At 59.1% G+C, this 230,686-nt stretch carries 198 protein-coding genes and 1 tRNA gene (1 of these 199 cut by a window edge); 83 read left to right on the plus strand and 116 right to left on the minus strand.

From position 1 onward, the window contains the following. Nucleotides 1-109: 109 nt before the first annotated feature. Complete coding sequence (locus HHJ06_RS01445) at nt 110-2,182, minus strand: thioredoxin-like domain-containing protein (protein ID WP_215427034.1); 2,073 nt, start codon at nt 2,180-2,182, stop codon at nt 110-112. Between the two features lie 436 nt (nt 2,183-2,618). On the opposite strand from HHJ06_RS01445, the gene HHJ06_RS01450 reads away from it, so the two are divergent. Together HHJ06_RS01450 and HHJ06_RS01455 are read left to right on the plus strand one after the other, a co-directional pair. Then, nucleotides 2,619-2,963, plus strand: a complete 345-nt coding sequence (locus HHJ06_RS01450; RefSeq protein WP_215427035.1) for a hypothetical protein — start codon at nt 2,619-2,621, stop codon at nt 2,961-2,963. Nucleotides 2,964-3,065: 102 nt separating this feature from the next. After that, nucleotides 3,066-3,692: a hypothetical protein gene (locus HHJ06_RS01455; protein WP_215427036.1), complete on the plus strand. Its 627-nt coding sequence runs from the start codon at nt 3,066-3,068 to the stop codon at nt 3,690-3,692. A gap of 260 nt (nt 3,693-3,952) precedes the next feature. On the opposite strand, the gene HHJ06_RS01460 is transcribed toward HHJ06_RS01455, so the two are convergent. From HHJ06_RS01460 to HHJ06_RS01495, 8 genes are all read right to left on the minus strand, one after another. Further along, nucleotides 3,953-4,029 (minus strand) — tRNA-Arg (locus tag HHJ06_RS01460). A gap of 80 nt (nt 4,030-4,109) precedes the next feature. Continuing rightward, nucleotides 4,110-4,595, minus strand: coding sequence for an rRNA maturation RNase YbeY (gene ybeY / locus HHJ06_RS01465; RefSeq protein ID WP_215427037.1), 486 nt, complete (start codon nt 4,593-4,595; stop codon nt 4,110-4,112). Beyond that, nucleotides 4,579-6,339 carry an HD family phosphohydrolase gene (locus HHJ06_RS01470; protein WP_215427038.1) on the minus strand — a complete coding sequence of 587 codons (1,761 nt, stop codon included), beginning with the start codon at nt 6,337-6,339 and terminating at the stop codon, nt 4,579-4,581. The genes ybeY and HHJ06_RS01470 overlap by 17 nt, the downstream gene beginning before the upstream one ends. Before the next feature lie 6 nt (nt 6,340-6,345). Further along, nucleotides 6,346-7,395 carry a phosphate acyltransferase PlsX gene (gene plsX / locus HHJ06_RS01475; protein WP_215427039.1) on the minus strand — a complete coding sequence of 350 codons (1,050 nt, stop codon included), beginning with the start codon at nt 7,393-7,395 and terminating at the stop codon, nt 6,346-6,348. A gap of 148 nt (nt 7,396-7,543) precedes the next feature. Continuing rightward, nucleotides 7,544-7,735 (minus strand): 50S ribosomal protein L32, encoded by a 192-nt coding sequence (gene rpmF / locus HHJ06_RS01480; protein WP_012419324.1) that lies wholly within the window; start codon nt 7,733-7,735, stop codon nt 7,544-7,546. A gap of 23 nt (nt 7,736-7,758) precedes the next feature. After that, nucleotides 7,759-8,250 carry a YceD family protein gene (locus HHJ06_RS01485; RefSeq protein WP_146016576.1) on the minus strand — a complete coding sequence of 164 codons (492 nt, stop codon included), beginning with the start codon at nt 8,248-8,250 and terminating at the stop codon, nt 7,759-7,761. A gap of 118 nt (nt 8,251-8,368) precedes the next feature. Further along, the gene (locus HHJ06_RS01490; protein WP_215427040.1) at nt 8,369-8,713 is read right to left on the minus strand and encodes a histidine triad nucleotide-binding protein; all 345 of its coding nucleotides are present in this window, start codon (nt 8,711-8,713) and stop codon (nt 8,369-8,371) included. Nucleotides 8,714-8,768: 55 nt separating this feature from the next. Next, the gene (locus tag HHJ06_RS01495) at nt 8,769-9,815 is read right to left on the minus strand and encodes an L-threonylcarbamoyladenylate synthase (RefSeq protein ID WP_215427336.1); all 1,047 of its coding nucleotides are present in this window, start codon (nt 9,813-9,815) and stop codon (nt 8,769-8,771) included. Nucleotides 9,816-10,055: 240 nt separating this feature from the next. Between HHJ06_RS01495 and HHJ06_RS01500 the strand changes: the two genes are divergently transcribed. Then, entirely contained in the window at nt 10,056-10,586 is a 531-nt protein-coding gene (locus HHJ06_RS01500; protein ID WP_215427041.1) for a shikimate kinase, read from the plus strand. A 161-nt stretch (nt 10,587-10,747) separates the two neighbouring features. On the opposite strand, the gene rpsP is transcribed toward HHJ06_RS01500, so the two are convergent. The 8 genes from rpsP to HHJ06_RS01540 form a co-directional block, all read right to left on the minus strand. After that, nucleotides 10,748-10,990 carry a 30S ribosomal protein S16 gene (rpsP, locus tag HHJ06_RS01505; RefSeq protein WP_102712343.1) on the minus strand — a complete coding sequence of 81 codons (243 nt, stop codon included), beginning with the start codon at nt 10,988-10,990 and terminating at the stop codon, nt 10,748-10,750. 166 nt (nt 10,991-11,156) lie between these two features. Then, nucleotides 11,157-11,783, minus strand: coding sequence for a LysE family translocator (locus HHJ06_RS01510; RefSeq protein WP_215427042.1), 627 nt, complete (start codon nt 11,781-11,783; stop codon nt 11,157-11,159). Between the two features lie 16 nt (nt 11,784-11,799). Next, nucleotides 11,800-12,699: a tyrosine recombinase XerC gene (locus HHJ06_RS01515; RefSeq protein WP_251841368.1), complete on the minus strand. Its 900-nt coding sequence runs from the start codon at nt 12,697-12,699 to the stop codon at nt 11,800-11,802. A 14-nt stretch (nt 12,700-12,713) separates the two neighbouring features. Next, nucleotides 12,714-13,565, minus strand: a complete 852-nt coding sequence (locus HHJ06_RS01520) for an EF-hand domain-containing protein (protein ID WP_215427043.1) — start codon at nt 13,563-13,565, stop codon at nt 12,714-12,716. Between the two features lie 110 nt (nt 13,566-13,675). Continuing rightward, nucleotides 13,676-13,942, minus strand: a complete 267-nt coding sequence (gene yajC / locus HHJ06_RS01525; RefSeq protein WP_251841369.1) for a preprotein translocase subunit YajC — start codon at nt 13,940-13,942, stop codon at nt 13,676-13,678. Nucleotides 13,943-13,998: 56 nt separating this feature from the next. Continuing rightward, nucleotides 13,999-15,132, minus strand: a complete 1,134-nt coding sequence (gene tgt / locus HHJ06_RS01530) for a tRNA guanosine(34) transglycosylase Tgt (protein ID WP_215427045.1) — start codon at nt 15,130-15,132, stop codon at nt 13,999-14,001. Nucleotides 15,133-15,137: 5 nt separating this feature from the next. Continuing rightward, nucleotides 15,138-15,734 (minus strand): tRNA (guanosine(46)-N7)-methyltransferase TrmB, encoded by a 597-nt coding sequence (gene trmB / locus HHJ06_RS01535; protein WP_215427046.1) that lies wholly within the window; start codon nt 15,732-15,734, stop codon nt 15,138-15,140. Nucleotides 15,735-15,854: 120 nt separating this feature from the next. Next, entirely contained in the window at nt 15,855-16,577 is a 723-nt protein-coding gene (locus HHJ06_RS01540; protein WP_215427047.1) for an NUDIX hydrolase, read from the minus strand. A 199-nt stretch (nt 16,578-16,776) separates the two neighbouring features. Here HHJ06_RS01540 and HHJ06_RS01545 point away from each other — a divergent pair, with 199 nt between their 5' ends. Beyond that, the gene (locus tag HHJ06_RS01545) at nt 16,777-17,295 is read left to right on the plus strand and encodes a septal ring lytic transglycosylase RlpA family protein (protein WP_215427048.1); all 519 of its coding nucleotides are present in this window, start codon (nt 16,777-16,779) and stop codon (nt 17,293-17,295) included. 1 nt (nt 17,296) lies between these two features. Here the strand turns inward: HHJ06_RS01545 and rnhC are convergent, their stop codons facing one another. Then, the gene (rnhC, locus tag HHJ06_RS01550) at nt 17,297-18,184 is read right to left on the minus strand and encodes a ribonuclease HIII (RefSeq protein WP_251841370.1); all 888 of its coding nucleotides are present in this window, start codon (nt 18,182-18,184) and stop codon (nt 17,297-17,299) included. Between the two features lie 189 nt (nt 18,185-18,373). On the opposite strand from rnhC, the gene HHJ06_RS01555 reads away from it, so the two are divergent. From HHJ06_RS01555 to HHJ06_RS01570, 4 genes are all read left to right on the plus strand, one after another. After that, nucleotides 18,374-18,706, plus strand: coding sequence for an HU family DNA-binding protein (locus tag HHJ06_RS01555; RefSeq protein WP_256150996.1), 333 nt, complete (start codon nt 18,374-18,376; stop codon nt 18,704-18,706). Nucleotides 18,707-18,816: 110 nt separating this feature from the next. Beyond that, entirely contained in the window at nt 18,817-19,449 is a 633-nt protein-coding gene (locus HHJ06_RS01560) for a hypothetical protein (protein WP_215427050.1), read from the plus strand. Nucleotides 19,450-19,528: 79 nt separating this feature from the next. Next, nucleotides 19,529-19,792, plus strand: a complete 264-nt coding sequence (locus HHJ06_RS01565) for a hypothetical protein (RefSeq protein ID WP_012419340.1) — start codon at nt 19,529-19,531, stop codon at nt 19,790-19,792. A 13-nt stretch (nt 19,793-19,805) separates the two neighbouring features. Next, a complete protein-coding gene (locus HHJ06_RS01570; protein WP_215427051.1) occupies nt 19,806-20,249 on the plus strand; it encodes a hypothetical protein in 444 nt (147 codons plus the stop codon). Nucleotides 20,250-20,303: 54 nt separating this feature from the next. Here HHJ06_RS01570 and HHJ06_RS01575 read toward each other — a convergent pair whose 3' ends face one another. Genes HHJ06_RS01575 through HHJ06_RS01595 form a run of 5 tightly spaced genes read right to left on the minus strand, consistent with a single transcriptional unit; the run spans nt 20,304 to nt 23,194 of the window. Then, nucleotides 20,304-20,525 (minus strand): hypothetical protein, encoded by a 222-nt coding sequence (locus HHJ06_RS01575; protein ID WP_215427052.1) that lies wholly within the window; start codon nt 20,523-20,525, stop codon nt 20,304-20,306. Next, nucleotides 20,522-21,286 (minus strand): energy transducer TonB, encoded by a 765-nt coding sequence (locus HHJ06_RS01580; protein ID WP_215427053.1) that lies wholly within the window; start codon nt 21,284-21,286, stop codon nt 20,522-20,524. Before HHJ06_RS01580 ends, HHJ06_RS01575 begins: the two co-directional genes overlap by 4 nt. A 17-nt stretch (nt 21,287-21,303) precedes the next feature. Next, the gene (locus HHJ06_RS01585) at nt 21,304-21,738 is read right to left on the minus strand and encodes a hypothetical protein (protein WP_215427054.1); all 435 of its coding nucleotides are present in this window, start codon (nt 21,736-21,738) and stop codon (nt 21,304-21,306) included. Between the two features lie 24 nt (nt 21,739-21,762). After that, on the minus strand, nt 21,763-22,413 hold the full coding sequence (locus HHJ06_RS01590) for a MotA/TolQ/ExbB proton channel family protein (RefSeq protein WP_102712316.1): 651 nt from the start codon (nt 22,411-22,413) through the stop codon (nt 21,763-21,765). A 55-nt stretch (nt 22,414-22,468) separates the two neighbouring features. Beyond that, nucleotides 22,469-23,194, minus strand: a complete 726-nt coding sequence (locus HHJ06_RS01595) for a UbiA family prenyltransferase (RefSeq protein ID WP_215427055.1) — start codon at nt 23,192-23,194, stop codon at nt 22,469-22,471. Between the two features lie 175 nt (nt 23,195-23,369). On the opposite strand from HHJ06_RS01595, the gene HHJ06_RS01600 reads away from it, so the two are divergent. The 4 genes from HHJ06_RS01600 to HHJ06_RS01615 all read left to right on the plus strand — a co-directional run bounded on the left by HHJ06_RS01600 (nt 23,370) and on the right by HHJ06_RS01615 (nt 31,459). Continuing rightward, entirely contained in the window at nt 23,370-24,488 is a 1,119-nt protein-coding gene (locus tag HHJ06_RS01600) for a peptidylprolyl isomerase (protein WP_215427056.1), read from the plus strand. A gap of 306 nt (nt 24,489-24,794) precedes the next feature. Then, nucleotides 24,795-27,758, plus strand: coding sequence for a beta-galactosidase GalB (gene galB / locus HHJ06_RS01605; RefSeq protein ID WP_215427057.1), 2,964 nt, complete (start codon nt 24,795-24,797; stop codon nt 27,756-27,758). Nucleotides 27,759-27,913: 155 nt separating this feature from the next. Then, nucleotides 27,914-30,586, plus strand: coding sequence for a valine--tRNA ligase (locus HHJ06_RS01610; RefSeq protein ID WP_215427058.1), 2,673 nt, complete (start codon nt 27,914-27,916; stop codon nt 30,584-30,586). An 18-nt stretch (nt 30,587-30,604) separates the two neighbouring features. Beyond that, a complete protein-coding gene (locus HHJ06_RS01615) occupies nt 30,605-31,459 on the plus strand; it encodes a hypothetical protein (RefSeq protein WP_215427059.1) in 855 nt (284 codons plus the stop codon). 397 nt (nt 31,460-31,856) lie between these two features. Here the strand turns inward: HHJ06_RS01615 and rplN are convergent, their stop codons facing one another. The 19 genes from rplN to HHJ06_RS01710 all read right to left on the minus strand — a co-directional run bounded on the left by rplN (nt 31,857) and on the right by HHJ06_RS01710 (nt 44,990). After that, complete coding sequence (gene rplN / locus HHJ06_RS01620; protein ID WP_012419350.1) at nt 31,857-32,222, minus strand: 50S ribosomal protein L14; 366 nt, start codon at nt 32,220-32,222, stop codon at nt 31,857-31,859. Between the two features lie 37 nt (nt 32,223-32,259). Beyond that, the gene (gene rpsQ / locus HHJ06_RS01625) at nt 32,260-32,532 is read right to left on the minus strand and encodes a 30S ribosomal protein S17 (RefSeq protein ID WP_102712302.1); all 273 of its coding nucleotides are present in this window, start codon (nt 32,530-32,532) and stop codon (nt 32,260-32,262) included. A 49-nt stretch (nt 32,533-32,581) separates the two neighbouring features. Then, on the minus strand, nt 32,582-32,785 hold the full coding sequence (gene rpmC / locus HHJ06_RS01630; protein ID WP_022397797.1) for a 50S ribosomal protein L29: 204 nt from the start codon (nt 32,783-32,785) through the stop codon (nt 32,582-32,584). A 14-nt stretch (nt 32,786-32,799) separates the two neighbouring features. Next, nucleotides 32,800-33,222, minus strand: coding sequence for a 50S ribosomal protein L16 (gene rplP / locus HHJ06_RS01635; protein ID WP_022397796.1), 423 nt, complete (start codon nt 33,220-33,222; stop codon nt 32,800-32,802). Nucleotides 33,223-33,273: 51 nt separating this feature from the next. Beyond that, nucleotides 33,274-33,966, minus strand: a complete 693-nt coding sequence (gene rpsC / locus HHJ06_RS01640) for a 30S ribosomal protein S3 (RefSeq protein WP_215427060.1) — start codon at nt 33,964-33,966, stop codon at nt 33,274-33,276. Between the two features lie 39 nt (nt 33,967-34,005). After that, complete coding sequence (rplV, locus tag HHJ06_RS01645) at nt 34,006-34,344, minus strand: 50S ribosomal protein L22 (RefSeq protein ID WP_102712300.1); 339 nt, start codon at nt 34,342-34,344, stop codon at nt 34,006-34,008. 39 nt (nt 34,345-34,383) lie between these two features. Next, on the minus strand, nt 34,384-35,094 hold the full coding sequence (locus HHJ06_RS01650; RefSeq protein WP_215427061.1) for a hypothetical protein: 711 nt from the start codon (nt 35,092-35,094) through the stop codon (nt 34,384-34,386). 20 nt (nt 35,095-35,114) lie between these two features. Beyond that, nucleotides 35,115-35,384 (minus strand): 30S ribosomal protein S19, encoded by a 270-nt coding sequence (gene rpsS, locus HHJ06_RS01655; protein WP_102712296.1) that lies wholly within the window; start codon nt 35,382-35,384, stop codon nt 35,115-35,117. Nucleotides 35,385-35,419: 35 nt separating this feature from the next. Next, a complete protein-coding gene (gene rplB / locus HHJ06_RS01660) occupies nt 35,420-36,256 on the minus strand; it encodes a 50S ribosomal protein L2 (RefSeq protein WP_012419358.1) in 837 nt (278 codons plus the stop codon). Nucleotides 36,257-36,283: 27 nt separating this feature from the next. Continuing rightward, the gene (rplW, locus tag HHJ06_RS01665) at nt 36,284-36,568 is read right to left on the minus strand and encodes a 50S ribosomal protein L23 (RefSeq protein ID WP_022397790.1); all 285 of its coding nucleotides are present in this window, start codon (nt 36,566-36,568) and stop codon (nt 36,284-36,286) included. Nucleotides 36,569-36,574: 6 nt separating this feature from the next. Continuing rightward, on the minus strand, nt 36,575-37,183 hold the full coding sequence (rplD, locus tag HHJ06_RS01670) for a 50S ribosomal protein L4 (protein WP_215427062.1): 609 nt from the start codon (nt 37,181-37,183) through the stop codon (nt 36,575-36,577). A gap of 40 nt (nt 37,184-37,223) precedes the next feature. Continuing rightward, complete coding sequence (gene rplC / locus HHJ06_RS01675) at nt 37,224-37,859, minus strand: 50S ribosomal protein L3 (RefSeq protein WP_067570855.1); 636 nt, start codon at nt 37,857-37,859, stop codon at nt 37,224-37,226. A 45-nt stretch (nt 37,860-37,904) separates the two neighbouring features. Then, nucleotides 37,905-38,213, minus strand: a complete 309-nt coding sequence (rpsJ, locus tag HHJ06_RS01680) for a 30S ribosomal protein S10 (protein WP_102712292.1) — start codon at nt 38,211-38,213, stop codon at nt 37,905-37,907. Nucleotides 38,214-38,252: 39 nt separating this feature from the next. Beyond that, a complete protein-coding gene (gene fusA / locus HHJ06_RS01685; protein ID WP_215427063.1) occupies nt 38,253-40,400 on the minus strand; it encodes an elongation factor G in 2,148 nt (715 codons plus the stop codon). 63 nt (nt 40,401-40,463) lie between these two features. Further along, the gene (gene rpsG, locus HHJ06_RS01690; RefSeq protein WP_012419364.1) at nt 40,464-40,937 is read right to left on the minus strand and encodes a 30S ribosomal protein S7; all 474 of its coding nucleotides are present in this window, start codon (nt 40,935-40,937) and stop codon (nt 40,464-40,466) included. Between the two features lie 27 nt (nt 40,938-40,964). Continuing rightward, nucleotides 40,965-41,348, minus strand: coding sequence for a 30S ribosomal protein S12 (gene rpsL / locus HHJ06_RS01695; protein WP_102712288.1), 384 nt, complete (start codon nt 41,346-41,348; stop codon nt 40,965-40,967). A 185-nt stretch (nt 41,349-41,533) separates the two neighbouring features. Next, nucleotides 41,534-42,598, minus strand: coding sequence for an acyltransferase family protein (locus HHJ06_RS01700; protein WP_215427064.1), 1,065 nt, complete (start codon nt 42,596-42,598; stop codon nt 41,534-41,536). 410 nt (nt 42,599-43,008) lie between these two features. Then, nucleotides 43,009-44,553 (minus strand): 2,3-bisphosphoglycerate-independent phosphoglycerate mutase, encoded by a 1,545-nt coding sequence (gene gpmI / locus HHJ06_RS01705; RefSeq protein ID WP_215427065.1) that lies wholly within the window; start codon nt 44,551-44,553, stop codon nt 43,009-43,011. Nucleotides 44,554-44,558: 5 nt separating this feature from the next. Continuing rightward, the gene (locus tag HHJ06_RS01710; RefSeq protein ID WP_215427066.1) at nt 44,559-44,990 is read right to left on the minus strand and encodes an acyl-CoA thioesterase; all 432 of its coding nucleotides are present in this window, start codon (nt 44,988-44,990) and stop codon (nt 44,559-44,561) included. 131 nt (nt 44,991-45,121) lie between these two features. On the opposite strand from HHJ06_RS01710, the gene HHJ06_RS01715 reads away from it, so the two are divergent. From HHJ06_RS01715 to HHJ06_RS01760, 10 genes are all read left to right on the plus strand, one after another. Beyond that, entirely contained in the window at nt 45,122-46,273 is a 1,152-nt protein-coding gene (locus HHJ06_RS01715) for a sensor histidine kinase (RefSeq protein WP_215427067.1), read from the plus strand. Continuing rightward, nucleotides 46,270-47,673, plus strand: coding sequence for a sigma-54-dependent transcriptional regulator (locus tag HHJ06_RS01720; RefSeq protein WP_215427068.1), 1,404 nt, complete (start codon nt 46,270-46,272; stop codon nt 47,671-47,673). The genes HHJ06_RS01715 and HHJ06_RS01720 overlap by 4 nt, the downstream gene beginning before the upstream one ends. Continuing rightward, entirely contained in the window at nt 47,670-49,553 is a 1,884-nt protein-coding gene (locus tag HHJ06_RS01725; RefSeq protein WP_215427069.1) for a hypothetical protein, read from the plus strand. Before HHJ06_RS01720 ends, HHJ06_RS01725 begins: the two co-directional genes overlap by 4 nt. A gap of 8 nt (nt 49,554-49,561) precedes the next feature. Continuing rightward, a complete protein-coding gene (gene xseB, locus HHJ06_RS01730; RefSeq protein ID WP_215427070.1) occupies nt 49,562-49,822 on the plus strand; it encodes an exodeoxyribonuclease VII small subunit in 261 nt (86 codons plus the stop codon). Beyond that, on the plus strand, nt 49,788-51,689 hold the full coding sequence (dxs, locus tag HHJ06_RS01735; protein WP_251841371.1) for a 1-deoxy-D-xylulose-5-phosphate synthase: 1,902 nt from the start codon (nt 49,788-49,790) through the stop codon (nt 51,687-51,689). The genes xseB and dxs overlap by 35 nt, the downstream gene beginning before the upstream one ends. Before the next feature lie 7 nt (nt 51,690-51,696). Continuing rightward, the gene (locus HHJ06_RS01740) at nt 51,697-52,470 is read left to right on the plus strand and encodes a tetratricopeptide repeat protein (RefSeq protein WP_215427071.1); all 774 of its coding nucleotides are present in this window, start codon (nt 51,697-51,699) and stop codon (nt 52,468-52,470) included. Beyond that, nucleotides 52,470-53,006: a DNA repair protein RecO gene (gene recO, locus HHJ06_RS01745; protein WP_215427072.1), complete on the plus strand. Its 537-nt coding sequence runs from the start codon at nt 52,470-52,472 to the stop codon at nt 53,004-53,006. Before HHJ06_RS01740 ends, recO begins: the two co-directional genes overlap by 1 nt. Nucleotides 53,007-53,113: 107 nt before the next feature. Next, entirely contained in the window at nt 53,114-54,205 is a 1,092-nt protein-coding gene (locus tag HHJ06_RS01750) for an LptF/LptG family permease (protein ID WP_215427073.1), read from the plus strand. Between the two features lie 75 nt (nt 54,206-54,280). Beyond that, nucleotides 54,281-55,675: a ribosome biogenesis GTPase Der gene (der, locus tag HHJ06_RS01755; protein WP_215427074.1), complete on the plus strand. Its 1,395-nt coding sequence runs from the start codon at nt 54,281-54,283 to the stop codon at nt 55,673-55,675. 17 nt (nt 55,676-55,692) lie between these two features. After that, nucleotides 55,693-56,670 (plus strand): ABC transporter ATP-binding protein, encoded by a 978-nt coding sequence (locus HHJ06_RS01760; RefSeq protein WP_215427075.1) that lies wholly within the window; start codon nt 55,693-55,695, stop codon nt 56,668-56,670. A 50-nt stretch (nt 56,671-56,720) separates the two neighbouring features. Here HHJ06_RS01760 and HHJ06_RS01765 read toward each other — a convergent pair whose 3' ends face one another. The 8 genes from HHJ06_RS01765 to HHJ06_RS01800 all read right to left on the minus strand — a co-directional run bounded on the left by HHJ06_RS01765 (nt 56,721) and on the right by HHJ06_RS01800 (nt 68,334). Beyond that, on the minus strand, nt 56,721-57,281 hold the full coding sequence (locus tag HHJ06_RS01765) for a four helix bundle suffix domain-containing protein (protein WP_215427076.1): 561 nt from the start codon (nt 57,279-57,281) through the stop codon (nt 56,721-56,723). A gap of 10 nt (nt 57,282-57,291) precedes the next feature. Continuing rightward, a complete protein-coding gene (locus HHJ06_RS01770; protein ID WP_215427077.1) occupies nt 57,292-57,924 on the minus strand; it encodes a CatA-like O-acetyltransferase in 633 nt (210 codons plus the stop codon). Between the two features lie 341 nt (nt 57,925-58,265). Further along, nucleotides 58,266-60,689: an exo-alpha-sialidase gene (locus HHJ06_RS01775; protein WP_215427078.1), complete on the minus strand. Its 2,424-nt coding sequence runs from the start codon at nt 60,687-60,689 to the stop codon at nt 58,266-58,268. Between the two features lie 193 nt (nt 60,690-60,882). Beyond that, complete coding sequence (locus tag HHJ06_RS01780; protein ID WP_215427079.1) at nt 60,883-63,708, minus strand: ABC transporter permease; 2,826 nt, start codon at nt 63,706-63,708, stop codon at nt 60,883-60,885. Continuing rightward, a complete protein-coding gene (locus HHJ06_RS01785) occupies nt 63,705-64,451 on the minus strand; it encodes an ABC transporter ATP-binding protein (protein WP_215427080.1) in 747 nt (248 codons plus the stop codon). The genes HHJ06_RS01780 and HHJ06_RS01785 overlap by 4 nt, the downstream gene beginning before the upstream one ends. Before the next feature lie 15 nt (nt 64,452-64,466). Continuing rightward, the gene (locus HHJ06_RS01790; RefSeq protein ID WP_215427081.1) at nt 64,467-66,686 is read right to left on the minus strand and encodes a TonB-dependent receptor; all 2,220 of its coding nucleotides are present in this window, start codon (nt 66,684-66,686) and stop codon (nt 64,467-64,469) included. A gap of 119 nt (nt 66,687-66,805) precedes the next feature. Then, on the minus strand, nt 66,806-67,693 hold the full coding sequence (locus HHJ06_RS01795; protein WP_215427082.1) for a prephenate dehydrogenase: 888 nt from the start codon (nt 67,691-67,693) through the stop codon (nt 66,806-66,808). A gap of 83 nt (nt 67,694-67,776) precedes the next feature. Further along, on the minus strand, nt 67,777-68,334 hold the full coding sequence (locus tag HHJ06_RS01800; RefSeq protein WP_215427083.1) for a hypothetical protein: 558 nt from the start codon (nt 68,332-68,334) through the stop codon (nt 67,777-67,779). 427 nt (nt 68,335-68,761) lie between these two features. On the opposite strand from HHJ06_RS01800, the gene HHJ06_RS01805 reads away from it, so the two are divergent. Beyond that, the gene (locus tag HHJ06_RS01805; RefSeq protein WP_215427084.1) at nt 68,762-71,374 is read left to right on the plus strand and encodes an MFS transporter; all 2,613 of its coding nucleotides are present in this window, start codon (nt 68,762-68,764) and stop codon (nt 71,372-71,374) included. Then, nucleotides 71,364-71,831 (plus strand): deoxycytidylate deaminase, encoded by a 468-nt coding sequence (locus tag HHJ06_RS01810; protein ID WP_215427085.1) that lies wholly within the window; start codon nt 71,364-71,366, stop codon nt 71,829-71,831. The genes HHJ06_RS01805 and HHJ06_RS01810 overlap by 11 nt, the downstream gene beginning before the upstream one ends. Nucleotides 71,832-71,843: 12 nt before the next feature. Here the strand turns inward: HHJ06_RS01810 and HHJ06_RS01815 are convergent, their stop codons facing one another. Together HHJ06_RS01815 and HHJ06_RS01820 are read right to left on the minus strand one after the other, a co-directional pair. Continuing rightward, nucleotides 71,844-72,263: a hypothetical protein gene (locus HHJ06_RS01815; RefSeq protein ID WP_215427086.1), complete on the minus strand. Its 420-nt coding sequence runs from the start codon at nt 72,261-72,263 to the stop codon at nt 71,844-71,846. A gap of 174 nt (nt 72,264-72,437) precedes the next feature. Next, complete coding sequence (locus HHJ06_RS01820; RefSeq protein ID WP_215427087.1) at nt 72,438-72,845, minus strand: OsmC family protein; 408 nt, start codon at nt 72,843-72,845, stop codon at nt 72,438-72,440. 80 nt (nt 72,846-72,925) lie between these two features. Here HHJ06_RS01820 and HHJ06_RS01825 point away from each other — a divergent pair, with 80 nt between their 5' ends. Beyond that, nucleotides 72,926-75,241: a protein-disulfide reductase DsbD family protein gene (locus HHJ06_RS01825; protein ID WP_215427088.1), complete on the plus strand. Its 2,316-nt coding sequence runs from the start codon at nt 72,926-72,928 to the stop codon at nt 75,239-75,241. 42 nt (nt 75,242-75,283) lie between these two features. Here HHJ06_RS01825 and HHJ06_RS01830 read toward each other — a convergent pair whose 3' ends face one another. The 7 genes from HHJ06_RS01830 to HHJ06_RS01860 form a co-directional block, all read right to left on the minus strand. Then, nucleotides 75,284-76,015, minus strand: coding sequence for a GDSL-type esterase/lipase family protein (locus HHJ06_RS01830; protein WP_215427089.1), 732 nt, complete (start codon nt 76,013-76,015; stop codon nt 75,284-75,286). Nucleotides 76,016-76,069: 54 nt separating this feature from the next. Next, nucleotides 76,070-76,663: a 3'-5' exonuclease gene (locus HHJ06_RS01835; RefSeq protein WP_215427090.1), complete on the minus strand. Its 594-nt coding sequence runs from the start codon at nt 76,661-76,663 to the stop codon at nt 76,070-76,072. A 1-nt stretch (nt 76,664) separates the two neighbouring features. After that, a complete protein-coding gene (gene mutS, locus HHJ06_RS01840) occupies nt 76,665-79,166 on the minus strand; it encodes a DNA mismatch repair protein MutS (RefSeq protein ID WP_286010578.1) in 2,502 nt (833 codons plus the stop codon). A 143-nt stretch (nt 79,167-79,309) separates the two neighbouring features. Then, nucleotides 79,310-79,675: a ribosome silencing factor gene (gene rsfS, locus HHJ06_RS01845; protein ID WP_251841373.1), complete on the minus strand. Its 366-nt coding sequence runs from the start codon at nt 79,673-79,675 to the stop codon at nt 79,310-79,312. Nucleotides 79,676-79,681: 6 nt separating this feature from the next. Continuing rightward, on the minus strand, nt 79,682-82,105 hold the full coding sequence (gene ftsH / locus HHJ06_RS01850) for an ATP-dependent zinc metalloprotease FtsH (RefSeq protein ID WP_251841374.1): 2,424 nt from the start codon (nt 82,103-82,105) through the stop codon (nt 79,682-79,684). A 166-nt stretch (nt 82,106-82,271) separates the two neighbouring features. After that, a complete protein-coding gene (locus tag HHJ06_RS01855) occupies nt 82,272-83,069 on the minus strand; it encodes a hypothetical protein (protein WP_215427091.1) in 798 nt (265 codons plus the stop codon). After that, nucleotides 83,059-84,135 carry an AAA family ATPase gene (locus tag HHJ06_RS01860; RefSeq protein ID WP_215427092.1) on the minus strand — a complete coding sequence of 359 codons (1,077 nt, stop codon included), beginning with the start codon at nt 84,133-84,135 and terminating at the stop codon, nt 83,059-83,061. Before HHJ06_RS01860 ends, HHJ06_RS01855 begins: the two co-directional genes overlap by 11 nt. A gap of 208 nt (nt 84,136-84,343) precedes the next feature. Between HHJ06_RS01860 and menB the strand changes: the two genes are divergently transcribed. The 4 genes from menB (at nt 84,344) to HHJ06_RS01880 (ending at nt 86,879) form a co-directional block, all read left to right on the plus strand. Next, nucleotides 84,344-85,168: a 1,4-dihydroxy-2-naphthoyl-CoA synthase gene (gene menB, locus HHJ06_RS01865; protein ID WP_215427093.1), complete on the plus strand. Its 825-nt coding sequence runs from the start codon at nt 84,344-84,346 to the stop codon at nt 85,166-85,168. Between the two features lie 13 nt (nt 85,169-85,181). Continuing rightward, nucleotides 85,182-86,012, plus strand: coding sequence for a hypothetical protein (locus tag HHJ06_RS01870; protein ID WP_215427094.1), 831 nt, complete (start codon nt 85,182-85,184; stop codon nt 86,010-86,012). 67 nt (nt 86,013-86,079) lie between these two features. Next, entirely contained in the window at nt 86,080-86,658 is a 579-nt protein-coding gene (locus tag HHJ06_RS01875) for a zeta toxin family protein (RefSeq protein WP_215427095.1), read from the plus strand. Next, nucleotides 86,655-86,879: a hypothetical protein gene (locus HHJ06_RS01880; protein WP_215427096.1), complete on the plus strand. Its 225-nt coding sequence runs from the start codon at nt 86,655-86,657 to the stop codon at nt 86,877-86,879. The genes HHJ06_RS01875 and HHJ06_RS01880 overlap by 4 nt, the downstream gene beginning before the upstream one ends. A gap of 87 nt (nt 86,880-86,966) precedes the next feature. Here HHJ06_RS01880 and HHJ06_RS01885 read toward each other — a convergent pair whose 3' ends face one another. Beyond that, complete coding sequence (locus HHJ06_RS01885; protein ID WP_215427097.1) at nt 86,967-87,920, minus strand: hypothetical protein; 954 nt, start codon at nt 87,918-87,920, stop codon at nt 86,967-86,969. A gap of 88 nt (nt 87,921-88,008) precedes the next feature. Then, nucleotides 88,009-89,298, minus strand: coding sequence for a hypothetical protein (locus HHJ06_RS01890; protein WP_215427098.1), 1,290 nt, complete (start codon nt 89,296-89,298; stop codon nt 88,009-88,011). A 151-nt stretch (nt 89,299-89,449) separates the two neighbouring features. On the opposite strand from HHJ06_RS01890, the gene HHJ06_RS01895 reads away from it, so the two are divergent. The 5 genes from HHJ06_RS01895 (at nt 89,450) to HHJ06_RS01915 (ending at nt 93,575) form a co-directional block, all read left to right on the plus strand. Further along, on the plus strand, nt 89,450-90,055 hold the full coding sequence (locus tag HHJ06_RS01895; RefSeq protein WP_102711770.1) for a hypothetical protein: 606 nt from the start codon (nt 89,450-89,452) through the stop codon (nt 90,053-90,055). Nucleotides 90,056-90,058: 3 nt separating this feature from the next. Then, nucleotides 90,059-91,183 carry a hypothetical protein gene (locus HHJ06_RS01900; protein WP_215427099.1) on the plus strand — a complete coding sequence of 375 codons (1,125 nt, stop codon included), beginning with the start codon at nt 90,059-90,061 and terminating at the stop codon, nt 91,181-91,183. After that, nucleotides 91,180-91,812: an ATP-binding cassette domain-containing protein gene (locus tag HHJ06_RS01905; RefSeq protein ID WP_215427100.1), complete on the plus strand. Its 633-nt coding sequence runs from the start codon at nt 91,180-91,182 to the stop codon at nt 91,810-91,812. Before HHJ06_RS01900 ends, HHJ06_RS01905 begins: the two co-directional genes overlap by 4 nt. Beyond that, entirely contained in the window at nt 91,775-92,917 is a 1,143-nt protein-coding gene (locus HHJ06_RS01910; protein ID WP_215427101.1) for an FtsX-like permease family protein, read from the plus strand. The genes HHJ06_RS01905 and HHJ06_RS01910 overlap by 38 nt, the downstream gene beginning before the upstream one ends. Nucleotides 92,918-93,038: 121 nt before the next feature. Then, entirely contained in the window at nt 93,039-93,575 is a 537-nt protein-coding gene (locus tag HHJ06_RS01915) for a hypothetical protein (protein ID WP_215427102.1), read from the plus strand. A 219-nt stretch (nt 93,576-93,794) separates the two neighbouring features. On the opposite strand, the gene HHJ06_RS01920 is transcribed toward HHJ06_RS01915, so the two are convergent. Both HHJ06_RS01920 and HHJ06_RS01925 read right to left on the minus strand, forming a co-directional pair. Continuing rightward, nucleotides 93,795-94,319 (minus strand): hypothetical protein, encoded by a 525-nt coding sequence (locus HHJ06_RS01920; protein ID WP_215427103.1) that lies wholly within the window; start codon nt 94,317-94,319, stop codon nt 93,795-93,797. A 125-nt stretch (nt 94,320-94,444) separates the two neighbouring features. Beyond that, nucleotides 94,445-97,981: an ATP-binding cassette domain-containing protein gene (locus HHJ06_RS01925; protein ID WP_215427104.1), complete on the minus strand. Its 3,537-nt coding sequence runs from the start codon at nt 97,979-97,981 to the stop codon at nt 94,445-94,447. Nucleotides 97,982-98,171: 190 nt separating this feature from the next. Here HHJ06_RS01925 and HHJ06_RS01930 point away from each other — a divergent pair, with 190 nt between their 5' ends. The 3 genes from HHJ06_RS01930 (at nt 98,172) to HHJ06_RS01940 (ending at nt 101,323) form a co-directional block, all read left to right on the plus strand. Further along, nucleotides 98,172-98,594 carry a DUF6941 family protein gene (locus HHJ06_RS01930; protein WP_022397736.1) on the plus strand — a complete coding sequence of 141 codons (423 nt, stop codon included), beginning with the start codon at nt 98,172-98,174 and terminating at the stop codon, nt 98,592-98,594. Nucleotides 98,595-98,897: 303 nt separating this feature from the next. Then, nucleotides 98,898-99,743 carry an SDR family NAD(P)-dependent oxidoreductase gene (locus HHJ06_RS01935; RefSeq protein ID WP_251841375.1) on the plus strand — a complete coding sequence of 282 codons (846 nt, stop codon included), beginning with the start codon at nt 98,898-98,900 and terminating at the stop codon, nt 99,741-99,743. Beyond that, a complete protein-coding gene (locus HHJ06_RS01940) occupies nt 99,740-101,323 on the plus strand; it encodes a glycoside hydrolase family 75 protein (RefSeq protein ID WP_215427105.1) in 1,584 nt (527 codons plus the stop codon). Before HHJ06_RS01935 ends, HHJ06_RS01940 begins: the two co-directional genes overlap by 4 nt. Before the next feature lies 1 nt (nt 101,324). Here HHJ06_RS01940 and HHJ06_RS01945 read toward each other — a convergent pair whose 3' ends face one another. From HHJ06_RS01945 to HHJ06_RS01955, 3 genes are all read right to left on the minus strand, one after another. Continuing rightward, entirely contained in the window at nt 101,325-102,218 is an 894-nt protein-coding gene (locus HHJ06_RS01945; RefSeq protein WP_215427106.1) for a phytoene/squalene synthase family protein, read from the minus strand. Continuing rightward, nucleotides 102,215-103,741: a sigma-54 interaction domain-containing protein gene (locus tag HHJ06_RS01950; RefSeq protein WP_215427107.1), complete on the minus strand. Its 1,527-nt coding sequence runs from the start codon at nt 103,739-103,741 to the stop codon at nt 102,215-102,217. The genes HHJ06_RS01945 and HHJ06_RS01950 overlap by 4 nt, the downstream gene beginning before the upstream one ends. Before the next feature lie 196 nt (nt 103,742-103,937). Next, nucleotides 103,938-105,728 (minus strand): chloride channel protein, encoded by a 1,791-nt coding sequence (locus HHJ06_RS01955; RefSeq protein ID WP_215427108.1) that lies wholly within the window; start codon nt 105,726-105,728, stop codon nt 103,938-103,940. Between the two features lie 186 nt (nt 105,729-105,914). Here HHJ06_RS01955 and HHJ06_RS01960 point away from each other — a divergent pair, with 186 nt between their 5' ends. Further along, nucleotides 105,915-106,514 carry a M15 family metallopeptidase gene (locus tag HHJ06_RS01960; RefSeq protein WP_215427109.1) on the plus strand — a complete coding sequence of 200 codons (600 nt, stop codon included), beginning with the start codon at nt 105,915-105,917 and terminating at the stop codon, nt 106,512-106,514. A gap of 27 nt (nt 106,515-106,541) precedes the next feature. On the opposite strand, the gene HHJ06_RS01965 is transcribed toward HHJ06_RS01960, so the two are convergent. The 3 genes from HHJ06_RS01965 to HHJ06_RS01975 form a co-directional block, all read right to left on the minus strand. Continuing rightward, entirely contained in the window at nt 106,542-107,330 is a 789-nt protein-coding gene (locus HHJ06_RS01965) for a hypothetical protein (RefSeq protein WP_146016544.1), read from the minus strand. A 434-nt stretch (nt 107,331-107,764) separates the two neighbouring features. Next, nucleotides 107,765-108,268 (minus strand): hypothetical protein, encoded by a 504-nt coding sequence (locus HHJ06_RS01970; protein WP_215427110.1) that lies wholly within the window; start codon nt 108,266-108,268, stop codon nt 107,765-107,767. A 20-nt stretch (nt 108,269-108,288) separates the two neighbouring features. After that, entirely contained in the window at nt 108,289-110,832 is a 2,544-nt protein-coding gene (locus HHJ06_RS01975; RefSeq protein WP_215427111.1) for a ligand-binding sensor domain-containing protein, read from the minus strand. Nucleotides 110,833-111,413: 581 nt separating this feature from the next. Here HHJ06_RS01975 and HHJ06_RS01980 point away from each other — a divergent pair. From HHJ06_RS01980 to HHJ06_RS01995, 4 genes are all read left to right on the plus strand, one after another. Beyond that, on the plus strand, nt 111,414-113,918 hold the full coding sequence (locus tag HHJ06_RS01980) for a beta strand repeat-containing protein (protein ID WP_215427112.1): 2,505 nt from the start codon (nt 111,414-111,416) through the stop codon (nt 113,916-113,918). Nucleotides 113,919-114,218: 300 nt separating this feature from the next. Further along, the gene (locus HHJ06_RS01985) at nt 114,219-115,043 is read left to right on the plus strand and encodes a hypothetical protein (protein WP_215427113.1); all 825 of its coding nucleotides are present in this window, start codon (nt 114,219-114,221) and stop codon (nt 115,041-115,043) included. Then, complete coding sequence (locus HHJ06_RS01990) at nt 114,941-116,584, plus strand: hypothetical protein (RefSeq protein WP_215427114.1); 1,644 nt, start codon at nt 114,941-114,943, stop codon at nt 116,582-116,584. Before HHJ06_RS01985 ends, HHJ06_RS01990 begins: the two co-directional genes overlap by 103 nt. Continuing rightward, entirely contained in the window at nt 116,577-117,641 is a 1,065-nt protein-coding gene (locus HHJ06_RS01995) for a hypothetical protein (RefSeq protein WP_215427115.1), read from the plus strand. The genes HHJ06_RS01990 and HHJ06_RS01995 overlap by 8 nt, the downstream gene beginning before the upstream one ends. 120 nt (nt 117,642-117,761) lie before the next feature. Here the strand turns inward: HHJ06_RS01995 and gltB are convergent, their stop codons facing one another. Continuing rightward, complete coding sequence (gltB, locus tag HHJ06_RS02000) at nt 117,762-122,201, minus strand: glutamate synthase large subunit (RefSeq protein WP_215427116.1); 4,440 nt, start codon at nt 122,199-122,201, stop codon at nt 117,762-117,764. A 400-nt stretch (nt 122,202-122,601) separates the two neighbouring features. On the opposite strand from gltB, the gene HHJ06_RS02005 reads away from it, so the two are divergent. The 9 genes from HHJ06_RS02005 (at nt 122,602) to HHJ06_RS02045 (ending at nt 136,252) form a co-directional block, all read left to right on the plus strand. After that, the gene (locus HHJ06_RS02005) at nt 122,602-124,734 is read left to right on the plus strand and encodes a glutamine synthetase III (protein ID WP_251841376.1); all 2,133 of its coding nucleotides are present in this window, start codon (nt 122,602-122,604) and stop codon (nt 124,732-124,734) included. 254 nt (nt 124,735-124,988) lie between these two features. Continuing rightward, nucleotides 124,989-128,192 carry a carbamoyl-phosphate synthase large subunit gene (carB, locus tag HHJ06_RS02010; protein ID WP_215427117.1) on the plus strand — a complete coding sequence of 1,068 codons (3,204 nt, stop codon included), beginning with the start codon at nt 124,989-124,991 and terminating at the stop codon, nt 128,190-128,192. Between the two features lie 27 nt (nt 128,193-128,219). Further along, a complete protein-coding gene (carA, locus tag HHJ06_RS02015) occupies nt 128,220-129,326 on the plus strand; it encodes a glutamine-hydrolyzing carbamoyl-phosphate synthase small subunit (protein ID WP_215427118.1) in 1,107 nt (368 codons plus the stop codon). Nucleotides 129,327-129,481: 155 nt separating this feature from the next. Further along, nucleotides 129,482-130,549, plus strand: a complete 1,068-nt coding sequence (gene gmd / locus HHJ06_RS02020; RefSeq protein ID WP_215427119.1) for a GDP-mannose 4,6-dehydratase — start codon at nt 129,482-129,484, stop codon at nt 130,547-130,549. A 1-nt stretch (nt 130,550) separates the two neighbouring features. Then, entirely contained in the window at nt 130,551-131,639 is a 1,089-nt protein-coding gene (locus HHJ06_RS02025; RefSeq protein ID WP_215427351.1) for a GDP-L-fucose synthase family protein, read from the plus strand. Between the two features lie 27 nt (nt 131,640-131,666). Beyond that, complete coding sequence (locus HHJ06_RS02030) at nt 131,667-132,992, plus strand: Na+/H+ antiporter NhaC family protein (RefSeq protein ID WP_215427120.1); 1,326 nt, start codon at nt 131,667-131,669, stop codon at nt 132,990-132,992. A gap of 116 nt (nt 132,993-133,108) precedes the next feature. Next, the gene (locus HHJ06_RS02035; RefSeq protein WP_215427121.1) at nt 133,109-134,356 is read left to right on the plus strand and encodes a hypothetical protein; all 1,248 of its coding nucleotides are present in this window, start codon (nt 133,109-133,111) and stop codon (nt 134,354-134,356) included. A 75-nt stretch (nt 134,357-134,431) separates the two neighbouring features. Then, complete coding sequence (locus HHJ06_RS02040; RefSeq protein WP_215427122.1) at nt 134,432-135,376, plus strand: type I phosphomannose isomerase catalytic subunit; 945 nt, start codon at nt 134,432-134,434, stop codon at nt 135,374-135,376. 144 nt (nt 135,377-135,520) lie between these two features. Then, entirely contained in the window at nt 135,521-136,252 is a 732-nt protein-coding gene (locus HHJ06_RS02045; protein WP_215427123.1) for a peptidoglycan recognition protein family protein, read from the plus strand. 452 nt (nt 136,253-136,704) lie between these two features. Here HHJ06_RS02045 and HHJ06_RS02050 read toward each other — a convergent pair whose 3' ends face one another. Further along, nucleotides 136,705-138,105, minus strand: coding sequence for a glutamate decarboxylase (locus HHJ06_RS02050; protein ID WP_215427124.1), 1,401 nt, complete (start codon nt 138,103-138,105; stop codon nt 136,705-136,707). Nucleotides 138,106-138,578: 473 nt separating this feature from the next. On the opposite strand from HHJ06_RS02050, the gene HHJ06_RS02055 reads away from it, so the two are divergent. Beyond that, nucleotides 138,579-142,232 carry an autotransporter outer membrane beta-barrel domain-containing protein gene (locus HHJ06_RS02055; protein WP_215427125.1) on the plus strand — a complete coding sequence of 1,218 codons (3,654 nt, stop codon included), beginning with the start codon at nt 138,579-138,581 and terminating at the stop codon, nt 142,230-142,232. Between the two features lie 144 nt (nt 142,233-142,376). Here the strand turns inward: HHJ06_RS02055 and HHJ06_RS02060 are convergent, their stop codons facing one another. Genes HHJ06_RS02060 through HHJ06_RS02070 form a run of 3 tightly spaced genes read right to left on the minus strand, consistent with a single transcriptional unit; the run spans nt 142,377 to nt 147,536 of the window. Continuing rightward, nucleotides 142,377-142,913 carry a GNAT family N-acetyltransferase gene (locus HHJ06_RS02060; protein WP_251841378.1) on the minus strand — a complete coding sequence of 179 codons (537 nt, stop codon included), beginning with the start codon at nt 142,911-142,913 and terminating at the stop codon, nt 142,377-142,379. Between the two features lie 19 nt (nt 142,914-142,932). Next, nucleotides 142,933-146,457 (minus strand): DNA polymerase III subunit alpha, encoded by a 3,525-nt coding sequence (gene dnaE / locus HHJ06_RS02065; protein ID WP_215427127.1) that lies wholly within the window; start codon nt 146,455-146,457, stop codon nt 142,933-142,935. A gap of 32 nt (nt 146,458-146,489) precedes the next feature. Further along, a complete protein-coding gene (locus HHJ06_RS02070) occupies nt 146,490-147,536 on the minus strand; it encodes a quinone-dependent dihydroorotate dehydrogenase (RefSeq protein ID WP_215427128.1) in 1,047 nt (348 codons plus the stop codon). Between the two features lie 87 nt (nt 147,537-147,623). On the opposite strand from HHJ06_RS02070, the gene thiE reads away from it, so the two are divergent. After that, nucleotides 147,624-148,268, plus strand: coding sequence for a thiamine phosphate synthase (gene thiE / locus HHJ06_RS02075; protein ID WP_215427129.1), 645 nt, complete (start codon nt 147,624-147,626; stop codon nt 148,266-148,268). Nucleotides 148,269-148,307: 39 nt separating this feature from the next. Here the strand turns inward: thiE and HHJ06_RS02080 are convergent, their stop codons facing one another. The 5 genes from HHJ06_RS02080 to HHJ06_RS02100 form a co-directional block, all read right to left on the minus strand. Continuing rightward, the gene (locus HHJ06_RS02080) at nt 148,308-148,982 is read right to left on the minus strand and encodes a TetR/AcrR family transcriptional regulator (RefSeq protein ID WP_215427130.1); all 675 of its coding nucleotides are present in this window, start codon (nt 148,980-148,982) and stop codon (nt 148,308-148,310) included. Nucleotides 148,983-149,010: 28 nt separating this feature from the next. After that, entirely contained in the window at nt 149,011-149,745 is a 735-nt protein-coding gene (locus HHJ06_RS02085) for a thioredoxin-like domain-containing protein (RefSeq protein ID WP_215427131.1), read from the minus strand. 25 nt (nt 149,746-149,770) lie between these two features. Continuing rightward, on the minus strand, nt 149,771-152,050 hold the full coding sequence (locus tag HHJ06_RS02090) for a tetratricopeptide repeat protein (protein ID WP_215427132.1): 2,280 nt from the start codon (nt 152,048-152,050) through the stop codon (nt 149,771-149,773). Nucleotides 152,051-152,143: 93 nt separating this feature from the next. After that, nucleotides 152,144-153,469, minus strand: a complete 1,326-nt coding sequence (locus tag HHJ06_RS02095) for a hemolysin family protein (RefSeq protein WP_215427133.1) — start codon at nt 153,467-153,469, stop codon at nt 152,144-152,146. Further along, nucleotides 153,466-154,800, minus strand: coding sequence for a hemolysin family protein (locus tag HHJ06_RS02100; RefSeq protein ID WP_215427134.1), 1,335 nt, complete (start codon nt 154,798-154,800; stop codon nt 153,466-153,468). Before HHJ06_RS02100 ends, HHJ06_RS02095 begins: the two co-directional genes overlap by 4 nt. A gap of 166 nt (nt 154,801-154,966) precedes the next feature. Between HHJ06_RS02100 and HHJ06_RS02105 the strand changes: the two genes are divergently transcribed. Then, nucleotides 154,967-156,178, plus strand: coding sequence for a M28 family peptidase (locus HHJ06_RS02105; protein ID WP_215427135.1), 1,212 nt, complete (start codon nt 154,967-154,969; stop codon nt 156,176-156,178). An 83-nt stretch (nt 156,179-156,261) separates the two neighbouring features. Here the strand turns inward: HHJ06_RS02105 and HHJ06_RS02110 are convergent, their stop codons facing one another. The 7 genes from HHJ06_RS02110 to HHJ06_RS02140 form a co-directional block, all read right to left on the minus strand. After that, nucleotides 156,262-158,406, minus strand: a complete 2,145-nt coding sequence (locus HHJ06_RS02110; protein ID WP_215427136.1) for a polyribonucleotide nucleotidyltransferase — start codon at nt 158,404-158,406, stop codon at nt 156,262-156,264. Between the two features lie 459 nt (nt 158,407-158,865). Beyond that, complete coding sequence (rpsO, locus tag HHJ06_RS02115) at nt 158,866-159,120, minus strand: 30S ribosomal protein S15 (protein ID WP_022396563.1); 255 nt, start codon at nt 159,118-159,120, stop codon at nt 158,866-158,868. A gap of 101 nt (nt 159,121-159,221) precedes the next feature. Further along, the gene (locus tag HHJ06_RS02120; protein WP_215427137.1) at nt 159,222-159,863 is read right to left on the minus strand and encodes a sugar O-acetyltransferase; all 642 of its coding nucleotides are present in this window, start codon (nt 159,861-159,863) and stop codon (nt 159,222-159,224) included. Next, the gene (locus HHJ06_RS02125; RefSeq protein WP_215427138.1) at nt 159,841-160,704 is read right to left on the minus strand and encodes a L,D-transpeptidase family protein; all 864 of its coding nucleotides are present in this window, start codon (nt 160,702-160,704) and stop codon (nt 159,841-159,843) included. Before HHJ06_RS02125 ends, HHJ06_RS02120 begins: the two co-directional genes overlap by 23 nt. Nucleotides 160,705-160,815: 111 nt before the next feature. Beyond that, complete coding sequence (locus HHJ06_RS02130) at nt 160,816-162,447, minus strand: hypothetical protein (RefSeq protein WP_215427139.1); 1,632 nt, start codon at nt 162,445-162,447, stop codon at nt 160,816-160,818. Continuing rightward, entirely contained in the window at nt 162,434-167,605 is a 5,172-nt protein-coding gene (locus tag HHJ06_RS02135) for a hypothetical protein (RefSeq protein WP_215427140.1), read from the minus strand. Before HHJ06_RS02135 ends, HHJ06_RS02130 begins: the two co-directional genes overlap by 14 nt. A gap of 14 nt (nt 167,606-167,619) precedes the next feature. After that, complete coding sequence (locus HHJ06_RS02140; RefSeq protein WP_215427141.1) at nt 167,620-168,918, minus strand: hypothetical protein; 1,299 nt, start codon at nt 168,916-168,918, stop codon at nt 167,620-167,622. Between the two features lie 114 nt (nt 168,919-169,032). Here HHJ06_RS02140 and truA point away from each other — a divergent pair, with 114 nt between their 5' ends. Continuing rightward, nucleotides 169,033-169,824: a tRNA pseudouridine(38-40) synthase TruA gene (truA, locus tag HHJ06_RS02145; protein WP_215427143.1), complete on the plus strand. Its 792-nt coding sequence runs from the start codon at nt 169,033-169,035 to the stop codon at nt 169,822-169,824. 20 nt (nt 169,825-169,844) lie between these two features. On the opposite strand, the gene nadD is transcribed toward truA, so the two are convergent. Continuing rightward, on the minus strand, nt 169,845-170,420 hold the full coding sequence (gene nadD, locus HHJ06_RS02150) for a nicotinate (nicotinamide) nucleotide adenylyltransferase (RefSeq protein WP_215427145.1): 576 nt from the start codon (nt 170,418-170,420) through the stop codon (nt 169,845-169,847). A 22-nt stretch (nt 170,421-170,442) separates the two neighbouring features. Beyond that, nucleotides 170,443-171,120: a M23 family metallopeptidase gene (locus HHJ06_RS02155; RefSeq protein WP_022396555.1), complete on the minus strand. Its 678-nt coding sequence runs from the start codon at nt 171,118-171,120 to the stop codon at nt 170,443-170,445. A gap of 192 nt (nt 171,121-171,312) precedes the next feature. Here HHJ06_RS02155 and HHJ06_RS02160 point away from each other — a divergent pair, with 192 nt between their 5' ends. Further along, complete coding sequence (locus tag HHJ06_RS02160) at nt 171,313-173,391, plus strand: alpha-L-fucosidase (RefSeq protein WP_215427147.1); 2,079 nt, start codon at nt 171,313-171,315, stop codon at nt 173,389-173,391. Nucleotides 173,392-173,578: 187 nt separating this feature from the next. Here HHJ06_RS02160 and HHJ06_RS02165 read toward each other — a convergent pair whose 3' ends face one another. The 3 genes from HHJ06_RS02165 to rph form a co-directional block, all read right to left on the minus strand. Then, the gene (locus HHJ06_RS02165) at nt 173,579-174,439 is read right to left on the minus strand and encodes a PEP-CTERM sorting domain-containing protein (protein ID WP_215427149.1); all 861 of its coding nucleotides are present in this window, start codon (nt 174,437-174,439) and stop codon (nt 173,579-173,581) included. 350 nt (nt 174,440-174,789) lie between these two features. Beyond that, a complete protein-coding gene (locus HHJ06_RS02170; protein ID WP_215427151.1) occupies nt 174,790-175,548 on the minus strand; it encodes a type II secretion system protein in 759 nt (252 codons plus the stop codon). A 198-nt stretch (nt 175,549-175,746) separates the two neighbouring features. Next, nucleotides 175,747-176,532, minus strand: coding sequence for a ribonuclease PH (gene rph, locus HHJ06_RS02175; RefSeq protein WP_215427153.1), 786 nt, complete (start codon nt 176,530-176,532; stop codon nt 175,747-175,749). A gap of 79 nt (nt 176,533-176,611) precedes the next feature. Here rph and HHJ06_RS02180 point away from each other — a divergent pair, with 79 nt between their 5' ends. Beyond that, nucleotides 176,612-177,991, plus strand: coding sequence for an alkaline phosphatase family protein (locus tag HHJ06_RS02180; protein ID WP_251841380.1), 1,380 nt, complete (start codon nt 176,612-176,614; stop codon nt 177,989-177,991). 17 nt (nt 177,992-178,008) lie between these two features. Here the strand turns inward: HHJ06_RS02180 and HHJ06_RS02185 are convergent, their stop codons facing one another. The 4 genes from HHJ06_RS02185 to cdaA all read right to left on the minus strand — a co-directional run bounded on the left by HHJ06_RS02185 (nt 178,009) and on the right by cdaA (nt 181,931). Next, complete coding sequence (locus tag HHJ06_RS02185) at nt 178,009-180,177, minus strand: family 20 glycosylhydrolase (RefSeq protein WP_215427155.1); 2,169 nt, start codon at nt 180,175-180,177, stop codon at nt 178,009-178,011. 176 nt (nt 180,178-180,353) lie between these two features. Continuing rightward, nucleotides 180,354-180,995, minus strand: a complete 642-nt coding sequence (bioD, locus tag HHJ06_RS02190; RefSeq protein ID WP_215427157.1) for a dethiobiotin synthase — start codon at nt 180,993-180,995, stop codon at nt 180,354-180,356. A gap of 14 nt (nt 180,996-181,009) precedes the next feature. After that, the gene (locus tag HHJ06_RS02195; protein ID WP_180972273.1) at nt 181,010-181,162 is read right to left on the minus strand and encodes a hypothetical protein; all 153 of its coding nucleotides are present in this window, start codon (nt 181,160-181,162) and stop codon (nt 181,010-181,012) included. Then, entirely contained in the window at nt 181,140-181,931 is a 792-nt protein-coding gene (gene cdaA, locus HHJ06_RS02200) for a diadenylate cyclase CdaA (protein WP_251841381.1), read from the minus strand. The genes HHJ06_RS02195 and cdaA overlap by 23 nt, the downstream gene beginning before the upstream one ends. 330 nt (nt 181,932-182,261) lie before the next feature. Here cdaA and HHJ06_RS02205 point away from each other — a divergent pair, with 330 nt between their 5' ends. Then, the gene (locus HHJ06_RS02205; RefSeq protein ID WP_215427159.1) at nt 182,262-182,750 is read left to right on the plus strand and encodes a hypothetical protein; all 489 of its coding nucleotides are present in this window, start codon (nt 182,262-182,264) and stop codon (nt 182,748-182,750) included. Nucleotides 182,751-182,857: 107 nt separating this feature from the next. Then, entirely contained in the window at nt 182,858-183,844 is a 987-nt protein-coding gene (locus HHJ06_RS02210) for a M28 family peptidase (protein WP_215427161.1), read from the plus strand. Nucleotides 183,845-183,880: 36 nt separating this feature from the next. On the opposite strand, the gene HHJ06_RS02215 is transcribed toward HHJ06_RS02210, so the two are convergent. Continuing rightward, entirely contained in the window at nt 183,881-184,534 is a 654-nt protein-coding gene (locus HHJ06_RS02215; protein ID WP_215427163.1) for an ABC transporter ATP-binding protein, read from the minus strand. Between the two features lie 29 nt (nt 184,535-184,563). Continuing rightward, the gene (gene panC / locus HHJ06_RS02220) at nt 184,564-185,409 is read right to left on the minus strand and encodes a pantoate--beta-alanine ligase (RefSeq protein ID WP_215427165.1); all 846 of its coding nucleotides are present in this window, start codon (nt 185,407-185,409) and stop codon (nt 184,564-184,566) included. Between the two features lie 149 nt (nt 185,410-185,558). Here panC and HHJ06_RS02225 point away from each other — a divergent pair, with 149 nt between their 5' ends. Further along, a complete protein-coding gene (locus tag HHJ06_RS02225; protein ID WP_215427167.1) occupies nt 185,559-186,155 on the plus strand; it encodes an OmpH family outer membrane protein in 597 nt (198 codons plus the stop codon). 39 nt (nt 186,156-186,194) lie between these two features. After that, entirely contained in the window at nt 186,195-187,232 is a 1,038-nt protein-coding gene (lpxD, locus tag HHJ06_RS02230; protein ID WP_215427169.1) for a UDP-3-O-(3-hydroxymyristoyl)glucosamine N-acyltransferase, read from the plus strand. 57 nt (nt 187,233-187,289) lie between these two features. Here lpxD and HHJ06_RS02235 read toward each other — a convergent pair whose 3' ends face one another. The 3 genes from HHJ06_RS02235 to HHJ06_RS02245 are packed head-to-tail and all read right to left on the minus strand — an operon-like array spanning nt 187,290 to nt 189,927. After that, nucleotides 187,290-188,081 carry an ABC transporter permease gene (locus HHJ06_RS02235; RefSeq protein ID WP_215427171.1) on the minus strand — a complete coding sequence of 264 codons (792 nt, stop codon included), beginning with the start codon at nt 188,079-188,081 and terminating at the stop codon, nt 187,290-187,292. Beyond that, nucleotides 188,078-188,866, minus strand: coding sequence for an ABC transporter ATP-binding protein (locus tag HHJ06_RS02240; protein ID WP_215427173.1), 789 nt, complete (start codon nt 188,864-188,866; stop codon nt 188,078-188,080). Before HHJ06_RS02240 ends, HHJ06_RS02235 begins: the two co-directional genes overlap by 4 nt. Further along, nucleotides 188,863-189,927 carry an ABC transporter substrate-binding protein gene (locus HHJ06_RS02245; RefSeq protein WP_215427175.1) on the minus strand — a complete coding sequence of 355 codons (1,065 nt, stop codon included), beginning with the start codon at nt 189,925-189,927 and terminating at the stop codon, nt 188,863-188,865. Before HHJ06_RS02245 ends, HHJ06_RS02240 begins: the two co-directional genes overlap by 4 nt. A gap of 223 nt (nt 189,928-190,150) precedes the next feature. On the opposite strand from HHJ06_RS02245, the gene HHJ06_RS02250 reads away from it, so the two are divergent. Further along, nucleotides 190,151-190,795 (plus strand): hypothetical protein, encoded by a 645-nt coding sequence (locus tag HHJ06_RS02250; RefSeq protein WP_215427177.1) that lies wholly within the window; start codon nt 190,151-190,153, stop codon nt 190,793-190,795. Between the two features lie 113 nt (nt 190,796-190,908). On the opposite strand, the gene HHJ06_RS02255 is transcribed toward HHJ06_RS02250, so the two are convergent. From HHJ06_RS02255 to HHJ06_RS02275, 5 genes are all read right to left on the minus strand, one after another. Next, nucleotides 190,909-193,902, minus strand: a complete 2,994-nt coding sequence (locus tag HHJ06_RS02255) for a beta-N-acetylglucosaminidase domain-containing protein (protein WP_215427179.1) — start codon at nt 193,900-193,902, stop codon at nt 190,909-190,911. A gap of 320 nt (nt 193,903-194,222) precedes the next feature. Next, complete coding sequence (locus tag HHJ06_RS02260) at nt 194,223-194,708, minus strand: hypothetical protein (RefSeq protein WP_215427181.1); 486 nt, start codon at nt 194,706-194,708, stop codon at nt 194,223-194,225. Between the two features lie 36 nt (nt 194,709-194,744). Beyond that, nucleotides 194,745-195,251 (minus strand): D-glycero-alpha-D-manno-heptose-1,7-bisphosphate 7-phosphatase, encoded by a 507-nt coding sequence (locus HHJ06_RS02265; RefSeq protein WP_215427183.1) that lies wholly within the window; start codon nt 195,249-195,251, stop codon nt 194,745-194,747. Beyond that, complete coding sequence (gene gmhA, locus HHJ06_RS02270; protein ID WP_215427185.1) at nt 195,241-195,810, minus strand: D-sedoheptulose 7-phosphate isomerase; 570 nt, start codon at nt 195,808-195,810, stop codon at nt 195,241-195,243. The genes HHJ06_RS02265 and gmhA overlap by 11 nt, the downstream gene beginning before the upstream one ends. Beyond that, nucleotides 195,807-197,297, minus strand: a complete 1,491-nt coding sequence (locus HHJ06_RS02275) for a PfkB family carbohydrate kinase (protein WP_215427187.1) — start codon at nt 197,295-197,297, stop codon at nt 195,807-195,809. The genes gmhA and HHJ06_RS02275 overlap by 4 nt, the downstream gene beginning before the upstream one ends. A 228-nt stretch (nt 197,298-197,525) precedes the next feature. Between HHJ06_RS02275 and rpsU the strand changes: the two genes are divergently transcribed. From rpsU to HHJ06_RS02290, 3 genes are all read left to right on the plus strand, one after another. After that, nucleotides 197,526-197,777: a 30S ribosomal protein S21 gene (gene rpsU / locus HHJ06_RS02280; RefSeq protein WP_215427189.1), complete on the plus strand. Its 252-nt coding sequence runs from the start codon at nt 197,526-197,528 to the stop codon at nt 197,775-197,777. An 82-nt stretch (nt 197,778-197,859) separates the two neighbouring features. Continuing rightward, nucleotides 197,860-199,140, plus strand: a complete 1,281-nt coding sequence (gene hemL, locus HHJ06_RS02285; RefSeq protein ID WP_215427191.1) for a glutamate-1-semialdehyde 2,1-aminomutase — start codon at nt 197,860-197,862, stop codon at nt 199,138-199,140. A 50-nt stretch (nt 199,141-199,190) separates the two neighbouring features. Continuing rightward, the gene (locus tag HHJ06_RS02290; protein ID WP_215427193.1) at nt 199,191-200,252 is read left to right on the plus strand and encodes an ankyrin repeat domain-containing protein; all 1,062 of its coding nucleotides are present in this window, start codon (nt 199,191-199,193) and stop codon (nt 200,250-200,252) included. Nucleotides 200,253-200,420: 168 nt separating this feature from the next. Here HHJ06_RS02290 and HHJ06_RS02295 read toward each other — a convergent pair whose 3' ends face one another. Together HHJ06_RS02295 and HHJ06_RS02300 are read right to left on the minus strand one after the other, a co-directional pair. Beyond that, the gene (locus HHJ06_RS02295; protein WP_215427195.1) at nt 200,421-202,382 is read right to left on the minus strand and encodes an MFS transporter; all 1,962 of its coding nucleotides are present in this window, start codon (nt 202,380-202,382) and stop codon (nt 200,421-200,423) included. A gap of 336 nt (nt 202,383-202,718) precedes the next feature. Next, complete coding sequence (locus HHJ06_RS02300) at nt 202,719-204,239, minus strand: HEAT repeat domain-containing protein (RefSeq protein WP_215427197.1); 1,521 nt, start codon at nt 204,237-204,239, stop codon at nt 202,719-202,721. Nucleotides 204,240-204,473: 234 nt separating this feature from the next. Between HHJ06_RS02300 and HHJ06_RS02305 the strand changes: the two genes are divergently transcribed. From HHJ06_RS02305 to HHJ06_RS02350, 10 genes are all read left to right on the plus strand, one after another. Continuing rightward, nucleotides 204,474-204,749 (plus strand): hypothetical protein, encoded by a 276-nt coding sequence (locus HHJ06_RS02305; protein WP_215427198.1) that lies wholly within the window; start codon nt 204,474-204,476, stop codon nt 204,747-204,749. A 13-nt stretch (nt 204,750-204,762) separates the two neighbouring features. Next, nucleotides 204,763-206,442, plus strand: coding sequence for a glutamine--tRNA ligase/YqeY domain fusion protein (locus tag HHJ06_RS02310; protein WP_215427200.1), 1,680 nt, complete (start codon nt 204,763-204,765; stop codon nt 206,440-206,442). A 20-nt stretch (nt 206,443-206,462) separates the two neighbouring features. After that, entirely contained in the window at nt 206,463-207,665 is a 1,203-nt protein-coding gene (locus tag HHJ06_RS02315) for a bifunctional 3,4-dihydroxy-2-butanone-4-phosphate synthase/GTP cyclohydrolase II (protein WP_215427202.1), read from the plus strand. A 22-nt stretch (nt 207,666-207,687) separates the two neighbouring features. Further along, nucleotides 207,688-208,176 carry a 6,7-dimethyl-8-ribityllumazine synthase gene (gene ribH / locus HHJ06_RS02320; protein WP_215427205.1) on the plus strand — a complete coding sequence of 163 codons (489 nt, stop codon included), beginning with the start codon at nt 207,688-207,690 and terminating at the stop codon, nt 208,174-208,176. A 32-nt stretch (nt 208,177-208,208) separates the two neighbouring features. Continuing rightward, nucleotides 208,209-209,102 (plus strand): transcription antitermination factor NusB, encoded by an 894-nt coding sequence (gene nusB, locus HHJ06_RS02325; RefSeq protein ID WP_215427207.1) that lies wholly within the window; start codon nt 208,209-208,211, stop codon nt 209,100-209,102. A 15-nt stretch (nt 209,103-209,117) separates the two neighbouring features. Further along, nucleotides 209,118-209,966: a signal recognition particle-docking protein FtsY gene (gene ftsY, locus HHJ06_RS02330; RefSeq protein ID WP_215427208.1), complete on the plus strand. Its 849-nt coding sequence runs from the start codon at nt 209,118-209,120 to the stop codon at nt 209,964-209,966. A gap of 16 nt (nt 209,967-209,982) precedes the next feature. After that, nucleotides 209,983-211,071, plus strand: a complete 1,089-nt coding sequence (rlmN, locus tag HHJ06_RS02335) for a 23S rRNA (adenine(2503)-C(2))-methyltransferase RlmN (protein WP_215427210.1) — start codon at nt 209,983-209,985, stop codon at nt 211,069-211,071. A 105-nt stretch (nt 211,072-211,176) separates the two neighbouring features. Continuing rightward, on the plus strand, nt 211,177-212,628 hold the full coding sequence (dnaB, locus tag HHJ06_RS02340; RefSeq protein ID WP_215427212.1) for a replicative DNA helicase: 1,452 nt from the start codon (nt 211,177-211,179) through the stop codon (nt 212,626-212,628). A gap of 391 nt (nt 212,629-213,019) precedes the next feature. After that, nucleotides 213,020-213,847 carry a PEP-CTERM sorting domain-containing protein gene (locus HHJ06_RS02345; RefSeq protein WP_215427214.1) on the plus strand — a complete coding sequence of 276 codons (828 nt, stop codon included), beginning with the start codon at nt 213,020-213,022 and terminating at the stop codon, nt 213,845-213,847. Nucleotides 213,848-213,967: 120 nt separating this feature from the next. Continuing rightward, nucleotides 213,968-214,615: a methyltransferase family protein gene (locus tag HHJ06_RS02350; protein ID WP_215427216.1), complete on the plus strand. Its 648-nt coding sequence runs from the start codon at nt 213,968-213,970 to the stop codon at nt 214,613-214,615. Here HHJ06_RS02350 and HHJ06_RS02355 read toward each other — a convergent pair. Beyond that, nucleotides 214,605-215,849 carry a competence/damage-inducible protein A gene (locus HHJ06_RS02355; protein WP_215427218.1) on the minus strand — a complete coding sequence of 415 codons (1,245 nt, stop codon included), beginning with the start codon at nt 215,847-215,849 and terminating at the stop codon, nt 214,605-214,607. The genes HHJ06_RS02350 and HHJ06_RS02355 overlap by 11 nt on opposite strands. Before the next feature lie 112 nt (nt 215,850-215,961). Here HHJ06_RS02355 and pyk point away from each other — a divergent pair, with 112 nt between their 5' ends. Then, nucleotides 215,962-217,383: a pyruvate kinase gene (pyk, locus tag HHJ06_RS02360; RefSeq protein WP_215427220.1), complete on the plus strand. Its 1,422-nt coding sequence runs from the start codon at nt 215,962-215,964 to the stop codon at nt 217,381-217,383. 172 nt (nt 217,384-217,555) lie between these two features. After that, nucleotides 217,556-218,062, plus strand: coding sequence for a GNAT family N-acetyltransferase (locus tag HHJ06_RS02365; protein WP_215427222.1), 507 nt, complete (start codon nt 217,556-217,558; stop codon nt 218,060-218,062). Here the strand turns inward: HHJ06_RS02365 and HHJ06_RS02370 are convergent. The 7 genes from HHJ06_RS02370 to queG form a co-directional block, all read right to left on the minus strand. Next, nucleotides 218,050-218,760, minus strand: coding sequence for a hypothetical protein (locus tag HHJ06_RS02370; protein WP_215427224.1), 711 nt, complete (start codon nt 218,758-218,760; stop codon nt 218,050-218,052). The genes HHJ06_RS02365 and HHJ06_RS02370 overlap by 13 nt on opposite strands. Nucleotides 218,761-219,149: 389 nt before the next feature. Next, the gene (locus HHJ06_RS02375; RefSeq protein WP_343206588.1) at nt 219,150-220,040 is read right to left on the minus strand and encodes a hypothetical protein; all 891 of its coding nucleotides are present in this window, start codon (nt 220,038-220,040) and stop codon (nt 219,150-219,152) included. Between the two features lie 149 nt (nt 220,041-220,189). Next, nucleotides 220,190-220,957, minus strand: a complete 768-nt coding sequence (locus HHJ06_RS02380) for an HAD family hydrolase (RefSeq protein ID WP_215427228.1) — start codon at nt 220,955-220,957, stop codon at nt 220,190-220,192. Between the two features lie 134 nt (nt 220,958-221,091). Next, nucleotides 221,092-221,703, minus strand: coding sequence for a 30S ribosomal protein S4 (gene rpsD / locus HHJ06_RS02385; protein WP_215427230.1), 612 nt, complete (start codon nt 221,701-221,703; stop codon nt 221,092-221,094). A gap of 32 nt (nt 221,704-221,735) precedes the next feature. Next, entirely contained in the window at nt 221,736-222,296 is a 561-nt protein-coding gene (gene rpsK / locus HHJ06_RS02390; protein WP_343206589.1) for a 30S ribosomal protein S11, read from the minus strand. Nucleotides 222,297-222,330: 34 nt separating this feature from the next. Beyond that, nucleotides 222,331-222,708: a 30S ribosomal protein S13 gene (rpsM, locus tag HHJ06_RS02395; protein ID WP_102711948.1), complete on the minus strand. Its 378-nt coding sequence runs from the start codon at nt 222,706-222,708 to the stop codon at nt 222,331-222,333. 118 nt (nt 222,709-222,826) lie between these two features. Next, nucleotides 222,827-223,936: a tRNA epoxyqueuosine(34) reductase QueG gene (gene queG / locus HHJ06_RS02400; protein ID WP_215427232.1), complete on the minus strand. Its 1,110-nt coding sequence runs from the start codon at nt 223,934-223,936 to the stop codon at nt 222,827-222,829. Between the two features lie 53 nt (nt 223,937-223,989). On the opposite strand from queG, the gene HHJ06_RS02405 reads away from it, so the two are divergent. The 3 genes from HHJ06_RS02405 to dprA are packed head-to-tail and all read left to right on the plus strand — an operon-like array spanning nt 223,990 to nt 227,146. Beyond that, nucleotides 223,990-224,913: a mitochondrial fission ELM1 family protein gene (locus HHJ06_RS02405; RefSeq protein ID WP_215427234.1), complete on the plus strand. Its 924-nt coding sequence runs from the start codon at nt 223,990-223,992 to the stop codon at nt 224,911-224,913. After that, entirely contained in the window at nt 224,910-226,022 is a 1,113-nt protein-coding gene (locus HHJ06_RS02410; protein WP_215427236.1) for a glycosyltransferase family 4 protein, read from the plus strand. The genes HHJ06_RS02405 and HHJ06_RS02410 overlap by 4 nt, the downstream gene beginning before the upstream one ends. After that, nucleotides 226,019-227,146, plus strand: coding sequence for a DNA-processing protein DprA (gene dprA, locus HHJ06_RS02415; RefSeq protein WP_215427238.1), 1,128 nt, complete (start codon nt 226,019-226,021; stop codon nt 227,144-227,146). The genes HHJ06_RS02410 and dprA overlap by 4 nt, the downstream gene beginning before the upstream one ends. 68 nt (nt 227,147-227,214) lie before the next feature. On the opposite strand, the gene HHJ06_RS02420 is transcribed toward dprA, so the two are convergent. Next, nucleotides 227,215-227,832 (minus strand): hypothetical protein, encoded by a 618-nt coding sequence (locus HHJ06_RS02420; RefSeq protein ID WP_215427240.1) that lies wholly within the window; start codon nt 227,830-227,832, stop codon nt 227,215-227,217. Nucleotides 227,833-228,464: 632 nt separating this feature from the next. Here HHJ06_RS02420 and HHJ06_RS02425 point away from each other — a divergent pair. The 3 genes from HHJ06_RS02425 to gcvT all read left to right on the plus strand — a co-directional run. Next, nucleotides 228,465-229,298 (plus strand): D-alanyl-D-alanine carboxypeptidase family protein, encoded by an 834-nt coding sequence (locus HHJ06_RS02425; protein WP_215427242.1) that lies wholly within the window; start codon nt 228,465-228,467, stop codon nt 229,296-229,298. 58 nt (nt 229,299-229,356) lie between these two features. After that, nucleotides 229,357-230,478 (plus strand): redox-regulated ATPase YchF, encoded by a 1,122-nt coding sequence (gene ychF, locus HHJ06_RS02430; protein WP_215427245.1) that lies wholly within the window; start codon nt 229,357-229,359, stop codon nt 230,476-230,478. A gap of 75 nt (nt 230,479-230,553) precedes the next feature. Next, nucleotides 230,554-230,686, plus strand: the 5' end (the start) of a protein-coding gene (gene gcvT / locus HHJ06_RS02435; protein WP_215427247.1) for a glycine cleavage system aminomethyltransferase GcvT. The gene runs 953 nt beyond the window's last position; only the first 133 of its 1,086 coding nucleotides appear in the window; it begins with the start codon at nt 230,554-230,556; its stop codon lies beyond the right edge, outside the window.

The following is a 230,686-nucleotide window of genomic DNA, read 5'->3' on the forward strand; positions in this document are numbered from 1 at the left end:
TTTTTTTCAACATTCTAAATATTATTGATTCTTAACGTATTACATTTTTCTCTTTTTTCACGGAAAAGGCCCCTTTCAAGACGAAAGGGGCCCAAACGTTTCAGAAGTCTTAAGCTTCCGCCTGTTTTTTCTTCATGGCCGCGTATTGATGCATGAGGGGCAATTCCCGGAGTGCATTCAGAGCGTCCTTTTTAGCCTGGGCATAGTCTTTTTTCTTCACCGCCATGTTCATCATGACTTCATAGCAGGCCGCATTATAACCGCCGTCATCCCGCGTATTGGAGTCTTTCATGATCTGGAGAGCATGCCGGGCCGCTTGGTAGTTGTATCCACGCATTTCATCCGACCCATTCAGGATTTTCAGGAGATAAGAAGCCAGAGAGTCTTCCTTTGGAAAACGCTTCAGCACCTGGTCTATGATATCCGCCACTTTTTGGTAGTCCTTTTCCTTCCAGGCTTCCCCCGCCTGAATTTCGGCCACTGTAGACGCAAACCATCCGTCGTCGGCAAATCGCTCGGCGTTTTCCTCAATCAGCTTTTTGTACTCGTCAAATTTCTTGTCCCGGCGCAGTTCAAAGGATTTTTTGATGACCGCCTGCATGGCCTGCTGCCGGGCCTTGCGCTTCGCCTCCTCTTCCGCAAATTGATTTTTGTCAAAAGAGTCCCTCCGGGCCGTTTCCGCCACCCACTCGGGCATCCTTTTAATTTCACCAGCCCACAGCAGCGTTCCGTCACGGATGACGGCAGCCGCCGGGAATGAGTCAAGCTTGAGGGATTCAAAAAGCTCCGCCACCGAATCATCCGATGGAACACCGACGGGATAGGCGGTCCACCCTTCCGGACTGTCCAGGTATTCCTTCACCTGCTTTTTGTCCGACGGGATCACATCCAGCACCACGGCCTTAACCCCCGGATGATCCAGAAGGCCGTATTTTTTCAGGACTACATCAAGCGCTCTCCCCGGAGCTCCGTCGCTCCACAGGCCGCCCTGCGCCGGAGACCATCTCCAGAAGCTGATGAATACGGTTTTGCCGGAAGGCAGCCCCGTCAGTGCGGGATGGTTGACCCAGTCCAGCTTGCTGAAAAGGGGCGTGTATTGCTCGTCTTCCTGCACCGGGCCCAGAACCTGCTTTTTCCGCAGAGGTTCCGGCTTAATTTCCGCCACAGCCTGGTTCATCAGGGATTGGAATGTTTCCGTAGTGCCGGAAAGCTTTTGCAACTTCGTCCACGCCCTGCTGATGGAGGTCAGGGAAAGTGCTTTCTCCATATCCTGAAGCGCTTCTTTCATGTTTCCCTGCCGCTCCCGGAGTTCCGCCATCATACGCCATGGCAGGGACGCTTCCTTGTTGGATTTCCTTGAGATTTCAATACAGCGGTTCAGGCACCGCTCCACCAGAGCGGCATCCATCTTGCCGGCAGGCACTGATTTTCCCTCCATCAGGGTTCCGGCTATATCAATCTGCACACGGTAATCGTCCGGGTATTCCCTGCTTACATCACTCAGTACCGACTGGGCTTCCTCAAATTTGCCCTGTTCCGCCAGCACGAGGAACGGAATCATTTTCAGTTGAATTACCTGGTCCTGCGGGAATTTTCCGGAATCCTGAACCTGCTTCAACAATGCCTGGGCTCCCAGCTTCCCGTCCTTTTCCACAAGCTCACGCACCTTTTGCGACGTCTCACGATAATGCTGCCACTCACGAGCGCCCGCATCCGGCCCTTTCGCCGCAAGCGAAGCTGCGGAAAAATCCGGTTTCAGCATGGCCTGCATGGTTTTTTCCGAAAGCTGTGAGGGATGCCCCCGCCAGATGAGCCGGCCATTTTTAACGGCAAAGGCGTGGGGAATGCCGTTTACTTTCAGAGGTTCCAGCCATTTCTCCCTGGTTTTCTTCCCATCCACATCCACCGCCATGGTATAGTTCAAGGGAGCAGGACGGTTCTTGATGAATTCCTTCAGCACCTCCGGGGTCTTCCTGTCCATGACATTGACCCCGATAATCTGCATGCGCGGATTATCTTTGAATGCCTGGTGGAGCTGTTCCATATGGGGCATTGCAGCAAGGCACGGCCCGCACCAGGTAGCCCAGAATTCGAAGATATACACCTTGTCTTTTTCCCACTCCTTTACGGGCGCTCCCTGCAGCCATACCTCCGGCAACCCTTCCAGGGAAAGCGTGGGCAAGGCCTCCGCCGGAGCGGCTGTTTTATTTTCCTTTTTTTCAGGAGAAGCAGCCAGCAAAGGCATTCCCGCAGACATCACAAAAAGAGCGGAACACCCCAAGGCAAATAAAGAGGAATTTAACATGATAATACCGTACGCCTGAATCGTGCTGAGTCAAGCCAATAGAGGAAGATAGACGGATAACACCCCGATGAACCGTGCTTCCTTCTCCGGAAACAATGGTGAAAAGGCCATGGAGAAAGAAAAATATTAAGCATTAAGTTTTTTGTATAGAATAAGAAAACATGGGTTTCTAACATTCATACTTTTTTGAGTTTCATTGGATTTAGGAAAAACGATTTACCTTTTAGGATACACAAAGACAATATTATTTTCTAAAATAGAAAATATGCCAAAAATGGCTTGCTAGATTTTTCTGAATGCGAAAAATGCGCTCATGGATGAAATTAAGTCCAGCATCAGGAAGTTTCTCGCCCTTACGAAAATGACCCGAGACGAGTTTGCCGATCTCTGCGGCGTCAGCAAGAGCCAGGTTGATAAATGGCTCTCCACCGTTCCTATTCCTCCAGCACGACAACGCCTCATCATCAGGATCATGAAAGAGGAATACGCCAAACATGCACGTCTGGCGCAGACGAAGAATCCCAACAGCATTTATGTTCCAGTTACTCCTCAGAAGTATGAAAAGTTCAGAAATGAAGCCGAACGCCACGGTTTGACCGTTCCGGAATGGGCCAGTGAAGCCCTGGATGCGCTTTCCAGCATCAAGAGCAGAAGCTGAAAAGCAGGATTCCACATCCCGGAACAGTCCCAAGGAAAGAGAATATGGCGTTCCAAGCGCCTTTCCCCTATCTTTTCTTCATTATTCAACCTGCACAAATTCATGTCTGACGACGATATACGCACCATGGTCAAGGAATGGCTGCAATGCCAGAACCGCAAGTCCTACCAGCTGGCGGAGGAGATAGGAATCCGGCCACAGACGTTTTACGCACAAATGAGCGTCCGCAAGATATCGGCCAATACTAAAAAAGCGCTTGCCCATATCATCCCGGACCTTGTTTCCGACCCGGATTTGAACGCTCCTTCCGCTACGGAAGAATGCGATCCGAAAAAGCTTAAAATCAAGGAATGGCTCCGTGCCCACGGTAAGACGCGCCACTGGCTGGCGGAACAATGCCGGGTTTCCATCCGTACCGTGCACACCTGGTTTGCCGCGCGCGGCAGCATTCCCGTCACCCAGTCCCTTTTCATCGACAAGCTGATGAGTGAAGAACAGCCCTGGAATATCCAGCTCTCCAATACCATTCCCGTGAGTTTCTCCGAGACGGAAATGTCCATTGTCCACAAGTTCCAGGAACGCCATCCGGACATTGACCTTCCCCAGTACGGCATGCATAAAATTCTGGAACTGTGCGTCAATGTCCTCGTTCAGGATGAATATGTTCGGCCTGCCCCGCTTCCCGGATTTACCAGAACGGCAGAGGCCTGCGCCCGGCAGGCCGAATAGGGGAGTATTCCAGACGCCAAGCCCCCCCTCTTCCGGATACATGCCCATTGAAGATGTACCGGCAGGATGACCGTGCATTTCCGGGAAGCTGTTGTCCTGACGCCTGCTCCGTTTCCATCCCCGCACGGCGTTCATCCGGCCATTCCCCACTGCCCGGACGCGTTCCAGCGTGTCTCCAGGAATCCTTCTCCGGATGAAATATATGCTTCACCACATGAAAGAACCCCGTTATTCCTGAAGGAATACGGGGTTCCGGAAAATGGCACGTCCAACTGGATTCGAACCAGTGACCCACTGCTTAGAAGGCAGTTGCTCTATCCAACTGAGCTATGGACGCATAATGCGGGAAGAGATTAACAAAGAATATCTCGGCTTGGCAAGCCCGTATCTTTTAAAAGAACTCTTTCAGCTGCCGTGTCAACGGTTGTCCGGGGTAGACATGCCAGCCAGGGCAACCCCGAATTCATGCACCAGCGGTTCCTGCCGGGAGAACATGCGTTCCCTTTCCTCCGGCTCCGTGTCAATGTAGCCGTGCAGGTGGAGCAGGCCGTGCACCATGTACCGGAACAGCTCCCTGTATACCGGCTCCTTGAATTCCGCCGCCTGCCGGATGGCGGTATCATAGCTGACGATGATTTCACCCATCCCGTCTCCGTGGGGGAAGGTGATAACGTCCGTCACCGTGGGATCATTCAGAAAACGGGCATGCACGTCCCGGATGGCTTCATCGTCCACCACGCTTATTTCCACCTCGTGCAGGCCGGAGAGGACGGGCACGGGGCCTTCAGGCAGCGCCAGCACGGCGGGGAGGCAGGCCTCCAGGGCGCTGTTCAGGGCTTCCGTTACGGACGGGCTGAGGCACCCCTCTTCCAGATGGTCGTAGAGTTCAAGATGCGGTCTCATTTTTCTCCGTATCCGTCCCGTCCTTTTCATCCCCTTTTCCGGACTTTTCCGCATTCCCGGCGCCGGTATCAGGCAGTTCCATGATTTCCGGAACCGCTTTGCCTTCCTGTTCCTCCTTCTCCGGCTTCCGGTCTTCTTCCTTTGCTTCCGCCGGGGGAAGCACGGGTTTGTCAATTTTTGCCTCCGGATTGTGGGAAGGATAGGCAATGCGGTTGTGATGAATGCTTTTCAGCGTCTGAATGAAGCTGTTGCGGATTTTCTTGAGGTCCCCGAAGGTGAGCCCGCAGTCGTCCAGATGGCCGTCCACCACCCGCTGCTTCAGGAGTTCATCCACCCTCTTCTGCATTTCCTCACAGGAGATTTTCCCCATGGAGCGCGTGGCGCTTTCCACAATGTCCGCCAGGCTGACGATTCCCGTTTCCTTGCTTTGGGGATTGGGCCCCTTGTAGCGGAAGTTGGATTCCACCACTTCCGGCACATCGTCCGGAGAGGCCAGCCCGCTTTCCACCCTGCCCAGGATTTCATCCCGGTATTGAAGGGCCTTCCTGTAGAAGAAGTAGGCCAGGGACGTGCCGTGGTGCTGTTCAATGACGTCCACCAGCGGCCGCGGAAGGTTGTTCGCCCTGGCCAGTTCCACCCCGTCATGGACGTGGTCAATGATGATGCGGGCGCTCATGCTGGGCGTCAGTTCATCATGGGGATTGGGGCCATCCATGATGTTTTCAATGAAGTAAAGGGGGTTCTGCATCTTGCCGATGTCATGGTAGTAGGCGGCCACCCTGCATTCAATGGGGTTGGCGCCGATGGCTTCCGCCGCCGCTTCCGCCAGCTGGGCGACCATCAGGCAGTGGTGGAAGGTTCCCGGAGCTTCCATTTGCAGCCGCTTCATGAGCGGGCGGTTCATGTCCGCCATTTCCAGCCAGGAAATGGGCGTGATGATTTTAAAGACGCCCTCAATGATGGGCAGCACGCCGCTGATCAGCACACTGGTCAGCATGCTCACGCCAAAAGCCACAGCCAGGCACACCAGCACGCCCACCAGGTTGTAGTCCCAGGCCTGGAGGTTGATGACCCCCATGATGCAGCACAGAACCATGATCAGGAGTCCCACAAAGAAGCCGGCCCGCAGCAATTGCGCCCGGTTTCTCAGATTATGGGTGAGCAGCACCGTGAGCATGCCGGACAGGGAGCTCAATATCCAGAACTGGACCTGTTTTTCCGGCACGTATTGCGCCGGCAGGATGAAGAATCCGCCAAGCATGCAGATGGCGATGGTAGCGAACATGCCCAGCAGCGGTCCCAGCAGCACGGTCACAATCAGCGGGGCCATCATGTAAGGCAGGTACAGGAGTTCGTTGCCTATGTCCGACGTAATGTTGGCCGTCACATGGCGGATAAGGCCAAAGAAGAGGAGCTGAAGCAGAATAGCCCCCCAGGTGACGACAAAGGTTTTGTTCTTTTTCCGCAGGGATCCGGCGCAGAGCCAGTACATGGGCATCAGCGCCAGCGTTACGGAGAAGAGCAGGAAGGCTTCAGATACATTGTGCCACAGGGATTTCCCCCAATGGGGGCTGTAACTGCCCATCCACTGCAGGATGATGAAGACCAGAATGCACAGGCCCGCGGATACCGCCACGTTGGAGTCCAGGCGGTCTCCCGGAGAGCGTGGCGCGGAAGAAGCCTCTTCCGCGGTTTTTCCGTCTTTTACCGCTGCTGCGGCATGTTTTTTCAGAAAATGAAACATGGTTGATTATTTAGGGTACACTTCGGAGACCTCCGGAATGGGGCCCAGCCTGTCCATCTCCTCTTCAATGAGGGGATTGACACCCTGCTGCACCATCTCCATGGAGACTCTCAGGGCATTGCGGATGGCGGCGGGAGAGGAGCTCCCGTGGGCGATGATGGTCACGCCCCGGACGCCCAGCAGGGGACTGCCCCCCACGGAGTCGGCGGAAAGGCGCGCTTTCATGGCGCGGAATGCGCCGGAAGCGCAGGCGGCTCCCATCATGCGGAGCGGATTCGCCTGAAGTTCCTCCTTCAGCCACTTGCCGAACGCCTTGGCGGTGGCCTCGCAAGTTTTCAGAAGCACGTTTCCGGTAAAACCGTCCGTCAGCGCCACGTCTATTTCATGCTCAAAGAGATCGTGGCCCTCCACATTGCCCACAAATTTGAAAGGGAGCGCGCCGCGCTCCTCCAGATGCTTCAACAGACAGAAAGTTCCCTTGGTAAAGTCCGTTCCCTTTTCATCCTCGGAGCCATTGCTCATGACCCCTACCTTGGGCATCGGCTTGCCGTAAACGGAACGGGCCAGGATACTGGCCATGACGGCGTAGCCCACCAGATGCCGGGGCTTGGCCTCCGGGTTGGCTCCGGTATCCGTCACATTGCAAACGCCGAATTCATTGGGAAGCTGGGTCACGATTCCCGCGCGTTCCACACCGTTGAGCAGCCTGAGCTTGATGGTGGCCGCCGCTACGGCCGCGCCCGTGTTGCCCGCGCTGACCACGGCGTCCGCGTCTCCGGACTTGACCAGGTCCACGGAGACGGACATGGAGGAGTTTTTCTTCTGCCTCACCGCCAGCAGGCCGGATTCATTCATTTCCACCACTTCCGCAGCGGGAACGATTTCCACACGCGGACCGGAAAGGTTCCAGCGGTCACAGGAATCACGCACCACCTCTTCCCTCCCCACCAGGTAGATTTTTTCAATGAGAGGAAAATCCTGCAGGGCCCGCTTTGCCCCGTCCAGGTTAATATCAGGCGCATTGTCGCCGCCCATCACATCCAGTGCAATCTTCATAGTATCTGTTGGAGAAGTGTGTTAACAGAAAAAACAGCCCGCTTCAAGCAAGTTCAGCCGCTTTGCGGAGCAAAAGCGGCTGGAGAGTCAATATGATAACGCCGGATTACGGCGATACTTTTCAAGGCAAATGCGGCGCCTGCGGAGCTTACGCTTCCGCCTTCACCACGATTTCCTTGCCGGAACGGGTCGTATACGTACCGCAATTGGGGCAGGCGGTATGACCGGGGGTGCTGCTGCCGCAATTCTGGCACTTGCGGAGCTTCGGAGCGCGCCATGCCTGCGCGGCAAGGCGGGTACGCTGCTTCATCTTGGACGTTCTGCGCTTAGGTGCTGCCATAATTTTAGTTGGTAAAAAGGTGATTAATGATGATCCCCCAGCTCATTGAGGGCGTCCCACACGCCACTATTCTTGCTCGGGGCAGAACTGTTTACACCCGTTACCCCCTCTTTGTCCACCCCAAAATATGGAGTTTTCGCCATACAGTCGTTTTCCATGCCCCCGTCCGCACATTTCGGGTACGCCGGAAAATCCAGAACTATTTCCTCGCGCATGGAGTCTGAAACATCCACAACACTCTGTGAATCAATTTCAAAAGAAGCGGCAAATTCATTTACCTCCACCACGTAGTCAAAGTAGCCCAGACACCGCACGCAGCGGAATTTGAACGGGGCGGAAATATTGCCCCTCACGAATAATTCGTTCTCAAACCTCTGCACGTACAGGTCAAAAGCAAGAGGCCCAATGGAATTGACCTCTTCATCGTCGATGCCGAAGATTTCGGAATCCAGCTCACCGCTGTATTTCTTCCCCGCTTCCGGCAAGTTCTCAAGCTCTACCAGCAATCTTTTCATGACCGCATCTTACAGGCACACCCCGCGCCTGACAAGCAGACAGGGCGGCACCATTCACGGAAAGGGGGGAGGGATGACACAGCCCCTTTCCCCGCGCCTCTTCCAATCCGGCCCGGGCCTAACCGGGAGGCCATTCCAGCTTGCGGCCCGCCAGCAGGTGCATGTGCAGATGGGGCACCGCTTCCCCGGCATCCGGCCCGTTGTTGATGACCAGGCGGAAGCCGTTCCCGTCCAGGCCCAGGCTCCTGGCAATGCGCCCGGCGGCCAGCATCATGTGGCCCAGCAGGGCGCCGTCTTCCTCCCCTGCCTCGGAAAGCCGGGGAATGGGCTTGCGCGGAACCAGCAGGAGATGTTCCGGCGCCTGGGGGCTGATATCCCGGAAACAGACGCACTGTTCATCCTGGTAAACAATGTCCGCGGGGATGTCCCCGGAACAGATTTTTTCAAATAGCGTGGCGGCCATAAAATCAAAGAAAGGTTCGGAATGGTTTTAGCATATTCCGGGAACAGGGGGCAAGTCATTCCCTGGCGGCGGAGGCGCGGCGCAGGCGGTCCATGATGGCGCGGCCCAGTCCCGCTTCCGGAACGGCCTCCGCCACAATGACGTCAATGCCCTCATTTTCATCCATCTGCCTCATCAGGGCAAACAGGCGCACGGCGGCCTCCGCCAGGCGTCCGCTGCCGGGGCTCATGGCCACCACCTCCGCCCAATTCCCTTCCTGGGCCAGTTCAGACGTCCCCTCATAGGAGAGCAACCCGTACCGCACCCCTTCCGCGGGCACGAATTCGTCGCCGGGCTCCAGCAGCATCATGGGCTTGCGCGGCGCATAGTGGCTGCCGAGCTGTCCCGGAGCATCCGCCGGGGCTTCTTCCGAAACAGGGCGGGCGGAAGGCTTGCGGCGCACCACCTTTACCAGGTTCCGGAACTGTTCCCGGGTCACGGGCCCTTCACGCAGCAGTTCCAGCGCAGGCTTCCCCTTCTCGTCAAGCATGGGACGCACAATGGTGCTTTCCAGCCCTTCGGAGCAGGCGCCGGCATCCAGAATCATTTCTATGCGCCCGTCCAGCTCCTTCTGCACGGCAGAGGCGGAGGTAGGGCTGATATGCCCGAAGCGGTTGGCGCTGGGCGCAGCCACGGGACGCCCCAGCGCCTTAGCCACTCCGCGCATGGCGGGATGCGCGCTCACGCGCACGGCCACCGTCGGAAGGCCGCTGGTCACAATGTCAGGGATGATATCCGCCTTCGGCAATACCATCGTCAGCGGCCCCGGCCAGAATTTGGACGCCAGCGTATGCACCAGCTCCTTCAATTCTTCCGGAATGGCGGTATATTTATCCACTTCCTTTCCATGATGCACGTGAATGATCAGCGGATCAAAAGAAGGGCGCCCCTTGGCTTCAAAAATCCTGGCCACCGCTTCCGGGTTCAAGGCATCGGCTCCCAGGCCGTATACGGTCTCCGTGGGAATTCCCACCAGAGCTCCCGCCGCCAGCGCTTCCGCCGCACGGACATAAAGTTTGCGGTTGTCTGACAGGGGGTCTACCTCGAACAATTCGGTTTGCATGGCCTTATCCTTGCCTGAAGGAAGCTCCTGCGTCAAGTAAGACATGGTTTCCCGAAGGCGGAAGCCTGCCAAATGATGCGGAAGCGCGGCATTACGGGCCCGCGCGCCGGTCCACGCTCCTCCAGAAGGCTCCATTCCTCTTTCACCCCAAACCGGAAAAGGCCATACGGCTAAAAAGTTGTTTTCTCAAGCACCCGGATTGAGTACAATCAGGCCATGAAGGAGGCCGCGCCAACATCCTTGCCAAACATCATCCTGATCGGGCTGATGGGGTGCGGCAAAACAACCATCGGGAAGGAACTTCACCGGGAGACGGGCCTCCGTTTCACGGATACGGACCAAGTGATCGAGCGGCAGACGGGGATGAGCATCCCGCAGATTTTCAAGACTCACGGAGAATCACATTTCCGTGATTTGGAAACCGGAGTCCTCCGCCAGATGCAGACCGCAACCAGGCAGAGCCGCATCATCTCCACCGGGGGCGGCATCACCATCAGGCCGGAAAACCGGAACCTGCTGAAAAAGCTGGGCTTCGTCGTCTGGCTTCATACGGACGTAAATACGCTGTACCAGCGCATTTCCCGCTGCACCAACCGCCCCCTGCTCCAGCAGCCCAACCCGAAGGCCGTACTGGCCCGCCTCATGGAAGAGCGGCGTGACTTTTACCAGCAGACGGCGCACCTGACCATTGATACGGCCAATCTCCACATTCATGAGATAGCCTTCGGCATTCTGGAATCCGCCAGAGTATTCCGTTCCCGCCAGAGATAACGCACTCCGCTTTTTCGGCGAATAAGCGCAGCTTGTCCCTGCCCCGGCCTTCCCCATCCGCGCTCTGCTCCCTAGGCTACCGCTACCCGCCGCGCAAGAAACAACAAAAGGCGGTCCCCGCCAGAGGAACGCCTTCAGGAAAAACTGGTAAGGAACCGGACTCAGGCCTTGCGGGCCTTGCGGATCATGGAATTCACCGTTTCGGAGGGCTGGGCGCCATTGGAAAGCCACTTGTCAACCTTTTCCAGGTCGATGGTGTAGTTCACGCCTTCCTTCATGGGATCATAGGAACCCACTTGTTCGATGTAACGGCCGTCACGACGAGCACGGCTGTCGACAACTACGATTTTATAGTAAGGACGGTCCTTGGAACCCTGACGGTTGAGTCTGATTGCTACTGCCATATCAATTATAAGTAAAAGGTGTTAATGGGGAACTTGCGCGCCTTGTCACTCGCATGCGTGCGCGTTCAGCTTCCCATAGCGGGTGCAGATGTATGCGATATAATGGAGTCATTGTCAACACCAGAGTTGTTTTTCCGGTAAAAAAGCCGTTCCGCCCCTCCCCCGGTCAGGAAAAACTTTCCACCGCCATGCGCCCGAAAGAGTAAAGCATGCTGAGGCCGAAGCCCGCCAGCACAAGAGACAGCACGCCATCCACCTTTCCCGCATGCCGGTCATAAAAGGAGCGGATGGGACGCCAGCGGAAAATAAGCGCCCACAGAATCCATCCCGCCGTTCCCGTCACTACGATCAACGCTCCGATCAACAGGGCATACGAGGGGTCATGATTTTTTTCCAGCAGCGGGGCGGACAGCGCCACGAAAAAGAACGTGGCCTTGGGATTCATCAGATTGGTCACCAGGGCATCCCGGTAAATGCCGGAAGCCGCGGGAACGCCTTCCCCCGCGGTGATGGCTCCTTTCCCTCCCCGCGGCCATATCTTCCACGCCAGATACAGCATCCAGCAGGAGGCGGCGCAGAACAGCACCAGCCCCAGGGAACTGTGAAAAACGGACGCCCCCACCGTGCACGCCAGCGCCGCATGGGCGATCACCCCCGTCCCTATGCCCAGAGCGGCCATGACTCCGGCGCCGAAGCCGTAGGCCAGCGTGCTCCGGGTGACAAAGGCCTGGTCCGGGCCGGGAGACGCCTGGGAGAGCAGCAGAATGCCTGCAAATATGAGTTCTTCCGTCATGGGATAAAAACGGTCCTTACGCCCTGGGATGCGCCTGCCTGTAAACCTCCGCCATCCGGGCCCGCGTCACGTGGGTGTAAATCTGCGTGGTGGACAGGGAGGCATGCCCCAGCAGTTCCTGCACGGAGCGCAGGTCAGCCCCGGCATCCAGGATATGCGTGGCGAACGTATGCCTGATCTTGTGGGGGGAAATGGTAAAGGGAATGGAGGAGAGCTTCACATACTTGTCCAGCATCATCTGCACGGCGCGCGCACTGAGCCTGGTGCCTATGCGGGAAACAAACAGGGGGGAATCCTTCGGCAGGCAGGCCATGGAAGCATAGGTTTCCAGAGCCGCCAGTGCGGGCGCGCCCACAGGCAGGATGCGTTCCTTGCGTCCCTTCCCCATCACCCGCACTCCCCGGAAGCGGTGGTCCACACTGTTCACGTCCAGCCCCACCAACTCGCTCAGGCGCATGCCGCAGGAATAAAAAAGTTCCAGAATGGCCGCGTCACGGTAGGGGAGCCAGGCGGGGGCATTGGGGGGCACGGGCACCTTGTACGGAAGCTCCAGCAATTCCAGCATCTGGTTAAGCGTCAGGAAAACGGGCAGGTTCTTCTTTTTCCTGGGGAGGGAGACGCCCGTCATCGGGCTGGCTTCCAATCCGTGGCGGCGCATCATGAACCGGTAAAAACTGCGCAGGGCGGCAAAGCGCAGGCGGATGGAGGCCGTGGCGGCCTCATCCTTCAGCTCCTGGAACAGCCAGTCCCTCATCTGGTCCGGCGTGCAGCTTTTCCACCCCGTGAACGAACCGTCCGCCCAGGTCCGGAACTGGCGCAGCGCGCGGGCATACACCTCCACCGTGTGGGGAGAAGCCTGCTTCTCCACCTCCAGATATTGCAGGAAGCCCTGTTCCGGTTCCAGAGGCTGCTCCATGATAAAGAATCAAGTTATTCCGTACTTTTATCCTTCTCCTCCCCGGTATCCACCGGAGCCTCCCTCAGCAGCACTTCACTGATATTCGCCCGGATGAACAAGTCAATATCGTCCGGTTCCTCCATGGCATACAGGGGATTGTCCTGATGGCTGTCCGCCAGGGCCTGCTCCCTCTCCACCGGGCTGAGCACTCCATCCTGGTCCAGATCGTAAAGGTCCATCATTTCCTTCATTTTAGCCCGGTACAGGGCTGCCGCATCCTTCATGACGGCCGCGTGCTCCTCCGGATCAATGCGGCCGTTTCCGTTAGCGTCATACTTCTCCAGCAGCATGTTCCTGGTCAGCAGAAACAGGCCGGGAGCCACCATGAAGCGCTTCTGCCCCGGAGTCCGGATTTCCACCAGGGGAACGACTTCCATTATGGGCGTTCCCGGCTCACTGCCGGGGGGCGGTGGCGGAGGAAGCTCGCTCCGCTTACCCGTTCCGGCATCCGGCTTGCGGGCGCCGCGGCGTTTTTCCACATGCTCCCGGAAGGCCTTATACTCCTCCGGGGAAAGCTTTCCGTCCCCGTCCTTGTCAAACTGCATCACGAATTTCTTCCTGGCCTCCCTGCGCGCAGCGCGCGCATCCTCCACCAGCCGGGCCTTGTCCTGCCCGGAAAGGATGCCGGTTCCGGTACCGTCATACCGGTCCAGAACCATCTGGCGGACCAGAAGGGTTACCTGCAGGAATTCCAGACCGGGCCTGGGCACCGCCTCAGCCTCCTGGCGGTCTCCGGAAGCCACGGACTGCCCTGCCGCAAGCGGCGGAAAACCGAACGCCAGCGCAGCGGAGCACGATATAATAAAAGTGTGGGGCAATCTCATGGTCATTCTTATTAACCCCGCCGGAAAAAGACGGTTTCAAAAATAAACATCCGCCCCTGCCGTCGGGCGACACGGGCGGATGCTGAAAACGTATGGAAAGGGTGAAGACCTTATTTCTCCACCTGAACGATGGCGTTCTTTTCCATTTCAACCACCACGCCTTCCGCAATCTTGAGGGAAACGGTGCGGTCATTCACTTTTTCCACAAAACCGTGCAGGCCCGCGTTCGTGATCACCTGGTCCCCGCGCTGCAGGGCCGCGATGCGCGCCTGCTGTTCCTTCTGGGCTTTCCGCTGCGGACGGATCAGCATCACCCAGAACAGGACGATGATAATCACAAACATGAACATGGGGCTGCTGAGGATCTGCTGGAACATATTTCCAGATTCCTGTCCGACGGCGGCATCCTGGGCCTGTGCTAACATGAAGATATTCATAAAATGTTATTTGCTTTGTATCGCGCGATGAATGAATCCTTGAAGGAGCCGAACGTGCCGGCGGCTATGGCCTCACGCGCCTGAGCCATCAGCCGCAGATAGAATTCCAGATTCTGGAAAGAAAGCAATCTTAAAGCGAGTATTTCACCGGCTTTAAACAGATGGCGCACGTAAGCGCGGGAGAATTGTGTGACATGCGGATGCCCTTCCGGGTCGATCGGTCGGGAATCCGCGGCCCAGCGCTGGTTCTTGATATGCATGGGGCCGTCCGGAGTCAGGGCCACGCCGTGGCGCGCCAGGCGCGTGGGCATCACGCAGTCGAACATGTCCACGCCGCGGGCGATCATCTCCAGAAGCTGAGGGGGCGTGCCCAGCCCCATGGCGTAACGCGGCTTGTCCTCCGGCAGCCAGGGGGCGGAATGGTCAATGGCGCGCAGCATCTCCTCCTCAGGCTCGCCCACGGAAACCCCGCCGATGGCATAACCGTCAAAATCCATGGCAGCCAGTTCCTCCGCGCACCTTTTCCTCAAATCCGCATAAACGGACCCCTGCACAATGCCGAAATGGTGCTGGCGCCCCTCCCCGGAACGGGGCTCGTGTTCCCGCACCCAATCCTTGCAGCGGCGCGCCCAACGGAGCGTGTAGCCCAGGGAGGCCTCCGCGTACTTCCTGTCGCAGGGATAGGGGGGACACTCGTCAAACAGCATGGCGATGTCACTGCCCAGGTCCGCCTGAATCTCCATGGAACGCTCCGGGCTCAGCATCATGTACGCGCCGTCCAGATGGTTCTGGAACCGCACCCCTTCCTCCGTAATCTTGCGGAGTTTGGCCAGGGACCAGACCTGGAAGCCGCCGGAATCCGTCAGAATGGGGCGGTTCCAGGAGGAAAACCGATGCAGGCCTCCCATCTCCCGTATCAGGGAGGACCCGGGACGCAGGGACAAATGGTAGGTATTCCCCAGGATGATCTTCGCTCCCAGGGATTCCAGATCCTGCGGATGCATGGTCTTGACGGAACCCTGCGTTCCCACCGGCATGAAAATAGGAGTGGGCACCTGTCCATGGGGCAAATCAAGCGTGCCCAGGCGTGCGGCTGTGGTGGAGTCTTTCTGGTGAAGTGTAAAAGGCATGGTAATCAGGCTTTCTGCAATTTAATGAAACGGGAGCGGTAAATCGGTTTCCCCATGGACTCCCATTGAAGCTGGAAATCCGTTTTGGGGTAAAAAAACTCGTCTTCATCCCAGCCTGCGCGGCTGAACAGGCCGCTGCGCTCCACATGGTCCAGCACCCACTGGAAATACTCTTCATGGTCCGTCTTGAACAGGAACTCCCCGCCGTCAGCCAGGGAACGGTGCAGCACGGGCAGAAAATCATCCTGTACCAGGCGGTTCTTATGGTGCCTTTCCTTGGGCCACGGGTCCGGGCACAGGTAATGCAGCCTGGAAATGCACCCCGGCCGCATCAGCCACTCCAGAAAATAGCGGCTCTCCACCCGGAGCACCTTTACGTTTTCCAGTTCCCGGGCTACCGCACGAGAGCAGACGCCCCGCACCCGGCCCAGCAGCCGCTCAATGCCCAGAAAACGGCGTTCCGGATAATGGGCCGCCATCTGGAGCAGGAACCCTCCGTCCCCGCAGCCCAGATCCACCTCAAACGGTCCGTCCGCGCCAAAAATATCGGAGGGCGCCAGCGCCTTGAAAAAATCGTCTGGGATAAAGGCCGGATTTGTCATGGGAATCAACGTGCGCATAAGATGCGTTACAAAACGGACTCTGTCAAATGAGAAGAGCCCCTCCCCGCAAACATGGCGGGAAGAGGCCCGGAGAGACGGAATCACCGCGCCGGGACAGCCTCAGCTCCGGTAATAAAGGCGGTTGTAAATCTTGCGGTCAAAACGGTAATAGCGCGCCGCCCGGTGGGCCACCCCCTCCTCCTTCTCATCCAGGGGGACGATGTAGGGCCGGGAGGCGATCTTCTTATGGAAATTGCGCACGTCCATCGGTTTGCCGTGAATCTCCTCATTCAGCCTCCTGAGCTGGAGCGCCGTAAACTTGGCGGGCAGCATGTCGTAAATCAGCGCGGGCTCCTTCTTCACGGAAGAGCGTATCCTCTCCAGGGCCAGATCAATAATGTCCCGGTGGTCAAACGCCAGTTCCGGAAGCCCGTCCACCGGCACCCAGCGGGTCTTGTGGCTCTCCATCAATTTGCGCAGCTTGGTGGAAATCCTCAGCATGGCCATATACGCCACCGTCACCAGACGGCCGATCTTCTGGCCGGAGACGGCCTCCACCCACTCCCGGTCCGCCGGGTTCTTGATGCGCGCCGGAGCGCCGAAGGTATGAAACTGCTCCAAATGGGGAGAAGACATGCCCGTCATGTCAAACAGGATGCGGCGTGCCGCGGCGTCCAGCTCTTCATCCTCATAAATCAAATCACCGGGCAGCTTGGAAATAGCGCCGGTATGGCCCGGTTCGACATGCGTCTTTTCAACCAGAAGGACCTTCAGCCCTTCCTCATCGAACCCGATCAACACACAATCCACTGAGAGATGCGGATAAAATGCCTGTCTGCTCATTATGTTATCTATATTATTGTAGTAAGTTCCCAGAATCGCACCAACGCTACGCAAGCGGCCCAGTCAAGTCAACCAAAATCAAAACCTGATCCTGAAAGTCCGCGGCGTGCCGCTCCGGCCCTTCGGAGAAGCCTTTTCCCCGGAAGGGAAAACGCGTCAGCGTCTTGCAATCCGCCGTATTCCCGTCCATATATAACCTATGCGCACGGGCATCATCAGCGGAGCGGCCATGCTGGCCGGGCTGTTATGGCTGGCAGCCTGCTCCTCCTCCCCCAAAAGCCGGGACTACCCCGGCTACATGACCCGTCCCTACACCATCCGGGGCCACCGCTACCACCCCATGAGCGTGGAGCAGGCCCTGTCCTATGAACAAACGGGCATTGCCTCCCACTATAACGAATGCGCCCTGTGGGGACTCGTCAGCGGGGAAACGGCCATTGGAGAAAACGTGCGCCCCTGGCACCTGCACGCGGCGCACCCCACCCTGCCCCTCCCCTGCGAGGTGCTCGTCCAATCCCTGCGCACGGGGAAAACCGTGAAAGTCCGCGTCAACGACCGCGGCCCCTTCATCAAAAACCGCCTTATTGACCTGAGTGAAAAAGCCGCGGAACGGCTGGACATGAAACACCACGGGCTGGACCGCGTCAGAATCACCGTTCTTTCCGTGGGAGACGGCAAATGGAAGCGGGAAGCGCCGCCCTACGCCACGCCGGCCTGACTCACTTCAGCACGTTCTGCGTGGTCTTGAAATGCATCTTGGCCACCTTCGGCAGCATCTCCTCCCCGTGCACGGCCACCAGCTGGCGGGCGGCCTTCACCACCTGGCCGGAGGCGCCCAGCGGCAGCTTCATGCCTGCAGCCTCGCCGGCCGCGTCCATCCAGTTCACAAAACGTTCACGCGCCAGAATGGACGCAGCAGCCACCGCCACATCACTTTCCGCCCGGACGCGCTGTTCCAGCCGGATGGACAGCTTTTTGGCCGCCAGCGCCCTTTTCAGGACAAACGGATTGGCAAACTGGTCGCTCAGCGCCATGGGGCAGTCCGGCACCTTGGCCGCCAGCCCTTCAATCACCGTAGCATGGCCCCAGGCCAGAAAACGGTTCAAATTCCTGAACTCCGGATAAAGCTGGTTGTAACGTTCCGGGCCTATGCTTACCAGATGGAACCGGATGCCCGGAACCTTGCGTATCCCTTCCGCCAGGGAACGGATTCTGGCGGAGGAGCCCACCAGCTTGCTGTCGCAGACGCCCAGCTTGCGCAGCGCGGCGCTGATGCGGCCGTCCACATAAACTCCGGCCACCACCAGCGGGCCGAAGTAATCCCCCTTGCCGCTTTCATCAATGCCGAAATGGGCTCCCGTTTTTCCTCCCTCCTCCTCCGCTTCCGCAGGGAGGGACAGAATGCCCGTTACCTGCGGCTCCAGAGTAAACTCTATAAACTCGTCCGTTCCCTTCCCCTGAAGAAGGAGCTTATTCTTCTTCTCGTAAACCGTCGCCAGCAGGGAGGGTCCTGCAAAGGAAAAGCGCGCGTAAGGCACCTCCCTTTTTTCAAACCCCTTTCCCTCCAGAATGGCCTCAAGCCTTCCGGCCTGAGCGTCAGTCAGCATGGTTGTAAATGTGGTGCGCATATCCTCCCTCCCGGCGCCGGAGCGTCCGGCGGCGAATAATGGAAGCATTCAAACCGCTCCGGTCAAGCAAAATCCTCGCATCGCGCGGTTGCGGACGCAAAAATCAAGCATGCCACGGATTATATGATTTTTTAGGAGACAAATCACGGACGCTGAACTATAAAACTCATACATTCATATCATTCTGCACTCCATATGGCTAAAACATTAACAAAACGAGACCTCGTTAACAAGATCAGCGCCGAAACCAACTTCACCCAGATTGAAGTGTTCGACATCGTACAACGTGCCGTGGACATTATCTCCAGCACACTTGCGGAAGGTGACCGTGTGGTGATTCGCAACTTCGGAACCTTCCAGGTGAAGGAAGTGAAGCCCAAAGTAGGCCGCAATCCCAAGAATCCTGACCAGGACGTGCCGATTCCCGCCCGTTCCGTCGTCAAGTTCAAGGTAGGCAAGGAACTGAAGGACCAGGTCGCCAAGCTGACCGCTTCCAAGTAACCTTCCCCCGCAGGAACCAGACAAATTACTCCGGGCGCCTCCATTCAGCAATGGAGGCGCCTTTTTGTTTGCAATTTGCGCGGCAATCGTGAAAATAGGAAACCGTGAGCATGTTCCGGATACAGCACATTCTCCTGATCGCCGCCGCCGGGCTCTGCTCCTGCGCTACCGAACGTACGGTGACGACGAGCATGCAGCCCAAACAGCGTCCGGATTCCCCCAAAACGGATGCGGAGCTGATGGACGCGCTGGAAGCAAAATTCGCCGGCGGCTTCGGCCAGCAGACGGACAAGGAGGGCAACACCACCATGGTCTCCCAGAAGCGGAGCTCCTTTGAAGGGCTCCGTTACAACGGAGATACGTCCCAGATTGAAAAAAAGGCTTTTGAAACCACTGCCTTTGAAAAAAAGAAATTTGACGGAGCCGCCACCAAATTTGAAACCAAAAAATGGGACGGCGTCAAATCCTTCACGGATGGCAAAGTGGATACCCCTGACTTCATCGCCCACGCCAAAGGGGTAAATACCCATTCCTGGCAGGATGCGTCCAAACAATACGCCACCCAGAAATCCGACTTTGAGGGCCGTTCCTGGAAAGACGCGGACAAACACCTGGGCCGCACCGTCAACAAGGACATTGAAGCCAGGCGGCAAAGCTTTGAACAGCCCTCCATCATGAGCGCACGGCAGGCCCAGGCGCGCACCATCCAGGAAACCCGGGAAATGATGGGGCGGACGGACTAGGTCCACACCGTTCCGGACGTGGTCCCATGCCACATTTCAGGTTCGACATTGTTTTCAGCCGCCATCTATAATCCAGCCCGTGAGTGCCAAAGACGTTCCTCCTTCCATCACCCTGCCTACCAGCGACTACTATACCATTGTCAAAATGAGCAATCATGCCGTCGTGGGAGTATTCCGCCAGCATGTCTTTGCCCGCCGCAGCACGCGCCGTTACGCGCCCCCCATCCCGGAGGAACACGACTCCTACTGCGTCAAAAGAACACCTGAACGTGTCATGGTGCAAATCTTTCATGACGGCAACGAAGTTTACCGTTGCATTTTTGTACCGCCTGCCGATTATTGACGGCAGGACAACCATGAACGCGCCTTTTATCAGTCCGGCCTTTTGCCTGATCACAAGCCTGATTGCAGCCTGCTCCTCCCCCTCCGGCCCTAATGCGTGGACGCCGGTCACTTCCGGCCCGCCGCGCGCACCCATCCCGCAGAACGAAGTTCTGGTCATTGATGAATATCCCATGGGGGAATACACGAATGTGGGACACTTTAACGGTCCTGAAGGGCGCATTGTCCATGTATCCATGGAAGACAAGGAACTGATTAACTACTTCACCAAGGAGGCGGCGGCCATGGGCGGCAACACCGTCGTCATTAGGGAACCGCGCATCCGCTACCGTTCCGGGGAAGGCAAGAGCAGCCGGGTGGACGTCATCCATGTGCGGGAGGAAATGGGAACGCACGGAGCGGAAGACCTGGGCATGGATTCCCTGCCCATTGATGAAGAATCCCTCCGGATTTATTAATCCGGCCGGCCCTTTCACTATTCCCCCCGCGCGGTCTTCCGCACGGGGGATTTTTTAACCTTTCCTGTTAGCCGCGCCGCAATGCGGGCACTCCGCACGCGGATTCCCGTCCCGTACATAAAACCGGAACCCGCAAATGCGGCACCTGACCTTGTGCCTGCGGTCCAGGAAAGACCGCACCCAGGCCGTCACCAGGCAGACGAACACCACGGCACAAAATGTTCCCGCTCCCATCAGGAACAGATGCAGCAAAAACTCCCGGAGGGACATGCTCACGGCTCTTCCTCCTTCCATTCAATGGACATGGTGCCGCTGCGCGGCTCCCTGGACGGGGTCCAGCGCAGGGACCGGGCAAACCGCATGGCGGACTCATCCGTCCCGGAACTCCCGGAAGACTCCATCAGCAGCACCTGGGAGGGCACGCCCCAGACATCCACCACCACAAAAAACTCGCTCCTCAACCCCGTATGGTCCTCGCTTCTGGAAAAACCGGACAGGGGCCCGGCGGTGACAATCTGCCCGTCCAGCCCCGGAGAACAAAAAGACAGGTACGGGATGCACGTGCCGGAAACATCCAGGGAAGGATTCAACATGGCGCGGATATGAAAATCCGGATGCTGCCACATGCGCCAGACCTGGTCCGCCACCGTGGGCACGGAGACGGGCGGGAGGGGCGCCAGAGGAGTATCCTCTGAACGCAGGGAGGGCAGCGTGATGCCCGTTTCCCCGATTGGCCCCGCCGTCACCGGATCCGCCCAGACAGGCCCCCTCACGGGCAGGGGCGTATTGCGCAGCACATACTGGTGCAGGCGCGGATTATCCGCGGGCAGCAGCACAACGGCACCCGGCTGCTCCCCTGTCTTGCGCGCTCCCGGAACATCCACATGGACAAACAGGGCGGCAATGAACAGGCAGACGCCGAACACAAGCATCCACAGCAAAATACGCCAGCGTAAAATGCCGGTATCCCGCCAGTCAAACGTCAACCCCAGATGAAGGTCGAAAATCTTGGCCCGGCTCTTTTTGTTCAGCTTCATGCGGAAAAAAGAAAAAATCAATCCGCCGGCTCCGCGGCAATATAGCACGTCATTCCCTTGGCAAGCACCATGTCCACCAGTTCCTGCTCCAGAGCGCGGGAAACAGCGGAATCCAGCCTCAGCGCAATACTCATGCGCCCGCTTCCGTTCCCCTCATGCTCCCGGGAAATACGGTCCAGCTCCGCGGAAACCCCGGGCAGGCCACCCTCAATCAGGCGGTTCCCGATGTAAAAAGCCGGCTGGTCCCCGGCCGTAACGGAAATAAACTCCGCATCCCCCACAATGTTCATCAGGAACCGTGAAGACGGAGCCTTCACCTCATACCCGTACGCCATTCCCACGCGGGAAGTCATGATCGTCAGCACACAAACCAGGACAACGAGATCCAACAGGACGACCACCTGCATGAAAAACGCCCCGGTAGGCAACGTTGAACGGGTCTTGATCTGCACGCGCTTCCTCCTTCCTGGGTTACCTTATACTCCGCGTCCCGTCATGCTCTCCCCCTCCTCGCGCCTCCGGCGTGCGTCGCACACCAGGCAGACGGCCTCCGTGCCGGCCCGTTCCAGGGAATGCACGATCTGGCGGGAGCGGGAAGCCAGGTAGGAATAAAAAAGATATGCCGGAATCGCAATGCTCAGCCCCAGCGCGGAACTCAGCAGGGCCTGGTAAACGGCATCCGACATGGCGAGGGTGGGAGCCTTCCCTTCCAGCAGGCCCGGCTGGGAGTAAAAGCCCACCAGCCCCTGAATGGTCCCCAGCACGCCGATCAGCGGACTGACGGTAGCCACCACCAGCAGGCCGCGGATATTCTTCTCAATCTGGAACACCTCCATCTGCACGGAATCCTCCGCCACGGCCCGCAGCTCCTCACGCGGCAGGCCGGAATGCGCCAGCACGGAGGAAACCACGCGGGGCGCAGGCCCCGGAAGAATGGAAGCCTCATGCCGGGCTTCATCCACGCTGCCGGCATTCACCAGCTTGGAAATGCCCCTTAAAAAATCCCCGGTATTAATCTGAATCCTGTGGAAATATAAAATCCGCTCCGCCACGACCGCCAGCGCATACACGGCCAGAACGCTCAAAACCCAGAACAACGGCCCTATCTTGATGATCAATTCATTCATAACCCTCTTTCTCGCGTTAAATCATGCACACTTTTCGTGAAAATTCAATCCAAACCTATGTAGCCCGGCACCCGAACTTCTGCAGCAGCCGCGTTCCGGCCCACAGCAAAACGGCCCCAATCCACAACCAGGAACCGAAGAACAACAGCCACACCGCATCAAACAGGCACATGCCGGAAAGCAACAGGCCAACCGCCGCCTGAACGCGGGGCCTGCCCGCCTCACGCCGGGCCACCAGGGAAATCACGCACGTAAACGCAAACAAGCCAAAGGCATACCAGGCCAGCGCCGGAGGCAGGGACGGCTCCCCCGCCGCATGGGCAAACACCAGCCCCGCCGCCAGAACCCACAACCCGCGGCACAGCCCCATCAGGAAAATGGACCCGCTCCACAGCTTGTGGAACATATTATACAGGGAAATCACGATCAGCAGCAGGGCCCCCAGCGCAAACTCCCCGCCCAGCACCATATTCAGCACCAGGCCGGACAACCCGGCCGCCAGGGCCAGAAGCCTCAGCACGGACACGCTCACGGCTCCGCACGGCACCGGACGGTCCGGATAACGGGATGCGTCCCACCGGGCGTCCACACGGTCATTCTCCCACATGCCGTACAAATAAAAACACAGCCCCATCAGCACCGCGCCGGCGTACAACCCGGCAGGTGGCAGCTCCGCCCCGCGGACAGCGGCCCAGGCCGCCGCCGCATTGGTAAACAGCGTGGGAATATTGGCCGGACGGGAGGAACGGACCACTCCCTGCAATAAACGGCAATTGTGCATCACCGCGCACTGTATAGGGAAAAACGGCATTTACCAAGCACATCCACAGTCAGCAGAAGCGCGGGGAAAGCCCTCCCTTCCATGAGGGACTCCAGCCATACATACCAAAAAATAGATTGTCTTTGCAGGTCCGTCCCCTATCATCCTGAGACATTAAAGCTTTCCTTACCCCTTCATGAATATCAGGACCCACTTCCAGGCGCTTCTTATCTGTACCATGGCCGTATCTGCACAGGGGCAAAGCATCGCGGACCCACACTCCTCCCTCCCCCGGGCCGTCCAGCTTCACGGGGATGACGGAAGAGAGACGGTGCTCCCGGACGAATCCAAGCGCATTTCCCCGAATGAGGCCCCGGCCTCCCGCATCCAGCCCCAGCGCATCGTCAACCGGATAGCGGCCACCGTGAACGGACGCCCCATCACAGCCAATGAAGTCAGCGTGCGGCTCATGCCCATCGGCGCCCAGCTGGCGGCCCAGTACCCCAAGCAGGGGCCCGAATTCTACAAGCAGCTTGCCCTGGCGAAGAAAAACATCATTGAAGACCTGGTGGAGCGCGAACTCCTCCGCAATGAATTCGAAGGCATGGGCGGCGTCATCCGCGATTCCCTGATCGACCAGGAAATCAACCGCACCATCCTCACCACCTTCAACGGCGACCGCTCCGCCTTCCTGAAAAACCTGAACCTGTCCGGCATGACTATCCGCGCCTTCCGGGAAATGACGAAAAAACAGCTCCAGGTCCAGATCATGCGAGCCTCCAAGTACGATCAGGAAATACCACCCACCCCGGAAGAAATACGGCAGGAATACGAGGCGACCAAGGAACAATACCGGGACCTGACCAAGGACAAGATCAAATTCAAGAAAATCTTCATCCCCATGCTGGGGGACGACTCCGCCTCCACGCCGGAAGTGCAGCTCAACCTGGCGGAACTCATCGCCAAGGAAATCAAATCCAAAAACGCCTCCTTTGAAGACATGGCCAAGCGCTACTCCAAGGACCTGTATGCGGAAAAGGGCGGCGACTGGCCCGTCACGGAGCGCTCCACGCTCTCCCCGGAATCCGCCGCCATCATCTTTGGAGCCCGGACCGGGGAAATCATCGGGCCGCTTGTAGACGCCACCGGCTTCACCATCGTGCTGGTGGAAAAAAAGGAACTGGCCCCGCCTCCCCCGCTTTCCGCCATCAAGGAGCAGATTGATATGATGGCGCGCAACAAGCGCAGCAACGAACGCTATAAAAAATGGGTGGAACGCCTCCGTAAAAAAGCCATCGTCAAGGTGTACATCTGAACCCTTCCCTTTCCTCTCCCCTCCCCCGTTGCCGGACCGGCTCTTCAACGAAGCCGGTCCGGCATCTTCTTTTCATCCCCCTCGGTCCCTTGTCCATCAACCGGACCTTCCGCGCCACTCTCACATCCAGGGGGGCCTTCCGGGCCAAGGCACTTTCCGGAAGACGGGTCCATTCATACAGGACCGGCGTCCCCGGGTCATCACGCCTGACACGTGAGGTCCGGATAAAAAAACCTGGTCAGAAACCGTGTCCTGCGGAATAAAAATCTTGCAAGATCGCGGATTTCCAGTCGTAATATCACAGATATGTTCACCAACATTACACGCACGACCCTCTGCATCACTGCGTTCAGCATCGCCAGCCTCATGGCGGCTCCCTTGGACGCAACCAAAACGGAGAGCCTGGACTGGAACTGGAAATTTGCCCGTTTCGGAAAAATGCCGGATGGCAGCACACAGCCGGAACCTGGGAAAGCCATGGGATTCGCCACTGCCACCAGTGAGGAATCCGGTAATCCGGCGGACAATGCCGTGGATGGGGACAAATCCACCCGCTGGTGTGCCGACGGCGGCAAAAGCGGGGAAAAAATTACCGTGGACATGGGCCGTCCCGTGGATGTGAAAACCATCAACATCCTTTGGGAAAAACAGAACAACCATCTTTTCAAGCTGGAAGGCTCCGGTGACGGGAAACGCTGGACGACCATTGAAGACAAAACTTCCGGACAAAACAACTCCAAGGAAGACACGGTGGAAAACAAGGGCGGCAAGCCCCGCTACTTCCGCATTACCTGCACGGGCAACAACCAGGGCAACTGGGCCAGCATCCGTGAAATCACCTTTAAAGACGGCAAGGGGGAAATCATCCGCCCGCAAGCTGCTACCGGAGCCAGCAAGGCTGACCACCCCTCAAGCCCGGGCTTCAACGACAAAAACTGGCGTTCCCTGAACCTGCCGCATGACTGGGGTGTGGAAGGCCCGTACCGCATGGACCTGCCCAATGAAACCGGCAAGCTCCCCTGGGACGGCATCGGCTGGTACCGCAAGACGCTGGAAGTTCCCGCGGACGCCAAGGGCAACCAATTCTATCTGGACTTTGACGGCGTCATGTCCCGCCCGAAAATCTATGTGAACGGGGACCTGGCCGGAGAATGGAAATACGGTTACGGCTCCTTCCGCGTGGACATCACGCCCTTCCTGAAATTCGGCCAGAAAAACACCATTGCCGTCAGGGTGGACAATCCCCCCAACTCCTCCCGCTGGTATCCGGGCGGCGGCATCCACCGCCACGTCTGGCTCACGGAATCCAACCCCGTGCACATTGAACACTGGGGCGTCTTCGTCAAAACTCCGGAAGTCACCAAATCCGCCGCCAAGGTGGAAGTGGACACTACAGTGAAAAACACCACGGACAAGCCCGTCATTCCCACCGTTACGGAAGAAATCCTGGACGGTGACAAGGTAGTGGCTGCGGCCACCACCAAGGGGGAAGCCATTCCCGCCGGGGAAAAGGGCAAGGTAACCAGCACGCTGTCCCTTAAAAACCCCACCCTGTGGACGCTCCAGGCGCCCCATCTGTACAAGATGAAGACCACCGTCAAGCTGGGTGACAAAATCATTGACCAGAAGCTCACGAACTTTGGCGTGCGCACGATTGAATGGAAACCTACGGGATTCTACCTCAACGGAGAACGCGTTCAGCTCAAGGGCGTCTGCCAGCACCATGACCTGGGGCCGCTGGGCGGAGCCGCCCATACGCGCGGCTATGAACGCCAGATTGAAATCCTGAAGGAATTCGGCGTCAACTCCATCCGTACCTCCCACAACCCCCCCGCACCGGAAGTGCTGGACCTGTGCGACAAGATGGGCATCCTGGTCATTGACGAACTCTTTGACATGTGGCACAGCGCCAAAAAGGGGCAGGACTACCACAACTACTTTGACGAATGGCATGAACGCGACCTGGTCAACTTCTGCCACCGGGACCGCAACCATCCCAGCGTCATCGCCTGGAGCACGGGCAATGAAGTGCCGGAACAGGGCAATAAAAACCTGCACCACGTCTCCCAGACCCTCACGGACCTCTTCCACCGGGAAGACCCCACCCGCAAGGTGACGGCAGGCTGCAATGACGCCAACGCCGCCCGGAACGGCTTTGGCGATACCATGGACGTTTACGGCTACAACTACAAGCCCTGGGCGTACAAGGCCTTCTCCAAGGACCGTCCGGACCAGCCCTTCTATGCCAGTGAAACCTCCTCCTGCGTCAGCACGCGCGGGGAATACTTCTTCCCCGTGGACTGGAACAAGGGCAAAGGCTTCTTCCTCTACCAGGTCAGTTCCTACGACCTGTACGCCCCCGGCTGGGCCTACCGCCCGGACGTGGAATTTGCCGCTCAGGACGACAACCCCAACAGCGCGGGCGAATACGTGTGGACGGGCTTCGACTACCTGGGCGAACCCACCCCGTACAACCTGGACGCCACCAACGCCCTGAACGTGCCGGAAGGGCCGGAACGCGAAAAACTGATGGCGGAACTCAAGAAAATGGGTAACCGCGCTCCCTCCCGCAGCTCCTACTTCGGCATCGTGGACCTGTGTGGCTTCAAGAAAGACCGCTTCTACATCTACCAGGCCCACTGGAGGCCGGACGTCAAGATGGCCCACATCCTGCCGCACTGGAACTGGCCGGAACGCAAGGGGGAAGTAACGCCCGTGCACGTCTACACCAGCGGGGATGAAGCGGAACTCTTCCTGAACGGAAAATCCCAGGGCGTCCGCAAAAAGGGCACCGGAGAAAAGGACCGCTACCGCCTCGTGTGGGAAGACGTGAAATACACGCCCGGCACCCTCAAGGTAGTCGTCAAAAAGGACGGCAAGCCCTGGGCTACGGATACGGTAACCACCACCGGAAAACCGGCGGCGCTCACCCTCAAGCCGGACCGCAGTGAAATCAAGGGAGACGGCTATGACCTCTCCTACGTCACCGTGGCCGTCCGTGACGCGCAGGGCCGCATGGTGCCCCGCAGCAAAAACCAGCTCACCTTCAAGGTAAGCGGTCCGGCGGACATCGCCGGCATCTGCAACGGAGACCCCACGGACTTCACCACCATGGCCAATCCGGAAAACAAGAACATCATGAAAATCAAGGCTTTCAACGGCCTGGCCCAGGTTGTTCTGCGCTCCCGCAAGGGTGAATCCGGAAAAGTGACGCTCCAGGTCATCTCCAACGGCCTCAAGCCGGCCCAGACGACCGTGACGGTTAAATAAACCAGATACGGGGCATCTACTACGGCCGCCGGTTCCCGCCAGGGAGCCGGCGGCTTTTTCATGCGCCCGCCTCCGGAACGGAAAAGGCCCGTTTTCCCCCATTTACCGGACAGGTAGGGATTGAAAGAAAAAAACTTTATGGTACCCTGTTGCCCATGTCTGATCTGCCCAAAGCATATGATCCCTCCCTGGTGGAAGAAAAATGGCAATCCCGCTGGATTGAAGAAGGTTGTTTCAAGGCTGACCCGGCTTCTGAAAAGCCTGCCTACTCCATCGTCATTCCCCCTCCCAACGTCACGGGGGTGCTCCACCTGGGCCATGTGCTGAACAACACCATCCAGGACATTCTGGTACGCCGCGCGCGCCAGAAGGGTTATGAAGCCCTATGGCTGCCCGGCACGGACCACGCGGGCATCGCCACCCAGGTGCGGGTGGAAAAAGACCTCAAGCAGACGACGGGCCAGAGCCGCCATGACCTGGGCCGGGAAGCCTTTCTGGAAAAAGTCTGGGAATGGAAGGAAAAGCACGGCGGCATCATCATCAACCAGCTCCACAAGCTGGGCTGTTCCTGTGACTGGGACCGTCAACGCTTCACGATGGATGAGGAATACACCAAAGCCGTCGGGCAGGTCTTCATTGACCTCTTCAGGGAAGGCCTCATCTACCGCGGCCGCCGCATGGTCAACTGGTGCCCCGTTTCCCTTACCGCGCTCTCCGATGAGGAAGTCATCATGACGGAGCAGAAAAGCAAGCTCTACACTATCCTGTACAAGCTGGAAGACGGTTCCGGTGCCCTCCATGTAGCCACGACACGCCCGGAAACCATCATGGCGGACGTAGCCGTGGCCGTGAACCCCAAGGACCCGCGGTACGCCCATCTCATCGGCAAAAACGTCATGCGCCCGCTCAACGCCGCCCCCATTCCCGTCATTGGGGATGAATACGTGGAAATAGAATTCGGCACCGGCGCCCTGAAAATCACTCCGGCCCATGACAAGGCGGACTTTGAAATAGGCCGGAAATTCAATCTGGAGATCATCGACATCCTTACCCCGGACGGCCATGTCAACTGCCCGGAAGTGCCGGAACTGCACGGCATGGACCGCTTTGATGCGCGCCGGAAATCCGTGGAAATGCTGGAAGCCGCCGGTCTCATGGTCAAGATTGAAGACTATGATAACAAGGTGGGCTTCTCCGAACGCGCCAACGTCCCCATTGAACCGCGCCTCTCCATGCAGTGGTTCCTCAAATACCCCTGCGTGAAGGAAGCGGCCGACGCCGTGGCCGGCGGAGACATCACCTTCCGCCCGGCCCGCTGGGCGAAAACCTACGCCCACTGGCTGGAAAACATCCAGGACTGGTGCATCTCCCGCCAGCTCTGGTGGGGCCACCGTATCCCGGTCTGGTACAGGAAGGACAAGGCGGAGGAACTCAGGAACGCTCCGGCCCTGGACGCCTCCGCCCTGGAACAGGGCAGCCTTTACGTAGGAACCGAGCCGCCGGCGGATCCGGAAAACTGGATCCAGGACAGCGACGTCATGGACACGTGGTTCTCCTCCTGGCTGTGGCCCTTCTCCACCATGGATGACGAAACCCGCGCCAAATTCTACCCCACCTCAGACCTCGTCACAGGACCGGACATCATCTTCTTCTGGGTGGCCCGCATGATCATGGCCGGTTACCGCTTCCAGCATGACAAGCCGTTCAGCAACGTCTTCTTCACGTCCATCATCCGCGACAAGATCGGGCGCAAAATGAGCAAATCCCTGGGCAACTCCCCGGACCCGCTGGACCTGATTGCCAACTACGGCGCGGACGGCCTCCGCTTTGGCCTCATGCGCATCGCCCCCACGGGCACGGACGTGCGCTTTGACGAAAGCCAGATCGGCGAAGGCAGGAACTTTGCCAACAAGCTCTACAACGCCACCCGCTTCCGCCTGATGCAGGGCGCGGCGGAGGAAGGAGCGGCACCGCACTACTCCCCCGTGCACATCGCCATCATCTCCAAGCTCAAACAGCTTCATGCGGATGTGGAAAAAGCGCTGGCGGACTATGAATTCAACGCCCTCATCCAGGCCCTGTACCAATTCTTCTGGAACGAATACTGCGACCGCTTCCTGGAAGCCGTCAAGGGCGACCTGAGGGACGGCGCGGACCCCGCCGCGCGGGCGACCACGCTCGCCACCATGGACACGGTGCTCAGGCACTACCTGGCCCTGCTCCATCCCGTCATGCCGCACATCACGGAAGAACTCTGGTCCTCCCTGGGCTTTGCGGACGCCCACGGCGGCCTCCCGCTCATGCGCACCCCCCTTCCCTCCGCAAACACCCTGCTGGCCGGACTGGATGAAAACCGCATCACGCTGGCGAACACCCAGGCAGCCGCCCTCTATGAAACGGCCAACAAGGCGCGCAACCTGAAGGCGGAATATGACCTCTCCAACAACAAAAACGTCAGCTTCATCCTGAAAACCGCGCATGACGTCCCGCAGGACATCCTCTCCCGCCTCTCCATCCTGGCGAATGCTAAATCCGTCACCCGGGACGCGGGCTACGCGGCGCCCAAGGGAACGCCTGCGGCCCTGACGCCGCTGGGAGAACTCTTCCTCCCCCTGGACGGGCTCATTGACGTGGAAGCGGAAAAGGAACGCCTGGGCAAGGAACTGGATAAAATTGCCAGGGAAATCGCCAAATCCTCCGCCAAGCTGGGCAATGCGGGCTTTGTGGAAAGGGCTCCGGTGGAAGTTGTGGAGCAGGAAAAAGCCCGCCTGGCGGATTGGGAAGCAAAACAGGCCCAACTGAAAGGCATGCTTGATTCCCTTTCCTAATCATCTATTCTTCCGGGAATGAATGACCTTCAACAGTACTTTGCCCGCCATGAGCAATTCATTGAATTGCTGGAAGCGGTCGGCATAGGGACTCTTGAACAATTCGCTTCCGTGGATCCCCTCACCGTTTTGCCTGAACTCCATCAGGCAAAACGGATGCTTAAGCTGAACACGGCAATTCCCCCGGCCCCTCTATTCAGGGCATGGGTGGAACAGGCGCTTTCATCCCCCACCGCACCGGAACCGGCAGACCTGCCCGGCGCCCAGGCTCCACTCCCCCTTGCCGTTCCCATTGCGGAACCAGCCACGCCGCCGGCAGCCCCACGGAACCCCGTTCCGGCCCGGGAAAAACGGCAGCGGCCGTCTGACAGCCCTGCAAAACACCTCTCCACCAAGGCGAGGCTTCAGGAAGAACAAAGCTACCAGCCCGCCAAGCCCGCCCATGCTCCTCAGGAGCCGAAAACCTACCTGCGCAAAAAAGGCGTCAGGCACATGACCCCCTTCCGGACGTGGCTGGGGGCGGCCTCCGTTCTTCTGCTCTTCGTCTCCATCCTCTTCTCCGTTGCGGTGACTACCCTGGTGCTCCTCAACGGAGAACGGGGCTGGCAAATCATCAGTCTCTGCTTTGGCCCCCTGTTCCTGGCGCTCATCCTGTACCTCTCCCTGGCCCTTCCCCGGAAATGCAGCGTATGCCGGGCGCACGTTTTCTCCTTTAAAAAGTACACCCGCAACAAGGCGGCGCATTGCCTCCCCCTCTTCGGCTATGTATTTGCCACGGCCCTGCACGTGTTCCTCTTCCGCTGGTTCCGGTGCCCGGCCTGCGGTTCCTCCCAGCAACTGGAAAAAACACGTGCTGAACAGAACAAGCGCTGAGCCTGTTCCCTGTCGCACGCTTTTCCGGGACTGCCCAGACCCCTTCCCGCGCGGAATAACTGCAAGCAGCCTCCTCCCTTCACAGCGCTGCAACAGGCGCCATGAGCGCCAGTTTAACGCCCTCCCTCCGGAGTCTTCTTTTCCGCATCCGTCCTGCCATATCCGGATTCAGAAGCACAGGCTGTCTTTCCGGATACATCTTCAAGCCCTCCAAGGCTTGCGCATTCCTTCCAGAGCAGCACGTGCGGCCTGACGGCAGCCTGCGGCGTGCTCCCGCCTGAAACTCCAGCAACAGGCCAGGCTCTTCAAATCCTTGCGCATGGGGAAAAAACGGAGCAACAAAAAACGCCGTCCTCTTTTTCAGAGGACGGCGTTCCAAAATCCTGAAGTGTCTCAATTAGAGCACTTCCGGAGCAAGGGAAACAATCTTCATGAACTTCTTTTCACGGAGTTCACGGGCGACCGGCCCGAAGATACGGGTGCCGCGCGGGTTGTTGTCCTTGTCGATGATGACGACGGCGTTGCCGTCAAAGCGCAGCACGGAGCCGTCATCACGGCGGATCGGGGCGGCGGTGCGCACCACCACGGCCTTCACCACGGTACCCTTCTTCACGGAAGCGGTCGGAATGGATTCGCGGATGTGGCAGGTAATAATGTCGCCAATGTGGGCCTGACGGGTGCGCTTGCCGATGACGCCAATCATCTTGGCGGAGCGGGCGCCGGTATTGTCGGCCACCTGGACTAGGGATTCCATCTGGATCATGGTATCAAATCTCCTTTATTTAATGGTTGATTCCTGATTAGTGGGTCAGCACTTCCACCAGCTCCCAGCACTTGAGCTTGGAAAGCGGGCGGGTTTCAACGATACGTACCTTATCGCCTACCTTGGCCGTGGAGTTTTCGTCATGGGCGTAGAACTTCTTGCTCTTCTTGACGATCTTCTTGAACTTGGGGTGCGGAACGCGGGCAACGTATTCCACAACGATGGTCTTGTCCATCTTGGTGGAGGTCACCACGCCGATGCGCGTCTTGCGAAGGCCGGGCTTCTTGGTTGTTTCGGTTTGTTCGGACATTGGATTCTAAAAGTGTTAGAATGTTCTGTTGTTACCGGAAATCCTCAGCTTACGCTTCCCCGGTTTCACCCTTAATGGTAAGGGCACGGGCAAGGTCCTTGCGGACAGTGCGGATTCTCTGGTTGTTTTCCAGCTGGCCGGTGGCCTGCTGGAGACGGAGATTGAAGAGTTCTTCACGAAGGCTGCGCACCAGAGCGGAAAGCTCCTTGGCGGACATAGCACGAAGTTCTTTGGGAGAGTTCTTGTCGGACATGGTGATGAGTAGCTTTAGTGTTGAACGCCTTGACGGTAGACAAAGCGGGTAGGCACGCCCAGCTTGTTGGAAGCCAGACGAAGGGCTTCACGGGCCTGGGATTCGGTCACGCCGCCAACTTCAAACAGAATGTTGCCGGGGCGGACAACGGCCACCCAGCCTTCCACGGCGCCCTTGCCCTTACCCATACGGGTATCCGGGGGACGGGACGTGAAGGACTTCTGCGGGAAAATGCGGATGAACACCTTACCTTTACGTTTCAGGTAACGGTTGATCGCAATACGGCAGGCTTCAATCTGGTTGTTGGTGATCCAACCGCGGTCGAGCACCTGAAGGCCGAAGTCACCAAAGGCAACATAGGTACCGCTCGTGGCATTGCCGGAACGGCTGCCGCGGTGCATCTTGCGGTGCTTCACTCTTTTGGGCATTAAAGGCATATCTTATTCCTCCTTGTGTTAAGTGTGATGAACAATGTGATGGCGGCTTGATTAGGCACGCGGACGGCGGGGACCGCGGGGGCCGGACGGGCGGGAGTTCTGCTGGTTGTTGACGACTTCATCGCGCTTGTTGACCCAGCACTTCACGCCAATGATGCCGTAAAGGGTGCGGGCTTCGGCGAAACCGTAGTCAATCGGGGTGCGGAGCGTCTGCAACGGCACTTTGCCTTCGCGGTACCATTCGGCACGGGCGATGTCGGCGCCGCCGAGACGGCCGGCGCAGCGGATGCGGATGCCGTCGGCTCCACGTTCCATGGCTACCTGCACGGCACGCTTCATGGCGCGGCGGAAGGAAACGCGGCGTTCCAGCTGAACGGCCACGTTTTCAGCAATGAGCTGGGCGTCCGTTTCAGGGGAGCGGATTTCCACAATGTCAATGTTGACCTGGGTGGAAGCGCCGCACAGGCCCTGGAGGTACTGGCGGATCTTTTCAATTTCTTCACCCTTGCGGCCGATGACAAGACCCGGACGGGCGGTGTGGACGGTAATGCGGACGCTGTTCCAGGCGCGTTCAATCACGATGCTGGAGACGGCGGCGGACATCAACTGTTCCTTGATGTACTTGCGCATCACCAAGTCTTCATGCAGCTTGGTGGCGTAATCCTGGCCCGTGGCGTACCACTTGGAGCGCCAGTCCTTGTTGACGGCGAGGCGGAACCCGATTGGATTTACTTTCTGACCCATGATATTAGTTCAGCTATATGTGTGTTAGATTGGTATGGCCTAGCCTTCTTGATCGGCCAGGATAACGGTGATATGGGATGTGCGCTTGCGGATCATGTTGGCGGATCCACGGGCGCGGGGCATCGTACGGCGCATGGTGGGGCCTTCATCGACCATGACGGATTTGACCACCAGCGTATCAACGGACAGTTCCGCATTGTTTTCGGCATTGGCCAAAGCGGACTTGAGCGTCTTATTCAGCAGGTAGGCACCCTTCTTGGGGGTGTAGGACAGGATGTCGGTCGCCTGGGAGACGGACAAGCCTTGGATTTCTTGAGCAATATCGCGCATCTTCTTGGCAGAGATGCGGGCGTATTTGTAAACAGCTTTCACTTCCATGGGTTTTTCCTCGTAGTGCAGGTTATTGATGAAGATGATTTAGTCGTTGGTTTTTACTGAGGCAGAATCTCCGACGCGCACCGGATCGGCTGGCGCCACAAGTTTCTGAACAAGCGCGCCACACACTTCCTTGCGGACGTCCGTGACCACGGCTTCTCCGATGGTTTGCGCTCCCCGGGTCACCTGTACAGGCATCCCGACTTGCATCCCCGCCGTCTTGCCGGCGTTCAGCACCACCACTCCGGATTCGGAGTCAATGCTGAGCACCTTGGCTTCCGCCAGGGTTCCCGCGCCATCTCGCACGGGCTGTTGCCTGTATCCCAGAACGGAGTCCAGCAGGCGCAGGGAGCTTTCCACCGCGGTCCTGGAGTTTGCATCCTCGGATATGGCTTGTTTCATGTAGGCGAGGATGGCTCCGGAGAGCTTGACGGACGCCTGTTCCAACCGCTGGATGCGGTCATTGAGAACTTCGATGTCTGCCACCGCCTGAATCAGGCGCTCCTCACTATTACCTAGCGCTGCGCCTCCCAAAGCTTCCAGCCGGGAACGGATGTCCACCAGCTGGGCGGCCGCCTTGTCGGCGTCGCTGCGGGCCTGGACATAAGATGCCTTAAGGGCCGCATTCTGCTTTTCGAGACGCTCGATTCTGCGCGTCAGTGCCGCCGTATCCTCTTCCGCTCCCTGCAGCATTCCGCCCAGCCCCACAAGGGTGGTGAGGGAGTACGCAAGGATGGAAGAAGAGTTCGACATGTTGATTGTTAACTTACTGATTACTTCTTACCGATACCGCCGTGCTGTTTGAAGACACGAGTCGGGGCAAATTCACCAAGCTTGTGGCCTACCATGTTTTCCGTGACGTACACGGTGGCAAAGTTCTTGCCGGCGTGCACCAGGAAGGTCAGACCGACGAAGTCAGGCGTAATCATGGATGCGCGGCTCCAGGTCTTGATCGGCTTGCGGTCACCGGATTCAAGCTGAGCGTCAACCTTGGTGAGAAGCTTCTGACTGACAAAAGGGCCTTTTTTGAGAGAACGTCCCATGTTATATGATCCTAGTTAAAGTTATTGTGTATTGGTTACTTGGCGTTGCGGCGCTGTACGATGACGGAGTCGCTGGGCTTGCGGAGACGGCGGGTCTTCTGGCCCTTGACGTGACCCCACGGGGACTTGAGGTGCTGGCGGCCACCACCGGACTTGGACTTACCTTCACCACCACCGTTCGGGTGGTCGACGGGGTTCATCGTCATACCGCGCACGGTGGGACGAACGCCCATCCAGCGGGTGCGGCCGGCCTTGCCGGACATTTCGTTCATGTGCTGGGTATTGCCTACCTGACCGATGGTGCAGTAGCAATCCTCATTGAAACGGCGGATTTCACCGGAGGGCATCTTGATCAGGGCATAGCCGGCTTCACGGTTGGAAACGATGGCCTGCTGACCGGCTGCGCGGGCAACCTTGCCGCCGGAACCCGGACGGATTTCAATGTTGTGAACGGAGGTACCCAGGGGAACGTTCTTCAGGGGCATGGCATTGCCTACCTTGGGAGCAACCTTCTGGCCGCTTTCCACCTTCATGCCCACCTGGAGACCCGTGGGGGCCAGGATGTAGGACTTTTCACCGTCCTTGTATTCAATTAGGGCGATGCGGCAGGTGCGGTTGGGATCGTATTCAATCGTAAGCACGGTGGCGGGCACGTCAAACTTGTTGCGCTTGAAGTCCACCAGGCGGTACTTGCGCTTGTGGCCACCGCCGATGTGGCGGGTGGTGATGCGGCCGTTGTTGTTGCGGCCGCCGGATTTTTTGAGGGGTCTGCAGAGACTCTTTTCCGGGGTGGAGGTGGTGATTTCGTCAAAGGACGGCCACACCTTGTAGCGGTTAGAGGGAGTAACTGGCTTGAATGACTTGAGGGACATGATAGCTTTCCTTCCTAATAGGGGGCGTTAAACGAGGTCAAGGGTTTCACCGTTGGCAAGCTTGATGTAAGCTTTTTTCCAATGGGCGGTGCGACCTGCATCAGCGCGGCGCTGACGCTTGAGCTTGCCGTCATAGTTGGCGGTGCGCACGGAAGCGACCTTCTTGCCGAAAGCAACTTCGACAGCCTTTTTGATTTCGATTTTGTTGGCGTCACGGTCAACTTCAAGGACCAGCTCACCAGTGGTTTCCTGGAGCATGGTGGCCTTTTCGCTGATGCGCACCTTCTTGATGACTTGGTAAATGTCTTTCATGGCTTCTTAAGCAGTACGGCTGGCGAGGGTTTCTAAAGCGTTGTCAACGAGGATCACTGCACCAGCGTTCATGAGCTGTTCAATGTTCACTTCTGCGGCGGTCATCAGGAGGACTTCCTGAACGTTGCGGCCGGCAAGATAGGTGGATTCGTCAAAGGAGGCAGCCACGATGAGCACCTTCTTGGCGTCCGTCAGTTCCTTGACGGCCTTGATGAAGGACTTGGTCTTGCCGTCGGCCACGGAGAATTCGGAAACGGTGCTGACCTTGGAACCGGCGATCAGGTCACCCAGAACGCGGCGCAGGGCCAGGCGGCGGGTGCTCTTGTTCACCTTCTTGGTGTAGTCGCAGGGGCGGGGACCGAAGACCACGCCGCCGCCCACAAAGATGGGGGCGCGCTTGTCGCCGTGGCGGGCGTTACCGGTGCCCTTCTGGCGGAAGATCTTCTTGTTGTTGCCGCTGACTTCAGCGCGGGTCTTGGAGTTGGCGGAACCCGTACGGCGGTTTGCCTGGTAAGCCACGATGAGGTCATGCACGGCCTGGGAGCCCTTGTCACTGCCAGCGAGCTGGATGTTGGCGGCAGCGGCGGCTTCTAATGTAAAGGTATTTGCGGACATAGATAGGTTTTCCTATAATCAATGTGAGGTTAACTAAAGCCTACTTCTTCTTGGCGGGGCGGATCACGAGGTAGGAACCGCGTGCACCGGGAACAGCGCCGGAGATAAGAATGACGTTGTCTTCCGGACGAACGGCCACAACCTTCAGGTTCTGTACTGTGCGCCTGGCATTGCCCATCTGTCCGGGCATTTTCTGGTTCTTCCAGACGCGGCCGGGGGTGGAGCAGCCACCCACACCACCGGTACGGCGGTGCATCATGGAACCGTGCGCGGCGGGAGAGCCGTGGAAGTTGTGGCGGCGCATCGCGCCCTGGAAGCCCTTGCCCTTGGAAGTGCCGATCACGTCAACCCACTGGCCGGCGGAAAAGAGGTCCACGCCGGGATCTTCTGCGCCTTCGGCAGGCAGTTCGGAAGCTTCCACGCGGAATTCCTTGAGGAGCTTGGTGGGCTGGATGCCCAGTTTTTTGAAGTGGCCGGCCTGAGGCTTGGCCACGCGGCTTTCCTTCTGCGCATCAAAGGCAACCTGGATAGCGTTGTAGCCATCCTTGTCTTCCGTTTTGATCTGGGCGAAGGTGTTGCCCTTGACGTCGATGACGGTCACGGGCACCATAGCGCCGGATTCCTGGTCAAACAGGCGGGTCATGCCGACCTTTTTTCCGATAAGTCCTAGAGCCATTGTAGTGTGTCTTTCTGTTTTTTAATTACTTATCCGGGTACCAAACTAGATGCGGATCGTGATGTCCACACCGGCCGGGAGATTGAGCTTCTTGAGCTCATCAATCGTGCGGGCGGTCGGATCGACGATGTCGAGCAGGCGCTTGTGGGTGCGGATTTCAAATTGTTCAGCCGACTTTTTGTTGACGTGAACGGAACGGTTCACGGAGAATTTCTCAATGCGGGTCGGTAACGGGATCGGGCCGTGAACTTTGGCTCCGGTGCGCTTGGCGGTTTCAACGATCTCCAGGGAGGAGCGGTCGATGGCGCGAGAGTCAAATGCGCGGAGTCGAATGCGGATTTTTGGACTTTGCATGGACGTGCGGTCTATTGGTTATACTTCAAAGGTTTGTTTTTATTTAGCCCTGTCGCTGACGATCTGGTCAACGAGGTTCTGAGGCACCTGTTCAAAGTGGGAGGGCTCCATGGAGTAGGAGGCGCGGCCACTGGAGAGGGTACGGATAGCGGTGGAGTAACCGAACATTTCGGACAAGGGAACCATGGCCTTCAGGATACAGGCGTTAGCCTTGTTTTCCATGTTGCTGATCTGGCCGCGGCGGCGGTTCAGGTCACCCATGATGTCGCCCTGGTAGTCGGTCGGGGTAGAGGCTTCCACGGACATGATGGGTTCCAGCATGATGGGCTTGGCCTTCTTGAAGGCGTCCTTCATGGCGAAGATGGCGGCCATCTTGAACGCGTTTTCGTTGGAGTCCACTTCGTGATAGGAACCGTCCACCACTTCAACGTGTACGTCTACTACCGGATAACCGGCGATGACGCCCGTGGTCATGGCTTCATTGAGACCGGCGAAAACGGCGTTCATGTATTCCTTCGGAATGGCGCCACCCACGATCTTGTTCTCAATGGTGAGGCCCTTGCCGCGTTCGTTCGGCTTCACGTCGATCACCACATGGCCATACTGGCCGCGGCCGCCGGACTGCTTGACCAGCTTGCCGTCGCCGTGGGCGGGGGCGGTGATGGTTTCGCGGTAGGCGATCTGGGGCTTGCCGATGTCGGCTTCCACCTTGAATTCGCGCATCAGGCGGTCAATGATGATTTCCAGGTGAAGTTCACCCATGCCGGAGATCAGGGTCTGGCCGGTTTCTTCATCCGTCTTCACGCGGAAGGTCGGGTCTTCTTCAGACAGACGGCCCAGAGCGTTGGACATTTTTTCCTGGTCAGCCTTGGTCTTGGGTTCCACGGCCATGGAAATAACGGTTTCCGGGAAAGTGGGGGGTTCCAGGCAGATGTCGTTGTCCGGGCTGGTGATGGTGTCGCCCGTGGTCACGTTGCGGAGGCCTACGATGGCGGCGATGTCACCGGAGTACACGGCGTCAACGTCCGTGTGCTGGTTAGCCTGGATCTGAATGATGCGGCCCACGCGTTCCGACTTGCGGGTGCGGGGATTGTATACCGTGTCACCTTTCTTGAGCACACCGGAGTAAACGCGGATGAACACCAGCTTGCCGACGAACTTGTCAGCCCAGAGCTTGAATGCCAGCACCATGGGCTTGGCATCGTCCGTAGCGGTGATCTCAAAGGTTTCTTCCGAGTCCAGCGTGCTTTCAGCGTGGGCGGGAACGGTTTCCACCGGAGAGGGGAGGTAATCCACCACGGCATCAAGCAGGAACTGGACGCCCTTGTTTTTGAAAGCGGAACCGCCTGCAACGGGGATGAACTTGTTGGCGATGGTGGCGCGGCGGATAGCCTGCTTGAGTTCCTTGGCGGTGAAGGGTTCTTCCATGAGAACCTTTTCAGCCAGTTCATCGTCCACGTCAGCCACGCGGCTCACCAGGTCATGGTAGGCCAGTTCGGCTTCGTCCTTGAGTTCGGCGGGGATTTCTTCAATCGTGTAGGTGGAGCCCAGACGGTCGTTGTCGGCATAGATGACAGCCTTCTGGTTCACCACGTCAATCTGGCCGCGGAGCTGGTCTTCGGAGCCGATGGGGATCAGGATGGCGGCGGCGTTTGCACCCAGCTTGTTGTGGATGTCGTCCAGAACGTTGTTGAAGTTGGCGCCGGTGCGGTCCATCTTGTTCACAAAGCACATGCGGGGAACGCTGTACTTGGTGGCCTGGCGCCACACGGTTTCCGTCTGGGGCTGTACGCCGGCCACACCGCAGAATACCACGATGGCGCCGTCAAGCACACGGAGGGAACGTTCCACTTCAGCGGTGAAGTCAACGTGCCCGGGGGTGTCAATAATGTTCAGCTGGAAGTTTTCGCCTTCGAACACTTTGCTGATACCTTCATTCTGAAGCTGCTTCCAGTTGGTGGTAACGGCGGCAGAGGTGATGGTGATACCGCGTTCGCGTTCCTGCTCCATCCAGTCCGTGGTGGCGGAACCTTCGTGGGTTTCACCGATCTTGTGAATCATGCCGGTGTAGAAAAGAATACGCTCGGACAAAGTGGTTTTGCCGGCGTCAATGTGAGCGGAGATACCGATGTTGCGGTAGCGCTCAAGGGGAGCCTTGCGATTGGGATTGTTTACGTGATCGGACATAGTGTCTGGAAAGTATCTGTAATGATCGAAAGTGAATGGTTCGGCTGACGCTCGCGGAAGGGATTACCAGCGGAAGTGGGCAAAGGCGCGGTTGGCCTGGGCCATCTTGTGAACGTCGTCGCGCTTGCGAACGGAGGAACCCTGGTTGTTGGCGGCTTCCTTGATTTCGTTGGCAAGAGCCTTGTGCATCGGCACACCCTTGCGGTTGCGGGCGTAGTTCACGATCCAGCGCATGGCCAGGGATTCGGAACGGGCCGGGTCCACTTCAAGAGGCACCTGGTAGGTGGCGCCACCAACGCGGCGGCTCTTCACTTCCACACGGGGCTTGGCGTTCTCAATGGCGCGGGTGATCACTTCCAGGGGATCAATGCTGTCCGTGCCTTCATTAGCCATATCGATGGCGGCATAGACGATGCGTTCCGCAAGGGAGCGCTTGCCATCCAGCATAACCTTGCTGATCAGTTTGCCAACAAGAGCGCTGTCGTAACGGGGGTCACGACGTTCAATTTTTCTATAGACGCGTTTACGGCGGGCCATAATATATTAATAGGTAAGATGTTAAGTTTACTTGGCAGAAGCCTTCGGACGCTTGGCGCCGTACTTGGAGCGACCCTGGCGGCGCTTGTCAACACCGAGGCAGTCAAGAGCGCCGCGGACGATATGGTAGCGAACACCCGGCAAGTCCTTCACACGGCCGCCGCGCACAAGCACGATGGAGTGTTCCTGGAGGTTGTGACCTTCACCGCCAATGTAGGCGATCACTTCTTCACCATTGGTAAGACGGACTTTAGCCACTTTACGAAGAGCCGAGTTCGGCTTCTTGGGCGTACGGGTCATTACCTGGAGACAAACACCGCGGCGTTGCGGGCAGCTATGAAGAGCGCGTGACTTGGACTTCTCTTCCGGAGTAATACGTCCCTTGCGGACGAGCTGATTAATGGTCGGCATGTTTTCCTGCTTTGGTTGTGGTTCGTCGGTTTGATCCGATATTCAAGGCGAACATCCCTTTCAATAAGCAGGAAGCGCGCCTTTTTTCCGGAGGCAAACCCGATAGAAAACGTATTTCTTGCACCTTTCGGCGCGTTTGGGGACGGCCAATATAACGTGATTTTACACCATGACAAGTCTTTTATTCATCTTTTCCTAAATATTTCTTCCGTGTCATTTTCCCCTGCTCTTTCCAAAGCTTCAGGACGGCCTTCCGATTCTTTTTTCAGCTTCCTTCCCACCCAGCGGACTTCCACGTACTGGTAGGTGAAGTAAGCCAGGACAAATGAAATGCACAAGGCAATTACCCAGAGCAAAACAGGAAACTCTTCCTCCCGGAAGCCCACTTTCCAGAATTTCCCCATCATGCGGAGCATTACGTCCATGCCCAATTTCACCGGAATATGGAGGAGGAAAAGGGCATACGTCATTCCGGCGCCGATCCCCACCCATTTCAGCACGGGCCTGGACAGGGAAGGCAGGCGCACGCTCCACAGGGAGGCAATGCACAAGGCAAAAATTCCGGAAGACACCACATATCCCGGAAAGGAATAATTCAGGGCTCCGATTACCCTCCACCTAATCATGGACGATGCCAGCAGCCATGCCGCACCCGCTCCAATCCAGAACCACCGCCATGAAATCTTCCACCGTTCCATGTTCCAGGACGCGCACCACATCCCCAGCAGGAACTGCCACAGGCGGAACGTTACCTGGTAATACAGGCCGCCTGACTCACTCACGGCAAAAGGCCGCATTCCGCTCCGCACCAAGGCAAAAAGAACGCTTGCCGCCAATAGCCACATAAACAGCTTTTTCCCGTAGCAGCGGCGCAGCCACGGGAAGAGCGCCAGAAAAGCCAAAATGCAGCCGATGAACCAGACGGAAGCATTCTCCATCATCTGCGCCAGCGCAAGCGTGGGCGCAATCACCAGCATCCTGACTCCAGGCCATGCGGGAACCGGCCGGCCTTCAAAAAAGAGAACAGCATTGCCAATGGCCCATGCCACAATCATCACAGGCAGCAAACGCCATGCCTTTTTCCGGTAATAGCTCCCTATTCCCCCTTCCCCCACTCCGGAGGAATGAATAGCTAAAAAACCGCTCAGGACAAAAAAGCCGTCTACGGCCACACTGCCTCCGCAATCCTTGCACCCTCTGTAATGAAAGATGACCACCGTCAGGCACAGCAAGATCCTCAGCAGGTCCAATCCATAATTCCTGACAGGCAACATATCCGGAAGCTAACGGATAAGCAATCCGGGGTCAAGTTCCGATCCTGAGGGGAAAAGGCTTGTACAAATATGCCCGTTCACTTCCAAAGAAAGAGAAAATCTTACTAAAGCGCGACAGGCTTCTATAGAGCTCCTGAACGAATATATGCCGCCAGCCGCCCCTTTTTATATTTCCGCCCTGGCTCTCAATTTCTTTTCAGCTGCCGCAGTAACCGCCGCATTCCTTGCGGCTTGCCTGGCAGGGGAAAGATTTTTCCTTTTTCCATCCATCTCCGGTAAAACGGATTGCTTATCCGCACTTCTTTTCGAGCGCAGGCGGCCACAAAAAATCCGTTTCCGGCCATGCATGCCGGAAACGGATTCCATTAAATAAACTACGTGCGCCGTTATTTCTTCGGCGTCACCAGGGGATGTCCGGACATTTCCGCAGGCTGTTTCAGCCCCATCAGATTCAGCAGGGTGGGGGCCACGTCCGCAAGAATGCCGTTGGAAAGATTCACCTCATCCTTGTCCGCACCCACGTAAATCAGGTCCACCAGATTAGTGGTGTGGGCCGTGTTCGGGGAGCCATCCTCATTGCGCATGTGTTCGGCATTGCCATGGTCGGCGGTAATGAGCAGCTTGCCGTCCAGTTCCAGAACCTTCTTCACGCACTTTTCCAGGGCGCTGTCCACCGCTTCGCAGGCGGCTATGCCGGCTTCCACGTAACCGGTATGTCCCACCATGTCCCCGTTGGCAAAGTTCATGATTACCACGTCGTACTTGTCTACGGCATCCACAAACTTGTCAGCCACTTCCTCAGCGCTCATCTGGGGCTTCAGGTCGTAGGTAGCCACTTCACGGGGGGAGGGGACCAGGATGCGGTCTTCACCGGGAAACTGGGTTTCCACGCCTCCGTTGAAGAAGAAGGTAACGTGGGCGTACTTTTCCGTTTCCGCGATGCGGAGCTGGGTTTTTCCGGCTTCCGCCACAATCTGACCGAAGATGTTGTCCAGCTGTTCCTGTTCAAAGACAATGGGAGAAGGATACTTGGCGTCATATTCCGTCAGCGTCACGTAGTGCACTTTGGGCGTCACTTCACGGTCAAAGCCGTCAAACTCCGGGTACAGGAACGCGTCGCTCATCTGGCGGGCGCGGTCCGCACGGAAATTGAAGAAGAACACCACGTCGTTGTCGCGCACGCGCTGTTCGTTACCATACGCAAAAATGCCGGGCTTCAGGAACTCGTCCGTCTCTCCCTTGGCATAGCACTGTTCCACATACTCGGCGGGGGAACAGGTGCACTGTTCTCCGCGCCCCAGCACGATGGCATCCCACGCCAGCTTGTTGCGGTCCCAGCGCTTGTCGCGGTCCATCGCGTAAAAACGGCCGATGACCGTGATGATATTTGCGCCGTAAGGCTTGATAGCTTCTTCCAGTTCACGCATGAATCCGGCTCCGCTGGTGGGGGAGCAGTCACGGCCGTCCGTGATGGCATGGATGCAGATGTCGCGCACGCCAGCTTCATATGCGTATTTGACAATGCCAACCAGGTGGTTGATATGGCTGTGCACGCCGCCGTCGCTCACCAGGCCCAGCAGATGCAGTCGGGAGGAAGCAGCCTGGGAAAAGGCAGTCTTCAGCACGGCATTTTCACCCATGGAGCCGTCCTTGATGGCGTTATCCACCCGGCAGAGGTCCTGGAAAACCACGCGGCCCGCGCCCAGATTCAGGTGCCCCACCTCAGAATTCCCCATCTGGCCGTCCGGCAGGCCCACATCTTCCCCGGAAGCGCCCAGCAGGCTGTGGGGATAGTTGGCAAGCAGGTAATCAGTAAAGGGTGTATCAGCCAGAACAGTGGCGTCACCGTACTCTTTCGCGACATCAGGCCCCAACGGATTGCGGCCCCAGCCGTCGCGAATCACAAGAACGACAGGCTTTTTAGAAGACATGCGCCTTATTTACAGGCATCCCCCCCTTTTGAAAAGCCTGAAATCAGGCATTCCTTCTCCGAGCCCGAAATAGCCTGCGGTTTGCCTCCCTTCCCCACGCGCACAACCACGTACCTTCCCTTCATGACCGGATGCTCGGAATGGAACACGGCAAACTTCCATTCCAGGGAACTGGTTCCCACCGTTCCCAGGGTCAATTCAATACTCAGCCAGTCCCCCAGCCCTGCGGAGCTGGAGTAATCCACATCCACATGCACGCGGGGCCAGCCGCAATCCGGGGAAAGAACCTCCAGCCCCTGTGAACGCAGGTACTCATGTTCCACTTCCTCCACCAGGCACAGCAGCCGGGTGAAGTGGGCCACGCCGGAGGCGTCCGTATCATGAAAGGCCACCTGGCGCGTTCTGACAAAGGGGATGCGGGCAAGTTCTTCAGGCATGCCTTCATCCTGCCCCCTTCACCGGAACCATGTCCAGCCGCAAATGCGTGACAATATGTCACATCAGCTTGATTTGTGACATTCCTCTCTTTATATATAGGGCAAGCCCGGACGGAAACGGAACCGCCGCCATGAAGAAAGACACCATTGACAAGCTGATCGGCCGCATTGACCACATCAAGGAGGAGGACCTCCAGCGCTTCTTTGTAAAGCTGGCGGAACAGCAGGGCTTTTTCCAGCAAGTGTTTGAGGCCATCCAGGAAGGCCTGATCCTGCTGGACAGCCGGGGAAAGATACTCTTTGTCAACCAGGCGGCCCTCAAGCTCCTTGACAAGGAGCCCGGCCAGGTCACGCCGGAAGACTTCTGCATCTTCCTGGGCAGGGACTGCACGTGGGACACCATCCAGCAGAGCCGGACCGCCGTTTCCCGCGACGTGGAGATCTTCTACCCGGAACACAAATTCCTGAACATTTTCATCTCCCCCATCGGCAGCAGGGACCAGGGCCACCTGATTTTAATACGGGATGAAACGCCCCGGCAGAAGAAGAACGCGGAGAATATTGAGGCGGAACGCCTGAACGCCCTGACGCTGCTGGCGGCAGGTGTGGCCCATGAAATAGGCAACCCCCTCAACTCCATAGGCCTTCATCTCCAGCTCCTGGCCCGGAAGGCAAAGAAACTCCCCCCGGAATACCGGACGGAGATGGAAGAACTGCTGAAAACGGCGGAGAGTGAGACCTCCCGGCTGGACGTGATCCTGAAACAGTTCCTCCAGGCCATCCGCCCCACCAAGCCCATCCGGGAGCCCCACAACATTGACGCCATCATCATGGATGTCCTGAAACTGCTGGAACCGGAAATCCACCAGCGCGGCATCCAGATCAATACGGACCTCCAGCCCAGTTTACCCCTGCTCAGCCTGGACCCCGTCCAGGTCAGGCAGGTTTTTTACAACCTGATCAAGAATGCCTACCAGTCCATCCCGCCGGAGGGAGGCACCATCCTGGTTAAAAGCGGTTATACGGATGACAGCGTCTTCGTCACCGTGGCGGACACCGGCTGTGGCATTTCCCCGGAAATCATGGGCAGCATTTATGAGCCCTTCCTGACTACCAAGTCCACCGGCTCTGGCCTGGGCCTGCTCATCGTGCGCCGCATCGTGAAGGAACACGGCGGCTCCATCACTCTGGCCAGCCAGCCGGGCCAGGGAACCACCATTACAGTCTTTCTGCCGCGCGTGGAACGCACCATCAGGCTCCTTCCCTCTTCCGTCCCGTCATGAAGATGCCTGTTCTGCTGATCGTAGATGATGAGAAACCCACGCGGGACGCCCTGCGCATGGGTTTTCAGGATGACTATGAAGTGTACACCGCTGCCAATCTTTCCCAGGCCGTCACCCTCCTGAAGGAGGAATCCCCGGACCTGGTCCTGACGGACCTGCGCCTGGGCGGTGAAAGCGGCATGGACGTATTGAAAGCCGGAGCCTCCCTGCCCCAGCCACCCAAAAGCATCATGATGACCGCCTACGGGTCCGTGGACGCCGCCGTGGCGGCCATGAAGCAGGGCGCGTACGACTTCGTCACCAAGCCCCTGAACCTGGACGCCGTGGAACTGGTGCTCAAGCGGGCGCTCCATACACGGAATCTGGAAACGGCCAACCAGGAGCTCACCACCCGCATCCAGGCAGATTCCGGCCTCCAAAAACTGCTGGGCAGGTCCACCGCCATGGAGCATGTCTTTTCCATCATCCGGCAGGTGGCGCCCAGCAGAACAACTGTCCTGATTGAAGGGGAAAGCGGCACAGGGAAGGAACTGGTGGCCCAGGCCATCCACTCCCTTTCCGGCAGGCCGGAAAACAAATTCGTGGCCGTCAACTGCGCGGCCCTCTCCCCCCAGTTACTGGAAAGCGAACTGTTCGGCCATGAAAAAGGCTCTTTCACCGGAGCGGGACAGCGCCGCATCGGCCGCTTTGAACAGGCGGACGGAGGCACCATCTTCCTGGATGAAATAGGGGAGATAGACGCCGGAACGCAGGTCCGCCTGCTGAGGGTTCTGTCTGAACGGACCATTGAACGCGTAGGCTCCAACACCCCCATCCCCGTCAATGTCCGCATCATCGCCGCCACCAACAAGTCACTGGAAAAACTCGTTCAGGAAGGCAAATTCCGGGAAGACCTCTACTTCCGCCTCAATGTAGTCCACATCCAGATGCCTCCCCTCCGGGACAGGCAGGAGGACGTGCTCCTGCTCGCCACCGCCTTCCTGAAGGAATTCGCCAGGGAAAACAACCGGGAATTCAAACCCCTTTCCCATGACGCCGTGGAGGCCGTGCGGAACTACCCCTGGCCCGGAAACGTGCGGGAGCTCCGCACTGCCATGGAGCACGGCGTGGTCATGAGCAACTCCGGAAAAATAGAACTCACGCACCTTCCCCGCCAGCTGCACGCGCCGCAACGGACGGACATGCCTGAAAGGACGGCGCGGGAACCCGTACCGGACAATGAAGCCAGCACACAGAATGGGCTTGTCCCGGCAGGGGTTTTGAATTTATCCTTGCTTGAACGGAATGCCATCCGGCAAGCGCTGGCCCAATCGAACGGCAACAGAACGGCGGCAGCCCAGCTGCTGGGCATCAGCCGCCGCACCCTTCAACGCAAATTACAAGATACCCAACTTTCATGAACGCGCCTACCACGGCATCCCGCACTCCGTTTATCATCATTCTCATCCTGCTGCTGGCAATCACGGGAGTGCAGTATTTCTTCAACTTCAACGGCCTCACCTCCAGCGCCGCCATGGACCAGGCCCAGATTGCCCGGAACGTAGCCAGGGGGCAGGGAATGTCCACCAACTGGCTGAGGCCCATCCAGATGGTATCCGGCAGCACCCGCTCCGGCCTCAACCCCTTTCTTTCAGACGCCCAGATCAATGAACAGGCAGCCATCCTGGCCGGACAGGGGGAATCCCTGATCAATACGGAAAAATTCAACCCCTACGCCCTCCGGGACACACGCAGCGCCCCCCTGAACATCCTGGTGGAAGCCGCGGTATTCAAGGTGGCGGGCGTCCACAAATTTGACCTGTGGAAAATGACGGGCAGCTCTATGATTTACCTGCCGGACCGCATCGTGGCCGGCATCTCCTGCATGTTCTTCATTCTGTCCGTTCTGAGCTGTTACTTCATCCTGCATAAAATGTTTGACGTCACCATCGCCAGCTTCACCTGCCTGACGATGATTCTCAGCAATCTCTTCCTGCAATACGCCACCAGCGGCCTTCCGCAGATGATGATGCTCTTCTTCTTTTCCTGGGGCGTCTATTTCCTGTACTGCGCCCTGCAAAACCAGGAGGAAAACCGCAAATTCCTGCTGCCGGTCATTTACAGCTCCATCTGTTTTGCATGCGTCTGCCTGGCCGGCTGGATCGGCCTCTGGCCCATGGCCGGGTTCCTGATCTTTGTGGGCATCCGCTTCAGGCCGCACGGCCTGTATTGCATCCCGGGCTTCGTGATCCTGTTCCTCCTGCTGGCCTATCCCCTTTACATCAACCGCTCCCTGACCGGTAGCCTCTTTGGGACGGCTTACTACACCATCTTCACGGGGCTGACAGGCAATGAAGAAATCGCGATGAACTCCCTGCTCTCCGGGGACATCCCCGTTGCCGCACAGAAAGCCGTCACCGCCATCATCAACAACATCATGCAGCAGGGCGACCTTCTTTATGAGAACCTGGGGAACCTCCCCCTCGCCATGGTATTCCTGCTGGCTCTTCTTCACAAATTCAGAAGGCCGGAAGTCAACCAGGCCAAATGGGCCGTCTTCGCCCTGTGGGTTCCGTCCATCATCGGCATGGCCCTTTACACTACCAGTAAATCCGGCCTCTCCCTGGGACAGATTCAAATCCTCTTTGCCCCCTTCTTCACGGCTTACGGCACAGCCTTTGTCCTCAACCTGATCGCCAGGCACGCCAACAAGGAGGCGGCCCCCGTCATCCGCGGCTGCGTCCTGCTGGTTGCCCTGCTCCTCACCTCGCTGCCGCTTCTGCTCAGCCTTCCCCAAATAGTGCGGCTGGGCATCCTGACGAGCAGCCGCGGCATTCCGGCATGGCCGCCCTATTACCCTCCCGGGCTCAACGTAGACCTCCGCACCCAGACCTCTGAAAAGGAATTCATCCTGACGGACCAGCCCGCAGCCGTCGGCTGGTATGCAGACAGGAAAGCCATCGGGTTCCCCAAAATGGTGGACCAGTTCATGGTCCTGGAACGCATCCTGAAATTCCACGGCAGCAAGGTGGGGAGCATCCTGGTGACCCCGGCCTCCACGCTGGACAAGGATATCCGCACCGTGGCCTCCACCTATGGTGAATTCACCCCCCTTGTTCTGGAGGGCACGACGCTGGTCCAGACGAAGGACAGAAACCCCGTATACCTCTTCGATCACAGCCGCGCGCTCTCCCCCCTGGCAAAGCGCTTCGGCACCCCGGACTCCCGCCAATTCCTCCAGGGCGCGGACATGATCCTTTACAAAGACCTTCAGGAAGAAAGCCCCACCCCTCAGCAATAACCACCCATATGGCCAAACAACGGAAAAACGCTCCCGGATTTGAAGAATCCGTAGCACGCCTGGAAGAAATCATCCGCCTGACGGAAGCCCCCGTCACCGAGCTGGAAGACATGATAGCCCTGGTGGAAGAAGGCAACAAGCTCATCCGCCACTGCCGCGGCATTCTTCATGATGCGGAACTGCGCATCCAAACCCTCAGCAACCCGGAAACCGTCCAGGACGGAACGGATACTGATGAACCAGACAGCAATGAATTCTCCCTCACCTGAACTCCCGGAACTGTTGAAAGGCATCCGCAGCCATGCGGACCTGATGCAAATTCCCGAGGCGGACCTCCCCCGCCTTGCGGAAGAAATCCGGAACACCCTCATCCACTCCCTTTCCGTCACGGGGGGCCACCTGGGCCCCAACCTGGGCGTGGTGGAGCTGACCATTGCCCTCCACCGCGTTTTTGAAACGCCGCGGGACAAAATCATTTTTGACGTCTCCCATCAGGCCTACGTCCATAAAATGCTCACGGGCCGTGCCCCGATGATCCACACTATCCGCCAGCATGAGGGACTCTCCGGCTTTGCCAAAATGTCGGAATCCCCCCATGACGCCTACGGAGCAGGCCATGCGGGCACCGCGCTTTCCGCCGCCCTGGGCATGTGCGCGGCCAGGGACCTGAAGGGAGAGGATTACCATGTAGTCACCGTAGCCGGGGATGCGGCGTTCACCTGCGGCACCACCCTGGAGGCGCTGAACAACATCAGCCAGACGACCAAGCGCTACATCACCATTCTGAATGACAATGAATGGGCCATTGATAAAAACGTGGGCGCGCTGGCAAAATACTTCAACTCCCTTCAAACCTCGGAAACCTTCTCCTGGCTGCGGGACAAGACGGCCTCCTTCATTGAAAAGCTGGGCGGCACGCAGGCCAGGGACTTCGCCCTCAAGCTGGAAGGCACTACCAAAAACCTCATCTTCCCGTCCCTGCTCTTCAACAAATTCGGCCTGCGCTACTTCGGCCCCCTGGACGGGCACGACATCCCCACCCTGATCCGCACCCTCTCCTACATCAAGGACCTCAATGAACCCGTCATCCTGCACGTGGTCACCCAGAAGGGAAAGGGCTACCAGCCCGCGCTGGACAACCCCACCAAATTCCACGGCCTGGGCTCCTACTGCGTGCGGGACGGTGAAACGCAGGGCACACCCACCCCCACCTTCTCCCACATCTTCGGTTCCACGCTGGTGGACATGGCGCGGGAGGATGACTCCATCACGGCCATCACGGCCGCCATGGCCAGCGGCACCAAGCTGGACCTGTTCAAGGAGGCCTTCCCCAAACGCTACTTTGACGTGGGCATTGCGGAAGAACACGGAGCCCTCTTCGCCTGCGGGCTGGCGGCGGAAGGCATGAAGCCCTACATCGCCATTTACTCCACCTTCATGCAGCGCTGCATTGACATGATCCAGCATGACGCCGCCCTGCAAAAGCTGCCCGTGCGCTTCTGCATGGACCGCGCCGGCCTCTCCCCGGACGACGGCCCCACGCACCACGGCCTGTTTGACATCGCTATGATCCGCAGCATTCCGAACATCGTCTTCATGCAGCCCAAGGATGAAGCGGAATTCGTCCACATGCTCCGGACCATGAACCACTACCAGAACGGCCCCACCGTCATCCGCTATCCCCGGGGCTGCGGCTCCGGAGTCCCCCTCCCCGCCACGGCGGAAATCCTCCCCATCGGCAAGGCGGAAGTGCTCCAGACCGGGAAGGACGTCACCCTTATCTCCCTGGGCACCATGATCGGCATCGCCCGGGAAACGGCCAAACTGCTGGAAGCGCAGGGCTACTCCGCCACCCTCATCAATGCCCGCTTCATCAAGCCCCTGGATGACGAATGCATCCGCCGGTACGCAACAGGCAGCCGGGTGGTCTGCACCTTTGAAGACCACGCCGTCAGCGGCGGCTTCAACTCCGCCGTGCTGGAATCCCTGGAAGCCGGGGGCGTCGTCACGCCCGTGGAAGCCATCGCGTGGCCGGACCAGTTCATTGAACACGGCTCGGAACCCATCCTCAGAAAAAAATATGGACTCACGGCGGAAGCCGCGTTACAAAAAATCATTCCCCACCTGAACTCCTGATCCATCCATGAGAGCGCATACCTTCCTACTGGCGGCCCTGGTGCTCGCCCTTCTCCCCGCCTCCGCGCAGCAACCCGCCCCGGCAACCCCGGCCCCCGCGTGGGTACAGGAATTCAACAGTCTGCCGGAAGCATCCAGAAAAAGCTACATTGACCAATTCCGCCGGGCGGAACAGCTCTTTGCCCAGAAAAGGACCATGGAATGCCTCTTCTCCCTGACGGAACTGGAAAAAATCTACGCCGGGAACCCGGGCTTATACAACCTCCGCGGCGCATGCTACATTGAAATCCGCAACGTTGAAAAGGCCCTGGAAAACTTTGAAAAGGCCTTGAAACTGGACCCTTCCAACCTCACCATCCAGTTCAATCTGGCGGAAGCCCGCTACGTCAGCCATGACTATGCCGGGGCAATGAAAGCGTTCACGGAACTTCTGCCCTCCTTCAAGGACAACCCCGGCATGACTTCGCTGCTGCAATTCAAGCGCTACATTTGCGCCCGCAAGCTGGATGACCAGGCTCTCGCCAGAGAACTGGAATCCCTGTACGGCCCGATGGACGATACCCCGTACTACTACTGCACCCAGGCCATCATCAAATTCCTGGGCGGGGACAAGGACGCGGCCCAGGAACAGCTCCTTTCCGCCATACGCATTCACGGAGGCACCAGCGCCATGCAGGCCTTTACGGACGCCATGACGGAAGCGGGCATCCTGCCCTCCCCTTACGGCCAGACCGTCCCGACCGCACAGCCGGAAAAAACAGGGCTGGAAAAAAACCATTGATGAATGCGGAAGCGACGGTTCTGAAGCTCTATCCCCTGGGGGAAAACGGCCTGATCGTCGTCTGGTGCACGGAAGAAGGCATCATCCGGACGGCGGCCAAAAGCGCCAGAAAGCCGAACAGCCCCTTCGCCGGACGCGTGGACCTCTTTTACCAGTGCCGCATGCAGTGGACGCAGGCCAAAACCGGGGATCTGCACTCCCTGGCCTCCGTGGACCTGGTATCCCCCCGGCTCCCCCTCCGGGAGAGCTACCCCCGGCTGGCCGCCGCCGGCTACTTTGCGCGCCTGTTCCTTCAAATGCTGGAACCGGACACGCCCATTCCGGAATTTTACGACCTCCTGCAACGGGCCTATGCCTATCTGGAAAACACGGACCCCGCTCCCCGCGCCATCCTGCACTTTGAACAGGAGCTCGCCCGGCTCCACGGCATCGCCCATCCCGGCATTCCGGCCCACGTCATCCTGAAATCCCACTTTGGCAAACTCCCCCCCCAGCGGGAAAAACTGCTCGCCAGCCTGTATCAAAAAGAAAGCTGACCAAAATGCCGGGCCCTCCCGCACCAACAAGCAGATGCGGATTGTTCCGTGCACATGGTTGACTTGTCCCCGGCCTTCGGGCAAAATAACCGGCACGGTTTTACTGCATGAAGATCCTTGACAGATACATTGCCCGCCAGCTGCTGGGTGTTACGGCCCTGGGGGTGATGTCCCTGAGCGCCCTCCTGCTTCTGGGCAACCTGTTCAAGGAGCTGCGCCCCCTCCTGGTGGAAAGCGGCGCTCCCTTCAGCATCGTCATGGAATTCATTTTCCAGGTGATTCCCTTCTCGCTGATGTTCTCCATCCCGTGGGGATTCCTGACGGCGGTGCTACTGGTGTACGGGCGCCTGGCCTCGGACAATGAACTTACCTCCATGCGCATGTCCGGCATGAGCCTGTGGCGTTTGAGCGCCCCCGCCATCGTCATCGGCATCGCCCTTTCCGGCCTCTGCTACTGGATCAACATCGACATAGCGCCGCGCGCCAAGCAGGCCATTTCCGAGCTGCTCATCAAGGCCGCCTCCATCAACCCCAAGGGGCTCCTCCGGGAAGGCCAGGCCATCACCAAATTCGACAATCTGGAAATCTACATTGACAAGCGCGTGGATGACGTCATCCACGGCATGCACATTTACCAGAAGGCGGACGACAAATCCTCCGCCGTAGCCATGCACGCGGAGCGCGTCACTACGGACTTCTCCCCGGAAAACAAAACCCTCTACCTGCACCTCATCAATCCCCTCATCACCACGCAGGAAAAGGACTCCATCTCCCAGAGCGTGACCATGGATGAAATGCCCCTGAGCATCGACCTGGACAAATCCCGTTCCCGCCGCATCAAGGCCAACCGCTTCACCAACCGGGAAATACGGGAAGCCCTGAATACGCCCGGATACCTGGATGAAAAACAGGCCAGGGAATTCGCCACGGAGCTGCCCCGGCGCGCCTCCTTCTCCCTGGCGTGTTTCGTCTTTGCCCTCATCGGCGTGCCCCTCGCCATCAACACGCGCCGGAAAGACACCTCCACGGGCTTCGCCCTGGGCATCCTGATCGCCTCCCTCTACTTTGTGGCCCTGATCTTCGCGGACCTGTCCCGCAAAAGCGGCACCATGCTGCCCTATATCCTGCTGTGGCTGCCCAACGTCATTACGGCTGCCGTAGCCATCTACCTTCACAATAGGGCCAGGCACAAGGGATAAGCCCTCGGCGCAAGCTCCCTTCGTTGGCGCGGAATTGTCTTTCACACGCCGGGCCGTTCGGGTAACATGGCGCCCATGCAGCACGTCCCCACCATCGCCATCGTAGGCAGGCCCAATGTCGGGAAATCCGCCATCTTCAACAGAATGGCTGGCAGGCGCATCGCCATCGTGCATGATGAACCCGGCGTCACCCGGGACCGCATCTCCGCCCCCTGTAAAATCACGGACCGCGCCTGCAAACTCATGGATACGGGCGGCATCGGCGCGCGCCTGGGCGACGGCTTTGCGGACCAGGTGGCCGCGGAGGCGGACATCGCCATGAAAACGGCGGACCTCATCCTTTTTGTCCTGGACTGCCGGGACCACCTCACCCCCATTGACCAGAACATCGCGGACCACCTCCGCAAATCGGACGTTCCGGTCATCCTTCTTCTCAACAAGGCGGACCATGAAAAACAGGACCTGAACCTGGGTGAATTCTCCGGCCTGGGCTTCAATGACCACATCTTCCTCTCCGCCGCGCACGGCAGGGGCTTTTCTGAACTGGCCTCCCGGCTGGACGACTTCCTTGAAAAAGCAGGCGCCCCCCTCAAGGAGGAAATGGAGGAAGAACCGGAAGACGGGGAGGAAACCGCGCCGCCCATCAAGGTGGCCGTGGTGGGGCGCCCCAACGCCGGCAAATCCTCCCTGGTAAACGCCATCCTCCAGGACAGGCGCACCATCGTCTCCGAGGTAGCGGGCACCACCCGTGACGCCATTGACGTTCCCTACCTGCACGACGGCCAGCCGTACGTGCTGATTGACACCGCCGGCATGCGCCCGCGCTCCCGCCGGGACACCTCCGTGGAGGTCTTCTCCGCCATGCGCAGTGAAAAAGCCATCCGCCGGGCGGACATCTGCCTGCTGGTCATTGACATTGCGGCGGGCATCACGCAGCAGGACCGCCGCATCGCCGGCATCATTGCGGAGGAAGGGAAGCCCTGCATCATCATCGTGAATAAATTTGACCTCTTCCACCCGAACGCCCCGCGGAAGGACCGCATGGCGGAAGTGGAGGAGCAGGTGCGCCGGGAGCTTTTCTTCATCAACTACGCGCCCTTCATCGCCACCTCCGCCAAAAAAGCGGAGGGCGTGGAAATCATCTTCAAGGTCATCACGCGTATCCGCCGGGAATCCCGCAACCTGCCCACCACCGGCCAGCTCAACCGCCTGGTCCAGCTTGCCCAGCAGATGAACCCTCCCGGCACCGCCAGCGGATCCACCCGGAGGCTGAAAATCTACTACGTCACCACGGCGGTGGACCCCAAGTACAACACCATTCCCGTCCCGCGCTACGTCCTCTTCGTCAATGACAAGAACCTGCTCACGGACAGCTACTCCCAGTACCTGCGCAATAAAATCCGGGAAGCGTACCCCGCCCCCGGCATCCCGGTCATCTTCTCCGCCCGCTCACGCGTGCGCAATGACTGACCAGTTCACTTCTCCCCATGCTCTCCGTCAGGAACCTCAGCGCCTCCTTCCACACCAGGGCGGGAATCGTCCGGGCGGTGAGAAACATATCCTTTGACGTAGCTCCCGGAGAAACGCTCGGCATCGTGGGAGAATCCGGGTCCGGAAAATCCGTCACCTGCTACTCCATGATGGGGCTCATCCCCATGCCCCCGGGACGCATTGAAAGCGGCTCCGCCCTGCTGGACGGCACAGACCTGCTCCACTGTCCGGAAAAGGAGCTCCGCTCCATCCGCGGCAAGCGCATCTCCATGATCTTCCAGGACCCCATGACTTCCCTGAATCCATACCTGACCATTGGAGACCAGGTGGCGGAACCCCTCATCATCCATGAAGGGGCGGGAAGGAAAGAAGCGCGCGCCCGCGCGCTGGAACAGCTTAACCTGGTGGGAATCCCGGACGCGGAACAGCGCATGGACGCCTACCCGCATCAATTCTCCGGCGGCATGCGCCAGCGCGTCATGATCGCCATGGCCCTCATCACCAGGCCGGAAATCCTCATTGCGGATGAACCCACCACCGCCCTGGACGTCACCGTGCAAAAGCAGGTGCTGGACCTCATCCGGAAACTCCAGCGGGACATGGGCACCTCCGTCATCCTCATCACGCATGACCTGGGCGTAGTGCGCCGGTACGCGGACCGCATCAACGTCATGTACGCGGGCCGCATCGTGGAAAGCGCTCCAGCAGAGGAACTGTTGGAACATCCCCGCCATGCCTACACCAGGGCGCTGATGAAATCCATCCCCGGACTCCACGCCAGGGGAGCCCCCCTGTACACGATCCCGGGCCTGCCCCCCAACATGATGCAGGAACCCTGCGGCTGCAGCTTCCGCCCCAGGAACACCCTGGGCAATCCGGAACTCTGCCTCACGGACCGGGAACCGGAACTGGTGGAGATATCCCCGGGGCACTGGGTGCAGAACTGCCCGGGATGCCTGGCCGGAAACCATTAACCCCCCGGGAGAACAACAGGGGCAATGGGGATCATAGGGGAGTTTAGGGATTATAGGGAATTCCCCCTATCACCCCTATTCCTTCTCATCCGGCTCATCCTTTCCCTCATCCCCCCTTCTCTAAGAAACTTCTCCTCCAAAAACCTGAGTTGCCGCATTAATAAATACTTGGCCTGGAAAATCAGACAAATGGCCATATTGCCCACCACCTCCGGCGGCCTTGTCCGGGCCAGTTCCAAAAAATAATCCCTCTCCAGCCGCTTGTCTGCACCCTTCCTTCTGACAAAAAGGGACTCTCGTGAATCCTTGCCCCACACGGGAAAGCCTCTCACTCTCAAAAAATCTTCATAATCAGCCAGTAATTCATCCAGACTGGCCCTGGCTACATTCATCAACTTAATTTCCGTTTCCATAGAAACCAGCCCCGCCTCCTTTCCCTCCGCAATATTCTGCTTTCCGGAACGGGCAGCCTGAACCATCTGATCAACCGTCCTGTCGCGAGAAGACAAGTACGCCTTACAAAAATAATAAGTCAGATCATAAATCTGTTCCGCCTTTCTGAAGGAAAGCAGAGAACGGTAATTGCCTGAGGGACGCAACAGGGAAGCCATGCGTCCCATTTTAAAACCCGCAACAAAAACAATCAATATTTTTATAAAAATTACCAATATGCACCCCATCCACCAGCACATGATTCGCCTGGACGGCTACGGGCATCATCAGCCTGCCGGAAGCATCCGGCTCCATCTTTCCCCAATGAACCAGCGGAAGGTACTGCCCGCGGAACACCCTGTAGGCGCTCGCTACCTGCGTGAACGGAATCCACGGCAGGCAGCTGAACACCGCAATGTCCGTACGGTGGCAGGGATTGGCGCGGGCAGGCTCCGCCTTGGCCTTCTGGATCAGCGGAAGAGCATGATCCAGAAAAGAGTGCACCCCGTCACGGTACTCCACCAGAATCTGCGTAAATTCCCCGTCCTCCGCCAACACGGGAACCAGGGCATCCACGGAATCATACTCCCACACGTCTCCGTTCTCCACCCTCTGCCGCAACTGTGGCACCTTATTCAACGCCTTTAACAGCACAAACAGGCACAGGGCGAAAAAGGAAATACCCTCCTGCTTTGCATAACGGTACAGGGCATCCACCCGGACGGGGGACGTAATGGAAAACATGGGGCAGTCAAACGTCTGGAAGTACTCGTAATGCGACCTGCGCGGCCACGTGGATAATTCAATTTTCTTCTTCATCATCGTTTGGAGACAGGTCTTTTCCGCACCTGTTGATTTGCTTCCACTACCATCAGCAAGGAGTTTGGCATGACAGCGGGCTCCAGCATCGGCAAGCATAAAAATCATGCCGGGCCATTCGCTATCATAAACCACCGCTTCTATCTGCACAAGCCGGATGCAATCCTTCGCCGGATCCTCCCAAATCAGGGTATTTCAATTCCACTCCTTCCCGGAGGAAAGCCTCCCTGCTCCACAAAAACATCCGTAGCCATCCGGAAGAAAAAAATGGCCGGCGCCGAAGACGCCAGCCATTCAGAATTAAACAGGCACGGAAAATGTAACGGAAGAAACGGATGCCTGCGTCACTTTTTCTCCGGAGCCGCCGTCAGCGCCACAGAGCTTTCAGACTGCACCACCCTTACGGAAACGGACTTGAGTCCGGGAGAAGCCACGGAAATCGTTGCTTCCCTCGTCCCCTCTCCCGTGAAGGGAGCGGCGGAATAAACCACCTCCCCGTCCCCGTCTCCGGAGCTGGCGGAAAGAGTCAGCCAGTCCGCGGAGGAAGCAGCCGTCCACGCCGCGTCACATGTGACGGGCAGCCGGGCGCCTACGGCTCCGGATGCAGGAACGGAAATATTAGTCGTATCCACGGAAAGGACGCTCAGCACCTCGGAAACCGGAATGCGTAGAAAAAAGATGTACCCGGCGCCCTGGAGCCCTTCATAAAGAACGCCTATGTGGTCGTCGTCCGCCTGGCAGATATCGGAATAGCCTGCTCCAAGACGGGAGTCATATTGAATCTGGCGGGATTTCGGCCACGTCATGCCGTCATCCAGGGAGGTCTTCAGCGTCATGGCCCTCCGGGACCCGGAATCCGGGTTGGAGAAAAACAGGACATTGGACATGCGCCCGGAATCCAGAACGGAGAACAGGCTTCCCTGGCACCTCGGTTCCCTCAGGGTCCGGGTGGCTTTGCGGTCCGTGGGATGACGCTGCCAGGTCGCTCCCAAATCCTTCGTCGTAAAAACGGCGCGGTAGCCGCTGCCGCCCTCGTCCTTCGCATTCAGCATCAGGGAGCCATCGGAAAGCTGGGCCACTGCGCATTCACTGGTGCTGGAACCTATGCCCCACGTGCCGTTGGGGGCGTCCGTTTTTTTCAAATCCTCGCTCACCCAGGTCTGCCCGTGGTCGCGGGAATAAATCAGGCAGGACTGGGGCGTTCCCAAACCGCCCCCTGCTGACCATATCTGGGAGGGGAACACCAGAACGCCGTCATCTTTCCCGCCCTTGACGGTTATGCCGTGCCCGGGCCCCTCAAACATGCCCTTCCATGCGGCGCTGCGCACCTGGGTATTAATGCTCTTGCACGGCTCCCACGTCACCCCGTTGTCCTCGCTTTTGGCAAGCACGTACTGGCACGTGGAACGGCTCGTCACGTCCGGAACGATAGAGGAGCCGGACAACCCCGTCCCGGCAATGGCGGCAATCCACATGGTCCCGCTGTATTCATCCAGCAGAATGGCCGGGTCGCCCACACCATAGGAACGGTGGTAATCATAAGCAGGGTTGTTATCCGGATTGTAATTAATGGCTACTGCCGTATCCGTCCAGGTTTGCCCCCCGTCCCTGGAAATAGCGCGGCCTACGTCAATATTCCTCGGAAGGTCCGTGCTGGAATCATACCGGATGTCATAAACGGCAACCAAATCCCCGTTGGCCGCGCGGGCAATGCCCGGAATACGGAAAAAATGGGAAACCTTCCCCTCCGTGGGACCGCCCGTAATTTTATCGCCTGCGCACGCCACCGCGTAGCCGATGCGCTGGACGGCGGCAGGAACTTCCGGCACGCCCAGCGGAGCGCCGCCCACTGTTACGGAGACCAGCCTGGCGCCGATCTTGTCATCCAGGCTGGCGGAAGATTTAAGCTTCACGGAAATCCAGAACGTGTAAGCGGTTTCACCTGCCAGCAGGGACGCATCCGCCTGCAGAACAGCTCTGCCGCCTTCATCCAGAGATGCCGTCGCCAGGCAAACGCCCTTCTGTGTAGCCGTCAGAATCGTTTCACTGGAATCATTAATGCTTCCGGGAGTGTAGAGGGAAACGCTTTCAATATCATTCACGGCGGAACTGGAAGACAAATCCACCTCCACAGCCATCCCGTAATAGGAGAGGGGAGCTTCACCTAGGTTGAACCGGAGAATGCCGTTAATATCCAGATTCTTCATGACCGGCCAGTTCTTAGCCAGAATGGTGACTTCCGCATCGGCATCCGCACCCATCAGCAAATGGTCCACCATGACGGCGGAACCCCTGGCGCATTCAAAAACGATGCCCCGGGCTCCCGCAGGAACGATGCCCTGGAAAGAAGAGGGAAACGGATTGGTCCCATTGTTGCTCACTTCCGCGGAACTGGCGTCCAGCAGCAGGACTTTTTCCCCGGAACCGGACAAATAATACACGTTGAAATCCAGGGGGCTTCCGCTGGTCCACCGTTCCGCACGGAACGCGCAGGTAGTATCCTCCTCCAGGTCGGAAGGAAAAGTCAGCGTGACGCTGCGCGGTCCTGAATTACCGCTTGCTCCGTTGATCTTGAGGCTGTGCCCGAATCCACGGCCGCTCATGTCCACAATCGCGGCATGGCCGGAAGCGGCGGCAAAGGTACCGTAGCGCCCGGCCAGAGTGGTTACGTTCGCTACGGGGAAATCATCAAACGACTCTCCGATCGCCGAGGAATCCACCCAATCGTCGCCGGGGGCGGCAGATGCGGGCGGAACCAGACCGGCCATGCAGCAAAGCGCCGCCGCCATGGCGGACCCCGCAAGCCTTCTGAGACTCCGGACAGGGCGTGTTTTACTGGAAAAAATATAATTAATCATGGGTTCCCTATTATTTAGGATAACCCTTACTATTTTCCCTTACAAAAACAAGTTATTAGTGGTAATAAATAAAAAAGACCAGCTCTATCCATTTCCCTCTTTTCTACCACTCGCGCACGGAAAGCAAATCCGTCACGGAAGCGCGCTTCATGCGCCATGCGGGCAGGAGGCAGGCCAGTGTGGAAAGCGCCAGCACCAGAAGCACGGCATAACCCAGATGGACCCAGGGCATCGTGATGGGAGGGGTCACGATGCCGAAGTGGTAGCCGTATTCCAGAATCTGGATGGAACACCAGGCCCCAAGCACGCCCAGCGCCGCGCTCATGACCACGGCGCACAGGGAAATCATCAGCGTCTCCGCCCAGAGCATGCGCATCACCATGCCGCCCGGCACGCCCACCGCCCTCATCAGGCCGAATTCCCGGCGGCGGGACTGGACGGAGGCCAGCACGGTATTGAGCACGGCCAGGACGGCAATTACCATCATGATGATGGGAAGCTTGCTCATGGTAAAAATCACGTCGTCCCCGCGGCTGGTGACGCTTCCCCCCAGGCTTTCCCGGGTCAGCGCCTTCATCAGAGGCTTCACTCCTTCCGTGCCGTTTTCCTTCCGGCTCACGTTCTCCAGGGCATATTCTCCCAAGTCATCCTGAAGCTCCACGTTGCTCACGCCGGGGGCGGTATTCCCCCAGATGAACTGGAATCCCTGGTGCCCGTAGTCCTCCTTGAGCCAGCGTTCATCAGTAATCGCCAGGGCGGCCACAAAACCGCCGCGGCGCACGCGCATCCCGCTGGTCTTGGTCAGCCAGTGCCAGCCGGGGAAGGAGACCACTCCCGCCACTTTCCAGGGTTCCCCCTGCATGCCGGGCCCCGTCCCCCTACCGGAAGCGCCGGCAGACGGGGCATTCCCGGGGCGGCGCCCCTGAAGGGCCGGATTCACCAGCATCAGGTCATCCCCGGCCTTCAGCCCTACCGTCCGGGCAAACGTGTCCGGAATCAGGAGGGAGCGGGTGGATTTCAGCATGGCATAGGCTTCCTGCGGATTGCCGGAAACGAACACGGGCTTGAACAGGGGATCGCTTCCCTGCGCCATTTCCGCCACGGGAATGCCCGCCAGCACAATGGAACGGTTGCGCATTCCGGAAAAACCGGGGCTTTTCATCTGCGCCGGGGCTATGTCCGGCTCATCCACGTAAATGGGATACATCCGTGAATTCCGCAGGCTGGGCCGCGCCATCAGCCCGGAAACGTCGGAAGGCTTGAACTCCGTATGAAGGAAGGAAACCAGCGTGCCGGGCGTGGACGCATCCGGAGAGAAGGGAACGAGCATGGAGTAGCCCCACGTCTGCACCCCCACAAAGAGGGACAGCCCCACGGACATGGACACCGCCGTTCCCACGGAACGGCTGAGGTTCCGGCTGAGCTGCACCTTCAGGAAGGCGTGCGGCACGCGCAGCAGCAGTCCGGTAAGCCAGGCTCCGGCCCACTCCGTTACGCGCACAAAGGCGGGGGCCAGGAACAGAGCCCCGGCCACCAGGCCGGGATACCCCAGCCAGAAAAAGATCCACTTGCGCGTTTCCACTTCCAGGCCCGGCAGAAGCAGGGCCGCCGGCTGTAGGCATACACATATCAGGCCCGCCACGACGGACCACACGGGAACGCGGCTGACCTTTCCCATGAATCCGGAGGAGGGAACGGCGGCCTCCAGCGGAGACTGGCGGGAGGCACGCCACGCGGGAATGACGGAGGCCAGCAGCGCGCCGCCCACGGCGCATGCCGCGGCAATCAGCACCGTCGTCCAGGTCAGGGTGGGCATGGAAGCAGCCCCTTCTTCCAAAAGGTACACCAGGCAAAAGCCCGCAGCCAGGCCGCCCAGCAGGGCGGGAACGCACAGGAACAGCCCCTCCCCCACAATCAGAAGGGCAACCTGCATGCGGCTCATGCCCAGCGCGCGCATCAGGGCCAGCCTGCGGGCGCGTTCGCTGACGCCGATGCTCAGGGTCGTGAAAATGATGAAGACGCAGGAAAAGAGAACCAGCCACACGGACATTTCCGCACTGTTCTTCTGCGAGCGAACGGAACGGTCGCTGGAAAGCCGCCGGATGATGGAATCCGTATCCGCCACCACGGCGGAGGAGCGTTTCAGCTCCTCCCGGAAGCTGTCCGCAAATTCCTTTTTGTCCACCCCTTCCTTGAGCCGGACGTAAATCAAATTGGGGGAAAAAGCCTGACCGGTGATTTTTTCACACACCTTGACGGGCACAAACAGGGAGGAAAAGGCGGGTCCGGACATGCCGCCCGGCCCCATGATGACGCCGGGAGTGGCCTTCGCCTGCTTGACGATGCCCACGACTTTCACATCATACACACGCGTTCCCACGCGCACGTTCATGACGGTTCCCACGCCCGCGCGGAAGTATTTGGCGCTTCCGCTGCCCAGCACGCCCACCATGTCAGTGGAAGAAGCCATATCCGGCCAGACGCCCTCTTTCAGATCATACGGGCATTCCATGGCATGGTTCCCCACCATGATGGGGCTCTGGGGGGGTATCCCCATGCGGTCGCGCGTCTGCTCGTCAAAACTGCCGCGTTCATTCCCGCAGCCGATCTGCAGGCGGGGCACCTGCCACGCGGCGTTGACGGATTCCACCAGGGGGGAGGCGGCCAGGCGGGAAGCCAGCTCCGGATCAGAGAACTGCGGGTACTTCCCGGGAGGGAGCGGCCCGCGCGGGGCCTCCGGCACCAGGCAAAGATCGTAGCTTCCCATGTAGGCCTCGGCGTCGTTGTCAAACTCCCTGACCAGCGTATCATAGCTCCCCATCATCCAGACGATGAGGCTGACGGAGACGAGGATGGCAAACACGCTGACCGCCACCCGGCCGGGGTTGGAGCGCAGGTCCCTCCAAATCAGTTTGGGCAGCAGCGTCATATGGCGTCATTCAGCGTGCGTTCATAGAAGGAGGACAATTCCGCAGGCCCGGCAAATTCCGCCGTGGGCCTGTCGTCCACAATGCGGCCGTCCTTGAGCACAATCACCCGGTCCGCCCACATCGCTACGTCCGGAGCATGCGTCACCAGCACAAAGGCGCAGCCCTGCGTGCGGTGCAGGTCCCGGAACAGGGTGCCCATAAGCCGCGTATTCTCGGAGTCCAGGTTCCCCGTGGGTTCATCTGCCAGCACCAGGGCCGGGCCGGAGACCAGCGCGCGGGCAATTGCCACGCGCTGCTGTTCCCCGCCGCTGAGCGTATCCGGCATGGCGTGGCGTCGGTGGAGCAGCCCCACTTTTTCAATCATGGCGTCCAGCGCGGAGGGAGCCACTTTCCTGCCTCCCGCCAGGGAGGGCAGCAGGATGTTTTCCTCCACATCCAGGGTTCCCACCAGATTGAACATCTGGAAAATGAATCCCACACGGTCCCGCCTGTACACCGTCAGGGCGGCGTCAGACATGGAACCGAGGTCCAGCCCGTCCACCGTTACCGTGCCCGCGTCCGGAGGCAGCAGGCCGCCCAGCACATTCAGCAGAGTGCTTTTTCCGGAGCCGCTCGCGCCCATGACGGCGACGAACTCTCCCCGGTCCACGGTGAGGCTGATGTCTTTCAGAACGGCTATGTCCTCGGAACCGGACTTGAAGCTGCGCTTGAGGCGGGTGACGGAAATGACGGGAGAACTCATGACTGGAGGGAATGGTTAAAAGGTGGTCTTCAGGCCTACTTCAAACGTGCGGGGCTCGCCCACCGTGCACTGCACGGCGTGGCGGGTGGACTGCACGTACTTCTTGTCAAAGATGTTGTACACGGCCAGCCTCAGGGTGGCGTCCTTCAGCCATTTCTCCGGCAGGGGGATTTCCACCGTGAAGTCAAACACGCTGTAGGAGGGGATGGTGTAATTGTCCGCAATCTTTGCGCCGCGGAACGTGGCGTAGTAGGAATCCTTGCAGCGGTAGCCCAGGCCCAGCACGGTGCCGTTCATCAGGCCGCCGTCAATGCGGTACTTCTGCCACAGGGCCAGCGCATTCGGAGCGATGGTGGGATACACTTCCCCGGAGGTCCGGTTCTTGGTCCGCGTGTAGGTGTAGGAAAGGTAGGAACTCCAGTTCTTGGTGATTTCCCCGTTCAGGGAAAGTTCCACGCCCTCCGCCCTCTTGGAGCCGTCCGAATAGTACCGGTTGGTATATCCGTCTATGGCTACGGGCGTATTGTTCTGGATAATGTCAAACCAGGACGCGGAGAACCATACCTTGTCCACCGGGCTGACCCGGAAGCCGAATTCCATCTGGTCCGTACGCCAGGAATCGGTCAGTTCCTTGCCGTTTTCATCCAGGTACCCGAAATTGGGGGCTGAAGTCCGGGCCGCATTGGCGAACAGCGCGACGCGTTCGCCGAACATTCTGGTAACTCCGAAGCGGGGGCTCCACGCAAACGCGTAATTATTGTCCAGGCTGAAATGGGCGTCACCGCGCACGCCGGCCAGGAAGCGCCACTGTCCATAACTAAGAACGTCCTGGAGCAGAAGGCCCGCCCGCTGAACCACGGTATCCGTCGCGTTGGCGCCGGAGTAATCGCGCCCTGCCGGGAAAAAGGGCGGAGGATTATACAGGGAGAAATAGCCGTTCGTATTCGCGGTGGCGTTCGTCACCAGGCTGGAACCGTCGCCATAGGTGCTGCTCCCCGTGTAGGAGACGCCCATCAGGGCTTCATGCCCCACCTGTCCGGTCTTGAACTCCGCCAGGGCGTTGGAATAGAAATTCCAGTTGATGTTCCACTCGTCGCTCCAGGCGGCTTCATACTTGGCCTTTCCGGAAGAGATCATCTCGTTGTAATAGTCCTCCGTGCTCATCCCCCGTCCGGCGGAGGAAGAAATGCCCCAGACATTGTAGTCCACATCACTGTATCCCATGCCGCCGCCGATGCGGATCGTCCAGACCTTTTCCAGCTTGCGTTCAAAGTCCAGCATCGCCAGCAGGGATTTGGAATTGAGTCTTCCGCTCGGAGAGCCGTACCAGGCGTCATAAGGCCCCACAAAGTGGCCGCCCAGCACGGGGATACCCATGGTCGTCGGGGAATTCTGATACTGGAAACTGGTCGTCAGCACCGTCTTGGTGCGGGAATCATGCTGCCAGCGGAAAATGGGGGAAACCGTGTACTTCTGGCCCCCGTTGGCTCCGTTGCTCAGCCAGAACGGACGTTCATACTCGGCGGCTACCACCGTGCGCAGGGCAAACCCCTCCGTTTCATCCCCCCTGTACCGGGTGTCGTCAATCGTTGCGCGGTACTTCTGCCCGTGGTGGGAAAGGCGGGCGTAAGCCGTCAATTCCGTCCGTTCCACGAAATCAGGCTCCTTCAGGATCAGGTTGATGGAACCTCCGGCGCCGTATGCCCCGAGCGTACTGGTCTGGCCGCCGGAAATGGAGCCGATGGGACCTTTGACAATTTCAATATTTTCAATCAGGGACGTATCCATGCCGTACCCCATGCCGCGGGGAAGAGGCATGTTGCCTATCTGCACGTCGCTGCCCGCAAAACCGCGGATGGTGTACTGGTCCGCCGTGCGGGACAGCAGCATGTCCCCGCCCGTATTGACGGAGGAATCCATGCGCAGGGCCTCCACCAGGGAATCGGAACCCTTGGAATCCATCAGGTCACGCGTAATGACGTTCACCGTCTGCGGCACCTCCTCCGTCTTCATGTTCGTGAGGGTGGCGGAACTGACCGTCTCCGCCCGCAGGGACTTGGAACGGATGGTCATCACGCGTTCCGGCATTTCCTGAACGCCCTCCTCTGCGGCGGCGGGTTTTGTCTCGGCATAGGCCGACTGGCCAAGGACCAGCAGGCTCCCGATGGCGGCGGCGCGGTGCAGTCCACGCCCCTTGAGATGATGGCGGGGGGTATTCGTGTTGGATAAACGCATGGGGCAAGTATAAAAAGGAACGGACCTCCGTCCATCCCGGATTGTTAACAATTTGATAACAGGAAACCCTTCTCCCTTCCTGCCAAGGCACATCCATCCGCGGAAAATCCCGGCGCCCCTTACAGGCCAAGGGCGCGCGCGCGGCTCTCCGCCGCGGCTTTCAGCCACTCCCGGAGCGCCTCCTTGTCCCCGGAGGCCAGACGGTTCCGCACCTCACCCAGCTGGGACAGCGCGGCATCCAGCCGGTCCAGGACGGCAGGGGCATTTTCCGTCAGGATTTCCGCCCACATGGACGGTTCCCCCATGGAAACGCGGGTGGTGTCCCGGAACCCTCCGGCGGAAATCAGCCCCAGGCGCTCCACATCCCCCGCGTCCAGGGCGGCGTGGACGCACAGGGCGGACAACGCATGCGGAATGTGGGAAATACGGGCTACGGAAGAATCATGGTCCGCCGCTTTCATCCGGATGCAATGGCAGCCCACGCGCTCCCAGAACCGCTGAAGCAGCAGCAGCATGTCCTCATGCACGTGCTCGTCATTCGTCAGGATGCAGGTGGCGTCCCGGAAAAGTTCTCCGGTAGCATGCTCCATGCCCTGCTTTTCAGAGCCGGCCATGGGATGGGAGCCGATGAACGCTACTCCGGCTTCCGTCAGGACGGAACCCACGGCCTGGTGAACGCAGCCTTTCACGGAACCCACGTCCGTCACCAGGGCGCCCGGCTTCAGCAGGGGAAGCAGGCCGGGAACCAGGAGCGCCATCACGCCTACCGGGGTAGCGAGTATGACCAGGTCCGCGCCTTCCACCACCTCCTCCATCCGCGTGGAGGCGCGATGCGCCGCTCCGGAAGCCCGGGCGTATTCCAATGGCTCCTCCCTCCTGCCCCACAGGCGCACGTGGGCATGGGGCATCTGCGCCCTCACGGCCAGCGCCAGGGACCCGCCCAGAAGGCCGGGGCCGAGAATGGCGATGGAGGAAAAGGAAAGCTGTTTGCGGGAAGGCTCGCTCATGGTTTTCACAGGCGGATACGTCAGCGCCCCGGAACATGCGGGATGCTCAGGGGCGCGGACATCATGGTTCTGCGGCGGCTGCATCAGGGCACGCGGAACTTTTTGACTTCATTCGGGAAGTTGGTGTCGCGCAACACGGTGCCGGAAGGATAGGGCTTGTTGGTGCTCCTGTTCAGAATCTTGATCTTCTTGGTGCGGTCATACGGGCTGACCACCACGGTGGGGTCCGCCGTAGGCCATGCCACGGGAATGGAAGAGGGAGCGGAAGGCTCCACGGGCCTGGGAGCGGCAATGCCGGAGCCGGAGGTGTCACCCACGGGATTGGGAATGACGGGCTTCGGGACGACAGGCGCGGGCGGCGTGATGTTATTGCTGCCGCCCACCAGATTGCCGATGGTTCCGGAATTGGTCTGGGCCGGATCCGGATTAAAGCCGGAATTCTGCCCCCCTGCCGGGTCCAGAGAATTTTCACGCTGAATCTCATTCAACAGGCTGCTGCCCTGGGAGCCAGAGCCGGACGGATAGACATTTTCCGTAGGATAAATGCCTATTGGGCGTTCATTCACGCGTTCCGTTTCACAGGAAGGCAGAAGAATTGCGCCTGCGGCCAGCAGCACGCCTATCGTCTGGGAAGTATTCATATAATCTCTCTTCGGGTGATAGCTTTCTGCCAGCATCCTACGGCCCCCCACCCTCATGTCAACCATAAAGCCTGTTTGCCGAACCGCTTCATGACAAGGATTCTCCGGTCCCTGGCGGCGCATTTGCGCAAAGCCGCATGGGGCTTGCTGCCGGCGGAATGCCTTTTTCACCGGAAAAAGCGGGGAAATAACCCGTAATAGCCCGGTCCGGACAGGCGGAGGGAGCAGATGATGCCCCCCTGTCCTCTTGCTGTCCATCCTGTCCCCCATGGAAGCCGCCCTGTTCCCATCCCGTGGTTTCCCGGCCTCTCCAGCCCCATCAGGGCACGCTCCGGCCCCGCCCTGCGGAAACAGATTATCCTTCCCTACCCCCTGTGATCTGCTACAATCCGCCCACATGGATGACGTACAGACATCTAAGAAAAAAATGCCCTCAAAAAAAGAATGGAGGGGGTTTTATTCCCTGATTCTCATTCAAGCCCAGAACGCCTTTAATGAAAAAGCCGCCCAGTTCCTGCTGATTCCCCTGGGCGTCTGGCTGGCCGCCAACAGCGCCGTGTACGGACCGGATTCCTGGGTCAACTCCCTCCAGTACATTCTGGCCTGCATCTTCGTACTGCCCTATATCCTGTTCTCCCCCTTCGTCGGCTGGCTGGCGGACTGCTTCTGCAAGGCGCGCATCATCCAGTTCATGTCCTTCCTCCAGATCCTGGTGCTGGGGGCCATGTTCCTGTGTTACAAGTATGAGAATATTGAAATGGCCGTTTTCTGGTTCTGCGTCTTTTCCGTCCAGGCAACCATCCTGAGCCCGGCAAAAAAGGGGGTGGTCAAGGACATGGTGGGCTCCCGGCAATTGGGCTATGCCTCCGGCCTGATGGAAATGAGCCTGATCCTGTCCATGCTGGCGGCCCAGATCGGCATTTTCGTCTGGTTCGACATCCTGCAAGTCTCCTCCAATGACGGCTGGGAAGCGGCCGCCTTCCCCACGCTCATCCTCACCTGCATCGCCGTTCCGGTAGCCATCGCGGCCCTGTCCCTCCCCCGGTATCCGGCCAACCAGACCCGGAAATTCGAATGGAAGCTATTTTACGAGCACTTCGTGCAGCTCAAGTACCTGTGGAGCCAGCGCGACCTGCGGCTGAGTGAAATAGGCGTCTCCTACTTCTGGTTCCTGGCCGGGGCCCTGATGCTGATCTCCCTGCAAATCGCCCAGGAGCATCCGATTGACGGCACAGGCTTCAGCATGTCCGCGGCCATCCTCATGGCGTGGCTCAGCGGCGGCACCGTGGTAGGCGGCGTGATCGCCTCCATCATCTGCCGCAAGAAAATTGAACTGGGGCTCATCCCCCTGGGCGCCATCGGGTTCACGATCGGCTGCATTTTCATGTCCTTCTTCGCTCCCGGCTCCCTGCCCAGCAACATCGGATTCGGCATCACGGGGGCCTTTGCCGCCGCATACCTGGTGCCGCTGAACGCCCACCTTCAGGACAATTGCGACCCATCCAACCGCAGCACGGTCATTGCCGCAGGCAACCTGATGGACTGCCTGATGGGCCTGGTGGCCGTCGGCGTCCAGCTCATGCTGAGGAACATCTTCTCCATCCAGAACCAGTTCTGGGTGCTGGCGGCCCTGGGCGCGGGCATCACGATTGTGGCGTTCCGCCTCATTCCCCGTGAATTCATCCGCATGATGGGCCTGTGGATCATGCGCATCGTGTACCGCTCCCGCATCATCCACCAGGACCGCATCCCGGAGGACGGGGGAGCCATCATCGTTTCCAACCACGTCACTTACGGGGACGCGCTCTTCCTTTCCCTCATCTGCCCGCGCCCCATCCGCTTCATCGTGGCGGAGGAGTTCGTAGCCATCCGCTGGCTCGGCTGGATTCTGGAACTCTTCAACTGCCTCCCCATTTCCTCCCGGAACCCCCGTGAAGCGCTGTCCAAGGCCATCCAGGCCCTCAAGGCCGGGGAAGTGATCTGCATCTTCCCGGAAGGCCAGCTTACCCGCACGGGCACCCTCTGCGCGGCGCGCAAGGGCCTGGAAATGCTGGCCAAAAAATCAAGCTGCCCCATCGTCCCCATTTACATGGACGAGCTGTGGGGGAGCATCTTCTCCTACTCCGGCAACCGCTTTTTCTCCAAGGCCCCCCTCCGCATTCCCTACCGCTTCACCGCGGCCATCGGAGAACCCATTGCGCCTGAAGCCGTCAACCCCCGCATCGTCATCAACACCCTGCGGGAACTTTCCTCCACCTGCCTGGAAATTGCCGCCAGCATCGGCCGGGACACCATCCTGAACCACCTGGAACGCATCGCCCACAAGCCGCTGGTCATCGCTAAAAACGCACGGCTCACCGGGTATGAAATTGCGGAGTGCCTGATGAACGACACCGTGGACGCGGAACATCCGGAACTCAGGAAATGGCTGGCCAACCTGCTGGACAGCTCCCGCTCCCAGAGCCGCCTGTGCGATTTCTGGATGAACGCCCAGCAGCTGGAACGCGTGAACTCCCTCCAGCCCCGTGAACTGCTGCTGACCAGCGTGGGGCATGACGAGGTGCATGAGACGGTGGCTTCCGTTCTGTGGCCCATCCTCACCAGCACCCCCGTATACCTCATTGGAGACACGGACCACAGCATGCCGGAAGGCATCAAGCAGGTGGCGGGCTCCGATTTCCTGCGCCGCAGGCTGTACGGCCTGGTGCCGGAAACGCGGACGCCGTTTTATGATTTCAGCGGCTCCGGGGACCTGGTGCTTCCCAACATCGGGTGGCGTCCCTGCTTCGCCACGGACCGCGGCATCATCCTGGCCATGTCCATGAAGAGAAGCGTCTTCAAGCTGGATGACGGCACCGTGCAGCTCGGCATGAGGGCCAGAACCAGAGGACGCCTGCTGCCCGGCTTCTACCTGAAGCCCCCCCTGTCCAACGTCATCGCCGGGACAACGCTCCCCACCCCTTATTCCCTGCCGCCCAACCTGTATCTGGACGAATCCGGATTCCTGGCGGAACTCCAATCTTCCAACCATGAGCAATAGCACCTCTCCCTCCCGCCTCCCCATCCCGCAGTATGTAATGACGCTGGCGCATGCGGCCGCGCTGCGCTCGGAAGACCCGTACCGCAAGGTGGGGGCCGCCGCCCTGGACGCGGACAACCGCGTGATCGGCACCGCCTACAACGGCCTGTATCCCGGATTCAAGGCGCAGGACACCTTCTGGGCCAGCCGGGATGAACGCCAGAAGTACATGCTGCACGCGGAAATCAACCTGTGCAGCCTGTTCCGGAGGGGGGAAGCCAGGGTGGTGGCATGCACCACGATGCCCTGCACCTCATGCATGCAGGCCCTGTGCGCCCACGGCGTGAAAACCATCTATTACTGCGAGCCGTATGAAAAATCAGAGGCTCCCGCCATTGCCAGCCTTTACGGCGTGGAACTGATCCAGGTCACGGATTACCCGCTCAGCCGCCACTTCCCCCTTGTTCTGGACTGTTGAGCCTCCGGGAGGCTAATCCCGGTGCACGCGGCAGGTCCATCCGGCCATGGGGCGGGGAACGCCGTCAATGGAGAAGTCCAGATCGGGCCCGGTTTCCGTGATGGTTCCTGAAACAACCACGCCCGCATCCCTTCCAGAATCGTCAAAGGAAATATTCACATCCCTCATGGAGCACGCGGCGACGCTGTTTGAAGCCGGGGAAATATTCAGAACGCCGGAATTGGCGCCTTCATTGAACCGGTACGTGTAAACTCCATCATACACGGTTCTCGTCTCCATCCTGATGACGTCCGCATCCTGCGCGCCGAACTGGAGCCTGTACAGCATGGTTCCGCCCTCAAACAGGCTCACCTGCTGCCCGCTCAGGGAAACATTCCCGTCATCTCCGGATTTTCCCGAACCTCCCCCGCATCCGGACAAGAGCCCAACCATCGGCACAGGAAGCAAAAACAGGACAGAAAAAAACTTCTTCATGCCCGGGAAAATGCACAACAGAAAAACACAAGTCAAGTTTACTCAACTATTATCTCATTTTTCCAACATTTTTTCATCTTATAAAAAAACCGCCTGTTTTCACAGGCGGCCTCAAGAAAACACGGATGGCCGTCAACCAACCCAGTTCCAGGTGATGGGGATTTCAATGTCGGGATGCAGGCTGTGCTTCACGGGGCAGCTCAGCGCGGCCTGCTCCAGCATCTTCCTGTCCGGATGATCCGCAGGAAGGGGCACGGTGATCACTACTTCCAGCTTTCCGATGCGGCGGGGTTCCGCGTTCATGTGCTTGCCCACTTCCACTGTCATGCCTTCCAGCTTAAGGCCCTTGCGCGCGGCCACGATGCCCATGATCGTGCTCATGCAGCCTGCCAGGGCCGCGCCCACAAGGTCCGTGGGGGAGAAGGATTCCCCCTTGCCATTGTTATCCACGGGGGCATCCGTGGAGAACGTGGCCCCGGAAGGTTCGTGAACCATGGAGCAGCGGAGGCCGCCCTCGTACGTCGTTTTAGTTTTTACCATGACCGTATTTTATACAAGCCGCCGCACCATGCAACACACAAACATTGAATCCCCCCCTTGTTTATGGTTCTCTGCTTGTCATGAGAACCTTTTTGAAAGCCGCAGCCGTTTCCCTGGGTATTTTTGCCGGGGTTTGCAGTACGGGAGCGGCACAGGACTTCGGGGCCATGGGCTTTGGCGGCGCGGGAGATTCCGGGTCCCCCCAGGCTTCCGGAACTTCCAAGGCTACCGTCACGTCCTATGGTGAAGCTCCCTTCGTCATCGTGGCGGAACTGGCGCTGCCGGACCACTGGCACGTTTATTACAGGAATCCGGGAACCGTAGGCCTTCCCATGGAAGCGGCGCTTAAACCTGTGCCCGGCTTCCGGGTGGAGGGCCCCTTCTGGCAAGTCCCGGAACTGGGAAAAGGGATCGTGGATTTTTACGGTTATAGCGGAACGGCAAAAATGGCCTTCCGCGTGACTCCGGAGAAGGACGCCCCTGCGGAGGCCACCTTCACCACCACCATGACGTGGCAAATGTGCGCGGAACAGTGCGCCGCTCCGGAAACAAAAGACTTCAGCGTTACGCTGAAACGCGGAGACGGCCAGGCTGCCCCCGATGCGGACGGGCTGACGGGCGGCCTCGTGGGGCTTTCCACTCCCGCCTGGGCGGAAGGGCTGAAAGCCCGCATTTCCCAGGAGGGGAAGACCGTCACCCTGCACCTCAGGACAAACGGACAGCTGCTCCCGGAAGATTCCGTCTACTTTTTCTGCAACGAAGGGGAAATCAACCCCACCACGCCCCAGACCTTCAAGAAGCTGGACGGCTCCAATTACGAGTTGTCCATGCAGTACAATGACACCACGGACGGCCTGTACCCCAACAACCTGCCGGACGCAGGCAAGGGAAAGCCGCTGGCCGTCCTCTCCGGCATCCTGCGCGCCGGAAAGGAAGGCGTCAATATCACGGCGGACACCCGCCCCTTTTCTGAGGGGGCACAGGCGGCAATGACAGGAATGGAAACGCCCGCCGCATCTCCCGGCCTCGTTCCCGCGCCGCCGCTGATGGGGCTGGGGGAAATCATGTTTTTCATGTTTATCGGCGGCATTATCCTGAACGTGATGCCGTGCGTCTTCCCGGTGATTGGCCTCAAGATCATGAGCTTCGTCCAGCTGGGCGGGGGCGAACGGAAGAAAGTGCTGGCCCACTCCCTGACCTTCGTCCTGGGCATCCTGATCTCCTTCTGGGTCATCACGGCCATCCTGATTGCCCTGAAAGCAAACATGTTTGACTGGAGCGCGCCCGCGGGACCCGGCATTTTCAGCAGTGACTTCTGGCTGGGCCACGGCGCGGAAGGCGTGGTCAACTGGGCCTTCTGGTTTGAAAACCCCTGGGTGAACTTCTGCCTGCTGGGCCTGATGCTCGCCATGGGGCTGAGCATGTTCGGCGTCTTTGAAATAGGCGTGAAGGCCACCACCATGGGCAACGACCTCCAGCACCAGAAGGGCTATGCCGGCTCCTTCTGGTCCGGCGCCCTGGCTACGGTCATTTCCACCCCATGCAGCGCGCCGTTCCTGGGACAGGCCATCGGCGCGGCCATGCTCCAGCCGCCGCTGGGCATCGTGCTCTGCCTGACCATGATGGGCCTGGGGATGTCCCTGCCCTACATCATTCTGGGCGCCTTCCCCGTCCTGACCAAATACCTGCCCAAACCGGGAGCGTGGATGGAATCCTTCAAGCAGTCCATGTCCTTCCTGATGTTCGGCACCGCCGCCTATTTCCTGTGGATCTACATTGCGTTCTTTGACGCGGACAACCATCCGCAGGACATCCTGTTCCTGTTCTTCGGCCTGGTGCTGTTCTCCATGGCCTTCTGGGTGTACGGCAGATGGTGCCCCATGTACCGCAGCCGGAAATCCCGCATCACGGGGGGCGTCTTCTCCGTGATTTTCCTGCTGGCCGGCCTGTACTACATGCTTCCTCCGGAAGGGGCCGCCTGGTTCGGCCGCGGAGGGGAAGCCGGAGCGGCGGATTCCTCCGCAGCTACAGCTCCCGCCCATCAGGCGGAAGGGAGCGTGTGGACCCCGTGGAGCCCGGAAGCCATGCAGGCGGCCCTGAACGAAGGGAAGCCCGTTTATGTGGACTTCACGGCCCGGTGGTGCTCCACCTGCCAGGTGAACAAGGCGTCCTACACGGATGAAGTGCTGGCCGCCTTCAAGAAATACGGCATCGTCATGATGAAGGCGGACAAGACCCGAACAAACCCGGCCATTGACCAGGAGCTCAAAAACCTGGGCCGCACGGCGGTTCCCGTGAACGCCCTGTACCTGCCGGGCAAAAAGCCCATCGTCACCCGGGAGCTCCTGTCCCCGTCCTACCTGCTGGAATTCCTGGAAACGGAAATGAACCGCTGACCAGGGCCTCCCTCCGCAGGCAGATGCCGACCACGGAAAGGTTCAGCCTTTACGGTCCAGAAGAGGCAGCAGGGCTTCCGCCCAGACCTGGTAGCCTTTGGGCGTCAGATGGACCTTGTCCCGGAACATTCCTTCCCGGAACGTCCCGTCCGCATTCAGCAGGCGGCCATTGATGGAAAGAACGGTGGTCCGGGGCAGATTCAGACGGCGCAGGCGTTCATTGATTTCCTCCTGCCGCTTGCGCAGAGGGGCTGAAGGGTCGGGGCCGTAAGGCGTCACCTCCATCAGAACCAGACGGGTTTCCGGGAATTTCTTCAGCAGGCGCACGGCCACCTCCCGGATGCCCTTCACCGTTTCTTCCGCAGGCTGCTTTCCCTCCCACAGGCCGATGTTGTTCGTCCCGGCCAGCAGAACGCAGTAACGCGGAGGAGTCCTGACCGCCAGCCCCGTATCCTCCATGCGCCACAGCATGCTTTCCGTCCTGTCTCCGCTGACGCCGAAGTTGACAGCCTTCATCGGCAGGAACAGCTTCTTCCAATATTCCGCACCTTCCCGTTCCCAGCCCTGCGTGATGGAATCCCCCACGAACAAGACGCCGCATTCCTTCCCCAGCAACTGCTCCCGGACCACCTTGTAACGGGCCGGGACCCAATGCTGCGTATTCATTTTGGGGACATCCGGGGGGTCCGGAACCACCTTTTCCGGGGACTTCTCCGCAAAAACGGAAGAAAGGAGCAGGAACAGGAGAGCGGCAAGAAAAACGGGAGCTTTCATCTTCCCTGTAATACGCATGGACGACGCACCAGCCTTTCCGGGAAAAATGGAAAATTATTTCCCCACCGCCTTGCCCAGCACTTCCAGAGGCTGGGCGGACAGCTTCAGTTCCCGCACCAGGAACCGGACGACCAGCAGGCTGCCCAGCGCATCATACAGCGCGTCATGCCACCGGCGGCCGGGAAGCAGCGCATCCACGGAGGAGGTCAGCCCCAGGGCATCACACAGGGTGGAGAGGGAGTAATCCGGCAGGCCCGGCACGCACATCTTCCCCAGGGCCAGGGTATCCAGCCACGGACCGAAGCCGTGCCCCGGAAAACGCCGCAGGAACTTGCGCTCCGTGGCGGGATTATGGCCCACCACCACGGCGCCCCCCAGCCGGGAACGGATATCCGTCCAGAGGGACGGAAAGGACGGGGCATCCGCCAGCATCTCCGTGGTGATGCCGTGCACCTGGGAAGCGGACCACAGGACGGGCTTGTCCGTGGCAATGTAGGACGTCCACAATTCCGGCTTCCCTTCCAGGGATGCGCATGCGGCAATGCCTATCTGCACGGGCTGGTCAGTCTCTCCGCGGGCCGCCCCGGCGGATTCAAAATCAATGGCGGCAAAGCGCAGGCCGCCGATCATGTCTGCGGTCAGCGGCATATCAGAACAACTCCAGCTGGGCGTATTCCCCCGTGGGCATGTCGTCATCCATGTCCGTATTCTTGGCTCTGGGTTCCGCCAGGCGCGCGCGCTCCTTCCTCCGGGGGCGCGTGGAATTCATCTCCAGATGGGACAGGATGGTCTTGGCGCGGTCCACAATGACGGCCGGCATGCCCGCCAGGCGGGCCACCTGGATGCCGTAGGACTTGTCCGCTGCGCCCTCCACGATCTTGCGCAGGAACACGATCTCTTCCTTCCATTCCCGCACGGCCACGTTGTAATTCTGCACCCCGGCCCGGGAACGGGCCAGATCCGTCAGTTCATGGTAATGCGTGGCGAACAGGGTGCGGGACTTCAGCTCGTCATGCAGGTACTCCGCAACGGCCCACGCAATGGAAAGACCGTCAAAGGTGGCGGTTCCGCGCCCTATTTCATCCAGAATGATCAGGGAGCGTTCCGTGGCGTTATTCAGAATCAGGGAAGTTTCACTCATCTCCACCATGAAGGTGGATTGCCCGCGCGCCAGGTCGTCACTGGCCCCCACGCGGCAGAAAATACGGTCCACCAGGCCGATGTGAGCGGACTCCGCCGGAACATAGGCCCCGATCTGGGCCATCAGCGTAATCAGGGCCACCTGGCGGATATAGGTGCTCTTGCCCGCCATGTTGGGCCCGGTCAGCAGAATGAGGCGGCTTTCCTCCGGTTCCAGAAAGGCGTCATTGGGAACGAACGCGTCGCCGGAAACATTCTGTTCAATGACGGGATGGCGGCCGTTGACAATGCGCAGGGTCATGGAATTGTCCAGCACGGGACGGCAGTATTGATACTGCTGGGCTCCCTCCGCCAGCCCCAGCAGCACGTCCAGGTCAGCCATGGCGTCCGCCGTAATCTGGATGCCGTCAATGTGGCGCCCCACTTCCTCCCTCAGCAGGAGAAACTGTTCATACTCCACCTGGCGGGAACGCTCGTCCGCCCCCAGGATGGTATTCTCCATCTGCTTGAGTTCCGGGGTGACGAAGCGCTCCGCGTTCACCAGCGTCTGCTTGCGCTGGTAATCCGGGGGTACCTTGTCGTAATGGCTCTTCGTCACCTCAATGTAGTAGCCGAAGACGTTGTTGAAGCGGATTTTCAGGGAATCAATGCCCGTGCGCTTGCGCTCCTTCTCCTGAAGCCGGGCCAGCCAGTCCTTCCCGTCGCGGGAGGCCAGGCGCAGTTCATCCAGCCCGGCGTGATACCCTTCCCGGATGATGCCGCCCTCCTTGATCGTGACGGGCGGTTCATCCACCAGGGCGCGCTGGAGCAGGTCCACCAGCTCATCAAAGCAGCCCATGCGGGAACGGATGCTTTCCAGCATCACCCCGCCTCCGGGCAGGGATTCCAGATCGTCCCTGAGCGCGGGAATGCGGCCCAGGGAGGAGGCCAGCGCCTGGAGGTCCCGGGCGTTCCCCGCGCCCTGGGAAATGCGGCCCGTCAGCCGCTCCATGTCCCGGACGTTTTTCAGGCTCTCACGGAGCTTGCTCATCAGGTACGGCTCCTCCAATAAAACGGCGATCATCTCCTGCCGCGCCTGGAGCTTTTCCAGATCGCACAGGGGGTGGAGCAGCCAGTCCCGGAGCTTGCGCGCGCCCATCGGCGTGCTCGTCCTGTCCAGGGTTCCCAGCAGGGAAAGCTTCACGCCGCCGCGGGAATCCACCAGGTCCAGGTTCCTCTGGCTGGCCTGGTCAATCAGCACGGCGTTCTCCGTGGCGCGCACGGAAATGCGGCGCAAATGATCCGTGGGACGCCGAAGCTGGTAGCCCAGATAATGAAGCACCGCGCCGGACGCGCCCAGGGCGGCGGTCATCTCCGCGCAGCCGAAGCCGTCGAGGGAATGAACCCGGAAATGGCCCAGCAGATTGGGAATGGCCGTGGAAGGAAGGAACGTGTACCCGTCGTAATAAAGCGTGGGATGGGCGCCGGGAAAACACTCCGTCTGCTCGTCGCTGACCAGGAGTTCGGAAGGATTAATGCGGGACAGTTCATCCAGAAGCAGGTCCATGTGCTCAAACTGGGCCACGGAGAATTCCCCCGTGGTGTGGTCCACGCACGCCAGGCCGAAGTGTTTTTTATCCTTGTACAGGGCCACGATGTAATTGTGGCGGGAGGAGTCCAGCAGGTTCATGTCCGCCAGGGTCCCGGCGGAAATCACGCGGGTGATCTCCCGCTCCACCAGTTTGCCCGGCTGAGGCAGGGTGGTCTGTTCCGCAATGGCTACGCGCTTGCCATCCTTCACCAGGCGCCCGATGTACCCTTCCGCGCTGTGATGGGGAACCCCGCACATCGGAATACCGTGCCGCTTGGTCAGCGTCAGGCCCAGCAGGGAGGACGCATCCTTGGCGTCCTCAAAGAACATCTCATAAAAGTCCCCCATCCGGAAAAACAGCAGGACGTCTTCCGGCAAACCCTTCTTCATGCGAAGGTACTGCTCCATCATCGGCGTTGCGGTAGGTCCGGAATTACTCATAAATGACGGTGAAAGAGTAATCCGGTTCCGTCCCCAAGGCAAGATTGGAATCTTGTTAGAACCAATCCAGGAGCGGCCGGAAAACAAAAAAGCCGCGCCGCTGGCAGGCAGCGGCGCGGCGGGAAAAACCGGATCACAATGGATTAATATTCCACCACGGGGGCATCCTTCCACAGGGTGTCCATTCCATAAAACTCACGCGTCTCCTGCCCCATGATGTGGACCATCACGTCAATGTAGTCCACCACGGACCACAGCGCCACGGGCGTGTCTTCCACATAGGTGGGAAGGACTCCCGTTTTTTCCTGAACGTCTTCCTCCACGCCCCGGATGACGGCGCGCAGGTGGGGGACGGACAAGCCCGTGCACACCACCATGAAATCCGTCAGGGAAGACATGCCGCGCAGGTCGTACACCTTCACATGTTCAGCCTTGGCTTCATCCGCGGCGCGGGCGCACATCCTGGCCAATTCCATCGCATCGTTGGCTACCATATTGATTTTTTCCATGTTAAATTACTTCTTTTCTTCCCCGTCCTTGCCGTACTCCTCCACGGGATTGTAGGAAAAGGGGTCCTGTTCCCCCGGCTTGTTCTCCTTCTTCCCTTCCTCAGCGGTTTTCACGGGCTCCTTTCCGGAGTCTCCCTTCGGGCCGTCCTGCTCTTCCACATCGGAAGGCATGGGGGGAGGAACCACCTTGGCGGGGGGATTTTTCATTTCCCCGTACTCCAGAATGTCCATGACCTGGGAGCCTTCCAGCGTTTCAAACTCCATCAGGGCTTCCGTCAGAATATCCAGCTTGTCCCGGTTTTCCGTCAGGATGGTCATGGCGCGCTCATAGGCGCTGTCCACCAGGAAGCGGACTTCCGAGTCAATCAGCTCCGCCGTGGATTCCGAATAGTTGCGGGAACGCGTGCCCAGGTCGCGGGCGATGTAAACTTCTCCCTGGTGCTCGCCGTATTCGATCAGGCCCAGCTTTTCACTCATGCCGAATTCGCACACCATGCGGCGCGCCAGGCTGGTGGCGCTCTTGATGTCTCCCGTAGCGCCGCTGGTCACATCGCCGAACACGATCTGTTCAGCGCAGCGCCCGCCCATCGCCACGACAAGCTGGTCAAGCATCTCCGACCGGAGCTGGTGCATCTTGTCATCCGCCGGCAGCCACATGGTCATGCCCAGGGCGCCCCCGCGGGGAACGATGGTCACCCGGTGCAGGGGTTCGCTGTGCGGGGTTTTCAGCAGGCAGATGGCATGGCCCGCCTCATGCACGGCAGTGATGCGGCGCCCGCGTTCATTGATGGCCAGGCTGCGGCGTTCACGGCCCCAGTTAACCTTGTCGCGGGCTTCCTCCAGTTCCGCTTCCGTAATCTCCTTCAATCCCTTGCGGGCGGCCAGCAGGGCGGCCTCATTGATCAGGTTGGCCAGCTGGGCGCCGGAGAAGCCGGACGTGCCGCGGGCAATCCTCTCAAAACTGACTCCCGGGGCCATTTTCACCTTCTTGGCGTGCACTTGCAGGATTTGTTCCCGCCCCCGGACGTCCGGGAGGTTCACCACCACCTGCCGGTCAAAGCGGCCCGGACGCAGCAGGGCCGGGTCCAGGATGTCCGCGCGGTTGGTGGCCGCAATTACGATCACGTTGGCATTGTTTTCAAAACCGTCCATTTCCACCAGCAGGGCGTTCAGCGTCTGTTCCCGTTCGTCATTGCCGCCGCCCATGCCGTAGCCGCGCTGGCGGCCCACGGCGTCAATTTCATCAATGAAAATCAGGCTGGGGGCCGTTCTCTTGGCCTGTTCAAACATATCGCGCACGCGGCTGGCGCCCACGCCCACGAACATTTCCACAAAGTCGGAACCGCTGATGGAGTAAAAGGAGGCGTTGGATTCCCCGGCAATGGCGCGGGCCAGCAGGGTCTTGCCCGTACCGGGAGAACCCACCATCAGCACGCCGCGGGGAATGGTGGCGCCCAGTTCACGGAACTTTTCCGGATTGCGCAGGAATTCCACCAGTTCCCATACTTCCTCCTTGGCCTCGCTGATGCCGGCCACGTCCTTGAACGTCACCTTGTTCTTGTCCGGCGCAATGAGGCGCGCACGGCTCTTGCCGAAGCTCATGGCCCCCCTGGCGCCGCCGCTCTGCGCGCGGAACATGAAGAAGAGAATCACCAGAATCAGCACGATGGGCAGCAGGTTCAGCAGAATGCCGCCCCAGGAGCCGGATTCACGCTTGAACTTGGTATCCGGCCCCAGCAGCTGCTTGACGCGCTCTCCCTGGAATTCCAGGGTAAAGGGGACCTCCACCCGTTCAAAGCGCTGCTTGTCCACGGAGGCGTCCCCCGTGGCCGCAGGCCAGACGCGGGTGACAATCTGCCCCACCAGCACATTCTGGTTGCCGTCTTCCGCCAGGACAAGGCCGTCCGTACCGCCCGCAATGCGTCCTTCCATGGCCAGGCGGTTGAATTCCGGCACGGAAAGCTTCTGCGCTCCTTCAGGAATGATGGAGACATTTTTCCCTTCCACGGTCCGGTCCAGGCTTTCCGCCACCCTGTAGCCGGAGAGTTCATTCAGCAGAGGCTTGTCACGGTCCGGCAGGGACATGGAATAGGACAGCACGAAGGGTTTCATTTCCACCTTCGGCTGGATGTCCTTCTTGTAAACCAGCGCGTGAATCACGCCTTCAGAACCGTTTTCATTCAGGACCACCTCCACGGGGGCCTTCGGATCGTTCAGGACCACGCGGCCCGCCTTGTACTGGGCTTCAAAGGATTCCAGGCTTTCCTTGCGGGGCCCCAGTCCAAAGGATTCAGGGGTGAAAAAACCAAACGCAAGGACGCCTACAATGAGCAGAACCATGACCCACACGCCCCAGTTGGGGGATTCGGGCTTCCCGGAGCCGGGAAATTTAGGGGGGCGGGGTGGAATGGGAGGCTTTCTGTCAGACATAATGTGGTTAGCACACAGAAGTTAATGAATCGGGCGGCATGATACGCGAGTCCTTGTAAAATAAAACTTTTTTCCGAGACATGCCATACAGCCGGCGCAGGAAGGCGCCAGACGGTTCCGGGCGCAGAAGGGCCTTCCGGCAATGAGGCAATAGACAGCGCGGGAGTCAGTCCCGTTTCCTTTTTCTGCGTCGTCCCTCGTGATTGGCGGTTTCCCCGTTCATGCGCTGCTGGAGGCGCAGTTTCCACTGGGGCACCTTCCCCTCCGCCTTGGCCGCGTGAAAGCCCTTCCCCTCCCGGCCTTTTTCCCTCCACGCGTGTTCTTCCTGGGCTTCCAGCCTTTCCCGGCGCCGCTGTTCCTGAATCTCCGCCAATTTCCTGGCCCGGCGGATTTCCACCCGCTTGCTTACCTCCCCATGGGCTGACGTCACGCGCCAGGGGCCGATGCGGTGGGGATACGTGATGGGCGCGCAGATCAGCTCCGCGTCCAGAAAACGCATGGAGGCCACCAGCAGATTCTTGACGTTCGCCAGCAAGCCGCCGTCCGTCCAGACGCCGCCCATGCCCATTTCCAGGAGAAAAGCCAGGTGAAGCGTTTCCGCCTCCGAGGCCAGGATGGAAAAATCCCTCAGGGAGACTCCCTCCGCCGGCTCTTCATCCGGAGCGGCTACGGAAGCGGCCCGGAGCAGGAACAGCGTATCCCTGACCTTGCGGCTCAGGGCGCAGACCAGTTCCCCCACCTTGGGCCGGGCGTCAAAGCGGTAATCCTTCACCTCCACCAGCCACAGGTCCCGGCGGCCCGGATGGTACAGCAGGAAGTCCATCTCCTTGCATCCTCCGCAGAAATTCTGCGCCTGCCGGGAATAATAGTCCGAGCACTCAATGCGGCACACGATGTAGCCTTCATCGATCCAGAAACGGTGGACTCCCTCCACGTAATGAGCTTCTGACGGCTTATGACTCATAGCTCAGCTTCAAGTACCTGTCCGCCTGCTCGATTTCCGCTTCAAGAGACTCGATAGGCCCCACATCCTCCAGGGATTCCCCCCAGGACACCCTTACCCCGGAGCGGTCTCCCCGCGGAACGCTCATCCCGAAAAACTTCCTCTGCACCATCGCGTTGCGCGGCTCGGACAACTGAATCATCAGCTCCCGCAGCAGGAACAGGCTGTGGGAGGACAGAATCACCTGCACCCCCGTTTTGGCAAGCCCCGTCAGGGTTTTCACCAGCACGGGCAGATGGGAGGCGTTCAGGTTCATTTCCGGCTCATCCCAGAACAGCACGGAGCCTCTCTTCACGGACCCGTTACGGATCAGGTAGCTCAGCGTGCCCAGCCTTTTGAAGCCTTCCGCCACCAGGCTCATCTCAATGGGCTCCTGGCCGGGGCGCTGAAGGAAAAACCGCCCATCACGCTTCACCACCTGCCCGCCGATGATCTTTTCCAGCCTGGCGACCACGCGCCCGGCGTCCGTGCTGATGGGCTGCGCCGCCGCATCCGCATCCAGGTAGCGGCAGAGGTCCCAGCTTCCGCCGTCCAGAAACTCGGGAAACCTGCTTCCCACCTGCACGAAACTGGGATAAATGGTCAGCACCTCCCGCGCCGCCAGGAACACCACCGGCACGTTCAGGAAGCGCAGGGGCATCTCCTGAATGGTCAGCCCCTCCTCCTCATGCCCGGCCTTGAAATCAAACACCAGGTTCCCCATGCCCTCCGGCACGCCTTCCCCTTCCATGGAGGCCTCCACATGGGCGTGGGCGTTGCCGCGGTTCCGGGCGGTCAGTCCGGCCAGGCCGCGGGACGCAAACACCCGCATCAGGTCCTTCCGGAGCCTCTGCTCCTCCGCCCACTTCTCCGGCAGGGACTTCCTGCCCCCGTCCGCGCTCCATTTGGCCACGGTATAGCACAGCTTCAGCAGATGGCTCTTGCCGGAATCATTGCCGCCCACCACCACATTGATTCCCGGAACAAACTCAAAATGTTCGCTCCCGGGAAACACCGTCACGCCGCTCACCAGTAGGTCATGTATCATACCGTTCCCAATGTAGCACAGAAGCGCATGCCGTAAATTACAAATGCCGCCAGTTTCCGTCACAAAAAAAACGCCGCCCGCCATGCGCTTCTCCCGGAAGACGCGGCAAAAAAGCATTCGCCTCCCATTCCCTGCATTTCCCCGTTCAGACCCGGACACGGCACACTTTAAGCTTCCCATTGACGGGCGCCTTATTAAAGTAGTCCACATGAGCGCATCATGGACCACCGCCAGGGAATATACGGATATCAAGTATGAGACAACGGACGACGGCAGCATCGCGAAAATCACGATCAACCGCCCCCATGTCCGCAACGCTTTCCGCCCCCAGACCGTGCATGAAATGCTCAATGCCCTCAACGCCGCTCATGAAGACCCCAAGGTGGGCGTGGTCATCCTGACCGGGGAAGGCCCGGACGCCTTCTGTTCCGGGGGGGACCAGAAGGTGCGCGGAAACGCCGGCTACATCGGTGAAGACGGCGTACCCCGCCTGAACATCCTGGACGTGCAACGCACCATCCGCACCATGCCCAAGCCCGTCGTCGCCATGGTGGCAGGCTATGCCATCGGCGGAGGCCATGTGCTCCACGTCGTCTGTGACCTCACCATCGCCGCGGACAACGCCAAATTCGGCCAGACCGGGCCCAAGGTGGGCTCCTTTGACGGAGGGCTCGGCTCCTCCTACCTGGCGCGCATCGTGGGGCAGAAAAAAGCGCGGGAAATCTGGTACCTGTGCCGCCAGTACGATGCGCAGCAGGCGCTGGACATGGGCCTGGTCAACACCGTGGTTCCGCTGGAAAAGCTGGAAGAGGAAACCCTCTCCTGGTGCCGCCAGATGCTCCAGCACAGCCCCCTGGCGCTCCGTTGCCTGAAGGCCTCCCTGAACGCGGACTGCGACGGGCAAATGGGCCTGCTGGACCTGGCCGGCAACGCCACCCTGCTCTATTACATGAGCGAGGAAGCCAAGGAAGGCAAAAACGCCTTCGTGGAAAAGCGCGCCCCGGATTTCTCCAAATTCCCCAGGCTCCCGTAACCCCCTCTGCACCATGCCCACCCCCTCCGACAACGAAGGCGCCCCCAGGAACGACTCCGCCAGCAGGGAACCCCTGCACGACCTGCCGGACCATGAGAACATCGTGGAACATTTCTACGATCCGGAGGAACAGGCCAGGGAAGAAAAACCCGTCCGTGAAAAAACACCCTTCTCCCTGATCGGCAATCTTATCTTCCTTTTCACCATAGCTATTCTGGCGGCTATTTCCTGGCTGGTTTACTCCTCCTGGCGTCCGCAGAATACGGCGGAGCTCCCCGGCTTCCGCCAGAAGGAGAATGCCCCGGACATTCCCAAAATCCTGAAACAGGCCATCAGCCGGGACGCCTCCGTCTCCTTCTCGGAAGAAGACATCAACCGCTACCTCGCCTCCTCCGTCCACCCCCAGCAGCACGGGGCCCTGGCCATCTTCGCCACCAATCCTGCCGTAGGCATCCGGCTTCACGGCGGCAAGGAGCAGCCGGACGGCACGATTGGGGAAGGCTGCATGGAAATCATCATAGAACGTTACACGGGCATCGACTCCCGCCAGACAATTTCCCTGTTCCTGACGCCCTTCCAGTCCATGGACCCGCACAACTACATGGCAGTGCAGACGCGTTTTGAATTCTACAATGACGAAACCCTGCCGGGCGGCATCCATGTGGGGGGAACCATCGGCAGGCTTTCCGTTCCCCAGGGGTACATGATCTTTCTCCTTCCCGCGTTTGAAAACCTGCTCCAGGCCTACTTGCCGCTCATCCACATGATTGAGGAAAGCGGCATGGGCATCCACATCAGCGAAGGAAGGCTGGACCTGACTCCCCCGCAAAAGCGCACGCTGTGAATGCGGAGGCATGCATCAAGTTCAAAGATAATATTAAGCCGTTATTCCACCCCGAACCATTTATCAGGTGAAAAAGACGCCACAATGCCATATCGTCGCAGGTCCGAATGGAGCAGGAAAAACTACGTTTGCCTTGGATTACCTGATGCATGAAACAAATTGCCGGGCATTTATCAACGCGGACATGATCGCCCAGGGCCTTTCGCCTCTTGCTCCGCAATCGGTCCAGGTCAAGGCAGGGAAATTGTTTTTGGAAGAATTGAAAAGGCATCTGAAACAAAAAGAGAGCTTCTGTTTTGAAACTACTCTTTCGGGCTCTTCCTATCTGCAAAAAATCAACCAGTGGAGAAAAGACGGCTGGCATGTGATTCTTCATTATCTCTGGATACCGAATGCACAATTTTCCGCTTTACGCGTGCAGGAACGTGTAGCTCAGGGAGGGCATGACATTCCTCATAAGGCCATTTTAAGACGCTATGATAAAAGCCTGCGCAATTTATTCAATTATCTCCCCATATGCAATGAAGTAATGTGCTACGATAATTCAGACGTAAATCATCCCCTCATTTTCACCATGGCAAGAGGAAAGATTGAAGTCATCAATGCACCCCTGTATAAAAGCATTCAACAGAAAACCTGTCCATGAACCATCATCCACATCTGTCAGAAACGGCAAAACGAGGGTTGCGGGCTCTTCACAGGGCGGTAAAAAAAGAGATGGAGAAAAAAAGCAGGTTGGGACAATACGTCATTGTCTTTCGCAACGGAAAAACGGTGCGGATGCTCGCATCAGAAGCCTTGCAAGCTTCCACTCCTGCTCAAAACCCGGGAGAAACTGCCCCCCCTGATAGCGCCTGCCACCGGTAACCTAATACTCTGAAGGCGTCCGGTCTTTCAAATCTCAGTCTTGCGCCTCAAGTACTTTCCTCCTTCAGAGGTATATTACAGAAAAGACTATTTCTCCATATCCCTGACCATCAGGGTCATGTATTCTTCCGGCCAGGAATGGATAATCTGCCCGGCGTCATTGAAGACGGCCACCAGGCGGATGGAGTCCCGCCCATCTGAAAGCACCATTACGGTTTCATCCTTTTCAAAATCATACCGCGGCTTGCCCAGCTTGAAAGCGGCATTCCTGCGGTCCGTTTTCAACCAGGCGCGCGCCTGCTCCATCGTCAGTCCCCGCAGGGCGCGGTCATCCCTGAACACGCGCCTTGCCGCATTCATGGCCGCGGGGCTGGAAACCACCATGCTATTCCGGAACGGACGCGTTTCCCACATGCGGTCAATGTCCCGTTCCAGCGCGCCGCCCATCCCCCCGGAAAGGAAGAATACGGCCACAGGCCAGACCAGCAGGACAACCACTACCCACGCCGTCAGCCGCCTGCGGCTTTTGGAAAGCGCCGCGATGCCCTGGGCTATTTTCCCCCATTTCTCCACAAGTTCCTCATCCGCATGCCCGAACAGAAAGTTCACCTGCCTGTGTTCAATGCCGTTCCGGAGTTCCGCCACCGTTTTTCCCTTTTCCGGGGCCAGGTCCTCCAGCGTAGGGCCTCCCTTGACAAAATGGCGCACGATTTTAGGCCACAGCACGGGAACCACGGCAAAACGGACCGTGAGCAGAACCAGGCTGCCCACCAGGCAGCCGCTGATCAGCAGGACATCAAACGGACGGCTGAAGAAATAGTCCGGATTCCACATCCAGATGAAAGGCGCGGCCAGGTAAATCCCCAGTGCAAACAGGCACCACGACCAGACAACGGCGGAAAAACGGCTGACCGCCACGGCCACCCCCAGCAGGAACAACAGGGAGCCCAGGACCATTCCCCACGGGAACGTCCCGTAAATGGCGGCCAGAAAAGCCAGAATCATCAACGCCATGCCCACAGGCTGCCGAACTTTTTGCATATCCGGACCGTAACACAAGCCTTTGAAGGCATCAAGAAAGGAAGCCCCCGCAGTCACACAGGACCGCGCCGCCGCACCGCCTTTCCCCTTATTTCAGCCAGCCGTACTCCATGATGAGCGCGGCTTCCACTTCCGCATTCTTGGCGGCCTCGGAATCAAGATCATGGTAAATCGTCTGAAGATCCTTGCGCTGCTGCAGGTATTCCTCCCCGGAAAGCGCCAGGCGCTTTTTCAGGAACGCGGCCTTCTTCCGGTAATAGGACTGCCAGCTTTCAAATTCATCACGGCTCTTGATCAGCGCCTCCACCTTTTCCCGGCGCTCCACCAGGCGCAGGCGCATCTTCTTCTCCAGAATCTTATGGTTCTCCCGCGCATTCCGGTACTGGTTCCAGATGTCCAGGCGCGTATCCAGCTGTTCCTTCAGGCTCATGTTCACCTGCATGTCGCCTGATCCGGCAAAGAAACCGGAATAAGTGCCGCCCGATCCGGAGAAGAGGGAGGGGCTGTAAAAATTGATGTCCATGGACGGGAAGAAGCGCATCTTGACATTCAGCACGCTCAGGCGGGAGGCTTCCAGCTCCATCGCCATGATGGAGACCACCAGGAAATCCAGCTTGCGGCTGGCCTTGCGGTAAGCGGCCCAACTGATGCGCGGCATGGAGGAGGGGGCCACAAACCACCGGGCGCTCATGTCCCCGAACAGCGCGACAAACGCCTTGGAGATGTCCCTTCTGGTATTTTCCCATTCCCGGTCCACCTTGGCGCGCTGGGTTCCGTCATCGTCAAAGGGGATGCTGTCCAGGGCATTCTGGCGGGAACGCAGGGCGTTATCATATAAAAGCACCTGGCGGTAAAGCTGGGAAACCAGCTCCCTTTTTTTCATTTCCAGCATGTTCCTGGAGGCATAAACGGATGCCTTGGCGGAATAATAGTCAAAGGGGACCTGGGTGAGGGACGGCATGTTGAACAGAATATTGGTATGGTATTCCAGATCCCGTGCGCTCATGCTGGACAACCCGCTGATGTCCCGGGTCATCATCAGATCCAGGTTAACGCCGGGAATAATCTGCGTAAACACCCTCTTCACGGACCATTCCGCCTGCTGGAGGTTAAGCTGGGCTTCCCTCAGCTCCAGATTATTGTCCATCATCATCTTCATGGCGGCACTCCAGGAGATGGTGCGTTCCGGCAACTGGTTCCAATGGGGTTCCGCATCAATCTGCTTCATCATCTCCCTTGTCTTCTCCTCCATGTGGCGGTTCACGGAACATGATGCCGTGAGCAGCAGGAGAAAGCACAGGAAACTTACGCTCAGCCACTGCCGGACGGCAGTCATCGGCAGCGGAACCGCACCGGCCGGGTGTAATGGAGAAGCCATAAATCTTCCGGGGATTTTTACGGCGCCCTTCCAAAAGTCAAGCCATAAAGCATGCCGGGAACTTCACCGCACAGCCTCAGGAGGCCGAAAGAATTTCATGATTGACGGGTACGGCAAAAACAGATAGCTTGTTTCAAAGTTCAATATTCTTATGACCACTTCGTCCCGCAACCGTACCATTGCTTTTCTCTCCCTTACTGCTGTAGCCATTGGTTTCATTTCCTGCGGCGGCAGTTCAACCGACGGGTCCGCCCAGCTGGGCGTGGGTCAGGTTCTTGTGCTTTCCTCCAATCCGGAATATGAAACCTCCCCCGATGCCGATCCCCTGCATCACGCTTTCTCCCTTTTCGCCACCGGAACCGGCACGGATACCATGCCGCTCCTGTTCAACAATACGACCACCAGCATTCCCACCTCCGGAGGCGGTTCGGGGAACGGCAATCCCACGGTAGTCATCTTCCGCAGAAACGGCACTTCAGGCTCCCTCTCCACCAGCGCCACTCTTTCCACCAACGTCATCACGCTCCCCGGCCCGATTCAGAGCTACGGCATCGTGCAGATGTCCATCAGCAGCAACCTGACCTTTGACACGGCAGACGATCCCTACAACAAAATCGTCACCGGCTCCGCCAAATACCGCCTCAGGCTCCAAGGCAATGACAACTCTTCCAATCCCGGCGTATTCGATACGGGAGAAACCCTGCTGGACGGAGGCAAGGTGACCATTTATCCGTCTGCGGATTTCGTCGGCAAATAACCCGTGAGATTGAAAATCCACCGTTCAACGGGCCGCGTTCCTTCCGGATTCTCCGCCTTGGCAGGATGGATCGCGGGGACAGCGGCCTTTTTTTGCTTTTCAGCCTTCGTCCAGGCTGAAGAACCTGTTGCGGCCCCTGCCCCGGCTCCCGCCCAGGAGGCGCCGGAACCGGAGACCGTGCCGGATGTCCGCGTCTTCATCATGCAGATGCAGGCCCAGATCACGCCTGAACGCATCAGGACCTTCGTCATGCCCGCTGTCGGCCATGTCAACAACTGGCTGCCGGACCGGGACCGGGAACAGAAAGGGGCCATCATCGCCACCGTGAACGAGGAGGATATGGAACTCAAGCGGAGGGAGCTTGAAATCCAGATATTGAAGGACAAGACGGCCAAGAGGGATGAAATCGTGGCCCTCCGGAAACAACTGGAGGAAATCAATTTTTATGCGGGACTGACGCCGGAGGAAAAACGCTGGCACGACAAGAAAAACCCCTCGGACAAGGAAGCCATCCAATCCCTCAAGGAAAAAATCTCCCTGGCGGAGAAGGAACTGGAGCTCATCGACATCAAGCCCCGCCGGGACTTTGAAAAGGAGGAGGAAAATTACGTGCTCCGCATGCCCTTTGACGGCAGGCTGCAATACCAGTTCACCCTGCCCGCGGACGAGGCGCAGGCCGTCTATCTGGAACCTTCCACCCCCATCGCCACCGTCTGCGACGATTCCGCCTACTATATTACCGTTTCCATCTCCAATCCGGACCTGACACGCCTGGACCCGGCTACCCTGCGCGTGGATATCCCCCTGGCCAGCGGAGGCTCCATGTCCGGAGTTTTTTCCCACAAGAGGGTGGAGAAAAACCCGTCCACCGGAGGCAACATCCTGGCGTATTTCTTCAAACTCCCGCCCGCGCAGCATGATGCCGCCCACGGCATGATCGGTTCCAACTGCACCGCCCGGCTGTACTACGTCCCCAACACGCCGGTTATCCTCCTGGACAAGATGGCCCTGGCTTCCTCTCCGGCGGCCAAAACCAGCGCTTCCTGGCAGGAACTTCTGGAAGCGGTCCATCCGGAGTATGAACTGATCCTGGAAGGGGAAAGCCAACTGATCGCCCGCAAAAAATGAAACTGGTTTGTGAGGCTGTCTGTTTCGGCTACGCGAAAGGAAGCCTGATTTTTGACAATTATTCCCACACCTTCCGTTCCGGCATCACCATCCTGAAGGGATATTCCGGCTGCGGGAAAACCACGCTGCTCAAAATCCTGGCCGGTTATCTCCGCATCCGTTCGGGGCACATCATCACTCCGCACGGCGTTCCCCTCTCCAATACCAAGTACCGCAGGAAGGAAGTCAGCTACATGTTCCAGGGAATCAACCTGCTGCCCCTGGCCAGCGTGGAGCGCAATCTCCAGCTATGCGCGGAAATGGCCATGCTCCCTAAAAGGGAATGGAAGGACCGGGCCTCCCGGCTGATTGAACAGCTTGGCCTGGACAGCCTGCGCCACAAGAAGGCGGGCACGCTCTCCGGGGGGCAGGCCCAGCGCGCGGCCCTGGCCAGAACCCTGATGAAAGACTCCTCCATCCTCCTGCTGGATGAACCCACTTCAGGACTTGACGATACCAACACCGGCATCATCAAGGACCTCATTGCCACCCAAACGGCTGATAAAATCTGCATTGTCAGCACGCACGACTCCCGGCTGCTGGATATAGCCCATGAAATCATTGATTTTAACGCTCCTGTATCTCTTTAAGGATACGCTGCACCGCTGGAAGGAACGGCCGGCCAGTCCGCTTTCCCGCGTTCTGGTTTCTTTTTTCCTTTCCCTGTGCGCCCTGTCCTTCCTGGCCAATTACGTGCTTTCCACCAAGCTGCTCCAGGATGAAATACGGCAAAGCGGGGGCGACCTCATCATCGCCTACGACGTGAACCCCGACGGCAAGCCTCCCCTGGAAACCCTCATCCAGCAGCGCCTCCCCCTGCTCCATCCCTGCAATGTGCTGGCCTTGAAACAGGTGGCCTCCGCCACGATGGGAAAAAGCAATTACCAGATTGTGGAATATGACATCGCCGCGTATGCGCAACTGAAGGGCCTGCCCATTGACCGCCATCCCCGGCTGCTGCTTTTCGGGCTCAAGCAGGAGCTGGAACAGGAAGGGCCGCGCACCATTCAGATGAACCAGTTCTCCTTTCCCATCCATGCCTGCCATCTGCCGGAACACCATGTTCTGGGAAAGGTCTTTCCGCAGGGGCTGATCATCGTTCCGGCGGGGACGTTTTCCTCACAGGGGCTCCGCGCCGGGAGCGGAACCACCATTTACATCATCCAGGCCACGGAAATGACCTCGGTCCTGATCTCCGGCATTGAAACCACCCTGGGCAACCTGGTCCGCCTGGACCAGCGCTTTACTTCCATCCGCAGCACCGCCCCCATCCTGCGCAGGCTGGATATCCTGATGGGCAACCAGGCGGAATGCCGCGCCGCCTTTTCCATCGGCATCGCCGTGATCGTGGGGATTCTGCTCACGGCCCTGGCCTCCATGGAATTCCAGCAGAACGAATACGTGTACACCCTGATGAAAAGCTTCGGCGTGCGCCCGGTGTTCCTGGTCCTCAACTTCATTATGGAAAACATCTTCCTGGTGGGAGGCGCTTTCATCGCAGCCGTTTTCTGCTTCATGAAAACGCAGAAAATCGTGCTGGGGGAATTCTTCAAGCTTCAGAACACCTCACTCTCCCTCCAGGACATCATGCCGGACCTTACCCTCCTGGGCATTTCCCTCTTCATCTGCGTACTGGTTTCCTCCATCCCCATTATCGTTTCCGCCAACCGGCAGATCGGCAAGGTGCTCAAATAGCAAAAAACCGCGGACGGGGAGGTTTCCTGTTGACGACCGTAAGGAATCTGCTAGCATTTGTCATAATCATTCTTCTATGGAACCCAAATCTTTTCCCATTCTCCGCGCTTCCGTTTTTTCCATGCTCATCGGTGCAGGGCTCTCCTCCTGCGGCGGCAGCAGCAGCGGCAACGGACAGACAGGAGAATCCCTGGTCGGCAAAGTCTACAACGTCATTATTCAAACGGGCAATTTGCCTGAAGCGGCCCAGACGGCGCTGGCGGAAACCGGCGTAGGCGGCTTTGTGATGAATCCCTCCTCCGTGATGACGGGCACCCTGACAAGTTCTACGGGAAACATCAGCAATGGCGGCTATACGTCCTATTTTTATCAGAAAACGGGAGAAGACACGGCATCCCTGAAAATTTACTATACGGTTAAAAAACGCACGGACCTTCTGGGCAACGGGGGTCTCGTCCTGAACTCCTACAACATTCACCTGACCTGGAACGAACTGAAATACGGCAACAAGGGAACACATGCGGAAGGAGACTGCATCATCAATATTCCCCAGGCAGCCGCCGAGTTCGTCGCTGCTCCCAACCCCTTTGCCAACAATGCAGCCGTGGCGCCCTCCACGATCACGATTACGGACGCCAATTCCGTCACTGCAAACTAGGAGATACCCTTTCCAAATTAGCTTAACACTGAAAGGAGCTGTCCCGTATCATCCGGAACAGCTCCTTTTTTATCGGCCTGAGACTCCGCGGCCTCTGCATCCTTCCGCCAAAAATATTCCTACTCGAAGTCCGCGCCGGACATAAAAGAACGGGGGCATCATAAGATGCTCCCGTTACGATCAGTCTGCGTCTACAGACCAGGAATTGAATATTTTTACTCAGTTGGCGTACGTCACCACCCCGGAAGCTCCGCTCACGGCAGACATATTACCATCTCCTGCGCCCCAGTTATACATGGAGCCGTTCCAGGGGCCAACCGTTCCCTGGCCCTTTCCTCCCGTCGGAAGCTTGATTTCAGTCATCGTCAGGTTGTTTTCGTATTTGTAACCGGTATTCGGAATGACTTCCTTCCAGATCAGCGTAAGGCTCTGGATGGTTTTAGATTCGGCATTATACCCGTACACCTGGTACTGGCTGGTCAGATTTGCGGCAGTGTCGTCATTGCCTGTACCACTGTCTTCCCGCCATCCGTTATCATAAATGGTGCAGAAAAAGTTGTTGGAAAAATCATTCACCTTGAAAACCAGGTCGCGCGTTCCCGTCAGGGAAAAAGCCATATCAAGATCGGAAGGCAGCGTCACCATGGTTTCGGAACTGCCTCCACCACCACAGCCGGACAACGCCAGGGAGAGAGCAGCGCCAAGAACAGAAACACTGGAAAAGAGAAGATGTTTGGTGTCCATAAAAAGAAGTATTGGGCAGAGTTTAACAGTGCCATAGCTACCGTCAACAAAAATCCTCCCAAAAGATTCCGCCCTTAAAACACACACGCCCAGCCATGGAACCAGGCCCGGACAGGCGCACCTTTTTACCTGGCTTTTTCCAGGCGCCGCTTGAGCACGCGCCCCGTAATGAAGAGGGGAACAACCCCCATCAGGAACAGGATCAGGGAATCCTTCCAAGGGGTGGGCACCGTGCCTTCATCCGCGCTGTAACCGGGGTCGTCCGGAGCCTTTCCGGTATTGCCCCACGGCAGGGGCTGCCGGCGCGCCAGGAAAATTTCCGGACGGTCCAGCGTATCCCGGCTGACGCGCTGGATTTCCGCGGATTCATCCAGCATCACAATGCGGTCATTGACGTAAAAGGATTTGACGGAGGGCTTGCCCTTCCCCTGCTGTTCCAGTCCGGCAATCACCTGCCTGTAGTTCTTCTCATAGCCGTTGACCGCCGCTCTCCGGACCTGGCGGACCGCGGCCTTGGCCTGTTCCGGATCATCCGCGCCAATGGCGGCAATGTGGAGGAGCGCCATCTTGAGCAGCTTGAATTCCTCAAACTCCCGGTTATTGAGATGGGGCTGCGCCTTGAGCTCGTCCACCTTTTCCTGAATGGTTTCACGTTCCCGTTCCCAGACGTTTTTGGAGGCCTGGTCCACCACCATCATTTCAAAGGAGTAGCGCAGGGGGCAGAATTCCGCCACCAGCGGAACGCGGCCCGGCTTGAGGCGCCCGTGTTCATCCGTACGGTGGGCGGACCACGGAATGAACTGGTTCATTTCATCAAAGCGGACAATGGCCCCGGCCATCAGAATCTGGGGAATGAGCAACAGCGGCACCATGTTGAGCGCCGCCCGCTCCGTCTTGGCGAAGACGGAGACCAGCAGGGACAGGCTCACGCCGATGAAGGCCGTCAGGGTCATGGTTCCCAGATAGATCAGGAACATTTCATGGATTTCCAGGATAGCGTTCCCCACCCACAGGAAGAGGGCGGACTGCACGGCGGAAAGCCCCGTAAGCACCAGCGCCTTGGCAAGCACATACCCGGTCACGAATACCTTGGCGTTCCCCTCGCGCTTGAGCAGGGCGCGGTCCTTGAGCACTTCGCTGGCCGCCCCCGTGAGGCCGAAGAACATCGCCACGATGATCGCCAGGAACAGGTAGGAGGGAATGTGGAGGGCGGTGGCGAAGGTGTATTCCGGGCTGGAGGAGGCGCGCAGGGTCAGGGAAATCAGCAGGGCCAGCACCGGGCCTTCCAGCAGCATGGTGTACAGCCCCATGCGGCTCCGCACCCGGCCCAGGAAGGTGCGCACGGCCCAGATGCGGAACAGGCGCCACAACTGCATCACGCTGCGCCTGGGGGCAGGCGGAAATTCCAGCGTGCCTTCATATAGGGTCCTGGGGGCGCCCCCCTCATGGTGGTGCCCCATCACGTTGCGGAACCGGTAGCCTTCAAAGCGTTCCTGCCACAGACGCGGATGCTGCCGCCTGCGGCGGTCATGCCAGGAAAGGGGCGCCTCCAGCACTTCAAACACGTAATCCGCGCCGCCGGCGGTCCGCGCCTCCTCGGAAACGTCAATGGCCATGTCCACGGCCGCCTTCCGGAAATACCGCATCATGCCCGGCACGTCCCCCCAGTAGGCCATCTGGCCGCCGTGGTCCAGCACCAGCACCTTCTGGAACTGGTTCAGGATGGCCGTGCTGGGCCGGTGCATGGTGGCTATCACCATCTTGTCGCGGCTCATGTTCTGCATGGTCTGCATGACCAGCTTGGCGTCGGAGGTGGAAAGGCCGCTGATGGGTTCGTCCAGCAGGAAAACGTCCGCAATGCCCGCCAGGTCCAGTCCCAGGTTCAGGCGCGTGCGCTCCCCGTCGGAGATGGTGCGCGCATTCATCTCACCCACGCGGCGGGAGGCGATGTGCGTCAGCCCCAGGAATTTCAGGATGGCGTTCACGCGGCGGACGCGTTCCGACCGCGTGAGGCGGGGCCGGCGGATGATGGTAGCCTGCGCGATGTGCTCGGAAACGCTCATGGCCGCATCCAGAATGTCCTCCCGCGGAATAAAGGCGATGTAGGGCCGGATCAGGTCCGGAGCGCTGTACAGAAGCTGGTTGTTGTAGCGGATGCAGCCCCGCGTGGGCGGCAGGTGCCCGGCCAGCATGGACAGCAGGGTGCTTTTCCCGGACCCGCTGGGGCCCAGGATGCACACCATCTCCCCGCGCTTCACGGTCAGGTCAATGTTGTCCAGCACGCGCCCGGAGCGCATGAACTCCTTGGTCACGCCCTCCACGCTGAGGGTTCTGATGGCGTGGTATTCTTCATCCAGCACCCCGGCGGAAAAACGGCAGCGCAGCGCGTGGTACGCGTTCAGGTGAACCACGTCCCCGTCACGCAGGGATACCCTCCCCCTCACCGGCCTTCCATTAAGCAGCAGCGGCATGGAGGCCTCCACCACTTCCAGCCAGCCGGAATTGGTAGCGCTGGAAAAGGACACTTCCAGCACCACGCCGGAGGCCAGTCCCGGCGTCAGCAGCATGTCCCCCTTGCGCGCCTTTTCCGGCAGGTTGGTCACGCGCAGCTTGCGGGTTCCGGGGTCCAGGCGGAAGCGCCGCCCGATGTCCGACATGGAATTCTGCACCTCTCCCATGGAGAAAGGCCCCTCCCCGTCCAGCGTGAAGGAGGAATAATAGGCCATGCGCACATTTTCACCGGGGTACAGCCGCCTCCCGTCCACCATGAATTCCACTTCCGGCCTCAGCACCTCCACCTCGCACGCCAGCCCCATGTTCACGCGCACCTCACTGGCCCGTGAGCGTACCCGGCTGATTTGCAGCGCCCCGTTGTCCAGGGAAATGTAACAAACCTCCTGCTTGCCGGAGCGCTTGCAGTCCAGGAAAAACGCAAAGTCCTCAAAGCTCAGGGGGCCGGACGGCAGAAGAACCACCTGCCCGTTGGTCAGGGGCATCACCCCGCCGGGAGCCAGATGGCGCCCGCGCACCACAATCGGTTTGGAGCCGTCATTCACCACCAGCACCAGGCGGGAGCACCGGATCAGGCGGAAGGAGATGCCCTTGTCCTGCTCCGGCAGGGAAACCTCCGCGCCAATGCCCGCGGAAAAACCGACGCTGTAAGCCGGTTCCTGCGCCTCCACGTCCGGCGTCATCAGAAGCTGCCTCAAGAGGTTCGCCGTGCCCGGCAGTTCCAGGCCGTACGTCACCTGGTCAAACAGCTCCCCGATCATCCGTGGATCTCCCGTATTGATGAGCAGGGAGAGCACTTCCAGCGCAATCGCCATGCGCTCCGTTTCATCCCTGCCGGAGGCGGCGGAAGCCAGCACGTCCGCCACCGTCAGATTGGCCCGCATGGACCGTTCAAAACGGTTGGAAAGCCAGCGGTGCTCCACTTCCGGAAAGGTATAGCGCAGAATGTCCAGCGCGGCGTCCGCGTCGCGGGCGCTCAAATGGCGGCGTCCGCTCAGAATGGTGGCAAACAGGTCCACCAGCGTCCCGGCGTGAACCTTCATGGAGCCGTCGTCCCGGCGCAGCCACGGCACATAGGCGCCCAGCGTCCTGACCAGGTTCAGCCTCCAGTGAATCAGCTTGGAGGGTATGTCGAAAAACCATCGGATCATGCCAGGGAACGCGTTGCAGGAACAGTAGTACAGGGATTCCGGGCCCACCTCAAGCGCAACCGGAATTTCACGGAGAAATGACAATATTTTCTACACCTTTATCTTGCAATAGGTCGGGAGGAAGTATAGTTCTGTCCAATGTTCATGCTTTCCATGAGAAAGCGAGCCAAATACATAACATTATCACAACATGGATATCTTAGTTTCTACTCTTTGTGACTTCGCCGCCGACTATCAGGGCAAGCTTTGCATCCAGGGCGGTTTTGACTCCCTGGTCGCCCGTCAGTTCCCGGTCGTCCACCCCGTCTGCGCCGTGGCCCTCCGCATCTGCCTCACCCCTGAAGACGAAGGCACCCACGAACTGGGCCTGAGCATCGTTGACGCCGACGGCACGCCGCTGGACAAGGAACGCATGCCCATCAAGATCAATTTCCCGGTGCCCGCTTTCCCGGAAGGCGCTTCCTTCTTCACCCGCAACCTGATCATGAACTTCCAGGGCCTGCGTTTTGAAAAGCCGGGCAACTACTCCATCGACCTCACGGTTGACGGCGAACTGGCCTCCCGCGTGCCTTTCCGCGTGGTGCAGGTGCAGGAAGAAGCTCCCCAGGCTTAAGTCCATTCCTTTTCATCAAACCGCCTTCCGGATTCCGGCAGGCGGTTTTTTATTGGGGTAATGGGGGAGAAAAAGCAGCTTCCCAAACGGGGGGAGGCCGCTTCACCCCGCCGCTAATACCTCATTCCCTCCTCCCTCCTGATGGCCACGCTGCCGGGAACAAGGGGATGGTCCACCCTTCACGCGCACCCACCCTCCGGGTTCCATGCCGTGCATTCCGTCCCTCTTTTTACGTTCCGCAACGCCCTTTTTCATTGCGGTCTCCCGGGGGATTGACCATGATACGGACAGCTCCGACAAACCATGCAAACCCCACGCTTCCAGTACGACAGGATTATCATCACGGGCGCCTCGTCCGGCTTCGGGGAGGCCTTTGCCGGAACACTGGCTCCTCATGCGGGGGAACTGGTGCTCATCGCCCGCAGGGAAGACGCCTTGCGCCGGCTTGCCGCTGCCCTGGAAGAACGCCATCCCGGCCTGCGCGCCTCCGTACTGCCGTGCGACCTGGCGGATGAAGCTTCCCTGGACACGCTCGTTTCCCGTCTGGAGGGCCTGCCGCCCGGCAGAACCCTGCTGATCAACAACGCGGGAGCCGGGGATTACGGGGAGTTTGCAGACGGGCGCTGGGAAAAAATACGCGCCCTGCTCCGCCTGAACGTGGAGAGCCTTACCCGCCTGTGCCATGCCCTGATTCCCGGCATGAAACAGAACGGCGGGGACATCATCAATATCAGCTCCCTGGGGGCCCTGCTGCCTATTCCGGATTTTGCCGTTTACGCGGCCACCAAGGCCTACGTGTCCAGCCTGTCGGAAGCGCTGCGCCTGGAACTGCGCGAGCACGGCATCCGCGTGCTGGCCGTGTGCCCCGGCCCGGTTTCCACGGGTTTTGGAAAAGCGGCGCGCCGCCCCGGCTTTACGGGAAACATGATGCCGGGCCGGAACGCCTTTGACACGTCCGTTGAAACCGTTGTGAAAGACAGTCTGCGCGCCCTGTCCCGCGGGCGCGCCCGCGTATTCCCCGGCATGAAAATACGGCTGGCCGCCCTGCTGCTGGGGAGCGCCCCGCTGGCGCTGATCCGCTTTTTCATGGGCAGGCGTCCCCGGAAAGTCCTGCCTTCCCCCAATAACCACCCCTCTTCAGCATCATGAAAGCCCACCGCCGCGGAATTCCCCGCCTCACTTGGTTCAAGCTTGCAGTCTGCATCTGCCTGGCCGCCATGGCGGCCTCCCTGTTCACGCCGTACCCGGCCCAGATCATCCGCGCCCTGAACGGAGAACCGGAACGGGAAACGGGCTCTGACGCCTACCCGCCGCATGAATCGCGCCCTGCGGAACAACCGGGCCAGGAAGAACCCGCCCCTTCCGTCCCCCCCGCCTCCGCCAGGGATCAGGAGGATTCACGGCTGGCCACCCCCTGGGAGCCGGAGCGCACCATCGCCCTGCCTCCGGTGCAGTACCCCCCCTTCCCGCCCGTCCTCCCCACCAGGCCCGCGGAAGGAGCCATGACGAATATTTACGAGCTGGCGCGCGGGCTGAACCTGAAAACGCAGGTCAATTTCCAGCCCGGAACCCTGGCCTCCAAAGACAGGGAGACCAAGAGCAATTACCAAATGACCCTTACCCTGAACGTCAAACAGCCCAAGGCCCTGACGAGGAAGGAGGACATCCTGAAGATCAACCCCAAGCTGGAAGCCATGCTTCCCGGTCTCCCCATCCTGTTCAACCAGGCGCGCGTCTCCCCCTATTACGGGCAGATTTACGTGCGCAAGCAGACGGAAATCCGCAAGAACCTGGCCTCCCTGCTCAAACTGCTGGACCGCCATAATTATTACGATACGGAAACAATCCTGGAAACCACCCATCCGGACACGGGCAGAAAGCTTCTCTGGCTCCAGAGTGAAATGGACGTAGTTTCAGACGGCTCGGACGGGGACCGCCTGTCCTCCATGCCGGATAAAATCCTGAAGAGCTCCTTCTACCAGCCCAGCACCTCCTACCGCTGGAAGAAACGCACGGACAAGCCCAATCCCCTCCTCAAGCCCTGGCAGCAGCGGCTGGCCGGCTACAAGAAGACGCTGGAAAAAGCCCCCGCGGCGGAAAAGGCGGCCCTGCGCCGCAAGATAGACCATGCGGAACGGGTCATTGAGGAATTGAAGCGGTACAGCTTCCTGATCTCGGAATACGATCCGTTCATCGTGGTGCCGCTGGGCGTGGTCAACCAATCCTCCTCCTTCTCCCCGCAATTCGGGGATTACGCCGTCGTCATCGTGGGGGACAAACTGTACCCGGCCCTGGTGGGAGACGCCGGACCGCGCTACAAGACGGGGGAAGGCTCCCTGCGCCTGAGCAAGGAGATCAATCCCAAGGCAGGCCCGTACAGCCGCCCCGTCTCCGACCTGGTGGTCAGCTACCTGATCTTCCCCGGCTCCGCGGAGCCGGAGGCCGGTCCGCCCGACTACGCCAAACTTACGGCCAAATGCCAGGAGCTGCTCAATGACATCGGCGGCACGGGAAAAGGCTTCAAGCTCCACCAGTGGGAAGACCTGCTCGCCCCCAAGCCTCCGCCTGCTCCCCCCGCGCCCAAACCCGGAACCGGCAATGCTGCGGAAACGCCCGCGAAGGATCAGGAGAAGACGGATGACCCGGCGGACAAGCCCGCGGAAAATCCGGCTCCGGCCCCTCTTAAGGAAACGCCCCCCTCCGCAGCTCCTTCCAAAACCGGCCCGTAGCCTACAGGGCTTCCTTCCAGGAAAAGAGGAAGGCCTTCCACATACGGGAATAAACGGCGCCGCGCGTGATCTTCACCTTTCCGGCCCCGGGCTGTTGCGGGCGCCGGAGCAGTTCCAGCGTATCCAGCCCCAGCCATGCGGGAAGCACGGTGGAAAAACGCAGCCGCCCGTTCCGCAGGGATTCCGCATAAAACACGCCTTCCTTCAGCCAGCGTTCCGCGCGGTCCAGCCATGGGCCCGCATCGGCGGCAGGCAGGTAGCTCCTTCCGCGGGAAAGGTCCTCCTCCCGGTCACGGAGGATGTTCACAAGCTGAAGCCCCATGCCGTAGTGCGCGCCCCAGCGCAGGAGCTGGTCTTCCGGCTGCGTGCTGAACCCCGCGCCCAGCACCAGCAGGCCCAGCCTGGTCCAGAATTCCCCCACGCAGCCGGCCACCATGTAGGCATAATGTTCAAGCTGTTCCGGGCAGGAGACGGAAGAGTTCCCTTCAAAATATTCCAAATCCCACGCCTGCCCCTCCACGATGGTGCACAGCACCTGCCGCACCAGCATCTGTTCACGCGGAGAAAGGGCCTCCAGCAGCGCCAGGCATTCCGGGAAACGGGCCAGAAGTTCCGCCTCCCCCCGGTGCGCCTGCACGGTGGAAAGAACGCCCAACTGGCCAAAGCAGGTGGAGGCAGTCTCCCGGGAGGCGTCCCCGGCCACCGTCTCCCCCATCATCTTCAGCAGGGCCAGGCGCTCTCCGGAATCCATGTCCACGGTATCAGCCACCGTATCCGTAGCGCGCGCCAGCAGATAGCCCACGGCCACGCCGGGGCGCATTTCCCGCGGCAGAAAGCGCATGCTCAGGTAAAAGGACCGGGAAACGGCGGACAGAAGCTGATGGAGGCCTTTCATGGTTTTTGAATTCCCAGCCTGTGCATCTTATAATGGAGCACCCGGGGGGAGACGCCCAGTTCCCGCGCCGCCGCAGACATGTTGCCCGGCGAGCGTTTCAGCGCGGCGACGATCAGCTCCCGCTCAAAGGAGTCCACCATGGTGGGCAAATCCGCATGGTCCTCCCCGTCACGGGCATGCGGGGCTTCATTGCTGGGCATTTGCAGGGAGGCGGGCAGGTTGTAGCCGTAAATGCAGTCCTCCTGCGCCGTGATGACGGCACGCTCCATGCAGTTTTCCAGCTCCCGCACATTGCCGGGCCAGTGGTAGGCCATGAGCATGTTGATGGCGGGGGTGGACAGCCGCTTGATGTCCTTCCCGTATTTCAGGTTGAACTTGGAAAGGAAGTGCTCCGCCAGCAGCATGATGTCTCCCTTGCGCTTGGCAAGGTCCGGCATGACGATGGGGAAGATGTTCAGGCGGTAGTACAGGTCTTCCCGGAATTTGTTCTCCGCCATTAGCTCTTCCAGATTGCGGCTGGTGGCGGCAATGAAACGCACGTCGGAATGAAGCTCCCGGTTGCTCCCCACGCGGGAAAACGTTTTTTCCTGGAGGAAGCGCAGCAGCTTCACCTGCATTTGAAGGCTCAAGTCCCCGATTTCATCCAGAAACAGGGTTCCTCCGTCCGCCGCCTCCGCCCGGCCGATGCGGCGTGCAGTCGCTCCGGTGAAAGAGCCCTTTTCATGGCCGAACAGCTCGCTCTCCAGCAGGTTCTCCGGCATGGCCGCACAGTTCAGCGTGACCAGGGGCTTGTCCTTCCTGCCGCTCAGGTTCACCACGGCACGGGCCACCAGCTCCTTCCCCGTTCCGGAACTTCCCCGGATCAGCACTGTGGCGTCGCTGGGCGCCACCTGGCGGATCTGTTCATACACCTGGAGCATGGGGCGGCAGTTGCCGATCAGCTCTCCCGGATTGGTGGTTAAAAGCTGGCGCAGTTTCTCGTTTTCCGCCATCAGGGCCGCCCGTTCCTCACGCGCCTGAAGGCTGGCCGCCAGCGCGTCCCCCACAATGTTGCCCACAATTTCCAGCAGCTTCTGGTCCCGCTCCAGATCCGTGTTCCGGTCCACGGGGCGGTCAATGCTCAGGGTGCCGATCACCTGCTGCAAATGAATAATGGGCACGCAGATGAACGCCACTTTTTCCCCGCTCTTGCGCGTGCGGGTACGGTTCAGGAATCTGGAATCCTGTGAAATATCTTCAATCACATGGGGAAGCCCCGTTTCAGCCACATGGCCCGTAATCCCCTCCCCTACGCGGTAATGGCCGCGTTTCATCTCCTGCTCGTCCAGCCCGTGGGACGCTTCAATCATCAGATCATTCCCGCGGCGGATGGTGAAGGTGCCGCGCAGCATCTTCATGCGGCGGTAAAGAACGTCCAGGATATGCTGCAGCAGAGCCGTGCCATTGCGTTCATTGACGATGGCGGAGCTGATTTCCCGCAGCACGACCATTTCCAAATCAGGGGACTTGTTTATTCCATTCATGCAGTCAGGGGCTGGGCGAATAGTAACCGTACGGCCTTGCCAGACCAACTACTTTTTCCTGCACCGGGACGACGGGGCACGGAAGGAAGGCAAGGAAAATGCGGATAACATTTTAGCAATGAAGGATGATGTTGTTATGAATGAAGTTGAAAAGAGGGTTACAAAATTGTAATGCACGGGCCTTCACCGTCCTGTTTCACATGTCCACGCCTCCGCCGGACTCCCTTTTCATCATTTCCGTAATGACCTGGAACAGCGCATTGCGGTACAGCACGCCGTCCAGCTTCCCGGTATTTTTCCAGACCACGGGAAAGGCCTCCAGATGGGTCTGCTCAAACAACTTGAGGGCGTCCGTCAAATGAGTGGCCGCGTCCAGAACCGGAGATCCGGGACGGACCAGCTCCCCGGCGGTGGGAGGCGGCCCCTTCCCCTTTTCCTCCATCTTCCGGCGGACAGCCAGGAAATCATCCGGATAAATGGCGCCTTCATACGTTCCGTCCTTCTTCACCACAAAAATCAGGTCTCCCGGATTCCGCAGCATCAGGGCGGAAACATCGTCCAGGGGGGCGTCCGGCGCCACCTGGGGCACCACATGGCGCGCCAGGTCATGCACATCCACCTGGGCCATGGGCAGGCTGACCACGGAAGCCGGGCTGCCGGACAGGCTGGCGGCGTACATGGACCGCGCGCGAATCAGCCGCCCCGTGCCGTAGGCGCTCACCACGCCAATCAGCAGGGGATAAATCATTTCCCCGCTCATGGAAAACTCCACCACCATCACCAGGGCCGTCAGGGGGGCCTGGGCCGCCACGGCAAAAAAGGCGGCCATCCCCACCATGGCATACGCCACGGTATGGTTCCCCTCCATGCCGAATGCCGTCAGAACGGTACTGAAAATAAACCCGACCATGCTCCCTACGTACAAGGTGGGCGTCATGGCGCCCCCTACCGTTCCGCAGCCGAACACCACCGCCACGGCGGCCACCTTCACCAGAAGCAGAATGAACGCCTGCTGCGTGCTGTAATCCTCATTCACCAGCCCGGTAATCAGGGCCTGCCCGTTGCCCACCACCTCCGGATAAAAAACCGCAAACACGCCTACCACCAGTCCGGCGCCCATCAGGCGCAGCGGCAGGAAAGCCTGGCGCCCGTTCAGGTACCTGGTGGCCACATCCAGCAGGCTCACCCATCCTCTGGCCGCTATGGCGGCCACCACCCCCAGCCCAATGCACCAGAGGGACTCTGAAAATACGGCAAAGCTTTCAAACGATGAACTGTACAGCGGGGAGGGGTCCCCCAGCATGTGAAGCATCACGAACCCGGTGCAGGAGGCAATCAGGAGAGGCGCCAGAATGTCCATGCTCACGGTGCCGATGATAATTTCACTCACAAACAGGCAGCCGGCAAAGGGGGCGTGGAACGCCGTCGTGAACCCGGCGGCCGCGCCGCAGCCCACCAGCAGCCTGAGCCGCGGGATGGACACATGCAACCGCTGGCCCACCGCGGACGCAATCAGGGCGGAGGACTGGATAATGGGCCCTTCCTTGCCGATGGCCGCGCCGGATGCGATGCTCCATGCCGCGGAAAACACCCTCAGGGCGGAGGCCCGGAATTTGATCAGCCCGTTTCCGATGGACATGGCCTCCATGTATTCCGTAGCCTGCCCCGGCATCCTCTTTTTCAGGAACAGCAAAATGCAGCCGGCCACCAGGCCGCCCACCACCGGAACAAACATGCGCCATTCCGGTTCCACCTGGGAAAAGGTGCCCACGCGGGAGTCCGACCAGATGCCCGTGAGAATCCATTGGATAACCTCCACCGTCCATTCAAAAAACAGGGACATGCTGGCGCCAACGATTCCTACGATGACGGCCCAAACATAGGTAACCTGCCTTTCTCCCACCTTCCAGTGATGAAACAGCTTTAGAATCCACCCGTACCAGACGGAATCGGACGGCTTCTGAGGCGCGGGAGATGGAGAATTCATGGGCAAAGCGGCAATATTATTTCATTGTGACAAAAAAACGCCTCCGGATGTTCGATGCCGCAGAAAATACCTGCCCGCCCCCGTCATTCCGCCAGCAAAAACTGCGCCGGAAATTCTCCCGCACTTTCAAAGGGCTTGCACCGTGCCTGAAACCTGCTACACCGGAAGTTCCCCCGCCCCGCACCCATGTCCACCTGCACACAGCGCCCCGCACGCCGGGTATCTCCGCGCCTCCGGGCGCTCACGCTCCTGCTGGCTGCCTGCGTTATCCTGGGCAGCCAGATGCATGGCGGCAGGCATGCGGCCTCCGGCTGGCCCACGGAACGTGAAGTGCTCTCCGGCGATTCCATCTTCGGGCAGCCGGGAGATACCGGGTCCCTGGTCACTATTACCCTGCCCTATCCCCTGCGGCCCTCCTGGTCTCCGGATACGGAACTCACTTCCATCACCTGCCACCGTTTGATAGCCGCTCCCCTCACCAGGATTTTCCAGCGGACGCTGGAGCACTACGGCCTGGACCGCATCCGGGAACTGCGGCTGGATATTTACGGCGGCTGCTTCAACAACCGCCCCATCCGCGGAGGCAGCCGCCCGTCCCTGCACGCCTGGGGCATAGCCGTGGACCTGGACCCGGAGCGCAACACCCTGTACATGAGCGCGCCGGAAGCCGCTTTTTCAGGACCGGAATATGACGCCTTCTGGTCCATCGTGGAGAAAGAAGGGGCTTTTTCCCTGGGCAGGGAACGCAATTACGACTGGATGCACTTCCAGTTCGCCCGTCCGTGACCGGCCTGCGCCGAAGCACACGGTACCCTAGAACGTATATTTCAAGTTGATTCCGTAATAAAAATCGTTCCCCAGACCGCTCTGTTTCACCACGGTCAGCGCCTGGCTGTAATTGGTGAAGAGCTCCACGGTCAGCCGGGAAGTGGCGCGGAAGGTAAAGCTCAGGTTGTAATCCAGGGCGTTGGACCCGTGATGCACCACCGGTCCCACGTACCCCCCGTTGTAACCGTACCTCACCACCGCGTCCACCCGCACGCAATCCGCTATCTCCTCATGCATGCCCGCAAATACGGCGTAATAACCGCGGAACGTATGATTGTTGTACTGCCAGTACAGGTCCGTACCGCCAAACCAGCGGCTGGAAAAATGGTAGGTGCTCTTCAGGCCGGGGCGCGGAATGCCCTTGTCCCCCGGAAAAACAAAGCTGTGCTCATACCACGGCATGATCGTCCAGTTCCCGATTTCCTTGATGTAATCCAGCCTGTACTTCAATTCCGCATGGTTCTGGTGGTCCGTGGAAACGCCGTACCATATCTTCCCCACCCACTCCTTGTATTGTATTTCGGGAACAAAGGAGCAGAGGGAACCGTCCCACAGGTCAATGCCTTCGCACTCATACTTGCTGGCCCACCCCGTCTGGAAGCGCAGATAAACCCGGTCATCCGTGGGACCGGCCAGGGAAAGGGGGTGCGGGCACGCCGTCTTCAGGTAGTAGGACTGGTCCCGGCAGCCCCCGTCAGAGCCCCGGGCGCCGGAGCATGACAGCACGCCCGTGCAGGCCGCCAGCAATAGTTGCGTTACGGTTTTCGTGTTCATATGATTACATGGTTGGACAGGCGATTCCTGAAACAGTGCATCCTTTTACACAGTGCCTCATTCCGTTTTTAACTGCAAGCGGCCATTCGCCCGCATCCGGATAAAATGCCTTCCAAGGTAAGACCAATATTGGAAAAACAACATTCAGTACCGAGTGCCAAAAAAACAAATTCCCCGGAAAGATTGTGTCAGTAGCTTCCGCAACTATTATTCCGCGCATGAAGCCGCCCATTTCCGTCCACATCTTATCCGCCCGACGGGCGAATGCGTCTTTTCCCGGCGCCGCGTCAAACCGGTTTTCCCCCGTCCAAAAAGACGCCGGAGGCCGTTACCGGGCCCCCGGCGCCTGAATGACCGGAATCAATCCGCCGGCGTTTCCTTCCACCGCGCCTGCGCCATATCTTCACAACCGCGGGGAAGGAACCAGGCGCGGATTACATTTCAGCCATCATCTTTTCCACGTACTGGAAGAAGATGCTGCCATCCTCTCCGCTGACGCCGTAGTCCTTTGTATCCTCAATATTCGCATTCTTGATGCGGGTGACGATATAAACCCTGGAAAAAATAATTCCCCATTGTCCATATTTGCTGGCATCAAACCAGACGTGGTGATTATAGGGGGACTGGAAATAGATGGTCCCCCCGTCGTCCGGATCGGAAATGTCCCCGCAGTATTTGACCACAATGCGGTCGATGCCTTTGTAGCACCATTCCCGTCCGCATTTCGGATCCTTGGTGAGCCTGGTGGACATGGTGATGGTGGCATCCGTAATATTGAAGGACAATCTATCCTCATCGTGGTACATGACCCCTTTTTGAGGCAGGGTCACCTCATTCTTGATGGAAACCCCGTCATAAATAAGGCGGCCTCCTTTCCATTCCGTTTCCGGCGGCGCTATTTCCCCCTTCAGGAAGCAGGTCCCTGAGAGAGAAACCATGATGGCACAGATAATTTTGTTCATCGTTGTTTATTGGTTTGTTGTTTCAATAATTCCTTTTTAAGGAATTCCTTCATTTCCTGAACGGATTTTTCAGGAGGGGTCTTCGCATCGTCCCGGTACTGCCGCCAGTCGATGTGCAGCTTGGCCATGAGGCGCAGTTCCCTGAGCGAGAAAGGAACGGTGCCCGGGGCATGCGGCATGAAGTCACGGGACCGGTTGCCGATGTAATAAATCTGGCTCTGGTCCCAGGAGCGCTTCATGGTTTCATCAAAGGAGGCCTGCACGCGCTCGTCAGTGACTCTGGCTTCCCACTGGAGGATATCCGCCAGGCAGCCGTCTTGCGCCCGTTTTTCCCACCCCTGGCGCCACAGGGCCAGAATGTACCGGTTCTGGAGGCTGCACGCCGCCGGCGTCAGGTACTTCCTGGTATATTGCAGCTCGTACAGGGGCTTGCATACGGCTTTTTCCTTTTCTCCCAGGGTGGACGCCCCCACCCTCTCCGGGGTGGGAATGATGCCCGCCATCTGGCCGTCCACGTAATAGGGCAACTCCTCCGGAAGACGGATTTCCCACGGGATTTTTTCATTCACGAACACGCCGTTTAAAATGGTATTGAAGGAGCCGTTCCTGCAAACATGGAACAGGTAGATGCCTCCTTTCCTGCACATGAACCTCTTGTAAACCCCGGACCCCGCAAACCTGGAAACGCGGGTCCGGGCTTCCACCGGAAGCGCCTGCCACTGCTCCATGGCGGCGGCAAGGGCGTTCCCGTTTTTGGTTTTCTCCCCTATCTCAAGGTCCCCCTGGTTATTGAACTGGAGCACCAGGGAGGAGGTGGAGGGATGCCTTCTGGCCTCCACGATGTAATCCCGCCTGGATTCATTCTGAAGATATCCGTTGGGATTGTAGAAATACAGGGCTATTTCATGAACCCCTTCCGGCACTTCCACAATGACCCAGATGCCGGGACCGTCCACAAAAGAGGGGTACACCTCGCCATGGTCGTCCCACTCCGCCTCCGTCCGTATGGAGTCCGTAGGATCGAAAAGGACATTCCGGTTGCCCTCCACCTTGATGCTCTCCACCCACCAGCGCAGGGCGTCCCCCTTGTTGCGGTTGAGCCCCATCACTCCCTGGATCCAGTAAGAAGATAAAGCCCCCTGGTATCCGGGCATTCCCGGAACGGAAGAAAGAGTGCGGTAAGACACGGTCTTTGCTTCAAACTCGGAATTGCCCATAGGGGCATTCGTGGCGCACAACGTGGCGCGCGTGACGCCGTACTTTCCGCACCAGTCCCCCTTGGTGGACCAGTCTTCCCCGCGGAACACGATGCTCTTCCCGGCATGCGCATCCGCGCCAAGCTTTTCCAGCCTTTTCAGGACTGCGGCAGGGTCTTCCATCCGCGCCGGGGACGGGAACGCGATCTCATCATCCTGCTGCTTCCTGTCCAGCTTACAGGACAGGGCACCTTTTTTCAGGCTGACAAAGCCGCGCCCATACGTTCCGGCCCAGGCGCTTCCATCCCCCAGGACCAGCAGGGAAGACACATCCACGTTTTCCAGCCCCTTCCTGATTCTCTGCCGCACGGTCATCGTTCCCGCATCCAGCACATCCACTCCCGCCGTCCGGTAGCCCACGTAAATATCCGTTCCGTTCCGGAGGACGGAAGAAACGAAGTCTTCCGACAGCATTTTGGAATTCCCATCTCCCGGAACAGCGGTTTTCCGCGCCGAGGAGCCATAAATGCCCATGTTCTTCCGCGCATAATCCTTCCCCCTCATATAACGCCAGGAACTGATGCCATTGCTGTACGCCAGGCCGGAACACGTTCCCAGCAGCACCTGGTCCTTTTCCGTGCAGGCCAGAATGTTGCAGGCGTTAGAGGGCAGACCGTCCCCATACGGCAGGTACGGCTGGCGCGCAAACTGCCTGGTATCCCAATACCACGGAGCCTGCACGTTCTTCCACTGCATGTACCCCGATTTGCGCGGCGAGTACGAGATGCCGCCAACGGCATAGGCCAGCCACAGATTCCCTTTGGAATCAAAAGCCGCGGAAGCCGCCTGGTCCTCCACCAGACCCGTGGACCGGTCCAGCGTCTTCCAGGAATCGTTTCCCGGATCATAGATGGAGACGCCGCCGGACGTGGCCACCGCAACTTCACCGGAAACGGGGGAGGCGGCCACCGCATAAACATGTTCCCCGTTCAGGGCGTTGCTGCGGTCATACATCTTCCATTCCCTTCCGTTGAAGACGGCCACGCCGCTGTCGTCCGTCCCCACCCAGATGCGGCCGGCCTTGTCCTCCGCGATGCAGGTGAAATTCTTTCCTTTGGGAAAGCCGGAATAATAATCCATATTGAGCCAGGATTTTTCATAGGCCCGGTCCCCGACCTGGAGACGGTAAACGCTCTCCTTCTCCCCCACGGCCCAGACAGCTCCGTCCTGCGCCACCAGGGTACCCCGGATGAAACGGACAGGGCACTCAGGCAGTTGTTCCGGCACCTGGATGGAAACTACTTCCCCTGCAGACCATGAACCCAGCAATGGGAGGGCCAACATGACCGTTCTTATGAAATGTTTGAATTTAATTAACATAACCAATTATTTCCTGATTATTATGTGAGAATATTATCGCATTTTACCGACGTCAACCCATTTTCAATTTATTCGCAATTTTATCCAATGAGAAATAGACACAATCCGCTTAGAGTAAGATACATAAATCATTTAATATATGTTAGTTATATAGATTATTTGGGTTTTGGGAAAAACCCCGAATAGTCCCTGTCATACCCGGACAGAAAAAATGAGGGCGCCCAGTTTAAAAGCGTCGGCCAAACGCTTTTCCCCCAATGCAAATCCTGTTTAAATCTTTCCTCTACTCTCGTAAGCATCGGATTCCGAATCCGTTGCAGGGTATCCGGCGCATAAAAATAAAGACGTTCAAATAGTTATGATTCAAATTATTTTACCGTTGATCTCCCTTCATCCAAATTTTCCAAATCCAAATTCCGATAACACGTTTTAACCCAAACTTTCCTGTTGACTTCGGATTCGGAATCCGATAAGAACCGGGTACCACAGGAGGTCTCCCCCCTTGGATTTGGTTTAAATAATTAACCTGCAACAGCATCAATTTCATGCACCCTCATTTGCCTCATCAATTAACAGCATGGCTTGTGGCCGCAGCCTTCTTCGGGACACTCGCTTCCCAGTCCCAGGCTGCCGGAGAAAGCATCAGCATCAATTTTGGCACCAACGAATCAAACGGCACTATCACGGATTCCTCCACTGCGGGGCTTGACCCGGTCCTTGGATCCAACTGGAACCAATTCAGCGGAGCTTCCCAGTCTACGGCCCAGGACCTGAAAAACAACAACGGAGACGCCACCGGAGCAACCGTCACGTGGTCCAGCAAAAACACATGGACCGGGGGGGGCACCCCCAGCACCGGGGACGCCCAGATGCTGAAGGGCTACCTGGACGACGGCAACGGCATCACCATCAACGTCAGCGGCGTGGATTTCCTGACCTACGGCGTTTACATTTACTGCAATACGGACACAGCCAACGCAAATTTCTCCGCCAAAACCGTCAACGGCGTTTCCTATACGTGGAACGGCACCTCCACCGTGCCCGGCTCCGGGGCATGGGGGGCAACGGGAACCTTGGGACAAGCGGTGGAAGGAACCAACACCCTGTACGTGGATGGCCAGACTTCCTCCAACCTGAGCATCACTTCTCCAACCAATACCAGCGGGACAGGAACCCGCGGCTGCATTGCAGGCATCCAGATCGTCAATACTTATGACGGCGTTAAGATCACCGCCACCCTGGATGGAACCGCTTCCTCCGAGTGGACGGCATCCCAGCTGGGAAACGCCGCATGGACGGACGCCGCTGAAGGAGCAGGAACCTATGCTTCCATCAACGTCACCAACGGCCCGGCCGCACTGACGATTGCGGATGACCAGACCCGCAGTACGGACGCCATCCTCCTGGACGGGGGCAACCTGTCCATTTCCGGCGGAAGCCTGAACCTGTCCGGCCCCGGCATTCTCCGCGCGGCGGAAGGAACCACGCTGACCGTGTCTTCCAACATCTCCGGAAACGCCACCCTTGACGGAGCCGGCTCCGTCATCATGAACGGGACCAACAGCCTGACGGGCCTTTCCGGTTCCGGCAACCTGACCCTGGGGGACAATGCCTCCATCTCCATCACGGGAGACGGCACTTCCGTCTATACGGGTTCCCTGACGCTGGGGGAAAACGCCTCCATCACGGCCTCCAATCCCAACTGGACCTTCACAGGCGCCCTGACCATAGCGGCGGCCAGCTATAATGCCAATGACTCCTGGGCGCACAAAGCCTCCTCCCTCACCCTGACGGGTGCCGGAGACGTGGAATACACCTTTGAAAGCGGAACGCTGATTCCCATCACCCATGCGGACAGCTCCCTGACGGTCCGCAAGGTGACGGACGGCACCGGCACCATCAATGCCGACCATGCCTCCGACATCGCGCACCTGATCGTTGACGCTGGTACGGTCAATCTGGCTGCCAGTGACACCACCTATACGTTTGAATCCATCACCATCGGGCAGAACGCCAAGCTGAGCTTGAACGCGGTAGGCGCCGTTCTGGGCGGTACGCCGGACATGCTGATGAAATCCGGTTCCACGTTTGAAATGCTCAATTGCAAAGCCTACGGCGCAGACACCCCCGTCAACGCCAACATTACCGTTGACGCCGCAGGAGGCGGGGTAACCATCTCCGGTTCCCTTTACGGCAACGCCGTCAACCTTGGCGGAACCATCACCGGTGAAGGGGAACTGCTGGTTACCAACGGTTCCACCGGGAGCAACAACTTCACTATTTCCTCCGTTATTTCCGACAAGGACGCTTCCCACCAGATAAGCGTGAAGGTTAACAAGAACAGCTCCACAGTTGTCTTCTCCGGCAATAACACTTACACGGGAGGCACCTCCATCGTTCAGGGAACGCTCCAGACCAACTCCGCAACCGCCCTCGGCCAGGGTTCCGTGCTGGTGCAGGGAGGAACGCTCAATGCCAACAGCCAGGCCCTTGCCAACGCCATCACGCTCCAGACGGGAACCGTCCAGAACCTGGGCAGCGTTTCCGCTCCCAAGGACCTCACCGTCGGCCTGACGGGGAATGCCGCCATCAACAACTCAACGGTAGTTCTGGGGAACGCCCCCGGCGCTTCCATGATCTCCACGGGCCAGGTGCTGACGCTTTCCGGCTCCACCTCCGCCACGCTGAACAACGCCACGCTGAACATCTCCAGCTTCAACACGGCGCTGATTAACATGCAGGGAACATCCACCCTCAACGTGACCGGCGGCCTGACGCTTAACCTGAGCAGCGACCTGGTGCTGGACCTCACTTCCCCCCTGACGATTGACCTGATCACGCTGGGAGAAGGCACTTCCCTGGCCGGCGACATTGACTGGGATGCACTGCTCACGCTCACGCAGAACGGCCAGAACCTGCTCTGGGACGGCGTCACCTACAATAACGGCAGCCTGACCTTCACCGGCCTGGCCGTACCGGAACCCGGCACGGCCACCCTGAGCCTGCTGGGCCTCACGGCCCTACTGATGCGCCGGAAACGCCGTTCCTGACCAACTAAGGCAAGAGCCTTTTTCAAAATGCATTCCCCTTCACCGGGGAATGCATTTTTTTTGAAAAAAGGCCTGTTTCACGATTCAATCTATCCTCACAAAGGCAAACCACTGAAAAATGAACCACTTGCATTACATCATAACTAACTGAACCTATGATATCCATAAGATCCGCGCCCCGGCATTTCCACTGGTAAAGGGAATTCCATTAGGAAACGGAGAAAAACGGACTATTAAATATCTAAGGAATTTAAAATATATTGACATTTTTGAAATATTGTTCATAGTATCATATACCTTATGAAGTTTTGCTCATTTCCAATTTTTTCTATATTTCTTATCACTCTGTTTTCTTTTTCAGTGGATATGGGATTCACGGCAACATCCCCTTCGGAAGGTACTGCCGTCACCCCCGTGACATTGCTTGATGATTTGAAAAATGGAACAAAAACACGAACCCAACTTAAAAAGGCCCTACTGGGATACATGAAGAAGGAAGCATGTAAAACCGAGGACAATATCACCAGATACACTCCGGAAGCCCGGCGCAACAAGAATATTGTAAACTATGTAGGCTTTGAAAAAGAATGGGCTGTCATCAACAAACGTTCCCTAGCCGTTCTCAAGGAAACCATTCCAAAACTCCAAAGCAAGGATTCCTCCACTCGCCTGGAAGGCCTTGATGATCTCACCAATCTGATGCTGGCTTTTGAAGTCACCTCTACACCGGAGAAAAAACAAAACCGGGCGTTAAGGCTCCTGATTGGCTATTTCTATTTTTTCCCCAGTCTTTATTTCAAGGAAACCAGCATCAAGCCTTATCTTCCGGAACGCATGCTGCGTATCGGCTCTTTCCATGCCGCCGACTTTTTTGATATGGGAAAGGATTTCTATCCTCTTGGGATAGAGGCATACAAACATCTTTTAAAAGCCTACGGGACGACTCCGGCAGACCAGAGCCAGTACGTTTACTGGATTTCATGGGGATATCTCCAATTGAAACAATATGATGAAGCCGCTACATGGGCAAAAAAAATGCCTCCATGCATCGGAATGACGGATGCACCAGCACGGTTGCAAAAATGGGCCAAACAAGGGAAGGCCAAACAGAGAAAAAAGAAATGATCCATATTCCTGCCATGATTCCCCTATCCAAAATATTCACCTTAATTCTCACTGCGGCATTAGCGTCAGCATTTCCGGATGTTCTCGCGAACAACGATGTCAACATTGAGGATATCTTCTCCAAACAGGATCAAAACGGAATTGTCCACGTTATTGACCATCCCTCGGATCAAGTTGCAGAACCTCTTATTAAAAGGGCTCTTCAGGGGTATGTTAAAAAACCTAACTCGACCATTGTCACTGATCCTAAAAAACCTCACAAGGAAAATTACCCTGTATCCTTCACATTCAAGGAAGCTCCTGTACCTCAAGTACGCATACGTCCTTCCTATGATGATGATAAAAATGACGATTTTGCAGGCCAACCCTGTGGGATCGGTTTTGTGACTCTGGTTTCAGATGATGGGTGCACCATCTCTATTACAGATGATAAGGGACAAAAAAATGAATGGCTCAAGGAGAGTGGAAAAGGGCATGATATCTCAAAAGGAAGAAGAGATTATCCAAAAGTTCTGATGCCTGGTACGCATTCCTTTGACATCGAATATTCCCAGACCTACTACAATCCTCGCCCGGGGAAAAAGGATATGGATGGAATTACCTTGTTCGTCACTCCAGTTGTTGTTGATATTTCCGTACGCAAACAGAATGCTCCCACGGAAAACTTCCGGGTATTGCTCATCAAAGGAGAATCCATAGAAATGGCCCTGAACAAGGATCTTCTGGGAGAAGAAAGTAAATTCAAAGATCAAATTACCTGGGAAATATGCCGATTGAAATGTGATACGGGTGGCTGCAAGTACGAAACTGGATGGAACAAAGTAGGAAATGGAACGACCTGCGTCTATCGTTGCGATACACCAGGAATATATCGATTGCGTGCTAAAATTAACGGTAAAATTTTTACGTATACTCGTAGAGAAGATGCCTATGGCGGAAAAAAATCACCTTTCCTGTGCAGGGGAGACCCAGATTGCATAGGAGTAGTCCACAGCCAGAATGAGAAAAATCTCATTAACAGTGCCATAGAATATATGATGAAAACACATTATGCCAAAGCAACTCCTTGGTATGATCCTGAAGAATTGGACTCTATTTTTAAAAATTCCATCCCTCCGATGACTCCCAAGCAAAAACAATTTGCGCAAGAATGCTCCCTTCTGAGAAGACAAATAAAAATTTATGGGCACCATGATTTTGCCAACGATCTTAAAGAGTCCAGCAAATGTAATTTATTCATCTATTATCAGGCCCATTCATGCGGTCTGGATATTCCGGCATTCACCTACGGAACATTGACTCCTCCTTTTGGAAAGTCCTGCGCTCCATTAGTTAAAGAATGGATAAACCCTGAAAAGAAAATAGGCTCATGGAGATGGATGAATCCCGCTAACACTCTGCCAGAACCCGGATGGTTTGAATTCGACAAAGTTCATGCCGCCATTATTGATTATGACGGCGCCGGCATTAGTGGTGGCACTACCGACGTCAATAAGTTACTCTATCTTACCTTCCCCTCTTCCTTTAGAAAATATGAATAATTCCTTCCTCTGCCTTTCTTTGATGGCATGTATTTCTTCCGGGCATGCCACGGAATCATTTGATTTTCAGCATCTTCGCGAATATCAAAAGCTTGCTCACCAATATTCACAGGAAGGAAACTCATTAAAAGCAGCAGAAACAGACGCGCAACTGCGCCGACTCCTCCCCAAGATTATTCCGAATATCATCAAGGACTTGCCCAGCATTTCCCAACATAGGCAGAATTTGCTCTCCATCTATCTTCGCAAACTCCCCGATGAAGATTATTTGAACGTAGCGCAGTGCCTTGTCCAGCATGTTAATTTTAACAATAGCGAGCAGGTTCAATTTCTGGAAAATATTCTGTTCGAACCTTTTGAGAGCCCCAGAGATAATTTCTTTGCCATGAACTGGCGCAATGCGAAAGTGAGGCAATTATGTAAACAGCTGCAAGGACGCATTGATCCCAAAAATCCTATTCATAGGAAAATGACTGCCATCCTCAACGGGGAAGAATTCAGAAACATGATGCGAGAGGCTCTGAGGGGCGATTTCCGCATTCCTGTGCGTCTGCCGCACCGAGACGACGAACCACAATTCCAAAAATGGGGGGCATCCGAAAAGGACCAGATGACAGCCATCAAGAATTTGCGCGGGGAATGGGATAAGGCATGCAAGGCCCTTCTTGACATGAAAGGAAAAGAAGATGTGGACCAGGTAGCGCAGGCCTGGAAAAAAGCCACAGGGGCGGCGGAAAAAGTCATGAACATGTTACCTCCCCCCGCAGAAAATGCCAGACATCGTGTGGGGCTGTATTTTTATGAGAATTTTTTCAAGGAATGTAGAGATTTGGCTCAGGCAGGACAAGAACCTGATTCCACGTATCAAAAAGTGCTACACAAGTTCTTAAAATTTGATGAGAACGACAAGGAACTTTGGGATAAATTAATGCCTTTTGGAGAGTTTTACAAGACCATCTCCAACACAGATTCCTATCTTAATGAAGAGGCCGTTTATTTACATACGGAAGGCAACCGGCAGGATGAGAGAAGCAAACGCCTTTCAAGAGGACGGTAAGAAGAAGCCGCCTGCTTGATTAATTAAACTATCCTCACTTCAGAAAAAACGAAAAGGGCCCCCGCTTACGCGGAGGCCCCCAGCTTACCCCAAACAACAGAAAAACAAGGAGCGGTTCCTTCAGGAATGCATGGACAGGGCGTGACGGTATTCCACCGGGAAGACCTTGATGAACCTGCCGCGTTCCTCCGGCCAGTTGTTCAGCAGGTCGTAGGCACGGCGGCTCTTCGTAGCCATGTAGTGTTCATAAATGAGCTGGAGCAGTTCCGCCTCATCGGCTGAATGGGGCAGGACCGTTTCCAGGTCCACGCTGCCCAGGTTGCACTTCCGGTCAAAGTCATTGTCCGCATCGTACACGTAGGCCAGGCCTCCGGTCATCCCCGCGGCGAAGTTGACGCCCACCTTGCCGAGCACCGCCACACGGCCTCCGGTCATGTATTCGCAGCCGTGGTCGCCGATACCCTCCACCACCATCGTGGCGCCGCTGTTGCGGATGGCGAAGCGTTCCCCAGCCTGCCCGTGCAGGAAGATTTTTCCGGACGTGGCCCCGTAGCCGATGACGTTGCCCGCAATGACGTTGTCCGACGGAGCATAGGAGATGTTTTCCGGAGGCCGCACGACGATCTTGCCTCCGGAGAGCCCCTTGCCTACAAAGTCGTTCGCCTCTCCCGCCAGTTCAAACGTGATGCCGGGCGCCAGAAAGGCGCCGAAGCTCTGCCCGGCGCATCCCGTGAAGCGCACCGCCAGGGTGTCGTCCGCCAGGCCGCGCGGGCCGAATTTCATCACCAGTTCCCCGGAGAGTTCCGTGCCCGCCGTCCGGTCCACGTTGCGGATTTCCCGGAAGAGTTCGGCAGAGACTCCCTTTTCCAGCAGGGGCCGCAGGTCCGGCAGCAGATGGCGGCGGTCATAGTTGTCCAGAGGTTCCTTTTCTAGGGAGGGGTCAAACCGCCGTCCGTCTCCTTCCGCCGCGTGCAGGATGGAGGAGAAGTCCAGATGCCGCGCCTTGTAGAAGTCAATGGCCCTGTTCATGGAGAGCAGGTCCGTGCGCCCTACCGCCTCATCCAGGGAACGGAGTCCCAGGGAAGCCAGGATTTCACGCGTTTCCTGCGCTACGAAGCGGAGGTAGTTGATGACGTATTCCGGCTTGCCGCTGAATTTGGCCCTCAGGGCCGGGTCCTGCGTGGCGACACCCACCGGGCACGTGTTTTCATGGCATTTGCGGAGCATCGCGCAGCCCAGGGAAACCAGAACGGCGGTACCGAAGCCGAATTCCTCCGCTCCCAGCAGGGCCGCCATGACCACGTCCCTCCCGGTGCGGAGCTGTCCGTCCACCTGGAGCCTGACGCGGGAGCGGAGCTTGTTGAGCACCAGGGTCTGCTGCGTTTCCGCCAGCCCCAGTTCCCACGGCAGCCCGGCGTGCTTCACGCTGGTGAGCGGGGAGGCTCCCGTGCCGCCGTCATGCCCGCTGACCACCACCACGTCCGCATGGGCCTTCACCACTCCGGCGGCTACGGCGCCAATGCCCACTTCCGAGACGAGCTTGACGGAGACGCGGGCTTCCGGGTTGGAGTTCCGCAGATCGTAGATCAACTGGGCCAGGTCCTCAATGGAGTAGATGTCATGGTGCGGAGGCGGGGAGATGAGGCTGACATTCGGCATGGAGTGGCGCAGCCGCGCAATGTACGGGTCCACCTTATGGGCCGGAAGCTGGCCGCCCTCCCCGGGCTTGGCGCCCTGGGCCATCTTGATCTGTAATTCGGACGCGTGCCGCAGGTAGTTGATGGTTACGCCAAAGCGGCCGCTGGCTATCTGCTTGACCGCGCTGGAACGGATTTCTCCCCGGGCGTTGGGTTCGTAGCGCGCCTCATCCTCCCCCCCTTCCCCGGAATTGCTTTTCGCGCCGATTTTGTTCATCGCGATGGCAATGGCTTCATGGGCTTCCGGGCTGAGGGACCCCAGGGACATGGCTCCGGAGACGAAGCGGCGCAGGATGGAGTCCTCACTTTCCACTTCCCCCAGAGGAACGGCGTCCGCCGGGCTGAACTCAAACAGCCCGCGCAGGGTGCAGAGGTGCTGCGCCTGATGGTTGCTGTATTCCGCGAATTCGCGGTACTTTTCCGCGTTGTTTTCCCGTACGGCGGCGCGGAAGGCCTGGAGCGTCTGCGGATTCCAGAGGTGGTTTTCCCCGCCCTTTTTGTACTTGTACTGGCCGCCCGCATCCAGGGCGTCCTGCTGTGCCGGGGCGCCTGCGGCGCGCTGGCCGCATTCCATGGCAATTTCCTCCAGCCCGATGCCGCCGATGCGGCTAACGGTGCCGGGAAAGTATTCGTCAATCAATTCCCGGTTCAGGCCCACGGCCTCGAACAACTGGGAGGAACGGTAGCTGCGCAGGGTGGAAATGCCCATCTTGGACATGATTTTGAGCAGCCCCTTGTCAATGGCGTTGATGTAATTGCTGGCCGCTTTCACCACGTCCAGCGGGCAGTCCTGCGGCGCGGCCAGGGAGGTGACCGTAGCCAGGGCCAGATACGGGTTCACCGCCGTGGCGCCGAAGCCCAGCAGCAGGGCAAAGTGCATGGTTTCCCGCGCTTCCCCCGTTTCCAGAATCAGCCCGGCTTCCGATCTCAGCCCCGCCTCCGCCAGCGCGCGATGCACCACGGAACAGGCCAGCAGGCTGGGGATGGGCAGATAACCGGGGCTGATGCTGCGGTCCGTCAGCACCAGGATGCGCACGCCGGATTTGACCAGCCCCACGGCGGATTCCGCCAGGCTGTCCAGCGTCTCCCGCAGGTCTTTTCCGTTCCCTCCTTCCGGGAACTGCATGGAAAGCCTGGCGGAGGGGAACCCCGCCTCCCGGATGCCGCAGAGGCGGTTGAGTTCTTCATCCGTAATGACGGGGCGCGCCATCTTGACCAGCCGGGCGTGTTCCGGCGTTTCTTCCAGAATGTTGGGATGGTTGCCTATGTACGTGGTCAGGCTCATGACCAGCTCTTCCCGGATGGGGTCAATGGGCGGGTTGGTCACCTGCGCGAACAATTGCTTGAAGTAGTTGAACAGGAGCGGGGCCTTCCCGGAGAGGACGGCGAGGGGCGCATCGTTCCCCATGGAGCCGATGGGTTCCGCACCTTTCATCATCATGGGCCGGATGATCAGGTCTATGTCCTCCTGCGTGAACCCGAACCGCCGCTGGCGCGCGGTGAGGTCCGGCATTTCCGCGGAAGCGGAGATAGAATCAAACAGGGAGCGGACGGAAATCTTGTTTTCCTCCACCCAGCGGCGGTACGGCCTGCGCCGGGCCATTTCATTCTTGGTTTCCGCATCGGACACCAGCCGGTGGTTCACCAGGTCGCAATAGATCATTTCACCGGGACGCAGACGGCCGCGGCGTGCGACTTTTTCCGCGGGTATGTCCACCACGCCCGTTTCCGAGGCCAGAATGAATATGTCATCCGTGGTCAGCGTGTAGCGGGCCGGGCGCAGTCCGTTGCGGTCCAGCATGGCCCCGGCGTTGATCCCGTCGGAAAAGACCACGGCGGTGGGACCGTCCCAGGGTTCCATCAGGGCGGAATGGTATTCAAAGAATCCGCGCACATCCGGCCCCAGATGGTAGTTGGCGCCCCAGGCCTGCGGCATGAGCATGAGCATGGCGTGGCGCAGGTCGCGCCCGCCGGCCACCAGCAGCTCCACCATGTTGTCCAGGCAGGCGGAATCACTCTGGCCCGGAGGAATCAGGGGCAGGAGTTTCTGCATGTCGTCCCCCAGCAGGGGGGTGGCCAGATGCGGTTCCCGCACCTTCAGGTGGTTCAGGTTTCCTCGCAGGGTGTTGATTTCCCCGTTGTGGGCCAGGTAGCGGAAGGGATGGGCCAGGCTCCAGGTGGGAAAGGTGTTGGTGCTGTAGCGCTGGTGCACCAGGGCCAGGGGTGATTTGAAATGCCCGCTGGCCAGGTCTTCATAAAATCCTTCAATCTGCGTGCCCAGGAACAGCCCCTTGTACACAATGCTGCGGCTGGAACAGCTGCATACGTAGCAGCTTTCCACGCGCCGTTCCATGTCACGGCGCATCACGAAGAGCTTGCGCTCCAGTTCCGCCTGGTCCGTAAAGCCGCTGCCGTCAATGAACAATTGCCGGATCAGGGGACAGGTGCGCCGGGCGTTGGCGCCAATGCCGTCCGGGTTCACGGGAACCTGCCTCCAGGCAATGACCCTGCCTCCATTTTCCGTAACGGCGGCTTCCAATTCCTTTTCATGGCCGCTGCCGCCGAATATCATGGCGACTCCGTATTTCCCCCGCGCGGGAAGCTGGTTGGGAAGAGCCAGGCGGAAGAATTCATCCGGCAGGGCCAGCATGATGCCCGCGCCATCCCCGGTTTCAGGATCGCTCCCCACCGCGCCGCGGTGCATGAGCCTTTTGAGAACGGTGATCCCCATTTCAATGATCTTGTGGCTCGGTTCGTTTTTCAGGTCCGCCACCAGGCCCACGCCGCAGGCGTCCCTCTCCTGTTCAAAGTCATACAATCCCTGCGGCGCGGGGATGCCTGTCTCAAATTGATCACTATTCATCGGTTGCTGTTTCTTGTTTGGGTTAAGCTGCCTTCATTACAGCAAAAAGCGTGCCAACTTTTCTTTCAGGTCCCGCCGAACACCGGAACGGACCTTGACCGCCCGGTTTTACAGGCTTTTTCCCGTGGACTCCTTCCGCTGTCCGTGAGCAAGGAAACGTACGGCATGCTTCGGGAACCCTCGTTTTTTACATTTCCGTAAACACCCTTTCCGTCTGATTTTACATTTTCGTAATGAAATCCCGGCTTCCCATAGCGGCCTTCCCGGGGAACTTTCTTCCGGAATGCACCAAAAGACATTGATTACCATAACTTTAATATTCATTCACATCACCCGCGCCAGGCGAGTCAAAAAAGCTGGCACGCTTCTTGCTGCATAAAAGATGTAACAGTTAACCATAATGAGTGACTCTACCAGAACACAAGCCATCAGCGCCATCGCCTCCCTGCCCGTGAGCGGGGTGAGCGAGAGCGCCCCTGTCAGCATTGATTATTACGGCGCCGACGTTTTCAGCACGGAGGTGATGAAGCAGTACCTGCCCAAGGATACGGCCAAGGCCCTTCTGGCTACCATCCAGGACGGCCTGCCTCTGAACGCGGACATCGCCGCGGATGTGGCCCATGCCATGAAGCAGTGGGCCCTGGAACGGGGGGCCACCCATTACACCCACTGGTTCCAGCCCATGACGGGCTCCACGGCGGAAAAGCATGATTCCTTCCTGGACCCCCGGGGCATGGAGGCCATCATGAGCTTTTCAGGCAAGAACCTGATCGTGAGCGAGCCGGACGCGTCCAGCTTCCCTTCCGGTGGCCTGCGCTGCACGTTTGAGGCCCGCGGCTATACCGCATGGGACCCCACCAGCCCCGCGTTCATCAAGCGCCACGGCAACGGAGCCACCCTGTGCATCCCCACCGCCTATTGTTCCTACACGGGAGACGCCCTGGACAAGAAGACCCCCCTGCTCCGTTCCCGGCAGGCGCTGAGCAACGCCGCCAGAAGGCTGATGAAGTGCTTCAACCTGCCGGATTCCCGCGTGACCATCACGCTAGGAGCGGAACAGGAGTATTTCCTGATTGACAAGAATTTTTACCTGAACCGCCCGGACCTGGTCCAGACGGGACGCACCCTGTTCGGCGCGCCGCCCGCCAAGCACCAGCAGCTGGAAGACCACTACTTCGGCTCCATCAAGCCCCGCATCCTGAATTTCATGAATGATGTGGAAACGGAACTCTGGCGGCTGGGCATTCCTGCCAAGACGCGCCACAATGAGGTGGCTCCGGCCCAGTTTGAGCTGGCCCCCCTGTTTGAGGACGTGAACCTGGCGATTGACCACAATATGCTGGTGATGGAAATCCTGCGCCAGCAGGCCAGCAGGCACGGCCTGGTATGCCTGCTCCATGAAAAGCCCTTTGTGGGCGTCAACGGCTCCGGCAAGCATAATAACTGGTCCATCTCCTACGGGGACAAGAACCTGCTGGACCCCGGCACGGACCCGCAGCAGAATGCCATTTTCCTGACGGTGCTGACCGCCATTATTGAAGCCGTGGACAAGCACAGCGACCTGCTCCGGACTTCCGTAGCCAGCGCCGGGAATGACCACCGCCTGGGCGCGAACGAGGCGCCACCCGCCATTGTTTCCATTTTCCTGGGCGACCAGCTCAATGAGGTGATTGAGAATATCATCAACGGGGAAGCCGGATGCGGCCGGCGGAATGACACGCTCAAGATCGGCGTGGATACGCTGCCCGTCCTGCCCAGGGACGCCACGGACCGCAACCGCACCAGCCCGTTCGCCTTCACCGGGAACAAGTTCGAGTTCCGCGCGCCCGGTTCCGCCCAGTCCTGCGCCGGGCCCATGATTACCCTGAACACCATCGTGGCGGAGGCCTTCGATTCCCTGGCGGAAGAACTTTCCTCCTTCGCACCGGAGACTTTCCTGGCCCAGCTTCAGGAAACGCTCAAGCGCCGGATATCCGAACACAGGAGGATCATTTTCAACGGAGACAATTATTCCGGGGAATGGGTGAAGGAGGCGGAACGCCGCGGCCTGCCCAACCTGAAGAATACGATGAGTGCCCTCCATACTCTGGTTAATGAAAAGAACGTGGCCCTGTTTGAGAAGTACGGCGTGTTTTCCAGAAGGGAGCTGGAATCCCGGTTTGAGATTTTCCTGGAGGAATACCACAGGCGCATCCGCATTGAAGGGCGCCTGTCCTGGGAAATGGCCGCCACCATTATCCTCCCGGCCTTGCGCAATGAATACAAGCAAACCGTTTCCGCGCTTTCCAGGGCGCTGGACGCCAAGCAGACCACCGGCACCGTCTCCCTGCGGAAGCTGGCGGACAAGCTGGGCGACGCCCTGGATTCCATCGTGTCCGACCTGGATACGCTGGAAACGGCGCTCACGAGCTGCCATGAGGACATCCTTGCCGGGATGTCCCGATTGAGAACCAGCGTCGACGCAGCAGAAGCCCTGGTGAACGACCGGTCCTGGCCTCTCCCCAAGTACCGGGAAATGCTGTTCATCTATTAGGGTGCGGACGCCGCTCCGGAGCCGCTCCGCCCTCCTGCGGGAAATCTTCTCCCCGCAGGAGGTCCGGCAGGGCTCCGGAGCCTTGGCGCGCCCCGGTCCGCCCCGCATTTTTCCCGCCGTTTTCCGCCTCGCCCCAACCCCTGAAAAATCCGCGTCATTGGCCGTAAAAAAACTTTCCTCAGGAGCCCTGCGGGCACTTAATTCCCCCGGCGGAAATCTACGGCCCGAACCCGCAAGATTCTTCCATCGCCATTATGCCTAAAGACACCTCCATCAAAAAAATTCTCGTGATCGGCTCCGGCCCGATCGTCATCGGCCAGGGTTGCGAATTCGACTACTCCGGCACCCAGGCCTGCAAAGCCCTCCGGGAAGAGGGTTATGAAGTGGTGCTGGTCAATTCCAATCCCGCCACGATCATGACGGATCCGGAGACCGCCCCCCGCACCTACATTGAACCGATCACTCCGGAGTTTGTGGAGAAGATTATCATCCGGGAGAAGCCGGACGCCCTTCTTCCCACCCTGGGCGGCCAGACAGCCCTGAACTGTGCCATGGAACTCTTCCGCAGCGGCGTGCTGGAACGGGAGAACGTGCGCATGATCGGTGCCAACGCGGACGCCATTGACCGCGGGGAGGACCGCAGCCTGTTCAAGGAGGCCATGATCCGCATCGGCCTGGACGTGCCGTGCTCCGGCATTGCCCACACAATGGAGGAGGCCCGGCAGGTGGCCCGGGACATCGGCACCTTCCCCCTCATCATACGCCCCGCCTTCACGCTGGGGGGCATGGGCGGCGGCGTGGCGTACAACAAGACGGAGTTTGAGGAAATCTGCGCCCGCGGGCTGGACCTCTCCCCCGTTTCGGAAATCCTGATTGAAGAATCCCTGATCGGCTGGAAGGAGTTTGAAATGGAAGTCATGCGAGACCGCGCGGACAATTGCGTGGTGATCTGCTCCATTGAGAATATCGACCCCATGGGCGTTCATACCGGAGATTCCATTACCGTGGCCCCCATCCAGACCCTGACGGACCGGGAATACCAGGTCATGCGGGACGCCTCCTTCGCCGTGATCCGGGAGATCGGCGTGGAGACGGGCGGCTCCAACATCCAGTTTGCCATTAATCCGACCAACGGGCGCATGATCGTCATTGAGATGAATCCCCGCGTTTCCCGTTCCTCCGCCCTGGCCTCCAAGGCCACCGGCTTCCCCATCGCGAAACTGGCCGCCAAGCTGGCCGTGGGCTACACGCTGGATGAATTGCGCAACGACATCACGCGGGAAACGCCCGCCTGCTTTGAGCCCACCATTGACTACGTGGTCACGAAAGTTCCGCGCTTTACGTTTGAAAAGTTCAAGCAGGCGGACGAGCACCTGACCACCTCCATGAAATCCGTGGGGGAAGCCATGGCCATCGGCCGCACGTTCAAGGAGTCCCTGCAAAAGGCCCTGCGCTCCCTGGAAACGGGCCGCTGGGGCTGGGGTTTTGACGCCAAGGCTCCCCGCGGCGCGACGGCGGAGGAGATTACCCGGAAGCTGGGCGTTCCCACCGCGGAACGCATTTTCTGGATCCAGACGGCATTCAGCAACGGCTTTACGCTGGAGGAGGTGCACCAGATCACCCAGATAGACCCCTGGTTCCTGGCCCAGATGCAGGAGTTGGCGAAGGCGGGAGACCGCCTGGACACGCTGGACCTGCGGGAAGCCAAGAAACTGGGCTTTTCAGACAGGCAGATCGCGCTGGCCCGCGGAACCACGGAAGAACATATCCGGAAGGAACGCGTGGAACAGGGCATCATTCCCGGCTACCGCCTGGTGGACACCTGCGCGGCGGAATTTGAGGCGTATACGCCCTATTTTTATTCCACTTACGGGGATGAAAACGAGGCGCGCGACACGGGCCGCAGGAAAATCCTCATTCTGGGCGGTGGACCGAACCGCATCGGCCAGGGCATTGAGTTCGACTACTGCTGCGTGCACGCCTCCATGGCCCTGCGGGAGCTGGGTTATGAAACCATCATCGTCAATTCCAATCCGGAAACCGTCTCCACGGACTATGATTCCTCAGACAAGCTTTTCTTTGAACCCCTGACGCTGGAAGACGTGCTGCACATCTGCGCGCAGGAAAAACCGGACGGCGTCATCGTGCAGTTCGGCGGCCAGACGCCGCTGAACCTGGCCAACGCCCTGGAGGCTCACGGCGTGCCCATCATCGGCACCAGCCCGAAGGCCATAGACCTGGCGGAAGACCGGGAGCATTTCTCCGCCCTGCTGAAGGAGCTGGGACTGAAGCAGGCGGATGCGGGAACGGCCACCAACGTGGAGGATGCCGCCGCCATCGCCGCGCGCATCGGCTATCCGGTGCTCCTGCGCCCCTCCTTTGTCCTGGGCGGCCGCGGCATGATCATTGTGTATGAAGAGAAGGAACTGCGCCGGTACATGACGGAGGCCGTGGAGGCGTCCGAGGAACGCCCCGTGCTGATCGACCGCTTTCTGGAAAACGCCGTGGAAATTGACGTGGACGTCATCGCGGACCGGGAACGGGCCGTCATCGGCGCCATCATGCAGCACGTGGAACCGGCGGGCATCCACTCCGGGGACTCCGCCAGCATGATTCCGGCCATGGGCATTTCCATGAAGATGCACAAGGAAATCACGCGGGCCTCCAAGGAACTGGCGCGCCGCCTGAACGTCTGCGGGCTGATGAACATCCAGTTTGCCGTGAAGGACGAACAGCTTTACGTGATTGAGGTCAATCCGCGCGCCTCCCGCACGGTGCCCTTCGTCTCCAAGGCCATCGGCAAGCCGCTCGCCAAGCTGGCGGCCCAGATTATGGCCGGAAAGACGCTGGCGGAACTGGGCTTCACCCGGGAAATCACGCCGGAATACCACTGTGTGAAGGAGGCCGTCTTCCCGTGGGGCCGCTTCCCGGGCATCGACGTGGTGCTGGGACCGGAAATGAAGTCCACCGGGGAGGTCATGGGGATTGACCCGGACCCGGACATCGCCTTCGCCAAGTCCCAGATCAGCGCCTTCAACCCGCTGCCCACGGAGGGCAAGGTGTTCATCTCCGTGAATGACCGTGACAAGGAACGGGTGCTCCACATGGCCCGCCAGCTGGTGGACATGGGCTTCATCCTGTGCGCCACGCGCGGCACGATGATCCACCTGCTCCAGCACGACATTGAATGCGAACGCGCCTACAAGGTGAACGAGGAGCGCCGCCCGAACATCGTGGACCACATCAAGAACGGGGAGATCAATTTCATCATCAATACCCCCGGCTCCCATGACGCCCGCGCGGACGACATCATCATCCGCTCCTCCGCCATCGCCACCAAGACGTCCTACTGCACGAACCTGGCCTCCGCCCAGGCCTGCGTGAATGCCATCGAGGCGCTGAAAAACAGGGACCTCCAGGTCCGCACCATCCAGGAATACCACGCTGAAACCCTTTAACCCCGCACCATACAGAATACCCATATCATGAGAGCCATTCTCGCACTGGAAGACGGCAGCGTCTTTATCGGTTCACACTTCGGAGCCACGGGCACGGAAGTGGGGGAAGCCTGCTTCAACACCTCCATGACCGGCTACCAGGAAGTCCTGACGGACCCGTCCTACAGCGGCCAGATCGTCACGATGACCTATCCCCTGATCGGCAATTACGGCGTCAACCCGGAAGATTACGAGTCCGGCAAGGCGCAGGTCAGCGGTTTTGTGGTGGCGGAGCTGGCGAAGGTCCACTCCAACTGGCGAGCCACGGAGGCCCTGGGTCCGTGGCTGGAAAAGCAGGGCGTCATCGGCATTGAGGGAGTGGACACCCGCAAGATCGCCAAGCACCTGCGTTCCGCCGGAGCCATGCGCGCCTGCCTCACCACGGAACTGACGCCGGAGGAAGCCGTGGAAGCGGCCAGAAAGGCCCCCTCCATGGAAGGCTGCAATATCGTGGACAAGATCGGCTCCCATCCCATGACGCCGGAGGAAGTGGACGCCCTGGTGACGGACCGGGAACTGCCCCCCGTGGAGTATGACCTCGTGGCCTTCGACTTCGGCATCAAGTACAACATCCTGCGCCAGCTGCGGGAAAACGGCTTCCGCGTGACCGTAGTTCCGGCCCACGCCACGGCGGAGGAAGTGCTCGCCATGAAACCGGACGGCGTCTTTCTTTCCAACGGGCCCGGGGACCCCGCCACGCTGACGGACATCCACCGGGAGGTGGAGTCCCTGCTCGGAAAGGTCCCCATGTTCGGCATCTGCCTGGGGCACCAGATCATTTCCCACGCGCTTGGAGCGAAGACCTTCAAGCTCAAGTTCGGCCACCGCGGGGCCAACCACCCGGTGAAAGACCTCCGCACGGGCAAAATCAGCATCACGTCCCAGAACCACGGATTCGCCGTGGACCCGGACACCGTGCCGGACGACGTGGAGATCACGCTGGTGAACCTGAATGACAATACCGTGGAAGGCATTGCCCACAAGACGCTTCCCGTTTTCAGCGTGCAGTACCATCCGGAAGCCGCTCCCGGCCCCAGGGATCCCCAGTACCTGTTCCGGGAGTTCAAGCAAATGATTGCATCCCGCAAACAATAAGCGTCCTGCCGGCGCGCCGCCCTCTTCAAAAGCCGGTGCATTTTCCTCGTCATCATGGGAAGAATGCATTATTTTTGACGGAGGGCATCCATCATGCCTCCGGAGGGTTTCACTCCAGGCCTCCTCAACCAGCAAACACCTGAAGTATACATCACATGAGCAAAATCGCATTGATCTCCGGCATTACGGGGCAGGACGGCTCTTTTCTCGCCGAGTTCCTGATCGACAAAGGTTATGAAGTCCACGGCATCCTGCGCCGCTCCTCTTCCTTCAACACGGGCCGCATTGAACATCTTTACCTGGACGAGTGGGTCCGGGACATGAAGAAGAACCGCCTGGTCAACCTCCATTACGGCGACATGACGGATTCCAGCTCCCTGATTCGCATTATCCAGACCGTGCAGCCGGATGAAATTTACAACCTGGCCGCCCAGAGCCATGTGAAGGTCAGCTTTGACGTGCCGGAATACACGGCGGAAACGGATGCCGTGGGCACCCTCCGCATGCTGGAAGCCGTCCGCATCCTGGGCATGGAGAAGAAATGCCGCATTTACCAGGCCTCCACCTCCGAACTCTTCGGCCTGGTGCAGGAAGTCCCCCAGAAGGAAACCACCCCGTTCTACCCTCGCTCCCCCTACGGCGTAGCCAAGCAGTACGGGTTCTGGATTACCAAGAATTACCGGGAATCCTACGGCATGTTTGCCGTCAACGGCATTCTGTTCAACCATGAGAGCGAACGCCGCGGGGAAAACTTCGTCACCCGCAAGATCACGCTGGCGGCGGCCCGCATTGCCCAGGGCATGCAGGACAAGCTTTACCTGGGCAATTTGAACGCCCTGCGCGACTGGGGCTATGCCAGGGATTACGTGGAATGCATGTGGCTGATCCTCCAGCATGACAAGCCGGAAGACTTCGTCATCGCCACCGGGGAGATGCACACCGTCCGTGAATTCTGCACGCTGGCCTTCCGCGAAGCCGGGATAGAACTGGAATGGGAAGGCGAAGGCGTGGAAGAACGCGGCCGCGACAAAAAGACGGGCAATATCCTGGTGGAAGTGGACCCAAAATATTTCCGTCCTTCCGAAGTGGAACAGCTGCTGGGAGACCCTACCAAGGCCAGAACCCTTCTGGGCTGGAATCCCACCTCCACGCCGTTTGAGGAGCTCGTGCGCATCATGGTGAAGCATGACATGGAGTACGTCAAGAATCCCGTCAATGGCTGAGATGGAAAAAAACAGCGCCATCTTTGTGGCCGGGCACCGCGGCCTGGTAGGTTTCGCCATCTGGAAATCCCTGGAAAAGAAAGGGTATTCCAACCTGATCGGCCGGACGCACCGGGAACTGGACCTGGAAGACCCGGAGACCGTCCGGGAATTTTTTGACCGTGAAAAGCCGGAATACGTCTTTCTGGCGGCGGCGTTTGTGGGCGGCATCATCGCCAACTCGCGCTACCGCGCGGATTTCATCTTCCGCAACCTCCAGATTCAGCAGAACGTCATCGGGGAAAGCTTCCGCCACGGCGTCTCCAAGCTCCTTTTCCTGGGGAGCACGTGCATTTATCCGCGTGAGGCCCCCCAGCCCATGAAGGAGGACGCCCTGCTCACTTCCCCGCTGGAATATACCAACGAGCCCTATGCCATCGCCAAGATCGCAGGGCTGAAGATGTGCGAAAGCTTCAACCTCCAGTACGGCACCAACTATATTGCCGTCATGCCCACGAACCTGTACGGCCCCAATGACAATTTCCACCTGGAGAACAGCCACGTGCTGCCCGCCATGGTGCGCAAAATCCATCTGGCCAAATGCCTGATGGAGGGGGACTGGAACGCCGTGCGGAAAGACATGGCCGCCCGTCCCGTGGAACAGGTGGACGGAACGGCTCCGGAAGAAGCCATCCTGGCCGTGCTGGGCAAGTACGGCATCACCCCCGGTTCCGTGGAACTGTGGGGGACGGGTACGCCCCTGCGCGAATTCCTGTGGAGCGAGGACATGGCGGACGCCTGCGTCCACGTGATGGAACGGGTGGATTTCAGCAATCTGAAAGGAGAGGGCCGGGAAGTCCGCAACTGCCACATCAACATCGGCACGGGGAAGGAAATTTCCATCGGCGATCTGGCGCGGCTCATCGCCGCTACGGAAGGCTACCGCGGAGAACTGGTGTTCAACGCGGACAAGCCGGACGGCACCATGCGCAAGCTGACGGACGTTTCCAAGCTACACTCCCTGGGCTGGACCCACCGGGTGGAACTGGAGGAAGGCGTGGAACGCATCTACCGGTGGTACCTGGACCAGGCGGAAGCCGCCGGACATTAACGCCGCCTCCGGCCGCCCGCACCGCCCATGAGCCACTTTCCAGACAGTAATGATACGGCTCCTGCCAAACCAAGCCTGTGGGCGCTGAGCCCCCTGCTGGTTTTCTTCCTGCTTTACCTGGTGATCTCCGTAACCGTACGGGATTTTTACGCCGTCCCGGTGACGGTGGCCTTTACGGCTGCGGCTGTCTGGGCCGTGCTCATCACCCGCGGGAAAAGCATGGCGGAGCGGGTGGACCTGTTCTCCTCCGGAGTAGCCAACAGGAACATCCTGATGATGATCTGGATATTCGTGCTGGCGGGCGCATTCGCCCAGTCCGCCAGGGACATGGGCGCCATTGACGCCACCGTGCAGCTTACCCTGCGCCTCCTGCCGGACAACCTGCTGCTTGCCAGCGTCTTCATTGCCTCCTGCTTCATTTCCCTTTCCGTAGGCACCTCCGTAGGCACCATCGTAGCGCTGGCTCCGGTAGCCGTGGGACTGGCCGAGGCCACGCAGGCCGGCACGGGGATGATGACGGCCATTGTGGTGGGCGGCGCGTTTTTCGGAGACAACCTTTCCTTTATTTCAGACACTACAATTGCCGCCACCCGGACGCAGGGATGCGCCATGAGGGACAAGTTCCGGGCCAACGTGAAGGTGGTTTTCCCCGCCGCTCTGCTGGCCCTGGCCTGCTATGTGCTGCTGGGCTGGAACGTGCAGTCTCCCCCCATGGGAGACGCCCCCATTGAATGGATGAAGGTTTTCCCCTACCTGCTTGTGCTGGCGACGGCGCTGGCCGGAGTCCATGTCATGGTTGTCCTGACACTGGGACTGCTCGCCACGGGACTTGTGGGAGTAGGCATGGGGTATTTTTCCTTCATGGCCTGGTTCCGCGCCATGGGCGGGGGCATGACCGGCATGGGGGAACTGATCATCGTCACCCTGCTGGCCGGCGGCGTGCTGGCCCTGATACGCTACAATGGGGGCATTGCCTACATCATCGGAAAAATCACGTCCCATATCCGGGGGCGGCGCGGGGCGGAATTCAGCATCGCGGCCCTTGTCTCCATGGCCAATCTCTGCACGGCCAACAATACGATCGCCATCATCACGGCAGGCCCCATCGCCAAGGAGATCAGCGACAAATTCCACATTCCGCCCAGGCGCAGCGCCAGTATTCTGGATACATTCTCCTGCCTGGTCCAGGGCGTTATCCCCTACGGGGCCCAGATGCTGATGGCGGCGGGCATCGCCCAGGTTTCCCCGCTCATGATCATGGAGTACCTGTACTACCCCCTGATTCTGGGGGTTTGCTCCATCGCCGCCATCGCCCTGGCTCCCGGAAGGGCAAGACGGCGCAGGAAAAGCTGACGGACGTCCGGCAAACGGGGCTTAACCCGGGGTGCCGCACCTTTTTGTTACCGACATGTTATCCTTGTTATCCTCATGTTACTCAACATATGGAGCTCCTGTGTTATCATATATGCATGAGCCTTCATATCGAACCTACAGAAGAAGCAGTAGACACGCTGCGCAAGGAAAGGCGGAAAAATTACATTGCCGCCCTGGCGACATCCTTTCTCTCCGTCATTCTTGCCGGAGCCATTCTCTATTCCCTGACCATCATCATCGCTCCCCCGGAAGAGCCCAAGGTCGTCGGCTACATTACGCCTGACGAGGCCCCTCCGGCGGATACGCCTCCCCCGCCGGAAGTGCAGAGGGAAACCTCCTCTTCCTCCCATGCGGAAACGCCCGTCAAGGTAGTGGTGGCCGCGGCGGCGGCCCCGGTCAGCCTCCCCAAGATTGACATTGATCCTCCGGATGAACCCGTCATGCTGGAGGAAGGAACCGCGCTGGGCATGGGAGACGGATTCGGCCCCGACCTGGGGGATTCCACCTCTGCCTTCGGCACGTCCCAGCCTTCCGGCAGTACGCTGGTAGGTACCTTTTACGATGCCAAGCAGACGCCCGGAGGACGCCCTACCAATATGAACATGGAGCAGTACCGCGCCTTTCTTTCCCGCTTTGTCAACAAGGGCTGGAATGAGTCGGAGCTGAACCGCTTTTACAAGGCGCCCCAGCAGCTGTACGCCGCCCAGTTCTACATCCCCAGAACCCCCGCCAAAGACGCGCCCAAGGCCTACGGATGCGACGACAAGGTCAAACCCAGCCAGTGGCTTGCCATTTACCGCGGCAAGGTTCGCGCTCCCAAATCCGGAACGTTCCGTTTTGTAGGCCTGGGGGACGACTATCTGGCAGTGCGGTTCAACAACCAGAACGTATTCGACTACGGCTGGGAATCCGCCTCCCTGGGAAAAATGACGGCGAATAACGCGCAATGGCTGGATGCCATGGAAGGCAAACCCGGCAACGACGCGCAGAAAAAGGAACTCAAGGACATCGGCATCAACGTTCCGCCCGTCACGTTCTACAAGTACGGCACCTCCGGACACTGGAACAACACCATGCGCGGCGTAGCCGCCGGCAAGCCGTTCACGGTGGAGCAAGGCAAGGTATACCCCATTGAAATCCTGGTCAGCGAAGGTCCCGGCGGGGAATTCGGCATGACTCTTCTTCTGGAGGAAGTGGGGGTGCCCCCCATGAGCAAGGATCCCAAGACGGGCGCGCCCATCCTCCCGCTGTTCCGGACCAATTACGGCGTACCGAAGCCTGATAAAAGCAAGGAATACGTGCCGTTTGATGAAATCGGCATCGTCTGGGAATCCATCAAATAAGCCGGAAGCGCCCTATTGCCCCTCCTTCATGCCCGCAGGCCTCCTGCGGGCATTTTGCTTGTCTGCCCGTAAAAGATGGCCTACGCTCCCTCCACGATCATGCAGCCTTTCCGCTTTCATTCCATCTACCAGCCCCGCATCTGGGGCGGCCAGCACATGAGAACGTTGCTGGGCCGGGAATTGCCCGACCGGGAAACGGCCTACGGGGAAGCCTGGGAAATCAGCGACCGTCCGGAAGCCATGAGCGTGGTGCGGGAAGGAGAATGGGAGGGGACGCCCCTGCACCGGCTGTGGGAGGAACGGAGGGAGGAAATTTTCGGCCCCGGCTATGAACGTTTTCCGCGCTTTCCCCTGCTCTGCAAAATTCTGGATGCCCGTGAAAACCTTTCCGTCCAGGTTCATCCCCCGGAACGCACGGCAGCCGCCCTGAACGGAGAAGTTAAAAACGAAGTCTGGTACGTGCTGGACGCGGACCAGGACGCGCTGATTTACGGAGGGATGAAAGAAGACGCCACACCCGGAGACATCCGCCGCGCGGCGGAAACGGGCCGGATGGAAGAACTGATACGCTCCACCCATTTGAAGGAAGGGGAACATCTTTACATTCCCGCGGGCCTGGTCCACGCCATCGGCGCCGGCCACCTCATTGCAGAAATCCAGCAGAATAGCGACACTACCTACCGCCTTTATGACTGGAACCGGACGGACGCTTCAGGAAAAGGGAGGGAACTGCACATGGATCAGGCTCTGGATTCCATCGCGGAATTCCGGAAACTCAGCCGTCAGCCCGGCTACCTGACTGAAATGCCGTACTTCACCATGGAGGAATACCGGTTGGACAGGGGAGAGCGTTTCACCCAGCCGGACGCTTTCCGCTTTGCCATTTTCACGGTTCTCCGCGGCTCCGTAGCATGGGATGGAAAAACGGCCCGGCAAGGGGAATTCATCCTTTCCCCGGCCGGCGCGGACGCCGTTACCGCCGCGGAGCCGGGGACCGTTTTGCTTTTAACAACGGTTTGAACAGGCCAATATGACAAAAAGCGTGAAGAATTCAGCACAAAGCTAAAGCTTTCACACTTTTTCGTTGCAAAGAAGGAAAGTGAATCTTAGCTTGAACTAAACTTTCCCCGCACCAGCGCCGTAAATTCCCAACCCGGACAGCCCATGAGCAACATTTCCACCATCGCCACTTATCTTGGCCGCGTTTCCGGACAACTCCAGCCCATGCTGGAAAAAGTCCGGGGCATTGATCGCCGTACCTTCCTGATGGAAGCTGCCGCCCTGCTGGCCCTGACCAGCTGTTCGGAACCCTCCGGCAAGGCCGGGATGGCGCCCATGATCTCCTTCAAACCCTCCGGCGTTCCCCTGGTGAAACGCTCCCCGCGGCAACTGCTGGCGGAATGCAACGTGCACCCGATGTTCATGCCCAGCTCTTCACCGCTGCGCCGGCGCTCCTCCCGGATGAAGCCGCGCTTCATCACCATGCACAACACGGAAAATCCGTCCGCAGACGCCATGCAGCACGCCCGCGCCCTGAATAACGGCGCCCTGCACTGCAACTGGCACTACACGGTAGACCCGTACGTGGCCATGCAGCACATTCCCCTGAACGAAACGGGCCGCCATGCAGACCGCGGCGGCCCCGGGGACCTGTATTCCATTGGCATTGAAATGTGTGAAAAACGGGGCCAGAGCATCGTGAAAACCTTTGACCGCGCCGCCAAGCTGGCCGCCTATAACATGTATGCCCACGATATTCCCCTGCGGAACGTCGTTCCTCACTATTACTGGACGGGCAAACGCTGCCCCCACCTGCTGCTGGACAACGGCAAGCCCGGCTTCAAATGGTCCTGGTTCATCTCCCGCGTGGATTATTACTACCGCTGCATCAGCTGAATACAGCTCCATACCATCCCTCCGCTCCGGGGATGGACACGGGTTGAAGGCTCCCTTCCTCAGGATGCCCTGCTTCTTTTCTCCGGCATGTGAACATAGGCCGGTGAAGTATTTCGCGCCACTGGCCTCCTTGCACTACCCCAGCCGGAAAGCCGCCCTGTTGCGGAGCTTGCGTAAAATCATCAAATCCGCAGCATGCCCTGCCGGAAATCTTTTTACAAGAACGGCGGGTCCTGCCCGGCAGCCTCACTGACGGGGGAATGAACCGCATGTCCTGGGCCATGCAAAAAAAACCGGGTCTGCCTATGAGCAAACCCGGTTCTTTTTACAAAAAGGTGAAGGGAGCAAAAAGAACTCCGCAGCTGCCAGGTCCACGCACAAACCTTGGCAACTGCGGAGCTGCGCTTACACACACTTATTCATCCAACAAAAATCACTCAGCGGAGCTTCCATCAGGAGTGGTGGAAAGCCGTGCCTTCTTCCGCCGTCATCGGGGAAGTGACCGGGTGCTTCTCGAAGAAGTCGATCATGCGCTTGAAGTCTTCCAGGAACAGGTCTGCGAGGTCCTTGGTGAAGCCCTGGCGGACCATGACGCGCATCACCACGGTATCCTGGCAATTTGCCGGGAGGGTGAAGGCGGGCACCTGCCAGCCGCGGGTTCTCAGCTTGTCCGAGAGGTCGAAGAGGGTATAGTTCGTCTTGGCTCCGTCCTTGATGAAGAAGCAGACGGCGGGAATGCCCTTTTCCGGATCGCCCGTGCAAATGAATTCATACGGCCCCAGCTTGGAAACTTCATCTGAAATGTACTTGGCCACTTCATAGGCCTGGGTATGGATGTTGGTATACCCTTCCTTGCCCAAACGGATGAAGTCATAGTACTGGCAGATGATCTGCCCGGCCGGCCGTGAGAAGTTAATGGCGAAGTTGGGGATTTCACCGCCAAGATAGTTGACGTTGAAGATCAACCCTTCAGGCAGGTCGGCGATGTCCCTCCATACCACCCAGCCCACTCCGAGCGGAGCAAGACCGTATTTGTGGCCGGAAGCGCTGATGGACTTGACGCGGGGAATACGGAAGTCAAAGACAATGTCCGGGGCGCAGAACGGAGCCAGGAAACCGCCGCTGGCGCCGTCCACGTGGATGTCCACGCTGATGCCGGTCCTGTCTTCGTAATCGTCCAGGGCCTTGGCAATTTCCGCAGGCAGTTCATAAGCGCCCGTGTAGGTCACGCCGAAAGTGGGAACCACCACGATGGTGTTTTCATCAACCTGCTGCAGCATGTTTTCCACATCCATTTTCCACTGTCCGGGAGCCATGGGGATTTCACGCATTTCAATGTCCCAGTAACGGCAGAACTTGTGCCAGCAGATCTGGACGGGGCCGCATACCAGGTTGGGCTTGTCAATGGGTTTGCCGGCGGCCTTCTGGCGGGCTCTCCAGCGCCAAAGGGCAGCCATGCCGCCAAGCATGCACGCTTCACTGGAACCGATGGTGGAACAACCGATGGGCTTTTCATCCTGGCTGGCGTTCCAAAGATTGGCAATGATCGCAGCGCAGCGCATTTCAATGGCGGCTGTCTGGGGGTATTCATCCTTGTCGATCATATTTTTATTTATGCTGATATTCATCAGCATCCGGACCTGCTTTTCATCCCATGTCTGGCAGAAGGTTGCGAGGTTCTGGCGGGCGTTGCCGTCCAGCATTAATTCATCGGACACCAGCTGGAAGGCGTCTTCTGCGCGCATGGCGTAATCCGGGAACTGGTCCTTGGGCAGGAGGTTGTCTGCTTCCGGAGAGCCGAAAATGGAATTTTCCGACCGGGCTGTATCGGGTTTTTGATTTGGATCAAACATGACGGTATCTATTGTTTCATCGTTTCCGGGCCAGCCGTGAAAGACCGCCCGCATAAAGGATAGAAGCTTTCACGGACAAAAGTGTTCATATTTCTATTGTCATTCGCTCCGGCATAACTTTTCTACAAAAATACAGGAACAAGCTTTATTTTATTATCCATGTATTACTCAAAATCATTAAATTACAGAATTTGTTATATTTACTGACCTACACTCATAAAAGACCCTATGTATGACACAGGCCATATTTTCACAGATGAGGAAGCCGGACATTTTCAGATTCAACGGCGAAGCGAAATTATATGTTAGAAGAGCCTTCCCATACACCGTGACATTCGTTGAGAAAAAACGTTCTCCGGAGACTCTCATAGTTTCCAGGCAACAGTGCCGGCGCGCGCACAAGCCCCCACCCGGGCGCCCAGGCAAAAGACGGCTCAGGTCTGGTACCTAACAAAGAACCTTACCGCATATTAATGAAACCAACATTTGCAGTATCCGCCATCCTTCTCCTGATGACAGCTTCCCTGGTGCAGACGGGAGCAGCCCAGCAGGCTGAAGACCTCTATCAGGGCACCGTTGACACGCGCCAGGAGACCCAGGACAGCATCACCTACACCTTGAAGGAGGACCTGAGCTTTTCCGGATTCCGTACGGAAGACACCGTTTACGCAGGGAGCGTCTTCTTCAACCAGCTGGCGGACCACACCCGTCCCGCCAGCGAGTCCGTCATGACCTTTACCGGCACGGGAATGTCCATGAGCTTTGACGACTGTTCCTCCCTTCACAGCAACCGATGGGTCAATGACAACGAAGGCGGAGGCGCCATCCGCGGGGAAACGCTCACCTTCACGGACATGGGCGACCTTTCCTTCAACAATTGCAAGTCCATCGTGAATGCAGATACGAACGCGGGGGGAGCCGTGAACGCAAGGGGAGACATCACTTTCTCCCACATGGGCAACATCTCCTTCACCAACAACATGCTGGGTGACGACAGCCAGCAGGGGCAGGCCCTGGGGGGAGCCCTGTTTACGTGGGGAAAGATCGACTTTGAAAATACCAAGTCCATCCTGTTCAGCGGGAACTCCACCGGACACTCGCCCACGAGCGCCCACTCCAACATCGGGGGCGCCATTTACGCTGGCGCGCACGACTCCACCTCTACGGCAAGCAAGGCCTACATCCCCGCCGGAGAATACGCGCTGACGTTCCAGAACGTCAACGGCAGCATGACCTTTGAAAACAATTCCGCATGGATGGCCGGAGCCATTTACGCCTATGCAGGCGCCGTGGACGGTTATGATAATACCGGAGGCGGCATGAAGATAAACGGCGTTACCGGAGACGTGGTTTTCAAAAACAACCGGGCTGATGCCGGTGAACTGGCCTCCGAATGGAACGGCAATTTCGGCGCCGTTTATAGCGGCCAGGACCTGGACATCTCCAACGTCGGAGGGGACCTGCGCTTTGAAGGCAACCATGCCAGCAACAGCGCCGGGGCATTCGGCGTCAGCGGAAGCTTCAACCTCAATAACGTCGCCTCCATCACCTTCATCAACAACCACGCGGACAATACGTATGCCGTGGGCTGGATCAGCAAGGACTGGAATGTCACCAATACGGGAGACATCACCATTTCAGGAAACAGCTCCAACAAGCAAATGGGCGGCGTGGCCGTCTTCGGCAATACCACATTCAGCAATAACGGGAACATCACCGTGGAAGGCAACTCCACCAAAGGTTCCAACGGGGCCCTGCGGTTTTACGGGACGTTCAGCGTTACGGATGCCGGGAACATTTCCCTTTCCGGAAACAGCGCGGACCAGTACAACGGCGCCATTGAGGTGACCGGAGATACCTCGTTCACCCGGACCGGAAACATCTCCATGGACAATAATACGGCGGGCTGGCACTACGGCGTGGGACAGTTTCACGGGAACCTGTCCTTTGCCAATACGGGGAACATTTCCATTTCCAACAACAAATCCACGGATTACGGATTTGGGGCCCTGCTGGTAGATGGCAAAACATCCTTCGTCAATACAGGGAAGGTCACCATTTCCGGCAACTCCGCCAAATGGAACGTTGGCGCCCTTCAGGGAGCCAACGGGGTGGAATTCATCAATAACCGCGGTGGCGTGCTCATTGAGAACAACTCCGTGGACGGCACTGCCGGAGCCATGCTTCTTTATTATAAGGACGCCGTTTTCTCCGCGGACCAGGGAGACATCATCGTGAAAGGCAACACGGAAAAACGCGGAGGGGAGAATCCCATCCTGAACTCCCTTGTGTTTGGCACCAACGGAAGCGTTTCCATGGATAGCGTGGCGCTCCGCGCGCAGGAAGGAAGAACGGTCACTTTCTATGACCCTTTCCGCAACGCAGGCGACGGAGCGGAGCATGACAACATCGTCTTTGACTTTAACAAGTCCGAGGGCGTGGACACCACCCCGTATAACGGCGCCGCTCCGGAATTCAAGGGCACCATCCGCTTCTCCGGGTCGGAGGCGAACAGGCTGATCACCCAGGCAGCAGGAGAATCGGAATCCGACTGGCAGAACCGGCTGGCGGAATCCAAGTACTTCAACGTCAGCGGCAAGACCACCTTGCATGACGGCACGCTGATCCTGGAAGACGGAGTTACCTACGGCAACAAGGACCTTGCCAAAAACTCCTCCTTCACCGTGAAGAAGGGCATTCTGGAAATCACGGGGAACAGCTCCGTAAACAGCAAGGACATCACCATTGAATCCGGAGTGACCTTGAGGACCGGAAGAGGAGCCGCCTTCCGCGGGGATACGATCGACATCAGCAAGGGCGCTATCTTTGACTTCCGCCCCTTCATGGACGATTACAGCTCCGGCCTCACCATTGAGCAGGCAAACAGCCACACGATGGGAGGAACGATGGGGGTGGCTGACTCCCTGGAAGACTACGCCCACAAGCGGTGGGCGCAGAAACAGCGCTTCCTGGCCATGTCCATAGAAGATGCTGCCATTCCCGGCACCTCCGGCGACTTTGACGGCATTTATTCAAGCGCCACCGGCACCGATACCGTCAACTCCCCCTATACCTACGAAGGGTACTGGACGAAGGAATGGGAAGACCAGGACAATGACGGGATCAACGACCATCTGTATGCCGTCTGGAACCCCACAGACGACATTGAAGAAATACTTCCGGAACTGGCCGGGTCGGACATCGGCAACTCCATGTGGAGCTCCGCTTCCAACATGAAGTCCGTTTCCAATGCCGCGCTGGGGCAGGTAGGCATCACCCGCTTCCTGATGGGCCCGAAGAACAACTTCTGGATCAAGGGCATGGGAGACTTCACCTACCATGCAACCCGGGACGGCATTGACGGCTATGATTACAATGGAGGCGGCTATGCCGTGGGTGCGGACCGCAGGTTCACCCCGAACACCATTCTGGGCGCCGCCTTCGGCAACCTGTACGGCACCAACAAGAGCCGGACCTGGGCCAGCGAAGTGGACCAGACCTCCTACGTTGCCCTGCTGTACGGGGCATGGAGGAAGCAGATGGCGCCCAAGGACATGCTGACCATCAGCGGAACCGCCGGCTTCGGCTGGACGACCAACAAGCTGGACTCCTATTATGACGGAGGGGCCTCCCACGGCAAATGGCAGAACAGGATGGGCTTCGCCACCCTTCAGGCCACGTGGGACCACAGCCTGAACAAGGGCTGGACGCTCTCCCCCTTCCTGGGAATCGAGTACACGCAGGTGAACCAGAATTCCTTCACGGAAACGGGATACGACGCCCGGCACTTTGACCGCGGAAACCTGAAGAACCTGAGCCTGCCGGTGGGCGTGGGCGTCAGCAAGGCGCTGCAATTCAGCAACGGCGTGCTGTGGGTGAACAGCTTGTCCGTGAGTTACGTTCCGGACGTGATGCGAGACAATCCGGAAACCCGGGCCACCCGCCTGCTGAACGATTACAGCTGGACCGCGAGGGGCTCCCGCCCGGACCGGAACGCCGTGCGCCTCAACTATAACAGCACCGTGGTCATCAACCCCAAATGGACGGCCTACGCAGGCTATGAATTCGAAGGTAGAAGCCAGTCAACCTACCACCGGGTCAACGCCGGTGTAAGCTACGCCTTCTAAGTCGCGCCAGGCGGCAGCGGGACGGTTCCGTCCTGCTGCCCCGCGCCCCAACCCAGTCAACGGGCTGCACTCCTCCGGGATTGCAGCCCGTTCGATTTTTCATGAAAGGGCACGCCAGAAAAACATGGAAGCCATACGCCGGAATCATCTGTCCGGCGCTTCACTCATGTAAAGCACATGGGGATATAAGATAGAATCCGGCATCACTTCGGGATGATTGAATTCCCCGGCTTTATTCATTCCGGCACGCTTCATCACAGCCTCCGAGGGGAGGTTCACGCAGGCGGTGAAAGAGTACACGCGGTCAAAGCCCAGACGGGAAAAGCCATGTTCCAGGCATGCACGAGCCCCTTCCGTGGCGTAGCCATGGCCCCAGGCCTCCGGGACGAGCCGCCAGCCTATTTCCACACAGGGCGTGAATTCCGCGGCAAAATCCGCCCAGTGGAATCCCATCAATCCGATCAGGGCGCCAGAGGCTTTAAGCTCCACGGCATACAGCCCATACCCTTTTTCATCCAGTTCCGCACGCATGCGGTCCCACATGGAGCGGGATTGCTCCTTCGTCATCACGGCCGGGAAGAAGCGCATCACCTGCGGATTGGCATTCATGGCGGCAAAAAAGGGCCAGTCCCTTTCTTCCCATGCCCTGAATGCCAGGCGCTCCGATTCAGGCAGCAGCATCTTTCCTTCCGGCATGGCGTCAGTTATACATGGAGAGCTCCGTTTCCAACTCCCGGCAGCGGTTGACGCGGAACTGTTCGTCCAGTTCCAGTATCTGGCTATGGCCCAGGCTGTCCTTAATGGTGAGGTTGACCTTGGAGCGGCCCGGGTATCTTCTCAGGATGTCCCGTATCTGTTCCAGATTCTTTCTCGTGTGGCGCAGGGGGCTGACAATGATATTCAGCGGGCCCTGGTCTCCGGCCCTGGATTTGCGCCGTTTACCGCCCAGCGGCTCCACGCTCTGCGCGGCCACGCTCTTGGCGGAGGTGCGGTCATCCTCCCGGATATTGGCGCGCACGGCAACAAAGACGCCCGGTTCCAGCCCTCCTTCCATTTCCAAAGCCTTTTCATAAACGTCCGACCACAGCAGCACTTCAATGCTGCCGGTGAAGTCTTCCAGCGTCATAACGGCAAATTTTCTTCCGGCCTTGCTGATCTTGGGGATGACGGAGCGCACCATCCCGGCGATCTGGTGCTTCTGCTTGAGTTCATGTGATTCCAGCGTGTCAATAAGGCCTATGCGGGTGTATTTTTCCGCATCAATGACGCCGCGCATGGAGTCAAGGGGGTGGCCGCAGAAGTAGGCGCCCAGCAGGTCCTTTTCATCCCCCATGCGCTGGTCCTTGGGCCATTCCGGAACGGCGGGTTCATCCTTCACCCTGGGGGCTTCAAAAGTCATGTCAAACAGGGCGCCCTGCCCCAAAGCCTTATCCTTGTGCACCTGTGAAGCGCCGCTCAGGGCCAGGTCCACGCGTTCAAACAGGGCGCAGCGCGGTTCCAGCGTCCAGTCCAGAGCTCCAGCACGGATCAGGGATTCCAGTATCTTCTTGTTGACGGATTTGGAATCCAACCTGTTGCAGATGTCCTCCATGCTGGAGAATTCCCCGTTCCGCTTCCGCTCTTCCAAAAGAATCTGCATGGCGCCTTCCCCCACGTTCTTGATGGCCGCCAGGCCGTAACGCACGGCCAACTTGCCGGAAGGCGTTTTTTCAGGCGTGAATTTAAGCATGGACTTGTTCACGTTGGGCGGGAGGATTTCAATGCCCATGCGGTTGGCCTCTTGAATGAACACGCCGATTTTGTCGTTGTTCGCTTCATTGGACATCAGGCCGCAGAGGAATTCCACGGGGAAGTGGGCCTTGAGGTAGGCCGTCCAGTAGGAGATATGGCCGTAGCAGGCAGAGTGGGATTTGTTGAAGCCGTAGCCGGCGAATTTCTCAATCTTGTCAAAGATGGCCGTAGCCGTCTTCTCGTCAATCTGGTTGGTTTTCCAGCACCCTTCCACAAAGTGGGCCTTTTCCTTGGCCATTTTTGCGGGGTCCTTCTTACCCATGGCGCGGCGCAGCAGGTCGGCGCCGCCGAGCGTATAGCCCGCCAGCAGCTTGGCCGCCGCCTGCACCTGTTCCTGGTAGATCATCACGCCGTAGGTCTCTCCGCTGACCTGTTCCAGCAAGGGATGTTCATATACCACCTGGCGCAGCCCCTTCTTGACTTCAATCATTTCATCCATGAACTGCATGGCCCCCGGACGATACAGGGCCAGCAGGTCAATGATGTCTTCAATCTTCTGGATACCGTAGCGCCGGCAGGTGTCCACCATGCCGCCGGATTCCAGCTGGAACACGCCCATCGTATCCCCCCTGTTCAGCAGGTCCAGCGTTTCCTTGTCATCCAGGGGAACGGAGTCCAGCTTGAATTCCGGCACGCGCCAGCGGGCGTATTCTTCCGCATCATGCATGACGGTCAGGGTTTTCAGGCCCAGGAAGTCCATCTTCAAAAGGCCCACTTCATAAATGGCGCTCATGTCGCACTGGGCGACAACGGCGGCATGCGGGTCGGAAAGGTCGTCACGGGTGAGTGCCACATGCTCGTCCAGGGGACGGTCACCGATCACGACGCCCGCGGCGTGCACGCCCACGTTGCGGATGAGCCCTTCCAGGCGCGTTGCATATCCCCAGAGTTCCGCGTACGTTTCATCAGACGCGATCAGCTCCCGCAGTTCTTCGTTGCTCTTGTAGCTGGACTGGAGGGTTACCTTGGGGCCGGTTTCAATCAGCTTGGAGATGCGGTCGCCGTCCGCATAGGACATGTCCATCACGCGGGCCACGTCCCTGAGCACGGATTTGGCGCCCATGGTGCCGTACGTGATGATGTGGGATACGGCGCGTTCCCCGTACTTCTGCCGCACGTAGTCAATCACCTCCGGACGGCGGGTCTGGCAAAAGTCAATGTCGATATCGGGCGGGCTGACGCGCTCCGGGTTCAGGAAACGTTCAAAGATCAAGCCGAACCGCAAGGGATCGATGTTCGTGATCTTCATGGAATACGCCACCAGGGAGCCCGCGGCGGAACCGCGGCCGGGCCCCACGGGAATGTCATGATCCTTCGCCCAGTTGATGAAGTCCGCCGTAATCAGGAAGTAGGAGGGGAATTTCAACTGGTTGATGATTCCCAGCTCATAATCCAGGCGGTCGCGGAGCTCCTTGTCCGTAGCCACGCGTTCCTTGCCGTACCGTTCCTCCAGGCCTTCATAGCACACCTTGCGCAGGTATTCCTCACGCGTGGAGCCGTCCGGAGTGCCGAATTCCGGATACTTTTCCGTACTGGCGGAGTCCAGCTTGATGGTGACGTTGCACCGTTCCGCGATTTTCAGCGTGTTTTCCACGGCATCCGGGTAGTCCCGGAATACTTCCCGCATTTCCTCAGGAGATTTCAGGTAGACTTCCGTGGAGTAGCGCATGCGCTTGGGAGAAGCCAGTTTCTCGTTGGTCCCCACGCAAATCAGCACATCGTGCATGTCGTGGTCTTCCTTCCGGAGAAAGTGCACGTCATTGGTGGCCACAATGGGAGTATTGGTCTTGCGGGCGATGCTCACCAGCCCGGGCAGGCATTTTCTTTCTTCCTCCAGCCCATGGTCCTGAAGCTCCACAAAGATGTTGTCCTCCCCGAAGATGTCCTTCAGCGCCAGCAGGGCTTCCTCCGCCTTTTCCGGCTGGTCGTTGAGCAGCCATTCATTCAGCGGCCCGGCGATGCACGCCGTGCAGCAGATGAGGCCTTCATGGAATTCCCGCAGGGTATCCATGTCCACACGCGGCTTGTAGTAAAAGCCTTCCAGATGGGAACGGGATACCAGTTTGACAAGGTTCTGCCAGCCGGTTTCATTTTCCGCCAGAAGAAGCAAATGCGTGTATTTACGGCGCCCGGGAAGCTGCTTTTTCACGCTGATGGGCGTGGGGGAAAGATAGACCTCACAGCCGAAGATGGGCTTCACCGGCTGTTTCTGCGGCCCTTCCGGGTGCTCCTTGTTCCAGGCGGCTACGGATTTGTTAAGGTTGTTGGCCTCCATCACGAGCTCAATGGCTCCGAAGAGGTTGCCGTGGTCAGTGACGGCGACAGCGGGCATGCCCATGCGGGAGCATTCCGCAATGAGGTCCTTGATGTGGACGGCGCCGTCCAGCAGAGAGTATTCCGTATGGTTGTGAAGGTGTACGAAGGAACCGGCCATGGATGAAACCTGTGTGCGTTGAATAAATCGGATCAGGAGTTAGCGGGGCATTCGGCCTTCATGGCTTCCACACATTCCCGGATGAGATCCGGCCCGCGGTAGATGAACCCCGTGTAAAGCTGGACGAGACTGGCTCCGGCCTTGATCTTGGCGACAGCGTCCGCGCCGCTCATAATGCCGCCCACGCCGATAATCGGAATGTGCCCCTTCAACTCGGAAGCAAAGGCTGCGATGACCTCCGTGGAGCGCTCCGCCAGAGGCGCGCCGGACAGGCCGCCCGCTTCTTCATGGCGCGGATTGGCTTCCACCCCGGCACGGGAAAGCGTGGTGTTCGTAGCGATTAGGCCGTCCAGTCCTTCATCCAGAAAAACGCGGCTGAGTTCCGCTATGTGTTCAGCCGTCACATCCGGGGCCACCTTCATGAAAATGGGCACATTGCGTCCGGTTTCCGCGGCAAGGTTGGACTGCTCGGCTTTCAGGGAAGCCAGCAGGCGCGCGGCGGGTTCCGCAGCCTGGAGTTCGCGCAGACCGGGCGTGTTGGGGGAAGAGAAGTTAATGGCGATGTAATCCGCCACAGGCCATGCCGCACGCAGGCAGGTCAGGTAATCCTGGGCCGCATCTTCATTGGGCGTCACCTTGTTTTTCCCGATGTTGACGCCAAGGACGCCATGAAAACGGGTGGCGGAGCGGATGTTCTCCACTCCGGCGGCAATGCCGTCATTGTTGAAGCCCATCCGGTTGATGATGGCCCGCTGGGGAATCAGGCGAAACAGGCGGGGTTTGTCATTGCCCGGCTGCGGTCGCGGTGTAAGCGTGCCCACCTCCACAAAGCCGAAGCCAATCTGGCCGAATGCGTTCACCGTGTCCGCCTCCTTGTCCATCCCGGCGGCAAGGCCTACCCGGTTGGGGAATTTCATTCCCAGGATTTCCACGGGATCGGAAGGAATATCCCCCGTCAGGAGAGGCAGTACGCGCATCTTTTCTGCCAGGCGCAGCCCCCACAAAGTCACATTGTGGGCGGTCTCCGGATTCATTTGAAACAATACACTTTTAGCGGCGGAATATAAGGCGGGTGACACGATGCGGGGAGTATACTACACCCTCCATTAGGGTCAAGAATGGGAAGCGTCTTGCCGGGATGATTTTATCCGGTACAATTCCCTTCCATGAACAGGAAGGAACGCCTCTCGTCATGCCGCCTGTACGGCATTGTGGATACGGGCTATACTGCTGAAAACCAACTGCTCTCCGTTACGGAAAAATTGCTGGCGGCCGACTTGGAAATTCTCCAGCTCCGGGCGAAAAACTATGCTCCGGAACGTATTGAGGAGCTGGGCAGCCAGCTTGCCCCCCTGTGCCGCAAACACGGCTGTCTTTTCATCATCAACGACTATCCTGAAATAGCCCTGAGTACCGGGGCGGACGGCGTTCATCTGGGGCAGGACGACGGCGCCCTGGCGCCTGTGCGGGCCATGCTGGGGCCGGACGCCATCATCGGGCGTTCCACGCACAGCCCGGAACAGGCCCTGGCAGCATTCCAAGAGGAGGCGGACTACATCGGATTCGGCCCCCTGTTTCCCACGGGCACCAAACCGGGGAGGCCCGCCATAGGCCTGGAAGATATTGCAGGCGTGCGGCGGCGTCTTCCGGAAGAATTCCCGGTCTTCTGCATCGGCGGCGTCAATGGGGACACGCTTCCCTCCGTCCTGAAGGCAGGAGCGGACAGGGTTGTCATCGTCTCCTGGCTGCTTACGCACCCGAACATCACGGAAACGGCAATGGCGCTTAGAAAAACGCTGGGAGAAATATAGGAGGAAACGCCGTGCCTTTACGGACGCACCGTTCCATCTTCACCGCTTCCCCTGTTCTTCCTCCGGAGAAAGGGCGGGACGTGAAATCAGGAGAACCGCCGTATTCACGATCATTTGCAGAACGCGGTCCTGATCCTTCATCCACGGCTCCTTGTCATGAAGTTCCAGCCGGGTGACGTACTTCCCCAGCGTGGCATGGAAAATGGAACTCATGATATGAACGTGCCAGGAGATGGAGAGTTCGTCATCCCACGGACAGAACTGGCGTACCCTCTGGGTCATTTCCCGGATGAGCGGAGCATAGAATTCATCGTAAATCTTTCTCCCCAGATATTCCGGTTCCTGAGGCAGCCGCCACAGCAGCCGGGCGTGATCCGGGCCGCCCAGGCTTTTATCCAGAAGCAGCCGGAAAGCGGGTTCAATGAACGCCCTGGCGTATGCACGCAGGGACGGATGAAGGTCCGCCTCTTTCAGCATCTTCATGCGCGCCTCCATCAGGGGTTCCGCATACTGCCGGAATACGGCAAGGTACAGCCCTTCCTTATTTTCAAAATAATAAACAATGGAGGCCAGGTTCACTCCCGCTTCAGAAGCAATGGCCCTCATGGTCACTCCGTCAAATCCTCTGAGAGCAAAAAGTTTCTGCGCCGCGCGAAGAATCTTGCCGCTGGTTTCAGCAGAACGGTCGGACTGGGATTTGCGGGTGGAGGACATCGTTGCAGAACATCAAAGGTATTTCAGCCTAGCGGGAGGAGCGGCTTGAGCCGATAGCCTTTACCAGTTGTTCCATGTCCTGGGAAGACTGGATGGCCTTGCCGTCCTTGTCCACCAGAATCATTGTGGGAATACCGCGGGGAGCCACTTTTCTGGCCAGCTCCGTCAAATCCTTCTTCAGCAGGACGGGCCACGGCATATTGTTGGCGGCGGCCCATTTCTGGGCGGTTTCCAGGTTCTGGTCCAGATTGCACATGATTACCTCCACATCTGGATTATCCTTCACCGCCTTGTTGTAAGCCTCCACGCTGTGGGGGGCATTCCGGCAGCAGGGGCCGCACCAGCTCGCGCTGAAATACAGGATAAAATGCCGGGAATTCAATTTCCCGTCCTTCTTCTTGAGCTTGCCGTTGTCCAGCATGTAGGTTTTCCCCTTCATTTCCTCAGCCACGGGGCCAGACGGCACGGAGGACCATTCCGAGAGGGGCTTCCCGATCACCTCCTTGTGTTCCTCCAGCCATGCCCGGTCTTCCTCTGAAAGCTTTTCCAACGGCATCGTGATGGGCTTTTTGGCCGTAGTCACCAGCTTGACCGTCTTCATATTGAGGGCGATAGGACGGGCCTCCACCGTGGTTCCCGTGCCTTTATTCGTCCAGGTACGGAGGGAAGGATCCTCCGCCGCATCAGAAGAACCGGCAAAACAGAAGGAGGTTCCCAGCAAGAACGCAGACGCCAGCAGAATACGCAAAGGGGAAAATTTCATGTACACAACGCTGATATACTCTTTCCTATCTTCCATGTCGAGAAGCCGATTCCAGAATTTGCCGGGCCTGGGCATGCCCCGGATCACGGCGCAGGGCTTCTGCTGCTGCTGCCGCCGCGTCACGGTAACGGCCGTTGCGGTAAAGCATCACGGCCAGCGTGAACGGAATATCCGCATTTTCCTTGTCCAGGGAGGAACAATTCTCCAAGTCCTGGAGCGCTTGCTCCAGCCGTCCCACCTTTTCATTAAGCAGGGCGCGGTTGAACAGGGCACGGATGAAAGAGGGCTCTATTTTCAGGGCCGCATTAAAGGATTCCAGAGCTCCCGGCTCATCATTGTTCTCAATCTGTCCCAGCCCCAGCAGATACCACAGGTTGGCATCCTTCGGAGCCAGGCGGACGGCCTCCTTCATCTGCTCCACCGCTTCCCCACTGCGCCCCTGGGAAGCCAGGAAAACGGCATAATCCCGGTGTACCACGGAAGATGTGGCATCCCATTTCAGAGCCTTGGCAAACCATTGTTCCGCGGCCTTCGCATCCTTGCGGCTGATAGCTATCTGGGCCAGCTTCATTGCCCCGGAGGGCTGGTCTGCCTGATGAAGCGCGGCGGCGGTCAGCTCCTTCATGGCCGGGCTGTCCGGCGGCAGGGAATCCCGGAGGGCCCATTCCGCCTGCAGGCGGACAACCTTGAATGGGTCATTGAGCAATTTGCCCGCGGCGGGATTGCCCGCGCGGCCCATTACCTTGGCAGCGGCGGCGCGCGTCAGGGCATCCGGGTCCTTGACCGCCGCAGCGGCCAGTTCCTGAACGGCCGGTTCATGCGCCCAGGCATCCATCAAATCCAGCAGTGTGGCACGCCAGGCGCCCACTTCCTCCCTCTTGAAGCATTCCATCAGCAGCGGCAGCACATCCTCCCGTCCTTCATAAGCGCGCTGCACGGCCCTGGTGCGGTCCCGGTACTGCGCCATCTTGGGATTGGGCCCGTAATATTTTTCCACCGCTTCCGCGGCCCATTCATTGCTCTTTTCCCGGTGGCACATGGTGCAGGCATTGGGGATGCCCAGCTCTACGCTCAGGAGGGGGTCAGGAGAATTGAAGGAGTGGTCCCGGCGGGGGTCGCGGGCCATGTACAGGCTTTCCGGCATATGGCATTCCACACAGCGGGCGCCCATGCTGGACTGGGGGCACGGCGTATGTTTGGATATGTCAATAACAGGGGCTTTCACCCCGTTCACCGCCTCCCCGGTGCCGTGGCACCGCAGGCAGAGCGTGTTGTCTTCCTGCGGAAGCTTCAGCGTTCCCGTATGCGGATCATGGCAATCCAGGCAGGTGACGCCCGCCTTTCCCATGCGGCTCAGGCGCAGGCCGGTTTCACAATAATCCTCATCCCTCTGCATGCCGTTGGGCCAGAAGACACCGGGCTGCACGGGAAGCACGAGCTGGAAATGATTGTCAAAACGGTCTCCTATGGCAAAATCGTGATCGAATTCATCCCGCCGGGCATGGCAGGAAGCGCAGTTGTCGTGAATTTGCTCCGGAGTCAGCTTGTTTTTGGTGGAAATCATGCACCCCGTTCCCGCCTCGGGCTTATCCAGCAGTGGACCGTGGCACTGGATGCAGGTCACGCCGGGTTCCGTCCACGTGGAAGCGTAACGGTCCTTGACCGGATCATAGTTCTTATGGAACAGGGACATGTGGCACCATGCGCACTGCGTGTTCCAGTTCATGCCGCGTCCCGTCCAGTGCCCCCAGTCTCCGGGCTGGCGGGCATCCTTGCCGAAAATGTCAAACCACTCCTTGCGGTTTACATCCCACGCAGCGCTCAGGGTGTGGTAGCCCCCGTCCTTTGCGGGAACCAGATATTGCACCAGTGGAATCCTCCCCGTAGCCCATTCCGCGCGCCAGGCTGTGTTGGACTGCCCGTCATGCACCATACGGCCCTGGGCATCCGTGGAAAATTGAAGAATGCTTCCGTGGGCGTCCAGCTTCATGTTATGAAATGCCTCGGACTCCCACTGGTCCCCCAGCTTGCGGAACGCCCAGGCGTGGTCCGAGCCGGCCCACTGCCGGAATTCCTTTTCATGGCAGGCGCCGCACTGCATGGAGATGGGCACTTCATTCTGGTCCCAGTGCTCACTGCCGCCGGAGAAAACGGCCGGCTGGGCTTCCGCGCCGGAGCGCCGGTCCATCCATGCCTTCATCATCGTCCCCAGCCCGATCAGCGCCCCGAGAACAATAAGGAGAACCACCCATTTTTTCATGGAGGATTTGTTCACGGAAGCATCAGTGGACTCGGGCTGGGACATGGCGGAAATATTCTGCCATATCCTACGCGCTCCACCAAGGAACTTTTACACAAAGCGGACCCGTTCCGGAGGTTTTCCCCGGACTCCCGCAGCTTAATCCTCCTCTTCCAGGGCTTCCTCCCGCATCAGCGGAGTAATCCGGGTCACGGTGCAGCGCTCCACGCCGCCGTTCTCCGTACGGGTCACCCTGAATTCCAGACCCAGGTAACCCACGGTGTCCCCTTCCTCCGCCGGAGCTTCCAGCAAATTGAGAATCAGACCGCCCACGGTGTCAATCTCCTCATTCTGCAAGTCCATGTCCATGGCTTCCCCCAGCTCCTCAATTCGGGCCAGACCGGAAACATCGCAGGAGAAGCCCACGGCGTCCCGGGGCAGCTCCGTCAATACTCTGATGCGGCCGCGGTCCCAGCCCATCACCTCGGAAAACACGTCCGTCAGGGTCAGCAGGCCGGAAGTCCCGCCGTGCTCGTCCAAAATGATGGCAAGGCGCACATTGTCCTTCCTCATGATCTCCACCACATTATCAAACTTGACCGTCTTGGGCACCTTGGGAATGGCGTGGATGTATTCAGGCGTCAAGGCCTTCCCGCGGAACATGATGCGGAACAGGTCGCGGGCATGCACCATGCCGACCACGTGGTCCAGATCACCGCGGTAAACGGGGTAGCGGGTGCGGCGGGTGCGGCGGACAATCTCCCGTATTTTCTCATGCCCCGCTCCTTCCGGAATGGCGTCTATCCGGACGCGCGGAGTCATGACCTGGTGAACGTACAGGTCCTCCAGGTCAAACAGGCCATCCATGATGCGCCCGGATTCCTGCGGCAGGGCGCCGTTTTCATGACTCTCCTCAATGATGTACTGGAGTTCTTCCGCAGAATGGTAGTGAGACTTGGATTCATTCCTGTCCACGCCCAGCAGCCCCAGGAAAAAGTTGCCCAAGGTGTTCATGCCCACCACCAGCGGATACAGGCAGAGCTGGACTACGTACATGGGCATCGTGATGATGAGGCAAAGCTTCGTGGCATACTGGAGGGAAAGCGCCTTAGGCACCATTTCCCCGAGGACAATGTGCAGGTACGTCAGCACCGCCACGGACAGGACGCTGGCCGCGCCGTGCGCCACAAGCCAGGAGGCCCACCCGTACTGGGCGAGCCATTCGTGAAGCCATCCGGCCACGGCATGCTCCCCGTACATGCCCAGCCCCAGACTGGCGAATGTAATGCCGAGCTGGGCCGTGGCAATGTAGCGGTCCTGCAACCGCGGCGTTTTCAAGATATGGGAGACGCGGCGCGCCACCATATTGCCGGACGCCCCCATTTGCTCCAGCGCCGCGCGGGGCGCGCCAAGCAATGCAAATTCCGCGGCCACAAACAGGCCGTTCAGCACAATCAGCAGCAGAATAATAAAAACCGTCATCATGAGTCCACCCCGCTTTCCATGGCAGGTTCATTCTCCTTTTTCTCCGGAGGCAACAGCAGAATGGAGGAGACGCGGTTGTGGTCCATCTTCTCCACCACCAGAACGCGCCCGGCAATAATCAGGCGGTCCCCCTCCTTGGGAATGCAGGACATGTGCTTGATCACGGAGCCCCCCACGGTAGCGGCGCCGTTCATTAGGAAAGGCACCAGGCACTCCGCCTTATGGGCGCGCATCATGCCGGGAATGCGCACGGTACCGTCCGGCAGGGTTTCCACTTTTTCCCCGGAGCGGATGAATTCCTCATCTATGTCCCCCACCATTTCACCCAGCAGGCGTTCCAGCGTCACCAGCCCCACAAACTTGCCGTATTCATCCAGCACAAAAGCTTCCTTGGCCTTGTCCTCCCGGAGCCGGGACACCAGCATCTCCACTGTCTGCATCTCCATCACGCACGGCACCTCCCGCAGCATGGAGCGCAGGGGAGGCAGAACGCCCTTTTCCGCATACGCGGCCACCATGTCCTTGATATGCAGCATGCCGATCACGGACTCACGGTTTCCTTCATACACCGGAATATGAGTATGGGGCTTGTCCGCAATCATATTCAGAATATCCTCCTCCGTAGCGTCCACATCCAGGCAAACCAGCCGGAAACGGGGAATCATGATCTGCTCCACCGTGCGTTCCGCAAAGGAAAGCGCGCTGTGCAGCCGCTCATGCTCATCCTCCTCCAGCAGGCCCCCCTGATGGCTTTCATCCAGCAGCATGTTGATCTCCTGCTGGGTGTGGATGTGCTGGTGGCCTCCCGGCGGCAGGCGGAACAGTTTGAGAAGCAGCAAGCCGCTTCCGTTCAGGAAGTCAATGAACCACGCGAAGAAGGTCAGCGTCCAGCGCATGGGGTAATACGTGTACAAAGCCGCCTGCCGGGGAAATTGCAGCGCCAGGGACTTGGGCATCAATTCCCCCAGAATCACCTGCAGCACCGTCAGACCAACCAGCACCACAATGGCGGCTACGGAATTGGCCATCACGGAATCCATGCCGCCAAACCGTTCAAACAGAGGGAGCAGATAAGCGGACAGTTCCACCTGCCCGTAGGCGCCCAGAATCAGGCTGGAGATGGTAATGCCGAACTGGCAGGCCGCAATGTAGCGGTCCAGCTCCCTGGTATTCTCCAGAATTTTGAGCAAATGCGCCGCCACCTTGCTGCCGCCCTCCGCCATTTCACGAATCATGTTGCGGCGCACGCTCACGGCGGCAAATTCTGCGGCAACGTAAAAGGCGTTGATCAGAATCAGAAAAAGAATAACGAAAATGATAAAAAGAATCATGTATGGAGGGGGTGTCCGTAGAACGCAACGGGCATCCGCATCATAGGAACCAAGAAAATCCTGTCAAGAACGGGAAACAAAAAATCCTGCCATCCGGAAAATCACATTTTCCCATGCGTCCCTTCCGCCATTGCTTCCCCTTCCCTCCCCATGTTATGGTGAGGCCATGCCCGCTATCCGCATCCTGCTGCTCCCCCTGCTTTTTCTGAACTTTTGCATGGCCTCCGTGCCGGAAGACGCGCTGCCTTTCAGCGGCCAGTCCATGGAACGCCTGACAACCCTGCTGGGCATTCCGTCCTCCTCCGGAGCGGAAACCCCTTTCCAGCAATGCTGGCTGAAACACGTGGCGCCCCTGGCGGACAGCTCCGGCACGGACGCGCATCAAAATGCCTGGGCAACATTCCGTAGCCCGGACCCGGACGCTCCCGAATTGTTGATAGACGCCCATGCGGATGAAGTGGGCGTGGTCATTGCAGGCATCACGCCCAACGGGTTCCTGAAGGTGAAGCCTGTCGGGTTCCCGGATTTCCAGTCCATGCTTTCCTGCCCCTACCGCTTTGACGGGGCCCATGGTCCCGTCACCGCCTTTGCGGGCGCAGTGCCCGGCTGGTGGTTGAACCGCGCCCCGCTCCCGGCAGGAAAGGAATACGTCCTGTTTGACGCGGGAGCGTCCAGCGCGGAGGAGGCCCGGAACATGGGCCTGAGCACAGGCCAGCGCGGCGTTCCCGCCACCAGGCCGGAATTGCTGCACGGTTCCCGCCTGATGGCCCACGGCCTGGACTGCCGCCTGAATTCCTTCATGCTGATGGAGCTGGCCTCTTTCCTGTCCCAACATCAAAAAGACCTGAAATACCACGTGACGCTGCTTTCCTCCTCCCAGGAGGAAATAGGCCTCATCGGAGCCACGGCGTATTGTGAGAAGAACCGCCCCCGGCTGGCTATCGTCATTGACTGCACGCTGGATACCGTCCAGCTCGACGACCTTCCATCCCGTGAAGAAAACGGAAGGCTGACCCGCCAGGCCATGGGAAAAGGCCCCGTCATTTTCACCCAGGACAAGATCTTTTACCAGCCCATCACTGAGCAGCTTCTCCAGCTGGCGGAAGAACACGGTATTCCCTTGCAAAAGGACGCCACCTTCCCTCCCGGCATGGCCAATTTTGTCCCCGTCAAGCTTTACGGCGGCCAGGCCGCCTTCCTGGGACCGCCCATCCGCTACATGCACTCCCCGCGGGAACTGGCGGATCTGAAGGATGTAAAAGCCACGCTGGACCTGCTGGGCCGTTTCCTGTGCACCCCTCCCTCCCCGGAAGTGAAAGCCGCATCCGCGCAGGAAAAGAAACAACCGCCACAACCGGAACCCGTGAGCGCAAGATAAAAGCTCCCGTCCAAATTCAAACAGCCCCGTTCCCGGAACAACCGGGAACGGGGCTGGAAGTTTAAGGGTTCAACGGGCAACCGTTATTCCGTAATGCCAGCGGCTTCCGCTTCAGCAGCCTTGGCGTCGCGCAGAGCGGCGCGGACAGACATCTTCACACGGCCCTTGTCGTCAATGCCGATGCACTTGGCAGTCACCACGTCTCCCACGCTCACGACGTCTTCCGTCTTGGCGGTGCGGCCTTCGGCCAGCTCGGAGATGTGAATCAGACCGTCCTTGCCGGGAAGCACTTCCATGAACGCGCCGAAGGTGGTCGTGGAAACGATCTTGCCGGTGTACAGTTCACCAATTTCAATGGTCTTGAACATGCGGGTGACGAGATCCAGCGCGCGGTCCAGGCCTTCCTGCTTGGCGGCGTAGATGTGCACGGTACCGTCTTCCTCAATGTTGATGTCGGCGCCGGATTCAGCCTGGATGGCCTTGATGTTCTTGCCGCCGGGGCCAATCAGCTCGCCGATGCGGTCGGCGGGAATCTTGGTGGTCTCAATGCGGGGAGCATTCGGGCTCATCTGGGCCGGAGCGGCAATGGCGTCATTCATGACCTTCAGCACGTCCGTGCGGCCGGTCTTGGCCACGTGGATGGCTTCTTCCAGAATGGAGAGGGGGATGCCGGGGAGCTTGAGGTCCAGCTGGTAGCCCGTCACGCCTTCAGACGTGCCGCAAAGCTTGAAGTCCATGTCACCGTAGAAGTCTTCGGAACCGATGATGTCCAGAAGGGTCTTGTACGTAGTGATTTCATGCTGGTCATTCTGTTCCGTCACCAGGCCCACGGAAATGCCCGCCACGGGGCGCTTGAGGGGCACGCCGGCCGCCAGAAGGGACATCGTGCCCGCACAGACGGAGGCCATGGAGGTGGAACCGTTGGATTCCATGATTTCAGAAGAAATGCGGATGGCATACGGGAATTCCTGTTCGTCCGGCACTACGGGAGCGATGGAACGTTCCGCCAGGGCGCCATGACCGATTTCACGACGGTTCTGGCCGCCGAAACGGCCGGTATCACCTACGGAGAAGGGAGGGAAGTTGTAGTGCAGGATGAAGCGCTTTTCATTCACGCTGCCCGTGTAGTTGTCCATGTACTGGCGTTCTTCCATCGGAGCGAGCGTCGCCAGGCAGAGGGACATCGTTTCACCGCGGGCAAACATCGCGGAGCCGTGCACCACGGAAGGCAGCACGTTGATTTCCGCGGTCAGGGGGCGCAGTTCCTTGAGGGCGCGGCCATCGGCACGCTTGTCCTTGTCCATGATGGAGATGCGGAAGGCCTTCTTCTGAATGTATTCAAAGACCTGCTCCACGTCAAAATCGGTGGCTTCCGGATGGCGTTCCTTAATGGCGGCTTCCACTTCGTCGCGCAGGGCGCCCACCTTCTTCTGGCGTTCAACCTTGGAGGCGGCATAGATGGCGTCTTCAATGCGGTCACCGGCGATTTCATAGCCGATTTCCAGCAGTTCCGGCTTGGCAAGGCAGAGTTCGTAAGAACGCTTTTCCTTGCCACAGACGGCACGGAGTTCTTCCTGCTTTTCGCAAAGAACCTTCACGTTTTCCTGAGCCAGGCGCAGTGCGGCGATGAAGTCTTCTTCCGGCAGTTCGTTGGCGGAACCTTCAATCATGATTACCTGGTCCTTCGTCCCGGCAAACACCAGGTCAAGCTGGCTGTTTTCACGCTGGGAGTTGGTCGGGTTGATGATGAACTGGCCGTCAACACGGCCCACGCGGACGGCGCCCACGGGTTCGGCAAAGGGGAGGTCGGAAACGACGCAGGCGGCGGAAGCGCCGTTGATGCTCAGAATATCCGGTTCATTTTCACCATCGGCGGAGAGCAGAAGGGTGATCACCTGCGTGTCATAGAAGTAACCCTTGGGGAACATCGGGCGCAGGGGGCGGTCCGTCATGCGGCACGTCAGGATTTCCTTTTCCGTGGGGCGGCCTTCACGCTTGAAGTAGCCGCCGGGGAACATGCCCGCGGCAGCGGCCTTTTCCTTGTATTCCACAGACAGGGGAAAGAAGGTCTGGCCTTCCTTTACTTTGGTGGCGCTCACCACGGTCACGAGAACCACGGTGTCGCCGCTGCGGACGACAACCGCCCCGTCTGCAAGACGGGCCATTTTTCCGGTTTCAATCGTGATGGGATTCGTACCAACGTTGCATTCAACTGAATGTATGCTCATTATATTTCTTGTCTTTCAGTCACCCGCAGCCTCATCAGCCCATTCAGGCCGGCTCCGGGCGGGAAGCCTGAATGGCGTCAGGTACGGGCAGTGCCTCAGGAAGAGTGTTATCCGCAGCAGCTTTTTCCCAAAAATGAAGGGGAACACTGTCTGCGCGGCAGGGCGCACATCCCAGATGGATCAAACGCTCCGGCCCAGTCTTACCGGCTTGACAGCCTGTGAAAATCCGAAAATTTCTCAAGGCATGCCCGACAGAAACGCACCGGGAAACGAATCCCCGAACGTCGGATGCCAGCATAAGCCCTGTCAAGGAGAATGCAAGTAAATAGTTTGATAGCCCGCTGTTCCGGGCTTTTCCACGCCTCCTGCCGGGAGAACCGCCCTTCCCCCCACGGCGCAAAAAAACGACCGCTGCGGAAAACCGCAACGGCCGAATCAAACGGGAATACACTCCGCCGTTTAGCGGCGAAGGCCAAGACGCTGAATCAGGCTCTGATACTGGGCCAGATCTTCACGCTTGACGTAATCAAGAAGCTTGCGGCGCAGAGCCACCATTTTCAACAACCCGCGGCGGGAAGAAACATCGTGCTTGTTCGTGCTCAGGTGGTCGGTCAGGTGGGCGATACGCTGGGTCAGGTGGGCGATCTGGTAGCTGGAGCTACCGGAATCCTTTTCGTGCATCTTGAATTCCTGCAAATTGATTTCGTTACTCATAAGTGTTTTCTTTGAATGTATTTAGCTCGTGGCAGCGGCTAATCGACACTGTGAGGGCGCCAACTATGCACCATCCGTTCCCAAAAGCAATTCAAATTTCATCATGCGGGAGAATTTGACTCCGTTCCTGAGGATGCAGCCTCATCACCTTTTCCCGCCGTACCCCATATCTCGCGGTCCTTTTCCGTCACGGGCCGCATCACGCGGCAGGGGTTTCCTACGGCCACCACGTTGGCGGGAATGTCCTTCGTCACCACGCTTCCCGCGCCTATCACGGAATTCCGGCCGATGCGCACGCCCGGTCCAATGGCCGTATGGCCGCCTATCCATACGCCGTCCTCAATGGTGACGGGCAGCGCAAATTCCAGCCCGTCCCGCCTCAGCCCCGGGTCCACGGGATGCGTGGCGGTGTAAATCCCCACATTGGGGCCTATCAGCACGTCATTGCCGATTGTGACGGCGGCGCAGTCCAGCACCACCAGGTTGAAGTTGGCATATACGCGGTCCCCCAGCAGGATATTCGTTCCATAGTCGCACCGCAGGGGAGGCTCCAGGTAGCAATTGTCCCCCATGCGGCCGAAGAGCTCCCGCGCCACTTCCCGCCGCAGACTTTCCTCCTCCGGAGCGGACTGATTGTAACGGAAGAGAAGCTTGCGCGCCCTCAGGCGCCCGGCAGTCAATTCGGAATCCTGGGCATTATACAAACGCCCGGCCAGCATGTTATTCCAGTCCTTCGAGGCCATTGGTTGAAGAGGGGTTCACGGCATCCGCGCCGGAAGAAGGCAGCGGCATGATCTCCCGTTCTTCAACAGACGGCACGGTCGCGGCATCCTTCCCCACGGATGCCTCCGACTCTACAAGCTCCTTCTTCCCGGAGGAAGAGGAATTTGCGCCAGCCCGGGCAGGGGACGGCCTGTGCACCGTCCTGAAAATGCCGGACGGCTTTTTCTGAAGTTCATGAATGCTCCAGCTCCCGTCCCGGACAATCACGCGGGTTCCCACGGGAGCCACTTCAAACAGGTTCCTTGCAATCAGGTGGGGGATGCGGATGCAGCCATGGGAGGACGGGCGCCCGGGCAGATAACCTTCATGAATGCCCACAGCCCCGTTCACCCTCATGAAATAGGGCATCTTGGCTGCTTCAAACCGTTCTCCGGGACGCGCGGCGTCCTTCCGTATATCCCCGTCCCGCTGCTCTCCGGCGGCATTGATGAAAGCGCCGTAATAGGAATGGTGGTCCGCGTCCTTGGAGGAAATCCGGAAGTAGCCCGCAGGCGTCATGCCCGGGCTCCTGCCGGAACTGATGGGGCCGTACCCAATGCGGTGCGTTCCACGGTACACGTACATCATCTGCTTTTTCTTATCCACCACAACCAGCAGCTTTCCGGGCAGTGAAGGGTCATCCTCCCACTTGAGCAGATGCCCCGGAATGGTTCCCGTTTCCTCAAAATACCCGGTCAGTTCCTCCACCGGAACGCTGGACGAGGAGGACAGGGAGGCATCCCCGCCCGTCGTGCCGCAGGAAGAAAACAGAACGGGCACGCACAGGCAGGGAACCAGCAAATGGAAAAGGGATAACTTCATTTCGGGGAGTCGCATCACTGCGTTAGACAACGGAGGGCCGGAAAAAAGAACCGCTTTTTGACAAAACTGTCAACCATCAATCAAAAAAATTCCTTTTCCCGCTCCGCGTCCCTACCACATCCGGGCTCGTCTGCCGCGCCCGCCGTCATTCCCTGGGCCGTGGAGCAGACCGTGGGACCACGCTTCCGCAAAGGTCCGCGCGGCATCCGCCGTATGGGAATGTCCGTCATGTACGGGGCTTTCCGCCACGGCGCCTCCCGCGCCGGGCGGCCTGGACCGGTACAGCTCCAGATGCTCCACCCCGCCCGGTTCCTCTCCCCCGCGCCCGTTGCGCATCCTTTCCTGGGTGCGGGCATGGAAGAAACTGCGCTCCAGCAGTTCCCGCAGCGTATTGATGCCGCGCCAGACGTCCGTTGTCCTGGGAACGACGCGCACATTAGCCAATCCAAGCCGCGCCATGCTCTCCACGTAGGAAACGCCGTGGGCATCCCTCCGCGCGGCATCATGCGGCAGCAGGTGGGCCGTCACCGTCACGCCGTGCCGCTTCTCCCATTCCCTCATTTTTTCCACGTAATGGGCCAGGGGCTCCTGGCTGGCGGCATAATGGTCCAGCCAGTGGAAACTGTCCCCCAGCACCTGCACCAGCCAAATGGCCGTATGGTCGCTCAGGCCCAGGTCCCACGCCGTGAAGGACGGGGCTTCCGGCTCCGCCTGAAACTCCATCCCCACGCGCCCCTGTTCCCGGAGGGCCATGATGCGGCTGCCGTAAATGCTGCCTTCCTCCCCGGTGGCAAACGCCTCCTGCGGCGTTCCGGGGTACTCCTGCTTCATGGAGGCTCCCATCACGCGGGCCATCCGGGCGTACCATCTTTTCTGCCCCGCGTCCAGCACCACCCCGGTGTCCCGCTCCAGGGAAAGGAAATACTCGTCCAGCTCCCGGCTCCATCTGCCGCGCCCGGGCAAGGTGTATTCCTCCTGGTCAAACCAGCTGAAAAAGAAAAACCGGAAGTCCAGCGGAGACAACTCGCCCTTGCCCATGTTCTCCATGGCTTGGCGCGTCAGCTCGTAATTCACGCCGTACCGCCCCCCTTCATGGGTGCTCTCCTTCAGGATAAAACCGCCGGGGGGCACCGTATTGATCGCCCCCGTACGTATTTCCCTGGCACGCCACGGGGCATGCACGGAAACGTGCGCCAGCTCGGAGACGTGCAGGAACTGCATGGTGCCGCCGCGCAGGTTCGTTCCCACGCGCACATCGCTTCCGTTGGCAAAAGCCAGACGGGTGCGCGCAGACGTACAGGGACGCCATACCCCCTTTTTCTCCACGCCGGAGAGGCTTTTGATTCTCTCTCCCAGCCGGGCCAGGGCCACATCCATCGCGGAAGGATTGGGCGGAACGTAATCCAGATGGTCCCAGGCGAAGTGCAGCTTGGCAAGCTTCTGCTGGGCGTCCGGCAGGCTTTTGTCAATGATGCCGCAGTGGAAATTGGACCGGAACAGGCTCATATCCAGCATCAGCATGGCCACATACGTGGAAATGCCAAGCTGGCGGGCCTTCAGGATGTCGTTCCTGTACCACAGCCGCTCATGAAGCCGCCGCTGCGCCCTGTTCAGGGAAAAACGCTGGAGCTGCCCCGCCTTGTTCTCAATCCAGTACAGGTGTTCCAGCCGCCAGAGCTGGCTGGACAGCACGGACCGCCACGGCAGGCTCCAGGACTCCGTCAGATGATCAGAAGTTTCCATGTTCGTCCACCAGTTCCTTCAGCAGGGCGCCCTCGCCCGTCATTCCCCTCAGGGCCTCCGTCCCCTTGTCCAGGGGCAGGCGGTACGCCAGGGGATCGTTCAGCACGTGGGAGACAAAGCGCAGAGCCTGCACCATGACGGGGTCAAGCAGGTCCAGCCTGCCGCGCAAATAACTTTCCCGCACGCCCAGCTCCTCATACAGCCGGATGACGTCCTCCATGAAGCATCCCACGGCCTGTTCCCTGTTCCACCAGAAGCGTTCCTGCGCATCCGCATCCCCCAGCGTTTCCAGAATCCGGCCCAGGGACCGCGCCCGGCTCTCCCTCGCGGTCTCCGGAGTGGGCTCCTCTCCGGCCCCCGTAAAGCACTCCAGTGGAATATAGGAATCCCGTCCGGCACCCGCGGGCAGACCGTGCCTGTCCAGATAGGCACCGTTCCACGCATGCACCACGTACGGAGCGCGCGCCTGCCGCACGGGGCTCTCCGGAATGCCCGGCATCAGGCGCACGGTATGCCCCGGGTCGTCCGGGTCACGGTAAATCACGCAATTGGCATACATCGCGCGCGCCTCCTCCGGATCAGGCAGGAAGGGGAGCATGCCGCCCCTCACTTCATCCTGCCGATGGTCCAGGACATCAATCAGGGTGGCGGCTTCATCCAGGGGGACCTCCCGGCTCCACCACGCGGGCACCCCCTCGGGAACCGCGGCGGAATCAATGCGGTAAGTTTTGCCCCGCCAGACGATGCCGGACTCCGCTGCTTCCGGGCGGTCCGCAAAGTTGCGCCTCACCTCGTCCAGCGTCTCCACCGCACGGACCACGTCCGGACGGCTGCGCCACGCGGCAGGGGCAGCCACGCCGCGCCTGACGGAAAACTCCTCCTCCACATAGGAGGGAGCATCCAGAACGGGCTCCGGGAGGGGGTCGCCCATCGCGGACAGGGAAACGCCTTTAGCCCGCAGGGTTCCGTGCCCGGCCCGGAACGGGCGCTTCACCAAATGCAGGTACAGGCCGGGATGCTCCGGATCCGCACGCCATGAATTCAACTGGGGAAACTCCCGGAGCGCCCGGGCCAGTTCCGCCATGCGGTGTTCCGCCAGCCGCTCCATCCGGCGCGTTGAGCCGCCGCCGTATCCATCCAGTGCAGCCAGGGCGCGCACCAGGTCTTCCTTCACGTGGTCCGGGGCCGTAGATAAAAGCCTCCCGGTCATCAGGCTGTGGGCATACCTTTCCATCATGGGGAGGCGCACCTCCGCGCCGCCGGCATTCCAGGCGCGTTCCGCCCGTATCCGGTCGTTCATCCCCACGGTTTCATGAAGCATGCCCATGAACTCGGCAGTCTCCGGCCCCTCCTTCAGCGTTTTCTTCAATTCCGCGGCACGGAGCACCAACCCCTCAAGGGGTTCAGGAGCCCTGTCCGGACTTGCGGCCCCGTAACGCGCCCATGAAGCTACCGTTTCCGGAACGGCGTCATGATCCAGATGTGCAAAGAAGTACTCTTTGGAAAGCTGGGACAGTTCTTCAATCAGTTCCGTCTCTCCCGGCAGCTTCCGGCGCCGCGGCACACGGCCCAGGCGCTTCAGCATCTCCCACGCGCCCTCCGGAGAGAGCTGGTCCGTGCGCATCAGCCGGTCCCAGACAACCTCCGCCTTGTCCTCAATCAGGGCCAGGGGGTTGTCCGTGTTATGGAGGCGCAGCCGGTGCATCACCAGCCCCTTGGCCGTGGGAACGGGCATATTGTCCGCATCCACCCCCAGCCGCTGCGCCTCGCCCACATACTTGCCGTGAATGTCCATGCGTTCCTTCAGGGCATCCGGGCTCATCAGCGTTTCAGCGGCTACGCGTCCCCTGCCCGTCACCTCCAGGCGGTCACCGGAGCCCACGGCCCCGCGCACGCCGTAACCGGCTTTCAGCATATCCGCCACCGCCATGGACGACAGGCTGTCGTACAGGCAGGAGAGACGTTCCCCATGCGCGTTTTCCAGCCCTGAAGTCAGCCGCAGGTAGTTGGTATCCCATTCCGGATGCCCGCTGCGGGCATGCCACTCCCAGCTCCGGATCAAATCCTTCTTGGCCGTGCAGGCCGGGGAAAACATCATGGAGACATGGGCCATCAGGTCCGCCCCGGCAGCCTCCCGCGAAGGGTGCCAGTCCGACCACCTGCCGTTGGGGTATTTCACCCTCCACAGCCTTTCTCCTTCCCTGTTTCCGCGCGATGACTGGAACAGGCGCGGCGTCAGGCGCGACAGGTTCTCCACCGCCTTCTCCGTACCCGGATAGACGCGCGGCGCGGCCTGCGCCGGCCCGGCATCCAGACGTGAAGCATCCAGAACGGAGGCATACCGGGCCACATGCTCCGGCTCCACTTCCAGAAAGCGGGACAGCAGCCGGCCATAGCTCTCCACCGGCGTATAGCCGCGCCCCACATGAACGTCAAACTCCTTCATGTTGGGAAGCACCTGGAACAAACTGTTCACGTCCGCCTGGGTTCCCCACACAAAACGGTTCATTTCCCGCAGTTCCGGACTCACCCCGTGGCGCTCCCGGTCCCCCAGGGAAGCCATCATGGAACTCATCCGGGACAGGGCGGACGGAAGCCCGTCCGGTCCGGAAGCCTGTTCCAGCAGCTCCGGAGCGCGCAGCAGGGCGCTGCCTTCCTCCAGCCAGCGGCGCGCCCTGGAGCAAGCCTCCCCGTTACGGCAGAACGACTCCCACAAACGAAGGGCCACATGGGCGGACACCTCCTCATGGGAAGCGCCGTGCACCCGCTCCATCACCCCCTCATAAACATTCGCGCGCGTCCGGCGGTCCATCTCCACCGTAAGAGCATCCCAATCCGTGCCGGAAAAGCCCGCGCCGCGGCCGGCTTCCTCCGGATAAGCCAGCAGCAGCATCCTATACGGACGGTAGGCGCGCCTTTTGAGCCTGTCTTCCACAAACGCCCGGCGCAAGCCGTCCGCATGCACGTCATAATCCGCCGCATTCCTCAAACGCCACGGAATTTCCCGGCCGTTCCTGTTCCGGGCCAGCCCCAGGTCTTCCTCCTCCATACGGCACAGGGCCTCATACCAGGAGGAAAGGGCCTCCTCCACGGAATGGCGGCCCTGCGTCCTCTTCATTTCCACGCCGGGCGCGGGGTCCGCCTCATAAACGCGCCGTCCGTCCGCCCCGGCGGATTCTCCCACGCGCGGCAATCCGGCCCGCAGCAGCCATTTGGTCCTGGCCTCCGCATGGTCCGGGTGCGGAAAAAGCTTCTTCAACACCGCTTCCGCCTCCGGAAAATCCCTCATCTTCCAGGGCTTCGTCCGGACGGGGGAAGGCATTTCCAGAAAATCCCGCACGTCCTGCTCCGTCCTTAAAAAGGGTTCTCCGGCCTCATCCAGCACACGGGACCATTCCATGGCCTTCCGGGAAATGTACAGGGACCCCCACAGGGGGGAATCACGCAGGGACTTTTGGAGCAGCTCCCCGGCGCGGCGTACGTCCTTCTCCCGCAGGATGCGGGCCGCCGCTTCATCCGGAATGCCGAACGCCTTCAGCGGCGCGCCATCACCCAGCAGCGTTCCGGCATGGCGGAAATGGTGGAGGGAAGCCTTCCCGGCTCCAATCAGCAGGAAGGGCATCATCATGGCGGCCTCCCTCAACTGGTCGTCCAAGGATACCTGCCTTTCCCTCCAGCCTTCCCAATCCACGCCGGACTCCTTGCCCGTAGCCGCTCCCACGCCTTCCTGAACCACCATGGGCGTCAGCTCCATCAGCTTGTTCTCCGCCGCCATCTTCACGGCATCAGCCGCCATGGAGCCCGTTCCGGAAAGAACCGCCCCCATGCCGCCGGAGGCGGATCTCACGGCCCGGAAGGCGCGCATTCCCTGCCCCAGCATACGCTGGCCCAGCTTCGTCATCCCGAAGGAAAGCAGGGTATTTATCCCCCCGGACGCCACGGCCCCGCCCATCTGCGCGTCAAACACGCCTTCCGGATTCATGCGGCGCGCATCCGCCATATGACGCCCCGTTTCCCCGGCCATCAGAACGCCCAGCCCCGCCGGGCCGCCAAACGCCAGCGCCGTGGACGCGCCCTGCTGGGCCATGTCCACCAGCAGTTCCCGGAACCAGGGGGCATCCTTTCCTCCGCGCAGGGGGGCGAACTCCATCCTGGCAAAATTCCGCAGCTCCTCAAAGCTTCTGGAATACCTGTCCAGCGTCTCCTTCTCACTTCCTTCCGGGAGGGTCCAGGCCGCACCGTTCACGGCCAGCTGGACCACATTCTCCGCCATCTCCGCCGCGCCGCGCTTCAGCGCCCTTCCCAGGGCATCCCGGAAATCGGGGCGGGAGCGCAGGCTGGAGGCCATCATGCGGTATACCTTCTGCCGGTCCCCCTCCTCCAGCGACGCCAGGCAATCCACGGCACGCACCACATCCGGAACACCGGCGGCTACCTTCCGGTTCACTTGCACGGCGGGGAAATCTCCCGAGGCGGGAGCTTCATTGGCTAGCAGCCCCTCCAGCCCCTTCCGGATCATTCCGGCGGCATCTTCCAGCCGGTTCCTGTCATCCAGGGCATCGGACACGGCCCGGTTCTTCAATTGTTCCGCTACGGCCTGCAAATCCTCCGGCCAGGCGGAAACGGCCTTCCGGAGCCGTTCATCCGGAGCCTCCCTGTTTCCGGCCAGCGTCCGGTCATACTCCTCCTGATACAGTTCAAACAACGTTTCCCGCTGGGAAAGGCGCACCTGGTTGTGCATGGAGACGGCCACAAACAATTCGTCATCAGACTTGCCGGACGCGCCGTACTGCCGCGCCACCTGCTCCCGTATTCCCTTCCAGTCCCGCCGGATGCGTTCACGGGGAATCTCCCCTGAATCCGCCACCCAGGACTGCATCACGCATGCGGCCACCCGCTCCCGGTCAGCCGTTCCCGCCGGATACACGGCTTCCGCCTTGCGCCTCACTTCCAGGGGAATCGTCATCACGTCCCCCGTCAGCACGCTGTTCCAGTATTCTTCACGCGCCGCCGCCTCACGCTCCGGGCTCTCCCGCGTGCCGTAAGCTTCTCCGGAGGGCCCGGTCACTGCCGGAGCGGAACTTTCCTCCCTGTGCACGGGAGCCCTTTCCGGTGCTCCATCTTCCAGCGGCAGGGTTCCTGCCTTTTCCCGATTCATCTCATTTTCCATCATTACTTGCCTTCCTTTCCCTTGTTCATATCCCTGAATCCCACCCAGCCCTCATCCTGAAGCCGGTTTTCCTTTTCAAAAACTTTCTCAAGCTCCGCCTCAGGCTGCTGCGGGGCTCTTCTGACCGCCTCCATCAATTCCATCTGGACGCGTTTCCATTCCTCCACGGCGCGCGCGTCCTCCGATGGCCCCCAGGCTCCGCTGCGGAACAGGGAGGACAAGCGGCGGGAAGCCGCGCGGCGCGTCTCCTGCGGAACCTGCATCATCACCTCCCGCCTCCGGAGGAGCCTTTCCACCTGCGGAGCAGGCAGCCCGGAAGTAGCCACTTCAATCATGGCGTCCGCATCCCCCTCCCCACCGCAATCCTCATCAACCAGGCAGGTCATGCGGCACAACAGTCTATCGTCCTCCGGTACGCTGACGCCGGAAAACTCCGCCTCCCGCCTCCGGTCCCGGGACTCCGTATAACGCCTCAATTGCCCGGAACTGATCAAGCCGTACTTTTCCGCATTCGCCAGCCCTTCATCCCGGAGCAGGCCTCCCCCGGACACCGTGCGCGCCACGGATTCCGCATAACGCCGCTTCAGCTCTCCATACGCCGTAACGGCCTCCTGCGCCACTTTCCTTTCCTCCGGGGTCTGCGGCGGTTTCCCGCCACCGGAAACAAGACGAACCGCCCGGACCGGATCGCGCCGCACCTCCTGCACCGCCTGGTTCAGGGCCACGCGGCTGCGGGCATCCTCCACCATGCGGGCGGCCTCCTCCCCGGTCACAAAAACGCCGCGGCCTTCCTCAATCCTGCGTTCAGCCAGTCCGGCCTCTCCCTGCTCCACGGCGTATTCCACCCCTCCGGTCCAGGCCCGCCGCGCTTCCTCCAACTGCCCCAGGCGGGACATCTTCTGCAAATAAATGCTTCCGGCAGACTCCAGATTCTCCCTCGCCAGCTCCACCCTCTCCCGTACCGGAGCGGACATCCTGCCGGGCAGATAGGAGGGAAGCCGCTCCGCGAGCGCCTTTTTCCATCTTTCCTGAACGTGCTCCGGCTCCCCCCCGGCCTCCAATTCCCGCATCACGTCCTGTTCAAAACGGTACAGGCCGTTGCGGGCCTCCGCCCACTGTCCGGCGTCCCTCACCTCCTGCATCTCCTTCACGGCGGTTCCCGCCGTTCCGGCCAGTTCCATCACGCCCGCAGCCAGGTTCCGCACTCCGGCGGCCTGCGCTTCAAACGCGTTCAACGGAACCACGCCGGACAAATCCGGCGCCACATGCAGCATCCCAAAATCCTGTATTCGTATAGCCATCTTTAATGGCCTCCAAGCTAGGAAGGGGACGGAAGGCCCGGCATCCATTCCAAACCGTTACCGTCCGGCACTTGCCTCTTGCCAAAACCGGACCGTTCCAACACAATCAGCCCCATGCCCCGCATCCGTTTCACCGCCGCGTACGATGGACGCCCGTACCTGGGCTGGCAGAGCCAGCCGGGGGGCCGTACCGTACAGGATGTCCTGGAACGCGCCTTTTCCGCCCTCTTCGGCTCTCCAGTCCGCATCCACGGTTCCGGCAGGACGGATGCCGGCGTGCATGCCCTGGGCCAGGTTTTTCATGTGGACGCGCCGGATACCCACCGCATTCCGGCGGACAAATGGCCCACCGCCCTCAACACCCGCCTTCCCCATACCATCCGGGTCATGCACGCGGAATACGCAGCCCCCGGCTTTCATGCCAGGTTCAGCGCCGCCGGAAAAACCTACCGCTACTGCATCTCCCGCGCGCGCATCCTCAGCCCGTTTGACGCGGGGCTGGCCTGGCACCGTCCGCTAGCCTGGAGCGTGGAAACCCTGGAACAAGCCGTGCTCCTTTTTACGGGAACGCATGACTTCAGGGCCTTCGCGGCCCTTCGCGGCAATGAACCGCGCCCCATCCCGGAAGACCACTTCCGCCGCACGATCACGCGGGCGCAAGTGGAGCAAAAGGGAGACCACGTCTTCATCACCTTCACCGGAACGGGCTTCCTCTACAAGATGGTGCGCCTCATGGCAGGCGCCGCCCATGAAGCGGCCAGGGGGAAAATCACGCTGGACGAGCTGGCGCGCCTCATCAACTCTCCGCGCCCGCAGGATAAAAGCCCGTTCTGCGCTCCGCCGGACGGCCTCACGCTGATGCGGGTCCACTACCCGGCGGAACCCCAGGAAAACCGGCCTAAATAAGCCAAAGACGGCCCGCAGCCCTATCTCCGTTTCACGCCGTACAGACCCTCCCGCCGGATCAGCGCCTCCACCTCCGGATTCAAATGAGGCACCGGACATACGCCCGCGCGCAGGTCATGCCGCACGCGGGTGGAGGAGGAGGGTTCATCCCCCTCAATAAAAACGGCGCGCACCCCCTCCCTGGGGAGAGGCTCGCCGCCGCGGTGGTACACAATAAACGTCACCAGTCCGGCCAGATGCTCCCAGCGGCCCCACTGTTCCAGGGAATCCCACTGGTCCTTTCCCATAAGCCAGAAAAGCTCCGCTCCGGGATAACGCTCCGCAGCGCACTCAGCCACCCTCCACGACCATGAGGGAGGGGGAAGAGTCAAATCCGTACGGTCCAGCACAGCCCAGTCCAGCCCCCGGAGCGCCAGCTCAATCATCCGGCAGCGCTGGTCATCCGTTACGGCGGGAGCCTGCTCCTTCAACGGAGACAAGGAACACGGCATGAACAGAACGCGGTCCAGCCCGCAATAGTCACGGGCATGGGCGGCCACGCGAACATGCCCCTCATGCACGGGATCAAACGAACCGCCGAAAATGCACAATTTCACCGTCCGTCATTCATCAAAAACATCAAAGACCTTCCGTGCCCTTGTAAGGCAGGAACCCGCCGATAGGCACGCGCACCATCCTCTTTTCCAGAGGCAGGCGGCGGAAACGGGTGATAAAATCCGTCAGTCGCCCGTAATTGCGCTCCGTCTTGGGAATCCCCTGCTGGCCGCAATTCACGTCCGGATTGTAATGCAATTCAATGTGAAGGTGGGCCGGATACATCCCGCGGTTCGTGCCGATGGTGCCCACCTGCGTGCCGCGCAACACCAGCTGGCCCAGCACTACGTTAATATCGTTCAAATGGGCGTAAAGCGTCTGGCAGCAGAGCACCTTTCCGGACTTGGGCTCCCGGAAGGCATGGCGGACGATCACCACCTTCCCCCATGCGCCGCGGGCGTCCGCCGCGTAAGTCACCACACCGTGGCCAACGGAATAAACGGGATCGCCCAGATCGGAATTGCCCCCGCTGTTGCCGTTCCAGTCCTCGCCCATGTGGCGGGGGCTTTTCACGCGCAGGCCGCGGGACCGGTAATAGCCGTTGCCGTCAGGCTTGCCTACCGGAAAATCAAAACCGTCGCAAAGGGGGACGAGCGCGAACTTGCTGTCCCGCCGGGCCATGTAGACGGGAGCGCTCTCGCTGATAAACGCGGACCCGGTCAGAAGAACCAGCGCCAGCAGTAAAAAACGGAAATAGGACATAGGAGCAAAAGTCCTCCGTATGCTAAACGGGCGCCAGTCCCGGATCAAGCCGAATTCCCCGTATGTCGAAGTTAGAAGTTACTAACCCCTTCCGCCCCCTTTGCGCGAAACCCTTTCAACTTGACAGCCAGCCCCCCGTATGAAAGAAAGAATGAGTTTTTCCCGTATTTGGCAACACACGTTTTTTTCTGCATGAACAAGCTTACCTCCCTCTTCCTTGGAACAATTCTCTCCTCTTCCATGCTGCCCGGATGGGCCGCGGACCCTCCCAAGCCCTACGGAGCGGTGCCCACCCCCGCACAGGTCAACTGGCAGCGCATGGAATTCTACGGCTTCATCCACTTCGGCCTGAACACCTTCACGGGCAGGGAATGGGGATATGGGGACGAAAATCCGAAAATCTTCAACCCGACGGACTTCAATGCCTCCGACATCGTCTCCACCTTCAAGAAAGGCGGCATGAAGGGGATGATTTATACGGCCAAGCACCATGACGGCTTCTGCGCATGGCCCACCAAGTCCACGGACCACAATATCACCAAGAGCCCGTGGAAAAACGGCAAGGGGGACGTGGTCAAGGAATTCGCCCAGGCCTGCAAGAAAAACGGCATCAAATTCGGCACTTACCTCAGCCCGTGGGACCGCAACAATGCGGACTACGGCAAGGAAGGCTACCTGGACGTTTACTACAAGCAGATCCGCGAACTGCTGACCAATTACGGCCCCGTCTTTGAAATCTGGTTTGACGGAGCCAACGGGGGGGACGGCTACTACGGCGGAGCCAGGGAAAAGCGTAACATCGGCGATGCGGAAAAGTACTACAACTTTGAAAAAATCGTGGAAATGATCCGCAAAATCCAGCCCAACTGCATCATCTGGGGCGCGGGCCACTACGGCGACGCCCGCTGGGGCGGATCTGAAAAAGGCCACGTCAACTATCCCCACTGGAGCACGGTGGGACTGAATGGCGGAGGCGGAGGCACCGGCAGGCGCGGCGGAGAACGCTGGGTGCCGGCGGAAGGGGATACCACCATCAACCATTCCGGCTGGTTCTGGCACCAGGGGCAGGCGTCCCGCGTCAAATCCCCGGAAGAGCTCATGCAGGTGTGGTTTGACTCCGTAGGCCGCGGAGCCAACCTTATCCTGAACGTGGCGGCGGACAAGACCGGCAAGCTGGACCCCGCGGACGTCAAATCCCTGATGGAATTCAAGGAACTGCGCGACAAGCTGTATGCCAGGGACTACGCCCTGGGCGCCACTGTCACGGCCAGCCAGACGCGCGGCAATGACAAGAAATTCGCCCCTTCCAACATGACGGACGGCAACATGGAGACCTACTGGGCCGTGGAGGACGACAACCTGACGCCCACCGCCTTCATTACCCTGCCCAAGCCCGCTACCTTTGACGTCATCCGCCTCCGCGAACAAATCCGCCTGGGCCAGCGTGTAGACTCCTTTAACATTGACGCCTTCATCAACGGCAAATGGGTCTGCATCGACAATGAAGGAAAAACCATCGGCAACCAGGTCATGCGCCGCCTGAACCGCCCCATCACCACCCAGAAGCTGCGCCTGCGCATCACGGGAAGCCAGGCGACGCCCTGCATTTCTGAATTCTCCCTCTTCCGCCAGCCGGCAGGCGCGGTGCGGCCCTCCATCTTCCGCCGTGGAGACAACCTCATCATCCTGGCGGACGGCAAGAACAAGATCCTGTACACGACGGACGGAAGCGAACCCAAGGCAGGTTCCCCCGTCTACAGCCAGGGTGCCAAATTCGAGGAAAGCGGCACCGTCAAGGCACGCTGCCAATTCTCCAATGGCAAGCTGGGTCCCGTCAGCCAGGCCAAGTTCGGCATCAGCAAAACCGGTTGGAAGGTGAAAAACGCCACCTCCGGCAACGCCGCAGCGGCTATTGACGACAACCCGGAAACCTCCTGGTTCGCCAAAGCGGAAACGCCTCAATCCTTTGTTGTGGACATGGGCAAGCCCTACCAGGTCTCCAGCTTCTCCTACCTGCCCAGGCAGGACGGGAAAACGTCCGGAATGACGGACAAGTACCGGTTTGAAGTGAGTCCGGACGGAAAAACCTGGACGAAGGCGGCGGAAGGGGAATTCTCCAACCTCCGCGCCAATCCCATTGAACAATCCGTCAACCTTAAGAACGTCAACGAACCCGTGCGCTATTTCCGCTTCACCGGCACCAATTCTCTGGACGGCAACAGCGCTTCCGCCGCGGAAATCAACGTATTCGGCGCTCCGGCAGGCAAATAAAATCCCGCCTCTTTTCCGCATCAAGGCGTTCCGGTTTTTCAAGGCCGGAACGCCTTTTTCATGATCCTGCCTGTTACGGGCCGTAACCCTGCATTGCCCATGCTTGGGAGAAGGGAGAAACCATGCCGCCCTTCCCGCCCGGATAAAGGGCATGGGAAAAACGGACCGGATAACCGGAACGGAACGATTAATTTCTCCTGCGCCGCATCAGCAGGCAGGCAATGCCAAACGCCCCCAGCATGGCCGAAGAAGGTTCCGGTACGGGTGCCGCCTTCAAGTTGTTGGCCAGACGAAGTTTTTTGGGTTCAAGGGATGGAGCCTCAAGGGCATCTCCCGTGATCAGGGATTCCAGGGAAAGTTCCTTCTCACCGGAATCAACGATGGCGTCATTCTCATCCTGTTCCGGATCAGCGGAAGGACCGGCCCCCGGATTTTTATCCGGAACAGAGGGCTTGCCCTTGTCATCTGACGGTTTGGAACTTACTCCGCTGTCCGGCACCTCAGGCTTGACATGGTCTGCGGCAAATCCACCCGCTATTCTGGGAGGGCCGCCGTAAAAACCGCCCCCGCCGCCACGGGACACCAGTGATCCGGACAGAGGGCCGTACACGGCCTCACGGGCCATGACTTCCTCGCTATGGGGCATATAGGACTTGCCGTAGGAAAACATGGCCGCTATTTCCCGTTCCAGCTTCCAGGAAACATCCTCATTCAGAATCCCCCTGGCCTTCACCTGCACGGGCAAAGCCATTCCCACCCCCTGGAGCGGTTTTCCGTCTACCACGGAGAAGGCTTGCACCACATCCCCGCGGGAAGAAACAAAACGGTAAACGATGTAATAACCGGAGGGAAAGGCGGGGGAAGAAACGGCCAGGGCTCCGCCGTCATTAACCGCCTTCACCATCTCGCGGGAAAGGGGGAGCACGGCATCCATTTTAATAACCGCCTCATCACCGGGAACCGGGGCTCCGGGACTTGAACTGGCAGGCACGGCGGCGTACACCAGCGGCGCGGTCAATGATAACAGGGCAATGGCAATCTTGGTCATGATAAGTGTATTGAAACCGCCGCGGTTCCGTATTGCACAACAGATGACCCATAAATGACACTGGCCCCGAAAGGAAGACCCGGCCCCCAGCCCCGCCGGGAAAGCACGTCCGGAAAAACAAAAAACGAGCCAATCAGCCTCCCGTTAAATCACAAGGTAGAACTCCAACAATATTTCCCCTCCGGGAAACCGCTCCGTATACGCTTTTTTTCTCCTTTTTCCCCTCCCGGCCCTCTCTGTCATACCGCGATTTCCGGCCGTGGGGAGCGGGCCAGTTTACAAATAAAATTCCATTAAAAAGGGCGCATCCCGGAGGATGCGCCCTGTGCAAATCATGCTGGTGGAAAAACTTATTCCTGGCCGCTGAAATCAGGCGTAAGAATCAGGAACTGGTCGCTGACATCCTTGCCCCTTCTCTTGGGGATGAAGGTGTCCTGGAGGTTGTCGTTGTCGTCCAGTTCCAGGGTCTTGGCGCTCTGGGCGGTCGTGAAGATCAGAACCTTGCCGCGGAAGCTTTCCGGGTCAAAGCGGACGGCGTTGCCGGCCACGACAGTGCCGCCGTCTTCACCGGGAAGCACGGAAGTAACCATCAGGGGGTATTCACCCACGGAGCTGCCGATGCCCACCTTCTTGTTGTTGTCACCCTTGCGCATGACGTAGGAAATGCCCACTTCACCGGGGGTCAGGGCCTTGCCGTCATAAATTTCACCGTCGGGGGTGACGGTGGAACCGCCGGAAGGAGTCTGCACCTTGGCGTAGAAGTTGCTTTCGGAAACGGATTCGTTGCCCAGAAGCTGGCGGAAGTAGTCATTGGAGGTGTCTCCCTGGAGAGCGCCCAGGCCCGTCATGTAGTTGTGCTGCGCCACCACGCGGTCTGCGGTGATGTCATCCGGGAAGTTGCCCAGCTTGCTGTTGGACTTGAACTCGTTCATCGCCACGCCCACGTTCTTCATGTTGGTCAGGGCCTGCATCTGGTCGCCCTTGTTGATCTGGTTCAGAATCGGACCATACGCCACGGAAGCCAGCAGGGCGATAATGGCGATAACAACCAAAAGTTCGATCAGGGTGAACCCCCTGCGTAACTGGCGTGTTGCAAAAGATACTTTCATTGTTGGATATGATGGAATGTTTACAGTTTAAGAAAACCGTACGTGGTTATCTATGTTCGTCTCTACTATTAACGTGATTTCCCAGTCAGGACAAGCATATTCTCATAAAAATGTTGGGCCTGGAAAGGCGCCGGACTTCCTCCGCGCGCCCCGTTTTCCGGGGGGGCGGAAAAATCCCGCGCCATGGGAAATCCATGCCTACCTGCCGCTGCCGAAAAAGGCGCTCAGGCCTTCCAGCGCTCCGGCTTCCGGCTTGTCCGCCTCGGCAATGACCTGGCGCTGAAGCTCCGCAATCTCGTCCAGGCCCTTGCGGCCCAGTTCCAGCATCCGGTTCATCTGGTCCGCCGTAAACACGGCCTCCTCCCCGGAACCCTGCACTTCCACAAACTCTCCGTGATCCGTCATCACCAGGTTCATGTCCACCTCCGCGTCCTTGTCCTCCACATAGCAGAGGTCCAGCAGGGCCTCCCCGTCCAGCATGCCCACGGAAACGGCGGAAACCAGCCTCTTCAGGGGGGATTCCGCCAGCTTCCCGGCGGCCATCAGCTTGTTCACGGCAATGGCCAGAGCCACGGAAGCCCCGGTGATGGAAGCGGTGCGGGTGCCGCCGTCAGCCTGCAGCACATCGCAATCCACCCAGATCGTGCGCTGGCCGATCTTGCCCAGATCCACGGCGGCCCTCAGGGAACGGCCGATCAGGCGCTGAATCTCGCTGGAACGCCCGTCCAGCTTCCCTGCCGTAATATCACGGCGCTTGCGGTCAAGCGTGGAATACGGAAGCATGGAATACTCCGCCGTCAGCCACCCGCCCTCCACGCGCTGAACCTTCATCCAGCGGGGCACATCCTCCTCAATCGTAACGGCGCAAATCACCTTGGTGCGGCCGAAGGTCACCAGCACGGAGGCCGTGGCGTTCGGGGCAATGCCCGTTTCAAAGCTGATCGGGCGCAACTGGTCCACAAGTCGTTTATCCTGACGTTCCATGCGCGGAATCATGACGGATGCGGGCGGTTTTTTCAAATGGAAAGTGGAATTCCCGCGCCAAACCGCTAATATCCCCTCCATGAAACTCCCCAGCACCCGCGTGGCCGTCATTGACGTGGTGGCCCTTTCCCGCCAGATGATGGAACACATGCCCAGGCTCACCGCGTGGGCGGAGGGGCGGCGCGTTTCCTCCTTCCCCCCCGCCTTCCCGGCCCTTACCTGCACGGCGCAGAGCACCTATGTAACGGGGCTTTCCCCGCGGGAGCACGCCATTCCCGCCAACGGATGGTACAACCGGAACATGAGTGAAATCCAGTTCTGGAAGCAGTCCAACAAGCTGGTGCAGGGACCGCGCCTCTGGGAAAAACTGCGGGAACGGTACGGCCCCGGCTTCACCTGCGCCAAGCTCTTCTGGTGGTACAACATGTACTCCACGGCAGACTGGACCATCACGCCGCGTCCCATGTACCCGGCGGACGGCCGCAAGGTCTTCGATATTTACACCCAGCCCATGGAACTCCGGGAAACCATTAAAAAGGACCTGGGGGAATTCCCCTTCCCCACCTTCTGGGGGCCGATGGCGGGCATCCAGTCCTCCCGCTGGATAGCGGACTCCGCCCGGTGGGTGGAACGGAAGCACCGCCCCAGCCTCAGCCTCATCTACCTGCCCTACCTGGACTATGACCTTCAGAAATTCGGTCCCTCCTCCATGCAGGCGGCACGGGCGGCGGAGGCCATGGACGGCCTCCTGTGCGACCTGATCGGCTTTCTGGAACAGGAGGGCGTCACCCCCGTTATCCTCAGTGAATACGGGATTTCCGACGTCTCCCGCAGCATTGCCCTCAACCGCCTCTTCCGGGAACGGGGCTGGATCACCGTGAAACCGGAAATGGGTACGGAAATGCTGGACTGCGGCGCCTCCCGCGCCTTTGCCGTGGCGGACCACCAGACGGCCCTGGTTTACATCAACGATCCCTCCGTGAAGGAGGAGGCAAGGGCCCTGCTCTCCGCCGTCCCTGGCGTGGAGGAAATCCGGGAAACGGACTTCTCCGGGCTGAATCCCGCGGCGCAGGAACGCCTGCCGGACTTCACCGCCATCGCGGCGCCGGACGCATGGTTCACCTACTACTACTGGCAGGATGACGCCAAGGCGCCGGACTTCGCCCGCTGCGTGGACATCCACCGCAAACCGGGCTATGACCCCGCGGAAATGTTTTTTGACCCCGCCCTCTCCTTCCCCATGCTTCATGCCGCCGCCTTCCTGTTGAAAAAGAAGCTGGGGTTCCGCGCCCTGATGAAAGTCATCCCGCTCAACGGAGACCTGGTAAAAGGCTCCCACGGCCGGGACAAGGTGCCCGCACACCAGCAGCCCGTATTCATCGGTCCTGCTTCCCTGCCGGAAATCCGTTCCGCGCAGGATGTGCATGAGGCCATTCTCTCCGCCTTCGCGGAAGACTGAACCCGGGCGCGAGCCCGTCAGCGGGCGTCCGGCCTGGGATCGTACTTCAAACCTGGAACCTCCCGGTAATGGATGCCGTCCCACAGGACGGGAATGCAACAGAAAAACCAGCTTCTCTGCCCGCCGTCCCCCTTCCAGTGGCCGAATACGCTGCGTACCAGCACACGGTTCAACCCCTTGCGGAGCTTTACCTTCACGGGAGGGCGGAAAAAATACCCCTCCCAGGTCAGGGGAGCCTCCTCAATGCGCCCCTTGCCCCAATCCGTCCAGGGCAGGCTCTTGAACGGCCACTTGGGGGGATTCACGCGCTTTCCGTTCAGCCACACGTCCCCGCCGGAAAAATCCCAGCTCCCCTGCTCCGGAGCACGCGCGCTGCGGTATCCCCCGGAATGCCCCCACATGCCGTTCAGGCCAACCATCAGCCACACTTCCTGATCCTTCGGGCTGCGGATGGAAGTCAGCGCGTAACAGGTCCCGCCGCTCTTCCCCACATCCCCTGACATCAGCGTAGGCCAGTGCTCCAGCCGGTACTGGTTCCGGTGCATGTTGAACATCGCAAAAAGGTGCCTGATATGCACGGCTCCGCCGTAAACGGGCGTGCTCTTCCACTCCAGCGTCCTGTCCCCGTTCCGGTAGGAAGGAGCAATCTTTCGCTCCGGTTCAAAGGACGTATCATTCTTCCCCCGGTGGTCAAACGGGCCCACCAGGCTCCAGGCCATATCCGCCTGTTTCACATACGCAAAGGGAACGCCCCGGAAAAACCTGTCACGGTGGGAGGCCAGGCGCTGTTCAAACTCCCGAAACTCCGCCCATCCGGCCGTTCCTTTGGGGGGAAGCTGCGCCATGTAATCCTTCCTCTTGGTGGCGCCTCCGCGCCAGACGCGTTCCGCAAACGTCAGCACGCAGGGATAAAGGGGATACTGTTCCAGCACCCTCTTCTCACTGCTCAGATTCCCGTCGCACCACACGGGCAGGATGGCTCCCAACGCCTTTTCATCCCCCCGGGGAACTTCGCACGGCTGCTGGAAAAACACCTGGTATACGCCGGACTGGGAATCCGCCCAGTCAATGTAAAAGCCATTGCTGTCTATGCGCTTCTTTCCCTTGTCCATCCGAGCTCCGGCCTCGCTCTCCCCCCAGCACATCAGCACGGAATCCTTGTCGTGAGGACCGCCCGGCGACCATACAATCACTTCCTTCCCCTTCCCCCGGAGATACTCCGCCATGCGCGGAATAAAATCCTTCATGGTAATATGCACCTCGTCGGACCCCATATGGAAATACCTACCGGGAAAGAGGGGAACAACCTCGTCCAGCACCTCCTTCAATATGGAAACGCCCTTCTCCGTCTGCATCCCCGTCTTCATGGCCTTGGCGAAGGGCTGGCTGTGCCCCGGCATGTCGATCTCCGGAATCACCTGGATATTCAGCCCGGCGCAATAATCCACCAGCTCCTTCAACTGTTCCTGCGTATAAAACTTGCCCGGCAGCCGTGACTTCCAGTGAAAGGCGCGGTCCGTCAAGGCCGGGTACTTCTTCACTTCCAGCCTCCACGCGGGATCATCCGTCAGATGCAGATGAAGCGTATTAATCTTGTAGCGGGAAACCCGGCGCATCAGCTCCTTGATAAACGCGGGAGACATGTAATAACGCCCCACGTCCAGCATCATGCCCCGCAGGGCGAAGGCGGGTTCGTCACTGATCTGCACGGACGGCATGAAAAAACCTTCCTTCTCTTTGGAAACCAGCTGCCGCAGCGTTTGCAGGGCATTGAAAAAACCGCCAAAGCTCCCAGCCCTGACAGTTGCCTTTTCCGGTGCGACGGACAGAGCATATGCTTCCCCCTCAATTCCGGTGTCCAGGCTCAACTCCCATGTCAGGGAACCTTCCTCAACAACATCCTTGCTCACGGAAGCCGGAATGCCGGACATCCTGAACACATCCTTCATTTCCTTCACCAGGTCATCCCTGCGGGGAACATCCCGGCCCAAATGCACATGAACGCTTTTGAAACGCGCCCCACCCGTACCCCTGACGACTTTGGAAGGATATGGAATCAGCGCAGGAGAGGAAAACTCCGGCACAGGCGCAGTTACCACCTCCCCGCCCATCAGCCCCCACGGGGAACAAACCAGCAGGGCGGCAAAAAACCATACAGGAACGCTGAAAACTATGGGCAAAAACATTCCCTTATCTACGGCAGCTCCCTGCACTTCCTGTCAAAACAGGCCTGCCGGAGTTGCCTCCTTCTTCTGGTCTTTTTAACACTGCATGCCGGCTCCTTCACGCCGCTTTTCACCCCCTGAAACGGACGGGAAGGAAAAAATCTTTCCCTTCTTCATACGTCAAACCGCTCCCGCGCTCAGCGCAGGCGTTCCAGAAGGGCGTCAATATCCATGAAATCCTGTCCGTGGATCAGCTCTCCGAGAATGGGCGCATCGGAAAACTCCTCCACCATGCTCCTGTTCGTCACGCAGGCGGTATCCCACTCATCCTTCACGTTATTGAACACAATGCCCAGGCATTCCAGGCCGCGCGCCTTGATCGCATTCAGCGTCAGCAGGGCATGGTTGATGGCTCCCAGCTTGTTGCCGATCACCAGCAGGACGGGCAGCTTGTAATCCGCCGCCAGGTCGCTGAAATTCCGTCCGGGGCCGATCGGGACTTCCCAGCCGCCCACCCCTTCCACCAGCACGCACTCATGAGCGGCGGCCAGGGCGTCATAGCCGCGGCGGATGGCGTCCTCATCCACCGCCGTATTCTCCAGCCGTGCGGCCACATAAGGGCACGTGGCGTTCTTCAGGAAAACGGGATTCAACTGGTCCAGCGTCAGGCCTTCCGGTCCGGCTTCACGCAAAAGGCGCGCGTCCTGCCTGTCTCCGCACGCCACGGGCTTGAACCCTGCGGCATTAATACCCGCTTCTCTCAGGGCCTTGACAATCAGGCAGCTCACGTAAGTCTTGCCTACTTCCGTATCCGTTCCGGTAACAATGAAATTCCTCATATCAATATTCAATTTCAGGGATGGGACCTTCTGATCTCCTCAAGCTGCCCCCGTGTGGACACGCCGTCGGGAGTGGTCACCCAGTGATTGATGAAAGACCAGATGATCACGGCCAGCACCAGGCAGAACAGCTTGGCCGGCCAGTTAAGCAATAGCAGTTTTTTCATTGGAAGAAGAAATATTCAGCAGTTCTTCAAGGCGTCCCTTCAACTGTTCCGGCGTCAGATTGCGTTCCAGCTTGCCGCCCACGGCCAGGGCGATGGCCCCCGTTTCCTCGGACACCACCACCACCACGCAGTCGCTCTCCTCCGACATGCCCACGCCCGCCCGGTGGCGCAGCCCCAGGGTGCGGTCGCTCATCTCCTTCTGGGACACCGGGAACACGCAGGCGGCGGCGGAAATGCGGTCGCCGGAAATCACCACGCCCCCGTCGTGCAGCGCCGTTTTGGTATGGAAAATCGTCAGGGCCAGTTCAGGAGAAAAAATGGCGTCCAGCTTCACGCCGGAATCCTCAATGGGCTTCATGCTGATGCTCCGCTCAAAGGCGAACAGAGCCCCGAACCGAAGGTTGGAAAGCTTGCTCACCGCCTTGCAGAAATTGTCCAGGAAATCCACCCGCTGGAGCTTGGCGAAGGAGGAGAAAAACGGATGGCTGCCCAGCTTCGCCAGCCCCACGCGCAGCTCCGGCTGGAAAATCACCACGAGCGCCAGCGCCAGGCCGGGGGCGAAAATGCGCGTCAGGATCCATGAAATCACGTTCAGCTGGAAGAAAAAGGCCAGCACCACCAGGGCCAGGAAGCAGGCAAACAGGCCCACCATGATGCGCGCGCCGCGCGTCGCGTGGAAAGCGCGGTAAATCTGGTACAGGAATACCCACAGGATGAAAATTTCAACGATCGCCCGGAGCGCATCCTTGATCATAATCCAGTCCCACATGCGCAACAAGCTACACAACAACCCGCATGATTGCAATACCGATCCTTTCGCGTTACGGCCGGGCACCGGAAATTTACCCTCAACCTCCAGCCACTCGAATCCAGAGGCATCGCTGCACGTTCCGAATACAGGCAAGAGCTTTTGAAAAAAATAACGGCTCCTTGAAAAATGAACAATAACAACAGGTGGAAATTGGCTTAAATTAACGATGCGAATCCGCCTTAGGCAAGGTTCTAAAACCGGAAATTCCCTCTGGCTTACGGTACGGACTTGCAACGGAGAACCCGAAAATCCGGACATGAAAAAGAGTAGGAAAATAATAATCGTAAGATGATAACAATTGCACAATTAAAAGGAGTAGGAAAAATATGGCTCGCCCTGGTGAAGCTTCAAGATGAAGATCCTGCTAAAGTCAGTAAAATATTTGAACAGCTTAAAGGAGAACTCACTGTGAAATTAGGAAGAGGCTGGCAAAAATATGATCCCGTAATAAGACAGGGAAGGCCCCAATCATATAAAGCGCTCTTTCAAGAATTGGATAAAAATAGTCAAGAATCTGCATCGGAATTCATAGAATACTGTACAAACGAGATTCCAGAAGATTCTCTTCTCTCGCCAACGATATACCTCATTCTTATCTTATGCGTCTGTGAAGTAGGACGTGGATATGGACAGGCACCGGACAATATGCTGGCTTATGCGCATGATCTTGTTAAAGACCCCGGTCTTACATGGGGAAAACTGTTGGATGAAGCAGGAAGCTCTCCGGATTTCGCATTTCTCTGCAAGGGAGATTCCGATGAAGATTATGAGGAATAATGCATGACCGCCGTCCGTAACCGGATGCGGCTGTAATAATTCCATACGTCACAACTCTCATTACATATTGAAGTTGTCACCACAGGGGAGAATGCTATAAAGGGAGCATGAAACTCCGGGTTTATCTCTCTCTGTTCTCGGTCGCCCTCATCCTCACCATTTCCACGGGCTGCATCATTTCCCACTGCACCACCCCCGCGGACGGCGGCGCTCCCGCCGCTGCCGTCCGCCCGGGGCTGGAGCAGGAGCTGAAAAAGGACGTCCGCTACCTGTCCAAAGACTGCCACCCGCGCCCGGCGGGGTATGAAAAGAACCAGGCCAGGGCGGTCCAATACATCGCCCGGTCCCTGGCGGACTCGGGAGCCACGGTCACGTACCAGCCTTTCACGGCGGACAAGCGCACCTTCGTCAACGTCAGCGCCGTTTTCCCCGGTAAATCCGCCAAAAGAATCATCGTCGGCGCTCATTACGACACCTGCGGGGACACCCCCGGAGCGGACGACAACGCCAGCGGCGTGGCCGGACTGCTGGCCCTGGGGCGCATGCTCAAGGGCGTCTCCCCCCACTGCACCATTGAGCTTATCGCGTATGCCAATGAGGAACCGCCCTACTTCGGCACGGAACAGATGGGCAGCGCACAGCACGCCCGGAAACTCTATACGGAGCAGATAGGGGTGAAAGCCATGATCTGCCTGGAAATGATCGGCTACTTCTCGGACAAGGAAAACAGCCAGTCCTACCCCGCCGCGGGCATGGGCGCCCTGTATCCGGACAAGGGGGACTTCATCGCCATCGTCGGCAACTGGGACAGCGTCAGGCTGGCGCGTACCATCCAGAAAAACATGCAGGCCTTCCTTCCCACCGTCCGCCTGAACCTGCCGGAAATCAAGGGCATGTGCATGGACTTCTCCGATCACCGCAACTTCTGGGCCAAAGACCTGCCCGCCGTCATGATTACGGACACCTCCTTCTTCCGGAACCCGAACTACCACCAGCCCGGAGACCTGCTGGAAACGCTGGACTACGCCTGCATGGCGCAGGTGGTCCGGGGCGTGCACCAAGCCGTGCTGCATCTGGCGCAAGACGGCAAATAAAACGGAGAGATAAAAAACTCCCCGGAACGGACAGCCTCAAACGGCGTTTCCGTCCATGATCGTGATGATGCGGTCTCCCCGGCGGGCCAGGTGCTCGTCATGCGTCACGATCACCAGCGTCTTGCGGGACTCGTCCGCCAGGCCGAACAAAAGGTCCAGCACCTCCGCGCCGTTCTTCCGGTCCAGGTTCCCGGTGGGTTCATCCGCAAAAATGATGGGAGCGTCATTCGCCAGCGCACGGGCGATCGCCACGCGCTGCTGCTCCCCGCCGCTCAGCTCGCTGGGCAGATGGTTCAGGCGGTGGGAGAGGCCCACGCGCTCCATCAGCTTCGTCACGTATTCCACGCGCGGCCTCCTGCCGATGGAGGAGGCCAGGCAAGCGTTTTCCAGCGCCGTCAGCTCCGGCATCAGCAGGTAATTCTGGAAAATGAACCCCATGTTCCGGTTCCGGAACACGGACCGCGCCGTGGCGGACAAGGCGTAAATATCCGTGCCGTCAATCGTCACGGTCCCCTGCTGGGGCGTTTCCAGCCCGGCCAGCGTGTACATCAGCGTGGTCTTTCCGGCTCCGCTGGGGCCGCACAGGAACACCTTTTCCCCGGCGGCGATGTGCAGGTCCACCCCGTGCAGAATCTCAATGGACTTCTTGCCGATAGAATAGCTGCGGTGGAGGTTGGCGGCGGTAATCACGGGCGCAGTATAAGGGAATCCGTACGGGATTAAAGTTCTATGTTGTCAATAAGACGCACGTCGCCGAAATAGACGGCGGCGGCCATCAACGCCGGATCCCGGTTCTCCGCCAGAGGCTGCATGGTCTCCGCATCCACAATCTCCAGATAATCGATGCGCGTGCCGGGCACCGCCTCAATCATGGCGGCGGCATGCTCCTTCACCGCTTGCACATCCGTTCCGGCGCGGAACTCCTCCCGCGCCTGAAGCATGGCCTTCCGTATCACCACGGCCTGTTCCTTCTGCTCCGGCGTCAGCCGGGCGTTCCGGGAGGAGTAGGCCAGGCCGTTCCCGTGCCTCACGATCTCCGCCCCGTGGATGTGCACCGGAAAATCCAGGTCGCGCACCATGCGGCGGATAATCGCCAGCTGCTGGTAATCCTTTTTGCCGAAAATGGCGTCCGTGGGCTGCACCAAGTTGAACAGCTTGGCAAGCACCGTGCAGACGCCGGAAAAATGCCCGGGACGGGAGGCTCCGCACAGGGTGGCGGATAAACAGCCCTCCTCCACGGTGATGCTGCGCTCCCCGGCATACATCTCCTCCGGAGCGGGGGAAAACACGTAATCCACGCCCGCGCCCTCGCACACTTCCAAATCCTTTTCAGGGGTGCGTGGATAGGTCTGGAGGTCGGAGGAATTATTGAACTGGATGGGGTTGACGAAAATGCTGGCCACTACCACGCCGTCTTCTCCCGCCAGCTTGCGGGCCTGTTCCAGCAGGGCGCGGTGCCCGTCGTGGAGGGCTCCCATCGTGGGAACCAGAACCACATGGTCATGCTTGCGGTGGTGCTTCAGCAGGGCGCCCTTTAACTGGGCCTTGGTGGAAAATGTTTGCATGCGCTTAAAGTGGCCCCATGATGACAAAAGTTCAATCCTGAAATATACCTAGAAGATTGACGCATGTTTTTCGGCATGTAAACTGGCAAAGTCAGAAGACGCTAAAAATTATGAGATTCTTCAAAACAGCATTATGTGTATCCGCTGCAATGGCATTGAGCGCCACTGCCAACGCCGAGCTGAAAGTAGCAACGGTGGACGTGCAGAAACTCTTTGCCGATTACTATAAAACCCATGAAGCCCAGGCTGAAGTGGACAAGGCCGCCCAGACCGTGCAGGAAACCAACAACACCCGCGCGGAAACCATCAAGAAGATGGAAGCGGACTTCAATGACATGGTCAAGAAGCTTCAGGACCCCATGCTGAATGAAAAGGACAAGAAGGAACTGGAACAGAAAGCCCAGATCAAGCGTCAGGAAGTCATTGCGCTGGAACAGGAACGCCGCGGCTTCGTGGAACGCCAGCTCAAATCCCTCCAGGAACAGATGAAGGTGCGCTCCACCAAGATCATGGGTGAAATCACCAAGATCACGGAAGGCATCGCCACCAAGGGAAATTATGACCTTGTTCTGGACAAGAGCGCCCAGGCCCTCCGTTCCAACCAGGTCTTCGTCTACACGAAGCCCAGCATGGACATCACCCCCACCGTGATGAAGGAACTCAACAAGGACGCACCCAAGGGCTTTGACCCCACCAAGAAAAAGACCCCGGCCGTTCCCGCCGCTCCCGCGGCCCCGGCCAACTAACCCTTGACATTACCCCCGGGAAGGCGGAATCATACTCCCATGAAGCTTACACTTGAAGCCGTGGCCGCCCTTACCGGGGGAAAAATCCTTTCAGGCGACCCCGAACTGGCTGTGTTCGGGGTCGCTTCCCTTCTCGACGCCACCCGTGAGGAAGCCTCCTTCCTCGGCAATGAGAAATACTTTCAGGACTTCCTGCACACCTCCGCGGGAATCGTCCTGGTGCCTCCGGGTCTGCCCGCATACCCGGAAAACACCGCCTTTGTGGAAGTGGACAACCCTTCCATGGCGTTCAACGCCCTGGTGAAATACTTCATGGCCTCCGCCTACCGGTTCGCCCCCGGCATCCATCCCACGGCCATCATTGACCCCTCCGCCAGCTTCAACCCGGATAAAATCCATGTGGGGGCCTATACCTGCATCGGCGCGCACTGCGTGATCGGAGACGGTACGGACATCGGCAACGGCTGCGACATCGGGGACGGCGTCACGATGGGGGAAAACTGCCGCCTGTACGCCCATGTCACCATCCGTGAACGCTGCAAGCTCGGCAGCCGTGTGACCATCCAGCCCGGAGCCGTCATCGGGTCCGACGGATTCGGCTTCCTGATGGGGGACAATGGCCGCTACGTGGGCATTGACCAAGTGGGCATCGTGGAACTGGGGGATGACGTGGACGTAGGCGCCAACACCACCATTGACCGCGCCAGGTTCGGCCGCACCATCGTGGGGGAAGGCACCAAGATTGACAACCTGATCCAGCTCGGCCACAACGTCGTCGTCGGTAAACACTGCGTCATTGCCGCCCAAACAGGCATCGCGGGCAGCACCAAGGTTGGCGACTATGCCACCATCGCCGCACAGGTCGGCATCTCCGGCCACCTTAAAATCGGTTCAAAATCCGTCATGGGCGCAAAAACGGGAGTCATCGCGGACATTCCGGAAAACGTCACCTACTGGGGCTTCCCGGCATCTCCGTTCAGGGACGCCAGCCGGCAATACGCCTGCCTCAGAAAGCTTCCGGCACTGATCAAGGAATTCAATGCCCTCAAGAAGGGCCTGGAAAACCCCGGCAAGTAACGGACCTGCCGGCGCCGGAAAACCTGCGTGCCTCCCGTCTCTGGAAGGCGCGCCTTTTTACGCCTGCCCCGTCCCCCAGCGGCGGTGCAGGAACCGTTCCAGCGGGGAAAACAGAATCTTGTCAGATAAAAGGCCGATCACCACGATTACGAACATGATGCCCACCACCTGGTTCATCGCGTTCAGCTCACGCCCGTAATGCAGGAGCTGTCCCAGGCCGAACCCGGTCAGAATGGGCACGAAAATTTCCGCCGCCATCAGGGAGCGCCACGCAAAGGCCCAGCCCTGCTTCATGCCGCTCACCACAAAGGGGGCGGAAGCGGGCAGAGTCACGTGAATCAGGCAGTAAAAGGGCCCCGCGCCCATCGTGCGCGCCGCCCGGGCGTAAATGGGCGGCACATTCCGCATGCCGTTGGCCGTCGCCAGAATCACGGACCACAGCGTCCCCATGATCACCACGAACAGCATGGCCCCCTCCGTCTGGCCGAACCACAAGGTAGCCAGCGGAACCCAGCACACGCTGGGAAGGGCCTGAAACCCCAGGGAAACGAGCCCCAGGGTATTTTGAATCAACTGGAAGCGGGAGCACAGCATGCCCAGCGGAATACCCATGACAAGCCCTATTCCGTACCCCATGACCAGCCTCTTCACGGTAATCCAGGAAGACTCTTCCAGAGACCCGTCCATAAAGGAGGAGCGCAAATACTCCCACACCTCAAGCGGAGAGGGAAACAAATAGGGCTTCCACACCTTCTGGTCGCTCAAATACTGCCATACCCAGATCACGAGGATGAAAAATACGAGCGAACATCCATGGGCCGCCCACTTGGACCATTTGTGCCTGTTCATGCCATCGCTCCTTTCAAATCCTGGGTGATGCGGGCGGACAACTGCGCCAGGTCCCGGTTATTAATGTCCCTGGGATGGGGGAGGCCCACAAAATACTCTTCCCGGATGCGGCCGGGATGCGGAGTGAACAGCACCACGCGGTCCCCCAGGCAAACGGCCTCGCGCATATTGTGCGTGACGAAGATGATCGTCATGCCGCAGCGGAAATGAATATCCTGAAGATCCTGGTAAAGCTGTTCGCGGGTCATGGCGTCCAGAGCGGCAAAAGGCTCGTCCATCAGCAGGATGCGCGGGCTGGTAGCCAGGGCGCGGGCAAGCGCCACGCGCTGCTTCATTCCTCCGGAAAGCTCATGAATATGGGAGTGCGAACAATCCTTCAGCCCCACCAGCTCCAGATTCTTCTCCGCAATGGCGAGGCGGTCCCCCCGTGTCAGGCCGGGAGTCAGCTTCAGGCCGAACATCACATTCCCCATCACGTCCAGCCACGGAAAAAGGGCGGACTCCTGGAACATCACGGTGCGGTCCCGGCCCGGCCCCGTCACGGGTTCCCCGTCCAGCTCCACCACCCCGGAAGAGGGGAATTCCAGCCCGGCGATGATATTCAGCAGGGAAGTCTTTCCACACCCGCTGGCCCCCACCAGGCAAACGAACTCGCCGCCCCTGATATTCAGATTGATCCCCTCCAGGGCCACCACCTTTCCACGCCGCCCTTCAAACACCTTGCTCACATCCACAATGCGCAGCTTGCATCCTCCGGGGCCGCAATGTTCTTCACCCATCATCATCTCCCGGCGCCCTCCTTCATCATGGTTAACCGTTCCTCTTCAGCCAGCGGTTCCTCCACCGCCTCCGGAACCACCAGTCCGGCCACGTCCGGCACTTCCTTCATGAACCCCGCGTGATGGGCGTCCTGCACAAACTGCTGGAGTTTGGGAAGGGAAATTCTGTCCTTCATGACGATGCTCTTCCAGGCCTGCGCAATCAGTGCAGCATCTATTTTGGAATGGGTAAGCTCTTCCAGCTCCCTGACCACGATCGCCTGGGCCTCCTCCGGATTCCGGCGTATCCATTCGTTCAGCTCCTGATGCGCCTGCACCAGAGCCTTCACCACCTCCGGCTTGTCCTGGAGAAACTCCGCCCCGCACACCAGCACGGTGGCGATGGACTCCCTTTCATCCACCAGCACCTTCCCCCCCGCCGTCATCACCAGGCGGCTCACCCACGGCTCCACCGTCCATACGCCGTCCAGCCTGCCCTGCCGGAACAGGCTCAACTGCTCCGGATTGGGAGTGGGCAGAATGGTCACGTCCCCGCCCCGCTGCGTCACGTGCAGGCCGCCGCGGGAAAACCAGGCGCGGGCGGAAACATCCTGCGTATTGCCAAGCTGGGGAGTGGCAATCACCTTGCCGCGGAAATCCGCAGGCTCCTTCAGCACGGAATCCTTCGGAACCACTAGGGCGGCGCCCCCCTCCACGGCTCCGGCTATCATGCGTATGTCCTCCCCGCGGGAACGCACAAACGCGTTGATGGCCGGGCTGGGGCCCACGTACGCCAGTTCTATGGACTGGGCGAACACGGCCTCCATGGCGCTGGGCCCCGCATTATAAACGTACCAGTTGATCCTGACGTCCTTCCCCGTGGCCTCCTTCAGGCGTTTCTCAAACCACCCCTTCCCCTCCCGGGAAAAATGGTGGGCCACCAGCCCCTGCACGTGCGTCACATTCGGAAAATGGCCGAAGTTCAATTCAATGACATTAGGATCCTCCTTTCTTTTATCTCCGCAGGAAACAGCCAGCAGGCAGAAAAACAGGGCCGGTAAAATCGTCAGGAATCTGGAATGGGACATGAACAAAAGGAAGGGGTTACTGGGCACAGCCGACTTTCCGCGCCCTTTCAGGCACCGACTATCAAAATGAACCGCCCGCGGCAAGAAGCCGATGGCAACAACTTTGTCACAATGGACACCTGAAATGTCCATTTTGTTGAAAAACAACCCCGCTTTCCGGACCGGAACCGGGCTTTATTGACAAACTCCCACGTTCCCGTTACAAAAGGAGCCGGTTCCCTCCATGCCTTACTCCACCAATCAGCCGCACCCCGGAGCATGGCTGGGCCTCCCTCCGGATGAAGAACGCCCCGTGAGCCGCGCCGTCAGATACCGCTGCATCCTCCTGCTGCTCCTGTACTGGGCCATCCTCTCCGCCATCCCCCAGGGCGCGGACCGCTACGCGGAAACAGGCTCCCTCCTTCCCGCCTGGATGGGCGTGCTGGAGCTGACACCCTTCCTGCTGGTTCCCGCGTTCCTGCTCCTGGCCGTGCGCACGGCCGCCCAATGGAGAGCGCTGATGATTACCGTTTACGCGGGACTGCTCCTGAACCTGCTGATGAACCTGGCGCTTCCCGCGGAAACCATGTGGGGGGACCTCCCCGCCTCCGGCTCTTACGGCACGCTTGTCTGGCCCGGCGCGGACCACCGGGAATGGCTGGTCACGCTGCCGCGCTTCTCCCGGCTCTGGGCCCTCATTATTTACGTCTTCCTCTCCGGGAGCGGCTCTTCCCCCCTTCTGCGCCTGCTGGCCCTGGCATGGTGGTTCCTGCTGTGCCTGGCCCCCGTCAACACGGGCATGGTGGGTTACGGGGACATCCTTGGGCCGCTCGTGATCATTGCCCTCATCCTGGGGTGCATGCACCTGGCGGCCAAACGCGCCTCCTGAACCCGGACCCATAAAAAGACAGGGCGGCCATTCCACGGAGGAAACAGCCGCCCGGCGCCAGCGGGCATCAACCCGCGGGAGGCCGCCATACCCGGCGGCCCGCCCGGGACCAGTTACTTCCAGATCACTTCAAAGATATTGACGGAGCTCCCCTTCTTCCCGGTCAGGCCCAGGGCCTTCACCGGCTTCTTGACGGATTTCAGGCTGAACGTGCTCACCTTCTTCCCCTTGGCCAGGTTGCCCACAGGCACCCAACGCCCGTCGGCCCCGCAAGCCAGCACGGACGCTTCTTTCCCGTCCGACAGGACGATGGCGGCATTCGCACGCGGAGAATCACACGGAATCTCCACCTTCTCCGGAGACAATTCCACCGGGAGGAACGTAGCCAGGTTGAAATCCCCGGCCGCCCCGTTATCCGCGGACTTGCCGCCCTTGTTGGCAAGATTCAGCTTGAACTCTTCCAGGGTCACCTCCTGAGGGGAGGAGCCCGCATTCACCAGCCGGATGCCCTTGATCACGCCGCCGATCTCCGCGGAACCGTCCGCCTTCAGCGGCACCTCCGTCCAGGACTTCCCGTCCATGGAAATGTACATCCTGGCCCACTTCAGGTCCGGAGTCTTCAGGTTGACGGAGGCGGACTCCACGGACGCCCCCGCCGGAATTTGAAGCCCCAGGGACTTCTTCGGCGGCAGGGGATGCACCTCCATGATGCGCTTCAGGGAAATATCCTTGTCCCCGGCTTCCACCACGGCGGTCTTGAACGCCGGCGCGTCCGTCAGCACGGAAGGGGCGGCGGGGGCATTCACCTTGAAATCCCGGATGGCCGTCCACACGTCAGACTTTCCTCCCGGAACGCCCTGCACCGTAGCACGGTAGCGCACAAAGCGGCCTTTCTTGCCGCGGCCCTCGTACTCCACGCGCACCCCGGAGGACTCCGGCATCAGGGGAGACCAGGACTGCCCGTCCATGGACACCTCCAGCTGGCCCTTGTTCACCGCGTCCTTATCGGAATCATTGCGGCCCATCACGATGGAAACGTTGCGAATTTCCCGCGGCGCGCCCAGGTCCACGCCAAAAAAGTCACCCTTCTTCTGAACCTCCTTGCAGTAATAATAGGACTCGGGATCGTCATCCAGCATCTTCTCAATCCCTCCCTTGGACTTGGTGGAAACGTACGGCTTCACGCGGCCCACGGACTGCCCGCTCACGCGGGAAAGCACGGGGGTGGAGCCCATGTCCAGCAGCTCACGCACGGCGGGGGCCATCACCAGTTCAGACGGTTTCACGGCAGTCTGCCACTGGGAGCTCTTTTTGGTCACCTCCGTCACGTGCTTGTTGATGGCCTTGCTGATCTCCTTGCTGTAACGCTGCATCTCTGCAAGCAGGCACGCGGCCTCCATGGCGTAATTCAGCGCTCCGGAGGCATTGCCCGCCTCCGTGGCCTCAATCATCTGCATGCTGTTCACCCCGGCTTTCCCCAGGGACTCAAACTGGACAAGCCACGGCTCCACTTCCGCGATGAAGGCGGCATTATTCGCCTTGGCCCGGATCACGTCCGGCGCCTGCGCCATCCTGGCAAACTCCGTCTTCAGGCGGTCAAAGGCCTTGCTCTCGGACACCTTGCCGCCGCGGCGGCACAGCTCCAGCACCTCTTCCACCACGGGAGCGATCTCCACGGACTCCTCCTTGCGGTAATTGTGCCCGCTCGGCCCCCCGTCGCTGTTATGGTCGGCAAACGTCTGCATGGCGGAGGCGCAGCCGGGAAACAGGATGCGGATGCTGTCCTTCCACGTCTTGTCCGAATCGTACGCCTTGGCATTCCAGGTCATGTTCGCCACGCTGAACAGGGAAATCTTGGAGGCCTCCGGCTTGTCCATCGGATTGGAGGCGAACCCCTGCATGAACGGCATCGCGTCCGCGTCCACGCCATAAGTGCGTCCCAGGAACAGGGCGTGGCGCACGTAATCCGTCACCGGGAAATTCCACCAGATGAACGCGGGCCTCTGGAGATACTTGTTGATCCCTTTCAGCGCCGGCGTCTTGATGTCGCTCACGATTCCGGACCCCGTCCACATAATGCCGATGTCCTTGTCCAGATGTTCCCCCATCACCTCGTGGTAACGTCCCCCGCCGCCGGAATACGCCGTGGGGCACACAATCAGCGGAGTCACGTCCGGCTTCTTGTGAATAAACTCCTTGTTCAGGTAATTCAGGAACTCCACCTGGCCCTCCGGCTTGGCTCCCTCCCCGCCGATGTCGTCAAAAAACACCGCAAAGGAACGGAACCCCAGGTCATACATCATCTCAAACTTCTTCACGGCGGCCTTCCGGTCCGCCTCCCCCCAGTGAATATCCGCGCCGGGGTGCACGGCCCAGACAAAATTCACCTTGTTCTGCCTGGCGACCTTCACCAGCTCTTTCAGGTCCTTGGCCATGTCTGCGGGATACGGTTCGCGCCAGCGCTTGGAAAAACCGTGGAACACGTCGTCCTTCGGGCCGTAGATGTACGTATTCATCTTGTACTTCCCGTAAAACTTGAACTGGCTGATGCGCCCCTCCTGCCCCCAGGGCAGCCCGTAAAATCCTTCAATGGTGCCGCGGAACGGAACGTCCGGCCAGTCCAGGACCTCCACCACAGGCACCGTCACGCCGGAAGGAGTCTTCTCCGCCAGCTGAAGCAGCGTCTGGGCCGCGTAAAACAGGCCTTCATCATCATACCCCGTCATCCGGATGCCCTGGGGGGTTACGCTCAGGGAATAGGCCCCGGCCTTCTGCGGAACATTTCCGGCGGCCTTCTTGCTCCCCTTGATGATGGACATCTGCACGGGCAGCCCGTTCGGGGTGATGGAAAACATGCTCTTCAGCGCATTCACGGTAGGCTCATCCCGCGCGCCCGACAGCTTCAGGGCCGGAACCGTCACGGAACCGCCGCTCCGGGTCATCTTCTGCGGAATGGGATACACCGGCATCCCGGCCGCCTTTTTGGCGCGGGAGGCCGCAGGCGCGGCGGAAGAGGCAGGGGAAGAAGACTGGGCGAACACCGGAAGGGCAAGGCTGGCCCCAAGCGCTGTGACCGCCGCCATGGATCGGAAGGAAATCAGGTTCATATGTGCAAAAGTAAAAAGCCTGTGCAGGACAAGTCCACGAAACTACGGACCAATCGCTTCATTTCTAACAGGGCCCCTCCCGTATGTCAAATTACTTCCCCCGGCTTCTCCCGGCTGATGAATCGTTTGCGCAGGCGGCTGCCCTTCCGGACAGTTCCGGATATCCCGTCCGCCTCTCCCGTTTTTTATGGGGGCTCCGGTTCCGGACAATAAAACCCGCCTCAGGAAAACTCCATTCGTGAGGCGGGGAAAAAGAACCGGAGGCGCTCCGCGGAACGGAAAGGCCGGATAAGGAAATAACGGGAATAATATTATTCTCTTTAATTTTTACTGAAGAAACCGGAAATATCGAAATAGACGACCACTTCCCTGCCTTTTTTCGTCTTGATCGTAATCACGTCAAAGAACTTGCCTTCATGCTCCATGAGCGCCTGCTTGAGCTTCTCATAATCCCTGTATTTTTTCTCAAGCCATTTCCTTTCGGCAGGAACTCCATCCATGGAATTCTTTGCGCCAACAATGACGACGGCCTTTTCAAAGCTGGAGCCGTCTCCTCCTTCATAAGTAATGCGGGCACGGGCCTCTCTTTTTTCCAGCCGCTGTGGCAATTCCGCATCTGCGGCCTGAACAACGGCGCATACACCGGAACACAATGCAATGGATAGGATGGGCAGCAAGGGTTTCATACTGTTTGACCTATAGACGGTATCCGCGCCCATGTAAAGCTTTCTTTCAAGAATGAAGCATGGCCGTAACGCTTTGGGAATAAATACGCGGCCAGCCACGAAAAAAACTGGACGGGCCATCCTTGACGGGTCATGTCCGGAGCAGCCCATCTCCGCCTACAGCCACGCAGCCACTTCATCCAGGGTCTTGACGCGGGCCGTAGCGCCAGTCGGCGCATCCCCGGTGGAAAACAGGAAATTACGGCCCACCCCGGCGAAAAGGGCCGCCTGGATGTCCCGCTCCCGGTCGCCCACGGATACGCAGGCCGCCATATCCAGCCCGTATGCCGCGGCAGCTTTCAAAAACAGGCCGGGATTCGGCTTCCGGTCAGGATGGCCGTCATCCACGCTGGGACAGTGGAACACACCCGCTATCTCCGCCCCGGCGGCGCTGAACGCGCCTTTCATATGCTCCGTCAGCCGGGAGAAATCCTCTTCCGTAAACATGCCGCGGCCTATGCCGGACTGGTTGGTCACCACAATGACCAGATACCCCTTTTCCCGCGCCTTCCGGCAAAGGTCCAGAATGCCGGGAACCAGCTGGAAATCCTCCCTGCGGTGAACGTACCCGCCATCCACGTTCACTACGCCGTCCCGGTCCAGAAACAGAGCTTTAGGCGCCATACATTTCCTGCTCCACCAGCTCGCAAACCAGATGGCCCACGGCAATGTGCATCTCCTGAATGTTGTTCGTGGCGTGGGAGGGAACGGCAATGCAGAAATCCGCACAGGCCTTCATCTCCCCGCCGCCCTGGCCCGTCAGGGCCACGGTCCTGACACCCATGCGGCGCGCCAGCTCCATCGCCAGGACGATGTTCCGGCTGTTGCCGCTCGTGGAAAGCCCCACCAGCAGGTCACCGGAACGGCCCACTCCCTCCAGTTGCCTGGAAAAGACCGTTTCATACCCGTAATCATTCCCCACGGCGGTCAGGATGGAAGTATCCACTGTCAGGGCCAGCGCATTCATGGCGGGACGGTTCAGCTTGTAGCGGCCCACCAGCTCGGCGGCCAGGTGCTGGGAATCCGCCGCGGACCCGCCGTTGCCGCAGAACATGATCTTGTTCCCGGCCTTGAGGGTATCCGCGCAGACGCGGGCGACCTGTTCAATCTCCCCGGCCATGGCGGACAGGGCCTTGAAATTATCCGCTATCCCTAAAATCTGATTCCTGATGTACTCGCTCATTCTGGACTGTTCTTCATGCGGTTGATGATATTGGTGGAGGAAAATCCCTCCAGGCGCGGCAATTCAAGCGCCTGCCCCCCGTAAGACTTCACGTACTGCCCTTCCGGCCAGCGTTCCAGCGGGTAGCCCTCCTTGGCAATCACGTCCGGGCGCAGCTTTTCAATCAGCGGCAGGGCCGTATCCTCGTCAAACGGCACCACGTAATCAATGAAATCCAGGGAAGCCAGCAGCAGGGAACGCATCTCCTCGTTATTGATGGGCCTGTCCTCCCCCTTCAGCCGCTTGATGGAGGCATCCGTATTCAGCCCCACAAAAAGCACGTCGCACGCTTCCCGCGCCTTCATGAAGGAATGCAGGTGCCCCAGATGCAGCAGGTCAAAACAGCCGTTCGTAAAACCCACCACCTTCTTTTCCCGGCGGAAGCGGTCTGCCAGCTCCGCTGCCGCCTCCGGCGTCAGGATATTGTTCCGGTGGTGCCAGGAGGGAGCCTTCCGGGCTTTCTCCTCCAGGGCCTTTTTCAGTTCCGGTCCGGTCACGCTGGCCGTGCCGAACTTGCCCACCACGATTCCGGCGGCCACGTTGGACACCACCAGAGCCTCCGGCACGGTGGCCCCGGCGGCCAGCGCCGCGCCCAGGCTGGCCAGGGAGGTATCCCCCGCTCCGGACACGTCAAACACCTCGCGGGCCTCCGTGGGAATGCAGACAAAATCGGCGGGATGGGAGGAAGGAATGAAAATCATGCCGTGCTCGCTCAGGGTGACGAGCAGGTTCTCAATGCCGAACTCCGTGAACAGCCGCTGCGCTCCTTCCATGGCCGCCTGTTCCCAGCCCGGCACGGAGGGATTCAGCGCCACGCCCGTCGCCTCCTGGAACTCCTTCATATTCGGCTTCACCAGCGTGGCCCCCCTGTAGCGGGAATAATCCGCCCCCTTCGGGTCCACGATCACGGACTTGCCCGCCGCCCGGCACCGGGCAATCACGGCGGGGGTGGTTTCCCCGTCAAACAGGCCCTTCCCGTAATCGGACAAAAGGACAAGGTCCGCCTCCGGCAGGCAGGCGTCCACCCGTTCCAGAAAACGGGCGGCCAGCTCAGGAACCATCCGCAGCGGCTGCTCCTGGTCCGCCCGCAGCAAATGATGCTTGCCCGCCACAAAACGGATCTTCACGGTCGTCTCATACCCCTCGCACTCCACCAGCTCCGGAACGCAGCACGTCTCTTCCAGAAAACGCCGCACCTGCCGTCCGTGGCCGTCATTGCCCACCACGCTGACAAAGGTGGTGCCGCACCCCAGCGCGCACAGGTTGCTCACCACGTTGCCCGCACCGCCCAGCATGCGCGTCTCCCGGTCCATCTTCATGATGGGAACCGGAGCCTCCGGGGAAATCCGGCTGACGCTGCCGTACAGGAATTTGTCCAGCATTACGTCCCCGATGCAGAGAATCCGCACCCGGGGAAATCCGTCAATCAATGTGTGCAGGCGGTTCATGGGAGACGTTCTTTTCTACCATGCCCCATACCGTAAGGCAAGGACAGTTGAAGCCCGTTCCGGAGCAGGAAAACGCATCATGCGGGCGTCCGCCCCCGCTGCGGACGCCGGAACCCTTTCTTCAGAGACAAAAAATGGGTCAGCCATGATAAAAATCTTGACCTGTAAGCAGGAAAGCACTACGTATTGTCTCCCGTTCCCGGACGAATAGAAAAAGGAAAACAAATCATGCGTGAAGTTACCGTAAGAAAAGGTGAACCTATCGACCGCGCTCTCAAGCGCCTTAAAACCAAGCTGGATGTTGAAGGCATTCTGGATGAAATGCGCCGCCGCCGCGCCTTTGAAACCCCGATGGACGAACGCCGCCGCAAGGCCCGTTCCGCCAGCAAGCGCAACAAAGTAAAGTGGCGTTACAGCAACAGGAGCGAAGAAGCAGCTCCCGAAACTACTGAAACTCCCGTTTCCGCTCCTGAAGCTTAAATCAGTATTGGTTCGGGAATAGAACCCATTTCAATGAGGGCAACCCTTTCTCAAGGTTTGCCCTTTTTGCTTCCCTCAGCACATGAATCAGTCCGCCCAGCTTTTCTCCCGCGCGCGCGCCGTCATCCCAGGCGGCGTCAACTCCCCCGTCCGAGCCTTCCGCAATGTGGACGGCGACCCCTTCTTTGTCCAGTCCGCCAAAGGCGCGTACATCACGGACGCGGACGGACGCCAGCTCATTGACTACATCGGCACGTGGGGCCCGGCCATCCTGGGCCACGCCCCGCAGCCCGTCATGGACGCCGTCCATGCCGCCGTGGACAGGGGGCTGGGCTACGGCATTCCCGCTCCGGCGGAAGTGGATATGGCGGAAATGATCACGGAAATGGTGCCCTCCGTGGAAAAAGTGCGCATGGTGAACTCCGGCACGGAAGCCACCATGTCCGCCATCAGGCTGGCGCGCGGCTACACCGGACGCCGCAAAATCATCAAATTCATCGGGTGCTACCACGGCCATGTGGACTCCCTGCTGGTGGCGGCAGGCTCCGGCGCGCTCACCTTCGGGGAGCCGGACAGCGCAGGCGTTCCCAGGGAGATGACCCAGCTCACCATCACCGTCCCCTACAATGACCGGGAAGCAGTGAAGAAAGCCTTTGAGCTCCATGGGAACGACATCGCCGCCGTCATCCTGGAGCCCTTCCCGGCCAACGCCGGGCTTTACTTCCCGCAGAACGGCTTCCTCCACTTCCTGCGGGAAGTCACGCTCCGCTACGACTCCCTGCTCATCTTTGACGAAGTCATGACGGGCTTCCGCGTCGCGCCCGGCGGCGTGCAACAGCTTTACGGCATCACGCCGGACCTCACCTGCATGGGGAAGGTCATCGGCGGTGGCCTCCCTGTGGGAGCCTTCGGCGGCAGGGCGGAAATCATGGACTGCCTCTCCCCGCTCGGCCCGGTGTACCAGGCGGGCACCCTCTCCGGCAACCCGGTCGCCATGGCGGCGGGCCTGGCCCAGCTCCGGGAGCTCCTGAACGGGAACGCGTATGACCGCCTGGAACAGCTCGGCGCGCGCCTGGAGGAAGGCATCAGGGAAGCTCTCCGGAGACACGGAAAAAACTACACCTTCCACCGCGCGGGCTCCATGTTCTGCCTCTTCTTCACGGAAGAGGAGGTCTATGACCTGGACACCGCGCAAAAGGCCTCCAAGGAACTCTTCAAGCCCTTCTTCTGGAACATGCTGGAACAGGGCGTCTACTTCGCCCCCTCCCCGTATGAAACGGGCTTCATCTCCACGGCCCATACGGAGGAAGACATTGACCGTACGGTGGAAGCCGTCCGCGCCAGCCTCTCCAAACTGGGATAATGCCCCTGATTTGAAGTGACAGGCCACTTTCCTTGCCCTATAAGGATGCCATGAGACAAATGACGGGGTCCATGCTGCTTGTATCAGCAGCAGCCATCGCAGCCGCCCCCCTGGCGGAAGCGGAGGAAAGGACCATCCAGCTCACGGAGGCTGAAAAACAGGAAATCAAAACAGGGAGTGAAAGCCTGCTGGGCCTCACCCTCCGTTTCCTGCATGACTCCTGGCCCCTGGAAATCATGTACCCCGGGGAGGCGCAGGAAGAATTCCACTCCATCCTCAACTGCTACCGGATGCTGGAGCAATTCCGGCAGACGGGCAACCTCCTGCTTCAGGCTCCGGACCGCAACACCCCGCTCCATCTCTGCATTGCCTTGGGATTGAACCCATTAGCCATCCGGATGATAGAAGCCGGGGCCCCCGTCAATGCGCAATCCATCTTCATGCATGACGGCATGAAGGAACCGGGGGACACTCCCCTCACCTGGGCATGCCTGTCAGGCCTTTACATGAACTCCACGGCGGAAGACAGACTGCCGCTGGTGAAGGCCCTGCTCAAGCACGGAGCCAACCCGGACCAGCCGGGACCGTGGGGAGTCACCCCGTTCATGTACTCCGCCGCCCTCAATGACTCCGACCCCGGACAGGAAAAAATAGCCCTGGCCCTGCTGGACGCAGGTTCCCCTGACCTCAAGCGCAGGCTGAACGCCCAGGCGCGCGGCGTGGGCTTCCTCAGTCTTTCCCCGGCCATTTATGAACGCCTCATCAAGGCCGGATTCGACGTCAACGAACGTTTCTTTGAAAGCAAGCAGTCTCCCCTGCACCTGGTCTGCACCAAGGAAAAACCGGCGGAACGCCTCATTCCCCTCATTGAACTCCTCATTAAGGCGGGAGCGGACCCCAACCAGCCGGACGTGGACGGCCTGACGCCGCTGATGGCCTGCAATTCTCCGGAAATAGCCGTCTGCCTCATGGACAACGGCGCCAATCCCGCCCTCCGCAACGATGACGGGCAGACAGCCTATGACTTCCACATGAAAAACGGGTATCCCCCCATTGCGGAAGCCATTAAAAACTGGCAGGCCAACCGGAAAAAGGCGGACGGCGCACGCTGACCGCACTATTCACGTCCCGGACCCGCGCCCATTCAAAAGGGAAAACGCCAGTTCCCTTACAACAATAATCCGCCAGGGAAAACGCCGGAGGCCGGCCGCCATCATCCCGGGACATGAAAAAAGCCGCCCCCGGCCATGGGAGGCGGCTTTGAAAAACACGGGAGGCCGTTATTCCTCCGCTTCAATGCCTTCGCCGATCATCTTGAGATCTTCCGGCATCTTGCCTGTCGTGAAGTAGCCTTCAATCTCTTCCAGGGAGCGCCCCTTGGTTTCAGGCAGGAAGAAGGTCACCGTAATGAAGTACAGCACCGTAATGCCGCCCAGCGTGAAGAACACGCCGGAGTAGCCGCAGCTTCCCACCCACGGAAGGAAGGAGCCGGCAATGATCGTGGAAACAAGCTGGTTGATCAGCAGCGCAATCGCCATGCCGTTGGAACGGATGCGGGCGGGCATCAGTTCGGACAGGGCCAGCCAGACGCACACGCCGGGACCGGTAGCGTAAAACGCAATGAAGATAATGAAGAACGCGGTCACGCCCCAGCCCATGGTGGTATCCGGCTTTTCACCCAGTTCCGCCTTCAGGATGGAAACGGGCTTCATGGCATAGCCGTCCTTGCCGTTCACCACCATCTTGTTGGTGGAATCCGGCACGGCCTTGATCAGGGCCAGGGAAGCCTTGTCCTCTTCCTTCTTGATGTCCTTGACATCCTTGGTCAGCTCGGCAAATTCCACCACGGAAAGCTGGGTGGAGGACCCCATCAGGAACTGGTACCAGGCGGGATTGGCTTCCGGCTGGTCATAGGTGATGATGAGCTGCATCCTGTTGATGTCCTTGTCGCCCATGTCGTTCTTGGCGAGCAGGTCCTTGACGAAGGGAGAATCAGGGGTGCGTTCCAGTTGAAGCGTGCGGATGGAACTCACGTCCTTGCCCTGTTCAAACTCCTTCTGGACGGAGGGGCTCTGGGCGGCCAGCAGGGCGGCCACGTCCGTGGTCACGTCCTTGCGGGCTTTTTCCACATTATTGAACAGGAAACCGGTGCCGAGAAGGCCCACCACAATGCCGGCGGTGCCGATCTTGAGCAGGAATTTGCGGCCCTTGCGGTCCACCAGAACCATGGCGACGATGGTCATCAGGCAGTTCACCACCTTGATGGTGAAGTCTGCCCAGTTGGCGGTAGTGCCTTCCAGGCCAGCCTGCTGGAATACCTTCACGGAGTAGTTCAGCACGGAGTTGATACCCGTAGCCTGCGTAAAGGCCAGGACGAGGACTGCCAGAACAAAGGGATAAACATACTTGCGCTGAAGAAGGGATTCACCGGAAGAACTCTGCTTCTTGAGCTCCTCAGCCTTCTGCTTCTCTTCCTCTTCAATATGGACCATCTCATCAAATACCTCCTTGGCGCGCACATCTCCGTAACTGCGCACCAGCACGGCCATGGCTTCATCCTTGCGGCCGCGGCGGAACAGGTAACGGGGGGATTCGCTCAAACGGAAGGAACCGAAGAACAGGAAAAGGCCGGGAACGGCGCAAACCCAGAAAATGGCCTGCCACGCAAAAATCTTGGCGGAAGTCAGCGTTTCTTCGCTCGCGCCGGAATTTTCCACACCGCCCACATAACTGGCGGCAAGCAAGCCGACTACAGCGGCAAACACCAGGCCCACCGTCAGCAGGAACTGGAACATCCCCGTTCCTTTGCCACGGGACTCCGCGCTTAAACACTCTGCCAGGTACAGGGGAACCACCACGCCTACAATACCGGCGCTGGCGCCCTGGAGAATACGGCCCAGCAGCATGATGCCGAACACCTCCTGGGACAGGCAGATCACGGGAATACTCACCGTGAACAGGGCGGCGGCTACGGTAATCAACGCCTTGCGTCCCATCTTGTCGGCCAGGTACCCGGCAAACAGGGAAGAAAGCACGCTGCCGAACAGCACGGCCGCCACCACCTGGGAAAGCTGGGAGGGATTAAAGCCAGCCGTCTGCTCAATGTAGGGGAGCGCCGCAGCAATCACGCCGACGTCCACACCATAAAGAAGGCCGCCCAAACCGGCCATGATAAGGAGGTAGCGCATGTATCGCCTGGCCGCATCCGGAACGGCGGCCTTCATGTTTTCTTGGTCTGTCATGGTCGTTGCATTCTAGTAAATTGGCTTTTCTCCGCAACCAAAAAAGAGACGCTTCCGGGACAAAAACAACTTTCTTCCCGTGAAATGCATTCAAACAGCGGAAATACCACACGGAAAACCGGCGGGCGTGATAAAAAAAGAACGATTATTTAAACCAGTTCCCTTCAAGTTCTTCTTCCTTTTATGGATAAACAGCGGAAAAAACCTTCTTCATCCGCCGCCCATCCGGGGCACACCTAAAAGGCCCGTTTGAGTTTTCCACACACCGGACAGCGCATAAAAAACACGCTGTCCCGTATTCATCCGGAGAACCCCGGCTTCAGGGAGCAGCCCCCCCTATTGGGAGGCCCTGCCGGAAGAATCTATCCCCAGCCGCTTTTCAATCAGGTTCACGGACAATTCCGCGCACAAGCGCAATTCATTATCCGTATCCCTGGTGAAGGCCTTGAGCGCGGAAAGGGAAGCTTCCGAACCGATTTCTCCCAAAATGCGGGCGGCGGAGCGCTTCAGCACAAAATCATCGGACTCATTCATCAGGCGGATGATGTCCGCTTCCCCCGTGGGGCCTGCCGCCTTGCACTCCTCCTCCCACTTCTGCGGGTCCTTTTTCCACTCATCCAGAAGCAGCGCAAAGTTTTTCTTTTCCGGACCGTGCAGCAAAAACCTGACCAGGGAAGCCGGAATATCACAATCCGCCTTCTTCAGCTCCGTGGCTACATAATAAACCACACGCTGGGCCTCCGCATCCTCCGGACGGCCCCACACCACCAGGGCGGAGGCCAGCGCGGTCACATACTCCGCATCACGGCCCCACGGCTCCCGGAGAAGCTCCACCAACTTGGCGGAAACTTCAGGGCGCATCCGGTCAGGCTCCACGGACGCCAGGCGCTTGGCCGCGGCAATGACGCGCCGGATATCCAGGCAGGACAATTCCTTCAAATTAGCCAGCACGAAATACTGGTGGCGTTCATCCTGCAATGCGGCGGAAGCGGGCCGGGCTTCAAACTTGTCCCGGTTCAGCACCACTTCCACAAAAAAGCGTTCCTTGTCCTGCAAGGTCACTTTCCCCATCTTGGAGGCCACATCCACAAACTCCTTGAACGTAATAGGAGTGGGGGTAATTACGAACAACCCGCCCCCCGTTCCCTTGCGGTCGTAAAAAATAGGTTCGTCCTCGGACTGGGTCATCCTCTTCAAATACGCCTTCACCATGTCCCGGTTGGCTCCGTTCACCCCGACCACCCACGCGCCCAGCACTCCCTGGTCTTCCTTGCGGTCAATGGCGGCAAACAACGGTTTCAGGTCCCCTTCCCCATAATTCTGTACGGAAGCGGCCGGACCGGCCGCCTGTTCCCAGCCCATGCCGGTAAAGCCGGAAACATCTTCCTCCTCAGGCTGGGGAACATGTTCTCTGCCGGTACGCAGGGAGGGGTTCAGTTTCACCGGATAAGCGAAAGGCAGGGAAGCGATGCCCCCGGCGACCAGAAAGCCCAGCAGGATGAAAACAATCTTGTGCCTCCGCCCGGCACATGCCATCAGCCCCCCGGCCAGACAGGCGAAAAACAGGGCGAACGCCTTCTGCTGGGGCTGCTGCAGCATGGAAAGGAATGAGGTTCCGTCCATCTCGGAAGACGCATTGTAAAAAAGCCAGAGACAGCCGGCGGCAATGACCAGGGACGCGCAAAGGCACATCAACTGAATCAGCCCCGTCTCCATCAACGCGCTCTGAATAACTTCCCGCCGGTCCTTGGGGGTACTGACGGAAATGGCCTTCTTCGCCTTGGCGAAAGGTTTTTTGGGGATCAGCTTTTCCCTGTCGCAGAGAAACTCATGGCCGCATTTGCTACAATTCACCATCGAACCCTCCGCGGAGGAAGGAACATTGATATGTCGTTTGCACTGTGGACAATTCAGATTCACGTGAGCCAAATATGCACGTTTTTGATTCTTTTGCAATACCTCTCTTCCAAACTTTCCTTTTGCCGGATATTCTGCATAAATTTTCAAGGTTGCTCCATTAAACTCCCTTTCAACAGCTTTCTTCCTCCGCAGGGTTTCCGCCGTTTGCATTCTCCACTTTAAATTTCCTCCATGCCGCTTAAAAACAATATTTTCCATGCGAGCAAACCGGTCCGCCGCATTCTGCAAACACCCCGCGGAACGGGCTTGCGCCTTTTCCTAGCGAAAGACTGGGGATTTTTTATCCATCTTCATGAAAAATGCACATTCCCAAATATACCTGCATGGAAATTATTTAAATTTTATGACCGGAACCCTCCGGCAAAAGATAAAAAACACTTCTTATCCGCCCCGTTCCGCCTCATGTCATTCCGAGTGAACACACTTGCAGAAGATGGATTTTGGTAGTAGAATTTTCGCCATGTCATTGCAGCCTGCCGAACGCCGAGATTTCATCCGCGATATGATTTCTGATGACCTTGCCTCCGGCAAGCATCAGGCACCGGTAACCCGCTTCCCCCCGGAACCCAATGGTTACCTCCATATCGGACATGCCAAATCCATCTGCCTCAACTTCGGCATCGCCCAGGAATTCCCGGGCGCGCGCTGCCACCTGCGCTTTGACGACACCAACCCCAGCAAGGAAGACCAGGAATATGTGGACAGCATCCAGGAAGACATCCGCTGGCTGGGCTTTGACTGGGGGAAGAACCTCTTCTTTGCCAGCAACATGTTCGGCTTCTTCCATGAATGCGCCGTGGCCCTCATCAACAAGGGACTGGCCTACGTGGATGAACAGACGGTAGAGGAAATACGCGCCCAGCGCGGCAACGTGAACGTGCCCGGCGTGGAATCCCCCTACCGCAACCGTTCCGTAGAGGAAAACCTGGAACGCTTCCAGGCCATGAAAAACGGGGAAATTCCGGAAGGAAAGGCCATTCTGCGCGCTAAAATAGACATGGCCTCCAGCAACATGAACATGCGCGACCCCGTGCTGTACCGCATCATGTTTGCGGAACACCACAACACGGGCAACACCTGGTGCATCTACCCCATGTACGACTTTGCGCACCCGCTGGAAGACGCCTACGAGCACATCACGCACTCCCTCTGCACGCTGGAATTTGAAAACCACCGCCCCCTGTACGACTGGGTGATTGAAAACTGCCCCGTGCCGGCGCGTCCGCGCCAGACGGAATTCGCCCGGCTCAACCTCACCTACACCGTGATGAGCAAGCGCAAGCTGCTCCAGCTGGTGCAGGAAGGCCACGTCACCGGCTGGGACGATCCCCGGATGCCCACCGTCTCCGGCATGCGCCGCCGGGGCTACACGCCCGCCGCCATCCGGAACTTCTGCCAGACCATAGGCATCACCAAATTCAACGGCTTCACGGATGTGGCCCTGCTGGAATACAGCGTCAGGGAAGACCTGAACGCCAACGCGCCGCGCCGCATGGCCGTCCTCAACCCCCTCAAGGTCACCATCACCACCCTGCCGGAAGACGCGGAGGAAATGGCGGAAGTGCTGAACAACCCGGAAAAACCGGAAGAAGGCAGCCGCCAGATTCCCCTCACCCGGGAAGTCTGGATTGAACGGGACGACTTCATGCTGGACCCGCCCAAAAAATACTTCCGCCTGGCCCCGGGCCGCACGGTGCGCCTCCGCGGCGGCTACTGCATTACCTGCACGGACTACAGGCAGGATGCGGACGGCAACATCACGGAAATCCTCTGCGAGCACATCCCCGGCACCATCGGCTCCAACCCTCCGGAAGGAATCCAGTGCCGGGCGGCCATCCACTGGGTAAGCACCAGAGACGCCGTGGACGGTGAAATCCGCATCTATGACCGCCTCTTCACGGAGGAAAACCCGGATGCGGCGGAAGAAGGCTTCCTCTCCGTGATGAATCCCGGCTCCCTGACCGTCATCACAAACGCCAAGCTGGAACCCTCCCTGGGCGCTGCGGAGCCGGAATTCCGCTGCCAGTTTGAACGCCTCGGCTACTTTGTGGCGGACCGCAGGGACCACGTGCCCGGCCAGCGCCCCGTCTTCAACCGCACGGTGGCTCTCAAGGACTCCTGGGCCAAAAAGCAAAAATAACCTCCTTTCTATTCCCTCATATGGACAATCAACTTCAATTCTGCACTGTTGACGAAGCCGTGGAAGAAATCCGGCAGGGACGGATGATCATCGTCACGGACGATCCCGGCCGTGAAAACGAAGCGGACCTCATCATTGCCGCCGAGTTCGCCACTCCGGAAGCCATCAACTTCATGGTCACCCACGCCAGGGGCCTTGTCTGCGCCCCGCTTTCCCCGGAACGCGCGGACGCTCTCCAGCTCCCGCTCATGACCTCCGTCAACCGGGAAAACATGTCCACGGCCTTCACCGTCTCCGTAGACGCGGCCCATGACATCACCACGGGCATCAGCGCCGCGGAACGCTCCCTGACCATCCGCACGCTGGCAGACCCCAGGGCCACCGTCAACGACTTCGTGCAGCCCGGCCACACCTTCCCGCTGCGCGCCGTTCCCGGCGGGGTGCTGCGCCGCGCCGGCCACACGGAAGCCACCATTGACCTTGTGCGCATGGCGGGCCTCCAGCCTGCCGGCGTGTGCTGTGAAATCATGAAGGAAGACGGCACCATGGCCCGGACGGGGGACCTGGGCGGCTTCCAGAAAAAACATGGCCTGAAAGCCTGCACCGTAGCCCAGCTCATTGAATACCGCCGGGCCAAGGAAAAGCAGATACGCCTGGTGGAAACCGTCAAAATGCCTACGGACTACGGAGAATTCACCTGCCATCTTTACGAATCCCATCTGGACGGAGCCCTTCACCTGGCCCTGGTGCACGGGGAAATCTCCCCGGACAAGCCCACGCTGGTGCGCGTGCACAGCGAATGCCTTACCGGGGACGTCTTCGGCTCCCGCCGCTGCGACTGCGGCAGCCAGCTCCATACCGCCATGCGCCGCATTGCGCAGGAAGGCGGCGTGCTGCTCTACCTCCGGCAGGAGGGCCGCGGCATCGGCCTGGCGGCAAAACTCCATGCCTACAAACTCCAGGAACAGGGGCTGGACACCGTGGAGGCCAACCTCAAGCTCGGCTATCCGGACGACCTGCGCGACTACGGCATCGGCGCCCAGATCCTGCATGACCTGGGGGCGGACCAGCTCCGCCTGCTGACCAACAACCCCCGGAAAATTGTGGGCCTGGAAGGCTTCGGCATTAAAATAACGGAACAGGTCCCCCTCATTATCCCTCCCAACGAGCAAAACAGCAAATACCTGGCTACCAAAAAATGCAAGCTGGGCCATATTCTGTAACCTTATCCCCGCCCATCCCTTCATGTCCACGGAACTTCCTCCCCGCCAGCGTCCCACAGGCACGCGCGCCAAAATCTGCATCGTCGCTTCGGAATACAATGAGCAATACACCCAGGCCCTGGTAAACAACTGCTCGGAAGAGCTGGAAGCCGTGCTCCCGGCCGTGCGGCTGGAAATCATCCGCGTTCCGGGCGCCTTTGAAATCCCGGTGACCATCAAATCCGTCCTCTCCCGCTCTCCGGAAAAACGCCCTGACGCCGTCGTGGCCCTGGGGGTCATCCTGCGCGGCAGCACGGACCATGCGGACCTCATCGGCTCCACCATCACCCAGGCCCTCATGCAGGTGGCACTGGAATTTACCACCCCCGTCATTCATGAAGTCCTGCTCCTGAATGATGAAAAGCAGGCCTTTGCCCGCTGCATCGCCTCCCAGCTTAACCGCGGGCGGGAAGCGGCGCGCACCGCGGCCCGCATGGCGGAACTCTTCCTCAACTCCCTCTCCCGTCAATAAGGCCCGTTCTCTCCATTCTCTTCTCTACCGCCATGCTCTCACGCAACCAAATCAGACAAGCAGCCATCCAATACCTCTATGCCGCCTCCCAGGCTCCGGAAACGGAGCAGGAACAGGACGAGGGCATCTGGGACATCCTGATGGAACCCTTCCGGGGGGACTACTGCAAACTCAAGGCCAAGGCCGTCTCCGGCCACCTCACCCGGGACTATCCGGACAAACTGCGCCTCTTCGTCACCCGTGCCCGGGAAACGGCAGACAAGCTCCAGCATGACCCCCTCACCCTGCCCGTGCGCGACCAGCTCCAGGACCTTCTGGTCAAGGAAGGGGAATTCAACGCCTCCCTGCTCCAGTTGAAAAAGGCCCTGCATGAAGACCCCTCCAACGACAGGGGCACGCTTTCCGCCGCCTGTGACGCCGCCCAGGAACTTAACACCACCCTCATGCAGATGCGCCGCCGCCTGCTGGACGCCCTCAAGGACTTCCCGGCTTACGGCAGTGTCTGGGGGGCCCTCATTTCCTCCTGCAACAAGCTCCAGGAAATCAACGACCGCATCAACTGCCTCATCCACCCGGACGGCCGCCCCTCCCTGGCGGAAATGAAAAAAGTGGTGGAAGCCGGACAGGATGCGGACGGGCTCTACCGCGAAGCCAAAACCCTGGGAGAGGAAATCCTGCGCCGCCGGGACGAACTGGACGCCGCCATCAACGCCACGCTGGAAAACTACACCCCGGAACGCGTCAGCGCCATTGACCGCGCCATCCTGCGGCTGGGAGCCTACGAACTCCTGCACCGCAAGGACCTTCCGGCGCCCATCGTCATCTCGGAAGCCATCCGGCTGGCGGAACGCTTCTCCTCCGCGGAATCCCCCCGCTTCATCAACGGCGTGCTGGCCGGCATCTCAAAAACGGAACGCCCGGCGTAACCCCACCCCTGCATCATGGCTGGATTCTTCAAAAAACTCTTCACCAAATTCTCCCGCGGCGCCAAGATAGACTGGGACGAACTGGAAGCGGACCTGGTCACAGCGGACATCGGCATCAGGCGCGCCATGACCATTGCGGACCAACTGAGGGAAAGCAAGGGCCTGGATGCGGAAAACCTGGTGGAAGCCACCCGTGAAGTTCTCCGCCAGGCCTTTCCGGCCGCCGCTCCGTCCCTGCCCTCCCCTCCGGAAGGAAGGCCGCTGGTCATCCTGGTAGTGGGCGTCAACGGAACGGGAAAAACCACCTCCGCCGCCAAACTGGCCCACCTGCTCCAAAAACAGGGTTCCCGCGTCCTCCTGGCCGCGGCGGACACCTTCCGCGCCGCCGCCGTGGAACAGCTCCAGAGCTGGGCGGACAAGCTGGGTATTCCCATCTACAAGGGAGCCCACAACCAGGACCCGGCCTCCGTGTGCTATGAAGCCCACACGCAGGCCCTCCGTGAAGGATTCCAATACCTCATCTGCGACACGGCGGGGCGTCTCCACACGCGCCACAACCTCATGGAGGAACTCTCCAAAATCCGCCGTACCCTTGCCAAGCAGGATGCGTCCGCGCCCCACCGCACCCTGCTGGTGGTGGATGCCACCACGGGCGCGAACGCCCTGGCCCAGGCCAGGGAATTCCATAAGGCCACCCCTCTGGACTCCGTCATCATCACCAAGATGGACGGCTCCGGAAAAGGCGGCGTGGCCGTAGCCATCATGGATGAAATGCGCATCTCCCCGGCCTTCCTGGGGACGGGCGAAGGCGCAGAAGATTTTGAACCCTTCAACCGGGACCGCTACGTAGACTCCCTGCTGTAACGGGCCCTCCGCTCCCATGCCCCCGCTCCCCCTCATTACCGCCCAGACGGAGGAAAAGCTGCTCGCGTTCCTGACGGAACACGGCCATACCAAATTCCGCGTCCAGCAGGTCATGGACTGGGTCTGGCGCAAGCGCGTCACCTCCTTTGACGCCATGACCAACCTTTCCCCGGGACTCAGAACCCTGCTGGCGGAAAACTTCCGCTTCCACTCTCCTGAAATCGTGGAAATCCACGGTTCCGCGGACACCACGCGGAAATTCCTCACCAGAATGGAAGACGGCAGCCTGGTGGAATCCGTCATTATCCCCGCCGCCGCTGCGGAAGACGGGGAGCAATCGGACCGCATCACCCTGTGCGTCTCCTCCCAGGTAGGCTGCGCCTTCGGCTGCAAATTCTGCGCCTCCGGCCTGCTGGGGCTTAAACGCAACCTCACTACGGGAGAAATCATCGGCCAGATCCTCTCTGCGGAAACCATCGCCGGGAAACGGGTCAACAACCTCGTCTTCATGGGCATGGGGGAACCGCTCTCCAACTTTGACAACCTGGAGGACGCCCTGGAAATCATCACCTCCCACCGGGGGCTGGAAATAGGAGCGCGCCACATCACCATCTCCACCTCCGGATTCGTTCCCGGACTGAAAAAACTGGCTGCCTATCCCCGGCAAATCCGCCTGGCCGTCTCCCTGCACGGAGCCACGGACGAGGTAAGGGACCAGATCATGCCGGTCAACAAAAAATGGCCCCTCTCCCAGCTCATTCCCGCGCTGGAGGAATGGGGGCGGGACAGGAACCAGATGCCCACGCTGGAATACATCCTCATCAAGGACGTGAACGACTCCCTGAAGGATGCGTCCCAACTTGTCCGCATCGCCAAAAAGCTGCATGCCAAGGTGAACCTCATCCCGTACAACACCGTGGAGGGGCTTCCCTGGGAACGCCCCTCGGAAGGCCGCTGCCGCGCCTTCCGGGACGCCGTCCACAAAGCGCGCATCCCCGTCACCATGCGGTATGAAAAAGGCCATGACATCAACGCCGCCTGCGGCCAGTTGAGACTGAGGAAGGAAAAGGAAAATAACGAAGGCTCCCCCGGCTGCCGCGCCTGAACCTTTCTCCGAATTTCCTGAACTGCGGGCAGTATTTATTTTGCCCGGAGTCTCCGGTTATGCTATTCCTTTCCCGCCGGATGCCACCCATCCCGCCGCCGCATCATGGACACTACGGACACCCTATCCTCCTCCCCACTGGAACTGACCAAGGCCCCCCGCAAAGCCCCGGCCCTGGACCTACGGGACATTCCGCAGGCCCCCGGTCCGGAAAAGGGCGTGCTGGCCCTCATGGCCATGGACCCCGCCACCTACGTAGGGCAGTGCGTCACCATCGGCATGACGGAAGACTACTTCTACCTGCCCGCTCACAAGCTGCTGTGGCGCCTCTTCCAGGGGCGCTACAATAAAAACGAACCCATTGACATCGTCTCCATCACCCAGGCTCTGGAAGACATGCACCAGCTGGAAGCTGTGGGCGGAAGCGCGGGACTGGCGGAAATCTACACCTTCACCACCACTGGAGCGTACTTTGAACACTACCTCAACGTACTGAAGGACAAATTCATCCTCCGCTCCATCATTGACATCGCCACCCAGTCCACCACGCAAGCCTTTGACAATCCGGATGACGTAGCGGAACTGCTGGACTCCGTGGAAACGCACATCTTCCAGATACGGGAGCGGTACAACAGCGCCAAGGACGAACAAAGCCTGGCGAACATCCTCAAGCAAGCCGTCACCAACTTTGAAAAATTCATTGCCAGCAAGGGGCAAATCCAGGGCCTGACCACCGGATTTGAAGAACTGGACAAAAAGAGCAACGGCCTCAAGCCGGGAGACATGTTCATCATCGCCGCCCGCCCCTCCATGGGCAAAACCTCCTTCCTGCTCAACATCGTGGAGCATATCTCACTGAATGAGAAAAAGCCCACGCTGCTCTTCTCCTGTGAAATGCCCGCCGTCCAGATCGTGGAGCGCCTTCTTTTCGCCCGCTCCGGGGTCCGCAGCCGGGAAATCATCAAGAGAGGAAACCTTACCCAGCTGGAAATGAAGCACTTCAAGCAGGCGGTCAAGGAAGTGGGGGCCTCCCAGCTTGTCATTGATGATACGGCGGCCATTTCCATCAACGAGCTCCGGGCCAAGGCCCGCCGCGTCATGCGGGACCAGGGGGGCCTGGCAGCCATCGGCGTGGACTACCTCCAGCTCATGCGCTCCCATTCCAAACAGGCCGCCAACAGCCGTGAACGAGAAGTTGCGGAAATCTCCGCCGGGCTCAAGGCCCTGGCCAAGGAACTCAAGGTACCCGTCATCGTCCTGGCCCAGCTCAACCGCGGCCCGGAAAGCCGTACGGGAGCCAGCCTGGGCGTGCCCCGCATCTCCGACCTTCGTGAATCCGGCTCCATTGAACAAGACGCGGACATGATCGGCCTGCTCTACCGCTCCGCCTACTATGCGGAAGATGAAGAAAAACGCCAGCAGATGGCCGGACGAGCCAACCTTCACCTGGCTAAAAACCGCAACGGCCCCACGGGGGACGTTCCGCTTCACTTTGAAGCGGAACTCATGCGCTTCTCCACGCGCGAAGCGGACGAGCACGACCAGGAAAACGAATAGCCCCCCTCACTCACTTCCGGTTTCTGCGGATTTACAATCCGGAGTCAAGCTGTGATTCTTAGGGAAAATAACTTGCGACGGCGCCCCTTTACCTATGGGGAGCCGTTTATATGAAATGGGAAACCGTCCGGGTTGCCGGACTTCGGCGAGGAATGCCGAAGGCCTCTGCGGCATCTGAATTTGAAAGGGAGCATTAGCAAACTCTCTTTTCTGGAAGCCGGTACGTCCTGACGGACGCATGTATTTCCATTGCCGCATAGGTACGCGGCCCCCTTGGCGAAGAGATGGACATTTTTCCGGTTTCAGCCCGTGACGGATTGTAAATCCGGTAGCTTCATGGTAGCGCCAGCGTCTCTTCTGGGCTTATTGATCAAGTTATTTCTGTTTTAATATGAAAAAAACCTTATCTATCGCCGCCATGCTTTGCGGATTGTGTGTTTGTGCCAATGCCGCCAGCATGGTTACGGAATGGACAGGCGGAGCCGGTCCTACGGAAGGAAACACCTATGAACTGGGCAACGCGGACAACTGGAGCAACGGCGTTCCCAGCCGCGGCAACGGCCAGGGCCCGGATGTCATCTTCAACAATTCTGGAACCGTGAACGTCAACGGCTCCATGGTGGACACCTCCGACGGCGGCGGCATCACCGTTACGGGCAACAGCAACGTTACCGTCGGCGGCACCCGCTACATGGGGAATGTGACGGTTGGCTCCGGTTCCATCCTCAACCTTGGACAAGTGGACTTCAAAAGCAGTGACATCACCCTTGACGGAGCCCTCAACCTCACCGTTTGCGGCATTGATTCCGGCGGCGACGGCGCGCGGCTTGTCTTCGGTATTGGGGGTATCATGAACGTCAACCAGAAAATCTGGGGTGCGTCCAGCTTTTCCGTCTCCGGGCTGCTGGCCACCACGTCCGCAGACCTGACCGTGGGAGAATTCCAGTTCGTCACGCGCACGCTGGTCAATTCCGCCGGCTTTGAGGGAGGGGACATTTCCCTGGGGGAATTCCTGGCAGAGGACGGCAGTTCCCTGACCAAAGCCTCCGCCAAGATGGAAGGAGACGCCGCTGACTACCAGGGCCAGTACTACGTTTACAAGGATGGAAACACCATCAAGGTGCAATACGTGGTGGGAGGCGCCGTTCCGGAACCCGCCACGGCCACGCTCAGCCTGCTGGGGCTGGCTGCGCTGATGCTGCGCCGCAGGCGCGCCTGATTTCTTAATCCTCCCTTACTTCTACAAGGGCTGTGCGTCAAGGCGCACGGCCCTTTTTGCATGCCCGTGTGACGGAAACGTCACAGAAAATATCTTCACGCCATTTTCCGGTGCCGTAGGATGCTTCCGTCACATTCCTTCAGCATCATGGAAGCCCGCGCCAAATCACTCAACGAACGTCTCCGCACGCTCATCTCCCTTTTCTTCGGTCTCGCCATCGGCTGCGCCCTCCTCTTCGGGGAATCCCGCTGGGAAATGTCCCCGCTCATTGAAGAAAGCCTCATGCTGCTGGCCTGCTTCATGGCCGGCATAGGCGCTTTCGGCCGCATCTGGTGCTCCCTGTACATTGCAGGGTATAAAAACAACGTCCTGGTCATTGAAGGCCCGTACTCCATGTGCCGCAATCCTCTGTACTTCTTCAGCTTCATCGGCGGCATAGGCGTGGCCTGCGCCACGGAAACCTTCACCATCCCGCTGCTGACGGCGCTGGCCTTCGGAATCTATTACCCCTCCGTCATTAAAAAGGAACAGGAACGGCTCATCTCCCTGTTTGGAGACGCTTACCGGAACTACTGCCGGAACGTACCTTCCTTCATTCCCTCCCTCTCACGGTTAAAACCGCCCCCCGCCACCTATTCCGTCAATCCCGCGACGTTCACGCACAACATCGTGGACGCCCTGTGGTTCATCTGGTTCATCGGCATCTTTGAATTCATCAGCGGCCTGCATGAGGCGGGAATACTCCCCGTGTGGTTCCTCATTCCGTGACCGTCTCCCTTCTTCTGGCGTCCAGCAGTCCGGCCAGGGCCTTCTGGGAAACCATCTGCCGGAAGGAATCGCGGTCCCGCGGATAAAGCATCATCTCCGTCCGCGTTTCTCCCCCCCGGAAAGCCCAGGCAAGCCAGACGGTGCCCACGGGTTTTTCCGGCGTGCCGCCCCCCGGCCCCGCAATGCCGCTAACGGCCACAGCCACATCCGCCCCGGAACGGTCCAGGGCGCCCTCCGCCATCGCTTTCACCACGGGTTCGCTCACCGCCCCATGGAGTTTCAAAACTTTCTCCGGCACGCCCAGCATCTTTTCCTTCGCCCGGTCGGCATAAGTCACCCAGCCGAATTCAAAAACCCCGGAGGACCCCGGCACGTCCGTAATCCTCTTGGCAATCAGGCCGCCGGTACAGCTCTCCGCCGTGGCCACCTTCAACCCCTGGGCAGCCAGATGGAGCACGACGGCCTTCTCCAGGGAAGCCCCCGCGGGCGTCAGCACATACGCCCCGGCCAGGATGCGCAGGCGCGCCTCCCCCTGCTTCAAAGCCGCCTCATCACCCACCAGGCGCACGTCCACTTCTCCGATGCGCGCGCAATACGCCACCTCCAGCCCCGGCACCTGGTGCAGGGAACCATCCACCAGCTCCTGAAGATCGCTCTCTCCAATGCCCACCAAGCGGAAAACGCGCAAATGGGGAATATCCTTCTCCGCCAAATCTTCCAGCATGGGCATCACGGAATGCTCCACCATCGGCCTTAACTCCCCCGGAGGCCCGGGCAATAAAATAAACATGGGGAGGGAGCCGCCGGCAGGCATCACCAGGCCGGGAGCCGTGCCGTTGGCATTCTCCAGCACCGCGGCTCCGTCCGGAACCATGGCCTGCTTGAAATTGCACTCCGCAATGGAAATCCCCCTGCGTTCAAAATAGCTCTTCAGCCCTTCCGCCACATGCTCGTCACGGTGCATGTCCACGCCGCACACGTCGCACAGGGCCTCCCGGGTCACATCGTCGCTCGTCGGTCCCAGGCCGCCGCTCACGATCACGATGTCCGCGCGCCGGGCGCTCTCCCTCATGGCCTCATTAATGGCATAACCGTCGGGAACCACCGTCTGCCTCTCCACGCGGAACCCTGCTTCAAACAGCCTGTTGCCCAGCCAGGCGGCATTCGTATTCACAACGCTCCCCAGCAAAATCTCCGTACCGGTGTTGATCAATTCAACCCTGATCTGATTCATGCCGCCAGTATGCTCCCCCACCCGCCCCGTGACATGCAACAATCCTGCCATGTACTACAAAAAACTTCATTTGAATGCGCCTTGGGATACAGTATGGGCACTGACAAAGACTATGAGTACACCTTCCCGGCCCCGCGCCACCAAAATCATCTGCACCATTGGACCAGCAACAGACACTTCCGACATGCTGGGCCAGCTTATTGAAGCCGGAGCCAACGTCTTCCGGCTCAACATGAGCCACTCCAAACACGACTGGGTCCGGGAAGTCGTCTTCCGCATCCGCCGGAAAGCCGCTGAACTTCAGGCGAACGTAGCCATCCTCTTTGACCTCCAGGGCCCCTCCATCCGCACCGGCGACCTGGCTGAACCCTATCACCTGAAAAAGGGGGATACGCTGGAAATCCGCCTGAGCACCGCCAAGCCGGAAATTCCCTTCTCCACCACAGTGAACTATGACGGGCTCCTGCAGGACGTCCAGGTGGGACACACCATGGTGGTGGACAACGGCGGCATCCTCATGCGCATTGAGGAAGTGCGCCCGGACAGGCTCATCTGCAAGGTGCTTACGGAAGGCGTTTTCGGCTCCCGCCGCCACATCAACCTCCCCGGCGTGGCGCTGCGCCTTCCGGCCCTTACGGAAAAAGACCTGGCGGACCTGGCCGTAGCCGTGGAATGCGAGACGGACTACGTAGCCATGTCCTTCGTCCGGGATGCCGCCCACATCGCCCAGCTCCGGGAACACATTGACACCCTGGGCGGAAGGGCCCAAATTGTCGCCAAAATAGAAGACCAGCAGGCCATCCGCCACATTGACGACATCATTCTGGCCGCAGACGTCATCATGGTCGCGCGCGGCGACCTGGGCATTGAAGTCAGCATTGAAGAACTTCCGATCATCCAGCGCCGCATCATCCGCCACTGCCACAGGCTGGGGCGCCGCTGCATCGTAGCCACCCACATGCTGGAATCCATGATCACCCAGCCCACTCCCACCCGTGCGGAAGTAACGGACGTATCCAACGCCATCTTTGAACAGGCGGACGCCGTCATGCTCTCCGGCGAAACCTCCGTGGGCAATTATCCCGTGCGCTGCGTGGAAGTGCTGGACTCCATCGCCCACCGCATGGAACGTTCCGGCAATCTCAACTTTGCCGCGTCCGCCATCCTGAGCGGGGACCGCCAGAAAGCCACCAAGGCGGCCATCTCCCTGGCGGACTCCGTGGAAAACGCCTGCATGGTCATCTTTACCCGCCGCGGCCTGGCCGCCACGCAGGCAGCCGTTCTCAGACCGGAACGGGCGGCTATCTTCGCATTCAGCAATGATCCCGTCGTCGTCCGTCAACTGGCGCTGGCCCGCGACGTCACCGCCTTTGAATCCCCCTTCCTGAAAGATCCCGCGCGCATGATCTCCACCGCACTGGACCTGCTGAAGGAAAAAGGGCTGATCATCTCCGGGCAGCCCGTCGTCATCCAGGGGGACAGCCTCCAGGGGGAACTGCTAGCGGACTCCATCATCTTCATGCGTGCGGAATAAGAAGAAAGGTCTTGGCCTTCCTGTCCCTTCAGGAGCCGCAGAAGCCTGCGGCATTCCCTGAAGGATTTCCACTGACCGTGGAAATTGTCCCCCTTCCCGCCTTCCCATGGTCCCCTGCCGGGAAACATCCGGAACTACCTCTCCCTGCGAATTCCATCCAACTGCCCCTTTGATGAAAACATCTCCCCGCTTCCGCGTGGTACAGGAACCAGCCGCGTGGCCCCTTCCTGCTCCCCTGATGGAACTTCTGCTGGATGCTGATCCGGATGAACGCCAGGTGGCGGACCACCTGGCCCACGGCGAACTATACGTTGCACGGGACCGCGGCACTCTCGCCGGAGCCGTCGTCATCCGCCCCACGGCGGATGACACCTGGGAAATCATGAACTGCTCCGTCTCCCCTGAATATAGAAGGCAGGGCTGCGGAACCGCGCTGGTGCTGCACGCTCTGAACGTCATCAGGGACAAGGGAGCCCGTTACGCGGAACTGGGGACGTCCGATGCCTCCCCCGGCCCCATGGCCCTGTATGAAAGCTGCGGTTTCCAGACGGCAGGCGTCATCAAAAACCACTTTACGGAGAGCTATCCGGAACCCGTGTGGGACAACGGCGTGCAGTGCATTGACATGATCCGCATGCGTGCGGAGCTGTCCCTGCCCCCTCCTGCTCAGAAGGAATAAACCAGGCTGACTCCCGTCACCCAGCTATTGCCTTTCACCAGCGTTCTTCCGTATACCCGGTTCACCCCGTGGGCGCCCTTGCCAAGCCAGTGAAGCCCTACAAACGGCTCCACAAAAACGTTCCCGAACAAACGGTAATTCGCCGTCACCCGGACGTACAGGGACTGCCAGCCATTGCCGCTGGAAGGCCAGTAGGAGGCACTCAGCACCGCGCCGAACTTGAACCCCATGTAAAGATTCTCCGTCATCCGGAAATCCGATCCCGTGCACATGTCAAACCACCATCCCGTGATGCCGTAAAAGGAATAAGCCGCGCTGCCCTGCGCATAAAAACCGGGCAGGAAGCCCAGGTCATGGCGCAGAATCAGAGCTGACTCATACGTCGTCCCGCCGTTGCCGAACAGGCGTTCGGCAGCAAACCCCGCCATCCCGCCGTCAATCATGCGCAGGGATAACGCGGCGTAAGTGGCTTTTCCAAACTTCCGCTGGATCCCGAGGTCGGCCACCGTTTCATTCTCCATGTCTACCGCCGGATGGCCCAGGAATATTTCCTCCCTCATAGCCAGAATCAGGGAATACCGGTCATTCAGGTCGCTCCTCCAGTCCAGGCGCACGGGGACCGTTGGATTGCACCCTCCGGGAATCAAGCCGCGGAACTCGTAGTTGGTGGAATAGCCCGCCTTCAAACTGCCGCTCACGGGTCTCAAGGGAGGATCGGAAGGCGTATCCGGAATGCGTGACTCCGCCAGGGAAATTGAAACGGAAACGGCCAGAACCGCCCCAAGAGCAGAAAAAAAGGGAAAATGCATAAACTCGGAACTACGGTGCTGCAACATTCTGAATAAAAATGCTCCCGCTGGCAACAAGCAAAAAAAGAAGCGGGAACATTATTCTCCGCATCAGGAACTTCATCCAGCTAAGAGCCATTCACCCCGGAAGAAATAAACAGGGCCGAACCGGACTGCAACGCCGGAATACCTACAGGATTTGCCTGTATCCTTCCTTGCGGGAACCTGAACGCAGAACAAAAAGAGCGGCGGATTACTCCGCCGCTCCTGAAACATGACTCAATCGTAAGCCGGATGGCTTAGAAGGAATAAACGAGGTTGGCACCAGCCACCACGCCGAAGTTCTTGTAAGGCTTGGAACCAGCGTCCACACCCTTATTAGCCTTCAGAGCGCCGCTGCCGGCCCAGTTGCAGCTGATGAAGGGAACGACGGCCAGGTTCTGCACGCCCAGCTTGATCGGCAATTCAGCCTTCACCCACCAGGCCTGAGCGCCATTGGACATGAAAGCGGACTTGCTGTCAAAGTAACCGGCGGTAGCAGACATGCCACCAGTGATCACGATATCCGTGGCGGGGCAGATGGTAGCCTTCCAGCCAACATACGGCTGGAACCACCATCCGGTCATGCCCTGGAAGCCATAGCTCGTGGTCACACCGGCGAACCAGCTGTTGCACAGGTCATAGTTCAGGTTCAGATAGAATTCCTGAGCTACGGAATGAGCGTGACGCTGGCCAACGGCGCCATTGGCAAGAACGTTGCTGTAGTCATACTTGGCAAAGTTGCCGAGCAGGCCTCCATGAATCAGATTCCAGCCAAGGGTGGTGGACAGATTCTTCAGCAGGCCGTCCTGGTTTTTCCAGCCAAGGTTGAAATTGGTTTCATTGTGGAACGCAATATCCTTGTTGCCAAGCAGCTCGTGACCGGAGGTCAGGGAGGTATAGGAAGCAGCGCCGACAATGGAGTTGGCGTCGCTCAGCTTGTAATTCAGATTTACACCGGCAGGGATAACACTATCCCCTCCCACCAAAGCGTGGGAAGCCACGATGCCGCGGCTGGTGTAATTGGAAGCGTAACCGGCATAGATATCGCCGGACCACGGATTGACAGTCGGCACCGGAGTGGGGGTAACAACCGTAACGGGAGTACCCGCAAAGGCAGCGCCGGCAAAAGATGCCACAGCTGCTGCCACAGTGATGATGTTCTTGGTTTGCATGACTATTACTTGGTTAGGGTATTAATTGTTGATTTGCTAACAAGGAAAGAAAAATGCCTTTTTCCCCCTTGTTAAGGAAAGTGAAACATTTCCGTCACAAAAGTAAAGCCTTTTCTCCCGCATGTTTAGTTATCACCTTTATTACAAGCACTTATATTATTCATCCCGATGACAAAAAGAAAGATTTTCCATATCTTGTCACACTTCCCATTCCATGGTGTGGGAGGATAAAGGCATTCCGCCCCGGCCAGCCGGGCGTCCCCCTTCAGGGAAGGAGACGGATTCACCAGCACGCGCCGCCCGCAGGAAAGCAGCATGGGCATATCCGCGGAACTGTCACTGTAGGCGGCGGCGTTTTGCAGCACACCGCGTTCCGGCAGAACGCCCTGCGCACGCAAACGCTCCACCTTGACATATCCCTTGTTGTTGCCGTTAGGCAGTTCCGGCATCGCCGGCATGCGGCGCTCCAGCAGGACATCCGTTCCCAGAACGCCGTGAAAGCCCAGCAAATCCCCCAGGGGTTCCGCATAAAACGAGGGGGAGGCGGAAACCATGAGGCACAGGTCTCCATTCCTCTGATGTTCTTGCAGCCGTTCCTTCAATTCAGGATAAATCCATTCCTGCGCCAGAAGCCCGAATTCCCTTCCATACTGCGCTACCGTTTCCCCGGGCAGCCCCCACAGGTAAATGAGGTAAGCCCTCTTCATCCGGTTCTCATCCCATATTCCCAGGATGTAAAGGGGGATACAGGCCAGGAAAAGCAATACCAGCAGGCGACGCCATGGATGGCGTCTTACCACGAAACAGGAAAAAACATACTGCGTATCCCACGGCAGCAGCGTTCCGTCCATATCAAAGAGGGCCACGCCCCTCCCGTTCAAATCATCCGTCATGCCGCCCATCCTATACTCTCAACTCTCAACTCTCAACTCTCAACTCTCAACTCTCAACTCTCCCCTTAAACGCCCAAAACCCCGGCCGCCAAAAGGCAACCGGGGTTTTGAAGCAAATCCAGAAGGAGATAAGATTAACGGGAGTAGAATTCCACGATGAGCTGCTCGTTGACGATGGGAGCAATCTCTTCCTTGGAAGGTACGCGGGCAACCTTGCCCGTGAGCTTGTCACGGTCGCATTCCAGCCAGTCCGGAACCACCGTGGCCTGGGTCAGGTCAAGGGAACGGGTGGCAAGCTGCTGGGAGGAGGCCTTGCCTCCAACGGCGATCACGTCGCCGGGGCGGCAGGAGTAGGAAGCAACGTTCGTCTTCTTGCCGTTCACGGTGATATGGCCGTGGGAAACAAGCTGGCGGGCTCCGGCGCGGGTGTTGCTGAAGCCGAGGCGGTACACAACATTGTCCAGACGGAGTTCAAGGAGCTGAAGCAGGATGTCGCCGGTAATGCCACGGCGGCGGGCGGCTTCTGCATAGTACTTGCGGAACTGGCCTTCAAGCACACCGTACTGGAAACGCAGCTTCTGCTTTTCTGCAAGCATCACGCCGTAGTCAGACTTCTTCTTGCGGCCGGCGCGCATGCCATGCTGGCCGGGGGGGAAGGGGCGCTTTTCAAGAGCCTTGGTGGAACCGAAAAGAGCAACGCCGAAACGGCGGGACACTTTATCGCGGGGACCGGTATAACGAGCCATGATATATTAGATCTATAGGTAAAAGGATTCAATTAGACGCGGCGGGCCTTCGGAGGACGGCAGCCGTTGTGGGGAATGGGGGTCACATCCTTGATGGAGGTGATTTCAATGCCAATCGTCTGCACGGCACGCACGGCGGATTCACGACCGGAGCCCGGTCCCTTCACGCGCACTTCAACTTCACGCAGGCCATGGCCCATGGCCTGGCGGCAAGCGTCCTGGCAAACCACCTGGCCGGCGTAAGCCGTGCTCTTGCGGGAGCCCTTGAAGCCCATCTTGCCGGCGGAGGACCAGCCGATCACGTTGCCGCGCTGGTCGGTCACGGTCACGACGGTGTTGTTGAACGTGGAGGAAACATGAACCACGCCGGAGGAAACGTTCTTGCTGCCCTTGGCCTTCAGGATTTTGGGCTTGTCGTCATCGCCGCCAAGACCCAGTTCCGCAAAAATGTCCTTGCGGGGTTCAGGCTTCTTGGGGGTTTCTTCAGGAGCGGAAGCAGCGGCGGCCGGAGCTTCAGCAACCGGGGCGGGAGCGGGAGCTGCCGTTTCCACGGGCTGTTCAGCGGTTTCGTTGGTGATTTCTTCGCTAGCCATAGTAAAGCTATATAGTAAAATTCAGGTTGGCGGATTACTTCTTCTTGGCCTGCGCGCCAACAGTCTTCTTCTTGCCTTTACGGGTGCGGGCATTCGTGCGGGTACGCTGTCCACGGACCGGAAGGCCGCGGCGGTGGCGCTGACCGCGATAGCAGTTGATGGAAGTCAGACGCTTGAGAATGGATTGCTTTTCACGACGAAGGTCACCTTCAATCAGGATGCCGTCGGTGGTGATCACTTGAACAATCTTCGTGAGTTGTTCGTCGGTAAGCTGTCCCGTGCGGATGTCGGGATTGATGCCTGCTTGTTCCAGGATTCTCTTAGAAGTCGAGCTACCGATCCCGTAAATGTACGGAAGGGAAGCCTCGATGCGCTTCTCGTTGGGTATTTCTGTACCGAAAAGGCGTGCCATAATGGATTGGATTTGCTAGCTGTTATTTTTCTCTGCCTCGCGCAGAGCTATTGCTTGGGGCAAGATGGATACCATAAATTGAGGTTTTGACAAGAGCAAAACGTCATTTTTTCTATTTTTAATCTCTTGCACCGCTTGATCCTGCGCCCGGCCCATGGCGGCGGAGGATGCGCTCCACGGCCCAGGAGGCGTGTTCCGCCACCATGGGAGACTCCCCGGAAAGCGCCTTTAAAAAATCAATGTCCTCCGGCGTCCCGGTATTCCCCAGCACAATGCATCCGTTGCGCAGCAGTCCCTCCCTTTTGATTCTTTTCAGGGGGGAATTCCGGAACAGGGCCGCAAAACCATCGGCATCCAGGGAAAGCAGATCGCGCAAGGGTATGGAGGCCAGGCGGCGGGACATGCGGAACCGTTCATCCGCATCCGGCAGGGGCTTTCCGTTCCAGGGGCAGACCGTCACGCAGGTGTCGCATCCGTACAGGCGCGAGCCTATCAGAGGGCGCATTTCCTCCGGAATGGAACCCCGATGTTCGATCGTCCAGTAGGAAAGGCACCTCCCGGCATCCACCAGCCCGTTTTCCATAATCGCGCCCGCAGGACACAGATCCGCGCAGCGGCGGCAGCTTCCGCACCCGTGGGAGACCGGAGCGTCCGGCTCCAGTTCCAGCGTGGTCAGCACGGTGGCGATAAAAAAACGGGAGCCGCCCTTCCTGCGCACGATGAGGCCGCTTCTCCCGCGCCACCCCACTCCGCAAGCCTCCGCATGGTCCCGTTCCATGACCGGGCCCGCGTCCACATACCCTTTGTGCTCTCCGCCGTAAATGGAAAGCAGTTCCAGCAAATCCGCCAGCTTCTCTTCCAGGATGCCGTGGTAATCCTTTCCGTGCGCGTACAGGCAGATGCTTCCCTGCCCCTCCGGCCGCCCCCGGGGGCTGTCGTAATCATAGGACAGGCAAATGACGGAACGGCAGCCGGGAAGCACTTCCGAGGGGTCCGCCCGCCTTTCCGGGGAGCGCGCCATCCATTCCATTCCCGCATGCCACCCGCGTTCCAGCCACTGGAATAATTTTTCCGCGTGAGGGCTCTTTCCGGCCCGGACCACGCGGCAGCCGGAAAACCCCAGCAACCGGGATACGGCGCACAGGGAATCTTTAATCACGGCGGAATCCGGCGTCAGCACCCCCGCATCATGGACAAGAGCGCCCCTTCCACCAAGAATTTTCTTCATCCCGGTGGAAATTGGATTGCCTGCACACTTCCTCCGTCTCATAATAAACCTATATGAACATCCGGATTCTGAGCGATGGGAAACAGGGTCACCTCAACCAGTCCCTGGGGCTGGCCCAGGCCCTGATCGCCAAGGCGGGGGGCACCGTGGAAACGGTGGACCTGCAAGGCCTTTCCCTCCTGGGGAAAATCCGGAAAGCCGTCTCCGGCAGCGACACGCCGCGGCCGGACCTGTTCATCTCCGCCGGGCACGGCACGCACATCCCGCTCATCTGCGCCCGCCACCATTTCAAGACACGGGCCGTCCTGTGCATGAAACCCACGCTTCCCTGCACCTTTTTTGACCTCTGCCTCATTCCGCGCCATGACCTGCGCCCCGGACGCGACTATACGGACACGGGCATCTTCCCCACCCGGGGAGCGCTTCACCCCATGAGGCCGGACCCTTCCATCCCGAAGGACATTACGCTGATCCTCATCGGAGGGCCAAGCAAGGATTTTGACTGGGATGACGAAGCTATGCTCAACCAGCTTTCAGACATCAGCATCCGGACGCCGGGCAACATCGTGCTGACCACCTCGCGCCGGACGCCGGAGGGCTTTGCGGAAAAAATCCAGACGGCCGTTCCTGAAATCACCGTCGTTCCCGTGGAGGAAACGCAGCCGGGCTGGGTGGCGCGGCATCTGGCGCACGCCTCCGCCACCTGGGTCAGCCAAGATAGCGTCTCCATGGTGTATGAAGCGCTGGGCGCAGGCGCCCCCGTAGGCGTCCTGGCTGTTCCGCGCCGCAGCGGCAAACGTAAATCCCGCATCCTGTCCGGTCTGGAAATGCTGGAAAAGGAGGGCCTGGTCACCGGATACCGGGAATGGAAAAAGAACGGCTTCCGCCTGGCAACGCCCGGCGCCCCCCTCCTGGAGGCGGACCGCGCCGCAGACTACATCCTCACCAGATTCTTCCCCCAATACCGCGCCTTATGAAAATAGTGCATCTCGTCCCCTCCATGGAATCCGGAGGCGTGGAACAAGTCGTCATGGAACTGGGCAGCGGCCTCGCCGCGCGGGGCGTGGAAAACATCGTCGTCTCCGCAGGCGGCCGCCTGGTTCCCCAACTGGAAAAGGAAGACTCCCGCCACATCCTGATGCCCATCGGCAAAAAAAGCCTCGCCACCTTCTTCCGCATCGGCGCACTCCGCGCCCTGCTCCAGGCCATCAGGCCGGACATCCTGCATCTCCATTCCCGCGTTCCCGCATGGGTAGGGTACCTGGCGTGGAAAAAACTGCCGCCGGAAGACCGCCCCGGCCTCGTCACCAGCGTGCACGGTTTCTACTCCGTCAACAGGTATTCCGCCATCATGAGCCGCGGGGAACGGGTGATTGCCGTTTCCAACTGCATCCGGGACTATATTCTCACTCACTACCCGTCCACTCCTGAGGACCGTATCAGAATCATCCCCAACGCCATTTCTCCGGAGCAGCACTATCCGGGCTACTCCCCCTCCCGCGAATGGCTCACGGGCTGGTACATGGCTTATCCGGAACTCAAAGGAAAATTTACCCTCTGCCTGCCGGGCCGCATCACGCGTCTGAAAGGCCAGCTGGACCTGATTCCCATCATCAGAAAACTTCTGGAACAGGGGATCCCGGCCCACGCCGTCATCGTGGGAGAAACCAAAAAGGGAAAGGAAGAGTATAAAAACGAGGTTCTCCGGGAAATTGAGCGTGCCGGCGTCTCCCATGCCTTTACGTGGACGGGACACCGCCAGGACCTCCGGGACATCATTTCCGCCTGCTCCGCCACCCTTTCCCTGACCCAGAGCCCGGAGGCCTTCGGCAAATCAACCCTGGAAGCCCTCGCCCTGGGAAAACCCGTAGCCGGATACGCCCACGGCGGCGTCAAGGAACAACTGGACGCCTTTCTGCCGGAAGGGAACATCAGCGTGGGGGACGCCTCCGCCATGGCCGGCCTGCTGGCCCGGTGGCATGCCCAGCCCCCGCCCCTGCCCCGGCAAATCCCCTCCCCTTATAATATAGAGGATATGATTCAGGGTCATCTTGACGTTTACAAGGAACTGGCACCCCATTCATGACGCCGCAGGAAGCCGCCATCGCCCTGAACCTGATCCCGGGGCTGGGCCCTGTCAGGGTCATGCGCCTCATGCAGGTATTCGCATCTCCTGAACTGATTCTGGAGGCCCCCGCCTCCATGCTGGAGGGAATTCCCGGGATTGGGCCGCAACTGGCTCGCCTCATTTCCTCCTGGCGCAGCATGGTCAATCCATACCGGGAACTGGAACTGGCGGACAAAGCGGGAGCCGCGGTCACCACGGTCTTTGACGCCGCCTATCCCTCCGCCCTTCGCGCCCTTCCGGACGCTCCCATTGTCCTTTACTCATGGGGAGCCTGGGCCGGCAAGGACTCGGAGCGTTCCATTGCCGTTGTAGGCTCCCGGATGGCTACCCACTACGGCAGGCTATGCGCCAAAACCATCTCTCATGACCTGGCGGAAGCCGAAGTAACCGTCATCTCCGGCCTGGCGCGCGGCGTGGATACGGAGGCCCATTTGGGCGCCCTGGATGCAGGGGGCCGCACCATCGCCGTCATTGGAGCAGGCCTCAACAGGCTCTATCCCCGGGAAAACGGGAACCTGGCACGGCGCATCGCGGAAGGCCATGGAGCGGTAGTTTCCGAATTCCCCATGGATACGCCCCCCTCCCGCACCACCTTTCCCATGCGCAACCGCATCGTGAGCGGCTGGAGCCGGGCCACGCTGGTGGTGGAGGCCTCCGGACGCAGCGGAGCCCTGATCACGGCACGGATGGCAGGCGAACAGGGGCGGGACGTCTTCTGCATTCCCGGCCCAGTGGACCGCCATTCTTCCGACGGCTGCCATGCCCTCATCCGGGACGGCGCCACGCTGGCCTCCAACGCCTGCGACATCCTGCATGACATGAAATGGACCGTTCCGGAACAGGGCCTGCCCCTTTTCTCCCCGCACCCGCCTTCCCCCGCTACACGTCCGGCCCCTCCCACACCGGAGGAAGAGAAAGTCCTCCATGCCATAAGGCTGGGCTTCAATACCATTGACACCCTCTGCGCCTCCCTGGGGGACCCGGCATGCGCCATCACTCCGCTGCTGGCCAGAATGCAAATTACAGGGCAAATCACGCCGGACGCAGGGGGCTACTTTTCCATCAACCGCAAGGAACGCTAAACAACACGCGGGCCATCCCCCTCCGGAGGCGGCCCGCGTTTAAATAGCCTGAAAACCGTAAGGTTCCCCTACTGCTTGACCTCCTTGCGCACGGCGTCAATCCAGGCGGATACCGTCTCCGCCTGCTCCCACTTGATCGGGGAGGCCACCTTCTTCTTGGACACAGGGTCGGAAACTTCAAAAATCACTCCGTACACAAATTTGATGTCATCCGGATTCCTTTTCTTCTGGAAACGCCCCTCCTGCTGCGCCTTGAAATCTATCTTCTCATAGGACGCCAGGAAAAGCGCCAGCATCAGGCCATCCTCCCCCTTGAGAGGGGAAACCAGTGGCACCACCGGGCATTTCACTTCCTTGCCCCGGATGATGGTCTTGACCAGCCTGGGCTCCGCCTTCTTCAGGATATCAAGCTTCTTGGCAATGTTCTCCTTGGCGAACGCCTTCTCAAAGACAGCCAGGTTACTGTAATTATTCTTGTCCCGGAAGGGAATCATGATATCCATGCTCTCTTTCCCGTCCGCCAGCTTTACCCCCACGCACGTTTCCTTCTGCTCCATGGACAAGGAAGACTTGGCCTTGTCTGCGCATCTCCTGGTATCAAAACACGGCGTACTGAACGGGAGAATTTCAGCGCCGGCCACACAGGCAGCCACCAGAGACAGGAGTAAGACAGAAACTTTCATCATGAAGCGAATTTATGGTAAACAATCATAATCACCCATGTTCCGCAATGACTTTTTTCTTTGGTTCCAGGCTCTTTCCGGCACGGAAAACATTCGGTTCCTGACGCAAAACAAACACCCTTAAACATCGCAAAACAGCCTCCCTGCCTATCCCTAACAATTATTATTCCAGAAATAAAAAGACCAGGAACAAAAGAAGCCGCGCCCTTCCGTACTCTTTTATTCCCCAAAGAGCCAAAATACATATAACATATTTATATTCAAATATAAATAATAAAACATCGGAATGCTTCCTGAAAAAATTACTGTTCCCGGACATATTTTGAACGCCTTTTCACGGGAGAAAGTCTTATCCTTTACAAGATCTATCCGACGGGTGGGAAAAGTAACTCAAAATCCGTCCAGGGTGGTTTTTGGTTCCATAGGTAGTTAATAGAGAGAAAAGGCCGCGGATCAAACAACCCGCGGCCTTTTTTTGCCCAATCCTCCTTTCAAATGCGGAGTTTGGGCTTGATGAATGAAACTTCTTACTGTAGCAACAAGACATGCGTTTGTTCGCCCTTCTCGCAGGATTCACCCTTTGCCTGAGCTCAACGAGCTGCCAATCGTATGGGGATTCAAGTGATTACATTCCCTTGGCAACGCCTGTCCCCCCACAGCTTTCCCAGCCTGTCGCCCACGCTCTTCCCCGCCCCGCCAATTTCCCCACGCGCCCCGTGGCCATCCCGCCCCGCGCCCCGCGCACACCGCGCTGCGCCAGCGCCTGCGTGATGGATGCCCTCACCGGAAAAGTGCTTTTTTCCCACAACGGCCTCCAGCACCGCCAGGTAGCCAGCACCCAGAAACTGGTAACGGCCATGGTCGTACTGGAGCACGGCAGCCTGGACAGCAAAGTGGTCATCCAGCCTTCCGATACCAAGGCGGACCCCACCAAGCTGGGCTTCCGCGCCGGAGAAGTCTATTCACGCCGGGAACTGCTCAATGCCCTGATGGTACGCAGTTTCAATGATGTAGCGGTGGCCCTGGCCCGCGACACGGCCGGTTCCGTCCCGCGTTTTGCCCAGTTGATGAACGCCAAGGCCCGCCAGATGGGCATGTACAATTCCCGCTTCGTCAACCCCAACGGCCTTCCCGCAGACCAGTACTCCACCGCCATTGACATGGCCCGCTGCGCCTATTACGTCTACCGCAATCCGGAACTTCGCAGCATCATCTGCAAACGCCAGTACGCCTTTACCCGCGCCAACGGCAAGACGCTTCTCCTGAGAAATACCAACAAACTGCTCTCCCAGCACCCCTGGGTCACCGGCATGAAAACAGGTTACACAAACGCCGCAGGGCGCTGCCTGGTATCCTCCGCCGGCTTCAATGGGCGCCATGTCATCGTCGTGGTCCTCGGCTGCCATCCGTCCCGCATCTGGACGGAATCGGAAAACCTGCTCAAATGGGCCCTGGGTGACGCCGCATAAGCACCCGGCGGCAATTGGTATTTGACTTTCACAGCGTGACCCGCTATCAGTCCTGCCTATGTTACAGGCAGGTATTGTAGGTCTCCCCAACGTCGGCAAATCCACTCTCTTCAATGCGGTCACCAGGACCCGCAAGGCCCAGGCGGCCAATTACCCCTTCTGCACCATTGACCCGAACGTGGGCATGGTGACCGTGCCGGACGCGCGCCTGCAAGTGCTTTCCAACATGTCCGGCTCTGAAAAGATCATTCCCACACTCATTGAATTTGTAGACATTGCCGGCCTCGTGAAGGGCGCCTCGGAAGGCGCGGGGCTGGGCAACCAGTTCCTGGCGAACATCCGTGAAGTGGATGCCATCGTGCAGGTGGTGCGCTGCTTTGACAATGACGACATCATCCACGAACTCGGCTCCGTGGATCCCCTGCGCGACATTGAAATCATCAACTCGGAACTCATCCTGGCGGACATCGCCACCATGGACAAGAGGCTCTCCTCCCGGGAACGCAAGGCCCGCAGCGGGGACAAGGAGGCCAAGGCGGAAGTAGCCCTCATCACCAAGCTGCTTCCCCACCTGAACGAAGGCAATCCGGCCCTCACCTTTGAAGCGCAGCTGGATGACGACGAACGCAAGCTTCTCCAGACCTTCCAGCTCCTTTCCGGCAAAAAAAGCATTTTCGCCTGCAACGTGAATGAAGACGAACTGGCGGACGCCATCAACAACCCGGACGCGCACCCCTACGTCTCCCAGGTGAAAAAATACGTGGCGGAACACCACAACGCGGAAGCCATCGTCATCTCCGCCAGGATTGAAGAAGAACTTATCGACGTCTCGGAGGAGGAAGCCCATGAATTCCTGGAATCACTCGGCGTGCAGGACTCCGGCGTTTCCGACCTCATCCGCGCCGTGTACCATTTGCTGGGACTGCGCACGTACCTCACCACCGGCGTCAAGGAAACGCGCGCCTGGACGATCCCGGCCGGGGCCAAGGCCCCCCAGGCGGCGGGCGTCATCCACACGGACTTTGAACGCGGCTTCATCGCCGCGGAAGTGGTGCATTACGACGACCTGGTAGCCTGCGGCGGCAAGTCCGGGGCCAGGGAACACGGCAAGCTGCGCATTGAAGGAAAGGAATACGTCGTCAAGGACGGGGACGTGGTCGAATTCCGCTTCAATGTTTAGCCCAAAGCTTTCCCGGAATTCCATTGACTTTTCATCATGCAGAGAGCAGATTGCTCATAACCTTCACATCGCCTCATGACTGATTCCGACGTCAAATCCACACCTTTGGCCGCCAAGCACGTTGAACTGGGTGCCAGAATGGTCCCCTTCGCCGGCTGGAACATGCCGGTTCAATACACCGGCATCCTGGACGAACACAAAGCCGTGC

This window comes from Akkermansia muciniphila (assembly GCF_018709685.1).
In the GTDB taxonomy this organism is placed as follows: Bacteria; Verrucomicrobiota; Verrucomicrobiia; order Verrucomicrobiales; family Akkermansiaceae; genus Akkermansia; species Akkermansia muciniphila_E.

What these genes read in the sequence shown, in the direction of transcription:
- HHJ06_RS01450 (WP_215427035.1), top strand. Translation starts at nt 2,619, where the DNA reads ATGGATGAAATTAAGTCCAGCATCAGGAAGTTTCTCGCCCTTACGAAA.
- HHJ06_RS01455 (WP_215427036.1), top strand. Translation starts at nt 3,066, where the DNA reads ATGTCTGACGACGATATACGCACCATGGTCAAGGAATGGCTGCAATGC.
- ybeY (WP_215427037.1), bottom strand. Translation starts at nt 4,595, where the DNA reads ATGAGACCGCATCTTGAACTCTACGACCATCTGGAAGAGGGGTGCCTC.
- HHJ06_RS01470 (WP_215427038.1), bottom strand. Translation starts at nt 6,339, where the DNA reads ATGTTTCATTTTCTGAAAAAACATGCCGCAGCAGCGGTAAAAGACGGA.
- plsX (WP_215427039.1), bottom strand. Translation starts at nt 7,395, where the DNA reads ATGAAGATTGCACTGGATGTGATGGGCGGCGACAATGCGCCTGATATT.
- rpmF (WP_012419324.1), bottom strand. Translation starts at nt 7,735, where the DNA reads ATGGCAGCACCTAAGCGCAGAACGTCCAAGATGAAGCAGCGTACCCGC.
- HHJ06_RS01485 (WP_146016576.1), bottom strand. Translation starts at nt 8,250, where the DNA reads ATGAAAAGATTGCTGGTAGAGCTTGAGAACTTGCCGGAAGCGGGGAAG.
- HHJ06_RS01490 (WP_215427040.1), bottom strand. Translation starts at nt 8,713, where the DNA reads ATGGCCGCCACGCTATTTGAAAAAATCTGTTCCGGGGACATCCCCGCG.
- HHJ06_RS01495 (WP_215427336.1), bottom strand. Translation starts at nt 9,815, where the DNA reads ATGCAAACCGAATTGTTCGAGGTAGACCCCCTGTCAGACAACCGCAAA.
- rpsP (WP_102712343.1), bottom strand. Translation starts at nt 10,990, where the DNA reads ATGGCAGTAGCAATCAGACTCAACCGTCAGGGTTCCAAGGACCGTCCT.
- HHJ06_RS01510 (WP_215427042.1), bottom strand. Translation starts at nt 11,783, where the DNA reads ATGACGGAAGAACTCATATTTGCAGGCATTCTGCTGCTCTCCCAGGCG.
- HHJ06_RS01515 (WP_251841368.1), bottom strand. Translation starts at nt 12,699, where the DNA reads ATGGAGCAGCCTCTGGAACCGGAACAGGGCTTCCTGCAATATCTGGAG.
- HHJ06_RS01520 (WP_215427043.1), bottom strand. Translation starts at nt 13,565, where the DNA reads ATGAGATTGCCCCACACTTTTATTATATCGTGCTCCGCTGCGCTGGCG.
- yajC (WP_251841369.1), bottom strand. Translation starts at nt 13,942, where the DNA reads ATGTTCCAGCAGATCCTCAGCAGCCCCATGTTCATGTTTGTGATTATC.
- tgt (WP_215427045.1), bottom strand. Translation starts at nt 15,132, where the DNA reads ATGCCTTTTACACTTCACCAGAAAGACTCCACCACAGCCGCACGCCTG.
- trmB (WP_215427046.1), bottom strand. Translation starts at nt 15,734, where the DNA reads ATGACAAATCCGGCCTTTATCCCAGACGATTTTTTCAAGGCGCTGGCG.
- HHJ06_RS01540 (WP_215427047.1), bottom strand. Translation starts at nt 16,577, where the DNA reads ATGAGCAGACAGGCATTTTATCCGCATCTCTCAGTGGATTGTGTGTTG.
- HHJ06_RS01545 (WP_215427048.1), top strand. Translation starts at nt 16,777, where the DNA reads ATGCGCACGGGCATCATCAGCGGAGCGGCCATGCTGGCCGGGCTGTTA.
- rnhC (WP_251841370.1), bottom strand. Translation starts at nt 18,184, where the DNA reads ATGCTGACTGACGCTCAGGCCGGAAGGCTTGAGGCCATTCTGGAGGGA.
- HHJ06_RS01560 (WP_215427050.1), top strand. Translation starts at nt 18,817, where the DNA reads ATGTTCCGGATACAGCACATTCTCCTGATCGCCGCCGCCGGGCTCTGC.
- HHJ06_RS01570 (WP_215427051.1), top strand. Translation starts at nt 19,806, where the DNA reads ATGAACGCGCCTTTTATCAGTCCGGCCTTTTGCCTGATCACAAGCCTG.
- HHJ06_RS01580 (WP_215427053.1), bottom strand. Translation starts at nt 21,286, where the DNA reads ATGAAGCTGAACAAAAAGAGCCGGGCCAAGATTTTCGACCTTCATCTG.
- HHJ06_RS01590 (WP_102712316.1), bottom strand. Translation starts at nt 22,413, where the DNA reads ATGAATGAATTGATCATCAAGATAGGGCCGTTGTTCTGGGTTTTGAGC.
- HHJ06_RS01595 (WP_215427055.1), bottom strand. Translation starts at nt 23,194, where the DNA reads ATGCACAATTGCCGTTTATTGCAGGGAGTGGTCCGTTCCTCCCGTCCG.
- HHJ06_RS01600 (WP_215427056.1), top strand. Translation starts at nt 23,370, where the DNA reads ATGAATATCAGGACCCACTTCCAGGCGCTTCTTATCTGTACCATGGCC.
- galB (WP_215427057.1), top strand. Translation starts at nt 24,795, where the DNA reads ATGTTCACCAACATTACACGCACGACCCTCTGCATCACTGCGTTCAGC.
- HHJ06_RS01610 (WP_215427058.1), top strand. Translation starts at nt 27,914, where the DNA reads ATGTCTGATCTGCCCAAAGCATATGATCCCTCCCTGGTGGAAGAAAAA.
- HHJ06_RS01615 (WP_215427059.1), top strand. Translation starts at nt 30,605, where the DNA reads ATGAATGACCTTCAACAGTACTTTGCCCGCCATGAGCAATTCATTGAA.
- rplN (WP_012419350.1), bottom strand. Translation starts at nt 32,222, where the DNA reads ATGATCCAGATGGAATCCCTAGTCCAGGTGGCCGACAATACCGGCGCC.
- rpsQ (WP_102712302.1), bottom strand. Translation starts at nt 32,532, where the DNA reads ATGTCCGAACAAACCGAAACAACCAAGAAGCCCGGCCTTCGCAAGACG.
- rpmC (WP_022397797.1), bottom strand. Translation starts at nt 32,785, where the DNA reads ATGTCCGACAAGAACTCTCCCAAAGAACTTCGTGCTATGTCCGCCAAG.
- rplP (WP_022397796.1), bottom strand. Translation starts at nt 33,222, where the DNA reads ATGCCTTTAATGCCCAAAAGAGTGAAGCACCGCAAGATGCACCGCGGC.
- rpsC (WP_215427060.1), bottom strand. Translation starts at nt 33,966, where the DNA reads ATGGGTCAGAAAGTAAATCCAATCGGGTTCCGCCTCGCCGTCAACAAG.
- rplV (WP_102712300.1), bottom strand. Translation starts at nt 34,344, where the DNA reads ATGGAAGTGAAAGCTGTTTACAAATACGCCCGCATCTCTGCCAAGAAG.
- HHJ06_RS01650 (WP_215427061.1), bottom strand. Translation starts at nt 35,094, where the DNA reads ATGTCGAACTCTTCTTCCATCCTTGCGTACTCCCTCACCACCCTTGTG.
- rpsS (WP_102712296.1), bottom strand. Translation starts at nt 35,384, where the DNA reads ATGGGACGTTCTCTCAAAAAAGGCCCTTTTGTCAGTCAGAAGCTTCTC.
- rplB (WP_012419358.1), bottom strand. Translation starts at nt 36,256, where the DNA reads ATGTCCCTCAAGTCATTCAAGCCAGTTACTCCCTCTAACCGCTACAAG.
- rplW (WP_022397790.1), bottom strand. Translation starts at nt 36,568, where the DNA reads ATGAAAGACATTTACCAAGTCATCAAGAAGGTGCGCATCAGCGAAAAG.
- rplD (WP_215427062.1), bottom strand. Translation starts at nt 37,183, where the DNA reads ATGTCCGCAAATACCTTTACATTAGAAGCCGCCGCTGCCGCCAACATC.
- rplC (WP_067570855.1), bottom strand. Translation starts at nt 37,859, where the DNA reads ATGGCTCTAGGACTTATCGGAAAAAAGGTCGGCATGACCCGCCTGTTT.
- rpsJ (WP_102712292.1), bottom strand. Translation starts at nt 38,213, where the DNA reads ATGCAAAGTCCAAAAATCCGCATTCGACTCCGCGCATTTGACTCTCGC.
- fusA (WP_215427063.1), bottom strand. Translation starts at nt 40,400, where the DNA reads ATGTCCGATCACGTAAACAATCCCAATCGCAAGGCTCCCCTTGAGCGC.
- rpsG (WP_012419364.1), bottom strand. Translation starts at nt 40,937, where the DNA reads ATGGCCCGCCGTAAACGCGTCTATAGAAAAATTGAACGTCGTGACCCC.
- rpsL (WP_102712288.1), bottom strand. Translation starts at nt 41,348, where the DNA reads ATGCCGACCATTAATCAGCTCGTCCGCAAGGGACGTATTACTCCGGAA.
- gpmI (WP_215427065.1), bottom strand. Translation starts at nt 44,553, where the DNA reads ATGTCTTCTAAAAAGCCTGTCGTTCTTGTGATTCGCGACGGCTGGGGC.
- HHJ06_RS01710 (WP_215427066.1), bottom strand. Translation starts at nt 44,990, where the DNA reads ATGCCTGAAGAACTTGCCCGCATCCCCTTTGTCAGAACGCGCCAGGTG.
- HHJ06_RS01715 (WP_215427067.1), top strand. Translation starts at nt 45,122, where the DNA reads ATGAAGAAAGACACCATTGACAAGCTGATCGGCCGCATTGACCACATC.
- HHJ06_RS01720 (WP_215427068.1), top strand. Translation starts at nt 46,270, where the DNA reads ATGAAGATGCCTGTTCTGCTGATCGTAGATGATGAGAAACCCACGCGG.
- HHJ06_RS01725 (WP_215427069.1), top strand. Translation starts at nt 47,670, where the DNA reads ATGAACGCGCCTACCACGGCATCCCGCACTCCGTTTATCATCATTCTC.
- xseB (WP_215427070.1), top strand. Translation starts at nt 49,562, where the DNA reads ATGGCCAAACAACGGAAAAACGCTCCCGGATTTGAAGAATCCGTAGCA.
- dxs (WP_251841371.1), top strand. Translation starts at nt 49,788, where the DNA reads ATGAACCAGACAGCAATGAATTCTCCCTCACCTGAACTCCCGGAACTG.
- HHJ06_RS01740 (WP_215427071.1), top strand. Translation starts at nt 51,697, where the DNA reads ATGAGAGCGCATACCTTCCTACTGGCGGCCCTGGTGCTCGCCCTTCTC.
- recO (WP_215427072.1), top strand. Translation starts at nt 52,470, where the DNA reads ATGAATGCGGAAGCGACGGTTCTGAAGCTCTATCCCCTGGGGGAAAAC.
- HHJ06_RS01750 (WP_215427073.1), top strand. Translation starts at nt 53,114, where the DNA reads ATGAAGATCCTTGACAGATACATTGCCCGCCAGCTGCTGGGTGTTACG.
- der (WP_215427074.1), top strand. Translation starts at nt 54,281, where the DNA reads ATGCAGCACGTCCCCACCATCGCCATCGTAGGCAGGCCCAATGTCGGG.
- HHJ06_RS01760 (WP_215427075.1), top strand. Translation starts at nt 55,693, where the DNA reads ATGCTCTCCGTCAGGAACCTCAGCGCCTCCTTCCACACCAGGGCGGGA.
- HHJ06_RS01765 (WP_215427076.1), bottom strand. Translation starts at nt 57,281, where the DNA reads ATGGCTTCCCTGTTGCGTCCCTCAGGCAATTACCGTTCTCTGCTTTCC.
- HHJ06_RS01770 (WP_215427077.1), bottom strand. Translation starts at nt 57,924, where the DNA reads ATGATGAAGAAGAAAATTGAATTATCCACGTGGCCGCGCAGGTCGCAT.
- HHJ06_RS01775 (WP_215427078.1), bottom strand. Translation starts at nt 60,689, where the DNA reads ATGGCCGGTCTGGTTCCGCCCGCATCTGCCGCCCCCGGCGACGATTGG.
- HHJ06_RS01780 (WP_215427079.1), bottom strand. Translation starts at nt 63,708, where the DNA reads ATGACGCTGCTGCCCAAACTGATTTGGAGGGACCTGCGCTCCAACCCC.
- HHJ06_RS01785 (WP_215427080.1), bottom strand. Translation starts at nt 64,451, where the DNA reads ATGAGTTCTCCCGTCATTTCCGTCACCCGCCTCAAGCGCAGCTTCAAG.
- HHJ06_RS01790 (WP_215427081.1), bottom strand. Translation starts at nt 66,686, where the DNA reads ATGCGTTTATCCAACACGAATACCCCCCGCCATCATCTCAAGGGGCGT.
- HHJ06_RS01795 (WP_215427082.1), bottom strand. Translation starts at nt 67,693, where the DNA reads ATGAGCGAGCCTTCCCGCAAACAGCTTTCCTTTTCCTCCATCGCCATT.
- HHJ06_RS01800 (WP_215427083.1), bottom strand. Translation starts at nt 68,334, where the DNA reads ATGAATACTTCCCAGACGATAGGCGTGCTGCTGGCCGCAGGCGCAATT.
- HHJ06_RS01805 (WP_215427084.1), top strand. Translation starts at nt 68,762, where the DNA reads ATGCCCTCAAAAAAAGAATGGAGGGGGTTTTATTCCCTGATTCTCATT.
- HHJ06_RS01810 (WP_215427085.1), top strand. Translation starts at nt 71,364, where the DNA reads ATGAGCAATAGCACCTCTCCCTCCCGCCTCCCCATCCCGCAGTATGTA.
- HHJ06_RS01815 (WP_215427086.1), bottom strand. Translation starts at nt 72,263, where the DNA reads ATGGTTGGGCTCTTGTCCGGATGCGGGGGAGGTTCGGGAAAATCCGGA.
- HHJ06_RS01820 (WP_215427087.1), bottom strand. Translation starts at nt 72,845, where the DNA reads ATGGTAAAAACTAAAACGACGTACGAGGGCGGCCTCCGCTGCTCCATG.
- HHJ06_RS01825 (WP_215427088.1), top strand. Translation starts at nt 72,926, where the DNA reads ATGAGAACCTTTTTGAAAGCCGCAGCCGTTTCCCTGGGTATTTTTGCC.
- HHJ06_RS01830 (WP_215427089.1), bottom strand. Translation starts at nt 76,015, where the DNA reads ATGAAAGCTCCCGTTTTTCTTGCCGCTCTCCTGTTCCTGCTCCTTTCT.
- HHJ06_RS01835 (WP_215427090.1), bottom strand. Translation starts at nt 76,663, where the DNA reads ATGCCGCTGACCGCAGACATGATCGGCGGCCTGCGCTTTGCCGCCATT.
- mutS (WP_286010578.1), bottom strand. Translation starts at nt 79,166, where the DNA reads ATGAGTAATTCCGGACCTACCGCAACGCCGATGATGGAGCAGTACCTT.
- rsfS (WP_251841373.1), bottom strand. Translation starts at nt 79,675, where the DNA reads ATGGAAAAAATCAATATGGTAGCCAACGATGCGATGGAATTGGCCAGG.
- ftsH (WP_251841374.1), bottom strand. Translation starts at nt 82,105, where the DNA reads ATGTCTGACAGAAAGCCTCCCATTCCACCCCGCCCCCCTAAATTTCCC.
- HHJ06_RS01855 (WP_215427091.1), bottom strand. Translation starts at nt 83,069, where the DNA reads ATGAGTCATAAGCCGTCAGAAGCTCATTACGTGGAGGGAGTCCACCGT.
- HHJ06_RS01860 (WP_215427092.1), bottom strand. Translation starts at nt 84,135, where the DNA reads ATGATACATGACCTACTGGTGAGCGGCGTGACGGTGTTTCCCGGGAGC.
- menB (WP_215427093.1), top strand. Translation starts at nt 84,344, where the DNA reads ATGAGCGCATCATGGACCACCGCCAGGGAATATACGGATATCAAGTAT.
- HHJ06_RS01870 (WP_215427094.1), top strand. Translation starts at nt 85,182, where the DNA reads ATGCCCACCCCCTCCGACAACGAAGGCGCCCCCAGGAACGACTCCGCC.
- HHJ06_RS01880 (WP_215427096.1), top strand. Translation starts at nt 86,655, where the DNA reads ATGAACCATCATCCACATCTGTCAGAAACGGCAAAACGAGGGTTGCGG.
- HHJ06_RS01885 (WP_215427097.1), bottom strand. Translation starts at nt 87,920, where the DNA reads ATGCAAAAAGTTCGGCAGCCTGTGGGCATGGCGTTGATGATTCTGGCT.
- HHJ06_RS01890 (WP_215427098.1), bottom strand. Translation starts at nt 89,298, where the DNA reads ATGGCTTCTCCATTACACCCGGCCGGTGCGGTTCCGCTGCCGATGACT.
- HHJ06_RS01895 (WP_102711770.1), top strand. Translation starts at nt 89,450, where the DNA reads ATGACCACTTCGTCCCGCAACCGTACCATTGCTTTTCTCTCCCTTACT.
- HHJ06_RS01905 (WP_215427100.1), top strand. Translation starts at nt 91,180, where the DNA reads ATGAAACTGGTTTGTGAGGCTGTCTGTTTCGGCTACGCGAAAGGAAGC.
- HHJ06_RS01910 (WP_215427101.1), top strand. Translation starts at nt 91,775, where the DNA reads ATGAAATCATTGATTTTAACGCTCCTGTATCTCTTTAAGGATACGCTG.
- HHJ06_RS01915 (WP_215427102.1), top strand. Translation starts at nt 93,039, where the DNA reads ATGCTCATCGGTGCAGGGCTCTCCTCCTGCGGCGGCAGCAGCAGCGGC.
- HHJ06_RS01920 (WP_215427103.1), bottom strand. Translation starts at nt 94,319, where the DNA reads ATGGACACCAAACATCTTCTCTTTTCCAGTGTTTCTGTTCTTGGCGCT.
- HHJ06_RS01925 (WP_215427104.1), bottom strand. Translation starts at nt 97,981, where the DNA reads ATGATCCGATGGTTTTTCGACATACCCTCCAAGCTGATTCACTGGAGG.
- HHJ06_RS01930 (WP_022397736.1), top strand. Translation starts at nt 98,172, where the DNA reads ATGGATATCTTAGTTTCTACTCTTTGTGACTTCGCCGCCGACTATCAG.
- HHJ06_RS01935 (WP_251841375.1), top strand. Translation starts at nt 98,898, where the DNA reads ATGCAAACCCCACGCTTCCAGTACGACAGGATTATCATCACGGGCGCC.
- HHJ06_RS01940 (WP_215427105.1), top strand. Translation starts at nt 99,740, where the DNA reads ATGAAAGCCCACCGCCGCGGAATTCCCCGCCTCACTTGGTTCAAGCTT.
- HHJ06_RS01945 (WP_215427106.1), bottom strand. Translation starts at nt 102,218, where the DNA reads ATGAAAGGCCTCCATCAGCTTCTGTCCGCCGTTTCCCGGTCCTTTTAC.
- HHJ06_RS01950 (WP_215427107.1), bottom strand. Translation starts at nt 103,741, where the DNA reads ATGAATGGAATAAACAAGTCCCCTGATTTGGAAATGGTCGTGCTGCGG.
- HHJ06_RS01955 (WP_215427108.1), bottom strand. Translation starts at nt 105,728, where the DNA reads ATGAATTCTCCATCTCCCGCGCCTCAGAAGCCGTCCGATTCCGTCTGG.
- HHJ06_RS01960 (WP_215427109.1), top strand. Translation starts at nt 105,915, where the DNA reads ATGTCCACCTGCACACAGCGCCCCGCACGCCGGGTATCTCCGCGCCTC.
- HHJ06_RS01965 (WP_146016544.1), bottom strand. Translation starts at nt 107,330, where the DNA reads ATGAACACGAAAACCGTAACGCAACTATTGCTGGCGGCCTGCACGGGC.
- HHJ06_RS01970 (WP_215427110.1), bottom strand. Translation starts at nt 108,268, where the DNA reads ATGGTTTCTCTCTCAGGGACCTGCTTCCTGAAGGGGGAAATAGCGCCG.
- HHJ06_RS01975 (WP_215427111.1), bottom strand. Translation starts at nt 110,832, where the DNA reads ATGTTGGCCCTCCCATTGCTGGGTTCATGGTCTGCAGGGGAAGTAGTT.
- HHJ06_RS01980 (WP_215427112.1), top strand. Translation starts at nt 111,414, where the DNA reads ATGCACCCTCATTTGCCTCATCAATTAACAGCATGGCTTGTGGCCGCA.
- HHJ06_RS01985 (WP_215427113.1), top strand. Translation starts at nt 114,219, where the DNA reads ATGAAGTTTTGCTCATTTCCAATTTTTTCTATATTTCTTATCACTCTG.
- HHJ06_RS01990 (WP_215427114.1), top strand. Translation starts at nt 114,941, where the DNA reads ATGGGCAAAAAAAATGCCTCCATGCATCGGAATGACGGATGCACCAGC.
- HHJ06_RS01995 (WP_215427115.1), top strand. Translation starts at nt 116,577, where the DNA reads ATGAATAATTCCTTCCTCTGCCTTTCTTTGATGGCATGTATTTCTTCC.
- gltB (WP_215427116.1), bottom strand. Translation starts at nt 122,201, where the DNA reads ATGAATAGTGATCAATTTGAGACAGGCATCCCCGCGCCGCAGGGATTG.
- HHJ06_RS02005 (WP_251841376.1), top strand. Translation starts at nt 122,602, where the DNA reads ATGAGTGACTCTACCAGAACACAAGCCATCAGCGCCATCGCCTCCCTG.
- carB (WP_215427117.1), top strand. Translation starts at nt 124,989, where the DNA reads ATGCCTAAAGACACCTCCATCAAAAAAATTCTCGTGATCGGCTCCGGC.
- carA (WP_215427118.1), top strand. Translation starts at nt 128,220, where the DNA reads ATGAGAGCCATTCTCGCACTGGAAGACGGCAGCGTCTTTATCGGTTCA.
- gmd (WP_215427119.1), top strand. Translation starts at nt 129,482, where the DNA reads ATGAGCAAAATCGCATTGATCTCCGGCATTACGGGGCAGGACGGCTCT.
- HHJ06_RS02025 (WP_215427351.1), top strand. Translation starts at nt 130,551, where the DNA reads ATGGAAAAAAACAGCGCCATCTTTGTGGCCGGGCACCGCGGCCTGGTA.
- HHJ06_RS02030 (WP_215427120.1), top strand. Translation starts at nt 131,667, where the DNA reads ATGAGCCACTTTCCAGACAGTAATGATACGGCTCCTGCCAAACCAAGC.
- HHJ06_RS02035 (WP_215427121.1), top strand. Translation starts at nt 133,109, where the DNA reads ATGAGCCTTCATATCGAACCTACAGAAGAAGCAGTAGACACGCTGCGC.
- HHJ06_RS02040 (WP_215427122.1), top strand. Translation starts at nt 134,432, where the DNA reads ATGGCCTACGCTCCCTCCACGATCATGCAGCCTTTCCGCTTTCATTCC.
- HHJ06_RS02045 (WP_215427123.1), top strand. Translation starts at nt 135,521, where the DNA reads ATGAGCAACATTTCCACCATCGCCACTTATCTTGGCCGCGTTTCCGGA.
- HHJ06_RS02050 (WP_215427124.1), bottom strand. Translation starts at nt 138,105, where the DNA reads ATGTTTGATCCAAATCAAAAACCCGATACAGCCCGGTCGGAAAATTCC.
- HHJ06_RS02055 (WP_215427125.1), top strand. Translation starts at nt 138,579, where the DNA reads ATGAAACCAACATTTGCAGTATCCGCCATCCTTCTCCTGATGACAGCT.
- HHJ06_RS02060 (WP_251841378.1), bottom strand. Translation starts at nt 142,913, where the DNA reads ATGCTGCTGCCTGAATCGGAGCGCCTGGCATTCAGGGCATGGGAAGAA.
- dnaE (WP_215427127.1), bottom strand. Translation starts at nt 146,457, where the DNA reads ATGGCCGGTTCCTTCGTACACCTTCACAACCATACGGAATACTCTCTG.
- thiE (WP_215427129.1), top strand. Translation starts at nt 147,624, where the DNA reads ATGAACAGGAAGGAACGCCTCTCGTCATGCCGCCTGTACGGCATTGTG.
- HHJ06_RS02080 (WP_215427130.1), bottom strand. Translation starts at nt 148,982, where the DNA reads ATGTCCTCCACCCGCAAATCCCAGTCCGACCGTTCTGCTGAAACCAGC.
- HHJ06_RS02085 (WP_215427131.1), bottom strand. Translation starts at nt 149,745, where the DNA reads ATGAAATTTTCCCCTTTGCGTATTCTGCTGGCGTCTGCGTTCTTGCTG.
- HHJ06_RS02090 (WP_215427132.1), bottom strand. Translation starts at nt 152,050, where the DNA reads ATGTCCCAGCCCGAGTCCACTGATGCTTCCGTGAACAAATCCTCCATG.
- HHJ06_RS02095 (WP_215427133.1), bottom strand. Translation starts at nt 153,469, where the DNA reads ATGATGACGGTTTTTATTATTCTGCTGCTGATTGTGCTGAACGGCCTG.
- HHJ06_RS02100 (WP_215427134.1), bottom strand. Translation starts at nt 154,800, where the DNA reads ATGATTCTTTTTATCATTTTCGTTATTCTTTTTCTGATTCTGATCAAC.
- HHJ06_RS02105 (WP_215427135.1), top strand. Translation starts at nt 154,967, where the DNA reads ATGCCCGCTATCCGCATCCTGCTGCTCCCCCTGCTTTTTCTGAACTTT.
- HHJ06_RS02110 (WP_215427136.1), bottom strand. Translation starts at nt 158,406, where the DNA reads ATGAGCATACATTCAGTTGAATGCAACGTTGGTACGAATCCCATCACG.
- rpsO (WP_022396563.1), bottom strand. Translation starts at nt 159,120, where the DNA reads ATGAGTAACGAAATCAATTTGCAGGAATTCAAGATGCACGAAAAGGAT.
- HHJ06_RS02120 (WP_215427137.1), bottom strand. Translation starts at nt 159,863, where the DNA reads ATGGCCTCGAAGGACTGGAATAACATGCTGGCCGGGCGTTTGTATAAT.
- HHJ06_RS02125 (WP_215427138.1), bottom strand. Translation starts at nt 160,704, where the DNA reads ATGAAGTTATCCCTTTTCCATTTGCTGGTTCCCTGCCTGTGCGTGCCC.
- HHJ06_RS02130 (WP_215427139.1), bottom strand. Translation starts at nt 162,447, where the DNA reads ATGGAAACTTCTGATCATCTGACGGAGTCCTGGAGCCTGCCGTGGCGG.
- HHJ06_RS02135 (WP_215427140.1), bottom strand. Translation starts at nt 167,605, where the DNA reads ATGAATCGGGAAAAGGCAGGAACCCTGCCGCTGGAAGATGGAGCACCG.
- HHJ06_RS02140 (WP_215427141.1), bottom strand. Translation starts at nt 168,918, where the DNA reads ATGGCTATACGAATACAGGATTTTGGGATGCTGCATGTGGCGCCGGAT.
- truA (WP_215427143.1), top strand. Translation starts at nt 169,033, where the DNA reads ATGCCCCGCATCCGTTTCACCGCCGCGTACGATGGACGCCCGTACCTG.
- HHJ06_RS02155 (WP_022396555.1), bottom strand. Translation starts at nt 171,120, where the DNA reads ATGTCCTATTTCCGTTTTTTACTGCTGGCGCTGGTTCTTCTGACCGGG.
- HHJ06_RS02160 (WP_215427147.1), top strand. Translation starts at nt 171,313, where the DNA reads ATGAACAAGCTTACCTCCCTCTTCCTTGGAACAATTCTCTCCTCTTCC.
- HHJ06_RS02165 (WP_215427149.1), bottom strand. Translation starts at nt 174,439, where the DNA reads ATGACCAAGATTGCCATTGCCCTGTTATCATTGACCGCGCCGCTGGTG.
- HHJ06_RS02170 (WP_215427151.1), bottom strand. Translation starts at nt 175,548, where the DNA reads ATGAAAGTATCTTTTGCAACACGCCAGTTACGCAGGGGGTTCACCCTG.
- rph (WP_215427153.1), bottom strand. Translation starts at nt 176,532, where the DNA reads ATGGAACGTCAGGATAAACGACTTGTGGACCAGTTGCGCCCGATCAGC.
- HHJ06_RS02180 (WP_251841380.1), top strand. Translation starts at nt 176,612, where the DNA reads ATGAAACTCCCCAGCACCCGCGTGGCCGTCATTGACGTGGTGGCCCTT.
- HHJ06_RS02185 (WP_215427155.1), bottom strand. Translation starts at nt 180,177, where the DNA reads ATGTTTTTGCCCATAGTTTTCAGCGTTCCTGTATGGTTTTTTGCCGCC.
- bioD (WP_215427157.1), bottom strand. Translation starts at nt 180,995, where the DNA reads ATGAGGAATTTCATTGTTACCGGAACGGATACGGAAGTAGGCAAGACT.
- HHJ06_RS02195 (WP_180972273.1), bottom strand. Translation starts at nt 181,162, where the DNA reads ATGAAAAAACTGCTATTGCTTAACTGGCCGGCCAAGCTGTTCTGCCTG.
- cdaA (WP_251841381.1), bottom strand. Translation starts at nt 181,931, where the DNA reads ATGTGGGACTGGATTATGATCAAGGATGCGCTCCGGGCGATCGTTGAA.
- HHJ06_RS02205 (WP_215427159.1), top strand. Translation starts at nt 182,262, where the DNA reads ATGATAACAATTGCACAATTAAAAGGAGTAGGAAAAATATGGCTCGCC.
- HHJ06_RS02210 (WP_215427161.1), top strand. Translation starts at nt 182,858, where the DNA reads ATGAAACTCCGGGTTTATCTCTCTCTGTTCTCGGTCGCCCTCATCCTC.
- panC (WP_215427165.1), bottom strand. Translation starts at nt 185,409, where the DNA reads ATGCAAACATTTTCCACCAAGGCCCAGTTAAAGGGCGCCCTGCTGAAG.
- HHJ06_RS02225 (WP_215427167.1), top strand. Translation starts at nt 185,559, where the DNA reads ATGGCATTGAGCGCCACTGCCAACGCCGAGCTGAAAGTAGCAACGGTG.
- lpxD (WP_215427169.1), top strand. Translation starts at nt 186,195, where the DNA reads ATGAAGCTTACACTTGAAGCCGTGGCCGCCCTTACCGGGGGAAAAATC.
- HHJ06_RS02235 (WP_215427171.1), bottom strand. Translation starts at nt 188,081, where the DNA reads ATGAACAGGCACAAATGGTCCAAGTGGGCGGCCCATGGATGTTCGCTC.
- HHJ06_RS02240 (WP_215427173.1), bottom strand. Translation starts at nt 188,866, where the DNA reads ATGATGATGGGTGAAGAACATTGCGGCCCCGGAGGATGCAAGCTGCGC.
- HHJ06_RS02245 (WP_215427175.1), bottom strand. Translation starts at nt 189,927, where the DNA reads ATGTCCCATTCCAGATTCCTGACGATTTTACCGGCCCTGTTTTTCTGC.
- HHJ06_RS02250 (WP_215427177.1), top strand. Translation starts at nt 190,151, where the DNA reads ATGCCTTACTCCACCAATCAGCCGCACCCCGGAGCATGGCTGGGCCTC.
- HHJ06_RS02255 (WP_215427179.1), bottom strand. Translation starts at nt 193,902, where the DNA reads ATGAACCTGATTTCCTTCCGATCCATGGCGGCGGTCACAGCGCTTGGG.
- HHJ06_RS02260 (WP_215427181.1), bottom strand. Translation starts at nt 194,708, where the DNA reads ATGGCCCGTCCAGTTTTTTTCGTGGCTGGCCGCGTATTTATTCCCAAA.
- HHJ06_RS02265 (WP_215427183.1), bottom strand. Translation starts at nt 195,251, where the DNA reads ATGGCGCCTAAAGCTCTGTTTCTGGACCGGGACGGCGTAGTGAACGTG.
- gmhA (WP_215427185.1), bottom strand. Translation starts at nt 195,810, where the DNA reads ATGAGCGAGTACATCAGGAATCAGATTTTAGGGATAGCGGATAATTTC.
- HHJ06_RS02275 (WP_215427187.1), bottom strand. Translation starts at nt 197,297, where the DNA reads ATGAACCGCCTGCACACATTGATTGACGGATTTCCCCGGGTGCGGATT.
- rpsU (WP_215427189.1), top strand. Translation starts at nt 197,526, where the DNA reads ATGCGTGAAGTTACCGTAAGAAAAGGTGAACCTATCGACCGCGCTCTC.
- hemL (WP_215427191.1), top strand. Translation starts at nt 197,860, where the DNA reads ATGAATCAGTCCGCCCAGCTTTTCTCCCGCGCGCGCGCCGTCATCCCA.
- HHJ06_RS02290 (WP_215427193.1), top strand. Translation starts at nt 199,191, where the DNA reads ATGAGACAAATGACGGGGTCCATGCTGCTTGTATCAGCAGCAGCCATC.
- HHJ06_RS02295 (WP_215427195.1), bottom strand. Translation starts at nt 202,382, where the DNA reads ATGACAGACCAAGAAAACATGAAGGCCGCCGTTCCGGATGCGGCCAGG.
- HHJ06_RS02300 (WP_215427197.1), bottom strand. Translation starts at nt 204,239, where the DNA reads ATGGTGAATTGTAGCAAATGCGGCCATGAGTTTCTCTGCGACAGGGAA.
- HHJ06_RS02305 (WP_215427198.1), top strand. Translation starts at nt 204,474, where the DNA reads ATGCCGCTTAAAAACAATATTTTCCATGCGAGCAAACCGGTCCGCCGC.
- HHJ06_RS02310 (WP_215427200.1), top strand. Translation starts at nt 204,763, where the DNA reads ATGTCATTGCAGCCTGCCGAACGCCGAGATTTCATCCGCGATATGATT.
- HHJ06_RS02315 (WP_215427202.1), top strand. Translation starts at nt 206,463, where the DNA reads ATGGACAATCAACTTCAATTCTGCACTGTTGACGAAGCCGTGGAAGAA.
- ribH (WP_215427205.1), top strand. Translation starts at nt 207,688, where the DNA reads ATGTCCACGGAACTTCCTCCCCGCCAGCGTCCCACAGGCACGCGCGCC.
- nusB (WP_215427207.1), top strand. Translation starts at nt 208,209, where the DNA reads ATGCTCTCACGCAACCAAATCAGACAAGCAGCCATCCAATACCTCTAT.
- ftsY (WP_215427208.1), top strand. Translation starts at nt 209,118, where the DNA reads ATGGCTGGATTCTTCAAAAAACTCTTCACCAAATTCTCCCGCGGCGCC.
- rlmN (WP_215427210.1), top strand. Translation starts at nt 209,983, where the DNA reads ATGCCCCCGCTCCCCCTCATTACCGCCCAGACGGAGGAAAAGCTGCTC.
- dnaB (WP_215427212.1), top strand. Translation starts at nt 211,177, where the DNA reads ATGGACACTACGGACACCCTATCCTCCTCCCCACTGGAACTGACCAAG.
- HHJ06_RS02345 (WP_215427214.1), top strand. Translation starts at nt 213,020, where the DNA reads ATGAAAAAAACCTTATCTATCGCCGCCATGCTTTGCGGATTGTGTGTT.
- HHJ06_RS02350 (WP_215427216.1), top strand. Translation starts at nt 213,968, where the DNA reads ATGCTTCCGTCACATTCCTTCAGCATCATGGAAGCCCGCGCCAAATCA.
- HHJ06_RS02355 (WP_215427218.1), bottom strand. Translation starts at nt 215,849, where the DNA reads ATGAATCAGATCAGGGTTGAATTGATCAACACCGGTACGGAGATTTTG.
- pyk (WP_215427220.1), top strand. Translation starts at nt 215,962, where the DNA reads ATGAGTACACCTTCCCGGCCCCGCGCCACCAAAATCATCTGCACCATT.
- HHJ06_RS02365 (WP_215427222.1), top strand. Translation starts at nt 217,556, where the DNA reads ATGAAAACATCTCCCCGCTTCCGCGTGGTACAGGAACCAGCCGCGTGG.
- HHJ06_RS02380 (WP_215427228.1), bottom strand. Translation starts at nt 220,957, where the DNA reads ATGACGGATGATTTGAACGGGAGGGGCGTGGCCCTCTTTGATATGGAC.
- rpsD (WP_215427230.1), bottom strand. Translation starts at nt 221,703, where the DNA reads ATGGCTCGTTATACCGGTCCCCGCGATAAAGTGTCCCGCCGTTTCGGC.
- rpsK (WP_343206589.1), bottom strand. Translation starts at nt 222,296, where the DNA reads ATGGCTAGCGAAGAAATCACCAACGAAACCGCTGAACAGCCCGTGGAA.
- rpsM (WP_102711948.1), bottom strand. Translation starts at nt 222,708, where the DNA reads ATGGCACGCCTTTTCGGTACAGAAATACCCAACGAGAAGCGCATCGAG.
- queG (WP_215427232.1), bottom strand. Translation starts at nt 223,936, where the DNA reads ATGAAGAAAATTCTTGGTGGAAGGGGCGCTCTTGTCCATGATGCGGGG.
- HHJ06_RS02405 (WP_215427234.1), top strand. Translation starts at nt 223,990, where the DNA reads ATGAACATCCGGATTCTGAGCGATGGGAAACAGGGTCACCTCAACCAG.
- HHJ06_RS02410 (WP_215427236.1), top strand. Translation starts at nt 224,910, where the DNA reads ATGAAAATAGTGCATCTCGTCCCCTCCATGGAATCCGGAGGCGTGGAA.
- dprA (WP_215427238.1), top strand. Translation starts at nt 226,019, where the DNA reads ATGACGCCGCAGGAAGCCGCCATCGCCCTGAACCTGATCCCGGGGCTG.
- HHJ06_RS02420 (WP_215427240.1), bottom strand. Translation starts at nt 227,832, where the DNA reads ATGATGAAAGTTTCTGTCTTACTCCTGTCTCTGGTGGCTGCCTGTGTG.
- ychF (WP_215427245.1), top strand. Translation starts at nt 229,357, where the DNA reads ATGTTACAGGCAGGTATTGTAGGTCTCCCCAACGTCGGCAAATCCACT.